Annotated in this window: 199 protein-coding genes and 5 pseudogenes (2 of these 204 cut by a window edge); 101 read left to right on the top strand and 103 right to left on the bottom strand. The window is 72.2% G+C overall.

Going from position 1 to position 228,168, the window contains the following annotated elements; genetic code table 11:
• The 3 genes from ACYVLJ_RS17385 to ACYVLJ_RS17375 all read left to right on the top strand — a co-directional run.
• Positions 1-331: the final stretch of a MoaF C-terminal domain-containing protein gene (locus ACYVLJ_RS17385; protein WP_460439366.1), read on the top strand. 404 nt of this gene lie to the left of the window's left edge; the window shows 331 of its 735 coding nt (coding positions 405-735); its start codon lies off the left edge, out of view; its stop codon occupies positions 329-331.
• Positions 331-1,935, top strand: a complete 1,605-nt coding sequence (locus tag ACYVLJ_RS17380; RefSeq protein WP_460439365.1) for an amidohydrolase — start codon at positions 331-333, stop codon at positions 1,933-1,935. The genes ACYVLJ_RS17385 and ACYVLJ_RS17380 overlap by 1 nt, the downstream gene beginning before the upstream one ends.
• A gap of 65 nt (positions 1,936-2,000) precedes the next feature.
• On the top strand, positions 2,001-2,588 hold the full coding sequence (locus tag ACYVLJ_RS17375) for a TetR family transcriptional regulator (protein WP_460439364.1): 588 nt from the start codon (positions 2,001-2,003) through the stop codon (positions 2,586-2,588).
• Between the two features lie 4 nt (positions 2,589-2,592).
• Here ACYVLJ_RS17375 and ACYVLJ_RS17370 read toward each other — a convergent pair whose 3' ends face one another.
• Complete coding sequence (locus tag ACYVLJ_RS17370) at positions 2,593-3,513, bottom strand: alpha/beta hydrolase (RefSeq protein WP_460439363.1); 921 nt, start codon at positions 3,511-3,513, stop codon at positions 2,593-2,595.
• Complete coding sequence (locus ACYVLJ_RS17365) at positions 3,510-4,478, bottom strand: methyltransferase family protein (RefSeq protein ID WP_460439362.1); 969 nt, start codon at positions 4,476-4,478, stop codon at positions 3,510-3,512. Before ACYVLJ_RS17365 ends, ACYVLJ_RS17370 begins: the two co-directional genes overlap by 4 nt.
• Before the next feature lie 229 nt (positions 4,479-4,707).
• Between ACYVLJ_RS17365 and ACYVLJ_RS17360 the strand changes: the two genes are divergently transcribed.
• From ACYVLJ_RS17360 to ACYVLJ_RS17340, 5 genes are read left to right on the top strand one after another with little or no spacing between them, the layout of a single operon-like run.
• The gene (locus tag ACYVLJ_RS17360; RefSeq protein WP_460439361.1) at positions 4,708-6,405 is read left to right on the top strand and encodes an ABC transporter ATP-binding protein; all 1,698 of its coding nucleotides are present in this window, start codon (positions 4,708-4,710) and stop codon (positions 6,403-6,405) included.
• Positions 6,402-7,979: a periplasmic substrate-binding domain-containing protein gene (locus tag ACYVLJ_RS17355; protein ID WP_460439360.1), complete on the top strand. Its 1,578-nt coding sequence runs from the start codon at positions 6,402-6,404 to the stop codon at positions 7,977-7,979. The genes ACYVLJ_RS17360 and ACYVLJ_RS17355 overlap by 4 nt, the downstream gene beginning before the upstream one ends.
• Positions 7,976-8,920 (top strand): ABC transporter permease, encoded by a 945-nt coding sequence (locus ACYVLJ_RS17350; RefSeq protein WP_460439359.1) that lies wholly within the window; start codon positions 7,976-7,978, stop codon positions 8,918-8,920. The genes ACYVLJ_RS17355 and ACYVLJ_RS17350 overlap by 4 nt, the downstream gene beginning before the upstream one ends.
• Complete coding sequence (locus ACYVLJ_RS17345) at positions 8,917-9,822, top strand: ABC transporter permease (RefSeq protein WP_460439358.1); 906 nt, start codon at positions 8,917-8,919, stop codon at positions 9,820-9,822. Before ACYVLJ_RS17350 ends, ACYVLJ_RS17345 begins: the two co-directional genes overlap by 4 nt.
• Positions 9,823-9,834: 12 nt before the next feature.
• Entirely contained in the window at positions 9,835-10,563 is a 729-nt protein-coding gene (locus tag ACYVLJ_RS17340; protein WP_460439357.1) for an alpha/beta fold hydrolase, read from the top strand.
• An 18-nt stretch (positions 10,564-10,581) separates the two neighbouring features.
• Here ACYVLJ_RS17340 and ACYVLJ_RS17335 read toward each other — a convergent pair whose 3' ends face one another.
• Positions 10,582-11,508: an aldo/keto reductase gene (locus ACYVLJ_RS17335; protein ID WP_460439356.1), complete on the bottom strand. Its 927-nt coding sequence runs from the start codon at positions 11,506-11,508 to the stop codon at positions 10,582-10,584.
• Between the two features lie 44 nt (positions 11,509-11,552).
• Here ACYVLJ_RS17335 and ACYVLJ_RS17330 point away from each other — a divergent pair, with 44 nt between their 5' ends.
• On the top strand, positions 11,553-12,281 hold the full coding sequence (locus tag ACYVLJ_RS17330; RefSeq protein ID WP_460439355.1) for an SDR family NAD(P)-dependent oxidoreductase: 729 nt from the start codon (positions 11,553-11,555) through the stop codon (positions 12,279-12,281).
• Here ACYVLJ_RS17330 and ACYVLJ_RS17325 read toward each other — a convergent pair.
• Positions 12,278-13,537, bottom strand: a complete 1,260-nt coding sequence (locus ACYVLJ_RS17325; RefSeq protein ID WP_460439354.1) for an amidohydrolase — start codon at positions 13,535-13,537, stop codon at positions 12,278-12,280. The genes ACYVLJ_RS17330 and ACYVLJ_RS17325 overlap by 4 nt on opposite strands.
• Before the next feature lie 56 nt (positions 13,538-13,593).
• Here ACYVLJ_RS17325 and ACYVLJ_RS17320 point away from each other — a divergent pair, with 56 nt between their 5' ends.
• From ACYVLJ_RS17320 to ACYVLJ_RS17310, 3 genes are read left to right on the top strand one after another with little or no spacing between them, the layout of a single operon-like run.
• Positions 13,594-14,709, top strand: a complete 1,116-nt coding sequence (locus ACYVLJ_RS17320) for a zinc-binding dehydrogenase (RefSeq protein WP_460439614.1) — start codon at positions 13,594-13,596, stop codon at positions 14,707-14,709.
• A complete protein-coding gene (locus ACYVLJ_RS17315) occupies positions 14,706-15,653 on the top strand; it encodes an aldo/keto reductase (RefSeq protein ID WP_460439353.1) in 948 nt (315 codons plus the stop codon). The genes ACYVLJ_RS17320 and ACYVLJ_RS17315 overlap by 4 nt, the downstream gene beginning before the upstream one ends.
• Positions 15,650-16,492, top strand: coding sequence for an alpha/beta hydrolase (locus ACYVLJ_RS17310; protein ID WP_460439352.1), 843 nt, complete (start codon positions 15,650-15,652; stop codon positions 16,490-16,492). The genes ACYVLJ_RS17315 and ACYVLJ_RS17310 overlap by 4 nt, the downstream gene beginning before the upstream one ends.
• Here ACYVLJ_RS17310 and ACYVLJ_RS17305 read toward each other — a convergent pair.
• A complete protein-coding gene (locus tag ACYVLJ_RS17305) occupies positions 16,476-17,894 on the bottom strand; it encodes a GMC family oxidoreductase (protein WP_460439351.1) in 1,419 nt (472 codons plus the stop codon). The genes ACYVLJ_RS17310 and ACYVLJ_RS17305 overlap by 17 nt on opposite strands.
• 138 nt (positions 17,895-18,032) lie before the next feature.
• Between ACYVLJ_RS17305 and ACYVLJ_RS17300 the strand changes: the two genes are divergently transcribed.
• From ACYVLJ_RS17300 to hpaD, 6 genes are all read left to right on the top strand, one after another.
• Positions 18,033-19,469 (top strand): aldehyde dehydrogenase family protein, encoded by a 1,437-nt coding sequence (locus tag ACYVLJ_RS17300; RefSeq protein ID WP_460439350.1) that lies wholly within the window; start codon positions 18,033-18,035, stop codon positions 19,467-19,469.
• 77 nt (positions 19,470-19,546) lie between these two features.
• Positions 19,547-20,965, top strand: a complete 1,419-nt coding sequence (locus tag ACYVLJ_RS17295) for a fumarylacetoacetate hydrolase family protein (protein ID WP_460439349.1) — start codon at positions 19,547-19,549, stop codon at positions 20,963-20,965.
• The gene (locus ACYVLJ_RS17290) at positions 20,947-21,615 is read left to right on the top strand and encodes a GntR family transcriptional regulator (protein WP_460439348.1); all 669 of its coding nucleotides are present in this window, start codon (positions 20,947-20,949) and stop codon (positions 21,613-21,615) included. The genes ACYVLJ_RS17295 and ACYVLJ_RS17290 overlap by 19 nt, the downstream gene beginning before the upstream one ends.
• A 16-nt stretch (positions 21,616-21,631) precedes the next feature.
• Positions 21,632-22,579, top strand: coding sequence for a dihydrodipicolinate synthase family protein (gene dapA, locus ACYVLJ_RS17285; protein ID WP_460439347.1), 948 nt, complete (start codon positions 21,632-21,634; stop codon positions 22,577-22,579).
• Positions 22,576-24,084 (top strand): 5-carboxymethyl-2-hydroxymuconate semialdehyde dehydrogenase, encoded by a 1,509-nt coding sequence (gene hpaE, locus ACYVLJ_RS17280; RefSeq protein ID WP_451973234.1) that lies wholly within the window; start codon positions 22,576-22,578, stop codon positions 24,082-24,084. The genes dapA and hpaE overlap by 4 nt, the downstream gene beginning before the upstream one ends.
• Entirely contained in the window at positions 24,081-25,118 is a 1,038-nt protein-coding gene (gene hpaD / locus ACYVLJ_RS17275; protein WP_460439346.1) for a 3,4-dihydroxyphenylacetate 2,3-dioxygenase, read from the top strand. The genes hpaE and hpaD overlap by 4 nt, the downstream gene beginning before the upstream one ends.
• Here hpaD and ACYVLJ_RS17270 read toward each other — a convergent pair.
• The 6 genes from ACYVLJ_RS17270 to ACYVLJ_RS17245 form a co-directional block, all read right to left on the bottom strand.
• Entirely contained in the window at positions 25,101-26,912 is a 1,812-nt protein-coding gene (locus ACYVLJ_RS17270; protein WP_460439345.1) for a S9 family peptidase, read from the bottom strand. The two genes, hpaD and ACYVLJ_RS17270, sit on opposite strands and share 18 nt — an antisense overlap.
• 25 nt (positions 26,913-26,937) lie before the next feature.
• Positions 26,938-28,386, bottom strand: a complete 1,449-nt coding sequence (locus ACYVLJ_RS17265; RefSeq protein ID WP_460439344.1) for an FGGY family carbohydrate kinase — start codon at positions 28,384-28,386, stop codon at positions 26,938-26,940.
• A complete protein-coding gene (locus ACYVLJ_RS17260) occupies positions 28,383-29,423 on the bottom strand; it encodes a 2-hydroxyacid dehydrogenase (RefSeq protein ID WP_460439343.1) in 1,041 nt (346 codons plus the stop codon). The genes ACYVLJ_RS17265 and ACYVLJ_RS17260 overlap by 4 nt, the downstream gene beginning before the upstream one ends.
• Positions 29,424-29,444: 21 nt before the next feature.
• Positions 29,445-29,900 (bottom strand): RpiB/LacA/LacB family sugar-phosphate isomerase, encoded by a 456-nt coding sequence (locus tag ACYVLJ_RS17255; protein WP_460439342.1) that lies wholly within the window; start codon positions 29,898-29,900, stop codon positions 29,445-29,447.
• Complete coding sequence (locus ACYVLJ_RS17250) at positions 29,900-31,594, bottom strand: dihydroxyacetone kinase family protein (protein WP_460439341.1); 1,695 nt, start codon at positions 31,592-31,594, stop codon at positions 29,900-29,902. Before ACYVLJ_RS17250 ends, ACYVLJ_RS17255 begins: the two co-directional genes overlap by 1 nt.
• A gap of 70 nt (positions 31,595-31,664) precedes the next feature.
• Positions 31,665-32,354: an HAD family hydrolase gene (locus ACYVLJ_RS17245; protein WP_460439613.1), complete on the bottom strand. Its 690-nt coding sequence runs from the start codon at positions 32,352-32,354 to the stop codon at positions 31,665-31,667.
• 75 nt (positions 32,355-32,429) lie between these two features.
• Between ACYVLJ_RS17245 and ACYVLJ_RS17240 the strand changes: the two genes are divergently transcribed.
• From ACYVLJ_RS17240 to ACYVLJ_RS17220, 5 genes are all read left to right on the top strand, one after another.
• Positions 32,430-33,047 carry a histidine phosphatase family protein gene (locus tag ACYVLJ_RS17240; RefSeq protein WP_460439340.1) on the top strand — a complete coding sequence of 206 codons (618 nt, stop codon included), beginning with the start codon at positions 32,430-32,432 and terminating at the stop codon, positions 33,045-33,047.
• 4 nt (positions 33,048-33,051) lie between these two features.
• Entirely contained in the window at positions 33,052-33,843 is a 792-nt protein-coding gene (locus ACYVLJ_RS17235; protein WP_460439339.1) for a DeoR/GlpR family DNA-binding transcription regulator, read from the top strand.
• 82 nt (positions 33,844-33,925) lie between these two features.
• Positions 33,926-35,263, top strand: coding sequence for an MFS transporter (locus ACYVLJ_RS17230; protein ID WP_460439338.1), 1,338 nt, complete (start codon positions 33,926-33,928; stop codon positions 35,261-35,263).
• Positions 35,260-36,699, top strand: a complete 1,440-nt coding sequence (locus ACYVLJ_RS17225) for an FGGY-family carbohydrate kinase (RefSeq protein ID WP_460439337.1) — start codon at positions 35,260-35,262, stop codon at positions 36,697-36,699. Before ACYVLJ_RS17230 ends, ACYVLJ_RS17225 begins: the two co-directional genes overlap by 4 nt.
• 52 nt (positions 36,700-36,751) lie before the next feature.
• On the top strand, positions 36,752-37,192 hold the full coding sequence (locus ACYVLJ_RS17220; RefSeq protein ID WP_451973240.1) for an ATP-binding protein: 441 nt from the start codon (positions 36,752-36,754) through the stop codon (positions 37,190-37,192).
• On the opposite strand, the gene ACYVLJ_RS17215 is transcribed toward ACYVLJ_RS17220, so the two are convergent.
• Positions 37,171-37,611 carry a DUF6292 family protein gene (locus ACYVLJ_RS17215; RefSeq protein ID WP_460439336.1) on the bottom strand — a complete coding sequence of 147 codons (441 nt, stop codon included), beginning with the start codon at positions 37,609-37,611 and terminating at the stop codon, positions 37,171-37,173. The genes ACYVLJ_RS17220 and ACYVLJ_RS17215 overlap by 22 nt on opposite strands.
• Positions 37,612-37,891: 280 nt before the next feature.
• On the opposite strand from ACYVLJ_RS17215, the gene ACYVLJ_RS17210 reads away from it, so the two are divergent.
• The 3 genes from ACYVLJ_RS17210 (at position 37,892) to ACYVLJ_RS17200 (ending at position 41,640) form a co-directional block, all read left to right on the top strand.
• Entirely contained in the window at positions 37,892-39,199 is a 1,308-nt protein-coding gene (locus tag ACYVLJ_RS17210) for an FAD-binding oxidoreductase (RefSeq protein ID WP_460439612.1), read from the top strand.
• Positions 39,200-39,210: 11 nt separating this feature from the next.
• Positions 39,211-40,464 (top strand): class I SAM-dependent methyltransferase, encoded by a 1,254-nt coding sequence (locus ACYVLJ_RS17205; protein WP_451973244.1) that lies wholly within the window; start codon positions 39,211-39,213, stop codon positions 40,462-40,464.
• A gap of 243 nt (positions 40,465-40,707) precedes the next feature.
• The gene (locus ACYVLJ_RS17200) at positions 40,708-41,640 is read left to right on the top strand and encodes an acyl-CoA desaturase (RefSeq protein WP_460439335.1); all 933 of its coding nucleotides are present in this window, start codon (positions 40,708-40,710) and stop codon (positions 41,638-41,640) included.
• 16 nt (positions 41,641-41,656) lie between these two features.
• Here ACYVLJ_RS17200 and ACYVLJ_RS17195 read toward each other — a convergent pair whose 3' ends face one another.
• Positions 41,657-42,640, bottom strand: a complete 984-nt coding sequence (locus tag ACYVLJ_RS17195) for an endo-1,4-beta-xylanase (protein WP_460439334.1) — start codon at positions 42,638-42,640, stop codon at positions 41,657-41,659.
• A gap of 103 nt (positions 42,641-42,743) precedes the next feature.
• Between ACYVLJ_RS17195 and ACYVLJ_RS17190 the strand changes: the two genes are divergently transcribed.
• Positions 42,744-43,814: a LacI family DNA-binding transcriptional regulator gene (locus tag ACYVLJ_RS17190; RefSeq protein WP_451973248.1), complete on the top strand. Its 1,071-nt coding sequence runs from the start codon at positions 42,744-42,746 to the stop codon at positions 43,812-43,814.
• A 7-nt stretch (positions 43,815-43,821) separates the two neighbouring features.
• On the opposite strand, the gene ACYVLJ_RS17185 is transcribed toward ACYVLJ_RS17190, so the two are convergent.
• From ACYVLJ_RS17185 to ACYVLJ_RS17170, 4 genes are read right to left on the bottom strand one after another with little or no spacing between them, the layout of a single operon-like run.
• Positions 43,822-46,797 carry a glycosyl hydrolase 115 family protein gene (locus ACYVLJ_RS17185; RefSeq protein WP_460439333.1) on the bottom strand — a complete coding sequence of 992 codons (2,976 nt, stop codon included), beginning with the start codon at positions 46,795-46,797 and terminating at the stop codon, positions 43,822-43,824.
• A 15-nt stretch (positions 46,798-46,812) separates the two neighbouring features.
• A complete protein-coding gene (locus tag ACYVLJ_RS17180; RefSeq protein ID WP_451973252.1) occupies positions 46,813-47,637 on the bottom strand; it encodes a carbohydrate ABC transporter permease in 825 nt (274 codons plus the stop codon).
• Entirely contained in the window at positions 47,637-48,608 is a 972-nt protein-coding gene (locus ACYVLJ_RS17175; protein ID WP_451973254.1) for a carbohydrate ABC transporter permease, read from the bottom strand. Before ACYVLJ_RS17175 ends, ACYVLJ_RS17180 begins: the two co-directional genes overlap by 1 nt.
• Entirely contained in the window at positions 48,605-49,894 is a 1,290-nt protein-coding gene (locus tag ACYVLJ_RS17170; protein ID WP_451973256.1) for an extracellular solute-binding protein, read from the bottom strand. Before ACYVLJ_RS17170 ends, ACYVLJ_RS17175 begins: the two co-directional genes overlap by 4 nt.
• 134 nt (positions 49,895-50,028) lie before the next feature.
• Here ACYVLJ_RS17170 and ACYVLJ_RS17165 point away from each other — a divergent pair, with 134 nt between their 5' ends.
• The 6 genes from ACYVLJ_RS17165 to ACYVLJ_RS17140 all read left to right on the top strand — a co-directional run bounded on the left by ACYVLJ_RS17165 (position 50,029) and on the right by ACYVLJ_RS17140 (position 58,809).
• On the top strand, positions 50,029-51,039 hold the full coding sequence (locus tag ACYVLJ_RS17165) for a LacI family DNA-binding transcriptional regulator (protein WP_460439332.1): 1,011 nt from the start codon (positions 50,029-50,031) through the stop codon (positions 51,037-51,039).
• Positions 51,040-51,068: 29 nt separating this feature from the next.
• A complete protein-coding gene (locus tag ACYVLJ_RS17160) occupies positions 51,069-53,366 on the top strand; it encodes a beta-glucosidase family protein (RefSeq protein WP_460439331.1) in 2,298 nt (765 codons plus the stop codon).
• Positions 53,363-54,577 carry an SGNH/GDSL hydrolase family protein gene (locus ACYVLJ_RS17155; protein WP_460439330.1) on the top strand — a complete coding sequence of 405 codons (1,215 nt, stop codon included), beginning with the start codon at positions 53,363-53,365 and terminating at the stop codon, positions 54,575-54,577. Before ACYVLJ_RS17160 ends, ACYVLJ_RS17155 begins: the two co-directional genes overlap by 4 nt.
• A gap of 263 nt (positions 54,578-54,840) precedes the next feature.
• Positions 54,841-55,641, top strand: coding sequence for an Asp23/Gls24 family envelope stress response protein (locus tag ACYVLJ_RS17150; protein WP_460439329.1), 801 nt, complete (start codon positions 54,841-54,843; stop codon positions 55,639-55,641).
• A 367-nt stretch (positions 55,642-56,008) separates the two neighbouring features.
• Positions 56,009-57,847, top strand: coding sequence for a nitroreductase family protein (locus ACYVLJ_RS17145; RefSeq protein WP_460439328.1), 1,839 nt, complete (start codon positions 56,009-56,011; stop codon positions 57,845-57,847).
• Positions 57,844-58,809 (top strand): 3-oxoacyl-ACP synthase III family protein, encoded by a 966-nt coding sequence (locus tag ACYVLJ_RS17140; RefSeq protein WP_460439327.1) that lies wholly within the window; start codon positions 57,844-57,846, stop codon positions 58,807-58,809. Before ACYVLJ_RS17145 ends, ACYVLJ_RS17140 begins: the two co-directional genes overlap by 4 nt.
• Here the strand turns inward: ACYVLJ_RS17140 and ACYVLJ_RS17135 are convergent.
• The 5 genes from ACYVLJ_RS17135 to ACYVLJ_RS17115 all read right to left on the bottom strand — a co-directional run bounded on the left by ACYVLJ_RS17135 (position 58,794) and on the right by ACYVLJ_RS17115 (position 65,364).
• Positions 58,794-59,342, bottom strand: coding sequence for a dihydrofolate reductase family protein (locus tag ACYVLJ_RS17135; RefSeq protein WP_451973270.1), 549 nt, complete (start codon positions 59,340-59,342; stop codon positions 58,794-58,796). The genes ACYVLJ_RS17140 and ACYVLJ_RS17135 overlap by 16 nt on opposite strands.
• Positions 59,343-59,408: 66 nt before the next feature.
• The gene (locus tag ACYVLJ_RS17130; protein ID WP_460439326.1) at positions 59,409-62,483 is read right to left on the bottom strand and encodes a helicase HerA domain-containing protein; all 3,075 of its coding nucleotides are present in this window, start codon (positions 62,481-62,483) and stop codon (positions 59,409-59,411) included.
• Positions 62,483-63,166, bottom strand: coding sequence for a hypothetical protein (locus ACYVLJ_RS17125; protein WP_460439325.1), 684 nt, complete (start codon positions 63,164-63,166; stop codon positions 62,483-62,485). The genes ACYVLJ_RS17130 and ACYVLJ_RS17125 overlap by 1 nt, the downstream gene beginning before the upstream one ends.
• The gene (locus ACYVLJ_RS17120) at positions 63,163-64,794 is read right to left on the bottom strand and encodes a KGGVGR-motif variant AAA ATPase (protein ID WP_460439324.1); all 1,632 of its coding nucleotides are present in this window, start codon (positions 64,792-64,794) and stop codon (positions 63,163-63,165) included. Before ACYVLJ_RS17120 ends, ACYVLJ_RS17125 begins: the two co-directional genes overlap by 4 nt.
• A gap of 3 nt (positions 64,795-64,797) precedes the next feature.
• Positions 64,798-65,364, bottom strand: a complete 567-nt coding sequence (locus tag ACYVLJ_RS17115) for a TIR domain-containing protein (protein ID WP_460439323.1) — start codon at positions 65,362-65,364, stop codon at positions 64,798-64,800.
• 233 nt (positions 65,365-65,597) lie between these two features.
• Here ACYVLJ_RS17115 and ACYVLJ_RS17110 point away from each other — a divergent pair, with 233 nt between their 5' ends.
• Positions 65,598-66,560, top strand: a complete 963-nt coding sequence (locus ACYVLJ_RS17110; RefSeq protein WP_460439322.1) for an SEFIR domain-containing protein — start codon at positions 65,598-65,600, stop codon at positions 66,558-66,560.
• Here the strand turns inward: ACYVLJ_RS17110 and ACYVLJ_RS17105 are convergent.
• The 3 genes from ACYVLJ_RS17105 to ACYVLJ_RS17095 form a co-directional block, all read right to left on the bottom strand.
• On the bottom strand, positions 66,557-67,600 hold the full coding sequence (locus tag ACYVLJ_RS17105) for an MDR/zinc-dependent alcohol dehydrogenase-like family protein (RefSeq protein WP_460439321.1): 1,044 nt from the start codon (positions 67,598-67,600) through the stop codon (positions 66,557-66,559). The genes ACYVLJ_RS17110 and ACYVLJ_RS17105 overlap by 4 nt on opposite strands.
• 94 nt (positions 67,601-67,694) lie before the next feature.
• A complete protein-coding gene (locus ACYVLJ_RS17100; RefSeq protein ID WP_460439320.1) occupies positions 67,695-68,105 on the bottom strand; it encodes a cupin domain-containing protein in 411 nt (136 codons plus the stop codon).
• Positions 68,106-68,110: 5 nt separating this feature from the next.
• Complete coding sequence (locus ACYVLJ_RS17095; protein WP_460439319.1) at positions 68,111-69,673, bottom strand: phosphoenolpyruvate--protein phosphotransferase; 1,563 nt, start codon at positions 69,671-69,673, stop codon at positions 68,111-68,113.
• A 103-nt stretch (positions 69,674-69,776) separates the two neighbouring features.
• On the opposite strand from ACYVLJ_RS17095, the gene ACYVLJ_RS17090 reads away from it, so the two are divergent.
• Genes ACYVLJ_RS17090 through ACYVLJ_RS17070 form a run of 5 tightly spaced genes read left to right on the top strand, consistent with a single transcriptional unit; the run spans position 69,777 to position 73,666 of the window.
• A complete protein-coding gene (locus tag ACYVLJ_RS17090; protein ID WP_451980708.1) occupies positions 69,777-70,538 on the top strand; it encodes a DeoR/GlpR family DNA-binding transcription regulator in 762 nt (253 codons plus the stop codon).
• The gene (gene pfkB / locus ACYVLJ_RS17085) at positions 70,535-71,479 is read left to right on the top strand and encodes a 1-phosphofructokinase family hexose kinase (protein WP_460439318.1); all 945 of its coding nucleotides are present in this window, start codon (positions 70,535-70,537) and stop codon (positions 71,477-71,479) included. The genes ACYVLJ_RS17090 and pfkB overlap by 4 nt, the downstream gene beginning before the upstream one ends.
• Positions 71,476-71,928, top strand: a complete 453-nt coding sequence (locus ACYVLJ_RS17080; protein WP_460439317.1) for a PTS sugar transporter subunit IIA — start codon at positions 71,476-71,478, stop codon at positions 71,926-71,928. The genes pfkB and ACYVLJ_RS17080 overlap by 4 nt, the downstream gene beginning before the upstream one ends.
• Positions 71,929-71,930: 2 nt before the next feature.
• Entirely contained in the window at positions 71,931-73,376 is a 1,446-nt protein-coding gene (locus ACYVLJ_RS17075; protein WP_460439316.1) for a PTS fructose transporter subunit IIC, read from the top strand.
• 11 nt (positions 73,377-73,387) lie between these two features.
• Positions 73,388-73,666 (top strand): HPr family phosphocarrier protein, encoded by a 279-nt coding sequence (locus ACYVLJ_RS17070; RefSeq protein ID WP_460439315.1) that lies wholly within the window; start codon positions 73,388-73,390, stop codon positions 73,664-73,666.
• 4 nt (positions 73,667-73,670) lie between these two features.
• Here ACYVLJ_RS17070 and ACYVLJ_RS17065 read toward each other — a convergent pair whose 3' ends face one another.
• Positions 73,671-74,258 (bottom strand): TetR/AcrR family transcriptional regulator, encoded by a 588-nt coding sequence (locus ACYVLJ_RS17065; protein ID WP_460439314.1) that lies wholly within the window; start codon positions 74,256-74,258, stop codon positions 73,671-73,673.
• Positions 74,259-74,344: 86 nt separating this feature from the next.
• Between ACYVLJ_RS17065 and ACYVLJ_RS17060 the strand changes: the two genes are divergently transcribed.
• From ACYVLJ_RS17060 to ACYVLJ_RS17035, 6 genes are all read left to right on the top strand, one after another.
• Positions 74,345-75,637 (top strand): cytochrome P450, encoded by a 1,293-nt coding sequence (locus tag ACYVLJ_RS17060; protein ID WP_460439313.1) that lies wholly within the window; start codon positions 74,345-74,347, stop codon positions 75,635-75,637.
• Positions 75,634-76,524 carry an alpha/beta fold hydrolase gene (locus tag ACYVLJ_RS17055; RefSeq protein WP_451980687.1) on the top strand — a complete coding sequence of 297 codons (891 nt, stop codon included), beginning with the start codon at positions 75,634-75,636 and terminating at the stop codon, positions 76,522-76,524. Before ACYVLJ_RS17060 ends, ACYVLJ_RS17055 begins: the two co-directional genes overlap by 4 nt.
• On the top strand, positions 76,508-77,353 hold the full coding sequence (locus tag ACYVLJ_RS17050) for an SDR family NAD(P)-dependent oxidoreductase (protein WP_460439312.1): 846 nt from the start codon (positions 76,508-76,510) through the stop codon (positions 77,351-77,353). Before ACYVLJ_RS17055 ends, ACYVLJ_RS17050 begins: the two co-directional genes overlap by 17 nt.
• Entirely contained in the window at positions 77,350-78,825 is a 1,476-nt protein-coding gene (locus ACYVLJ_RS17045) for a flavin-containing monooxygenase (protein ID WP_460439311.1), read from the top strand. Before ACYVLJ_RS17050 ends, ACYVLJ_RS17045 begins: the two co-directional genes overlap by 4 nt.
• A gap of 27 nt (positions 78,826-78,852) precedes the next feature.
• Positions 78,853-79,719 carry an NAD(+)/NADH kinase gene (locus ACYVLJ_RS17040; RefSeq protein ID WP_451980678.1) on the top strand — a complete coding sequence of 289 codons (867 nt, stop codon included), beginning with the start codon at positions 78,853-78,855 and terminating at the stop codon, positions 79,717-79,719.
• Between the two features lie 103 nt (positions 79,720-79,822).
• Positions 79,823-80,572, top strand: coding sequence for a DUF998 domain-containing protein (locus ACYVLJ_RS17035; protein WP_460439310.1), 750 nt, complete (start codon positions 79,823-79,825; stop codon positions 80,570-80,572).
• Here ACYVLJ_RS17035 and ACYVLJ_RS17030 read toward each other — a convergent pair.
• A complete protein-coding gene (locus ACYVLJ_RS17030; RefSeq protein WP_460439309.1) occupies positions 80,557-81,390 on the bottom strand; it encodes a dihydrodipicolinate synthase family protein in 834 nt (277 codons plus the stop codon). The two genes, ACYVLJ_RS17035 and ACYVLJ_RS17030, sit on opposite strands and share 16 nt — an antisense overlap.
• A complete protein-coding gene (locus tag ACYVLJ_RS17025; RefSeq protein WP_460439308.1) occupies positions 81,377-81,745 on the bottom strand; it encodes a DNA polymerase ligase N-terminal domain-containing protein in 369 nt (122 codons plus the stop codon). The genes ACYVLJ_RS17030 and ACYVLJ_RS17025 overlap by 14 nt, the downstream gene beginning before the upstream one ends.
• A gap of 104 nt (positions 81,746-81,849) precedes the next feature.
• Here ACYVLJ_RS17025 and ACYVLJ_RS17020 point away from each other — a divergent pair, with 104 nt between their 5' ends.
• From ACYVLJ_RS17020 to ACYVLJ_RS17010, 3 genes are all read left to right on the top strand, one after another.
• Complete coding sequence (locus tag ACYVLJ_RS17020; RefSeq protein WP_451980666.1) at positions 81,850-82,287, top strand: Fur family transcriptional regulator; 438 nt, start codon at positions 81,850-81,852, stop codon at positions 82,285-82,287.
• A complete protein-coding gene (locus ACYVLJ_RS17015; RefSeq protein ID WP_460439307.1) occupies positions 82,284-83,807 on the top strand; it encodes a catalase in 1,524 nt (507 codons plus the stop codon). The genes ACYVLJ_RS17020 and ACYVLJ_RS17015 overlap by 4 nt, the downstream gene beginning before the upstream one ends.
• Positions 83,808-83,868: 61 nt before the next feature.
• Positions 83,869-84,921 carry a YdcF family protein gene (locus ACYVLJ_RS17010; RefSeq protein WP_460439306.1) on the top strand — a complete coding sequence of 351 codons (1,053 nt, stop codon included), beginning with the start codon at positions 83,869-83,871 and terminating at the stop codon, positions 84,919-84,921.
• A gap of 23 nt (positions 84,922-84,944) precedes the next feature.
• Here the strand turns inward: ACYVLJ_RS17010 and ACYVLJ_RS17005 are convergent, their stop codons facing one another.
• The 4 genes from ACYVLJ_RS17005 to ACYVLJ_RS16990 all read right to left on the bottom strand — a co-directional run bounded on the left by ACYVLJ_RS17005 (position 84,945) and on the right by ACYVLJ_RS16990 (position 88,495).
• Positions 84,945-85,250, bottom strand: coding sequence for a RidA family protein (locus tag ACYVLJ_RS17005; protein ID WP_460439305.1), 306 nt, complete (start codon positions 85,248-85,250; stop codon positions 84,945-84,947).
• A 59-nt stretch (positions 85,251-85,309) separates the two neighbouring features.
• The gene (locus ACYVLJ_RS17000; RefSeq protein WP_460439304.1) at positions 85,310-86,446 is read right to left on the bottom strand and encodes a DICT sensory domain-containing protein; all 1,137 of its coding nucleotides are present in this window, start codon (positions 86,444-86,446) and stop codon (positions 85,310-85,312) included.
• A gap of 83 nt (positions 86,447-86,529) precedes the next feature.
• Positions 86,530-88,026: a cryptochrome/photolyase family protein gene (locus tag ACYVLJ_RS16995; RefSeq protein WP_460439303.1), complete on the bottom strand. Its 1,497-nt coding sequence runs from the start codon at positions 88,024-88,026 to the stop codon at positions 86,530-86,532.
• Positions 88,027-88,036: 10 nt separating this feature from the next.
• The gene (locus ACYVLJ_RS16990) at positions 88,037-88,495 is read right to left on the bottom strand and encodes a MarR family winged helix-turn-helix transcriptional regulator (protein WP_460439302.1); all 459 of its coding nucleotides are present in this window, start codon (positions 88,493-88,495) and stop codon (positions 88,037-88,039) included.
• 53 nt (positions 88,496-88,548) lie between these two features.
• Between ACYVLJ_RS16990 and ACYVLJ_RS16985 the strand changes: the two genes are divergently transcribed.
• Together ACYVLJ_RS16985 and ACYVLJ_RS16980 are read left to right on the top strand one after the other, a co-directional pair.
• On the top strand, positions 88,549-88,992 hold the full coding sequence (locus ACYVLJ_RS16985) for a PNPOx family protein (protein ID WP_460439301.1): 444 nt from the start codon (positions 88,549-88,551) through the stop codon (positions 88,990-88,992).
• Positions 88,989-90,185 (top strand): FAD-dependent oxidoreductase, encoded by a 1,197-nt coding sequence (locus ACYVLJ_RS16980; RefSeq protein WP_460439300.1) that lies wholly within the window; start codon positions 88,989-88,991, stop codon positions 90,183-90,185. The genes ACYVLJ_RS16985 and ACYVLJ_RS16980 overlap by 4 nt, the downstream gene beginning before the upstream one ends.
• Here the strand turns inward: ACYVLJ_RS16980 and ACYVLJ_RS16975 are convergent.
• Positions 90,155-90,616 carry an SRPBCC family protein gene (locus ACYVLJ_RS16975; RefSeq protein WP_451980638.1) on the bottom strand — a complete coding sequence of 154 codons (462 nt, stop codon included), beginning with the start codon at positions 90,614-90,616 and terminating at the stop codon, positions 90,155-90,157. The genes ACYVLJ_RS16980 and ACYVLJ_RS16975 overlap by 31 nt on opposite strands.
• Positions 90,617-90,704: 88 nt before the next feature.
• Between ACYVLJ_RS16975 and ACYVLJ_RS16970 the strand changes: the two genes are divergently transcribed.
• Positions 90,705-91,142: a DUF4383 domain-containing protein gene (locus ACYVLJ_RS16970; protein WP_451980635.1), complete on the top strand. Its 438-nt coding sequence runs from the start codon at positions 90,705-90,707 to the stop codon at positions 91,140-91,142.
• Here the strand turns inward: ACYVLJ_RS16970 and ACYVLJ_RS16965 are convergent.
• Complete coding sequence (locus tag ACYVLJ_RS16965) at positions 91,093-92,337, bottom strand: glycosyltransferase 87 family protein (RefSeq protein ID WP_460439299.1); 1,245 nt, start codon at positions 92,335-92,337, stop codon at positions 91,093-91,095. The genes ACYVLJ_RS16970 and ACYVLJ_RS16965 overlap by 50 nt on opposite strands.
• A 96-nt stretch (positions 92,338-92,433) precedes the next feature.
• On the opposite strand from ACYVLJ_RS16965, the gene ACYVLJ_RS16960 reads away from it, so the two are divergent.
• The gene (locus ACYVLJ_RS16960; protein ID WP_460439298.1) at positions 92,434-92,661 is read left to right on the top strand and encodes a hypothetical protein; all 228 of its coding nucleotides are present in this window, start codon (positions 92,434-92,436) and stop codon (positions 92,659-92,661) included.
• A 16-nt stretch (positions 92,662-92,677) separates the two neighbouring features.
• Positions 92,678-93,883: a PLP-dependent aminotransferase family protein gene (locus ACYVLJ_RS16955; protein WP_460439297.1), complete on the top strand. Its 1,206-nt coding sequence runs from the start codon at positions 92,678-92,680 to the stop codon at positions 93,881-93,883.
• A 50-nt stretch (positions 93,884-93,933) separates the two neighbouring features.
• On the opposite strand, the gene fusA is transcribed toward ACYVLJ_RS16955, so the two are convergent.
• The 4 genes from fusA to ACYVLJ_RS16935 all read right to left on the bottom strand — a co-directional run bounded on the left by fusA (position 93,934) and on the right by ACYVLJ_RS16935 (position 103,249).
• Entirely contained in the window at positions 93,934-95,874 is a 1,941-nt protein-coding gene (fusA, locus tag ACYVLJ_RS16950; protein ID WP_460439296.1) for an elongation factor G, read from the bottom strand.
• Positions 95,875-96,149: 275 nt separating this feature from the next.
• A complete protein-coding gene (locus ACYVLJ_RS16945) occupies positions 96,150-97,553 on the bottom strand; it encodes a M4 family metallopeptidase (RefSeq protein ID WP_460439295.1) in 1,404 nt (467 codons plus the stop codon).
• A 333-nt stretch (positions 97,554-97,886) separates the two neighbouring features.
• Complete coding sequence (locus ACYVLJ_RS16940) at positions 97,887-99,536, bottom strand: PucR family transcriptional regulator (protein WP_460439294.1); 1,650 nt, start codon at positions 99,534-99,536, stop codon at positions 97,887-97,889.
• A 104-nt stretch (positions 99,537-99,640) separates the two neighbouring features.
• A complete protein-coding gene (locus ACYVLJ_RS16935; RefSeq protein ID WP_460439293.1) occupies positions 99,641-103,249 on the bottom strand; it encodes a discoidin domain-containing protein in 3,609 nt (1,202 codons plus the stop codon).
• 220 nt (positions 103,250-103,469) lie between these two features.
• Between ACYVLJ_RS16935 and ACYVLJ_RS16930 the strand changes: the two genes are divergently transcribed.
• Positions 103,470-103,904 (top strand): SRPBCC family protein, encoded by a 435-nt coding sequence (locus ACYVLJ_RS16930; protein ID WP_460439292.1) that lies wholly within the window; start codon positions 103,470-103,472, stop codon positions 103,902-103,904.
• A 173-nt stretch (positions 103,905-104,077) separates the two neighbouring features.
• On the opposite strand, the gene ACYVLJ_RS16925 is transcribed toward ACYVLJ_RS16930, so the two are convergent.
• Positions 104,078-104,959: a MerR family transcriptional regulator gene (locus ACYVLJ_RS16925; protein ID WP_451980609.1), complete on the bottom strand. Its 882-nt coding sequence runs from the start codon at positions 104,957-104,959 to the stop codon at positions 104,078-104,080.
• A gap of 388 nt (positions 104,960-105,347) precedes the next feature.
• Here ACYVLJ_RS16925 and ACYVLJ_RS16920 point away from each other — a divergent pair, with 388 nt between their 5' ends.
• Positions 105,348-105,722 carry an STAS domain-containing protein gene (locus ACYVLJ_RS16920; protein WP_460439291.1) on the top strand — a complete coding sequence of 125 codons (375 nt, stop codon included), beginning with the start codon at positions 105,348-105,350 and terminating at the stop codon, positions 105,720-105,722.
• On the opposite strand, the pseudogene ACYVLJ_RS16915 reads toward ACYVLJ_RS16920, so the two are convergent.
• The 3 genes and pseudogenes from ACYVLJ_RS16915 to ACYVLJ_RS16905 form a co-directional block, all read right to left on the bottom strand.
• Positions 105,719-106,348: pseudogene (locus tag ACYVLJ_RS16915) on the bottom strand (AfsR/SARP family transcriptional regulator); the annotation flags it as partial. The gene ACYVLJ_RS16920 and the pseudogene ACYVLJ_RS16915 overlap by 4 nt on opposite strands.
• 195 nt (positions 106,349-106,543) lie before the next feature.
• Positions 106,544-107,191 (bottom strand): annotated as a pseudogene (locus tag ACYVLJ_RS16910) (response regulator); the annotation flags it as partial.
• Positions 107,188-108,354, bottom strand: a complete 1,167-nt coding sequence (locus ACYVLJ_RS16905) for a sensor histidine kinase (RefSeq protein ID WP_460439290.1) — start codon at positions 108,352-108,354, stop codon at positions 107,188-107,190. The gene ACYVLJ_RS16905 and the pseudogene ACYVLJ_RS16910, both read right to left, overlap by 4 nt.
• A 191-nt stretch (positions 108,355-108,545) precedes the next feature.
• Here ACYVLJ_RS16905 and ACYVLJ_RS16900 point away from each other — a divergent pair, with 191 nt between their 5' ends.
• The 5 genes from ACYVLJ_RS16900 (at position 108,546) to glgC (ending at position 115,534) form a co-directional block, all read left to right on the top strand.
• Positions 108,546-109,964 (top strand): choice-of-anchor A family protein, encoded by a 1,419-nt coding sequence (locus ACYVLJ_RS16900; protein WP_460439289.1) that lies wholly within the window; start codon positions 108,546-108,548, stop codon positions 109,962-109,964.
• Positions 109,965-110,095: 131 nt separating this feature from the next.
• Positions 110,096-111,592: a hypothetical protein gene (locus tag ACYVLJ_RS16895; protein ID WP_460439288.1), complete on the top strand. Its 1,497-nt coding sequence runs from the start codon at positions 110,096-110,098 to the stop codon at positions 111,590-111,592.
• Complete coding sequence (locus ACYVLJ_RS16890; protein ID WP_460439287.1) at positions 111,589-113,070, top strand: hypothetical protein; 1,482 nt, start codon at positions 111,589-111,591, stop codon at positions 113,068-113,070. Before ACYVLJ_RS16895 ends, ACYVLJ_RS16890 begins: the two co-directional genes overlap by 4 nt.
• A gap of 95 nt (positions 113,071-113,165) precedes the next feature.
• Positions 113,166-114,320, top strand: a complete 1,155-nt coding sequence (glgA, locus tag ACYVLJ_RS16885) for a glycogen synthase (protein WP_451980588.1) — start codon at positions 113,166-113,168, stop codon at positions 114,318-114,320.
• A complete protein-coding gene (gene glgC, locus ACYVLJ_RS16880; protein WP_460439286.1) occupies positions 114,317-115,534 on the top strand; it encodes a glucose-1-phosphate adenylyltransferase in 1,218 nt (405 codons plus the stop codon). The genes glgA and glgC overlap by 4 nt, the downstream gene beginning before the upstream one ends.
• Positions 115,535-115,564: 30 nt before the next feature.
• Here glgC and ACYVLJ_RS16875 read toward each other — a convergent pair whose 3' ends face one another.
• Both ACYVLJ_RS16875 and ACYVLJ_RS16870 read right to left on the bottom strand, forming a co-directional pair.
• Positions 115,565-115,696: a hypothetical protein gene (locus ACYVLJ_RS16875; protein ID WP_264086319.1), complete on the bottom strand. Its 132-nt coding sequence runs from the start codon at positions 115,694-115,696 to the stop codon at positions 115,565-115,567.
• Between the two features lie 79 nt (positions 115,697-115,775).
• On the bottom strand, positions 115,776-115,913 hold the full coding sequence (locus tag ACYVLJ_RS16870; RefSeq protein ID WP_451980582.1) for a hypothetical protein: 138 nt from the start codon (positions 115,911-115,913) through the stop codon (positions 115,776-115,778).
• A gap of 386 nt (positions 115,914-116,299) precedes the next feature.
• Between ACYVLJ_RS16870 and ACYVLJ_RS16865 the strand changes: the two genes are divergently transcribed.
• Entirely contained in the window at positions 116,300-117,337 is a 1,038-nt protein-coding gene (locus tag ACYVLJ_RS16865; RefSeq protein WP_460439285.1) for an NADPH:quinone reductase, read from the top strand.
• Here ACYVLJ_RS16865 and ACYVLJ_RS16860 read toward each other — a convergent pair.
• Entirely contained in the window at positions 117,321-118,160 is an 840-nt protein-coding gene (locus ACYVLJ_RS16860) for an NAD(P)-binding domain-containing protein (protein WP_460439284.1), read from the bottom strand. The genes ACYVLJ_RS16865 and ACYVLJ_RS16860 overlap by 17 nt on opposite strands.
• 296 nt (positions 118,161-118,456) lie before the next feature.
• On the opposite strand from ACYVLJ_RS16860, the gene ACYVLJ_RS16855 reads away from it, so the two are divergent.
• Positions 118,457-119,203: an STAS domain-containing protein gene (locus ACYVLJ_RS16855; protein ID WP_460439283.1), complete on the top strand. Its 747-nt coding sequence runs from the start codon at positions 118,457-118,459 to the stop codon at positions 119,201-119,203.
• On the opposite strand, the gene ACYVLJ_RS16850 is transcribed toward ACYVLJ_RS16855, so the two are convergent.
• Positions 119,200-120,162 carry an alpha/beta hydrolase gene (locus ACYVLJ_RS16850; RefSeq protein ID WP_460439282.1) on the bottom strand — a complete coding sequence of 321 codons (963 nt, stop codon included), beginning with the start codon at positions 120,160-120,162 and terminating at the stop codon, positions 119,200-119,202. The genes ACYVLJ_RS16855 and ACYVLJ_RS16850 overlap by 4 nt on opposite strands.
• Positions 120,163-120,266: 104 nt before the next feature.
• On the opposite strand from ACYVLJ_RS16850, the gene ACYVLJ_RS16845 reads away from it, so the two are divergent.
• Complete coding sequence (locus ACYVLJ_RS16845) at positions 120,267-121,289, top strand: CdaR family protein (protein WP_460439281.1); 1,023 nt, start codon at positions 120,267-120,269, stop codon at positions 121,287-121,289.
• Here ACYVLJ_RS16845 and ACYVLJ_RS16840 read toward each other — a convergent pair.
• Both ACYVLJ_RS16840 and ACYVLJ_RS16835 read right to left on the bottom strand, forming a co-directional pair.
• Positions 121,282-122,241 (bottom strand): epimerase, encoded by a 960-nt coding sequence (locus ACYVLJ_RS16840; RefSeq protein WP_460439280.1) that lies wholly within the window; start codon positions 122,239-122,241, stop codon positions 121,282-121,284. The two genes, ACYVLJ_RS16845 and ACYVLJ_RS16840, sit on opposite strands and share 8 nt — an antisense overlap.
• A gap of 55 nt (positions 122,242-122,296) precedes the next feature.
• On the bottom strand, positions 122,297-123,184 hold the full coding sequence (locus ACYVLJ_RS16835; RefSeq protein ID WP_460439279.1) for a LysR family transcriptional regulator: 888 nt from the start codon (positions 123,182-123,184) through the stop codon (positions 122,297-122,299).
• A gap of 106 nt (positions 123,185-123,290) precedes the next feature.
• Here ACYVLJ_RS16835 and ACYVLJ_RS16830 point away from each other — a divergent pair, with 106 nt between their 5' ends.
• From ACYVLJ_RS16830 to ACYVLJ_RS16820, 3 genes are read left to right on the top strand one after another with little or no spacing between them, the layout of a single operon-like run.
• On the top strand, positions 123,291-124,478 hold the full coding sequence (locus tag ACYVLJ_RS16830) for an MFS transporter (RefSeq protein ID WP_460439278.1): 1,188 nt from the start codon (positions 123,291-123,293) through the stop codon (positions 124,476-124,478).
• Between the two features lie 9 nt (positions 124,479-124,487).
• Positions 124,488-125,342 (top strand): adenine nucleotide alpha hydrolase family protein, encoded by an 855-nt coding sequence (locus ACYVLJ_RS16825; RefSeq protein ID WP_460439277.1) that lies wholly within the window; start codon positions 124,488-124,490, stop codon positions 125,340-125,342.
• Positions 125,343-125,400: 58 nt separating this feature from the next.
• Positions 125,401-125,808, top strand: coding sequence for a hypothetical protein (locus ACYVLJ_RS16820; RefSeq protein WP_460439276.1), 408 nt, complete (start codon positions 125,401-125,403; stop codon positions 125,806-125,808).
• Here the strand turns inward: ACYVLJ_RS16820 and ACYVLJ_RS16815 are convergent.
• Positions 125,801-126,397, bottom strand: a complete 597-nt coding sequence (locus ACYVLJ_RS16815; protein ID WP_460439275.1) for a TetR/AcrR family transcriptional regulator — start codon at positions 126,395-126,397, stop codon at positions 125,801-125,803. The genes ACYVLJ_RS16820 and ACYVLJ_RS16815 overlap by 8 nt on opposite strands.
• Positions 126,398-126,434: 37 nt before the next feature.
• Here ACYVLJ_RS16815 and ACYVLJ_RS16810 point away from each other — a divergent pair, with 37 nt between their 5' ends.
• Positions 126,435-126,776: a cytoplasmic protein gene (locus ACYVLJ_RS16810; protein WP_460439274.1), complete on the top strand. Its 342-nt coding sequence runs from the start codon at positions 126,435-126,437 to the stop codon at positions 126,774-126,776.
• 21 nt (positions 126,777-126,797) lie between these two features.
• Here the strand turns inward: ACYVLJ_RS16810 and ACYVLJ_RS16805 are convergent, their stop codons facing one another.
• Positions 126,798-127,232, bottom strand: a complete 435-nt coding sequence (locus tag ACYVLJ_RS16805; RefSeq protein WP_451980546.1) for a DUF6294 family protein — start codon at positions 127,230-127,232, stop codon at positions 126,798-126,800.
• Between the two features lie 187 nt (positions 127,233-127,419).
• Between ACYVLJ_RS16805 and ACYVLJ_RS16800 the strand changes: the two genes are divergently transcribed.
• The gene (locus ACYVLJ_RS16800) at positions 127,420-129,537 is read left to right on the top strand and encodes a BTAD domain-containing putative transcriptional regulator (protein ID WP_460439273.1); all 2,118 of its coding nucleotides are present in this window, start codon (positions 127,420-127,422) and stop codon (positions 129,535-129,537) included.
• On the opposite strand, the gene ACYVLJ_RS16795 is transcribed toward ACYVLJ_RS16800, so the two are convergent.
• The 5 genes from ACYVLJ_RS16795 to ACYVLJ_RS16775 all read right to left on the bottom strand — a co-directional run bounded on the left by ACYVLJ_RS16795 (position 129,524) and on the right by ACYVLJ_RS16775 (position 134,040).
• Positions 129,524-130,765 (bottom strand): FAD-binding oxidoreductase, encoded by a 1,242-nt coding sequence (locus ACYVLJ_RS16795; RefSeq protein ID WP_460439272.1) that lies wholly within the window; start codon positions 130,763-130,765, stop codon positions 129,524-129,526. The two genes, ACYVLJ_RS16800 and ACYVLJ_RS16795, sit on opposite strands and share 14 nt — an antisense overlap.
• Positions 130,766-130,800: 35 nt before the next feature.
• Positions 130,801-131,832 (bottom strand): Lrp/AsnC family transcriptional regulator, encoded by a 1,032-nt coding sequence (locus tag ACYVLJ_RS16790; protein ID WP_451980538.1) that lies wholly within the window; start codon positions 131,830-131,832, stop codon positions 130,801-130,803.
• 68 nt (positions 131,833-131,900) lie between these two features.
• Positions 131,901-132,668 (bottom strand): hypothetical protein, encoded by a 768-nt coding sequence (locus tag ACYVLJ_RS16785; protein WP_460439271.1) that lies wholly within the window; start codon positions 132,666-132,668, stop codon positions 131,901-131,903.
• The gene (locus ACYVLJ_RS16780) at positions 132,665-133,252 is read right to left on the bottom strand and encodes a papain-like cysteine protease family protein (RefSeq protein WP_451980532.1); all 588 of its coding nucleotides are present in this window, start codon (positions 133,250-133,252) and stop codon (positions 132,665-132,667) included. The genes ACYVLJ_RS16785 and ACYVLJ_RS16780 overlap by 4 nt, the downstream gene beginning before the upstream one ends.
• A 197-nt stretch (positions 133,253-133,449) precedes the next feature.
• Entirely contained in the window at positions 133,450-134,040 is a 591-nt protein-coding gene (locus ACYVLJ_RS16775) for a DUF6801 domain-containing protein (protein ID WP_460439270.1), read from the bottom strand.
• Between the two features lie 417 nt (positions 134,041-134,457).
• Between ACYVLJ_RS16775 and ACYVLJ_RS16770 the strand changes: the two genes are divergently transcribed.
• From ACYVLJ_RS16770 to ACYVLJ_RS16750, 5 genes are all read left to right on the top strand, one after another.
• On the top strand, positions 134,458-135,159 hold the full coding sequence (locus ACYVLJ_RS16770) for a S1 family peptidase (protein ID WP_460439269.1): 702 nt from the start codon (positions 134,458-134,460) through the stop codon (positions 135,157-135,159).
• 95 nt (positions 135,160-135,254) lie between these two features.
• Positions 135,255-136,394 (top strand): permease, encoded by a 1,140-nt coding sequence (locus ACYVLJ_RS16765; RefSeq protein ID WP_460439268.1) that lies wholly within the window; start codon positions 135,255-135,257, stop codon positions 136,392-136,394.
• Between the two features lie 92 nt (positions 136,395-136,486).
• Positions 136,487-138,841: a P-loop NTPase fold protein gene (locus tag ACYVLJ_RS16760; RefSeq protein ID WP_460439267.1), complete on the top strand. Its 2,355-nt coding sequence runs from the start codon at positions 136,487-136,489 to the stop codon at positions 138,839-138,841.
• A gap of 46 nt (positions 138,842-138,887) precedes the next feature.
• On the top strand, positions 138,888-139,457 hold the full coding sequence (locus ACYVLJ_RS16755; protein ID WP_451980520.1) for a TetR/AcrR family transcriptional regulator: 570 nt from the start codon (positions 138,888-138,890) through the stop codon (positions 139,455-139,457).
• Between the two features lie 72 nt (positions 139,458-139,529).
• Positions 139,530-140,537, top strand: a complete 1,008-nt coding sequence (locus ACYVLJ_RS16750; RefSeq protein ID WP_460439266.1) for a medium chain dehydrogenase/reductase family protein — start codon at positions 139,530-139,532, stop codon at positions 140,535-140,537.
• Between the two features lie 50 nt (positions 140,538-140,587).
• On the opposite strand, the gene argG is transcribed toward ACYVLJ_RS16750, so the two are convergent.
• Positions 140,588-142,042, bottom strand: coding sequence for an argininosuccinate synthase (gene argG / locus ACYVLJ_RS16745; protein WP_460439265.1), 1,455 nt, complete (start codon positions 142,040-142,042; stop codon positions 140,588-140,590).
• A 91-nt stretch (positions 142,043-142,133) separates the two neighbouring features.
• Here argG and ACYVLJ_RS16740 point away from each other — a divergent pair, with 91 nt between their 5' ends.
• The gene (locus tag ACYVLJ_RS16740; RefSeq protein ID WP_460439264.1) at positions 142,134-143,006 is read left to right on the top strand and encodes an aminoglycoside phosphotransferase family protein; all 873 of its coding nucleotides are present in this window, start codon (positions 142,134-142,136) and stop codon (positions 143,004-143,006) included.
• Positions 143,007-143,016: 10 nt separating this feature from the next.
• On the opposite strand, the gene ACYVLJ_RS16735 is transcribed toward ACYVLJ_RS16740, so the two are convergent.
• From ACYVLJ_RS16735 to ACYVLJ_RS16725, 3 genes are read right to left on the bottom strand one after another with little or no spacing between them, the layout of a single operon-like run.
• Positions 143,017-144,705, bottom strand: coding sequence for a glycerol-3-phosphate dehydrogenase/oxidase (locus tag ACYVLJ_RS16735; protein WP_460439263.1), 1,689 nt, complete (start codon positions 144,703-144,705; stop codon positions 143,017-143,019).
• 17 nt (positions 144,706-144,722) lie between these two features.
• Positions 144,723-146,240, bottom strand: coding sequence for a glycerol kinase (gene glpK, locus ACYVLJ_RS16730; protein WP_460439262.1), 1,518 nt, complete (start codon positions 146,238-146,240; stop codon positions 144,723-144,725).
• A 16-nt stretch (positions 146,241-146,256) separates the two neighbouring features.
• Entirely contained in the window at positions 146,257-147,078 is an 822-nt protein-coding gene (locus tag ACYVLJ_RS16725; RefSeq protein WP_451980502.1) for an MIP/aquaporin family protein, read from the bottom strand.
• 152 nt (positions 147,079-147,230) lie between these two features.
• Between ACYVLJ_RS16725 and ACYVLJ_RS16720 the strand changes: the two genes are divergently transcribed.
• Entirely contained in the window at positions 147,231-147,998 is a 768-nt protein-coding gene (locus tag ACYVLJ_RS16720; RefSeq protein WP_451980499.1) for an IclR family transcriptional regulator, read from the top strand.
• A gap of 127 nt (positions 147,999-148,125) precedes the next feature.
• Complete coding sequence (gene glpK / locus ACYVLJ_RS16715) at positions 148,126-150,075, top strand: glycerol kinase GlpK (protein WP_451980496.1); 1,950 nt, start codon at positions 148,126-148,128, stop codon at positions 150,073-150,075.
• On the opposite strand, the gene ACYVLJ_RS16710 is transcribed toward glpK (ACYVLJ_RS16715), so the two are convergent.
• Both ACYVLJ_RS16710 and ACYVLJ_RS16705 read right to left on the bottom strand, forming a co-directional pair.
• Positions 150,072-151,196 carry an acyl-CoA dehydrogenase family protein gene (locus ACYVLJ_RS16710; protein WP_460439261.1) on the bottom strand — a complete coding sequence of 375 codons (1,125 nt, stop codon included), beginning with the start codon at positions 151,194-151,196 and terminating at the stop codon, positions 150,072-150,074. The genes glpK (ACYVLJ_RS16715) and ACYVLJ_RS16710 overlap by 4 nt on opposite strands.
• A gap of 17 nt (positions 151,197-151,213) precedes the next feature.
• Positions 151,214-152,014 carry a substrate-binding domain-containing protein gene (locus ACYVLJ_RS16705; protein WP_460439260.1) on the bottom strand — a complete coding sequence of 267 codons (801 nt, stop codon included), beginning with the start codon at positions 152,012-152,014 and terminating at the stop codon, positions 151,214-151,216.
• A gap of 220 nt (positions 152,015-152,234) precedes the next feature.
• Between ACYVLJ_RS16705 and ACYVLJ_RS16700 the strand changes: the two genes are divergently transcribed.
• Positions 152,235-153,674, top strand: a complete 1,440-nt coding sequence (locus ACYVLJ_RS16700; protein WP_460439259.1) for a DUF1996 domain-containing protein — start codon at positions 152,235-152,237, stop codon at positions 153,672-153,674.
• Positions 153,675-153,730: 56 nt separating this feature from the next.
• On the opposite strand, the gene mmsB is transcribed toward ACYVLJ_RS16700, so the two are convergent.
• The 16 genes and pseudogenes from mmsB to ACYVLJ_RS16620 all read right to left on the bottom strand — a co-directional run bounded on the left by mmsB (position 153,731) and on the right by ACYVLJ_RS16620 (position 174,553).
• Positions 153,731-154,951 (bottom strand): multiple monosaccharide ABC transporter permease, encoded by a 1,221-nt coding sequence (mmsB, locus tag ACYVLJ_RS16695; RefSeq protein WP_451980484.1) that lies wholly within the window; start codon positions 154,949-154,951, stop codon positions 153,731-153,733.
• Positions 154,948-156,468, bottom strand: coding sequence for a multiple monosaccharide ABC transporter ATP-binding protein (gene mmsA, locus ACYVLJ_RS16690; protein WP_460439258.1), 1,521 nt, complete (start codon positions 156,466-156,468; stop codon positions 154,948-154,950). The genes mmsB and mmsA overlap by 4 nt, the downstream gene beginning before the upstream one ends.
• Complete coding sequence (gene chvE / locus ACYVLJ_RS16685) at positions 156,465-157,568, bottom strand: multiple monosaccharide ABC transporter substrate-binding protein (protein WP_451980478.1); 1,104 nt, start codon at positions 157,566-157,568, stop codon at positions 156,465-156,467. Before chvE ends, mmsA begins: the two co-directional genes overlap by 4 nt.
• Before the next feature lie 16 nt (positions 157,569-157,584).
• Positions 157,585-159,084 (bottom strand): L-arabinose isomerase, encoded by a 1,500-nt coding sequence (gene araA / locus ACYVLJ_RS16680; RefSeq protein WP_451980475.1) that lies wholly within the window; start codon positions 159,082-159,084, stop codon positions 157,585-157,587.
• Positions 159,085-159,097: 13 nt separating this feature from the next.
• Complete coding sequence (locus ACYVLJ_RS16675) at positions 159,098-159,838, bottom strand: L-ribulose-5-phosphate 4-epimerase (RefSeq protein WP_451980472.1); 741 nt, start codon at positions 159,836-159,838, stop codon at positions 159,098-159,100.
• On the bottom strand, positions 159,838-161,466 hold the full coding sequence (araB, locus tag ACYVLJ_RS16670; protein ID WP_460439257.1) for a ribulokinase: 1,629 nt from the start codon (positions 161,464-161,466) through the stop codon (positions 159,838-159,840). Before araB ends, ACYVLJ_RS16675 begins: the two co-directional genes overlap by 1 nt.
• 24 nt (positions 161,467-161,490) lie before the next feature.
• Complete coding sequence (locus tag ACYVLJ_RS16665) at positions 161,491-165,300, bottom strand: LamG-like jellyroll fold domain-containing protein (protein ID WP_460439256.1); 3,810 nt, start codon at positions 165,298-165,300, stop codon at positions 161,491-161,493.
• Between the two features lie 29 nt (positions 165,301-165,329).
• Positions 165,330-166,313, bottom strand: a complete 984-nt coding sequence (yjfF, locus tag ACYVLJ_RS16660) for an ABC transporter permease family protein (RefSeq protein WP_460439255.1) — start codon at positions 166,311-166,313, stop codon at positions 165,330-165,332.
• Positions 166,310-167,341 carry an ABC transporter permease gene (locus tag ACYVLJ_RS16655; RefSeq protein ID WP_460439254.1) on the bottom strand — a complete coding sequence of 344 codons (1,032 nt, stop codon included), beginning with the start codon at positions 167,339-167,341 and terminating at the stop codon, positions 166,310-166,312. Before ACYVLJ_RS16655 ends, yjfF begins: the two co-directional genes overlap by 4 nt.
• Positions 167,338-168,831 carry a sugar ABC transporter ATP-binding protein gene (locus ACYVLJ_RS16650; protein ID WP_460439611.1) on the bottom strand — a complete coding sequence of 498 codons (1,494 nt, stop codon included), beginning with the start codon at positions 168,829-168,831 and terminating at the stop codon, positions 167,338-167,340. Before ACYVLJ_RS16650 ends, ACYVLJ_RS16655 begins: the two co-directional genes overlap by 4 nt.
• Positions 168,832-168,861: 30 nt before the next feature.
• Positions 168,862-169,863, bottom strand: coding sequence for an ABC transporter substrate-binding protein (locus tag ACYVLJ_RS16645; RefSeq protein WP_460439253.1), 1,002 nt, complete (start codon positions 169,861-169,863; stop codon positions 168,862-168,864).
• Positions 169,864-169,919: 56 nt separating this feature from the next.
• Positions 169,920-170,969, bottom strand: coding sequence for a LacI family DNA-binding transcriptional regulator (locus tag ACYVLJ_RS16640; protein ID WP_451980454.1), 1,050 nt, complete (start codon positions 170,967-170,969; stop codon positions 169,920-169,922).
• A 193-nt stretch (positions 170,970-171,162) separates the two neighbouring features.
• Positions 171,163-172,122, bottom strand: a pseudogene (locus ACYVLJ_RS16635) (endonuclease/exonuclease/phosphatase family protein).
• Entirely contained in the window at positions 172,119-173,042 is a 924-nt protein-coding gene (locus ACYVLJ_RS16630; RefSeq protein ID WP_460439252.1) for a D-alanyl-D-alanine carboxypeptidase family protein, read from the bottom strand. The pseudogene ACYVLJ_RS16635 and the gene ACYVLJ_RS16630 overlap by 4 nt, the downstream one beginning before the upstream one ends.
• A gap of 248 nt (positions 173,043-173,290) precedes the next feature.
• Positions 173,291-174,130, bottom strand: a pseudogene (locus ACYVLJ_RS16625) (glycoside hydrolase family 16 protein); the annotation flags it as partial.
• Positions 174,131-174,307: 177 nt separating this feature from the next.
• Complete coding sequence (locus ACYVLJ_RS16620; RefSeq protein WP_460439251.1) at positions 174,308-174,553, bottom strand: hypothetical protein; 246 nt, start codon at positions 174,551-174,553, stop codon at positions 174,308-174,310.
• Positions 174,554-174,785: 232 nt separating this feature from the next.
• Here ACYVLJ_RS16620 and ACYVLJ_RS16615 point away from each other — a divergent pair, with 232 nt between their 5' ends.
• Together ACYVLJ_RS16615 and ACYVLJ_RS16610 are read left to right on the top strand one after the other, a co-directional pair.
• Positions 174,786-176,825 (top strand): phosphocholine-specific phospholipase C, encoded by a 2,040-nt coding sequence (locus tag ACYVLJ_RS16615; RefSeq protein WP_460439250.1) that lies wholly within the window; start codon positions 174,786-174,788, stop codon positions 176,823-176,825.
• Positions 176,826-176,944: 119 nt separating this feature from the next.
• Complete coding sequence (locus ACYVLJ_RS16610) at positions 176,945-178,393, top strand: cellulose binding domain-containing protein (RefSeq protein WP_460439249.1); 1,449 nt, start codon at positions 176,945-176,947, stop codon at positions 178,391-178,393.
• A 1-nt stretch (position 178,394) separates the two neighbouring features.
• Here ACYVLJ_RS16610 and ACYVLJ_RS16605 read toward each other — a convergent pair whose 3' ends face one another.
• Entirely contained in the window at positions 178,395-178,520 is a 126-nt protein-coding gene (locus ACYVLJ_RS16605) for a hypothetical protein (RefSeq protein WP_451980435.1), read from the bottom strand.
• A 221-nt stretch (positions 178,521-178,741) separates the two neighbouring features.
• Entirely contained in the window at positions 178,742-179,536 is a 795-nt protein-coding gene (locus ACYVLJ_RS16600; RefSeq protein WP_460439248.1) for an SDR family NAD(P)-dependent oxidoreductase, read from the bottom strand.
• 188 nt (positions 179,537-179,724) lie between these two features.
• Between ACYVLJ_RS16600 and ACYVLJ_RS16595 the strand changes: the two genes are divergently transcribed.
• On the top strand, positions 179,725-180,375 hold the full coding sequence (locus tag ACYVLJ_RS16595) for a LysE family transporter (protein ID WP_460439247.1): 651 nt from the start codon (positions 179,725-179,727) through the stop codon (positions 180,373-180,375).
• Between the two features lie 109 nt (positions 180,376-180,484).
• The gene (locus ACYVLJ_RS16590) at positions 180,485-181,189 is read left to right on the top strand and encodes a DUF6008 family protein (RefSeq protein WP_451980426.1); all 705 of its coding nucleotides are present in this window, start codon (positions 180,485-180,487) and stop codon (positions 181,187-181,189) included.
• Here the strand turns inward: ACYVLJ_RS16590 and ACYVLJ_RS16585 are convergent.
• The 3 genes from ACYVLJ_RS16585 to ACYVLJ_RS16575 all read right to left on the bottom strand — a co-directional run bounded on the left by ACYVLJ_RS16585 (position 181,170) and on the right by ACYVLJ_RS16575 (position 187,412).
• The gene (locus ACYVLJ_RS16585) at positions 181,170-185,249 is read right to left on the bottom strand and encodes a beta-galactosidase (protein WP_460439246.1); all 4,080 of its coding nucleotides are present in this window, start codon (positions 185,247-185,249) and stop codon (positions 181,170-181,172) included. The genes ACYVLJ_RS16590 and ACYVLJ_RS16585 overlap by 20 nt on opposite strands.
• 164 nt (positions 185,250-185,413) lie before the next feature.
• Positions 185,414-186,457: a LacI family DNA-binding transcriptional regulator gene (locus ACYVLJ_RS16580; RefSeq protein ID WP_451980720.1), complete on the bottom strand. Its 1,044-nt coding sequence runs from the start codon at positions 186,455-186,457 to the stop codon at positions 185,414-185,416.
• Positions 186,458-186,539: 82 nt separating this feature from the next.
• Positions 186,540-187,412 (bottom strand): serine hydrolase, encoded by an 873-nt coding sequence (locus tag ACYVLJ_RS16575; RefSeq protein WP_460439245.1) that lies wholly within the window; start codon positions 187,410-187,412, stop codon positions 186,540-186,542.
• Positions 187,413-187,528: 116 nt separating this feature from the next.
• Here ACYVLJ_RS16575 and ACYVLJ_RS16570 point away from each other — a divergent pair, with 116 nt between their 5' ends.
• The 3 genes from ACYVLJ_RS16570 to ACYVLJ_RS16560 are packed head-to-tail and all read left to right on the top strand — an operon-like array spanning position 187,529 to position 190,033.
• Entirely contained in the window at positions 187,529-188,101 is a 573-nt protein-coding gene (locus tag ACYVLJ_RS16570; RefSeq protein WP_460439244.1) for an RNA polymerase sigma factor, read from the top strand.
• Positions 188,094-189,200, top strand: coding sequence for a CU044_5270 family protein (locus ACYVLJ_RS16565; protein WP_460439243.1), 1,107 nt, complete (start codon positions 188,094-188,096; stop codon positions 189,198-189,200). The genes ACYVLJ_RS16570 and ACYVLJ_RS16565 overlap by 8 nt, the downstream gene beginning before the upstream one ends.
• Before the next feature lie 53 nt (positions 189,201-189,253).
• Positions 189,254-190,033 carry a sulfite exporter TauE/SafE family protein gene (locus ACYVLJ_RS16560; protein ID WP_460439242.1) on the top strand — a complete coding sequence of 260 codons (780 nt, stop codon included), beginning with the start codon at positions 189,254-189,256 and terminating at the stop codon, positions 190,031-190,033.
• Positions 190,034-190,041: 8 nt separating this feature from the next.
• On the opposite strand, the gene ACYVLJ_RS16555 is transcribed toward ACYVLJ_RS16560, so the two are convergent.
• Positions 190,042-190,698 carry a helix-turn-helix transcriptional regulator gene (locus tag ACYVLJ_RS16555; RefSeq protein WP_460439241.1) on the bottom strand — a complete coding sequence of 219 codons (657 nt, stop codon included), beginning with the start codon at positions 190,696-190,698 and terminating at the stop codon, positions 190,042-190,044.
• Positions 190,699-190,784: 86 nt separating this feature from the next.
• Between ACYVLJ_RS16555 and folE the strand changes: the two genes are divergently transcribed.
• Both folE and ACYVLJ_RS16545 read left to right on the top strand, forming a co-directional pair.
• A complete protein-coding gene (folE, locus tag ACYVLJ_RS16550) occupies positions 190,785-191,405 on the top strand; it encodes a GTP cyclohydrolase I FolE (RefSeq protein ID WP_451980406.1) in 621 nt (206 codons plus the stop codon).
• A pseudogene (locus tag ACYVLJ_RS16545) lies at positions 191,402-191,772 on the top strand (FAD-dependent oxidoreductase); the annotation flags it as partial. The gene folE and the pseudogene ACYVLJ_RS16545, both read left to right, overlap by 4 nt.
• 63 nt (positions 191,773-191,835) lie before the next feature.
• Here ACYVLJ_RS16545 and ACYVLJ_RS16540 read toward each other — a convergent pair.
• The 4 genes from ACYVLJ_RS16540 to ACYVLJ_RS16525 form a co-directional block, all read right to left on the bottom strand.
• Positions 191,836-192,270 carry a hypothetical protein gene (locus ACYVLJ_RS16540; RefSeq protein WP_451980400.1) on the bottom strand — a complete coding sequence of 145 codons (435 nt, stop codon included), beginning with the start codon at positions 192,268-192,270 and terminating at the stop codon, positions 191,836-191,838.
• 110 nt (positions 192,271-192,380) lie between these two features.
• On the bottom strand, positions 192,381-193,037 hold the full coding sequence (locus tag ACYVLJ_RS16535) for a response regulator (RefSeq protein ID WP_451980398.1): 657 nt from the start codon (positions 193,035-193,037) through the stop codon (positions 192,381-192,383).
• Positions 193,034-194,539, bottom strand: coding sequence for a GAF domain-containing sensor histidine kinase (locus tag ACYVLJ_RS16530; protein ID WP_460439610.1), 1,506 nt, complete (start codon positions 194,537-194,539; stop codon positions 193,034-193,036). The genes ACYVLJ_RS16535 and ACYVLJ_RS16530 overlap by 4 nt, the downstream gene beginning before the upstream one ends.
• Positions 194,540-194,685: 146 nt before the next feature.
• On the bottom strand, positions 194,686-195,084 hold the full coding sequence (locus ACYVLJ_RS16525; protein WP_451980396.1) for a pyridoxamine 5'-phosphate oxidase family protein: 399 nt from the start codon (positions 195,082-195,084) through the stop codon (positions 194,686-194,688).
• 247 nt (positions 195,085-195,331) lie between these two features.
• Between ACYVLJ_RS16525 and ACYVLJ_RS16520 the strand changes: the two genes are divergently transcribed.
• A complete protein-coding gene (locus tag ACYVLJ_RS16520) occupies positions 195,332-195,952 on the top strand; it encodes a sigma-70 family RNA polymerase sigma factor (RefSeq protein ID WP_460439240.1) in 621 nt (206 codons plus the stop codon).
• Between the two features lie 89 nt (positions 195,953-196,041).
• Positions 196,042-196,554 (top strand): AAA family ATPase, encoded by a 513-nt coding sequence (locus tag ACYVLJ_RS16515; RefSeq protein ID WP_460439239.1) that lies wholly within the window; start codon positions 196,042-196,044, stop codon positions 196,552-196,554.
• Here ACYVLJ_RS16515 and ACYVLJ_RS16510 read toward each other — a convergent pair.
• The 3 genes from ACYVLJ_RS16510 to ACYVLJ_RS16500 all read right to left on the bottom strand — a co-directional run bounded on the left by ACYVLJ_RS16510 (position 196,529) and on the right by ACYVLJ_RS16500 (position 199,220).
• Positions 196,529-197,929 carry an MFS transporter gene (locus ACYVLJ_RS16510; RefSeq protein WP_460439238.1) on the bottom strand — a complete coding sequence of 467 codons (1,401 nt, stop codon included), beginning with the start codon at positions 197,927-197,929 and terminating at the stop codon, positions 196,529-196,531. The genes ACYVLJ_RS16515 and ACYVLJ_RS16510 overlap by 26 nt on opposite strands.
• A 139-nt stretch (positions 197,930-198,068) precedes the next feature.
• Positions 198,069-198,863, bottom strand: a complete 795-nt coding sequence (locus ACYVLJ_RS16505) for an IclR family transcriptional regulator (RefSeq protein ID WP_460439237.1) — start codon at positions 198,861-198,863, stop codon at positions 198,069-198,071.
• Positions 198,864-198,956: 93 nt separating this feature from the next.
• Positions 198,957-199,220, bottom strand: coding sequence for a hypothetical protein (locus ACYVLJ_RS16500; protein WP_460439623.1), 264 nt, complete (start codon positions 199,218-199,220; stop codon positions 198,957-198,959).
• On the opposite strand from ACYVLJ_RS16500, the gene ACYVLJ_RS16495 reads away from it, so the two are divergent.
• The 5 genes from ACYVLJ_RS16495 to ACYVLJ_RS16475 all read left to right on the top strand — a co-directional run bounded on the left by ACYVLJ_RS16495 (position 199,108) and on the right by ACYVLJ_RS16475 (position 205,360).
• Positions 199,108-199,830, top strand: coding sequence for a CoA transferase (locus ACYVLJ_RS16495; RefSeq protein ID WP_460439609.1), 723 nt, complete (start codon positions 199,108-199,110; stop codon positions 199,828-199,830). The two genes, ACYVLJ_RS16500 and ACYVLJ_RS16495, sit on opposite strands and share 113 nt — an antisense overlap.
• Before the next feature lie 235 nt (positions 199,831-200,065).
• Positions 200,066-201,496, top strand: coding sequence for a DUF1996 domain-containing protein (locus tag ACYVLJ_RS16490; RefSeq protein WP_451980378.1), 1,431 nt, complete (start codon positions 200,066-200,068; stop codon positions 201,494-201,496).
• Between the two features lie 218 nt (positions 201,497-201,714).
• Positions 201,715-201,849 carry a hypothetical protein gene (locus ACYVLJ_RS16485; protein WP_451980375.1) on the top strand — a complete coding sequence of 45 codons (135 nt, stop codon included), beginning with the start codon at positions 201,715-201,717 and terminating at the stop codon, positions 201,847-201,849.
• A gap of 75 nt (positions 201,850-201,924) precedes the next feature.
• Entirely contained in the window at positions 201,925-204,108 is a 2,184-nt protein-coding gene (locus tag ACYVLJ_RS16480) for a YcaO-like family protein (RefSeq protein WP_460439236.1), read from the top strand.
• Between the two features lie 10 nt (positions 204,109-204,118).
• The gene (locus ACYVLJ_RS16475) at positions 204,119-205,360 is read left to right on the top strand and encodes an MFS transporter (RefSeq protein ID WP_460439235.1); all 1,242 of its coding nucleotides are present in this window, start codon (positions 204,119-204,121) and stop codon (positions 205,358-205,360) included.
• Between the two features lie 72 nt (positions 205,361-205,432).
• Here the strand turns inward: ACYVLJ_RS16475 and ACYVLJ_RS16470 are convergent, their stop codons facing one another.
• Positions 205,433-206,641: an MFS transporter gene (locus tag ACYVLJ_RS16470; RefSeq protein WP_460439234.1), complete on the bottom strand. Its 1,209-nt coding sequence runs from the start codon at positions 206,639-206,641 to the stop codon at positions 205,433-205,435.
• Positions 206,642-206,716: 75 nt separating this feature from the next.
• Between ACYVLJ_RS16470 and ACYVLJ_RS16465 the strand changes: the two genes are divergently transcribed.
• The 3 genes from ACYVLJ_RS16465 to ACYVLJ_RS16455 all read left to right on the top strand — a co-directional run bounded on the left by ACYVLJ_RS16465 (position 206,717) and on the right by ACYVLJ_RS16455 (position 209,182).
• Entirely contained in the window at positions 206,717-207,253 is a 537-nt protein-coding gene (locus tag ACYVLJ_RS16465; protein WP_451980363.1) for an ArsR/SmtB family transcription factor, read from the top strand.
• Positions 207,254-207,365: 112 nt separating this feature from the next.
• Entirely contained in the window at positions 207,366-208,628 is a 1,263-nt protein-coding gene (locus ACYVLJ_RS16460; protein WP_451980360.1) for a hypothetical protein, read from the top strand.
• On the top strand, positions 208,625-209,182 hold the full coding sequence (locus tag ACYVLJ_RS16455; RefSeq protein ID WP_460439233.1) for a hypothetical protein: 558 nt from the start codon (positions 208,625-208,627) through the stop codon (positions 209,180-209,182). Before ACYVLJ_RS16460 ends, ACYVLJ_RS16455 begins: the two co-directional genes overlap by 4 nt.
• Here ACYVLJ_RS16455 and ACYVLJ_RS16450 read toward each other — a convergent pair.
• Complete coding sequence (locus tag ACYVLJ_RS16450; protein WP_460439232.1) at positions 209,179-209,784, bottom strand: TetR/AcrR family transcriptional regulator; 606 nt, start codon at positions 209,782-209,784, stop codon at positions 209,179-209,181. The genes ACYVLJ_RS16455 and ACYVLJ_RS16450 overlap by 4 nt on opposite strands.
• Before the next feature lie 88 nt (positions 209,785-209,872).
• On the opposite strand from ACYVLJ_RS16450, the gene ACYVLJ_RS16445 reads away from it, so the two are divergent.
• Positions 209,873-211,399 carry an FAD-dependent oxidoreductase gene (locus tag ACYVLJ_RS16445; RefSeq protein WP_460439231.1) on the top strand — a complete coding sequence of 509 codons (1,527 nt, stop codon included), beginning with the start codon at positions 209,873-209,875 and terminating at the stop codon, positions 211,397-211,399.
• Here ACYVLJ_RS16445 and ACYVLJ_RS16440 read toward each other — a convergent pair.
• From ACYVLJ_RS16440 to ACYVLJ_RS16410, 7 genes are all read right to left on the bottom strand, one after another.
• Positions 211,389-212,147 carry a hypothetical protein gene (locus tag ACYVLJ_RS16440; protein WP_460439230.1) on the bottom strand — a complete coding sequence of 253 codons (759 nt, stop codon included), beginning with the start codon at positions 212,145-212,147 and terminating at the stop codon, positions 211,389-211,391. The two genes, ACYVLJ_RS16445 and ACYVLJ_RS16440, sit on opposite strands and share 11 nt — an antisense overlap.
• A 147-nt stretch (positions 212,148-212,294) precedes the next feature.
• The gene (locus ACYVLJ_RS16435; protein WP_460439229.1) at positions 212,295-213,734 is read right to left on the bottom strand and encodes a glycoside hydrolase family 3 protein; all 1,440 of its coding nucleotides are present in this window, start codon (positions 213,732-213,734) and stop codon (positions 212,295-212,297) included.
• Between the two features lie 3 nt (positions 213,735-213,737).
• Positions 213,738-214,568 (bottom strand): carbohydrate ABC transporter permease, encoded by an 831-nt coding sequence (locus ACYVLJ_RS16430; protein ID WP_460439228.1) that lies wholly within the window; start codon positions 214,566-214,568, stop codon positions 213,738-213,740.
• Positions 214,565-215,551, bottom strand: a complete 987-nt coding sequence (locus ACYVLJ_RS16425; protein ID WP_451980065.1) for a carbohydrate ABC transporter permease — start codon at positions 215,549-215,551, stop codon at positions 214,565-214,567. Before ACYVLJ_RS16425 ends, ACYVLJ_RS16430 begins: the two co-directional genes overlap by 4 nt.
• Entirely contained in the window at positions 215,548-216,852 is a 1,305-nt protein-coding gene (locus ACYVLJ_RS16420; RefSeq protein WP_451980062.1) for a sugar ABC transporter substrate-binding protein, read from the bottom strand. Before ACYVLJ_RS16420 ends, ACYVLJ_RS16425 begins: the two co-directional genes overlap by 4 nt.
• A 312-nt stretch (positions 216,853-217,164) precedes the next feature.
• Positions 217,165-218,967: a sugar phosphate isomerase/epimerase and 4-hydroxyphenylpyruvate domain-containing protein gene (locus ACYVLJ_RS16415; protein ID WP_460439227.1), complete on the bottom strand. Its 1,803-nt coding sequence runs from the start codon at positions 218,965-218,967 to the stop codon at positions 217,165-217,167.
• On the bottom strand, positions 218,957-219,805 hold the full coding sequence (locus tag ACYVLJ_RS16410) for a shikimate dehydrogenase (RefSeq protein WP_451980056.1): 849 nt from the start codon (positions 219,803-219,805) through the stop codon (positions 218,957-218,959). Before ACYVLJ_RS16410 ends, ACYVLJ_RS16415 begins: the two co-directional genes overlap by 11 nt.
• 113 nt (positions 219,806-219,918) lie before the next feature.
• Between ACYVLJ_RS16410 and ACYVLJ_RS16405 the strand changes: the two genes are divergently transcribed.
• Together ACYVLJ_RS16405 and ACYVLJ_RS16400 are read left to right on the top strand one after the other, a co-directional pair.
• Complete coding sequence (locus ACYVLJ_RS16405) at positions 219,919-220,563, top strand: TetR/AcrR family transcriptional regulator (RefSeq protein WP_451980053.1); 645 nt, start codon at positions 219,919-219,921, stop codon at positions 220,561-220,563.
• Positions 220,564-220,978: 415 nt separating this feature from the next.
• Positions 220,979-222,295, top strand: a complete 1,317-nt coding sequence (locus ACYVLJ_RS16400; protein WP_460439226.1) for an MFS transporter — start codon at positions 220,979-220,981, stop codon at positions 222,293-222,295.
• 29 nt (positions 222,296-222,324) lie between these two features.
• Here the strand turns inward: ACYVLJ_RS16400 and ACYVLJ_RS16395 are convergent, their stop codons facing one another.
• Positions 222,325-222,870: an FHA domain-containing protein gene (locus tag ACYVLJ_RS16395; protein ID WP_460439225.1), complete on the bottom strand. Its 546-nt coding sequence runs from the start codon at positions 222,868-222,870 to the stop codon at positions 222,325-222,327.
• 140 nt (positions 222,871-223,010) lie between these two features.
• On the opposite strand from ACYVLJ_RS16395, the gene ACYVLJ_RS16390 reads away from it, so the two are divergent.
• The gene (locus ACYVLJ_RS16390; RefSeq protein WP_460439224.1) at positions 223,011-224,504 is read left to right on the top strand and encodes a CBS domain-containing protein; all 1,494 of its coding nucleotides are present in this window, start codon (positions 223,011-223,013) and stop codon (positions 224,502-224,504) included.
• 5 nt (positions 224,505-224,509) lie between these two features.
• Here ACYVLJ_RS16390 and ACYVLJ_RS16385 read toward each other — a convergent pair whose 3' ends face one another.
• Positions 224,510-226,612, bottom strand: coding sequence for a (Fe-S)-binding protein (locus tag ACYVLJ_RS16385; RefSeq protein WP_460439223.1), 2,103 nt, complete (start codon positions 226,610-226,612; stop codon positions 224,510-224,512).
• Positions 226,613-226,643: 31 nt separating this feature from the next.
• Complete coding sequence (locus tag ACYVLJ_RS16380; protein ID WP_460439222.1) at positions 226,644-227,078, bottom strand: hypothetical protein; 435 nt, start codon at positions 227,076-227,078, stop codon at positions 226,644-226,646.
• Between the two features lie 219 nt (positions 227,079-227,297).
• Between ACYVLJ_RS16380 and ACYVLJ_RS16375 the strand changes: the two genes are divergently transcribed.
• Positions 227,298-227,960 carry a nitroreductase family protein gene (locus ACYVLJ_RS16375; RefSeq protein WP_460439221.1) on the top strand — a complete coding sequence of 221 codons (663 nt, stop codon included), beginning with the start codon at positions 227,298-227,300 and terminating at the stop codon, positions 227,958-227,960.
• Here ACYVLJ_RS16375 and ACYVLJ_RS16370 read toward each other — a convergent pair.
• Positions 227,950-228,168, bottom strand: the 3' end of a protein-coding gene (locus ACYVLJ_RS16370; protein ID WP_460439220.1) for a putative bifunctional diguanylate cyclase/phosphodiesterase. It continues 1,881 nt past the right edge of the window; only the last 219 of its 2,100 coding nucleotides appear in the window; its start codon lies off the right edge, out of view — the gene reads right to left on this strand; it ends in the stop codon at positions 227,950-227,952. The genes ACYVLJ_RS16375 and ACYVLJ_RS16370 overlap by 11 nt on opposite strands.

Genomic DNA, 228,168 nt, shown 5'->3' with positions numbered 1-228,168 from the left:
GGAGCACGCCTACGAGCACGTCTACCTCAGCCCGCACTGGTACACCTGGCAGTGCCTGGCCGGCCCGGAGCGCGGCCTGGCCGACACCGACGAGAACACCGTGTACCAGGTCCGGCCGGGCATCCACGTCTTCGCCTGGCGGGAGAAGGTCATCCCGTGCGCCTCGGTGACGATCGCCGACCACCGCACCGCGCGCAGCCTGCGTTCGCACGGCGTCCTCTTCGGACTCGACGCCACCGGCGAACACCCGACGCAGTTCACCTTCGGCGCGCACGGCCGCCTGCTGAGCACGACCGTGCACCCCGACGGCCTCGACCCCGCGGAGAGCTGATGGCCGCCGACCTGCTCCTCACCAACGCCGTGGTGTACACAGTGGACGCGGCGCGACCGTGGGCGTCTTCGCTGGCCATCGCCGGCGGCAAGGTCGTCGCGCCGGACGACGCCGGCCCGGACACCGAGGTCCGGGACCTCGGCGGGGCTTTCGTCATGCCCGGCCTGGTCGACGTGCACAACCACCACGCGATGGCGGGCCGGGCGGACCTGTTCGAACTCACCTTCGGCGCCGAAGCGGGCTTCGACGAGATCCTCGCCCTGGTCCGGGCACGCGCGCAGTCGCTGGGTCCGCACGAGTGGCTGACCGGCGGCGCCTGGGCGTCCACTTTGGTCTCGAAGCTGTCGACGTCCGCTGCTCGGCGCGCCCTCGACGACGCGGCGGGCGGGCGCCCGGTCTCGCTGGCCGACGACAGCCGCCACAACCGCTGGGTGAGCAGCCGTGCCCTCGAACTGGCCGGGATCACCGGGGCCACGCCGGACCCGGCCGGTGGCGTGATCGTCCGCGACGGCGACGAACCCAGCGGCCTGCTTCTGGAAGCCGCGGGGGTGGCCGTCGAGCGGGTGACCGGCACCCTCACCGCGGACCAGCACCGGCGCGCGTCGCAACGCGCGATCGAGATCCTGCACGGCTACGGCGTCACGGCGTTCCAGGACGCCGGCGTCTCCACGGACATCCTCGGCGCGCTGAAGTCCCTCGACGACGCGGGCGAGCTGGCCGCCTGGGTGGTGTCATCGCTGCTGGTCAACGACCCGATCTTCGGCTTCGACCCGGTCGGCGCGCCGCTGCTGGAGGTGGCCGGGAGCTACCGCACCCCGCACCACCGGCCCGACTTCGTGAAGATCTTCCTCGACGGCGTCCCGCCGACGCGCACGGCGGCGTTCCTCGAGCCGTACCTGCCCGACGACGTCCACGGAGGCCACCACCACGGCACGACGACGATGCCGCCTGAGGAGCTGACGGACTGGCTGCTGAAGGCCGCGTCGGCGGGCTTCTCGGCGAAGGTGCACTGCACCGGCGACGCGTCCGTGCGCCAGTTCCTCGACGCCGTGTCGGCGGTCCGGGCCGCGGGCTACGCCGGCACGCGGTTCCAGGTGGCGCACGGCCAGTTCGTGCACCCGGACGACCTGCCGCGGTTCGCCGAACTGGGCGTCGCGGCCGACATCTCGCCGTTCCTGTGGGTGCCCGGCGTGATCCCGGAGGCGATCGCGGACGTGCTGCCGGCCGGGCGCGCGTCGCGGATGCAGCCGAACCGCACGCTGCTGGACACCGGCGCGCTGGTCGCGGGCGGGTCGGACTGGCCGGTCAGCGAGTCCCCCAACGCCTGGGAGGGCATCGCGGGCCTGGTCACGCGCCAGGACCCGCACGGCCGCCGGCCGGGTGCGCTGTGGCCGGAGCAGGCGATCTCGCTGGCCGAGGCGATCGAGGTGTTCACCCTGGGCGGGGCCCGTGCCTGCGGTCTCGACGACGTCACCGGGGCGCTGACCCCCGGGCGTTCGGCGGACTTCGTCGTGCTGGACCGGGATCCGTTCAAGACCGCGGAGGTGGCCGGGACGCGGGTGGCCGAGACGTGGTTCGCGGGACGGCGCGTGTTCGAACGCTAGCCCGGCGCGGTACCCGCAGGTAGTTTCTCCTACACTGGTAGAGAAACCAGTGCGGGAGGTGCCGGGTGCCCAAGATCATCGACCACGACCAGCGGCGCAGCGACATCGTCGACGTCACGTGGGACCTCATCGTGCGCGGCGGGATCGAGGCCGCGACCATGCGGGAGATCGCGGCCGCGGCCGGGTTCGCCAACGGCGCCCTCAAGCTCTACTTCCCCAGCAAGGAAGACATCATCGCGGCCACCTACGAGCGCGCGCTGGACATGATGCGCCAGTACGTCGACCTCGAAGGCCTGCGCGGCCTGAAAGCGCTCCGCGAAATCTGCGTGTCGTCCATGCCGATCGACGAAGAACGCATCGTCGCCGGGCGGGTGCTGCTGATCTTCTGGCAGATGTCCCTGGCCAACCGGAAGATGCACGACAAGTACCTCGAGCACGTCCGCGAGTGGCGCGGCCTGCTGCACCGCTTCCTCGCCGAGGGGCGCGAAGACGGCGACGTCGTCACCGAGACCCCGGACGAGCAGCTCGTCGACGAGATCGTCCTGCTCAACGCCGGCGCCAACGTCATGAGCCTGGTGGCGGGCGAGTTCTCCACGGTCGAGCTCCAGCACCGGCACCTGGAGTCCTTCCTGGAGCGGCTCACCCGCCCTTGACCACTCAGGCGAAGATCCCCCGCAGGTACGCCGCCACCTCGGCGTGCGAGCGTGCCGAGGCCGGCAGGTCCGTGTACAGGCCGTAGAAGCCGTGGATCTGCCCCGCGTACCGGTGCACGTCCACCGCGACCCCGGCTTCGGACAGGCGGCGGGCGAACGCCTCGCCCTCGTCGCGCAGGACGTCGTACTCCGCCGTCAGGACCAGCGCGGGCGGCAGGCCCGAGAGATCAGGCGCCCGTGACGGCAGCAGGTAGGGATCGTCCACAAGCGACGGGTCCGGGACGTACTGGGCGAAGAAGAACCGCATCGCGTCGGCGGTCATGCCGTAGCCCGTCGCGAAGTCCGCATAGGACGCGAAGCCGTCGTCGGGATGGCTGAACACCGGGCAGATCAGGACCTGCGCGGCGATCCGCGGGCCACCACGGTCGCGGGCCATCAGCGAGACCACTGTGGACAGGTTCCCGCCAGCGCTCTCGCCGCCGACCGCGATCGCGCCGGGCACCACTTCAGGCCCCGCACCACCCGCGGCCAGCCATTCGAGCACGGCGTAGCAGTCCGCCGGCGCCGCCGGGTACGGGTCCTCGGGCGCCAGCCGGTACTCGACCGCCGCGACGGCGACGGACGCGGCCGCGCAGACCGCCCGCGAGGCGACCTCGTTCTCGTCGACCGAGCCGATCGTCCAGCCGCCGCCGTGGATCCAGACGAACACGGGCACCGGACCGGCCGCCTCCGGCAGGTAAAGCCGAACCCGGACGCCACCCGGCAGGTGATGCTCGGTCACCGACGCGACCTGCGCGAACGCACCCGGCCGAGGCCGGGACGCGGCGAACGCGGCCCGCAGCTCGACGGCCGTCATCGGCCGGTCGGGCCCTTCGGGGGCGCGGGCGAGCATCTCCCGCACCGCGGGGTCGAGGCCCATGGTCACACCGCTTCCGCGACGAGGACCCGCGGCGAACCCGGCAGCGTCAGCCGGTCCACCGGCCGCCACCCCGCGCCCGAAAGCCAGCCGCGGACGTCCGCCTCGGGGTACACGACCGTGCCGTCGATGACCAGGTACTCCCCCGCGTGCAAGGCGTCGAGCGAGCGCGGCACCTCGTCGTCGTCCAGGAAGAAGTCGAGCAGGAGCAGCCGCGCACCCGGCGCCGCCGCGGCCCGCGCGTGCCGGAGGATCGCCCGGTTCTCGTCGACGGAGAACCGGTGCACGACGTGGTTCACCATCACCAGGTCGAACTCCCCCTCCGGTTCGGCGTCCGGCGTCGCCGCCCCGACGACGTTCGTGCGGCCCGCGAACTCCGCCACGGCTTCCGTCACCGAAGGCACGGAACGCGGGTCGTAGACGAACGTCGCGTGCAGGACGTCGTTGGCCCGCAGTGCTTCCAGGGCGAACGCGGCCGAAAGGCCACCCAGGTCGAGGAGGTTTTTGCAGCCACCGAAGTCGAAAGCACGTCCCAGCTGCCGAGCGTGTAGGCCGTTATACACCATGACCCCGCCCAGGAAGGTGTCCCAGCGGTCGCCGGCGAGGTCGAGGTCGCCCGGTTCGCCGGTGTCGGTGGTGTGCGGGAACTGCTGCCAGTGCGGGTAGCTGATCGTCTCGAGGAACGTCAGGAACGGGGCCAGCTCGCCGGTGCCGAGGTATGCCTCGGTGTCGGGCATCAGGGCGTACCGGCCGTCCACACGGGACAGCAGGCCGAGGGAAGCCAAGGTGTCGCCGAGGATCCGGGTGATCGTCGACGGCCGGCCCGTCCGCCCGGCCAGCTCCGCCGCGCTCAGCGGACCGGCGGCGAGGGCCGGGAACAGGCCGATCCGGTTGGCGGCGAAGAGCTGCTGGGCCGCCATGTAGCCGACGGCGACGTCGACGATGCGTTCGGGTGTGGCCGGGGTGGTCGTCACGGGGTCGTCCTCCTTTTGTCCGTCCGGACACTCTACATACGTAGATAAAAGAGTCCAGTGCCGATTTTCCACGCGCAGCAATGGAAATCGGTCGTGTTTCAACTTCCTACGTTCGTAGAATAAAACCATTGACACCCTCCCCCGGGAGTGTCAACATGCGTAGAACTACCCCTGCCGGTGCCCGGCAGTCCGGCCCGCCCGTCGTGGCGGGCGCGAGGAAGGGGAATCCATGACGCTGCTCGAAATCCGGGAGCTGACCGTCGGCGTCGTCACCGACGACGCGGAGCGCGAACTCGTGCGGGAGCTGTCCCTAGATCTCGCACAAGGCAAGACGCTGTGCGTGGTCGGCGAGTCCGGCAGCGGCAAGACCGTGACCGCGCTGTCGATCATCCGCCTGCTCGAGTTCGTCGCGCCGGTCCGCACCCGCGGCGAGATCGCGATCGACGGCGTCGACGTCACGAAGCTGCCCGCCGACGCGATGCGCGCCTACCGCGGCACCCGCATCGGCATGATCTTCCAGGAGGCCCTCGACTCCCTCAACCCGGGGCGGCGGGTCGGCGGCCAGCTGGTCGAGGCCTACCGCGAGGCCGGGTCGCTGCCCGGTCAGGCGGCCCGGCGCCGCAGCCCGCTGCGCAAGCGTGCCGAGGCCAAGGCCCGCCGGCTGCTGGCCGAAGTCGGGCTCACCGACACCGACCGGATCCTGCGCCTGTACCCGCACCAGATGTCCGGCGGGATGCAGCAGCGGGTGATGATCGCGCTCGCGCTGATGGCCGACCCGGACCTGCTGATCGCCGACGAGCCGACCACCGCGCTCGACGTCACGACGCAGGCGGAGATCCTGACGCTGTTCGACCGGGTGCGCCGCGACCACGGCACGGCGTGCGTGTTCATCACCCACGACCTGGGCGTCGCGGCACAGGTCGCCGACCGGATCGCCGTGCTGTACCGCGGCCGCCTGGTCGAGACCGGTTCCCGCGACGACGTCTTGCTGCGACCGCGGCACCCGTACACGCGGGCGCTGCTCGGGTGCGTGCCGCAGCTCGGCGTCAGCCGCCGCGACGGCTTCCCGGTCATCTCCCCCACGATGACCCTCGAGACGCCCGCGGTGAAACCGCGGGCCGCCCGGGCCCACCGGGGATCGCCGTTGACGATCACTCATGTGTCCAAAGTGTACGGACGAAAAGGACTCGTGCGCGCGGTCCGGGACGTCTCGCTGGAGATCCCGCCGGGCGAGTTCTTCGGCCTGGTCGGCGAATCCGGTTCGGGCAAGTCCACCCTCGGCCGTTTGGTGACCGCGCTCGAACCACTGACGTCGGGCGCCGTCGGCTTCGGCGAGCACGAGATCACGACCAAGGGGCTGACCGGCGACGAACGCGCGTTCCGCCGCCGCGTCCAGCTGATCTTCCAGGACCCGCAGAGTTCCCTCGACCCGCGCCACACCGCGGCGCGGATCATCGCCGAGCCGCTGAAGGAACTGACTCCCCTGCGCGGCGCCGAGCTGGACCGGCGCGTCGCCGGCCTGATCGACGAAGTCGGCCTGCCGAAGGACACCGCGGGCAAGCTGCCGTCGCAGCTGTCCGGCGGGCAGCGCCAGCGCGTCTCCATCGCCCGCGCGATCGCCGCCGGGCCCGAACTGATCGTCGCCGACGAACCGACGTCGGCCCTCGACGTGTCCGTGCAGGGCCAGGTGCTGAACCTGCTGCTGGACCTGCGCCGCACCCGCACGCTCAGCCTGCTGTTCATCACCCACAACCTCAGTCTCGTGCTGTCGGTCGCCGACCGCGTCGGCGTGATGTACCGGGGCGAGCTGATCGAGACGGGCACGCCCGACGAGATCCGGCTCGCCCCGCGGCACGACTACACGCGACGGCTGCTCGCCGCCAACCCCGACCTGCCCGCCCTCCCCCACCCAGGACCGCGCCCATGAAGAGAATCCCCCTGCTCGCTGCCCTCGCCGCCGCGGCCACGCTGCTCGCCGGCTGCATGGGCAGTGCCGGAACCACGCCGGCCGCCGACGGCCCGCCCGTCCGCGGCGGCAACCTCACCGTCGCCGTCCCCACCGATCCGCAGTCGCTCGACATGGTCGCCAACCCCGGCCAGGTGACCGCGCAGATCGGCAACATGATGTACGAGAAGCTGTTCGAGGTCGACCGGCACTTCGTCGCCCGGCCGATGCTGGTCGACACCTACACGACCAGCCCGGACCGGCTGACCTACACGTTCAAGCTCCGCCAGGGCGTGACGTTCCAGGACGGCAACCCGCTGACCGCGAACGACGTCGTCGCGAGCCTGCGGCGCTGGCAGAAGAGCCACCGCACCGGCCAGCTCGTCACGCCGGACATCGACGCGATCACCGCGCCGGACCCGGCGACCGTGACCGTCGAGCTGAAGCGGCCGCGCTACCCGCTGATCGACGAACTGGCCGGCGCCGGCACGGAGATCTACGAGGCGAAGAACCTCGCCGGCCTGCCCGCCACCGGGTTCGGCCAGGACAAGGCCATCGGCACCGGCCCGTACAGGCTGAAGAGCTGGGACATCGGCCAGCAGCTCGTGCTGCAGCGCTACGACGGCTACAAGTCCCGGTCCGAAGAGGACTGGGGCGGCCAGGCCGGCGCCAAGCACGCCTACCTCGACACCGTCACGTACAAGGTCGTCGGTGACCAGGACGCGCTGGTCAACGGCCTGCAGACCGGCCAATGGGACCACGCCATGCCGGCCAACGACCAGTACGAACAGCTCAAGGCCAACCCGGGCCTCGTGGTGCACAACCTGCCCGGCGGCAACGAGAACGTCATCATCCCCAACTTCAACCCCGGTTCGAAGTTCGCCGACCCGCGCGCGCGTCAGGCGTTGAACCTGCTGCTCGACAAGCCCGCCATCAACGCGGCGACCGGCGGCAGCAAGGACCTGACCATCGAAACCGGCGCGTTCGCCTCGCCGGACAACAAGGCGTCCTACTCGACGGCCGGTGAGGACGTCTACCGGCAGCACGACCCGGCCCGCGCGAAGCAGCTGCTCGCCGAAGCCGGCATCACCGCCGGGGCGACGATCCACATCGTCACCACGAACTCCTACCCCGAGTTCGGCAAGTGGGCGGTGCTCATCCAGGACGAGCTGGGCAAGATCGGCCTGACCGCCAAGATCGACACCTACGACTTCGCCACCATGCTCGGCACGCTCACCAAGGACCCCGGCGGCTGGGACATCACGACGTTGTTCTTCGACTCCTCGCTGACCTCGCCCGCCCAGATGCCCGCGCTCACCCTCGGCACGCTCAACGGCTCGTCGTCGCCGGAGCTGGACGGGCTGATGACCGAGTTCACCGCCTCGACCACGCCGGAGCAGGCCAAGGGCGTCATCGACAAGCTGCAGGCCTTCACGTGGAAGCAGCTGTCGGTGATCACGCTCAGCCAATCGAAGCTCTACGCGGCCTACACCCCGCGGCTCAAGGGCTACGGCGACTTCTACCGCGTGTTCTGGAACGCCTGGCTGGCGTCGTGACCGGCGTCCTGCTGCGCCGACTGCGCGACCTGGCGATCATCCTGGTCATCGTCGGCACGATGATGTTCTTCGTCATCCGGCTGATCCCGGGCGACCCGGCCCAGGCCGTCCTCGGCCCGACCGCGCGCCCGGCCGACGTCGCCGCGCTGCGGTCGAGCATGGGCCTCGACGGCTCGCTCTGGCGGCAGTACCTGACGTGGGCCGGGCACGTGCTGCGCGGCGACTTCGGTACGTCGATCACCTACCACCAGCCGGTGCTCGACGTCGTCGCGGCGCACATCGTGCCGACGCTGACCTTGGCCGTGCTGTCGACGGTGATCAGCTTCTTCCTGTCGGTCGCGATCACGGCGTGGCAGGCGGTCTCGCCGCGCAACCCGGTCGCCCGCGCGCTCGACCGGCTGTCCGCGCTCGGCATGGCGATGCCGGACTTCTGGATCTCGCTGGTGCTCGTGCTGGTGTTCTCGGTGACGCTGCGGTGGTTCCCGTCCAGCGGCTACCACGACCTGCTGACCGACCCGGTCGCCGCGGTGCCCGCGCTGGTGCTGCCGGTGACCGTGCTCGTCATCGGGCAGACGGCGCTGTTCGTGCTGACCCTGCGCGAGAGCGTGCTCGGCGAGCTGCCGCTGGCCTACCTGCGCACCGCGCGCGTCAAGGGGCTGCCCGAACGGCGGGTGCTGCTCAAGCACGTCCTGCCGAACGCGCTGATGCCGCTGGTGACCCAGCTGGGCAGCAACTTCGCCATGCTCGTCGGCGGGATCGTGATCATCGAATCGATCTTCGTCGTGCCCGGGCTCGGCCACCTGCTCATGGGTGCGGTGTCCACTCGCGACTTCCCGCTGATCCAGGGCGTGACGTTGTTCGTCGCGGTGCTGTTCGTCGTGGTCAACCTGCTGGTCGACCTGTCGTACGCGCTGCTCGACCCGAAGGTGCGTGTCGCATGAGCCTGGCCGTCGCCGAACCGGTGTCCACCGTGGACGCTCCGCCCCCGCGCCGGCGCGCTCGCCTGTTCCGGCGCAACCGGACGCTGGTCATCGCGTCGGTCCTGCTCGGGCTGATCGTGCTCGCGGTGATCGTGCTGCCGTTCTTCCTGCCGAGCGTCAGCGCCACCGACCCGGTGCACCGGCTGCTGCCGCCATCGGCCGGGCACCCGCTGGGTACCGACTCCTTCGGCCGCGATGTCCTGGCGCGGCTGGTGTCCGGCGGGCGCGCGTCGCTCGGGCTCTCGGCGTTGATCACGCTCTGCGCGGCGTTCACCGGCATGGTGATCGGCCTGGTGAGCGGCTTCTACCGGGCCGCGGACGCGGTGCTGATGCGGCTGATGGACGCGTGGATGTCGTTCCCGGCGATCATCCTGGCGATGGCCCTGGCCATCTCGCTCGGCGCGAGCATCTGGACCGAGCTGATCGCCCTGACGGTGATCTTCACGCCGTTCACCGCGCGGGTCATCCGCAGCCGGGTGCTCAGCGTCGCGGGCCGGCAGTACATCGGCGCCGCGCGCGTGTCCGGGATGAGCCGCGGGAAGATCCTGCTCGTCCACGTGTTCCCGAACGTGCTGCCGCTCGCGCTCGTCCAGGTCGTCATCCTGGCCGCGGCGGCGATGCTCGTCGACGGCGCGATGAGCTTCCTCGGCCTCGGCATCGCCCCGCCCACCCCGACCTGGGGCAACATGATCGCCGAAGGGCGGTCGTACCTGGTCACCGCGCCGTGGCTGGTGGTCGTGCCCGGCGTGACGATCATGCTCTGCGTGGTCCTGCTGAACCTCATCGGCTCCGCGCTGCGGATCGCCGTCGACGCCCGTGCCCGCACGCTCGGCGAGCTGCAGCGGCTGCGCCGTTCTTCCTGAGAGAGGATCTCCTTGACGCTCCCCACCTCCCTGGCCGTGCGCCGGTTCGCCCCCGGCGGCCCGCCCGCCGGACCGCCGGTGCTGCTCCTGCACGGCTTCGCCTCCGACGGGCCGACCGACTGGGTCAGCACGGGCTGGCCCGCCGCGCTCACCGCGTCGGGACGTCCGGTGCTGGTGCCCGACCTGCCCGGCCACGGCTCGAGCCCGGCACCGGCCGAGGCCACCCCCAAGGCCATCGTGGAAGAACTGGCCCTGGCCATCGGTGACGTGTCCGAAGTGGACGTCGTCGGCTACTCGCTGGGCGCGCGGCTGGCGTGGGAGCTGCCCGGACGACTGCCCGTCCGGCGCCTGGTCCTGGGCGGCCTGAGCCCGCACGAGCCGTTCGGCGCGGTCGACGTCGAGGCGGCACTGGCCTTCGCGGGCGGCGGGAAGCTCCCGGCCGACCCGCTGACGGCGGTGATCGCCCGGATGATCACCGCCCCGGGCCGGGACCCCGTCGCCCTCGCCCGGTGCATCGAAGGCCTGCGACGCGAGCCCTTCTCCCCCCGCGTGGGCACGATCACCGTCCCGACGCGGTTCGTCGCCGGTCGCGACGACCCGATCAGCGCGGGTATCGACGACCTGGTCCGCCTGGTGCCGGGCAGCGACCTGCTCGAGGTGCCCGGCGACCACGGCGCGGCCCTGCGCGGAGCTCCCTTCCGCACGGCCGCCCTCACCTTCCTGAGCGCCACTTTCCCGTGAAAGTGGCGCTCAGGCGCGTCACCAGGAGCCGTCGGGGCTGACTTCGCGGTCCAGCCAGAGGTGGTCGAGGGCCGTGCGGATCTCCTCGCCGTGCTCGCGTGCCAGGTCCAGGGCACCGAGGTTGTCGGCCAGCTGGTCCGCGCGGCTCACTCCGAACAGGACGTTCGCGACCGGCGCGTACGCCAGGCAGAACGCCAGCGCCAGCTGGGCCCGCGTCGCACCGAAGTCCTTCGCGATGACGGCCAGCTCGGGGGAAGCGTCCACGATGGACTGACGAATGCCGCCCGGGTCCGCGCCGATCTTGCGGGCGGGGGTTGCGTTGCCCAGCAGGACGCCGCCTTCGAAGACGTCCGAGGCCTGCAGCACCAGGCGTCCGCTCGCGACGTGCCTGCCGTAGAACTCGCCTTCGGCCATCGACCGGCGGGCGATCGAGTACTTCAGCTGCGCGAACTCCGGCGCGGGCAGGCCTTCCCGGTCGGCGAACGCCAGCGCCAGGTCGAGGTCGGCGGCCAGCCAGTTGTTGACGCCCCAGCCGCCGACCGTCCCGGCCCGCACCTGCTCGGCCACCTCCGTGACCAGCCGCGGGATGTCCGGGCGCTCGCGGTAGTCGCCGACCACGACCAGGTCCGCGCGGCCGGTGCCGATCCGGCCGAGCGAGGTCTCCAGTTGCTGCGCGAACCCCGTCCGCGGGTGGTCCCAGAGCCACAGCTTCCCGCAGAGCAGGTAGTCCTCCCGCGCGATCCCGGCCTGCCGCACGGCTTCGCCGAAGATCACGTCGGTGCGCGAGTTCTCGGCGTGCGGGCCGAAGTCGTAGTGGGCGACGTCGAACAGCGTGACGCCGGCATCGACGGCGGTCTTCAGCAGCTCGACGGCGTCGTCGAAGGCCATCCGGTCCCAGGTGTTCCACGAGCCGAGCCCGAAGACCGACTTTCCGATCGTACTCACGGTTTTCCTTTCCTTGCAACGACTCATACGTCTACGATTGTAGAATGAAACAACGGATCGTGGTGGTCACCGGTGGCGCGAGCGGCATCGGCCGGGGCGTCGCCGAAGCGTTCCTCGCCGCGGGCGACCGCGTCGTCATCGCCGACGTCGACGCCCGGGCGGCGCACGACGTCGCCCGCGAACTCGGCGCCGAGCACGTCGAGCTGGACATCTCGGACCCGGCGTCGGTCGACGTGGCGGTCTCCTTCGTCGCCGGCCGGTTCGGGCCGATCGACGTGCTGGTCAACAACGCCGGCCTCGCCGGAGGCGGCGGCCCGCTCGCCGCACTCGACGTCGAGGTGTTCGACCGCTGCGTCCGGGTCAACTTCCGCGGCACGTTCCTGATGACCCGCGCGGTGGGCGCGCACATGATCGCGACCGGGACCCGGGGCGCGATCGTCAACGTCTCGTCGATCGGCGCCCGCCAGCCGACACCCGGACTCGGCCATTACGAGGCCACGAAAGCCGCGGTCGACGCGCTGACGCGGGCCGCCGCGCTCGAGCTGTCGCCACACGGGATCCGGGTCAACGCCGTCGCGCCCGGGCCCGTGCTCACGCCGATGACCGCCGGGTTCGCCGCCGACACCGCCGCCCGCGCGGCCTGGGAGGCGCGCATCCCGCTGGGCCGGATCGCCGAGGTCGGCGACGTCGCGCCCGCCGTCGTCTTCCTGGCGAGCGCGGGGCACGTCACCGGGGTGAGCCTCGCTGTCGACGGCGGGCAACTCCTGGCTTAGGCCTTGTGGACGATCCGGCCGTCGGTCACGGTCAGCTCGACCGCGACCGACGGCAGCTCGGCCAGGGGGACGTCCAGGGGGTTTTCCGCCAGGACGCAGAAGTCGGCGGCCATTCCCGGCGCCAGGTGCCCCTTCCAGCTCGCCGAGCCGTCCTGCGCCGCGGCTTCGGTGGTGTAGCAACGCAGGAGTCGCGCGGTCGGCGTCTCACCGAGCATCTCCCCCGCCGCGGCGAGGTGGACCCGCCAGTCGGGGGTGACGACCGGCGCGTCACTGCTCAAGGTGAGCCGGACACCCGAATCGAGAATCTCCCGCAGTGGCCAGGCTTTCGCGGCGACGTCGGCGCCGAGGGCCGTGGCCACCACCGGCCGCATCGCGGTCGCGATCGCGGGCTGCGTGGTCAGCCCGACGCCCCTCGATGCCATGCGCCGCAGCTGTGCCGGCGTCACGAGGTCGCCGTGGACGAGGTGATCGCCCTCCCGCAGGTGGTCGAGCGCGGCTTCGATGCTGCGCTCCCCCGTCGCGTGCACGCCGACCACCAGCCCGGCCTCGTGCGCCAGGCCGATCATCGACGCCAGGGCGGCCGCACCACCGTCGACGAGCAGGTCACCGTGGGTGCCGTCGGCGTAGCAGTGGTGCGTCCAGGCCGTGCGCATCGGCGGGATCCCGTCGGCGAAGATCTTGACGCCCGTGACGGCGAGCCACTCCGGATCGACGTCCGGCACCCGAGTTGCGAGTCCGCTCGCGAAGTCCGGCAGGAAGCTGGCGCCGTCGAGGAGTCCGAACAGCCGGAGGACCGTCACACGCGCTCGCAGCAGGCCTTCACGGTGCAGGGCGGCGTATTCGTCCAGGACTTCGGCCGAGAAACAGCCGGATTCACCGGGGCCGAGACCGGGTTCGGTGTAGCTCGTGATGCCGAGCGACGCGCAGACGTCGCCCGCGCGCAGGATCGCCGCCCGCCGGTCCGCGGCCGTCGTCACCGGGGTTTCCTCGTGCGGCGCGCCGAGCAGCGGGTGCGGCCAGCGGGCGCCGAGCCAGGTCGCGTGCAGGTGAGCGTCGTTGATGCCCGGCAGCACCGTGCGCCCGGCGAGGTCGACGACTTCGGTCTCCGGTCCGATGTGGCCGGCGACGTCGCCGACCGCGACCACGCGCCCGCCGCGCACCGCCAGGCCGTCGGCCACCGTGTCGGACGGATCGAACGTCAGCACGGTGCCGCCATGGACCACGAGGTCCGCCGGACGGATCCGTTGCGCTGTCATGGTTTCCTCCCGGACCTGGACTTTTTCTTCCACGACTGTAGACTAAAAAGATGGCTCTGCCCACCCACACCGAGGCCGCCGTCCTCACCGGCCACCGCGCGCCCCTCGAACTGCGCGAACTCCCCCTGCCCGAGGAGCTGGAGCCGGGGGCCGCGCTCGTCCGGCTCACCTGCACCACGTTGTGCGGCACCGACGTCCACCTCTGGTCGGGGCAGATGAGCCTGCCCGGCATGCTGCCGATGGTGCTGGGCCACGAAATGGTCGGCGAAGTCGTCGCCACCGGACCCGGCACGACCGACACGCTCGGCCGCGAAGTCCACCCCGGCGATCGCGTCGGCTGGTCGGAGTCCACCTGCGGCACGTGCTACGGCTGCACGATCCTGCGTGAACCGGTCGCTTGCGAACGCCGCGGCTACGGGTTCCTCCAACGGTCCGACCGCTTCCCGTACGCCACCGGCGGCCTGTCGAGGTACTGCTACGTCACGCCCGGAGCGGCGAAGCTGCTGCTGCCGGACGACGTCGAGGACACCTGGGCATCGATGTCCGGCTGCGCGGGCAAGACCGTCCTGCGCGCCGTGGCGCGATCCGGCGGGGTCCGTCCGAACGCGACAGTCGTGGTCCAAGGAGCGGGCGCGCTCGGCGTGTTCGCCACGGCCGTCGCACGGCTCTGCGGCGCCGGAACGGTGATCACCGTCGGCGGCCCGGCGAGCCGCCTCGAGGTGGCCGAACGGTTCGGTGCCACGGCAACGGTCTCGGTCGAGTCCACTCCGGACGAACGCATCGAGCACGTCCGGGAGCTGACCGGCGGCCGCGGCGCGGACCACGTCTTCGACTTCGCGGGCGGTCCGACCGTCGGCGCCGAGGCCGTCGCCTTCGCCGCGCAGCGCGGGACGGTCGCGATCGTCGGGTCGACCGGCCCGGTCCCGTCGCCGGTGCCGCTGGGCACCGTGATGGGCAAGGAGCTGACGATGGTCGGTTCGCTCAACGGCGACATCGCCGACTACCACCGCTCGGTCGAGTTCTTCCGCGCCTTCGCCGGGCGGATGCCCTGGGCGGAGCTGTTCAGCGCGCCGGTCGGGCTGGCCGGCGCGTCCGCCGCCGTCGAGTCGATGTCCCGGCTCGGCGAGCTCAAAGCCGTCATCGACCCCCGACTGCCCCAGGAGACCCCGTGACGATCCCCCAGCGCCGCATCGGCCGCGACGGCCCGGCCACCGGTGTCCTGTCCCTCGGCTCGTGGCACACCTACGACCGCATGGACTTCCGCGAGGCCGTGACGCTGCTGCGGAAGGCCGTCGACGCCGGCATCACGCTGTTCGACGTCGGCGTGTACGGCCTGCCCGGCAGCCCGCCGGTCTTCACCGACGTCCTGTTCTCGGCCATGGTCCGGGCCGCCGGCCTGCGCCGCGAGGACTACCTGCTGTCGGCGAAACTGTGGCTCGAAGGCTATCCCGGGCACAGCTTGCGGGACCAGCTGGAGAACGCGTTCTTCCGCGCCGGGGTCTCGCACGCCGACCTGGTGATCCTCGGCGACCTGCGACGCGACGACACCGACCTGCACGCGCTGGTCACCGACCTGGCGGCGTTGCGCGATGCCGGGTTGATCCGCCAGTGGGGCGTCAACAACTGGTCGGCGTCGGCGATCAAGGCCGTCCACGAATTCGCCGTCGCGGACGGCGTCCCCGGCCCCGCCATCGCGCAGCTGAAGTACAGCGTCGCGCGACGGTCCATTCCGGACGGTGCCCCCTTCGAATCGGTGTTCTCCCGGGGCGTTTCGCTGCAGTCTTCGGACGTCTTCGAGGGCGGGGTGCTGCTCGGCAAGGGCGGCCGTCAGGTCGGCCGGGACCCGGGCGACGTCCGGCAGCGCATCGCCGGCTCGGCCACGGACCTCGCGAAGGTCGCCGAGAACGTCGGGGCGACGCCCGCGCAGCTGTGCCTCGCCTTCACCCTGACGCACCCGGCGAACACGACGACGTTGTTCGGCGCCACGAGCGTGCGGCAGCTCGAGGACAACCTCGAGGCGGTGGCGTTGGTGGAGCGGGTCGGCGCGGCCGCGCTGCGCGCGCTGGTCGAGCCGTTCTGGGCCGACCGCGACGTCGTCTCCCCGGAGGGCCCGTGACCGAGCTGTCCGCCGAGACGCTGCCCGCCGTCCGCGCGGCCCTGCGCGCGGACAACCTCACGCCCGAGGAGGCGATCGGCGACCGGGCCATCGTCTGGTCGGACCACCGGCTCGACGACGACGTCGTCGTCACGGTGCTGCGGCCGCGTGAGCCCCGGCCCGGCGCGCCGGGGCTCTACAGCATCCACGGCGGCGGCATGGTGATGGACGACCGCTTCGCCGACCTGCCGCGGCTGGTGGCGCTGATCGAGGAGTTCGGCTTCGTCTGCGCGACGGTCGAGTACCGGCTCGCCCCCGAACACCCGCACCCGACGCCGCTCGAGGACTGCTACGCGGGTCTCGTCTGGTTCGCCGGCTTCGGCTTCGACAAGCTGATCGTCGGCGGCGGCAGTGCGGGCGGCGGGCTCAGCGCCGGCGTCGCCCTGCTGGCCCGCGACCGGGGCGGACCGGCGCTGGCGGGTCAGCTGCTGCTGTGCCCGATGCTCGACGACCGCACGTCGGCGGACCTCCCGGACCTGGTGTGGACGAAGGCGGCCAACGACTTCGGCTGGCGCAGCCTGCTGGCCGGACGGACGTCGCCGTACGCGTCCCCGGCGCGCATGACGGATCTCAGCGGGCTGCCGCCGGCGTTCGTCGAGGTCGGCGGCGCGGAGCTGTTCCGCGACGAAGACGTCGCCTACGCCCAGCGGCTGGCGCGGGCGGGCGTCCCGACGGAACTGCACGTCTGGGCCGACGCGCACCACGGCTTCGACCGGTTCGCCCCGGAAGCCGAGGTGACGCGCGCCGCCCTCGCGGCCCGGTCCTCTTGGCTGCGGCGGCTGCTCAGCGGCCGAGGATGAACGTCGCGGCCCGCTCCCCCACCAGCACGGCGGGCGCGTTGGTGTTGCCCGTCGTCACGCGGGGCAGGACCGAGGCGTCCGCCACCATCAGCCCGCTCAGCCCGTGGACCGCCAGCGCCGGGTCCACCACAGCCGAGGCGCCGGTGCCCATGCGGCAGGTGCCGACCTGGTGGTGGTACGTGATGGCCGTCCGGCGCACGTACTCCCGCACGTCGTCCTCGGGGTACAGCCGGCGCGCGCCCCACTCCGCCAGCGCCGGAGCGGCGCCGACCGACTGGCACTGCTCCACCGACGCCACCAGGCTTTCGAAGTCGGCAGGCTCCGCGAGGGCGCCGAGATCGATCAGCGGCGAGCCGTCCGGCGCCAACCGCAGGCTGCCCCGGCTCTCCGGCGACACCATCCCGGCCATCAGCGAGAACCCCGTCGGCGGCCCGGACATCCACGGTTCGTACATCGGCACGCTGAAGCAGATCGGCTGGGTGTCCGGCACCGCGAGCCCGGGACGGCTGCGCCAGAACCAGTGCACCTGCGTCACCGACCGGCCGGGTGACGGCGAAACGTCGCGCGACGTCGCGAAGATGACCGGCGAAAGCAGGTGGTCGTGAAGGTTCCGTCCCACCGGCAGATCCGCGACGACGTCGATGCCGAGCGCCCGCAGCTCGTCCGCCGGGCCGACGCCGCTGCGCAGCAGGATCGACGGCGACCCCAGCGCGCCCGCCGACAGCACCACCAGGTCCGCGGACAACGCCCGCAGCTGACCGTCGATCACGGCCTCCACACCGGTCACGCGCGAACCCGAGAACCGCAGCCGGTGCACCAGCGCTCCCGTGTGGACGGTCATCCGCGAGGTCACCGGAGCACCGTAGGCCTGCCAGCTGGTGAAGCGGCGGCCGTCGCGCACGGTGACCTGCTCGACGGACACTCCGTCGAGGGAACCGCTGTTGTAGTCCGGGTTCACGGGCAAGCCGACCTCGCGGCAAGCGTCCATGACGGACTGCTGGACGGGATGCAGCGGCGAGTTCGGGACGACCTCGAGGAGGTCTTTCTCGATGCGAGAGAAGACCGGCTGGACGTCGGCCCAGGTCCAGCCGGGCAGGCCCCAGCCGTCGTAGTCGGCGGGCGCGCCGCGGACCCAGATCATCGCGTTGAGCGCGTGCGACCCGCCGAGCACCTTGCCCCGCGGCAGGTGCAGCCGACGCCCACCCGCGTGCGGCTGCGGAACCGTGTACAGGTCCCAATCCTCCGGCCCGTGCCACAGCTCGCCCGCCCGCGCCGGGTCGTGGATGGCGGGGTTGTCGTCCGGGCCGCCCGCCTCCAGGAGTGTCACCGCCGCGCCCGCGTCCACCAGCCGACGCGCCACCACCGAACCGGCCGAGCCGGCACCCACCACGATCACGTCCATGCGGCTCAGCCTGGCGTGAACGCCCGGGAACGAAACGGATCCCTTCGCCGTCGGTCAACGGGCATGCGTGAGCGGACAAGACCCGCGGCGCCGGGCCGCCCGATACTCGGCTCACCCAAGGCCGAGGAGGAACCCGGGATGGCGACACGCCTGTGCATCGACGGACAGTGGACCGAGGCCGGCGGCGGGACGATCCCGACGCTCGACCCGGCCACCGGCCGCGTGCTCGAAGAGGTCGGCACCGCGTCGCGGGCCGACGTCGACGCGGCCGTCGCGGCGGCCCGGCGCGCCCTGACCGCACCGGAGTGGGCCGGGTTGCTGCCGGTCCGGCGAGCGGCCCTGCTCTTCCGGCTGGCCGACCTGCTCGACGAGCACCACGAAGAGCTGGCCCGCCTGGAAACCCTCGACCAGGGGCAGCCGATCGGGGTGTCCCGGCAGGTCAGCGCGACCGGCGCGGCCGAGCACTTCCGCTACTTCGCGGGCTGGGTGACGAAGCTGCAGGGCACCACCAACCCGGTGTCCTTCCCGGACACCCTGCACTACACGCGCCGCGAGCCCGTCGGGGTGAACGCGCTGATCACGCCGTGGAACTTCCCGCTGATGATCCTCGCTTGGAAGCTCGCCCCGGCCCTGGCCACCGGCAACACCGTCGTGATCAAACCCAGCGAGGTCACGCCCCTGACGAGCATCCGGCTGGTCGAGCTGGCCCACGAAGCCGGGATCCCCGCGGGCGTGGTCAACCTCGTGACCGGCGACGGCACGGTCGGCGCGATGCTCGGCGAACACCCCGACGTCGACCACCTCTCCTACACCGGCTCGACGGCCGTCGGGAAGCTGATCACCGCGGCGAGTGCCGGGTCCAACCTCAAGCGGCTCACCCTGGAGCTCGGCGGCAAGGCCCCGAGCATCATCGCGGCCGACGCGGACATCGACGCCGCCGTCGCCGGCAACCTCGCCGGCGCGACGCTCAACACCGGCCAGGTCTGCGCCGCCTACACGCGGTTCTACGTCGACCGGAAGCGCGAGCAGGAGTTCGTCGAAAAGATGGCGCGCGGCCTCGACAGCCTCAAGCTCGGCCCGGGCGTCGAGGAGACCACCCAGCTCGGCCCGCTGGTGTCCGCGAAGCACCGCGAGCACGTCGACTTCCTGGTCGGCACCGGCCGCGAACAGGGCGCCGACCTGGTCACCGGCGGCCGGCCGGTCGACGGCGAAGGCTTCTTCTACACCCCGACGCTGTTCGCGGGCGCCCGCGACGACATGGCGATCATGCGCGAGGAGATCTTCGGCCCGGTCCTGGCCGTGACCGCCTACGACGACGGCGACGAGCTCCTCGGCCGGGCGAACGACACCGAGTACGGCCTGGCCGCGACCGTGTGGACCCGTGACCTGCGGACCGCCCAGCGCTACGCCGACGGCATCCGGGCCGGCGCGGTGTTCGTCAACATGCCGCCGATCCCGGACATGGCGGCGCCGTGGGGCGGCTACAAAGCGTCCGGCTGGGGTCGCGAAATGGGCCCGTGGGCGCTCGACGCCTACACCGAGACGAAGTCCGTCTGGCTGCACTACGGGACCTGAACGGGGGTTCCCCCACGCCATAAATCGTATATCATTTGAGATATCTTCCCGAACCGGCAGGCAGGCAGGAACCACGGATGACCAGCATCGCGCGGCCCGGCAAGATCATCGCGCTGCACCTCAACTACCGCTCCCGCGCCGCCCAGCGCGGCCGGGTGCCGGAGCAGCCGTCGTACTTCCTGAAGCCGCCGACGTCCGTCGCGGCGAGCGGCGCCGTGCTCGAACGCCCCGCCGGCACCGAACTGCTCGGCTTCGAAGGCGAGATCGCGCTGGTCATCGGCCGCACCGCCCGCCGCGTCTCCCCCGAGGACGGCTGGTCGTACGTCGGCGGGGTGACCGCGGCCAACGACTTCGGCGTCTACGACCTGCGCTACGCCGACAAGGGCAGCAACCTGCGGTCCAAGGGCGGCGACGGCTTCACCCCGCTCGGCCCGGACGTGCTGCCCGCCGCGGAGATCGACCCGGCCGCGCTGCGGCTGCGGACCTGGCACAACGGTGCGCTGGTCCAGGAGGACACGACCGCCGACCTGCTGTTCGACTTCGGCCGGCTGGTCGCCGACCTCTCCCAGCTGATCACCCTCGACCCCGGCGACGTCGTCCTGACCGGCACGCCCGCGGGCGCGTCGGTCGCCATCCCCGGCGACGTCGTCGAGGTCGAGGTCGACACCGCCGGGCACACCACCGGCCGGCTGGTCACGAAGATCGCGGAAGGGAGGGTCCCGTTCGGGCCGTTCGGCGCCCTCCCTCGCATCGACGAGAAGCAGCGCGCGGACGCCTACGGGACGCCGCCGGCGGAGTTCGAACTGACCCGACAGCTGCGGGAGAAGATCGAATCCGTCGGTACCGCAACGCTTTCCGCCCAGCTGCGCAAGCACGGGTACGACGCGGTGTCGATCGACGGGCTCACCTCCACCCGGCCGGGTACGCGGCTCACCGGCCGGGCCCGGACCCTCCGCTACCTGCCCTACCGCGAGGACCTGTTCGAGAAGCACGGCGGCGGCTACAACGCGCAGAAGCGCGCGATCGACGCGCTCGGCCCGGGTGACGTGCTCGTCATGGAGGCTCGCGGGGAACGCGGCACCGGGACCGTCGGCGACATCCTCGCGCTGCGCGCGCAGGTCCGCGGCGTGGCCGGGATCGTCACCGACGGCGGCGTCCGGGACCTCGCCGCGGTGTCCGCTTTGGACATTCCCACCTACCACGCCGGGCCGCACCCGGCGGTGCTCGGCCGGCGGCACGTGCCGTGGGACGTCGACGTCGCGATCGCCTGCGGCGGCGCGGCCGTGTGCCCCGGCGACGTCATCGTGGGCGACGGCGACGGCGTGCTGGTCATCCCGCCCGGCCTGGTCGAGGAGATCGTCGACGCGGCCGTCGAGCAGGAGCTGCAGGAGACGTTCATCGCCGCGCAGGTCGCCGCGGGCGAGCGCGTCGAGGGCCTCTACCCGATGGACGAGCACTGGCGCGGGAGGTACGCCGAATGGCTCGCGAAGCGGTGAACGGCGCCGCGATGAGCAAGTCGCGGATCGCCTACGAGTGGATCAAGGCCCGGATCGCCGACGGCACCTTCTCCCCCGGCTTCCGCCTGGTCCTCGGCCAGCTCGCCCAGGAACAGGGCGTCAGCGTCGTGCCGATCCGCGAGGCGATCCGGCTGCTCGAGGCCGAAGGGCTGGTGACGTTCGAACGCCACGTCGGCGCGCAGGTCGCGATGGTCGACGAGCGCGAATACCAGCACACCATGCAGACGCTCGCGCTGGTCGAAGGCTATGCCGCGGCCCTCGCGGCACCGCTCCTGCCGCCCGGCACCTTGGCCGGGGCGCGTGCGTTGAACGCCGAGCTGGCCGACTGCCTCGGCCACTTCGAACCGGCCCGGTTCACCGCGCTCAACCGCGACTTCCACGCCGTGCTGTTCGACCCCTGCCCCAACCCGCAGGTCCTGGACCTGGTCCGGCGCGGCTGGGACCGGCTCAGCGGGCTGCGCACGTCGACGTTCAGCTTCGTGCCCGGCCGCGCCCGCGAATCCGTCGCCGAACACGAGCACATCCTCGGCCTCCTCGACCGCGGCGCCCCGGCGGCCGAGATCGAACGCGCCGTCCGCGAACACCGGCTGGCCACCCTGACCGCGTTCCTCGCCCACCGCCACCCCTGACAGCGAAAGGGAACCCATGCGCTTCCGCTCCGACCCCCAGGCCATCCGCGGGTCGATCGCGCCGCTGATGACGCCGTTCACCGCCGAGGGCGCCGTCGACCACGACGGGCTCGTCAACCTGGTGCGCTGGCAACTCGCCTCGGGCACGCACGGCATCTCCATCGGCGGCTCGACCGGCGAACCCGGCTCCCAGACGGTCGCCGAGCGCGCCGAGGCGATCCGGACCGTGGCCGGCGAGGCCGGCGACCGCGTCCCGTTCGTCCCGGGCACCGGCTCCGCGAAACTCGACGAGACCTTGGAACTGACGGCCCTCGCGCGGGACGCCGGGATCGACGCGGCACTGGTCATCACGCCGTACTACGCGCGGCCCACCCAGGACGCGCTGTTCGTCTGGTACCGGACGGTGTGCCGCGAGTTCCCGGACCTGCCGATCGTCGCCTACAACGTGCCGAGCCGGACGGCGGTCGACCTCGCGCCGGAGACGGTGGCGCGGTTGTTCCGCTCGTGCGACAACTTCGTCGGCATCAAGGAGACGACGAAGGACTTCGAGCACTTCTCCCGCGTGTTGCACCAGTGCGGACGGGAACTGCTGGTGTGGTCCGGGATCGAGCTGCTCTGCCTGCCGCTGCTGGCCCTCGGGGGCGCCGGGTTCGTCAGCGCGACGGCGAACATCGCGCCGGCCGCGTGCGCCGAGATGTACACCGCTTGGCAGTCGGGCGACCACGAACGCGCCCGCGAGATCCACTACGGCCTGCACCCGCTGGTCGACCTGCTGTTCGTCGAAACCAACCCGGCACCCGGGAAGTGGGTGCTCGAGGAGCGCGGGCTGATCGCGTCCGGGCACGTCCGGCCGCCGCTGATCCCGCCGACCGAGGCCGGCGTCGGCCGCATCAAGGACCTCATGGCCGAAGGCGCGAAGTACCTCTCGCCGACCGAAGGCTTCACCGTGAAGGGAAAAGAATGACCCACTACGTCCCGGAAGGACTGCCGGGCGAGCTGAAGCACTACATCGGCGGGCAGCTCGTCGACAGCGTCTCGGGGAAGACGTTCGACGTGCTCGACCCGGTGTCGAACACCCCGTACGTGACCGCGGCCGCGGGCCAGGCCGAAGACATCGATCGTGCCGTCGCGGCGGCACGCACGGCGTTCGCCGACGGGCCGTGGCCGCGGATGCTGCCGCGGGCCCGCGCGCGGGTGCTGAACAAGATCGCCGACGCCGTCGAGGCCCAGGACCGGCGGCTCGCCGAACTCGAGACGTTCGACACCGGACTGCCGATCACGCAGGCGCTCGGGCAGGCGCAGCGCGCGGCCGAGAACTTCCGGTTCTTCGCCGACCTCGTCGTCGCCCAGGCCGACGACACCTACCAGGTCCCCGGCCGGCAGGTGAACTACGTGCACCGCAAGCCGGTCGGCGTCGCCGGGCTGATCACGCCGTGGAACACGCCGTTCATGCTGGAGAGCTGGAAACTCGCGCCCGCGCTGGCTTCGGGCTGCACGGTCGTGCTCAAGCCCGCCGAGTTCACGCCGCTGTCGGCGAGCCTGTGGGCGTCGATCTTCGCCGAAGCAGGCCTCCCGGAGGGCGTTTTCAACCTGGTCAACGGCTTTGGTGAGGAAGCAGGCGACGCGCTCGTCAAGCACCCGGACGTCCCGCTGATCTCGTTCACCGGCGAGACCACGACCGGGCAGACGATCTACCGCAACTGCGCGGCCGGGCTCAAGGGCATGTCGATGGAGCTGGGCGGCAAGTCCCCGGCGATCGTCTTCGCCGACGCCGACCTCGACGCCGCGCTCGACTCGACGTTGTTCGGCGTCTTCTCGCTCAACGGCGAACGCTGCACCGCGGGCAGCCGCATCCTCGTCGAGCGGCCGATCTACGACGAGTTCTGCGCGCGGTACGCGGAGCGAGCGGCGAACATCGTCGTCGGCGACCCGCACGACCCGGCCACCGAAGTCGGCGCCCTCGTGCACCCCGAGCACTACGAGAAGGTGATGCGGTACGTCGAACTGGGCAAGTCCGAAGGGCGGCTGCTGGCCGGCGGCGGACGTCCGTCCGGTTCGGACACCGGCAACTACGTCGCGCCGACGGTGTTCGCCGACGTCCCCTCCACCGCGCGGATCTTCCAGGAGGAGATCTTCGGGCCGGTGGTGGCGCTGACGCCGTTCGACACCGAGGCCGAAGCGCTGGCGCTCGCCAACGACGTCAAGTACGGCCTGGCCGCGTACCTGTGGACGTCCGACCTGCGGCGGGCGCACACCTTCGCGCAGTCGGTCGAGGCCGGGATGGTCTGGCTGAACTCGCACAACGTCCGCGACCTGCGGACGCCCTTCGGCGGGGTCAAGGCGTCGGGTCTCGGCCACGAAGGCGGCTACCGCTCCCTCGACTTCTACACCCACCAGCAGGCGATCCACGTCTCGCTCGGCCCGGTGCACACCGCCCGGTTCGGCGCCGACGGGAAGGAACGATCATGACTCCGCCGGACATCCTTCGCTGCGCGTACGCCGAACTCGTCGTCACGGACCTGGCAGCGTCACGCGCGTTCTACGTCGACGTGCTCGGGCTAGTCGTGACTCACGAGGACTCTTCGGCGTTGTACCTGCGGGCGTTCGAGGAGTACCTGCACCACTCGCTGGTGCTGCGGAAGGGCCCGACGCCCGCGCTGGCCGTGCTGGCCTACCGCGTCCGCGGCGCCGCGGACCTCGATCTCGCGGAGGCCTACTACCGTTCGCTGGGTGTTCCGGTGCAGCGCCGCCCGGCGGGTGCGACCCGCGGCATCGGGGAAGCGGTGCGCGTGATCGACCCGCTCGGGTTCCCGGTCGAGTTCTTCCACGAAGCCGAGCACGTCGAGCGGTTCACGCAACGCTACGACGTCCACGGCGCTGGCGCGCTCTCGCGACTGGACCACTTCAACCTCGACACCCCGGACGTCCCGGCGGCCCGGAAGTACTACGAGGACCTGGGTTTCCGCGTGTCCGAGGACATCCAGGACGACGACGGCACCGTGTACGCGGCCTGGATGTTCCGCAAGCCGACGGTCCACGACGTGGCGCTGACCGGCGGCGACGGCCCGCGGCTGCACCACATCGCGTTCGCGTCCCACGAACGGCACCAGATCCTGCACATCTGCGACCACCTGGGCGCGCTGCGCAAGCCGGGCATGATCGAGCGCGGCCCGGGCCGGCACGGCGTCTCGAACGCGTTCTACCTCTACGTCCGCGACCCCGACGGGCACCGCATCGAGATCTACACCCACGACTACTACACGGGCGACCCCGACAACCCGGTGATCACCTGGGACGTCCACGACAACCAGCGCCGCGACTGGTGGGGCAACCCGGTGGTGCCGAGCTGGTACACCGACGCGTCCGTGGTGCTGGACCTCGGGGGTTCGGTCGCCCCGGTCGTCCCCCGCGCCGAGCCGCGCGAAGCCGACGTCACCATCGGCGCGGACGGGTTCTCCTTCGGTCGTGAAGCGGCGGAGTTCAAGCTAGGCGAGCAGGTCTGAGAACCAGGCACGGGTGCGGCGCAGGACGTCGAGCTGGGGGTCGCGTCCGCGGATCGAGTGGCCTTCGCGCGGGTAGACGACGAACTCGTGCGGGCGGTCGAGCAGCGCCCGGTGCAGGACTTCGGCCTGCGACAGCGGGACGTTCGTGTCGTCCTCGCCGTGCAGGATGAGGACCGGCGTGCGGATCCGGGCGGCGTGGGTGATCGGGCTGTTTTCGCGGCCGCCCAGTGCACCGTCGAACCGGGTGAGTTCGCCGGTCACGGCCAGCAGTGGCCAGTCGGTCACGCCCGCGCCGACGAGCGCCGCGGCGAAGCGGTCGGTCTGCGTGACGGCCCACGCGGCGAAGAACCCGCCGTGGCTCCAGCCGCCGATACCGAGCCGCGCCGGGTCGGCGATGCCCCGCTCGACGAGCAGGTCGATGCCGCTGAGGACGTCGGTGAACTCGGCGCCGCCGACGTCGCCTGCGACGCTCACCGCGAACGCGTGCCCGTGCCCCCAGCCGCCGCGGGGGTTCGGGAGGAAGACCGCGAAACCGGCCGTCGCCAGCCACTGGCCCGAGGGGAACCAGCCCAGGTTGAGACGGTCGGAGTACCGGTCGTCCGGGCCGCCGTGGATCAGGGTGACGAGCGGGAGCGGCCCGTCGTGCTCCCCCGGCGGGAGGATCAGGAGGCCGTCGAGCTCCAGGCCGTCCGAAGCCCGGTAGGAGAGGCGTTCCTGGGTGCCCCAGCGGATGTCGCCGAACTCCGGCGCGGTCTCGCTGAGCCGGGTCAGCGGGCCGGTGGCCGGTCCGGCGTGGACGTCGTCGGGCTCGGTGCCGGTGCTCACGACCACCGCGACCCGGTCACCACGGACGTTCAGGGCCCCGACATGCCCGCGAACCCTGGCGAGTTCCGGAAAGGCCGGGTCGAGCGGCCGGATCGTCGTGTCGAGGCCTTCGGCGAACAACACGAGCGGCCGGCCGTCATCGGCCTGCGCCAGCTCGAGCGGACAGATCTCCAGCCCGGCGGTGAGGTTCTCGCCGTCGGCGAGGACCGCGGTCCCGCCGATCAGACCGGGCGGGGTCACGCCCAGGTACGCGAGGCGCCAGTCCGTCCCGTCGAGCCACCACACCGGCGAGGTCGCGTCGAAGGCGGGCGGGTCGAGATCGCGCGTCGCGCCGGTGCCGAGATCGACGACGTGCAGGCCGGGTTCGAAGCTGCCGGGTTCGCGGTCGGCGCCGGACCAGGTGAGCACGCCCAGCGCGCCGCCGTCCTGGCGGACGGCGACCTCGCGGACGTGCCGGGAGCCGAGCTCACCGAGCGGGACGACCTCCCCGGTCGGCAGCTCGAGCCGCCACAGCCGGGCGCGGCGGGCGACGGTGTCCCAGACCGGGCGCCCGGCCGCCGAGACCACCCGGACCCGCGGATCCGGCCGGTCCCCTGCTTCCGAGGCGATCAGCACCACTCCGCTCCCGTCCGGCAGTGGCTCGAAGCCGTCGATACCGGTCGGCCACTTCGTGAGCCGTTCGGGCCCGCTGTCGTCCACGCCGATCCGGTGCAGCTGGGACGTTTCTTCGTGCCCGGCAAGGAAGAACACCGAGCCGGAGTCCGCTGCCCAGCGCGGCTGGTCGCCGGTGCAGGGCAGCCGGCGCGGTGGCGTGCTGCCGTCCGAAGGGACCAGCCACAGCGCGGTCACCGGGTGCGGTCCCACCCGCCCGACCGGGGCCGTCACGAACACGACCCACCGGCCGTCCGGGGAGATCCGCGGGGTCCGGGGTACTTCGCGGTCGGCTACCGCCTCTGCCGTCAGAGTCACCGGGCCCAGTCTGCCCGGCTTCGGCTCAGAGCCGCCACAAGCCGCGGGCCGCGCCCAGTGCCTCCTGGTAGTCCGCGTAACCCTGCTCGTACACCTCCCGCTGCTCCGGGCGGTGTTCGACGACCCGGGTCGTCGACGACCAGAGATCCCGGTCGACCGGAGTGCCCAGCGCCTCGGCCGCCGTCACCACCGCGCCGCAGGCGCCCACGCCCGGGTCGCCCGGGATGTGGATCGGGCGGCCGAGGACGTCGGCGAAGATGCGCAGCCATTCCGCGGACCGGACCCCGCCGCCGCACGCGTACAGGCGGCCGGCGAGGCCCGCCGCTTCGAAACAGTGGCGGGCCGCGTACGCGATCGACTCGCACAGGGCCCGGACCAGCTGCGGGCGGCCGGTTTCCAGGCTCAGCCCGGAGAACGTCGCCCGCGCGGCCGCGTCCACGAACGGCGCCCGCTCCCCCGAAGCCGACAGGAACGGCAACGCCCGCACCCCGCCCGCGCCCGGCGTGCTCTCCGCGAGCATCGGGCCGATGTCGGTGACCGCGATGCCGAGCAGCGCGCACATCCAGTCGATGCCCGCGGTGCCGACCATCGCGGGCATCGCCCTCAGGTACTGGGATTCGTCCGGCGTGCACAGGAACATGCCCGCCGGCTCGCCGTCCGGGTCGAACCGGGTGTCCGCCGTCAGCACCTGGCACGCCAGCGTCGTGCCCGCGGTCAGGATGCCGTCGCCCGGCTCGCGGACGCCCGCGCCGATCGCACTGGCGGGCAGGTCGAACGGCCCCGCCGTGACGGGCAGGCCCGTCGGCAGGCCGAGCAGCGCGGCCCCGGCGGAACCGAGCTTGAACACCGACCGGGAGGGGGCCGGCTCCGCCAGCAGGCCCCGGCGGTGGGTGAGCCCGCACGCCGCGATCGCTTCGTCGTCGTAGCGGCGGGTGACGGGGTCCAGGAACGGCAGCGACGCGTCCGACGCGTCCACCGTGATCTCCCCGGTCAGCCGCTGCAGCACCGCGTCGACGCAGTAGCCCGCCACCGCCGCCCGGTCGAGCACCTCGGGTTCGCAGGTGTCCAAATAGGACAGCAGCGCCGCGGCGCACCCCGGGAACATCCCGGACGCCGTGCGCCGGAACACCGCCCGGGTCACCCCGTCGGCCTGCCACTTGGCGAGCAGGGTGTTGGCGCGCCCGTCCAGCCACGAGATCGCGGGCCGGACCGCCTCCCCCGCCTCGTCGCGCAGCCACAGCCCGTCGCCCTGGCCGGTGAGCGCCAGGGCCGTCACCGGGCGGTCCAGACCGGCCGCGACCTCCCGGACCACGGTGACGACCGTGCCCACCACCTGGTCGAGGTCCTGCTCGACCAGGCCGCCGGGCAGGTGCCGCACCGCCGAAGGCGTGCATGCGCTCGCGATCGACACGCCGGCGTCGTCGAAGACGACCGCCTTCGTCAGCGAGGTGCCGATGTCGACCCCGATGATCACGGCCGCGCCCCGAGGACCTCGGGGTTGGCGAGGTTCGCGAGCCGCTCGCCCCGCGCGTACCGGCCGACCTCGGCCGCGACGATCGCGGCCGCCCGCTCGGCGGTCTGGCGGCTGCACCCGGCCAGGTGCGGTGTCGCGATAACGTTGGGCGCGTCGCGCAGGGCCCAGTCCGCGGGCGGGGGTTCGACGTCGTAAACGTCCAGCGCCAACGCCCCCAGCCGGCCCGACCGGAGCAGGCCCGGCAGCGGCGCGTAGTCCAGCAGACCGCCGCGAGCGGTGTTGACCAGGATCGCGCCCTCGGGCAGCAGCGCGAGCTTTCCGGCGTCGATCAGGTGGCGCGTCTGCTCGGTCAGCCGCGCGTGGAGGCTCACGACGAAGCTCCGCCGCAGCAGCTCGTCGAGCTCGACGACGTGCGCGCCGTCCGCCTCGATCGCCGCGGGGTCGGCAAACGGGTCCGCGACCAGCACCTCGGCGCCGAACGCGACCAGAACCTTGGCCACCCGCGAGCCGATCGCGCCGTAGCCGACCAGCCCGACCGTGGTGCCGCCGATCTCCAGGCCCGCCTGGTCGTAGGCGTAGTAGTCGCCGCGCCAGGTCCCGGCCAGCAACTCGGCCGACGACGTCGAGATCCGCCGCATCGCCGCCAGGATCATGCCGACCGCGAACTCCGCGGCCGCACCGGCGTTGCGGCCCGGCGCGTACGTCACCGCCACGCCCGCCTCGGTCGCCGCGGCCAGGTCGACGTTCACCGGGCCGCCCCGGCACACCGACACCAGCTTCAGCCCCTCGGCCGCGGCGAAGACCTGCTTGGTGAACGGCGCCATCTGGGTCACGGCCACCTCGGCCGCGCCGAGCGCCTCGATCACCTGCTGTTCGGTGCCGCTGGCCTCGTGGACGGTGCCGACCGGGCCGAAGGGCTCGACCGGCCACGGCAGCTTCAGCTCCGCGACGTCCGCGTCGCCGCCCAGCTCCCGCCGGACGGCGCCGGCGAGCAGCGCCGGACCGACGAAATGGTCTCCCGCAGCGAGAATCCGCACTGATCCGCTCCTTCTGCCCGGCTAGTGGGCGTTTTCGTACTCGGTGATGTGCGCGACCTTCGACGCGCTGGGCGAGGCCGGGTCGAACCGGTAGCCCACCCACTCGGCGACGATCCGCTTCGCCAGCTCCGGCCCGACCGCGCGGGCCCCGAACGTGATCACCTGGCAGTCGTTGGACTTCACCGACCGCTCGGCGGAGTACGAGTCGTGCGCGACCGTCGCCCGCACGCCCGGCACCTTGTTCGCCGAGATCGCCATGCCGATCCCGGTGCCGCAGACCAGCACGCCGCGGTCGGCCTCGCCCTTGGCGATCGCCTCGGCCGCGGCCAGCCCGAGCAGCGGGTAGGCCCGGTCGTCGGCACCGTCGGTCACGCCGAGGTCGGTCACCTCGGTGACCCGTCCGTCGGCGAGCAGCAGGTCACGCAGCTCGTCCTTGAGCGCCACCCCGGCATTGTCCGCCGCCACCACGATCCGCATCAGTCCTCCGTCCTTTCCAGCGCGTCCCCGGCCGCCGTGACCAGCAGCGAGAACGAAACCGCGCCCGGGTCGGCGTGGCCTTCGCTGCGGGCGGCCAACCGGGCCGCCCGGCCCTTGGCCGGCCTCAGGTGCGCCGTCTCCGCCGCCGCGGTGACCGCCGCCTGCGCGGCCTTGCGCCACGCCTGCGGCACGTCGGCCCCGCCGTCGGCATGCTCCCGCAGGGCCGTCCGGAACGGCACGATCGCGTCGAGCATCGTCTTGTCCCCGGGCTCGGCGCCGCTCAGCTCGGTGAACGCGCGCACGGCGCCGTCCACCGCGTCCGCGAGCCGAGCCGCCGTGATCGCGCCACGGTCCACTGCGCGCAGGCCGGCGCCGGTTTCGGTCAGCAGCACGCCGTACAGGGCGCCGGACGCGCCACCCGCGGCGTCGGCGAACGCGGTGCCCGCCGAGAGAAGAGCGCCCGAGACGCTGTCGTCGTCGCGGCGCGCGGCCGCCACGGCCGCCCGCATGCCGCGGGTCATGCCCAAGCCGTGGTCACCGTCCGCGGCGACCGCGTCGAGCCGGCCCAGTTCGGCTTCGTTTTCTTCGATCACCCGCAGGGCCGCCGTGAGCATCCGGTCGACGATCCCTTCGCCCGCCGGCACGTCCGCGAACAGCTCGTCCACTGTGGACTCGAGAGGCACCTGCCGGAGTTCCGGGCCCGTGGACCGGTATCCCGGCGTGTCGCACGGTGCCGCGTACAGCTCGGCCAGCTCGTCGTCCAGCACCAGGATGGACAGGGACACGCCGGCCATGTCGAGCGACGTGACGAACTCGCCGACCTCGGTGTGCACCGGGCTCAGCCCGGCGGCGGCCAGCCGCTCGTGCACGCGGGTGTAGGTGACGAACATTTCCTCGTACTTGGTCCGCCCGAGCCCGTTCAGCAGCGCGACCACCCGGCCGTCGCCCGCCGGCAACTCCGGCAGCAGGCCGTCGACCAGCTCGTCGGCCAGCTCTTCCGCCGACAGCCGGCCGACCGTGCGGACGCCCGGTTCGCCGTGGATGCCCAGGCCGAGCTCCATTTCCGCCTCGTCGACGGTGAACAGCGGCTCGGCCGCGCCAGGCAGCGTGCAGCCGCCGAACGCCACGCCGAAGGTCCGCGTGCGGGCATTGGCCTTCTCGGCCAGCGCGTGCACCGAAGCGAGGTCGTCGCCGCGCTCGGCCGCCGCGCCGGCGATCTTGAAGACCAGGAAGTCCCCCGCCACCCCGCGCCGACGCTCGGGGCGCTCGGCGGGGCCGCTGGCGATGTCGTCGGTGACCAGGATCGTCCGGCTGTCCACGCCTTCGGCCGCCAGCCGTCGCGCGGCCAGCCCGAAGTGGAGCACGTCGCCCTGGTAGTTGCCGTAGCCGAAGAGCACGCCGCCGCCCTGGTCGGCCGCCAGGGCCGTGCGGTAGACCTGCTCGGCGCTGGGGCTGGTGAAGACGTCACCGACCACCGCGCCGTCGGCGAGGCCCGGCCCGACCAGCCCGGCGAACGCGGGGTAGTGCCCGCAGCCGCCGCCGATCACGACCGCGACCTTCCCCGGCCGCGCCGCCTCCGGCCGCCGGACCACGCCGTACGCGTCCGGGACCTTCCGCACCTGGCGGCCGTACGCCGTGACGAACCCGTCCAGCCACCGCCGCTTGAACGACTCCGCCGTGCCCAACGTCGTCATGACGCGCCCCCGGCGGCGTGCGCCGTGACGAACCCGTCGAGCCACCGCTGCCTGGCCGTACCCAACGTCGTCATGGCGTGCCCCCGGCCGCCACCGGCTCGCCCGCCAGGCAGGCCAGCAGCCTGCGGCGGACCTCGTCGTTGTCGCTCGCTACCGCGCCGGCCAGCTCGAGGGCGGCCGGTTTCGGGGGGTAGGCCGGGTTCGGCAGTGCGATCACCGTCATCCCCGCCGCGGCCGCCGCGCGGATGCCGTTGCCCGAGTCTTCGACCGCCAGGCAGGCCTCGCCCGCGCGGCCCAGCCGCCGCGCGGCCTCCAGGTACACGTCGGGGCTGGGCTTGCCGCGGGCCACCTCGGCGCTGGACACCGTCGCGGTGAACTCCCCGGTCAGGTCGTGGGTGGCGAGCACCGCGTCGATCACCCGGCGCGCGGCCGAGGACGCGAGGGCGACCGGCACGCGGGCACTCACCTCGCGCACCATCTCCCCCGCCCCGGGCAGCAGCGGGGCGTGCCCCGCCTCGATGGCGGCGATCATCCCGTCCACCACCGCGTGTTCCGCCTCTTCGGCCCGCTCGGGCACGCCGCACCGCTTCGCCAGGTAGGCCGACCATTCCGGCGCGCTCATGCCCTGGGCCGACGCGGTGTCCTCCGCCGTCCACTCGATCCGGTGCCGCGCGGCGTACGCGACCCAGTTCTCCTCCCAGAGGTGTTCACTGTCGACGAGCACGCCGTCGAGATCGAACACCACCGCGTCGAGCACCATCCGCACATCCCCTTTCACGTCTGCGATGTTAAGTTAACATCGTCGATGTGACGTTCGCAAGACCCGAGGAGGGCCGTGACCACCCGACTGCTGGTGACCAGGCACGCGCAGACCGTCTGGCACGCCGAGAACAGGTACGCCGGGAGCAGCGAGGTGGAGCTGACCGCGGAAGGCCTGCACCAGGCCGAGGCGCTCGCCGACTACGCCCGGCGCGTGCGCCCGGACGCCGTCCACAGCAGCCCGCAGGACCGTGCCCGCCGCACCGCGCGGCCCGCCGCCGAAGCGCTGGGGCTCACCGCGCAGGTACACCCGGACCTGCGTGAGGCCCACTTCGGCATCGCCGAAGGCCGGACGCGCGACGAAGTGGGCGTGACGGATCCGGACGCGGTCGCCCGCTTCCTGCGCGACCCCGTGGCGGGCGCGTTCCCCGGCGCCGAGCCGCCGGCCGACGTGGCGGCCCGCGGCGCCGGCGCGCTGCCGGCGATCATGCCCGCCGCCGACGGCACGACCGTGCTGGTCGTCGCCCACAACACCCTGCTGCGGCTGACCTTCTGCGCCCTGCTGGGCATCCCCCTGCCCACCTACCGCACGGTGCTGCCACGGCTGGACAACGTCGCCGTCACCGAACTGGAGATCGGCGGCGGACGCACCGCGCTGCTTGGGCTCAACCTGCCGGTCACCGCGCGATACTGAAGCCATGGCCAGTGACAAACCGGGCGGCGCCCACTCCCGCGACAGCCGCCAGCAGATCGTGGTCGACCACGTCTTCCACACCGGCTCCGCTTCGATCGCCGACCTGGTGGAGCTGACCGGGGTCAGCCACATGACGGTGCACCGCGACGTCGACGAGCTCGCGCGGCGCGGCCTGGTCCGCAAGTACCGCGGCGGGGTCTCGGCGATGCCGTCGACGGTCTTCGAGAGCAACGCGGAATACCGGATGAACGCCCACGCCGACGCCAAGGCCGCGATCGCGCACAAGGCGCTGGCGCACGTCGAGCCGGGGATGTCGATCCTGCTCGACGACTCCACGAGCGCGCTGGCGCTGGCCAAGCTGCTCGGCGGGGTCACCCCGCTCACCGTGGCCACCAACTACGTCGAGGCGATCCAGCAGCTGAAGCTCCTCGAGGAGCTGCGGCTGATCTGCATCGGCGGCGACTATTCGAGCACCCACGACTCCTTCCTCGGCATGCAGAGCCTGGAGGCGATCGACCGGCTTTCGGTGGACGCGGCGTTCGTTTCGACGTCGGCGATGACCACCGAGCTGACGTACCACCAGGAGCCGGAGATCGTGATGATCAAGCGGGCGATGCTGGCCGCCGCGCGGCAGAAGGTGCTGCTCATGGACGCGAGCAAGCACGGCCGCACCGCGCTGCACCGGCTCGCGCCGCTGAGCGAGTTCGACCTGGTCGTGGTGGACGCCGCGACCGACCCCGCGGTGCTCGACGAACTGCGCAGCCGGACCAAGGTCGAGGTCGCCGACGCTTCCTGACACGGACGAAATCTTCGTAACATCTTGCGCGTGAAGTTCACACGGTTCATGATACGTCGGAGTCGACGTCATGGAGGCGTGCATGAACCAGACGACAACACCGCAGTTGTCCCCGCCGGCGAGCGGGTTCGCCCGGCTGCTCACGCGCTGGGGGCTGCCGGCACCCTTGTTCCTCGGCTACGCGGGCCTGCTCCTGTTCATGGTGGGCGACGGGGTCGAGTCCGGCTTCATCGCGCCGTTCATGGCGGGCAACGGCGCCGGTACCGACATCAAGGCGTCCTACGTCATCACCGTGTACGGCGTGGCCGTGATGCTGGCGTCGTGGATGTCCGGCGCCCTGTCCGACCTGTGGGGTCCACGCCGGGTGATGCTCGCCGGCCTGGCGATCTGGCTGGTCTTCGACGCGCTGTTCCTCGCCGTCGCCGTGGCCGGGCACAACTACACCCTGATGCTCGTGTTCTACGGCATCCGCGGCTTCGGCTACCCGATGTTCGCCTTCGGGTTCCTGGTCTGGATCACCGCCGTGGCGCCGGTCGCCCGGCTCGGGGCGGCCGTCGGCTGGTTCTACTTCGCCTTCACCGGCGGGCTGCCGACGCTCGGCGCCCTGGTCGCGAGCGTGACCAACCCGGTCTTCGGGCACTACGGCACGCTGTGGGTTTCGGTCGTGATCCTGGCGATCGGCGGGCTCGTCGCCGTGCTGGGCGTGCGGCAGCGCACCGGGTTCTCGCGGCTCGCACCGCCGGACGTGAAGCCGGTGCAGAGCCTGGTCTCCAGCGTTTCGATCGCCTGGAAGAAGCCCCGGATCGGGGTCGGCATGCTCGTGCGCGTCATCAACACCGCGCCCGAGTTCGGCATGCTGGTGTTCTTCCCGACGATCTTCATCAGCAAGATCGGGTTCGGCGAGGGCCGCTGGCTGCTGCTGGTGTCGGTGATCTACGGGACCAACATCTTCTTCAACCTGATCTTCGGCCTGCTCAGCGACCGGATCGGCTGGCGCACCACGATCTTCTGGTTCGGCGCGGTCGGCTGCGCGATCTCGATCCTGCTGCTCTACTTCGTCCCCGTCGCGCTCGGCGCCCAGTACTACTGGGTGGCGCTGCTGGTCGGCGCGCTCTACGGCGCCACGCTCGCCGGGTTCGTCCCGATCTCGGCCTTGCTGCCCTCGCTCGCACCAGACCACAAGGGCGGGGCGATGGCGCTGCTCAACCTCGGCGCCGGCGCGGCCGCGTTCGTCGGGCCGGCGATCGTCAGCCTGTTCCTCGGCCCGCTCGGCGCCGCGGGCGTGGTGATCATCTTCGCGGTGCTGTACCTGGTCGCCGCCGCGATGGTGCGGTTCCTCAAGCTGCCGGAGGAAACCGAACGGGCCGTCGCCGAGGACGCTAGCCTGCAGCAGGCCGGTCAGAAGGTCGCGACGGCGTGAGCGACCTGGTCACCGTCGGGATCGACGTCGCCACCGCCGGGGCCCGCGCCCTGGCGGTGCGCGACGGCGAGGTCCTGGCCACCGCGTCCCGCCCGCTGCCCGCGCCGGTCCACGACGGCCGGGGCCGCAGCGAGCAGGACGCGCGGTCGTGGTGGCCGGCGGTCGAGGCCGTCCTCGGTGAGGTGACCGGGCAGCTGCCCCACGGCGGCGCGGAGGTCGCCGCGGTCGCGGTGGCCGCGACGTCGGGCACCATCGTCGGGGTCGACGCCCGCGGCGAGCCCGTCGGCCCGGCGCTGATGTACGACGACCGGCGCGGTGCGGACCACAACGCCAAGGCCGGCGAACTCGGCGCCGCCCGCTGGCGGGCACTCGGCTCCGGGGTGCCGCCGACGGCCGCGCTCGGCCGGATCGCCTGGCTCGCGGACGACCCCGCGGTCCGCGGCATCCGGCACACGCCGGACCTGATCGCCGAGCGGCTGACCGGCGGGCCGGTGGCCACGGACTGGTCACATGCGCTGAAGAGCGGGTACGACCCCCTCGTAGGCGAATGGCCCGGCGAAGTGTTCGACGCGCTGGGCGTGCCCGCCGCGCTCCTGCCCGAGGTGGTCGCGCCGGCGTCGGTGCTGGGCCGGGTCCGCACGCCGGTGGCCGGCCTGCCCGCCGGCTGCGCGGTGGTCGCCGGGATGACCGACGGCTGCGCCGGGCAGCTCGCCGCCGGTGCCGTGGCACCCGGCGCCTTCGTCGGCATCCTCGGCACGACCTACGTGCTCAAGGGCGTGACGACCGAGCTGGTCCCGGACCCGACCGGGGTGCTCTACAGCCACCGCCACCCCGACGGCTGGTGGCTGCCCGGCGGGGCGTCGAACACGGGTGGCGAGGCCGTCGCGGGCGCACCGGGGCTGGCCGGGCTCGACCGCGCGGCCGCCGGGCGGGGGCCCGCCGGGGTCGTCGCCTATCCCCTGCGGCTCACCGGCGAACGGTTCCCCTTCTCCTGCGCCGACGCCGGCAGCTTCGTGCTCGGCGAGGCCGCCGACGACGTCGAACTGCACCGCGCACGGCTGGAAGGCGTCGCGTTCGTCGAACGACTCGCGCTCGACCACCTGCGCCGGCTGGGCATTCCGGTGTCCGGGCCGCTGCTCGCGGCCGGCGGGGGCAGCCGGAGTCCATTGTGGACCCGGGTCCGGGCCACCGTGACCGGGCTCGGCGTCCGGGTCGCGCGCACGGCGGAGACGGGCTACGGCGCGGCTCTGCTCGCCGCGGGCGGTGTCGTGCCGGGCGGGCTCACCTCGGCGCGCCCCGGCCCGCCGGAGGGCACGCTGGTCGAGCCCGATCCAGGCGAGCGGGACGCCCTCGAGCTGTCGTACCGGCGGTTCTGCGCCGCGCTGCGGGAACGTGGCTGGATCGACGAGGACCTCTTCCGCCAGGCGACCCGCTGACCCATCCGCGGCCCGGCCGACGACGAACCCCTCCGGAGGAGGTGCCGCGGCGATGGAGGCAACGGGTGGGGAGACGGAGTGGGCCCTCGCGGTCGAGCAGCTCGTGCTGCGGGTGGCCGCGTCGGCCGAGCTGAACCTGGACCTGAGCGCGCGGCCCCAGCCACGCCGGGTCCGCGCGACGGTCGCGAGCTGCCTCGGCTTCGGCCGGCCGCGCGACGAGCCGCTCGGCGCGGTGCTGCTCGTGGTCGACGAGCTGGTCGGCAACGCCTACCGGCACTCGGCCGCGCCCTCGCGGCTGCGGGTGACGCGCGAGCCGCGAGGCCTGCTGGTGGAGGTGGCCGACGGGGACGACTCGGTCGAGCAGGTGGCCTCCGGTGACGGCCACGGCCTGCGGCTGGTCGACCAGCTCTCGAACGCCTGGGGCGTCCGTGCGACGCGGGAGGGGAAGGTCGTTTGGGCGCTGGTGCCGGTTCACCTGTTCCGCGAGCGCTGACCGGCCGCCGGAACCAGCGCGGACAGCAGTTGCTCGTGCTCGCCCGCCTCCCGCAACGCCGGCGCGTCGAGGGCGCCGACGTCCGGGTCGCCGGCCCGCACCGCCGCGAGGAACCGGACCACCGCGCGGGGTTCGGGAACCACCTCGCCGCCCAGGTAGGTCAGCACCGTCGCCCCGTCGGCGTCCTCGACCGCCGCGCCCCAGCCGTGCCGTTCGTCCCAGACCAGGGCCAGGTCGTGGCGGGGGAACCGGTCGAGCCGCCAGTCGAGGGCGATGTACGCCGACGCGGGGGTGCCCGCGTCCAGGGTGCAGGACTCCAGCCCCACCCCGACGGCCCGGGCCACCTCGCCCAGGTAGCCGCGCAGCCGCCGCTCGAACGAGAACTCCGTGTCACGCCCCAAGTCGATCAGAATGCTCAACGCCGCCTCGCTTTCCCCGCTCCGCCGCGGGATCCCCGCGGTCCGGGCGCCGGATACCCCGCGTCCCGCGCGGTCAACCACGAAGATCCGAGGGCCGCGCAGCTGCGGGTTCCCACCTCGCGGGACGCCCGGGCTTTCCTCACTCGGAGGGCACGATGCGGCGGCCCTTCGCGTGAGGCAGGATCAGGTGGTGACCACCCAACGGGCCGGAGCCGCCGAAGCCCCGGCCTTCCCCGAACACGAAGCCCGCGTCGACGCCCTGCGGCGGCAGCTCACCGCGATGAGCGGCGAGAGCACCGTCCGGCTGGCGAAGCGGACGTCCAACCTCTTCCGCTCCCGGGCCCGGACGAAGCACCCGGGACTGGACGTGTCGGGTTTCACCCACGTGCTGCGCGTCGACCCGGAGAGCCGTACCGCCGACGTCGAAGGGATGGTCACCTACGAGCAGCTCGTCGACGCCACGCTGCCGCACGGCCTGATGCCCCTGGTCGTGCCGCAGCTGAAGACCATCACCCTCGGCGGCGCGGTCACCGGTCTCGGCATCGAGTCCTCCTCCTTCCGCAACGGCATGCCGCACGAGTCGGTGCTCGAACTCGAGGTGCTCACCGGGGACGGCCGGATCGTCGTCGCCCGGCCGGACAACGAGCACCGCGACCTCTTCCGCGGCTTCCCCAACTCCTACGGCACGCTCGGCTACGCGCTGCGGCTGCGGATCGTGCTGGAGCCGGTCAAGCCGTTCGTGCGGCTCCGCCACGTCCGGCACCACGATCGCGAGAGCTACTTCGCGGCCCTCGGCGAGATCTGCGCGAAGGGCGAGTACGACGGCGAGCACGTGGACTTCGTCGACGGGACCGTCTTCGGCCCTGACGAGCTCTACCTGACCCTGGCGAACTTCACCGACACCGCGCCGGCGACCAGCGACTACACCTGGCTGGACATCTACTACCGCTCGATCCGGCGCCGCGAGACCGACCACCTCACCGTCCGCGACTACCTGTGGCGCTGGGACACCGACTGGTTCTGGTGCTCCCGCGCGTTCGGCGTCCAGAACCGGCTGCCGCGGCTGCTGCTCGGCCGCCGGTTCCTGCGGTCCTCGGTGTACTGGAAGGCCGTCGCGCTCGACCGGCGGCTCAAGATCGCCGAACGGCTGCTGAAGCTCCGGCGCCTGCCGCCCGAAGAGACCATCGTGCAGGACATCGAGGTTCCGCTCGCCCGCGCCGCGGAGTTCCTCGAGTTCTTCGAACGGGAGATCCCGATCAGCCCGGTCTGGATCTGCCCGCTGCGCCAGCGCCCGGGCGGCGTCCGCTGGCCCCTCTACGAACTGGACCCCGACGAGCTGTACGTCAACTTCGGGTTCTGGTCGGCCGTGCCCCTCGACCCCGGCGAACGCGACGGCGTGCACAACCGGATGATCGAAGCCGAGGTCACCCGGCTCGGCGGGCACAAGTCGCTCTATTCGGACAGCTTCTACTCCGAAGACGAGTTCTGGCGGCTCTACAACGGCGACGCCTACCGCGAGCTCAAGCGCGGCTACGACCCGGACGGGCGGCTGCTCGGGCTCTACGAGAAGTGCGTCCGCCGCAGGTGAAAGGAACGAACGTGACCACAGTCGGCGCAGTTTTCGAGCGGCTCCTCGGCCCCCGCGCCAGCGTGTCGATCACCGCCTACGACGGCAGCAGCAGCGGCCCGGCCGACGCGCCCGTCGCGATCCAGGTGCGCTCGCCGCTGGCCCTCGACTACCTGATGTCCTCGCCCGGCGACCTCGGCCTGGCCCGCGCGTACGTCGCGGGAGCCCTCGACGTCTCCGGCGACCTCTACACCGCGTTGCACGCCCTCTCGTCGCAGGTCGACCAGCTCAGCCCGGCCGACCGCGTGTGGCTGCTGCGCAAGCTCGGCCCCCGCCACCTGCGGGTCGTCAAGCCGCCCGCCGAGGAGCACCCGAGCCGGTTCCGGCGCGGGATGACCGCGCTGCGGCATTCGAAGGGCCGCGACAGCGAGGCCATCGCCAGCCACTACGACGTGTCCAACCGCTTCTACGAGCTGGTCCTCGGCCCGTCGATGGCCTACACGTGCGCCGTGTTCCCCGAGGCGGACTCGTCGCTGGAGGAAGCGCAGGCGCACAAGTTCGACCTGGTCTGCCGCAAGCTGGGCCTCGAACCCGGGATGCGGCTGCTCGACGTCGGGTGCGGCTGGGGCGGGATGGTCGCGCACGCCGTCCGGCACTACGGCGTCCAGGCGCTCGGCGTCACGCTCTCGCGCGAGCAGGCCCAGTGGGCGCAGAAGAACATCGTCGCCCTCGGCCTGGCCGACCGCGCCGAGATCCGCCACCTCGACTACCGGGACGTCACCGAGACCGGGTTCGACGCGATCTCGTCGATCGGCCTGACCGAGCACATCGGCGCCCGCAACGTGCCCGGGTACTTCCGGTTCCTCGCGGAGAAGCTCAAGCCGCACGGGCGCCTGCTCAACCACTGCATCACCAACCCGGACACCAGCGTCGCGCACCGCTCGCGCGGGTTCATCGACCGCTACGTCTTCCCCGACGGCGAACTCGAGGCGCCCGGTGAGCTCGTCACGGCCATGCACGACGCCGGGCTCGAGGTGCGGCACTCGGAGAACCTGCGCGAGCACTACGCGATGACCTTGGCCGGGTGGTGCGCGAACCTCGACGAGCACTGGGACGAGGCGGTCGAGGAGGCCGGAGCCGGGCGCAGCCGGGTGTGGGCGCTCTACCTCGCGGCCTGCCGGCTGGCCTTCGAGCGGCGGGAGATCGAGCTGCACCAGATCCTCGGGGTGCGGACCGACAGCGAAGGCGGGATGGGCATGCCGTTGCGGCCCGACTGGGGCGTCTGAGCCCTCGGCCCGCGGCCACACTGCGGATTCACAACGATCCGGTAACGTAGGACCGGTCGAGAGCTCCCCGCACGCCGGCGTCCAGCCGGCTTCGCTCTCGCCGGTGGCCTTCGAGCCCGTGCGCCGACAGGAGCGGCGACGGGCCCGGCCACCCGCAGACCGCTGATCGCCGGGTGTTCCCGCTCCCCGGCGCCCCGCGCCGTGGACCCGTCCCGCGCGCGGTGACCTCGAAACGAGTGATGCATGACCGCGTCCGTCAAACCGTCCCGACCGGCCCCCAAACCCGTGCTCTCCGGCCGGCAGTCGATCGCCGAGCTGATCACCATCCGCACGTTCCTGCTGGTCCCGTTCCTCGCGCTCGCCGCGGCCGTCCCGGTGTTCTGGGGCTGGGGCGTCAGCTGGCTCGACCTGGCGATCGGCGGCGCGTTCTTCGTGGTGTCGACGCTGGGCATCACCGTCGGCTACCACCGCTACTTCACGCACGGCGCGTTCCGCGCGAAGCGGGCGTTGCGGATCGCCCTGGCCATCGCCGGTGGCATGGCGGCGCAGGGCCCGGTGATCGGCTGGGTCGCCGACCACCGCCGCCACCACGCCTTCTCCGACCGCGAGGGCGATCCGCACTCGCCGTGGCTGTTCGGGACCTCCGCGGTGGCGCTCGCCCGCGGCTTCTGGCACGCCCACATGGGCTGGCTCTTCGGGCGCGACAAGACCAACATCGACCGCTTCGCGCCCGACCTCGCCGCCGACCGCGACATGCGGGTCGTCGACCGGCTGTTCCCCCTGTGGGTCGCCGCGAGCCTGCTGCTCCCGCCGCTGCTCGGCGGGCTGATCACGCTGTCGTGGTGGGGCGCGCTGACGGCGTTCCTCTGGGCCGGTCTCGCCCGGATCTCCTTCCAGCACCACGTGACGTGGTCGGTGAACTCGATCTGCCACATGCTCGGCGAACGGCCGTTCACCAGTCGCGACCGCTCGGCGAACTTCTGGCCCCTGGCGATCCTGTCGATGGGCGAGTCCTGGCACAACACCCACCACGCGGACCCGACCTCGGCCCGCCACGGCGTGCTGCGCGGCCAGCTCGACGTCTCCGCCCGGGTGATCTGGGCGTTCGAAAAGCTCGGCTGGGCCTGGAACGTCCGCTGGCCCACCGCGAAGCGGCTCGCGGCCCTCGCCCGCTGAGCCGCCCGCGGCCCGGTCAGGGGTTGATGCGGAGGTAGGCCGGCTTCGGGCGCAGGTTCTCGTCGAACAGGCACGCCGCGCCCTCGCCCGGGAAGACGCCCGGGACCCACGAGTGCCGGTCCGTGAAGCCCCAGGTCGTGAACTCGACGCACCGCCGGACCGCCTGGCAGCCGTCCCACAGCTGGTCGAAGTAGCTCGCCTGCGTGTCGAGCTTCGCCGCGTCCGGCGGGGTCGGGATGCGGACGTCCGCCTCGGTGATCGCGACGTCCACCCCGAGCTTCGTCAGGCGGTCCAGGTTGGCGCGGTACTCCGCCGGGAAGCCGTACTGGATGGACAGGTGCGCCTGGACGCCGACCCCGCCGATCGGGACGCCCTGCCGCCGCAGCGTCTTCACCAGGTCGTAGACCGCGTCGCTCTTCGGGTTGCGGCCTTCGATGTTGTAGTCGTTGAGGTACAGGGTGGCCGAGGGGTCGGCGGCGTGCGCCCAGCGGAAGACGTCCGCGACGAAGCCGTCGCCGAGCTTCTGCCGGAAGACCGTGTCACGCCGGGTGCCGTCTTCGTTGAAGATCTCGTTGACGACGTCCCAGGCGCGAACCTTTCCCCTGTACCGCTTGACTTCCGTGGTGATGTGGTCGCGCAGGACGCGGCGGAGCTCGTCGGCCGGGAGCGCGGCCACCCAGTCCGGGAGCTGGGAGTGCCAGACCAGCGTGTGGCCGCGGACGGTCTTGTGGTGCTGCTGCGCGTAGCGGACGATCGCGTCGGCGCCCGACCAGTCGTACTGCCCGCGCACCGGCTCGACCACCCCCCATTTCATCTCGTTTTCGGGAGTCACGTTGTCGAATTCCCGGGTCAGCACGGCCCGGTAATCGGGTTCCGATGCGAGGTAGGCCGCACCCACCGCGCTGCCCACGTAGCGATGGGTGATGTCTTTCAGCGGAACGGACGCCGACGCCGCCGGCGCCTGCCACACCGCAATACCCGCGACGGCCGCAACCGCCACCAGAGCACGTTTCAGCGCAATTCCACGCACCATCTCATTCCCTTCGTTCAGCGAAAGTTTCGAAGCGTGTCAAACCGGGTTTCGATGATTTAGAATCTCCTTCATGACAACGAAGTCCGAGGATCTCGAGCCGGCCGCGTCCCGGGTCACCATCGCCAGGATCGCCGCCGAGACCGGAGTTTCCGTGCCGACCGTCTCGAAGGTCCTGAACGGACGGCCCGACGTCGCCGAAAGCACCCGCGCCCGCGTGGAAGCGGTCATCGGGAAATACGGCTACCGCCGCCGCGCGGACGAACGATCGCGGCGTTCCCGGCTCCTGGAACTGATGTTCCACGAACTCGAAAGCACCTGGGCCCTCGAAATCATCCGCGGGGTCGAGTGCGTTGCCCGCGAAAACGGAATGGCGGTCGTCCTCGCGGAATCGTCGGGACGGCACACGCCCGGCCAGAGCTGGCTGGAAAGCGTGCTCGCCCGGCGGCCGGTCGGCATCGTTTCCGTGTGCTCCGACTTCACCGGCGGACAGCTGGCGAAGCTGAGAGCCCGCGACATCCCACTCGTCGTGGTCGACCCGGCGGGCGCGCCCGGGCCGGAGACGCCCTCGATCGGGGCGACGAACTGGCAGGGCGGGCTGACCGCCACGAAACACCTGGTGGAGCTGGGGCACCGCCGGATCGCGATGATCGGCGGGCCGGACGGGGTGCTGTGCAGCCGCGCCCGCATCGACGGCTACCGCACGGCGCTGGAGACGGCCGGGCTGGCGTTCGACCCGGCGCTGGTGCGCCGCGGCGACTTCCACGTCCGGTCCGGCTACCGGGAACTGGCGTCACTGCTCACCCTCCCCGACCGGCCGACGGCGGTGTTCGCGGGCAGCGACCTGCAGGCCCTCGGCGTGTACGAGGCCGCGCGCGACGCGGGCCTGCGGATCCCGGACGACCTGAGCGTCGTCGGGTTCGACGACCTGCCGGTCGCCCGCTGGCTGACCCCGGAGCTGACGACGGTCCGCCAGCCGCTGCAGGAGATGGCCGCCGCCGGGGCCCGGCTGGCGATTTCCCTGGCCCGGGGGACGCACCAGGAGAGCCACCGGCTCGAGCTGGCGACGAGCCTGGTGGTCCGCCAGAGCACGGCGGCGCCGGCCCGCCAGGTCCGGGAAGCGCTGACCAGCGGGGCGAAGTAGGCCCGGCTCATCCCGGCCACCGCATGCTCTCCGGCGGCCCGAGGTAGCTCGGCCGCAGGCCGCCGGTGTCGACCACCAGCTTCCGGACGACCACGGCGGGGTCGACCATCCAGACCTTCAGCACGTGCGGGCCCGGCGCGCCCACTTCGTGCCGCGTCGAGGTCAGGTTCACGTTGTCCGAGGTGGTGCGTTCCCACGGGCGGTTCATCGTCAGGTCGTCCGCGCCCGTGGCCTTCGTGATGTTCACGACCTGCGGTGCGGCGTCGTCGAAGGACACCGCGTAGCGCAGGCCGTCGCCCTGCAGGACGTTGCTGCGCGGCGCAAGGTAGGCCCAGACCGTCAGCGGGCCCGCCGTGAACAGCGTCATCCGGAACTCCAGCCGTGGCCCGGCCCCCGGCGTCCGGCTCGCCGCCGTCACCGGGAACGGCGTCATGCCGAGATCGGCGATCCGGCGCCAGGACGCACCCGGAGCGCCGACGTTCGCGCTGCAGTGCGAGGCCTCCATCGACACGTATCCCCCGGCTTCGACGAACCCGCGCCGCCAGGACGACGGCACCGGCGGATTCCGGACGACGGCGTCCACCACCACCGATGCACCCGCACCCGTCACCGTGACCGGGACGGTCGTGGTGCCCTTCGGCGCCCGGGCCCAGTCGATCCGGACGGTCATCCGCAGCTCCTCCTCCACCCGGCCGCCGCGCGGCTCGACCAGTACCCAGGGAGCACCGGCGGAAACGGTGCAGCGGAACGGTGTCCGGCCGCGGTTGAAGACGTCGACGTACTGCGGCGGCGCCGTCTGGTACGGGCTGAACTCCGGCAGCGCCGGGCGTCCCGGAGCGCCCGGCCACGCCTCCGCCGCACCGTCGACGGCAACCCCCAGCGACGCTTCGGAAGGCGGCGAAAGCCGCTTCACGGCCGGGAAGATGACGTCCGGGAGCGCGACGTTGTTCAGCTCGGGCTGCTGCCACGGCGCGTTCGGGCCGTAGCGCGCGACGTCGCCGTAGTCGATGTGCGGCTGGGTCTGGAACCCCTTCCACTTGCCGCCCGCGATGCCCGTGTTGTACTTCTCGGCCAACGCCAGGTCGTCGGCGAAGCGCGCTTCGGTGACGTCGGCGAGCCCGTTCGCCGAGGCGCGTCCCTGCGCCGCGTACAGCAGGTTCGTGAACTCGGCGCGCCGCAGCGCGTAGAGGTTGGCCGACGCCGTGACCTCGTACAGGACCAGCTCGTAGAACGCGTCCTGACAGGCGGTGGGCACCCGCGCCGCGAGGCGGGACGCCCGTGCGGACAGCTCGTGCCACTCGTCGGTGACGCGGTCCAGCTCGCGGTAGTCGACCAGGCTGAACGGCGAGGCCTGGTCGTCGTAGGTGATCACCCCGGCGGCGTCCACGGTGATCAGCCGGTTCAGCAGCTCGGGCTTGCGACGCGACTGCAGCCGCCCGTAATCGTGCAGTACTGCGGCGATGTCCGATGCCAGCGCGGCGCCGAAGTTCGTGGCCGCGAACTCACGTTCCCATGTGGACAGTCGCGTGCCGGGCAGTGCCGAAGGGTCCCAGGCGTAGTCGAGGAAGAACTGCAGCGGCAGCTCGTTGCCCTTCAGGTCGCCGACGTTCGCGACCCACAGCCGGTCGTTCCCGTACGCCACGGCCTGGTCGAGCTGCTCCCACGTGTTCGCGAGCAATGCCGTGTCGACCCACTTGTAGTTGCGGCCGCCGCCGACGTAGTCGAAGTGGTAGTACAGCCCGTAACCGCCGGGGTGCGGGGGCAGCGACAGATCCGGGTGCTTGCGGATGTTGCCCCAGTTGTCGTCGGTGAACACCACGATGACGTCGTCCGGCGGGCGCAGGCCTTGCGCCCAGTAGCGCTGGACCTCCTTGTACAGCGTCCAGACCTGCGGGACGTCGGTGCTCAGCTCGCGGGCCAGGATGTCCCGCTCGGTGGCCAGGATTTCGCGCATCAGCTCGATGCCGTCGCCGTCGGGCAGGCTGACGTCGCCGTTGCCGCGCATGCCGAGCGTGACGACGCCCTCGAAGCCCTCCCTGGCCATCCGGCGGATGCCCTCGGTCCAGTAGGCCTTGATCGCCTCGCCGTTGCGGCGGAAGCTCCACTCCCCCGTGCCGCCGTACGGGTCGTGCCCCGGCGTCGCGTGCCGGTTCCACTCTTCGATGCCGCGCATCATCGGCGCCTCGTGCGAGGTGCCCATGACGATGCCGTATTCCTGGGCCGTCGCGTGGTTGAGCGGGTCGTCCTCGGCGAACGCACGGCCCCACACGGCCGGCCACAGGTAGTTGGCCCGCAGCCGCAGCATGGTCTCGAAGACCTTGGCGTAGAAGTTCCGGTTGAAGCCGCCCGGATAGCCGGGTGCGAGCCCCGGCCCGAAGTACGCCGGCGCCCACGTGCCGAGCGCCGGGTTCTCGTCGTTGATGAAGAACCCGCGGTACTTCACGTGCGGCGTGCCCAGGCTGAACCGCTCGCCCGGGAGGTGCAGCTCGGCCCGCCGCGCGGGCGGGACGTCGGCCCACCAGTACCACGGCGAGACGCCGATCCGCCGCGAGATCTCGTAGACGCCGTAGATCACGCCGCGCTGGTCGCTGCCGGTCAGCACCAGCTGCCCGCCGACCACCTGGCTCAGCGACGTCTCCCACTTCCCGGCGACCTCCCGGACGTCGAGGCGGCCGGCGGCGACCAGCGAGTCGACCGGCGGACTGTGGCCGAGCGTCCCGACCAGCACCACCGGCCCGTCCGCCGGGACCACGTCCGAGACAGCCGGCCGGACCCCCGTCACGCGCTCGACGTCGGCGGCCAGGTCGCCCGCCACCCGCCGCACGCCCGGCAGGTCGCCGGGGCTCACGACGATCGTCGCGGCCGTTCCCCGCGACACCAACGGAAAGCCCGTCCCGGCCGAGGCCGCATCCGGCACGGCGGACCCCGCCCCGGCCAGCGCGAGCAACCGCAAGAAGGCACGGCGATGGACCTCGGACGGCACGGCAGACCTCCTGAGTCAGCCCTTCACGGATCCGGTCAGCCCGCCGACGATGCGCCGTTCGGCGAGCACGAAGAACGCGAGCGCGGGGATCATCGACAGCGCGGTGAACGCGAGCACCCGCGCGGTGTCCTGGGAGTACTGCGACTGGAACGACGCGACGCCGAGCGGGAGCGTGAAGTGTGCCGCGTCGTTGAACACCAGCAGCGGCAGCAGGTAGGCGTTCCAGCTGGTGACGAAGGCGAGCACGGCGACCGTCGTCAGCGCGGGCGTCGACAACGGCAGCAGGATCCGCCAGAAGAACCCGAGCCGGCTCGCGCCGTCGAGGACGGCGGCGTCCTCGAGCTCACCCGGGATGGCGTGCATGAACGGACGGAGGATCACGATCGTCACCGGCAGCGAGAAGGCCGCCTCGGGAATCGCCACGCCCCAGAAGCTTTCGAGCATGCCGAGCTGCCGCAGCCACAGGTACAGCGGCAGCGTCGCCACCGTGAGCGGGAACAGCAAGCCGAGCGTGAACAGCGTGTACAGCGCTTCCCGGCCTTTGAACTGGTACCGCGAAAGCGCGTACCCCGCCATCGAACCCAGGCCGACGGCGACCGCGGTCGCGATCACTGCGATCAGCGCGCTGTTGCCGAGGAACGTCCAGAACGCGCTCGAGCCCAGGACCGCCGCGTAGTTGTCCGTGACCCACGGGCCGGGCAGCCCGGCCGGGTCGGAGTTGATCTGCGCGTTGGTGCGGAACCCGCCGAGCACGACGAACAGCAGCGGCACGATCGTCACGCCGAGCACGACGATCGCCGCGAGGTACCCCGTCGCCATGCCGAACCGACGGCCGCGCATCAGCCCACCATCCTCGTCAGGGCGCCCTCGGTGTCACGGCGGAGCGCGAACCGCTGGTACAGCAGGGCGAACACGAAGCAGATGACGAAGAGGATCACCGCGACGGCGGAGCCGAACCCGAACTCGTAGCGCTTGAAGCCGTGGTCGACGAGGTAGGTCGCCATCGTCGTCGACGCGTTCGCCGGCCCGCCCAGCGTCATGATCCACACGACGTCGAACAGCTGCAGCGAACCGATCACCGACAGGAAGACCCAGATCCGGATGGTCGGCCCCAGCAGCGGCAGCACGACGTGCCGGGTGGTCTGCCAGGCCGACGCGCCGTCGAGCGCCGCGGCTTCGCGCAGCTCGGCGGGCACCCCCTGGAGCCCGGCGAGCAGCAGGATGATGCCGAAGCCGATGTACTTCCAGGTGATCACCGCGAACAGCGTGTAGAGCACGATGCCCGGGTCGGCCAGCCACTGGTGGACCAGGCCGCCGAGGCCCACGCCCTGCAGCACTTGGTCGGCGAAGCCGGACGGCTGCAGCATGAGCACCCAGATCACCGCGGTGATCGCCTCGGACAGGACGTACGGCGCGAAGACCAGGGCCCGCAGCACCGCGCGGCCCCGCAGCTTCCGGTTGAGCAGCATCGCCAGCCCGATCGACAGCGGCAGCTGCACCACGATCGACAGCCCGGCGATGATCAGGTTGTGCACGATCGCGCCCTGGAACACCGAGCCGGTGAAGGCGTCGACGTAGTTGTCGAACCCGATGAAGTCGTCCAGCGGGCCGAAGCCGTTCCACTGGAACAGGCTGTAGAACGCGGCGATCCCGATCGGCACCAGGACGAAGCCGGCGAACAGCAGCAGCGCCGGCCCCAGCAGGAACGCGAGCTCGAGCCGTTTGCCCAGGCCGGAGCGTCGCGCCCGGGGGCGCGACGCCGGTGCGGGCGGCCGCGCCGCCGCTCGCACCGGCGTCGTCGCCGTGGTCACTTGTTGCCCGCCGCGGCCTGGTTGACGGCGGTGACGATGCCTTCGGGGGTGCCCTGGCCCGCGAACATGTTGGCCACGGCGTCGTTCAGCGCGGCGCCGACCGCGGTCGGGAACGCCTTGTCGAAGTACATCTGCAGGTAGGGCGCCTTGATGCCGTAGTCGTAGACCTGCTTGAGCGTGTCGGTCTTCAGCGACTTCGCGGCGACGGCGTTGACGGGCAGGCCGGCACCCTGCGCGGCGATCTGCGTCTGGATGGGCTCGGTGTTGAGGTAGGAGAGGAAGTCCGCGCACGCCTTCGCCGCCCGGCTGGTGCAGGCGAACCCGTCACCGCCGCCGAGCACCGCCGCCGGGTCGCCCTGCCCGCCCGCGACCGACGGGAACGGGAACCAGCCGACCTTCGAGTCCAGCTGCTTGTCCTCGGTCAGCGACGACATCGTGCCGGGTTCCCAGTCGCCCTGCAGCTCCATCGCCGCCTTGCCGTTGGCGACCAGGCCCGCGGAGCTGCCCGCGCCCTGCTGGGCGGGCGTGCCGGCGAACCCCGTCTGGAACGGTTGCGTGGCCAGGAAGTTCTTGAGGTCCTGCCCGGCCTTCGTCCAGCACGGGTCCTCGAGCTTGACCGCCTGGACCGACTGCTTGAGCACGTCGGCGGAGCACTCGCGGACGGCGAAGTAGTTGAAGTAGAACGCATCCGGCCAGCGGTCCTTGCCGCCGACCGCGATCGGCGCGATGCCCTTGGCCTTCAGCTGCGAGACGGCGGCGTCGAGGTCGTCCATCGTCTTCGGCGGCGTGGTGATCCCGGCCTGCTGGAACAGGTCCTTGCGGTACCAGAACCCGACGAAGTGCTGCTCGAACGGGACGCCGTACTGCTTGCCGTCGACCTGCCAGTTCTCGGCGAACTTCCCGGCCCCGGAGATCCACGCCTTGGTCGCGTCGGTGATGTCGGCGACCTTGCCCGACGTCACCTGCGACTTCAGCTCGCCGGCGCCCCAGGACTGGTAGACGTCCGGCGGCTCGGCGCCCTGCAGGGCGAGCGGGACCTTCGTGGTGAAGTCCTCGTTCTGCAGCGGCTGGGCCTTGATCGTGACGTCGGGGTGCGCCTGGTGGTAGTCGGCGACGACTTTCTCCCAGATCGTCTTCAGCGGGTCTGTGGTGCCGTTGTGCCACCAGGTGAGGGTGACCGGGCCGCTCGGCTGGGCGGGCGTATCGCTTCCCCCGCACGCCGAAAGCGCGAGCGGAACGACGGCCGCGAGAGCGGCGAGAACGGGGATCCGGCGTTTCGCAAACATCGTGGGTCCACTCCTGACGACTTCGGCCGAGTTGGACGGGGCGTGACAGCGCCCGGGTTGGCGAAGAGTCTGCACCTGGGGCAAATCGGATGTCAATCGTTGTCGATAACGTTTTACATGGCTAGTCTGAGCCGATGCAGCCCAGTTCGAGGGTGACCATCCGTGACGTCGCGGCCCGGGCCGGCGTCTCGGTGGCCACGGTGTCCAAAGTGATCAATGAGCGCTACGGCGTCTCCGCCGCGACGCTCGCGAAGGTCCGCGCGGTGATCGAAGAGCTCGGCTACGAGGCGAGTCTCGTGGCCCAGAGCCTGCGCAACCACCGGACCAACGTGATCGGGATCCTGGTCGCCGACCTCGAACCGTTCTCCACCGAGCTGCTCAAGGGCGCCGCGGACGCCATCCGCGGCAGCGGGTTCGAGCTCGTCGTCTACTCCGCGGGCGGGCGCACCGGCGACCCGGCCGGCTGGGAAAAGCGGTACCTGTCCCGGCTTTCCGGCACGCTCGTCGACGGCGCCGTGCTGGTCACGCCGGCCGTCTCGCTGGAAGCGGTACCGGGCACGCCGGTCGTCGCGGTCGACCCGCACACCGGCCCGTCGCACCTGCCGACCATCGACTCCGACAACCTGCGCGGCGCGCAGCTGGCCACCGAGCACCTGCTCGAGCTGGGCCACCGGCGGATCGCGTTCCTCTCCGGCCGCCCCGACCTCGAGTCGGCCGAGCTGCGGAAAGCCGGTTACCTGCGGGCGTTGGAGGCCGCGGGCGTGCCGGCCGACGAGAGCCTGATCCGGATCGGCGCCTACGACCCGGAGGTCTCGGCGGCGTCGGCGCACGACCTGCTCACCGGCCCGGACCGCCCGACGGCGGTGTTCGCCGCCAACGACATCTCGGCCATCGCGACCGTCGGCGCGGCCCGTGAGCTGGGCCTTTCCGTGCCCGACGACCTGTCCGTGGTCGGCTTCGACAACGTCCCCGAGTCCGCGCTCTGCAGCCCGCCACTGACCACAGTGGACCAGCCGATCCGGGAGATGGGCCACCGGGCGATCAGCATGCTCATCGCGCTGATCAACGGCGACGAGGTCGAGCGCACCCACGTCACCCTCGACACCGGCCTGGTGGTGCGGCACTCGACCCGCGCCCTCTCCTGACCATTCCCCCAGCAGAAGGGCGGAACGCCTTGACCACGCAGCCCACCACGGCGCCCGAGCCGTGGCGCGACCCCGCGGCCGACCCGGGCGAACGCGTCCGCGCCCTGATGGGGCGCATGACCCTGCGCGAGAAGCTCGCCCAGCTCTACGGCGTCTGGGTCGGCATCGACTCCGGCGGGGAGATGGCGCCGCACCAGCACGACTTCGTCGGCGCCGCGGTCGACCTCGACGACCTGGTCCGCCACGGCATCGGCCAGCTCACCCGCGTGTTCGGCACGCGGCCGGTCGAACCGCTGATCGGCGCGCACAGCCTCGCCCGCACGCAGCGGCAGATCGTCTCCAGCAACCGCTTCGGGATCCCCGCCGTCGTGCACGAGGAATGCCTCACCGGGCTGGCGGCCTGGCAGGCGACGATCTACCCGGCGCCGCTGTCCTGGGGCGCGACGTTCGACCCGGACCTGGTGCGCCGCATGGCATCGCGCATCGGGCGGAGCATGCGCGCGCTCGGCGTGCACCAGGGCCTGGCGCCGGTCCTCGACGTCGCGCGCGACCTGCGCTGGGGCCGCGTCGAGGAGACGATCGGCGAGGACCCGTACCTCGTCGGGACCATCGGGAGCGCGTACGTCGCCGGGCTGGAGTCGGCCGGCGTGATCGCGACGTTGAAGCACTTCGTCGGCTACTCGGCTTCACGCGCCGGGCGCAACCTGGCCCCGGTCTCGGCCGGCCCACGCGAGATCGCGGACGTCCTGCTGCCGCCGTTCGAGCTGGCGCTGCGAGCCGGCGCGCGGTCGGTGATGAACGCCTACACCGACACCGACGGTGTCCCGTCCGCCGCCGATCCGGCGCTGCTGACGGACCTGCTGCGCGACACCTACGGCTTCGACGGCACGGTCGTCTCCGACTACTTCTCCGTGGCGTTCCTGCACCGGCTGCACGGCGTCGCGGCCGGCCGCGCGGACGCCGCGGGGCAGGCCCTGACCGCGGGCATCGACGTCGAACTGCCCACCATGGACTGCTACGGCGAGCCACTGCTCGCCGCGGTGGAGGGGGGTGCGGTCGACGCCGCCGCCGTCGACCGCGCCCTCGAACGGGTACTGCGCCAGAAGTGCGAGCTCGGCCTGCTCGACGCGGGCTGGGCGCCGGAGGTGCCCGAGACGGTCGACCTCGACGACGCGGCCTCGCGGACCTTGGCTCGCGAGGTGGCCGAGAAGTCGATCGTGCTGCTGCACAACGACGGGACGCTGCCGCTCTCCCCCGGCGCGCGCGTCGCCGTCGTGGGCCCGCGCGCGGACACGCCCGGCGCGATGCTCGGCTGCTACTCGTTCCCGCTGCACGTCGGCGTCCACCACCCCGACGTCCCGTTCGGGGTTTCGGTGCCGACCGTGGTGGAAGCGCTGCGGTCGTCGTTCGACGTCACCTACGCGCTGGGCTGCCCGGTCACCGGTGGCGACGACGACGGGATCGCGGAAGCGGTCGCGGCGTGCGCGGACGCGTCGGTGTGCGTCGCGGTCCTGGGTGACCGGGCCGGGCTCTTCGGCGGCGGGACGTCCGGGGAAGGCTGCGACGCGGCCGATCTGCGGCTGCCGGGGCGGCAGGAGGAGCTGCTCGAAGCATTGCTCGCGACGGGCAAGCCGGTGGTGCTGGTGCTGCTCTCCGGACGTCCGTACGAGCTGTCGCGGCAGATCGGCCGGCTGGCCGCCGTGGTCTGCGGCTTCTACCCGGGCGAAGAGGGCGGCCCGGCACTGGAAGGTGTCCTCAGTGGACGGATCAACCCGTCCGGGCGGTTGCCGGTGAGCTTCCCGGCGGCCGGGGCGAGCCAGCCGTCGACCTACCTCGCGGCGCCGCTCGGCCGGCGCAGCGAGGTCAGCACGGTCGACCCCTCGGCGCTGTTCCCCTTCGGCCACGGGCTGTCCTACGCGCCGGTGACCTGGGCCGACGTCAGCGCGACGGGCTCCCTGTGGCCGACGGACGGCGTCTGCCGGGTCCGGGTGACCCTGCGCAACGACCACGCGCGGCCGGCGTCCGAAGTGGTCCAGGTGTACCTGCACGACCCGGTGGCGGAGGTCGCGCGGCCCGAGCGCCAGCTGATCGCGGCCCGGCGGGTTTCGGTCGAGCCCGGCGCGACCGTCGTCGTCGACATCGGGCTGCACGCGGACCTGACGTCGTACACCGGCCGCGCGGGCCGTCGCCTCGTCGAGCCCGGCGACGTCGAACTGCGCGTGGGGACGTCGAGCGAGCAGGTCGTCGCGACCCTGCACTGCACGCTGACCGGGCCGCGCCGCGAAATCGGCTTCGAGCGGGTGATGACGCCGGAGTTCGGGTCGTGAGACGCACCTGGGCGATCTCGGGCCTGGTGGTCTTGACCGCGTTGTTCGCCGGAGCGTCCGGGCGGCCGCCGTCGGTGCGGTGGGTGGCGACGTGGACGGCGATGCCGCAGCTGACCGAGCCGTCGAACCTGCCGCCGGCGCCGTTCACCGGCACGGACCGCGTGCTGGACAACGCTTCGCTGCGGCAGACCGCGCACGTCTCGGTCGGAGGTCCCCGGATCCGGCTGCGGTTCTCCAACGCGTTCGGCGGCTCGCCGCTGCCGATTTCGGCCGTCACGGTCGCGCGCCCGGTCGACGGGCGGGCGGGGGTCGCGGCGGTCGTGCCCGGCAGCGTGCTCCCGGTGACCTTCCACGGCAAGCCGTCGACGACGGTCCCGATGGGCGCGCAGGTGGTGTCGGACCCGCTGCCGTTCCCGGTGCGCGCGTTCGAGAACATCACCGTGACGACCTACCTCGCGCACGGCCAGAGCACGCTCGCGATCACCTCCCACCCGGGCTCGCGCACGACGACCCACCTGATCGCGGGCGACCGGGTCGCGGCGCTCGACCTCCCGGGCGCGACGCCGGTCGACCACTGGTACTTCTTGAGCGGCATCGAGGTGCTCTCGCCCGCCTCGGCGGTCGCGGTGCTCGGCGACTCCCTGTCGGACGGCCGCGGCTCGACGACGAACGGCAACGACCGCTGGCCGGACGTGCTGGCGTCACGCCTGTCGTCGGCGGTGGTCAACGAAGCCGCGGGCGGCAACCGGGTCCTCCAAGACGGCCTGGGCCCGAACGTGCTGGCCCGGTTGGACCGTGATCTGCTGGCGCCGAGCGGGGTTTCGCGGGCGATCCTGTTCGAGGGGATCAACGACATCGGCACGGCCACCCCCGCGGCCGCCGCGTCGACCGCCGCGGACCTGATCGACGCCTACGACCAGATCCTGACCCGGGCCCACGCGGCCGGGATCCAGGTCTACGGCGCCACGTTGACGCCGTTCGGCGGCAACGCCGGCTACGACGCACCCGAACGGGAGGCGGCGCGGACCACCGTGAACGCGTGGATCCGCGGCCATTTCGACGCCGTCCTGGACTTCGACCGCGTCGTCCGCGACCCCGCTTCCCCGACGCGCCTGTCGCCGTCGTTCGACGTCGGCGACCACCTGCACCTCACTCCCGCCGGGTACCGGGCCTTGGCCGAGAGCATTCCGGCGCACCTATTCCGGGAATGACCGGAAGAATGTCCAGGCGTCGGAAAGTGGACAATTCCTGGACGCCATTCCGCGACGGGCGTCACCGATCGCTGACCTCCGCCTGACACACCGTGATCACAGGTCCAGTCAACCCGGAGAGCGTTAACTCGGGCTGAATATCTGTTGGGACACAAGCGAGTCTCGAACCCCGGGGCCCTGTGACGGGGATCATGGCTTGCCCCTATCATGTCGCCGTCTGCTCGTCCCCCATCCGCAGTCGACGCTCCCGAAAAGGGGAAATCATGTCCGACGTCATCAACAGCATCTTCGGCCGCCCCAAGAACGAAAACCCCAGCTCCGACGGGTACGGCTACGGCTCCCCCGCGCCCGAAGCCGCCGTCGCGGAAGCGGCGCCCGCCGAGACCACCACCGAGACCGACGAGGCGGCCGCCGTCGTCGAGGAGACGGACTCCGCGCCCGAGGCCGAAGCCGGCACGGAGGTCGCCGAGGACACCGAGAGCGACGAGGACAGCGCGGAGGCCACCGACGAGGACGCCGAAGAGTCCGAGGACGACACGGCCGAGGTCTCCGACGAGACCGACGAGACCGATGAGGACGACGAAGCCGGCGAGGACGTCGCCGAGGCCGAAGAAGCGGACGAGGACGAGCCGGTCGCGGTCACCGAAGAAGCCGAAGAGGACTCGGCCGGGGAAGAAACCGAGCCGGTCGCGGTCGCCGAGGAGACCGAGGAAGCCGACGAGGCCGCCGAGCCGGTCGCCGAGACCGACGCGGCCGAGGCCCGGCCCGCCGCGAACCTCCGCGGCACCACCACGGTCGCCGACGGGGTCGTCTCGAAGATCGTCACGATGGTCGCCGGCAAGGCCGAGGGCGTGCACAGCCTCGGCGAGGACATCACGGTCGAGCTCGACGGCGAGGTCGCGTCGATCACCGTTCCCCTCGTCATCGAGTTCGGGCACGCGGTCAAGGCGCTGGGCGAGCAGATCCGCGTCGAGGTGATCGAGGCCGTCGAGCAGTACCTGGCCCTCGACGTCGAGGTCGTGCACGTCCACGTCACCGACATCCACTTCCCGGACGCCGCCTGACCCGCGGCGGTCGGCGCCCGGTCCCGGGGCACCCCCGGGACCGGGCGCTCTCCCCCGCCGGGGTGAAGCCGCCGCGCGAATCCTGTTCGCAGCCGCGGCCACGCCGGTCTTTCCTGTCGCGTTCAGAGATCATCACGCCACTCCATCGAGTGCCACGCCGTGATGATCTTCACCATTAGCGGTCATTTCGCATCACGCGGCGTCAATTTCGCCTGTGGGTAAAGGATTTCCGGGCCACCCGCTCCTGCCCGGCCGAGGCCGGTCACCGCTGCTAACGTTCGCGCCGCCCTGGTCCGGACCACCGGCCGGGCCCTTCGCACGGGCGGCTTTCCGGTGCCGCCCGGTACTTCCGGAGAAATGGCGACACTTGACCCCCCTGAACCACCCCGGCCCCCGCACGCCGTGGTCCCCCGCGCCGGACGCGCCCGACTGGCACGTCACCGCGTTCCTCGGCCCCCGGCCGGGCGACGGCGACCACTCGATGCTCGACGCCGTCCGCGAGCTGCGCGCCCGGATCCTGTTCGACCACGGCCGCCGTCCCGCGTTCCGCCGCGCCGACGGCACCCACGCCGACGACCAGGACCTCGACTTCGGTGCCTGGCACTTCATCGCCCGGCGCAGCCCGGGCGGCCCGCCGCTGGGGTACATCCGGCTGTCCACACCGGACACCGGCACGCTCTTCCAGTCGCGGGACTTCCTCGGCGGCACCGCGTACGAGGAGCTGCTGTCCGCCGAAGGCTTCCCCACCGGGGACGTGTTCGAACACAGCAGGCTCGTCGTCGAGCACCGCGCCCGGAAGCTGGGGCTCGGGCTGTACCTCAACGCGCTCGCGATCGGCGCGGCCCACCACCTCGGGGCGCGGGCGATGATCGGCACGTCCGGCACGAAGGACGGCCAGGACCGGTTCCACGAGCGGTTCGGCTTCCGGCCGGTCCGCGGCACCCGCCGGTACGTCCCGCAGTACACCGAGGACGTCGTGATCATGCTGCACCGCGTCGCCGACGGCGGCGGGCAGTACCACGAACTGGTGACCCGGCTGCGTGACGAGTTCCCGGTCATCGCCGCCGCGGCGCCGGTCTTCTCCGCACCGGCAGTCCCCGGCGGGGCGCCGGCCCGGCCGGGCGGCGCCGCGCCGGACCGCGACTCGTGGCGGCCGGTGCTGCACACGGACGCCGGCGCGCTGAACGCGCTGCTGGAGTCCGGTGCCGTGCGCGAAGTGCACGACACGATCGACGACCAGCTCGCGGAGCTGGTCCGCAGCCGCGAACCGGCGTGCCGCGACGCCGCCGGGATCGAGCGGAAGAAGCGCGAGCAGCTGGCGGGCGCGGCGCCGTGGGAGTACGGGACGTGGGCCTGGTACCCGTGGTCCGGGCGGCTGGTGCACGTGCTGCCACGTGAAGAGTTCCGGCTCGTCCGCACCGACCGCAACCGTGGCCGGATCGAGCGTCCCGAGCAGCGGCGGCTGTTCGGCAAGCGGATCGGGATCGTCGGCCTGTCGGTCGGCAACAGCGCGGCGCTGACGTTCGCGCTCGAAGGCATCGGCGGTTCCTTCCGGCTGGCCGACTTCGACGGCTTCGGGCTGTCGAACCTGAACCGGCTCCGCGCCGGCGTGCACCACCTCGGGGTCAACAAGGCCGTGCTCACCGCGCGGCAGATGGCCGAGATCGACCCCTACCTCGACATCGAAATCGAGCGGGCGGGGCTGACCCCGGAGACCATCGAACGGTTCTTCGCCGGCGGGCTCGACCTGCTCGTCGAGGAGTGCGACACGCCGTGGGGGAAGATCGCGGCGCGCGAGTACGCGCGCGACCTCGGCGTCCCGGTCGTGATGGACTGCAACGACCGCGGGATGCTCGACGTCGAGCGGTTCGACACCGAGCCCGACCGGCCCCTGCTGCACGGGCTGCTCGGCGACGTCAAGTCGGTGGACCTGCTCGACCTCGGGCCGCAGGAGAAGATCGACCTGGTCCTCGCGATGGTGGACGCGGACCGGATCAGCCCCGAGCTGGCCGCGTCGTTCGGCGAACTCGGTCGCACGCTGAGCAGCTGGCCACAGCTGGCGTCGGGCGTCGCGCTCGGCGGGGCCCTGTGCGGCGAGGCGGCCCGGCGCATCCTGCTCGGGCGGCCGTGCGAGTCGGGCCGGTTCTACACCGACCTCGACGAGCAGCTGCGGCCGTCGCGCAACGTCTACGGCGGCCCGGCGTGAGCGCGCTGGCCGTCCCCGTGGCGATCGCGGGCACCGGGGTGCACCTGCCGCCGCAGGTCGTGACCAACGCCGAGCTCGCGTCCACACTGGACACTTCGGACGAATGGATCGTCAGCCGCACCGGCATCCGCGTCCGGCGCCGCCTGGCTCCGGACCGGGCCACCTCGGACATGTGCGTCGCGGCGGCGCTCCCGGCGCTGGCCGCGGCGGGCGTCGCGGCCTCGGATGTCGACGCGATCATCGTCGGGACGTACACGTACGACCAGCCGCTCCCGTCGACGGCACTGATCGTCAAGGACCTGCTGCGGGCGGACCGGGCGCTCACGCTCGACGTCACGCAGGCGGCGTGCGCGAACGGCGTCCAGGCGCTGTTCCTGGCCGCGCACCTGCTCCAGACGTCGGCGGCCCGGACGGTGCTGGTGGTGGCCGCGGACTGCGCGTCCCGGGTGACGGACCCGCGGGACCGCACGACGAGGGTGTTCTTCGGCGACGCGGCGGGCGCGGCGGTGCTGACGCGGGGTTCGTCGGCGGACTCCGGGCTCCTGGGCTGGGACTTCGGCGGGGAGCTGTCGTACGAGGTCGAGATCCCGGCGCCCGGCGAGTACCTGAAGATGAACGGCCGCGCGGTCTGGGACACCGCGACCCGCTGCCTGCCGGACAGCATCCTGCGAGCGACCGGCGACGCGGGTGTCCCGGTGGAGGAGGTCACGCACTTCTTCCTGCACCAGGCGAACCTGAACATCATCACCGCGGCGCTCGACAAGCTGGGCATCCCGCACGAGCGGGCCCCGATCACGGTCGGCGAGCTGGGCAACACGGGCTCGGCGGGCGTGTTCACGGCGTTGCACGAGCGCTTCGGCCCCCGCGCGGTGGCGGCCGGCGACACGTACGTGGTGTCGTCGATCGGCGCGGGCTTCCAGTGGGGCACGCTGTGCTTCCGCCACGGTCACTTCACCTTGTAGCGCAGGTGGAGGACGTCGCGGCCGGATAGCTGCCGGGTGAGTTCCAGCTCCGCGGGCGTGCCGTCGAACAGGCGGCGCCCGGCGCCGAGGAGAACCGGGACGAGCTGGATCTCGATCTCGTCCAGCTCTCCCGCTTCGAGCAACGCCTTCGCGGCGCCGGCGCCGTGCACCATCACGCCCCGGTCGCCGGCCGCGGCGCGCGCTTCTTCCGCTGCCGCCTTGACGTCGGTGAAGAAGCGCGCGCTGCCGGGCGGGGTGTCGTCCGGGTCGATCCGGTGGGTGAGGACGTGGATCGGGACGCCGTCGTGGTGATCACCACCCCAGCGTCCGGCCAGCTCGAAAGTCCGCCGGCCCGAGATCAGCGCACCGGTGGCGGTCGCCTCGGCGTATACCTGCGCGCTCGGCCCGTCACCGAACCGGTCGTCGAGCCAGTCGAACAGGCGAAACCCACCGCGCCCCATTTCCTGCCCCGGACGGTCGTCCGGCCCGGCGACGAAGCCGTCGAGGGACATCGACATGTACAGGCGGATCATGGGGCCTCCTCGGTCAGGGATCGTTTCACCCCTGCGTCGAACGGGCCCCGCGCGGATCGACAGCCCTCACTCGCCGGTTTCGCGGGCCCGGGCGATCACCTCCTCGAGCCGCAGCGGGCTGGCCGGGTGGTGCGAGAGGCACAACGGCGTCGCGACCTGCCGGAACCCGAACGCTTCCCCGGCGACGTAGAACTGGGCCCGCTCCAGCCGCGAGATGTCCGCGACGGGACTGCCTTTCGCCCGCGCCAGCTCGTTCGCCGCCGCGATCTGGGCCGGGCTGTTCAGGCGGCCGAAGAACTGCGTCATGGCGTTGCCGACGACCTGGTTGTGCAGGCCCTTCGGCGCCTGGGTGGCGAAGAGCAGTCCCAGGCCGTACTTGCGGGCCTGCGACGCGAGGACGATCGTGCTGCGCGTACTCGCCGTCAGGCTGCCCGACGCCGCGAGGGTCTGCGCTTCGTCCATCACGAACAGCGCACCGAGCGGCCGGTCGCCGGCGGGGTTGCGCTTGACCCACGCGAAGAGCTCCATCTGCAGCTGGTTGACGAAGTTCTGCCGCTGCTCTTCCGCCTGCAACCCGACGAAACTGATCACCGAAACCCGGGCCCGCTTGCCGTGCCCCGGGGTGAGCAGGACGCCCGGGTCCACCGGGCTGCCGCCGCCCGCGAAGAGCGGGTCGTTGACCATCGCGGCCTTGAGCACCTCGGCCAGGCCGGCGGCGATGCGCTTGGCGTCGTTGAGGTTGCTGACGTCGTCGGGCAGGTCGGTGAGCAGCTCGATCAGCTCGGGCAGGCTCCGCGACCCGGTCCGCGCATACCGCTCGACGGCTTGCCGCAGCACGGCCAGGCCGATGTTCGTCTTCGCCGTGCTGCCGGTCAGCCGCGCCTGCGGCGCCAGCGTCGCGACGGCCACCTCGACCGCGGCGGCGAACTCGTCGGAGTCGTCGAGAACACCACCGAAGTCCGGAAGCGGCTGGAAGGCCAGCGGCCGCCCGGTGGCCCGCCCCGGCGTCCACACGACGACATCGGTCTCGGCGAGGTACCGCTTGGCGAGCTGGGCGTCCTCGGGCCCCCAGCCCTCGGGCGGCGTGGGCCAGGCATCCCCGAGCCGCGAAAGGTCGTTGTTCGGATCCAGGACGATCGCGGAGACCCCCAGCAGAGCGCACTCCTCCACGATCCGCCGCAGCAGCACGGTCTTCCCCGAACCAGACCCTGCAAAGACCGCGGCGTGCTTGCGAAGGGCGGAAAGCTCGATCCGCACGGGCTCCCCCGAGCCGACGACGGTCCCGAGCGTGATCTCCCCGTCGCCGGGTGGCGGGTGAGTCCCTTCGGCAGGCTGCCCCGACGGCTTGTCGGGCAGGACGGCGGAGAGCAGATCCGACCGACTGGCCGGCCGGCGGTCGATCAACCACTCGTGCAGCTCGCGGCCGCCGTTGCCGAGCATCTTCTGGAGGGCCCAGAAGGTGCGGACGTCGGCCTGGCTCGGCGGGATGGTCTTGCCGCCGGCCGTGGTGAACTTCGCGACCTCCTCACGAGTCTTGGCTCCCCGTCCCCAAGCGTCTCTGAGGATGACGAGATGCCGGTTGTCCACTCCTTGCCGTTGGCCCGCCGCCGAGCGGGCCTTGCGGAACCGGCTCAGCGCCGCCCGCGGGTCCCGGGCCGCGATCACCCGGAACGCCCAGTGCTCCTGCAGGTCGGCAGCCTCGTCGAGGGTCCGGGTGAGCCAGGCGTGTACTTCGCTCCGCCCGTTCTGGCGCTCGCACGACCATTCCATGTCGTCGTCCCCGACTTCGGTGACCCAGCAGCGCAGCGCGGCGGAAAGCAGGTCCGGCATGGCCTTGTCCACGGTCTTCTCGGCGAGCAGGGTGCCGGGATCAGCTTCCGCCTGCAGCTTCTCGAATTCCGCGTCGAGGTCCGCGAACCGGTCGCTCTCGACCGCGGCTCGCACCGGAACGACCGGCACCGGGGACTTTTCGTCGAAGGAGACGAGTTCCTGAACCTCGCCGGCGCGCAGGCAAAGTTCGATGTGCGCGCCGATGCGCTTCAAGAGCTGACGCGGGGTCCACTGCTCCCAAGGTTCGGCGAACGCCTCGGGCGCGACGGGCCAAGTCGGGTGCGGCGGGGTGAACCCCATGGCCTCGTACGCCACTCCCAGCCGTTTCGCCACCAGTGCCCGGCCGACTTCGGCATCGACGATCCGTCCGAGCGTGACCGACTCGCGAAACCGGTCGGGCACGGTCCCCGCCGCCTTCCGCTTGAGCTGGTCCCACGTGCTGGGCAGGCAGGCCAGTACGGTGAGCGTCTTCCGCGTGACTTCGCGCAGCCCCATCAGCCCGTCGGCGATCTGCGCCACGAGCACGTCTTCCTCGGCCGAGTCCCCGACTTCGCGGATGAGCTTCGTAGACCGTGACACGAGGGTGTCGAGCTGGTCCACGGCGATCACCACGGGACCGGTCAGGGCCAGCAGGCGGGTGATCTCCTTCACGAGGACACGGGCCGGTTTCGGCTTCGAATAGATGTTCCACTGCCGGGCTTCGGGCGTGAGCTGCTCGTCGCCGTCCAGGAAGTCTTCTCCGACGTACTTGGCACCCCGGTCCCGGCTGGCGATCAGCACCAGAGCTCGTGCGGTGTCCCCGCATTCGTCCGCGACCATCTCGTCCAGGGACGCCACTCCGTCGACGAACGCCTCGACGTCGTTCGCGGTCAGCCCGCGCCCCCGGCGGATCCTCTCTTCGACTTGGGCATCGACGTGGGCTCGCAAGCAGACGCGCAGGAGGAACCGCTTCAACTGCGAGTCGCCCGAGTCGTCCGGCCGGGCCAGCCCTCGGCGCAGTGCTTCGGCGATGTTCTCCCAGAACGCTTCGGCCGCGGTGACGTCGCCGAGGAAGAAGTAGCCCCGCGCACGGTGTACTTGTCGCCGGACGAGGCCGAGCAGGTGCGTCTTGCCGACTCCCTTCAGCCCGCGCAGGACGAGCCCGATCGGGCTGGGGCCGTCGCTGGTCACGGCGTCGCGGATACCCGTGTCGAGCGCGGCGAGGGCGTCGGCGTGCAAACCGTCCACGTGGTACGGCGAGTCCACCCAGATGTGGTCGGGCGTGTCCGCCCAGTCGAAGCTGAGCGCTGCCAGTGCCGTCAGCTCGTCCATCACAACGCCTCGATCGACAGCAGGTGGTTGTCCTCCCCGCCGATGCGGATCGCCGCCTTGTGATCGGCCGCGGTGAGCGCCTTGCGGTTGTCTTCGGGGACGAGGTGCACCTTGCCGGCACTGCTCAGCTTCTTGAGCACGGCGTCGACCTCCGCCGCGGGCGCGCCGAGCTTCGGGCGGAGGTCCACCAGACCGACCCAGCCGCGCGGTTCCGTCACCAGCTCCCGGTAGGCGACCCGGATGCGGGTTTCGAGGTCGCCGGTCGGCGTGGTCTCAGCAGGGAGTTCGATCGCGGGTTTGCTGGTGGGCTCAGTAGTGGCGGGTTCGCTCGTCGAGACGAAGACATCGAACAGGCGCAGATTCCGGCTGCGTCGGAAATCGTCGAAGCGGCCGAGAACGACGTAGAGCGCCGAGCAGAGAGTGCTCTGCGGCCGGGGCGGCGGAGGGGTCCGCGCCCCGACCTCCTTCTCACACCACGCCCATCCGCCCTCGGTCAGCTCGTTCACGAACGCACGACCGACCCTCTTGCTGGTGATGTACCCGCCGTCCTCCAGCTGCGTGCGTTCCTTGCCCGTGAGTGAGAAGCCCACGAGCTCCTTCAACTCCGGGTTGGGCACCTCACGGCCCAGCACCATCAGCGTGAACATCGCCGCGGTTTGTTTGTGTCCCAAGCGGTCCGTCATCCGAGATCCTTCCGGTGGTTCGGTTTCGTCGTGGTCTGGGCGCGGGCGTCCAGCGCCCGGAGGAGCCAGTCGATCGACCGGCGGGTCTGGGCTGGTGCCGGGTGGCCGTCGCCGTTCGGGGTGCGGGGTTTGATCGCCACCGCCAGGTCCGCTGCGAGGTCCGCCGTGCGTGCGCCGTCGCCGGCGCCCACCGCCGGCTGCAGGGCCGTGATCAGCTCGTCCACCAGGTCCCAGCGGGAGGGGCGCAGCCGGGCGCCGCGGGCCTGGTCGAGCAGCGCCGCGAGGTCGACGTCGTCGTCCGTTTCGAACAGTGGCGTGAAGCCCTTCAGCTGCCCGACCAGGTCGCGGGCGATCTCCGCCGGACCGCGCGACGGGCTCAGCCTCAGAAAACGGAGGTTGCCGACGTAGCCGGGCAATCCCGCCGTCGGGGTGCCCGGCGTGAGGACCGGGATGACCCGGCGGTCCTGGCCGAGGGTGCGGTGCAGGAACAGCTCGACCTCGGCCGCCTGCCAGCGGCTCACCTTGCCGTCGACGAGCAGGCACAGGTGACGCGCGTCGTCCTCCGCCCGCGCGAGCAGGGACCGGTCGCCGGAAAGGGACTTCACCACGCGGGTGTCGAGCTTGCCCAGCTCGGCGACCAGGTCGTTCCCCGCCCCGACGGCCGTCCGCGGGATGCTGACCCGCAGCTCGTGCTTGAACTCCTGGCGGCTCGTCCGCACGGCCGCCACGTAGGCGTCGCGGTTCTCCCCCAGCAGGTCGGTGCGGTCGAGCCGGCAGGCGATCACGGCCGCGACCGTCTCGAGCGCGAAGCCGATCTGGTCGGCGCTCGGCGTCTGCTCCGACAGCACCGGGAGCTGCTCGCCGAAACTCCAGTACGACACGTACGGCAGGGTCAGGTGCCGGGACATGGTCGCCGGCTCGATCGCCTGGTCCAGCCACGTCCGGTACAGCTCGGTCGTCTCGTCGACGACGATGCGGCGCCACGTCTCCGACCGGTCGTACTCTTCGCGGTTGTCGAATCGCGACAACACGGGCAGGACGGTCAGCCGCGAGCGGTCGAACGGCAGCTGGTTGCGCGCGGCGTCCGCCCGCCGGGCGGCCTCCATCGCACCGCGGATGCTCTGCCGGTTCGCCGTGAACAACACCACGAGGTGGTCCGGCAGGTGCGCCGTGCAGATCCCGCCGACGTCGGAGATGCCCGTGCGGCTGTCGATGAGCACGAAGTCGTAGTTCGACGTCCACTGCTCGCGGCACTTCTCGAGGTACTCGCCGAACCCCTCGTCGTACAGGCGTTCCCAGTCGATCGCCTGCATTTGCCCGATGTAACTGTCGTTTTCCCGGCCGGCCGCGATGAAGTCGAGCGCGCCGGCGTCCTTCAGCCGCAGGACGTGGGCCTGCGGCGCGAACCGGCCGCGCCGGAAGTCGTCGACGAGGTCCACCACGCCGCCGGTGGGACGGGCGGTCAGCCGCGGCCGGAAGTAGTCGCCGAGACCGGGGGCTTCGAGGTCCCAGTCCAGGCAGAGGACCCGGTACCCCCAGCGGGCGAGCAGCACGGCGATGTTGGCCAGCGTGAAGCTCCGGCCGACCCCGCCCTTGTAGGAGTAGAAGGTGAAGATCGCTCCGGGCATCCGTCACAACCTCGGCATCCGCGCGCGCTTCGGTGGTTCCGGGGCCGGCGTGCTGACCGGGAAGTCGGCGCGCCACTCCGGTGCTCGTTCGATCAGCTCCTCCAAGTCGACCGCGATCCGCTTGATCTCCTGGTTGAAGTCGAGGTACGCCGGCGCGGTCTGGAAGTGCTCGAACGGGTGGTTCCACTCCTGCAGGTCGCGCAGGCGACGCTCGAAGGCCCAGGCCGGAAAGTTCCTCGAGTCGCAGAAGATCACCGGGTAGATCAGCTGACGCCCGGTGCCGAGCGCCTCGCGGTCCGCCATCGAAAACCACTCGGCCAGGCACCACTCGTCCCGGAAGTACTTCGGCGAAAAGACCGGCACCAGCACGCGAGAGCGCAGCAACGCCGACTTCAGCTCGTTCGGCCAGCGGGACCCGACACGCACCTGGTCGTCGAAGAATGTCCGGACGTCCTCGAAGCGATTGTTGTCGAGCACTTCCGACAGGCGCGGGTGGAAATGGTGGCGAATCCACGCCGATATGTCGCCCGCGGCACGTTGGTAGCTGATGAAGACGTCGTACTCGTACACGCGTGCCGCCGCTCCTCCACCGCTCCCCACCAGGCGGAAGTCATCCTAGATCGACCGCGCGCCGCCGAAGAAGGCGAGAAACCTGACAGATTCTGGACAATAACTGGCCACGCCGGAAGTCTCGGAGAGAATGCTATCTTGACAAATCGAGAAGCCACGGATAGAACGCGAAGCGTTTCCGGAATGCCGATCGCCGCGATCGGTGAATCACCGACCATCCCGAGGGGAAGCCGATGTCCGAGCCCGAGGCGCCGAGGGTGTTCGTCACCTATTCCCACGACACCGACGAGCACAAGGACCAGGTCCGGCGGTTCGCCACCTTCCTGCGCAGCAGGATCGGGCTCGAAGTCGTGCTCGACCAGTGGCACGACAACGTCCGCATCGACTGGTCATTGTGGGCCACGCAGCACCTCAAGGCGGCCGACTTCATCATCGTCGTGGCTTCGCCCCTGTACCGGGCGCGTGCCGACGGCGACGCACCACCGGAGGAGGGACGCGGTGCGCAGTTCGAAACCGCCATCATCCGCGACAAGCTCACCAGGGACCACCGCGAAGGCACTCGGCGGGTCCTCCCGGTGGTGCTGCCCGGCAGGTCCATCGACGAGATCCCGGCCTTCCTCTCCCCTTATTCCACCACGCGGTACGAGATCGACGAGTTCACCGACCGCGGAGTGGCCGATTTACTTGCGGCGATCACGGGCCGGGGCAAGCACCCGATGCCGCCCCGGGGCCGGTGGCTCGGCGGATCCTCGGATCCGCAGCCGATGCGCGCGAACGCGCTGCCGTGGACCGGCAGCAGCTCGGGCGTCCAGCGCGGCGCCGCCTCGATCGACGGGGTGCGGTACGACGACAGCATCGTGCTCCGCTCGGGCACGGCCCCCGGGTTCGTCGAATTCGAACTCGGGGGCCGCTACCAGCGGTTCACCACCGTCGCCGGGGTGCTCGACGACGCCGCCGACCGGTTCCAGGTCGGGCGGTTCCGCGTCCTGCTGGACGGCGCTCCACGCTCCGAACACGAAGTGGCCATCGGGAAATCCGCCGAAATCGACCTCGACGTCACCGGTGCGTCGAAGCTCCGGCTCGAGATGTCGCGGCCCGGGGCGCCGGCGTCTCCGTTCGGGTCGTCGGTGGTCTTCGTCCAGCGGCCGAACAGACGGCCGCCCGCGCTCGCCTGGGGCGATCCGACGATGACCTAAGGCGTGATGACCACCTTGAGCGCCGAGTTCGCGGCCGCGTTGGCGAAGACTTCGTAGGCCTCGTCCATCTGGGCGAAGGTGAACCGGTGGGTTCCCATGCGCTCGGCCGGGATGCGGCCCGAGGCGACCATCTTCAGCAGCGTCGGGATGGACACCGTGTCCACCAGACCCATGGTCAGGGTCAGGTTCTGGATCCACATGTCCTGCATCGGCAGCTCGACCGGTACGCCGTGGACGCCGATGTTCGCGATGCGGCCGCCCGGGCGGACCAGGGATGCCGTCGTCAGCAGGGTTTCCGGGTAGCCCACCGCTTCGATCGCCACGTCCACGCCCAGGCCGTCGGTCAACGAGTGGACGTCGGCCTGCACGCCCGGGCCTGCTTCGAACGCGTCCGTCGCGCCGAACTCCAGGGCCTTCTCCAGGCGGAACTTGTTCGAGTCCACCGCGATCACCTTCGACGCGCCCCACAGGCCCGTGGTCAGGATCGCCGCCAGGCCGACCGCGCCCGCGCCGACGACCGCCACCGTGTCGCCCGGGCGGACGCGGCCGGCCAGCACGCCCACCTCGTACCCCGTCGGCAGCGAGTCCGCCAGGAAGATCGCCTGTTCGTTCGTGACTCCGCCGGGGACCGCGTGCAACGACGTGTCCGCGTACGGCACGCGGACGAACTCGGCCTGGGTGCCGTCGATGAGGTGGCCGAAGATCCAGCCGATCCCGCCGACCGTCCGGCAGTGCGAAGGCATTCCGCGCCCGCAGTACTCGCAGCGGCCGCACTGGGTGATGGCCGGCACGAGCACGCGGTCGCCGGCCGAGAACGCCCGGACGGCCTCGCCCACCGCCGTCACCGTGCCCACCGCTTCGTGGCCGAGGATGCGGCCGTCGGTGACCGCCGGGACGTCGCCGTGCAGGATGTGCAGGTCGGTGCCGCAGATCGTGGTGGTGTCCACGCGCACCACCACGTCGGTCGGCTCCCGGACGGCGGCGTCCGGGACGTCTTCCCAAGCCTTCGCGCCCGGACCGTGGTAGACCAGCGCCTTCATCGTCGCCTCCGGCGGCCGCCCGGCGCCCGTGGCCGGGCACGACCGGATCCGACGCTAGAACCGGGAAAGCCGCCCGGCTGTCGCAATTTGAGACTCAGGCGTTGCGGGCCATGAACGAGCGGGCGTCGCCTTGGGACGGGTCGACGAACACGATGTCGTCCGGACGGCGGCGCGGCACGTCGATCGCCAGCACCACCAACGGTTCCGCGGTGATCGCCGGGAAGCCGTGGACCTTCCGCCGCTCGAAGCAGAGGAACATCCCCGGCCGCGCCTCGAACTCCTCGCCGTCGAGGTGGAACGTGCCGCCGCCGCTGAGCAGGTACAGGTGTTCGTCGCACTCGTCGTGGTAGTGCAACGGGACTTCGCGGTAGATCCGGAAGATCCGCGCACTGGCCGACGCCTTGTCGACGAAGTACTTGTCCACCAGCATGGTTTCCGCGGTTTCGGGCAGCGCCGCGGCCTCCGCCGGGACGTCGAACACGCTCTGCGCGTTGTCGCTTTCCATGCCCGTCAAGCTAACGCGCGGCACGCCGCGAGGTCGACCGCGCGCAGCGCCGCGCCGACGCCGGCGAGGGCCACCGCGTTCATCGACAACGACGTCACGCCCAGTCCGGTCAGCACCGGCGCCAGCGCCGGGTCGGCCGCCGCCTCGCCGCACACGCCGACCGGCTTCCCCGCCGCCGCACCGGCCTCCGCGACCATGCCGACCAGCCGCAGCAGCGCCGGCTGGTGCGGGTCGTTCAACGCCGCCACCGCGCCGAGCTGGCGGTCGGCCGCGAAGACGTACTGCGCCAGGTCGTTCGTGCCGAGCGAGACGAAGTCGACCTCCGCCAGGATTTCCGCGGCGCACAACGCCGCCGCCGGAATCTCGATCATCACGCCGGCCCGGGCGATGCCCGCCGCGCGGGCGCGGGCCGCGAACCAGGCCGCTTCCGCCGCCGTCGCGACCATCGGGGCCATCACGGACAGTTCGACGCCGGTGTCGTCCGCCGCGGCCGCGACCGCGGCAAGCTGGCGCTCCAGCAGCTCCGGCCGGTCGAACGCCACGCGCAGGCCGCGGACGCCCAGCGCCGGGTTGGGCTCCTCCCCCGCCGGCAGGAACGCGAGGGGTTTGTCGGACCCGGCATCCAGCGTCCGGACGATCACCGGCTTGCCCGCGAAGGGCTTCAGGACGTCCGCGTAGGCCGCCCGCTGCTCGGCTTCGGTCGGCTCCTCCGAGGCGGACAGGTAGCAGAACTCCGTGCGGAACAACCCGATTCCCTCGGCGCCGGCCGCGAACGCGGCGTGGGCGTCCGCGGCTGAGCCCACGTTCGCCAGGAGCTTGACGCGGTGGCCGTCGGCGAGCCGCCCGACGCCGTCCCACTCCGGACGAGGCGTCCGTGACGAGGCCACCACGCGGCCGTCGGACGGCGAAACCGTGCCCGCGTCACCGTCGACCGCGAGCCCGGGGCTGGTCACCTCGAGGACACCCGCACACGCGACGACGGCGGGAATCCCCAAGGCGCGGGCCAGGATCGCGGTGTGGCTCGTCGGCCCGCCTTCCGCCGTGACCAGCGCCAGCACGAGGCCGGGGTCGAGCCCGGCGGTGTCGGCCGGCGCGAGGTCGCGCGCCACCAGCACGCTCGGTTCCGTCAGGTCGGGGACGCCGGGCGGGGCGACGCCCAGCAGGTCGGCGACGATCCGGTCGCGGACGTCGGCGACGTCCCGGGCGCGCTCGGCCATGTACCCGCCGGCGGCTTGCAGCGCGGTCATGAATTCGCCCGCCGCCTCCCACACCGCTCGCGGCGCGGGCAGCGAACGCTCCCGCACGAGCGTCTCGGCGGAGGCGAGCAGCGCCGGGTCCGACGCCATCGCCGCGGTCGTCTCCAGGACCGACCGGGCATCTCCGGACACAGAACGGGCACGATCGGACAACCTCGCCGCAACCGCGGCGGCCGACGGCCCGATCCTGCCCGCTTCCGCCCCGAGCTCGCCCGAGATCGGCGTGGAAGCGGGTTCGGGCAGGTCAGCGGCCACGACGACGCGCGGGCCGGCGACCCGGCCGGGGCTGACTCCGACTCCGGACAACTGCATGGCGGGACCTCCGGGGGCAACGGATCGCGAAACTGGGGATTGACACTACGGTAACAACGGGCACAATCAAACAGCAACGGGCAAACATCGGAGAGGAACGGGCATGTACGCCGCCGAACGGCACCAGCTCCTGGCGCAACGCGCACGTCGCGACGGCCGGGTCGACGTCAACGACGTCGCCACCGAACTCGGTGTCGCCCCCGAGACCATCCGCCGCGACCTCGGCGTCCTCGAACGCCAGGGCGTCGTCCGCCGCGTCTACGGCGGCGCCGTCGCCGTCGAGCGGCTCGACTTCGAACCCGAGGTCGCGCAGCGGGACCGGACCAACGCCGCCGAGAAGGACGCGATCGCCCGGGCCGCGCTCGACCTCGTGCCCGACCGCGGCTCGATCCTGCTCGACGCGGGCACCACCACCAGCAGGCTCGCGACGCTCCTGCCCGCCGACCGCGAGCTGACGGTGATCACCAACTCGATCCCGGTCGCGTCGATCCTGGCCACCCGCCCCGGCATCACGCTGCACATCCTGGGCGGCCGGGTGCGCGGGACGACGCTCGCCGCCGTCGAGGCGTGGACGCTGCACGCGCTCGACGGGCTGCTCGTCGACGTCGCTTTCCTCGGCGCCAACGGCTTTTCCGCCGACCACGGCTGCACGACGCCGGACATGGCCGAGTCCGCGGTGAAGGCCGCGGTGGTCGCCGCCGCCCGCAAGCGGGTGCTGCTGGCCGACCACAGCAAGTACGGCACCGACCAGCTCAGCCGGTTCGCGACGCTCGCGGAGATCGACGTGCTGGTCACCGACAGCGGCATCGACGCGGGCGCGGTCGCCGAGCTCGAAGAAGCCGGCCCGGAGGTGGTGCTGGCGTGATCGTCACCGTCACCCCCAACCCGAGCCTGGACCGCACCGCCCGGCTTTCCGAGCTGCGCCGCGGCGAGGTGATCCGCGCCGAAGCCGTCCGGCTCGACCCCGGCGGCAAGGGCGTCAACGTGGCCCGCGCGCTGGCCGCGGCCGGCACCCCGACCGTCGCCCTGCTGCCCGCGGGCGGCATGGTCGGCGACCGGCTGGCCGACCTGCTCGCGCCGGAAGGCGTCCCGGTCGTCGCCGTGCCGATCGCCGGGACGACCCGCAGCAACATCACGCTCGTCGAAGCCGACGGGACCACGACGAAGATCAACGAGCCGGGGCCGGAGATCTCGTCCGCCGAGCTCGCCACCCTCGAACGGCGGGCCGTCGAACTGGCCGCGCGCGCGGAATGGCTGGTGTGCTGCGGAAGTCTCCCCGCCGGCGTGCCCGAGGACTTCTACGCGCGGCTGACCGGGCTGGCCCGCCAGGCGGGCGCGAAGGTCGCCGTGGACACCTCCGGGGCGCCGCTCGCCGCCGCCTGCGCGAGCGGGCCCGACGTGCTCAAGCCGAACCTCGACGAGCTGACCGAGCTCGCCGGGCGCCCGCTGCCGCTGCTCGGCGACGTCGTCGCGTTCTGCCGCGAGCTGATCGGCGGTGGCGTCGGCCGCGTGCTCGTCAGCCTGGGCGCGCGGGGTGCGGTCCTCGTCGAAGAGCACGAAACCCGCCACGCGGTCGGCCCGCTGGTCGCCGTGCGCAGCACCGTCGGCGCCGGAGACGCCGCACTCGCCGGGTTCCTCCACGCGGGAGGATCCGGCCCCCGAGCCCTGCGGACCGCGGTCGCCTACGGCACCGCCGCGGTCACGCAGGAGGGCAGCCGCATGCCCACCCCCGAAGACGTGCACGCGGACCAGGTGCGCGTGCTCGACGCCGACCCCACCTTCACCCTCAGCGGAGCCGCCGCATGACCACCCCAGACCTGATCACCGCCGACCTGGTCGACCTCGGCCTCGACGCCGCCGACAAGCACGGGGCCACCCGTGCGCTCGCGCAGCGGCTCGTCGACGCCGGGCGGGTGACCGACCTCGACCTGTTCCTCAAGGACGTCGCCGCGCGCGAGGAGCAGATGGCCACCGGGCTCGAAGGCGGCATCGGCATCCCCCACTGCCGCTCGGCCGCGGTCACCACGCCGACGCTGGCGTTCGGCCGCAGCGCCGCGGGCATCGACTTCGGCGCGCCGGACGGCCCGGCGAAGCTGATCTTCCTCATCGCCGCGCCCGAAGGCGGCGGCAGCGACCACCTCAAGGTGCTGGCCGCCCTCGCCCGCCGGCTCGTGCGGGCGGAGTTCAAGCAGCACCTGCTGGACGCCACCGATGCCGCCGCCGTCGCCGAGTACATCCGCCAGGAGGTGTCCTGACCATGAAGTTCGTCGCCATCACCGCGTGCCCCACCGGGATCGCCCACACCTACATGGCCGCCGAGTCGCTGGAGCAGACCGCCCAGGCCAACGGCGACACGATCGTCGTCGAAACCCAGGGCTCGGCCGGGTCCGAGCCGCTGTCCGCCGAGGACATCGCGAGCGCGGACGCCGTCATCTTCGCCGCGGACCTCGCCGTTCAGGGCCGGGAACGCTTCGCCGGCAAGCCGATCGTCGAGGCTCCCGTGAAGGCGGCGATCAACGACGCCGCCGGGCTGTTCGAACGCGCGAAGGCCGCCGCTCGCGAGCCCGTCGCGCCCGCTGCCCCGGAACTGACCTCGAAGGTCGGCGCCAACGACAACGCCGGGACGAAGGTCCGCCAGTGGCTGATGACCGGTGTCAGCTACCTGATCCCGTTCGTCGCCGCCGGCGGGCTGCTGATCGCGTTGAGCTTCGCGTTGGGCGGCTACAAGATCGTCGACGCGCCGAAGGTCACCCAGCACTTCGACGCGGGCTCGGTCGCCGGCTGGGCCGCGCTGATGTTCCAGATCGGCAGTGCCGCCTTCGACTTCCTGGTGCCGGTGCTGGCCGGGTTCATCGCCTTCGCGATGGCCGACCGGCCGGCCATCGCGCCCGGGTTCGTCGGCGGCGCCATCGCCGTCACGGTCGGGGCCGGGTTCCTCGGCGGCCTCGTCGCCGGCCTGCTCGCCGGTGGCGTCGTGATGGCGCTGAAGAAGATCCAGGTGCCGAAGGCGATGCGCGGGATCATGCCGGTGGTCGTCTACCCGCTGCTCGGGTCCATCGTGGTCGGCGTGCTGATGTACGTCGTGGTCGGCAAGCCCATCGCCGCCGCGACCTCGGGCCTGACGCACTGGCTCAACAGCCTGAGCGGCGTCAGCGCGGTGCTGCTGGGCGCGTTGCTCGGGCTGATGATGGCCTTCGACATGGGCGGGCCGGTCAACAAGGCCGCGTACGCGTTCGCGGTCGGCGGCCTGACGACCGGCGCGACGGCGTCGCTGCAGATCATGGCCGCGGTGATGGCCGCCGGGATGGTGCCGCCGCTGGCGCTGGCGCTCGCCTCGACCGTGCGGAAGAAGCTGTTCACCGAGGCCGAGCGCGAGAACGGCCGCGCGGCCTGGCTGCTGGGCGCGTCGTTCATCACCGAGGGCGCGATCCCGTTCGCCGCGGCGGACCCGTTCCGCGTGATCCCGTCGATCATGCTCGGCTCGGCGGTGACGGGCGCGCTGTCGATGGCGTTCGGTGCGACGCTGCGCGCCCCGCACGGCGGCATCTTCGTGCTCCCGCTGATCGGCAGCCCGCTGCTGTTCCTGCTGGCGCTGGTCGCCGGCACCGCGGTCGCGTCGGTCTCGGTGATCCTGCTCAAGCAGGTCCGCTTCCGCGCGGCCGAACGGTCCGCCGCGGTTTCCGGTCAGCCCGTCAACGCGTGAAGGAGTCCACCGTGTACCACCGCCGCACGCTCGTCGCCAGCACGGTCGGGCTCCACGCCCGGCCCGCGGGCCTGGTCGCCAAGACGGCCGCCGGTCAGCCGGCGAAGGTGAAGATCGCCAAGATCACGGGCGGGGTCCCCGGCGACCCGGTCGACGCCGCCAGCGTCCTCGGGCTGATGACCCTGGGCGCGGCTTTCGGGGACGAGGTCGAGCTGACCGCCGACGGTGAGCACGCGCAGGCGTCCGTCGACGCGCTGGCCGAGCTCATCGCGCGGGATCTGGACGCCTGACGCGTCAGGCCGGGCCGAGCAGGGCGATCGACGCCCGCACCGCGACCTCCGTGACGTCGCCGGCCCGGCCACCGTCCTCCACCGTGGTGGCGATCAGCTCGCGCAGGCCGCCCAGCAGCATGATCGACAGCTGGCGGGACGGCGGGCTGATCCCCACCGCGCGCATCTCCGCCGTGTCGGTCAGGCGCTGGGTCAGGGCGATGAAGCCCTCCATCGCTTCGCGCTGCAGCTCGCGGGCCGGGGCGCCCAGGGCCGGGACGTCGCGGATCCAGCTCAGGGTGATCGCCGGTTCCGACTCCGAACAGGCGATCCACGTTTCGATCGCCTGGCGCACCTGGTCGGCCCACGGCGCGCGCGGGTCGACCGCTTCCGAGATCTGCTGGATCATCGCGCGGTTCGCTTCCGCCAGCAGCGCGATGAAGCATTCTTCCTTGCCGGAGAAGTGTTCGTAGAACGTCCGGCGCGACGTGCGGGCGCGGCGGACGATGTCGGCCACCGTCGTCTCGCGGAAGCCGTCCTCGGTGATCGACGCCGCCAGCCCGTCCAGCAGCCGCTGCCGGTGCCGGTGGGTGTCGACGTCCACGGAAGTCACGGTACAGGCCCTCCTCCTTGAAATCCGATGGTACACCGGCGTACCGTACCGACGGTACGCTCGCGTACCACGCTTCGGGAGGGTCGATGACGACCATGACAACCGCGGTGACGCTGCCGCCCGGACCATCCGCGCCCCGCGCCGTCCAAGGCGCCTACGCGCTCACGCAACCGCTGCGGGGCATGCGCCGGCTCAAGGACCGCTACGGGGACGCCTTCACGGTGAACGTGCCGATCTTCGGCAACGCGGTCGTGATCAGCGACCCCGCCGAGATCAAGCAGCTCTTCACCACCGGCCCCGACGTCGTCGACAACCTCGAGGTCAACCTCGGCCGGGTCCTCGGGCCGCGGTCGATGTTCGCGCTCTCCGGCGAAGAGCACAAAAGGCAGCGCAAACTGCTGGTCCCGCCCTTCCACGGCCGGCGGCTCGCGGCGTACGAAAAGATCGTCGAAGAAGAAACCGTGCGTGAACTCGCGAGCTGGCCGGACGGAAAACCGTTCGCCACGCTGCCGTCGATGATGCGGATCACGCTCAACGCCATCCTCCGCGCGGTGTTCGGCGCCGAGGGAGCGGAATTCGCCGAGCTGCGCGAGCTGCTTCCGCCGTTCGTCACCCTCGGCTCGCGCCTGGCCGTCGCGCCGATCCCGAAGAAGGGGCGCTTCAACCCGTGGCGCCGCTTCGAACGGATGCGCCGCGACTACGACGCCATCGTCGACCGGCTGATCGCCAAGGCCCGCCCCGACGGCGACGACGTCCTCGCGATGATGCTGCAGACCCGCTACGACGACGGCTCCGGGCTCGGTCGCGACGAGATCGCCGACCAGCTGCTCACCCTGCTCACCGCCGGGCACGAGACCACCGCGACGACCCTGGCCTGGGCCGTCGAGCGCCTCCGCCGCCACCCCGCGCTGCTGGACGAGCTGCGCGAAGACGACGGGAAGCTGCTCGACGCCACCCTCCTCGAGGTCCAGCGCACGCGCCCGGTCATCGACCTCACCGCGCGGCAGGTCAAGCAGGACGGCTTCCGGCTGGGCCGCTGGACGCTGCCGAAGGGGTACGCCGTGCTCGTCAGCATCGCCCTGATCCACGACGACGACGCCGTCTTCCCGCACGCGCGCAGGTTCGACCCGCACCGCTTCGAAGGCGCGCGGCCGGACCTCTACCAGTGGATCCCGTTCGGCGGCGGCACCCGCCGCTGCCTCGGCGCCGCGTTCGCGACCATGGAGATGTCCGTCGTGCTGCGCACGCTGCTGCGGGACTTCACGCTCGTGCCGACGACCGAGCCCGACGAACGCTGGCACTCGCGGGGCGTGGCCTACGCCCCCGCCAAGGGCGGCCGCGCGGTCGTGCGCCGCCGGAGCACCGGAGGAGATTCGTGACCGAAGAGATCGCCGACGCCGGCCGGGGGATTTCCCTGGCGTACGAACGGATCGGGGACCGCGGCGCCGAGCCGCTGGTACTCGTCGCCGGGCTGGGCCAGCAGCTGCACAGCTGGCCCGACGGGTTCTGCGCGCAGCTCGCCGGGCGCGGCTTCGAGGTGATCCGGTTCGACAACCGCGACGCCGGCCGTTCGACGCACCCGCGGTTCCGGCCGGCCGGCCTGCCCGCGATGCTCGCCGGCCGCTTCCCGCCGGAGCAGTACGACCTGAAGGACATGGCCGCCGACACGGTCGGCCTGCTCGACGCCCTCGGCCTGGACCGCGTGCACATCGCCGGCGTGTCCATGGGCGGCATGATCTCCCAGACCGTCGCGGCGCTGCACCCGGCGCGCGTGACGACCCTGACGTCGATCATGTCGACGACCGGGTCGCGCCTGCTCGGCCGGCCGGCCTTCTCGACGTTGCGGCTGATGGGCGCGAAGCCGCCGAAGTCCCGCGAAGAAGCCGTCGAAAGCGCGGTGGCGATGTTCCGGCACATCGGCTCGCACGGCTTCCCGTTCGACGAGGCCTGGGTGCGCGAGACGGCCGGGACGGGCTGGGACCGCGACCCGTCGACCGGCGGCGTCGGCCGTCAGCTCGGCGCGATCCTCAAGTCCGGCAACCGGACGGCGTGGCTGCGGAAGATCACCGCACCGACGCTGGTCGTCCACGGCGACCGCGACCGGATGGTCCACCCGACCGGCGGCGGCGCCACCGCGCGCGCGATCCCCGGCGCCCGCCTCGAAACCGTCCCCGGCATGGGCCACGACCTGCCCGAAGGCGCGTGGCCGGTCCTGCTCGACCTCATCGGCAAGCACACGAGGAGCAGCGATGTCACGGCCCCGTAGCATCACCGGCCGCCCGGTGGTCATCACCGGGGCGGCCTCCGGGATCGGCCGCGCGCTGGCCACCCGGCTCTCCCGCCTCGGCTCGCCGGTCGCGCTGGCCGACGTCGACGAAGACGGCCTGAAGGCCACCGCGGCTGCCCTGCACGGCCGGGTGCTGACGCGTGTGCTCGACGTCCGCGACGCCGAAGACCAGCTGAAGTTCGCCGCCGAAGTGAAGGACTGGCTGCCCGCCCCGCTGGCCGCGGTGTTCAACAACGCCGGGGTCGCCGTGACGTCGAGCGTCCTGGACGCCGTGCCCGAGGACGACGACTGGCTGCACGACATCAACTTCCGCGGCGTCGTGCACGGCACGCGGGCGTTCCTGCCGATCCTCGTCGAGCAGGGCGAAGGCGCGATCGTGAACACGTCCAGCGTGTTCGGCCTGCTCGGGATGCCCTACCAGAGCGCGTACTGCGCCGCGAAGTTCGCCGTCCGCGGCTTCACCGAGTCATTGCGGCAGGAGCTGGCCGGCAGCGCGGTCCGCGCGGTCACCGTGCACCCGGGCGGCATCACGACGAACATCGCGCGCAACGCCCGGGTCCGCCGCGACCCGACCGGGCTGGGCCGCAGCCGCGAGGAGATGGCCGCGCAGTTCGAGGCCATGACGATGACCTCGCCGGACAAGGCGGCGGCGATCATCCATACCGGCGTCGACCGCGGCAAGGCCCGTATCCTCGTCGGACCCGACGCGTACCTGTTCGACGCGCTCGCCCGCGTCACCCCCACCCACTACAACGCCGTGCTCACGCGCCTGACGAGGCGCCCGCGGCGAACGGAGGCCGTGCGATGACCGAGCACGTCGACGTGCTGATCGTCGGCGCCGGGTTGTCCGGCGTCGGCGCGGCGCACCACCTGCGGACGGCGTTCCCGCGCAAGACCTACGCGATCCTCGAAGCCCGCGACGCCATCGGCGGCACGTGGGACCTGTTCCGCTACCCGGGAGTCCGGTCCGATTCGGACATGCAGACCCTCGGCTACCGGTTCCGGCCGTGGACCAGCGAGAAGGCCATCGCGGACGGGCCGTCGATCCTGAACTACGTCCGGGAAACGGCGGCCGACGCCGGGATCGACCGGCACATCCGCTTCGGGCACAAGGTCCTCCGCGCCGAATGGTCCACGGAGGACGCACTGTGGACGGTCGAGGCGGCCCACGACGGCGAGCCCGTCCGGTTCACCGCGAAGTTCCTCTACCTGTGCAGCGGCTACTACGACTACGCCGGCGGCCACACGCCGGAGTTCCCCGGCATCGAGAACTTCGGCGGCACGGTCGTGCACCCGCAGCACTGGCCCGAGGACCTCGACTACACGGGCAAGAAGGTCGTCGTGATCGGCAGCGGCGCGACGGCCGTGACGCTCGTGCCGGCGATGACCGACCGCGCCGGGCACGTCACGATGCTGCAGCGCTCCCCCACCTACATCCTGTCGCTGCCGTCGGAGGACGCGCTGGCCAACCGGCTGCGCGGGCTGCTCGGCGCGCGGCTGGCGTACCCGATCGCGCGCTGGAAGAACGTCGCGGTGAGCACGCTGATCTACCAGCTCAGCCGGCGTCGTCCCGGCGTGGTCAAGGCGATGATCCGCAAGGCCGCGGTGAAGCAGCTGCCGCCCGGCTACGCCGTCGACACCCACTTCAAGCCGCGTTACCAGCCCTGGGACCAGCGGCTCTGCCTGGTGCCGGACGGCGACCTGTTCCGCTCGATCCGCCACGGCCACGCTTCGGTGGTCACCGACCGGATCGCCACCTTCACCGCGACCGGCATCCGGCTCGAATCGGGCGGCGAGCTCGAGGCGGACGTCGTCGTCACCGCGACCGGGCTGCGGCTGCTGGCCTTCGGCGGCATCGAGCTCGTCGTCGACGGCGACCCGGTCAAGCTGCCGGAAACCATGGCCTACAAGGGCATGATGCTCAGCGGCGTGCCGAACTTCGCGTTCACGATCGGCTACACGAACGCGTCGTGGACGCTCAAGGCCGACCTCGTCGGCGAGTACGTCGTGCGGCTGCTGCGCCACCTCGACCGGCACGGGTACGACCAGGCCGTGCCGGTCAACGACGACCCGGCGGTCACCGAACGGCCGCTGCTCGACTTCGACGCCGGGTACGTCCTGCGGTCGATCGACGAGTTCCCCAAGGCGGGCTCGCGGGCGCCGTGGACGCTCGGCATGAGCTACGCGCACGACGTCGTCAAGCTCCGGCACGGCCGGATCGACGACGGCGCCCTGCGGTTCTCGCGACGGGAGGCGGGAGCGGGCAGACTGAGCGCATGACGCTCCCTTCCGCCCGGGTCCGCTGACATGCACTCCGCGGGACTCGTGCTGCACCCCCGCCGCGACTCCGCGGCCGCCGTCGAGGCCGTGCTCGGCTGGGCCGGCCACCGGAACATCGAGATCCTCGGCATCGCCGACGAGATCGTCCGCCTGAACTGCGCGGCGGTCGGGGTGACGGCCGAGGAGCTCGGCCGGCGCTCCGACCTGGTGGTCAGCCTGGGCGGCGACGGCACGATGCTGCGCGCGATGCGGCTGGCCGACGGGCAGCGCGCGCCGGTGCTCGGGGTCAACCTCGGCAAGCTCGGGTTCCTCGCCGAGGTCGACGTCCCCGACCTGCCGGGCGCGCTCTCGGCGATCGACGACCACCAGTTCACGGTCGAGCCGCGGCTGGCCGTGGACGGGCTGCTCGACGGCCGCCGGATCACGGCGTTCAACGACATCGCCGTGGTGCGGGTGCCCGGCGACGGCAGCGCGGTCGTCGCGGTCCGCGTCGGCGGCCAGCCGTTCGTGAGCTACTCGGCCGACGCGGTGGTCGTCGCCACCCCGACCGGCTCGACGGCGTACAGCTTCTCCGCCGGCGGGCCGATCACCAGCCCGTCGGTGGAGGCGTTGCTGGTCACGCCCGCGGCGCCGCACTCCGCGTACAGCCGCGGCGTGGTGCTGTCGGTGCACGACGAGGTGACGCTCGAGCTGCTGCCCACCAGCGGCCGGCTGGCCGTGGAAGTCGACGGGCAGGTCGAGGGGTACATCCGCCCCGGCGACCGCCTCGACCTGAAAGCCCGGCCGAGCGCGGCCCGGGTCGTCCGGCTGGGGATGACGACGTTCTACCAGCGGGCCCGGCGCAAGCTGCGGCTCACCGACTCGGCGGAGATCCCCCAGGACGGCGACCACTGACCGGCACTTTCCCGGGAAAGCGACGCCCCAGGTGGTCGCTCTCACGGGAACGTGCCGGAGTGGGCTGGGTCACATCGCGGGCGTGTCGCGCGATGATCACGGAATGGTCACGGGTAGCGTCCGCGACTTGCGCCTGAACCAGCCGACCCGTCTGGGAGTGTCCCTCTACATGCTGTTGTCGTCGCCCGCCCGTCCCCGCCTGCGCGCCCGGCTGCTCGTGCCCGGCGCGCTGACCACCCTCGCCACCGCGATGGTCCTGCTCGTCGTCCTGCACCTCGACCGGCGGCTCGCGCCCCTGGACCCGGTCAGCTCGATGCTCAGCGACTACGCGCTGAGCCCGGGCCGGTGGATGTGGGACGTCGCGCTGGTCCTCACCAGCACCGGCTCGGCCCTGCTGCTGGTCGCGCTCTACCGCCGGGGCCTGCTGGCCAACCCGGCGCTGGTGGGCGCGAAGGTGCTGTGGTGCGTCAGCCTGCTCGCGGTCGCGCTCTTCGCGAAGGACCCGCAGGGCGGCGCGATCACCGCGACCGGGAAGATCCACCTCTACGCCTCGGCCGTCACGTCCCTCAGCCTGCCGGTGGTCGGCTGGGCGCTGGGCCGGCGGCACCGCGACGACCCGCGCTGGCGGCGGTTCGCGACCTGGTCGCGGCGCCTCGCGCTCGCCGCGATCCCGTTCTACCTGCCGTTCATCGTCCCGTTCGCGGTGAACGTCGTCCTCGGCGGCCACCTCCCGACGATCGCGACCGGCCTGGTCGAGCGCCTGATGATGGTGCTGGAGATCGCGCTGCTCGTCGTGCTCGGCCGCTGGGCGCACCGGGCGATGCGCCCGGCCCGGCTTCAGCTCCCGGCGTAGGCGGCGATCCGGTCGACGTCCGGCGCGGCCGCGGGCATCCGCAGCACGCCGGTGCCGATCCCCCGCCGCCGCAGCGCTTCCTTGATCCCGGCGACGGTCCCGCCCAGCGCGGCGAGCACCGCGTCGGCGCGCGCCTGAGCGGCACGTTCGGCGGCTTCGTCCCCGGCCGCCACCGCGGCCGCCAGGGCCACGAACGGGTCCGGGTACGCCGAGGACAGACCCGAGACCACGCCCGCCCCGCCGGCCCGGGCCACGGCGGCCACCTGCGTGTCGGCGCCCGACCAGAACCGCGCGTCCGGCAGCGCCGCCCGGAAACCGGCGAGCCCGGCCGCCGCCGCACCCGACAGCTTCCCGCCGCGCAGGCCCGTCGCGGCGAACTCCTCCGGGGTGAGCGTGACGCCGGTGAGGTCCGGGAAGAGGTAGCCGTAGACGTCGGCGTCCCCGGCCGCGGCGGCCACCGCGGCGAAGTGGCGTTGCACCGCTTCGGCGTCCGCGGGCAGGTAGTAGGGCGTGAGCACGGCCAGGCGCGTGGCCCCGGCGGCGAGGGCGTCGGCGGTCAGCGCGACGGCTTCGCGCGTGCTCGCCGCGCCGACGTGCACGATCGTGCGGGCCGGACCGAATGCTGCCAGCGCGAGCTCGGCCAGTGTCCGGCGTTCACCCCGCTCCAGCGCGGGGAACTCGCCGGTCGTCCCGGCGACGAAGACACCGTCGACCCGGTCGCGCAGCCAGGTCAGCAACGCGGTGTTTCCGTGGGTGTCGAGTTCGCCGTCCTCGCGGAAGAGCGTCGGCGTGGCGGACAGGACCTCAACGCGCGGCATCGGCGTCTCCCGGCTGCTCTCGGGTGCGGTGCAGGAGCCAGTCGCGGTCGGTGCGGATCAGCGCGTAGCGCACCGAGCCCGTCCGGCCGTGCAGCGTGAACAGGATCCGCTTCGGCGTCCGGTCGTGCTCTTCCCACCACCCGGTGTCGGCGACCTTCTTGGTCTCGTCCTCGTAGCCGAGGTGGTCGAGGTCGTGGTCGGGCACGGCCACCGCGAGCCGGTTCCCGGCGGAGTCCGGCGGGAGACCGCGCGGCACCGCCCACGACCGCAGCACGCCGTCCTCCTCGAGCCGGAGGTCGAAGTGGTGCTGCGGGCGCCAGTGCTCGTGCAGCACGAACGCCGGTCGGTCGGTCACCCCTCCACCCTGCCAGATCCCGCGCTCCTACCCGATTTCGCGCCGCCCAAACCGTCCATCCGAGGACTTGACCCGTTCCAGATCGTGGCGCACGGTGGGGTGTCATGAGCGATGCGGCAACCACGTTGCGGGCGGCGGGCCTGCGGATCACCGCGCCCCGGCGCGCGGTGCTCACGTGGCTCGCGGGGCATCCTCATTCCACTGTGGACGCGATCGGCGCCGGCGTGCGCGCCGAGCTGGCGTCCGTGTCCACCCAGGCCATCTACGACGTGCTCAGCGCGTGCACGGAGGCCGGCCTGGTCCGGCGGATCGAGCTGCCGGGGCACCCGGCGCGGTTCGAGCGCCGGGCCGGGGACAACCACCACCACGTCGTGTGCCGTCGGTGCGGGCGGACGGAGGACGTCGACTGCGCGGTCGGCGCCGCGCCCTGCCTGGCCCCCGGCACTTCGCACGGTTTCACCATCGACGAGGCGGAAGTGGTGTTCTGGGGCGTGTGCCCCGGCTGCACCGCTTCCCGCCCCGCGGAAAGAGGAACGTTGTGACGCAGACCCGACCCGAACCGACCACCACCGACGCCGGCATCCCCGTCGAAAGCGACGAGCACTCCCTCACGATCGGCCCGGACGGCCCGATCCTGTTGCAGGACAACTACCTCATCGAGCAGATGGCGCAGTTCAACCGCGAGCGCGTGCCCGAGCGCCAGCCGCACGCGAAGGGCAGCGGCGCGTTCGGCCGGTTCGAGGTGACCGGCGACGTCAGCGCGTACACCAAGGCCGCGGTGTTCCAGCCCGGCGTGAAGACCGACCTGCTGGTGCGGTTCTCCACCGTCGCCGGCGAGCGCGGCAGCCCGGACACCTGGCGCGACCCGCGCGGCTTCGCGGTGAAGTTCTACACCAGCGAAGGCAACTACGACATGGTCGGGAACAACACCCCGGTCTTCTTCATCCGCGACCCGTTGAAGTTCCAGCACTTCATCCGGTCGCAGAAACGCCGTGCGGACAACAACCTCCGCGACCACGACATGCAGTGGGACTTCTGGACGCTGTCGCCGGAGTCGGCGCACCAGGTGACGTGGCTGATGGGCGACCGCGGGCTGCCGCGGACCTGGCGCCACATGAACGGCTACAGCTCGCACACCTACATGTGGGTCAACCAGGCGGGCGAACGCTTCTGGGTGAAGTACCACTTCAAGACCGACCAGGGCGTCGAGTGCTTCACCCAGGACGAGGGCGACCAGATGGCGTCGGCCGACACCGACTACCACACGCGGGACCTCTACGAGGCGATCGAGCGCGGCGACCACCCGAGCTGGACGCTCAAGGTCCAGGTCATGCCGTTCGAGGACGCGAAGACGTACCGCTTCAACCCCTTCGACCTGACGAAGGTGTGGCCGCACGGCGACTACCCGCTGATCGAGGTCGGCCGGATGACCCTCGACCGCAACCCCACCGACCACCACACCGAGATCGAGCAGGCCGCGTTCGAGCCGAGCAACCTGGTCCCGGGCATCGGCGTCAGCCCGGACAAGATGCTGCTCGGGCGGCTGTTCTCCTACCCCGACGCGCACCGGTACCGGATCGGCGCGAACTACAAGCAACTGCCGGTCAACGCGCCGGTCGCACCCGTCCACAGCTACAGCAAGGACGGCGCGATGCGGTACCAGAAGGTCTCGGACCCGGTGTACGCGCCGAACTCGAAGGGCGGGCCGCACGCCGACGTCGAGCGCTACGGCACCCCGGCGGGCTGGCAGGCCGACGGTGACATGGTCCGCACCGCGTACACGCTTCGCGAAGAGGACGACGACTGGGGCCAGGCCGGCACCATGGTCCGCGAGGTGTTCGACGACGACGCCCGCGCGCGGTTCGTCGACAACGTCGTCGGGCACCTGCTCAACGGCGTGTCCCAGCCGGTGCTGGCGCGCGCGTTCGACTACTGGCGCAACGTCGACAAGGACATCGGCGACCGGATCGAAGCCGGCGTCCGGGCCAAGCAGGACGAGAAGGACCCGAAGGCCGCCGACCAGGGCAACCCGGCGCGGTCGAGCATGCAGCGCAAGGCCTGACTCCGTCGTGGCGCGTCCACTCGGCTAGGTTGGCCTCTTCACGGGCAACCTAGGAGGCCGGGTGGACGTCGCCGACGGCGCGCTGCCGATCGCGGCCGCGGTGGCGCTGGTCGTTTTCGCCGTGCGGGTCTCGCACGAACCGCGGCGGCTCGGGAACGCCGTGTGGCTGGGCTTGGCCGTCCTGCTGACGGTGTTGTCGCTGCTGCACCTCGAAGGGGCGACGCCGTTCTTGGCGGCGTTGCTCGGCGGCGCGGGCCTGCTGGCCGCCTTTGTCGTGCCGGTCGCGCTGATCGTCAACGGGGTCGGGATGTGGCGCCGCGAAGGGCGCAGTCCCGGGAACCTGCTGTCGCTCGCCGTCGGGGTGGGGCTGGTCGTCCTCGAGGCGCTGTTCTTCGTGCCGCTGGGCCGGTGGGGCTCGGCCCTGGTGACGACCGCCGCGCTGCTCGCGGGCTACTTCGGGTTCCTGTTCCTGTCGCTGCTGGTCTATTCGGTGCTGTACAGCCGGATCGGCCGCCGCGGCGGGGTCGACGCGATCATCGTGCTCGGCTGCGGCCTGGCCGGCGACCGGGTGCCGCCGCTGCTCGCCGGGCGCCTCGAGCGCGCGATCCGGCTGTACACGCGGCAAAAGGCGGCGCCGCTGGTCGTGGTCTCCGGCGGGTGCGGCCCGGACGAGACGGTCACCGAAGCCGAGGCGATGCACGCCTACCTGGTGGAGCGGGGCATCCCCGAGGACCGCGTCCGCTGCGAAACCCGGGCCGGCACCACGGAAGAGAACCTCCGGTTCTCGGCGGCGCTGCTGCCCGCCGACGCCCGGCGGGTGGTGGCGGTGACCAGCGACTACCACGTGTTCCGCACCGCGGTGCAGTGCCGCCGCCTGCACCTGCCCTACCACGCGACGGGTTCCCCGACGGCCGGCTACTTCCTGCCGAGCGCGCTGCTGCGCGAATTCGCCGCACTGGTCCTGCACTACCGGCGCACGACGATCGCGGCGTGCGTGCTGATCGCGGCGGCGGGCGTGCTGGTGACGACTCAGCTCCCGGGCACGGCGGCCACGGCCTCGACTTCGGCGACGTACTCGGGCGCCGCGAGCCCGGCCACGACGGCGAGCGACTGAGCCGGGAAGTCCCCGTCCGGGAATCACCGTGCGAACGCCTCCCCTTGCGCGGCCCGGTAACCGGCGAGGTGCTCGGTGCCCGAGATCAAGGCGAGCAGCTTGACGAGGTGCTCCGGACGAGCCCCCTCGGCGGCGAGGAGCGCCTCGAGGTTGGCGAAGATCTGCCGCGCCTGCGCCTCGGCGTCCGCGCCGGCGAGGCTGCCGTCCCGGTGGACACCGAGCTGCCCGGCGATGAAGACCAGGCGGTGCCCGGCAGGAACGTCGGCGAGGTGGCTGTACCGCCCTCGCGGCACGGCGACGGTGTCGGGGTTCCAGCGGCGCGGTTTCACGCCGTCATGATCGCAGACTTTGACTCAAGGCCCGCCGAATAGGTCGTTATACACCCACCTCAGCGGAACCAGCCTCCCGCGCCCGAGCGCATCACGACCGGCGGTGCCAGCGGCAGCGATCCCTGGCTCGGCGGCCACAGCGTCACCGCCGGGACCTGGCGCAGCTGGGCGCGCAGCTGGTGCAGGGGCAGCGGGCGGCGGCGGGTCAGCATCGTCGTCGTGCGGGGGTGGAGGTCCACGAACGGGTAAGTCGCGTGCAGTGCCGCCAGGCGGTGCTCGAGGTGGCGGCTGCGCGCCGTCAGCTCGGCCGCCTGGACCGCCGGCTGGACCACCAGGAACTCGCCCGGTCCGAGGCGGACCGCGCGGTCGAGTGGCCGCAGCCCGCCGCGCAGGAGGTCGGCGACGTTCTGCTCGGTGTGCATCCGGACGCGGACGCCGTGGCGGCGTTCGACCGCGCCGAGGTCGTCGATCGCGACCAGGACCAGGCCGAGCGGCACCGTGTCCGTCGCGTCGCCGAGCCAGGGAGCCAGGCCCGCCAAGGTGTCGAGGCCGGTTTCCGGGTCGACGGCCGGGCCGGTGGCCGGCGGCGGGTCCACCTTCGCGCGGGCCTCGTCGAGCTTGCCCGCGACGTGCCGCAACGCCGCCTCGGCGCGGCTTTCGATGTCGAGCTCCGCGGGCGTCTCGACCGACGCCAGCACCTCGCCGACCGTCCGCCGCACCGCCGGGGGCAGCCGGTCGCCCATCGCGTCGCGGAGGCGGACGACCTCGGCGTACGCCTCGTCGCGGCGCAGGCCCCAGCGGCCGCGGAACAACCGCGCGCGCTCCACCGTCGACGCCTGCGGGTCGACCTCGTCGAGGTCCTGCGCGACCACCGACGCGCCGAACGTCGGCGACAGCACCGCGACCGACCACTCGCGCGCCATCGGCTCGTCGGGGCGCAGCAGCACCGGGGTGACGCCGTGCGGCAGGTCGGGCCGGCCCGAGTCGACCATGCCGACGACCGTCGCCGCGGCCTTGCGCGCGATGCGGGCGTAGACCTCGCGCTCGCGCTCGAAGTACGGCAGCCGCTGGAACAGCGCGAACACGACGGTGTCGGCACCGGCGCCGTCGGCGAGGGCCGCGCGCTCCACCGCGTGGGACGCGGTCACCAGGGCGCGCTTGGACAGCACGCCAGCGCGCTGGTCTGCGTCGGGCATGGAAGGTCGCCTTCGCCGGGGAAAGGGAGACAACAACCGTAAGAGAGCTCCCGCGCCCCGGCTAGCCACACAATGCGGTGAACTCAGAAGTGGCGGCGGTCCGCCTCCCGGGCGACGACCTCGTCACGGTCCGCGAGCCTGGCCAGGCCGCTCAACGGTTGCCGCATCCGGTGGTTGCCGCGCAACCGGTCGGCGTTGCGGTCGAGGAACGCCCAGTACCCGGCGGTGAACGGGCACGCGTCCGGCCCGGTCCGCTTCTTCGGGTCGTAGACGCAGCCGCCGCAGTGGTCACTCATCCGGTTGATGTAGGCGCCCCCGGCCGCGTACGGCTTCGTCGCGACGACACCGCCGTCGGCGTACTGGCTCATGCCGATCACGTTCGCCGGCATCACCCACGGGAAGCCGTCGACGAACGCCGTGGCGAACCAGCGGGTCAGTTCGGCCGGGTCGTACCCGCGCTGCAGCCCGTGGTTGCCGAGCACCATCAGCCGCTCGATGTGGTGGGCGTAGCCGCGGTCGCGGACGCCGGCGAGCGCGGTGCGCAGGCAGGCCGCTTCGACGGCGTCGGCGTCCATTGTCCGCCACCACTCCGGCAGCTTCCGCCGCGCCTGCAAAGCGTTGCTGCGCACGTACTCCGGCCCCTGGTGCCAGTACAGGTGCCACACCCACTCGCGCCAGCCGAGCACTTGGCGGACGAAGCCTTCGACGCTGCTCAGCGGCGCGTCGCCGGCCCGGTACCGCTCCTCGGCCCGCCGGACGACGTCGCGGGGGTCGAGCAGCCCGAGGTTGAGCGGCACGGAAAGCAGCGCGTGCGCCATCGCCCAGTCGTGGGTCAGCATGGCGTCCTGGTGCGGGCCGAACTCCGCCAGCCGGTGCTCGAGGAACCGCCGCAGGGCACGGCCGGCCTCGTCGTGCCCGACGGCGAACTGCCGCGGCCCGTCGGCGCCGACCGGCTGGATCTTCCCGGCGCGCTCGGCTTCGTCGAGCTCCGCGCGGACGCGGTCGTCGATCTCGTTCTCCCGCGGGTGCCACGGCGCGGGGACGTCGAGCCGGGTGGTCTTCGGCGGCGGTTCGCGGTTGTCGTGGTCGAAGTTCCACTTGCCACCGACGGGCTCGCCGTCGGGCTCCAGCAGCACGCCGAACTTCCGGCGCTGGTCGCGGTAGAAGTCCTCCATCACGAACCTCGTGCGCCCGGCCACCCACCCGGCGAAGTCCTTTTTGGACAGCACGAACCCCGGCGTCTCCAGGATCTCCTCGACGAGGCCTTCGTCGCGCAGCCGGCGCACGAAGGCGTCGGCCGCGTGCGAAGTCGGTTCGTGGACGACGACCTTTCGCCCGAAGCGCTTCAGCCCGGTGCGGTAGTCCGGGGCGTCGATCAGCGTGACGCGGTCACCGAGGTCCTCGGCCAGCCGGTACAGCGCGGCCTGCACGAGGTGCAGCTTCTGCCGGTGGAACGGCTTGGCGGCGAACGCGGCGGCCGACCGGACCACCAGGACGTCGCGGCGGCGGTGCTCGGGTGTGCCGTGGAAGTGGGGCCCGAGCTGGTCGGCGAACAGCCAGAGCGCGGGCTCGTGTGCCATGGGGCGAACGCTAACCCGGATCCGGCGGCTCCGCAGCGTATGCCCGCAGGATCGCCGTGGTGTCGCCGAGGAAGCGCGCGACCGTCTCCGCGTGCCCGGGGTCGAGGCCGTCGGTCAGCCGGGTGATCGCGTCCACCAGGGGCGCCAGCGCGGCCCGGACCTCGGCGCGGGCCGCGTCACTGACGAGGAGCGTGACCCGCCGCCCGTCGCTGGGGTGCGGGCCGCGGCGGACGTGGCCCGCCGCCTCCAGGCGGTCGACCAGCACGGTCGCCGAGGCGGAGCGGATCTTCAGCGCGTCGGCGAGGCCGACCGTGCCCATCGGCTCGCCGAACGCCAGGTGCTGGAGGGCCTGCACGTCGGTCGGCCCGAGGCCGAGCCGGCGGGCGAGCGCGAGCTCGACGTCGCGGGCGAGCGCGAGCAGTTCGCGCAGCGCGAAGTTCACCCGGAGCGCCACCGGACCGTGTTCCACCCGGCCATTCTAAGCTAGCTAGACAATCTAGCTAGTTTTGCTACGGTGGCCGGGTGGACATCCGAGCCGTCAACGCCGAAATGACCGCGAATCTCCTCGACGCCCCGGCCGCACCGCCGCCCGACGGCGGCTACGCGCTGCGCGTGGTCGAAACCCGCGGCCGCAGCACCGGCGAGCCGCGGAAGGTGCCGCTGGCCGTCGTCGCGGTCGACGGCGGCCGCTACCTCGTCTCGCCCGTCCGCGACCGCGACTGGGTGGCGAACCTCCTGGCCGCGCCGGAGTGCGCGCTGCTCGGCCAAAACCTGCGCGAGGACTGCCGCGCCGAGGAGATCGGCGGCGGCGAGGCGGTCGCGGTCGTGGCCGCCTACCTGGCCGCGATGTCGGTGCCGTGGGCGGTGAAGGCGTTCCCGGTCCCGCAGGACGCCACTGCCGGGCAGATCCGGGCCGAGCTGCCGGGGATGGCGGTGTTCCGCCTGTCCACCGTGGACCCGAAGTGACCGTCGCGATCGCGGGTGGCGGGCCCGGCGGGCTGCTGCTCGGCTACCTGCTCGCCCGCGCCGGGATCGACGTCACCGTGCTCGAGTCGCGCTCGGACTTCGACCGCGACTTCCGCGGCGATTCGCTGCACCCCTACACCCTGGAGCTGCTCGACCGGCTCGGCCTGGCCGGAGACCTCCTGGAGCTGGACCACTTCAAGGCGAAGTCGTTCCGCTTCCACACCCCGTCCGGCGCCTACAGCTGCGCCGACTACGACCGCCTCGACACGCCGTTCGGCTACGTGGCCCTGATGCCCCAGGTGCGGTTCCTCGACTTCCTCGCCGAGCGCGCGAGCGCCCTCCCGACGTTCACGCTGCGGATGAACGCCAAGGTCACCGGGCTCCTGGAGGAGGACGGCGTCGTCACCGGCGTCCGCCATCGCGGCGGCGAACTGACAGCGTCCCTGGTCATCGGCGCGGATGGGCGCTTCTCCACCGTGCGCCGGCTCGCCGGTCTCGACGCGCGGCCGCTCGGCGCGACGACCGACCTGCTCTGGTTCCGGCTCCCCCGCTCCCCCGGCGACCCGCAGGACGCCGACCTCGATCTGTACTTCGGCCGCGACACCTACGTGGGCGTCCTCGGCGGCGTGCGCGACTGGCAGGTCGGCTACAGCATCGAGAAGGGCGCCTACCCGGACCTGCGCGAGCGCGGCGTCGAACCGATCCGCGCGTTCCTCCGCGAGCGCGTGCCGTGGCTCGCCGACCGCGCGCACCTGCTCACGGACTTCGCGCAGACCACCCTGCTGTCCGTGGACATCTCGCGCGTCGAACGCTGGCACCGGCCGGGCCTGCTGCTGCTCGGCGACGCCGCGCACGTCATCTCCCCCGTCGGCGGCAACGGGATCCTGATGGCGGTCCAAGACTCCGTCGCAGCCGCGAACCGGCTGGTTCCCGCGCTGCGCGACGGCGGGGCGACGGCCGGCGACCTCGCTGCCGTGCAGGCCGACCGGATCCGCGCCATCGAACGCGTCCAAGCCGACCAGGTGCGCGTCGAACGACGGGCCGCCGCGGCGCGGGCGCGCGGTCGCGGCACGGCACCGCCGGGGTTCCTCAAGCTGCTCTTCGCGATTCCCGCGCTGCGGACCCGCGGAGCGCGCAGCAACGCCTACGGCCCGTTCCCGCCTCAGCTCGACGAAGCGCTCTTGTCGTCGTAGGAGCTCCAGCCGCCCTGGCCTTCGGCGGCCTCGACGTCGGCGTCGGCCGTCGCGGCGTGGGTCATCGCGGCGACCGTGCGCTCCAGGCCCTGCTGCACCTCGTCGCCGTCGGCTTCGCGGACGCTGTGCAGGGCCACCGTGATCTCCGAAGTCGCCGGGCCCTTGTCCGCGATCCGCAGCTCGCCGTGGTAGTCGTCGGGACCTTCCGCACCCCAGGACAGCGTGCGGTTCGCCGCGTCCGTGTGCAGCCACGCCTCCCCCGCGACGCGCTCGCCGTGGACCTCGGCCTCGACGTGCACGCTCTCGCCGCCCCGCGGCTGGGCGACCTTCATCTCCGGGAAGTAGCGCGGCAGGTTCTCCGGGTGGCTCAGGAACGCGAACAGCTCGTCGGCGGGGATGTCGGCGGTCGCGGTGTGGTGGTACTGGGTCATCGTCTCACTCCTCGTCCACGGGCATGTCCCGTCCCGGTTACCCCGCAAGGGGTGCATTAAAAGGCCGCGCGCGGGGAATCCGGAAAGCATGACGACCACCGAACCCGGGGCCCGGGTGCCGACGCGGGGGCCCGCCCCCGTGCAGGGCATGGGCATGCTGATCGGCCTGTTGTTCCTGGTGCTGGGCGCGTTCGAGCTGATCCCCGGGGTCACGGTGGGCGACGGTCCCGCACGCGCCCTGTTCGGCGTGTTCGCGGTGTCCGGCGCGTGGACGCTCGTGCACCTGATCACCGGCGCCGCCGCGGTGTTCTGCACCCGCTCGCCCGGGCTGGCGAGCCGGTTCCTCCTCGTGGCCGGTGCGGGTTACGCCGTTCTGGGCATCGCCGGGCTGCTGCCGCTGCCGCAGGCGTTCGACGACCTGCTGCCGATGAACACCGCCGGGACCTGCCTGGCCCTCGCGCTCGGCACCGCCATGCTCATCCTCGGCGCGGGCTGGCTCCGGCGTGGGCCGGAACAGCGCCGCTGAGGACGTCGGCCGGTTTCGGGAACCGCACCAGCGCTCCCGTGAGCAGTACCGCGAGTCCGAAGAGGACATAGCCGTTGCCGGTGAGCTGCTGGAAGAACGTCCAGTTCCGCTCCACCTCGCCGCCGCGCGGCCACCACCACTGCGGCCCGCCGACGAAGAGGACCGCGCCGACCGCGGCCAGGGCCGCGAACCCGCGGTGCCGCGTGCGGCGCGCCAGCTCGGCCCAGCCCAGCAGGACCACCACGGCCCAGACCCAGTGGTGCGTCCAGGAGATCGGCGAGATCAGCAGCCCGCCGACGGCGTTCAGGCCGAGCGCCACGGTCTTCTCCCCCGCGGCCAGCGCGCGCCGCACGCCGAGCGCGGTCAGCACGAGGACGACGGCCACCAGCGGCAGCCACCACGCGGTCCGGTCGGCCACGCCGAGCTTCGCCAGGAGCCCGAGCAGCGACTGGTTGCCGGCGTAGGTCGGCTCGCCGACGCGGCCGGTGTCCCAGAGCGCACCCGTCCAGTACCGCACCGAATCCGCGCCGGTGAGCAGGAAGCCCAGCGCCGTAGCGGCCAGGAACGTCACGGCGGTCGTGAGCGCCGCCCGGGTGTCGCGGCGGAGCAGGAAGTACAGCAGGAACACCGCCGGGGTCAGCTTGATCGCGGCGGCGACACCGACGAGCAGGCCGCGTGGCCACTTCGGCGTGTCGACCAGGACGTCGAGCACGACGAGCGCGAGCAGCAGCAGGTCGAGCTGGCCCGCGTAGACCGTCCGCAGCACGGGCTCGAGGACCTCGGCCGCCAGCAGCACCATCGCCACGCGCTGCCAGTCGCACCGCTTGCCGAGAACGCGGAGCACCGTCGCGATCACCAGGGCCAGCACGCCGAGCGTGGCCAGGGTGAGCAGCAGGCACGCCATCCAGTACGGCAGCACGGCCAGCGGCGCCAGCACGATCGCGGCGAACGGCGGGTAGGTGAAGAGCAGGAGCTGGCCGTCGCCGGTGGGCGGGAGCGTGCCGTACAGCGCGTCGCCGCGCAGCAGCGCCGCCGAACCCAGCCGGTAGACGTCCAGGTCCACGCGGTACGCCGGGAAGCGCAGGTGCCCGCCGGTGTAGGACACGAGCAGCGCCACCAGCACGAGCAGGTGGGCACCCGCCAGCGCGTACTTGGCCCTGAGCTTCGCCCGCACCCTTCGTCCCCCTCCGGTCATCTCACGCATTCTGTCGGGTCCTCGCGGGGCCGCCATCCGGGAAACCCCCGGTTCGTCCCCGGGAAAACCGGTTGCCCACCATGCCAGCCTGGGCGGATGGGGACACCTTCCGGCTTCGCCTACCGCGTCGACGACCACGGCACCGTGACGATCACCCACCACGGCCGTCCCGCCGGGACACTGCGCTCGGCCGCCGCCGCCCGCTTCCTCGCCGCGGCCGACCGGGGCGACGACCCGCAGCTGCTGATGGCCCGGGCCACCGGGAACTACAAGCACGGCAACGAGCGCCAGGATCGCGACCACGCGCGCAACCGCGGCCGATGACTGGCACCCTGGCGCCATGACCTACGACGTGCAGACGGTCCGCAAGCACTTCCCCGCCCTCGCCGAGGGAGCCGCCCACTTCGACGGACCCGGCGGTTCGCAGGTTCCCGGCGTCGTCGGCGAGGCCGTGGCCGGGACGCTCTGCGGCGGGATCTCGAACCGCGGTGTCGTCACCGCGGCCGAGCGCAAGGCCGGCACCGTGGTCGCCGAGGCCCGGCAGGCGGTGGCCGACCTGCTGGCCGCCGACCCGGCCGGCGTCGTCTTCGGGCGCAGCATGACGCAGTTGACCTACGACTTCTCGCGCACGCTGGCCAAGGACTGGCGCCCGGGTGACGAAGTCGTCGTCACCCGGCTCGACCACGACGCGAACATCCGGCCGTGGGTCCAGGCGGCGGAGGCGGCCGGGGCCACCGTGCGCTGGGCCCCGTTCGACCCGGCGACGGGCGAGCTGGCGCCCTCCGCGGTCACCGGGCTGTTGTCCCCGCGGACGCGGCTGGTCGCGGTGACGGCGGCGTCCAACCTGCTCGGCACCCGGCCGGACATCCCGGCGATCGCCGCCGCCGTCCACGAAGCCGGCGCGCTGCTGTACGTGGACGGCGTGCACCTCACGCCGCACGCGCCGGTCGACGTCTCGGCGCTGGGTGCGGACTTCTACGCGTGCTCGCCGTACAAGTTCCTCGGCCCGCACCACGGGCTGGTCGTCGCCGCGCCTGCGCTGCTGGAGACCTTGCACCCGGACAAGCTGCTGCCCTCGACCGACGCCGTCCCGGAACGCTTCGAGCTGGGCACGCTGCCGTACGAGCTGCTGGCCGGGACAACCGCGGCGATCGACTTCCTCGCGGGTCTCGTGCCCGGCTCGGGATCCCGCCGCGCCCGGCTCGTCGAGTCGTTGACCGCGCTTTCCGGGCACGAGGACGCCCTGCTCGCGCGCCTCGACGCCGGTCTCGCCGCCCTGCCCGGGGTGACGCGCTACGGCCGGCCCGCCCGCCACCGCACCCCGACGGTCCTGTTCTCGGTCGACGGCGTCGCGTCGCAGGCGGTGTACGAGCACCTCGGGGCGTCCGGGGTCAACGCGCCGGCCGGGAGCTTCTACGCGATCGAGTGCTCGCGGCACCTCGGGCTCGGCGACACGGGCGCGGTGCGCGCGGGCATCGCGCCGTACACCACGGAGGCCGACGTCGACCGCCTGCTGGCCGGCGTCGAGTCGGTCCCCCGCGGCTGAGTCGTGCGTGGTCAGGGCGGGTTCTCACCGCCCTGACCACTCACGACCGCTTACGGCACCGGCGCGAAGCCCGACGGCCGGGCGGTGAAGGTGCCGCGGCCCAGCGACCGGCTCCGCAGCCGGGTCGCGTAGCGGAACAGCTCCGCCACCGGGACCGTCGCGGTGACGACCGCCGTGGTCGCGCGGACCGTCGAGCCGGCCACCCGGCCGCGCCGGGCGGCGAGGTCGCCGAGGACACCGCCGACCGCGTCGGCCGGGACCGTCACCACGACCTCGGCCACCGGTTCGAGCAGCTGCAGGACGCACGCGCGCAGCGCCTCCCGCAGGCCGAGCCGGCCCGCCGTGCGGAACGCCAGGTCCGACGAGTCCTTCGGGTGCGTCGCGCCGTCGGTCAGCACCACCCGCAGGCCCGTCACCGGGTGCCCGCCCAGCGGCCCCTCGGCCAGCGCGTCCCGGCAGCCGGCCTCGACCGCGCGGACGTACTCGCGCGGCACCCGGCCGCCGACCACCGCGGAGGCGAACTCGAAGCCCTCCGGAGCCGGCGAGACGTCCAGGACGACGTGGGCGAACTGGCCCGCCCCGCCGTCCTGCTTGACGTGCCGGCAGACCAGCCCGGACACGCCGCGCACGACCTTCTCCCGATGCGCCACCGACGGACGGCCGACCGCGACGTCGAGACCGCGCTCGCGACGCAGCTTCGTCACCGCCACCTCCAGGTGCAGCTCACCCAGCCCGGACAGCACGGTCTGGCCGGTCTCCGGGTCGGTCCGCACGACCAGCGACGGGTCCTCCTCCGCCAGCCGGGCCAACGCCGCCGTCAGCCGTTCGCCCTCGCCCGCCCGGCGGGCCTCGACCGCCACCGAGACCACCGGGTCCGCCGTCACCGGCGGCTCGAGCTGCAGCACGTCACCGGGCGCGCTGAAGGTCGCCCCGACGCGAGCGGCCTTGGGCCCGGCCACCGCGACGATGTCGCCGGCCACCGCGCAGTCCACTTCGGACAGCCGGTCGGCCTGCACCCGCAGCACCCGCGCGATCCGTTCGACGCGCCCGCCGTCGCGCACCTGGTCCCCCTTCCGCAGCGTTCCCGAGTAGACCCGCAGGTACGTCAGCCGCCCCGTAGCCGTGGCGACGACCTTGAACACCAGGGCGGCCGGCGGCGCCGCCGGGTCGGCGGGCCGGTCGGCCCGCACCGCCGGGACGTCCGACGGCGACGGCAGGTACGCGACCACGGCGTCGAGCAGCGGCTCGATCCCGCGGTCCCGGTAGGCCGCACCGCACAGCACGACGAGCCCGGCACCGCTGAGCGTCAGCTCCCGCAAGGCCTTCTCCAGTGTCTCCGCCGAGACCGTCCCGGCGGCGCAGAACTCCTCCAGCGCCAGGGGATCCAGCTCGGCGACGGCCTCCTCCAGCACGCGGCGGCGCTGTCGCGCCTCGGCCGGCGCGTCCGCCGGCAGGCGCACCAGGTCGACGACGCCGGTGAAGCCGTCCTCGCGCCCGACCGGCAGCTGCACGACCAGCGGCGCCGGGTGCAGCCGCGCCCGGATCGACGCGACGGCCGCGTCGAGGTCGGCACCCGCCCGGTCCATCTTGTTGACGAACGCGATCCGCGGGACGCCGTGCCGGTCGGCCTGGCGCCACACGGTTTCGCTCTGCGGTTCGACCCCGGCGACGGCGTCGAACACCGCGACCGCGCCGTCGAGGACGCGCAGCGCCCGCTCGACCTCGGCGGTGAAGTCGACGTGGCCGGGCGTATCGATGAGGGTGAGCCGGTGGCCGGCCCACGTGCAGGTGACGGCCGCGGAGAAGATGGTGATGCCGCGGTCGCGTTCCTGCGGGTCGAAGTCGGTGACGGTGGTGCCGTCGTGGACTTCGCCCGTCTTGCGGGTGGCTCCGGTGCGGTGGAGGACCCGTTCGGTGACGGTGGTCTTGCCCGCGTCGACGTGGGCGAGGATGCCGAGGTTGCGGACGGTGGTCAGGTCGTGCGTGCGCATGGCGCGGTCCTTTGTGGACGATCCGGTCGGGGCAGCGCGATTCGCCGCGACGGACCACGTCACGGAGACGGTGTCAGCCGCGCGGCGGACACCCGGGGCGCGAAGACACGAGGATCACCTCGGACCGCGGACGGGAGACGACGGCGACGCGCACGGCCGGCTCCCTTCGGTCTTGGACTCCGGAAGAGCGTAACGGCGGCTTTCCGGGCCGCCAACCGGATTTACGCCGAAGGCCGCCCCGCGTGCCCGGAGCGGCCTTCGACGTCGGGATTCGCTCAGCTGGGGTCCTGGTCGAGCTGGGTGGCCTTCACCGCGTTGCCGACCTGGGTGCAGTCGTCGGCGGTGATGCCCGCGGTGCCCGCCTTGGCGAGCGCCGCGCAGGAGGAGTTCAGGGCGTCGCCGACGTCCTTGAACGTCGCGCTCTGGGTGAGCGTGTTCTCCACGCCCCACCAGACCTGGACGGCCTTGTCGAGGCCGATCCCGCGCACCGTCTGGTTGTTGAACGTGTCGCCGTCGGTGATCAGGTAGTCGGCCTTGTTGACGACGCCGTCGTTGATGTGGACGTCCGGGTTGTTCGTCTGCCAGCCGGGGCCGTTGACCATGTCGGGCTGCGGGGTCAGCGACGAACGCGGGTCCTTCATGTTGCGGATCGCGCCGAGCGAGGAGCCCGCGCCGAGCAGCCAGCGGTTGTCCCCGGTGTCGTTGGGGTCGTTCGACGTGATGCCGATGAACTTGCCGAAGACGTCCGAGAGGCCTTCGTTGATCGAGTCGGCCTGGCCGCCGCTCAGCCCGGAGGTGTGCTGGGTGACGCCGTGGGTGAGCTCGTGACCGGTGATGTCGTCGGTGGTGACGCCCTCGCCGAAGGCCATCTGCTCGCCGTCCCAGAAGGCGTTGGCGAACGGGCACTCGCCGTCGACGCAGATCCGGACCGTGCCGCGCAGCGCCTTGCCGGTGCCGTCGGAGAAGTCCGCGCCGATCAGGCTCGTCAGGTCGACGTTGACGTACTTCTTGTAGAAGTCCGAAGCCTGGCCGAAGAAGGTGTAGACGTTGTTGACGTCGGCGACGCTCGACTCGGCGCCGCCCTCCTTGCGGGTGATGTCGAAGGCGGTGCCGCAGCGGACCGACTCGGTGCTGCCGCTGACCACCTTGTGGTTGGCGTCGCAGACGTCGCGGTTGGCCTCGCGGACCTCCGACCAGGACGTCAGGACGTCCTGCGTGCCGGCCTTGACGACCTCGGTCCACTTGTCGTCGAGCTTCTTGCCGTGCACGGTGACCTGGTAGGTCGGGACGGCGGTGCCGTCGCTCTTCCCGCCGCCGAGGGCGGCGTCGTACCAGTACGCGCGGGGCGCGTCGGCCCTCAGCGTGTTCGCGGCCAGGCCGGTGCGCTTCGCGACGTCCGCGACGGCGACGTCCGCCGCCCCCGCGTCGCTCGCCGGGAACGCGCCGGCGGTCTTCTTCGCGGTGCGGCCGTGCGTCGCGAGCACCGCGCCCGCCTTGTCACGGAGCTGGATCAGCTGGCCGCCGAACACCGGCACCCCGCCGATCTCCTGCTGCGACCGCTGCACGCTGCCGAACGGCATCGCGAGGGAGTTCAGCGCGCGCATCGACGGCTGCGAGATCGTCGCCTCGGCGGGCGAACTGATCGTTACCAGCGAGACCGCGACGACAGCAGCGCTCACCGTCGAGACCCCAACGATGACCCGTTTGCGTGACACCCGGTACACCTCCGTGGAAGGTTGATTACCTGACGTGAAGTCCGTGCAGGTTCACATGCCCCGAAGGTGTCGCACACCGGCTGAAAGTAGGTAACTGACCACATGAGGTTCCGAAGTCGGTAGTTAATCACCGACATTTCGGGCGCAGCCGTGATCGGACGGGCATCACCCGTGTCCGAAGAGGCATCACGCGTGATCGGGCAGGCATCACGCGTGATCGGACGGGCATCGCGGTGATGCCCCTTGAATCACGGGTGATGCCCCGTGAATCACGCGTGATGCCTCTTGGCGCACGGGTCAGGTGGCGGGTGGGGCCACCACGCGGAGCTGGAGCATTGCGGCGAACCGCGCTTCCGGGTCGGTCATGTCGAAGCCGCCGACCTCGGCGAGCCGGCGGAGGCGGTAGCGGAAGGTGTTGGGGTGCACGTGGACCGCGGCCGAAGCGGCGATGACGTCGCCGAAGGCGTCGAGCCAGGCCCGGAGCGTCTCGACGAGGTGGGCGTGGTGCTGCTCGTCGTAGTCGAGCAGGCGCGCGACCGGGCCCGTCGGCTGGTCGCCGCGCGCGGCGACCAGGTCCTGCAGCTCCAGCAGCAGGGCCTCGACGTGGACGTCGGCGAGCAGCGCGACGCGGCGGCCCGCGCCGGTGCCCGACCGCAGCACCCGCACCGCGCGGTCCGCGCTGTCGCGGGCTTCGGGCAGCTCGGCCGCGCTGCGCGCCACCGGCCCGATGCCGACGACGGCCCGGACGCGGTCGCCCACCCGGTCCAGGAAGTCCTTCGCGATCCGCAGGGCACGACGCTCGCCGTCGGCGTCGCGGCTCACCGGCACCAGCCCGTACGCCGTGTCGCCGACGAGCGCCGCCGCGCACCGCGGGTGAACCGCGCTCAGGTGCATCGCCAGGCCGTCGGCCAGCCGTTGCCGCTCGGTGGCCAGCTCGGCGTCGGCCAGGCTCGTCGCGCCGTGGTCGAGCACGGCCAGGGCCAGCACCACCACGGGCTGGTCGGCCAGGCCCAGGCGGCTCAGCGCCTCCCGCGCGGCCGCGCCGCCTTCGAGGGCCGTGCCGAGCAGGTCGGCACGCAGCCGCCGTTCGACGTCCGCGCCCGCCCGGACGCGCAGCAGGTGCAACGCCGCCAGCCGCGCGGCGTCGCGCAGGGCCCGCGTCCGGTCCTCGTTCAGCGGCTCGCGCACGGCGGCCCAGATCGATCCGAGCAGCTCGTCGCCCGCGCGCACCGCGACGGCGACACGGGGCAGCGTCATCCCCTCCATGCCCTCATCCGGCACCGAGACGAAGACCGGGTCGTCGCTGCGGTAGAGCTCGCGGAAGATCCCCCGCTCGGCCAGGCTGCGCGAGAACCGCTCCGGCACCTGCCGCCCGAGGACGGTCTCGACGCGTGACGGGTCGGCTTCGTCCTGCCGTCCCGAAAAGGCCAGCACCCGCGAGCGGCGGTCCTCGATGGTCACCGGCGCGTCGATGAGCGCCGCGATCGCGTTGGCCACGGCGAACAGGTCACCCGACGGCAGCCCGGCGAGGGTCTGCGGTTCGGCGTCGCCGACGTCGCCCTCGGCCAGCAGCGACCGCAGCATCGCGGCGAGCTGCGCCCACGACGCGCCGCGGGCGAGGCTCAGCAGCGCGACGCCGGATTCCTCGACGGCGGCGGTGATCGACGCGGTCACGGTGACCGGCGCGCGCAGCACGAGCCCGGCCGCGTCGTGGCGGGCCAGGGTCCGCAGCTGCCGCACGATCTCGTCCGGTTCGGCGAGGCCGACGCCCAGCACGAGGGCGTGCTGCGGGAGGGCGGGCTCGTCCAGCGGGTCGTGGATGGCGACGCCGCCGATGCCGCCGGGGCGGTCGGCGTCCCCGAGCACGAGGTCCAAGAGCGTGCCGCCCAGGTCGTCGAGGACGCGGCCAAGGCTGGCGTGCGGGCGCAGGTTCACCGAAACGAGCACCTCCCGAAGCTAGGCCGGACGCCGCCAGCCTAGTTCGTCGGAGGCCACGAATTCAGCATCGGGATTTGTCGTTCGCGACGAACTCCTCCCGCCGCAACCCGTGACTAGATCAGTTTCGCGGCCACGTTGTAGGCCTCCACCTGCAGCCGCGCGCCCGGCACCCGCCGTCGCGGCTCGACGCGGACCGTGCGGCTCTCCCCCGGCAGCAGCCAGAAGTAGTTGTCTTCGTAGCGGGTCGGCAGGACGCGGTCGGTGCCGTTGCGCTCGCGCAGCGACAGCCGGATCATCGCCGCGACCGTCTTGCCGTCGTTGCGGACCGTCGCCGTGTACGCGTCGCCGTCGGCCTTCACCGACGACGTCAGCCGCGCGCCGGGGAGCTGGTTGAGCGCGCGCATCGCCGTGTCGCTCCGGTAGCGCCAGTACGTGTTCTCCGACAGCACCGCGCCGCGGGCGTCGGTCAGGGTCAGCCGCAGCAGGTGCAGGTCCGGGTGCGCAGTGTCGAACGGCACGGTGAACGCCGGAGCGCCCACGTTCGCGGCGACGTCGAGCTTCTGCTGCTGGGGCGTACCGAGGCCGGTGCCGTCCAGGGAGAACAGGCGCGCGGTGACCGTCACGCCGCTCAACGCCGCCGACGTGTGGTTGACGACCCGGACTTCCCACGTCGTCAGGTCGGCCTGGACGTGCCGGGCCTCGCAGCCCTTCCGCGCGCCGTAGTAGCTGCCGTTGACGTCGAGGTCGTAGTCGTAGGTCTGCCAGACCGTGCTGTGCCAGGCCGGGTGTGACATCCACAGCAGCACGCCGGTGGCGTCGGCCCACAGCTTCGTGTTCCACGCCTCGAAGATCGCGCGCATGCTTTCGTAGTTGACGAACTGGGCCTTGCGGCAGAACTCCGCCAGGCTCGTCGACGGCGCGAGCCGCGCGTCGATCGCCGCGAGGTAGCTCTGCGGCGACTGGTTGCCGGCGGTCGACCAGTCGTGCAGGAACCAGGGCGCGCCGATCGGCCAGCCCGCGTCGCCGGGACCGACGAGGGTGCGCATGCTCTCGACGACCGACACCGTCGGCAGGCCGATCTCGCTCCAGAACCCGTACTTGCCGCCGGTCGCTTCGCCGGTGAAGTACCGTTTCGGGTCCTGCCAGTAGTAGGGCCCGTCGCCGGTGATCACGCCGCCCGCCGAGTTGCCCTGGTAGAGCAGGTCGGTGTTCGTGTGGACGAGGTCGCGCAGCGCGGTGTCGATCACTGCCGGCGGGGTGCCTTCGTTGCAGCCGAACCAGACCGTCGCGCACGCGTGGTGGCGGTAGCGCAGCACGGTGTCCTTCGCCTGGGCGAGGAAGATGTCGTGGTTGGCCGGGTCGGTCGACCAGCCGTCCCAGAACTCGTTCCACAGCAGGATGCCGTACCTGTCGCAGGCGTCGAACAGCTCCGGCCGGTAGGACGAGCCGACCCAGTTGCGGATCAGCGTGAAGTTCATGTCGCGGTGCATCGCGACGACGGCGTCGGCCCGCTCGGCCGGCATCCGGCGCAGCAGCTCGTCCCAGCCCCAGCTGCCGCCGCGGGCGAAGATCTTGACGCCGTTGACGAGGAACGTCAGCGGCTTCGCGCTGTTGTCGACCGAAGCGGCGTCGGTCCAGGTGCCGCCGTCGGCCGAGACCTGGATCTTGAACGTCGCCGCGTAGGCGGTCTCCCAGGTCAGGACCACGCGGTCGAACGCCGTCGCGGCACCGAGGTCGACCTGCAGCCACTGGTTGTCGTCGTAGCTCGACGTCCAGCGCGTGTTCGGGTCGCCGTCGAACGCGCGCTCCGGCGGGTTGCCGTCGGCCACCGACGACGAGGTCCCCGCCTTTCCCTGCGCGAGGTCGGTGCCGGCGTTCCTGCTGTCCACCACGGACATCGTCCAGAGCGAGAAGCCCCAGCCGGTGGCGCGCTTCAGTCCCTGCATCCGGACGTACCGGGCGGTCTGCGGCGCGAGGTCCACGGTCTGGGTGGCGCGGCCGTCGGAGATGACGATCGGCTGGTCGTACTGGTAGGTGACCTGGCGCAGGCCGATCTTGACGGTCCGGCGGTCGCTCGTCGCGGCACCGATCGCCGCGGTGAGGGTCAGGTCGTACAGGTTCGGGTCGCCGTAGCCGTTGGGCCACCACAGCTTCGGGTTCTTCACCTGCTGCGCCGGGAACACGACGTCGGTGCTCTGGCCGGCCGGGACGGTGACCGTGCTGGTGACGGTGACCGGCCCGAACGCGGCGGTGACCTTGACGCGCTGGGCCGTCGCGGCGGCGTTGCGGACCGGGACGGTCAGCGTCACCACGGCCGTGTTCGCGTCGGGGACCGTCGTGTCGACCCGGACGTCGCCGAGCACGGCGGCGCCGGTCGAGCGCAGGCGCACGTGGTCCCAGATGCCCGACGCGCGGTCGCGGACCGCGGGCATCCAGTCCCAGCCCGACACCGCGAGGTAGGTCGGCGAGTTGTCGAACATCGTACTGCCCGCGTCGACCCACGAGCTGCCGTTCGAGCCCTTGTCGCCGGGGCTGCCGGGCCGCGGCATCGGCGAGATCTTCACGGCGAGCGCCTGGTCGCCGGTGCGGCGCAGGGCAGCCGTGACGTCGTAGGCGCCGCGGCCGAACGGGTGGCTCTGCGTGCCGATCTCCGCGCCGTTGAGCCAGATCTGCGCTTCGTGGTTGACGCCGTCGAACTCGAGCCAGACGTGCCGGCCCGCCGAGGTGTCGAGGCCGCGCGGGAGCGAGAAGCGGCGGCGGTACCACCAGGCGTGGCGCGACAGCGCTTCCGGGACGTGGAGCTGGTTCATGCCGGACACCGGGTCCGGCAGCTGCCCCTGCTCGACCAGCGACGCCAGGACCGTGCCCGGCACGGTCGCCGGTAGCCAGCCGCGGGTGTCCACAGTGGATGCCGACAGCGCCTGGCCGTCCCCGGACGGCGCCCAGTCGTCCATGGTGAGGACCCAGCCGGACTCGAGCGGCACCGTGCCGTCGGGTGCGACGGCGAGCGCGGGCGGGTCGTCGTGCGGGCGCACCGGGAAGCTGGTCCAGCCGTGCACCGCCGGCCGGTTCTGGGGGCCGGTGCCGAAGACCTGGAACCCGTTGAGGCCCAGCGGGTTGGTCGTGGAACGGCGCGATGCGGTGAAGCGGACCCAGCGGGCCGTGACGGCCGGCAGCGGGATCGTCACGACGCCGCCGGTGCCCGTGTCGGTGTGGTGCACGGTGCGCCAGGCCTTGCCGTCGCCCGAGACGTCGAGGTCGAACGCCGTCGCGTAGCTGGACAGGATTTCGGCGCCGCTGGTGTGACTGCGCGACGCGGTGGCGTCGAACGCGGGATCGCCGGGCTGGGCCTCGAAGGTCAGCACGACCGAGTCGATCCGGCACTGCCCCTGCAGGTCGACCACGATCCACTGGCCGTCGCCCGGCGCCGCGCGCCAGCCGGAGCCCTTGACGCCGACCTGGGCGAGGCCGTCGACGGCGAACTCGGCCGGGGTCGCGGCGTAGTCGGTCGAGGACACCTGCACGGGCCGGAACAGGGCGAGGTCGGTCTTCGGCGCCTGCGCGTCGGCGGCGGCGGGAGCCGCGGAGGCGACTCCGGGCAGGAGGGCGGCGAGGCCGAACCCGGCCAGCAGCCCGCTCCCGGCGGCCAGGACGTGCCGGCGCGAAACGGCGGCCACCTCCGCGGGCTCGACATCCGCGGTGATGCCGTACTCCTCCGCCATGCGGACTCCGTTCTCGACGCGACGGCCGAGGGGCGCCGCTGGAGGGGATGACAACGTTGCCAGGAAGCTTCCGCCGTGCGCGCCGGGAGCGTCAAGAAGACAAGGAGGACAAGAATTCGGAATAATGACATCGATGTCTGCCGCCGGTTCCGGCGTGCACCACTCACCGGTGCTGGTTAGGTTTGCATCGACTCTGCAGCGAACCGTTCCGGGAGGTCCGATGGTCCAGGTCGAACGCACCATCACCGTGCGCACGCCCGTCGAGCGCGTCGCGGCGTACCTCGCGGACTTCGCGCACACGGAGGAGTGGGACCCGGGCACGGTCTCGTGCACCCGCACCGGCGACGGCCCGATCGTCGTCGGTGCGGAGTGGCACAACGTCTCGGAGTTCCGCGGCCGCCGCACGGAACTGGACTACCGCCTGACCCGGCGCGCGGCGAGCCGCGTGACCTTCGTCGGCGAGAACAAGACGGCGACCTCGACGGACGACTTCGGCCTGTCGGCGGGCCCGGACGGAACGACGGTCCGCTACCGCGCGACGATCGTGTTCCACGGCTGGGCGAAGCCGGCGGGCCTGCTGTTCAGGGGCGAGTTCGAGCGGCTCGGGGACGCGCTGGTGCCGGAGCTGACCCGGGCGCTCGAGAACCTGGACTGACCGCCCGCGGGCGCGACCGAAGTGCTCGGCCGCGACCTTCCGCGCGCCCGGACGCCAGCGGGAGACCGGAACGCCCGCCCTCGAACCCACCGCGCGCCCCACCGCCAACAGGCGACCACCCGGCCCCACCCACCGCACGCCCGAAAGCCTGCGGGCGACCGCGACGCCCGGGCTCACCCCTCCGCGTGCCCGACCGCCAGCTCGACCGCCGTGGCCAGGTCGTTCGCGCGCGGGAAGCCGCGGTCGCCCAGGTGGGCCCAGCCCGGTCCCGCCGTGCCGACCGCGCGGCCGAGGTCGCGGACGCGGGTTGCGAGCAGGTCGTCGGCCGTCGGCGCGGCGAGGGACCACAGCAGCACCAGCACCGGGTCGAGGCGGGCCGCCAGGTCCGCGACCGTCTCGGCCGGGACGAGCTGGCCGAGGTAGACCACCGGGACGCCGGCTTCGGCGAGCGTCGCGCGCAACGCCTCCATCGGCAGCGAGTGCCGCTCGGCGGGACAGCACGCCAGCAGCACCGGGCGGCCCGGCACCGCCGCCGGGAAGCGGCGGCTGAACCGCTCGAACGCCAGCGAGATCTCGGTCGACAACGTCCATTCCGAGGCGAAGCAGAAATCGCCGCTCTGCCACCGGTCGCCCAGGCCGCGCAGGACCGGGGCCAGGACGTCGGTCCAGGTGGCGGCCGGGCCGAGCGTGGCGAGGGTTTCGTCGAGCAGCCCGGCGACCGACGCGGACCGCAGCTCCTCGGCGGCGTCGGCGAGCTCGCGGACGCGGCGGGCGGCGGGCACCGCGGGCGCTCCGGACGGCGCACCCTCGAACGCCGCGGCGGCGGCTTCCCGCACGGGCATCCCGCGGGCGACGAGCCGTTGCATGTTCTGCAGGCGCCGGACGTCGGCGTCGGAGTAGCGGCGGTGGCGCCCGGCACCCCCGCCCGACGGCCCGATCCCGTACCGCGCGCTCCAGCTGCGCAGGGTCACCGGCGAGACGCCGAGCAGCTCGGCGACCTTGCCCGGCGCCCAGGCACCCGCCCCGGGCGGCACGTCGGGGTTCGTCGGTTCCACCGCTTCCTTTCGCGTCGCGGACTGGTCGCAGCCTAGCGACGGCCACGCCGCCCGACGGGCCACGACACGATGATCGCGCGTCCACCCGGTGATCACCGGGTGAGAGGGAAGCGCCGGGCGGCACGGGGGACGCGGCGGCGGGGCGTCGGCCTGCCGCGTCCCCTCGGCGCCGCCCGGCGCCGGGATCCGGCCCGCGTCAGCCGGATCCGGACGGCCGCGGGGTGTGGCGTCCCGCCACGGCCGGCGACGTTCCCGGCTAACCTAACCCCGATCGCAGCGGTTGTGCATCGTTGTCCCCCGGATGCCGCACACAACCACCCGGCCGAAGGAGTCAGCCCGGGGCGTCGTGGGTACCACTGGTGTCGAGGACTGATCTGGAGGCATTCCGATGACCGAGCACCGCACCCCGCCGAGCTTCGCCACGACGACCGACGACGGGCTCGTGACCGTCCGCTGCACCGGCGACCTCGACCTGGCCACGACGCCTCGGCTTCGCGACGCGCTGCTGACGCCGTTCCGCGTCGGCGCGAAGGCGGTCGTCGCCGACCTCACCGCGACGACGTTCTGCGACTCGACGGTCTTCAGCGTCCTCGTCGAGGCTCATCGCGACGCCCTGGACCAGGGCATTCCGTACGCCATCGCGGCGGCCGAGGTGGCCGTGCTCCGGCCGCTGACGCTGCTCGGGCTGGCCACCGTGCTGCCGCTGCACACCGACCTCGCCGCCGCCCGGGCGGCCGTCGCCGGGACCCGCATCGCGTCCTAGCCCGGCGGGAGCTCGTCGTCCAGCACGGCCCGATGCGTGCGCCGCAGTTCTTCTCCCGGCTCGACACCCAGCTCCGCCGCCAGCCGCTCGCGGGTCCGGCCGTAGACGGCGATCGCCTCCGCGCGGCGGCCGGTCGCCTGCAACGCCCGCATCAGCAGCGCCGCCCAGGGCTCACGCAGGGGTTCCAGGGCGAGGACGGCCGACAGCTCGTCCGCTGTTTCGGCGTACCGGCCCAGCCGCAGCTGCAACCGCGCTTTGCGGGTCCACAACGCGCCCCGGCGCTCGGTCAGCCGCAGCCGCTGGCCCTCCGCGAACGGCCCCGGCAGCCCGGACAGCGGCTCGCCGTGGAACAGCCCGAGCGCCGCGGAACACGACGTGACGGCCGCCGCGAGGTCTCCGGCCGCCTCGGCGGCACCGGCGTCCGCGTCCAGTTCCGTCAGCCGGGCCGTGTCGAGCCGGACGCCGTCGCCGTCGAACCGGTAACCGCCGCGCGCGTGGCCGATCACCGAGTCCGGGGTCCGTTCGCCGGGCCCGCGCAGGCACTTCCGCAGCCGGTGCACGTACACCGGCAGCACCCGGCCGCCGGTGCCCGGCGGCTCCAGCCCCCAGACGCCGTCGAGCAGCTCGGTCTGGCTCACCGTGACGCCGCAGCGCAGCACCAGCGCCGCCAGCAGTGCCTGCTGGCGCACCGGGCCGAGGTCCAGCGGCGTGCCGCCGCGCCACGCCCGCAACGGGCCCAGCACCGAGAACCGCAGCCCCGGCCCCCGAGCCGGCTCCACGACGACCGGCGGCACCGGCGCGTCGTCCACAATGGACGTCCGCGGGGTGACGATGCCGTGGTCGAACGCGTACACGACGGCCGCGGCCCGGTCGCGCAGGCCCAGCTTGGCGAAGATCCGGCTCAGGTGGCTCTTCACGGTCAGCTCGGAGACGATCAGGGACGCGGCGATCTCGGCGTTCGTCAGCCCGCGCCCGGCCGCCCGCAGGACGTCCAGCTCGCGCGGGGTCAGGAGGCCCGGCGGCGGGCCGGCGGGTTCGTCGGCGGGCGCGCGCCGGAAGGTCGTGAGGACGCGCGCGGTCACCGCCGCGTCGAGCCAGGCGTCGCCCGCGGCGACCGCGCGCACGGCGCGGATGAGGTCCTCGGCGGGCGAGTCCTTGAGGATGTAGCCGACCGCGCCCGCGCGCAGGACGCCGGCGAGCAGCTCGTCGTCGTCGAAGGTGGTCAGGGCCAGCACGGGCGTCCGGCCGCCGATCCGCCGGGTCGCCTCGATACCGTCGACGTGCTTCATCCGCAGGTCCATCACGACGACGTCGACGTCGGCGGCGGCCAGTGCGGCGGGGACTTCCGAGCCGTCGCCGCACTCCCCCGCGATGACGAACCCGTCGCGCGGGCGCAGGATCCGCCGCAGCCCGGACCGCACCAGCTCCTGGTCGTCGACGAGCAGGACCTTGACTTCGCCGGCCGTCACGGCGCGGCCCCCGCGGGCAGGCTGACGGCCACCACCCAGTCCGTCCCGTCCGGACCCGCGCTCAGCTCGGCCCCCAGCTGGCCCGCCCGCGCGGACATCCCCTTGAGGCCCGAGCCGCCCGGGCCCAGCTCCCCGCCGGCGGGGAGCCGGTTGCGGACGACCAGGCGGGCCCCGGCCGGGCCGACGTCGAGCCGCATCCGGGCCGGCGCGCCGGCGCCGTGCTTGGCGATGTTGGCCAGCGACTCCTGGGCGATGCGGTAGAGGCCGAGCCCGGCCAGGTCCGGCACCGCGGCGAGGTCGCCGGCCTGTTCGTAGTGGACCTCGAGCCCGGCGGCGCGCGTGCGGTCGACCAGCGCGGCGATGTCGCGGACGTCCGGCAGCGGGCGGGTGCCGGACGGCGATTCGGCGAGCAGCCCGACGGTCCGGCGGATGTCGGCCATCGCGGTCCGTCCGACGCGTTCGGCCTCCGCGAGCCCTTCGAGGGCCTCCTCGACGTCGCGGTCCTGCTGCAGGGCGTGCCGGGTGCCGGTCAGGTGCAGCAGCGTGATGCTCAGCGAATGGGCGACGACGTCGTGCACCTCGCGGGCGATGCGCTGGCGTTCGGCGAGGACGGCCTGGTCGCGGACGGCGTCCCGCGCGGCGCGCTCGGCGTCCAGCGCCCGCACGTACCAGCGCATCATGAACCCGCCGCCGGTGCCCAGCAGCACCGCCGCGACGTAGACGGGGAACCCGACCAGCCCGACCCACGCGGCGGCCACGGCCAGCGTGGCGACGCTCGCCGCGGCGACCGAGAACGCGACCACCGGCCGGGCGATCGACGCCGTCTCGGCCGCGAGGACGACGAGCACGACCGGCGCGAAGTCGGGGACGGCCGGATCGGACAGCAGGATCGCGACGGCCGCGAGCACGGTGAGGGCCTTGAGCCACGGCGGCACGATGGCGCCGGTGACCGCCCAGACGACCGCCGTCACGACCGCGAGGAGCCCGGCGAGCGCGATCGGCTGGGGTGGCACCAGGGCACCGCGCTGCGCGACGGCGGCCACGGACAGGATCGTGCCGAAGGCGGTGACGCCCACCGGAACCCACCACGGGAGCGCGATCCCGGCCTGCCCGAGGCTCGCCTCCAGGCGGGCCCGGACCGCGCTCACCACCCTCCCCCTCACGACGTCCAGCCTAGGAAGCGCGCCGCGCGGGCGCATCCCGCCCGGGGAGGAAGATGACGTTCACCCGGATTTCATCGGCCCAGGTCGGTCCCCCGCAGGTGCCCCGCACGATCGAGTGGATCACCGAGCGCCGGGCCTGACCTGCCGCTATCGTCCCGCCCGGAGAGTCCACAGTGGACAGGGGAGGTCCCGTGCGCGTGACCCATGCCGCGCTGGCGGCGCTGGCGGCCTGCGGGCTCGTGGTCCTTTCGGTGCCCGTCGTGCGGTCCGCGCACGCCGATCCGCTGCCCGGCGGCCTGGGGCCGTGCGTGCCCGGGACGTGCCCGGACCCCTACCCACCGGTCGGCAACGGCTCGTTCGCCGGGCGCGACAACGGCATCAACGTCTTCGTCGGCGGCGGCATGCGCGTCACCGGCAGCGCCGCCGAAGCCGAGGGCCGGGTGGTCGTCGGCGGGGACTTCACGCTGCGGAAGACGTCCGGGTCCTCGCTCTACAACGTCGGCGTCGCCGGGGTCGGCTCCCGCGTGCCGCCCCCGGACGGCGCCGACTTCCTGACCGTCGGCGGAGACCTGGCGGTCGCCGACGGCCAGCGCCTCGACGCCGTCGGCGACTCGGCCGGCGGCGTGGTCCGGCACGCCGGGACGGTCACCGGCACCGTCATCGGCAAGCTCGTCCACGACCCGGCGGCGATGCGGCCGTACGCGGACCTGCGCGCGCAGCTCACCGCCGCGAGCCAGTGCTACGCCCGGACCGACGGCGCGCCGCGACCGGCGACCGGGACCGTGCGCAACCAGGGCTACCAGACGCTCTTCACCGGCGACGGCAAGTCGGCCCTGCAGGTCTTCACCCTCGACCAGGACATCGCCGGACCCGGCGGCAGCACGCAGGGCATCGCGTTCACCGGCATCCCCGACGGCGCGACGGTGCTGGTCAACCTCACCGGCGCGACCCGGACGATCAACACCTACAGCGGCACCCTCGACGACCGCGACCCGCTCAACCGCCTGCGCCCCCGGCTGCTGTGGAACTTCCCCGACGCGACGGCGGTCCACCTCATCGGCAGCGGCATGTTCCAGGGCAGCGTGCTCGCGGGCAACGCGGCCGGCACGACGACCGTGACGCTGCCGGGCACCAACGGCCGCTTCTTCACCGCGGGCAGCCTGGTCCACGGCTCGAGCGCCGGCCAGGGCAGCGGCCAGGAGTTCCACGCGTACCCGTTCGTCGGCGAGCTGCCCTCGTGCCGGGAGAAGCCCGAGCCGCCCACGACCACCCCGACCACGACGACCACGAGCACTACGCCGACCACGAGCACCGGCCCGACCGCCACCACGACCCCGACCCCCTCCACGACCGCGCCGACCAGCCCCACCTCGACCACCGGAACCACCACCGGCACCACGACCACTCCGGCGAGCACGGCCACGTCGACCTCGACGGCGTCCTCCACGACCACGTCGACACCGGCTCCCGGCCCCGCGCCGACCACCCCGGGCGGCACCGGCGGCCTGCCGGACACCGGCACCGACGTCGGCCCGGTCCTCGGCCTCGGCGCGCTCCTGCTGACCGGCGGCACGGCCCTCCTGCTCCTCGCGCGGCGCCGGCGGACCTGATGTCGTCCATAGTGGACGCACACGGCGGGTTACGAACGGACATAACCGCGCCGTAGCACCGCGGTAATGAACCGTCGTTACCTTCCCGGGCTATGGTGGCTGTGCAGCGGGCGCTCCCGCGAGGTGATCAGGTGCCGGCGGAATCGAAAACCAGGGCAACGGCGCTGCCGGTGCTCGGGGCCGTGTTCGGCGCCGCCGCTTTCCTGCTGGTACGCGAAAGCCTCACCGACGACGCCTACATCACCCTCGCCTACGCGAAGAACCTCGCGGTGCACGGCGAGTGGGGCCTCATCCCCGGCGCGCCCGCGAACTCCGCCACGTCGCCGCTGAACGTCCTGCTCCTCGGCGCGCTGACCTTCTGCACGCGGGTGGCGGGCGGCCCGCACCCCGTCGTCGCGCTCGGGATCCTGACCGTCCTCTGCGGCGGCGTGCTCGGCTGGGCGTGGCAGCGCATCGGCCGGAAGCTCGCGCTGCCGCCCGCGGCCGGGGTGCTCGGCGTAGCGCTCGTGCTGCTCGACCCGTTCGTGCTGTCCGCCATCGGTCTCGAAGTCCTCCTGATCCCGGCCGTCCTGCTGGTGCTCACGGTCTTCGCGCTCGAAGGACGGCCCATCCCGTTCGGCGTCGCCGCCGGGCTGGCCGTTCTCACCCGGCTCGATCTCGTCGTGTTCGTCGTCGTGATGGCGCCCGCGATCCGGCGCCGGCTGCTGCCCGCCGCCGGCGTCGCCGTGCTGACCGCCGCGCCGTGGTTCGTCGTGAGCTGGGTCGTCTTCGGCTCGTTCGTGCCGGACACGCTCGCGATCAAGCAGACGCAGGTGGGGGTGTTCGCGCCGTGGACCTACACCACCGGGCCGGTCATGTACTACCTCGGGCAGCCGGTCACCGTGCTGGTCACGTTCGTTCCGGCGGTCCTGGGCGTGGTCGCGCTCGGCGCGTGGGCCGCGGCGCGGTTCGCCGTGCGGTGGCCGGAGTTCCCCGCGCTCGGCCCGGTCGCGGCCCTGGGCGCCGGCGGCGTCCTCTACTTCGTCGTGTACTCGTTCCTCGACGTCGGCCCGTTCCACTGGTACTACGTGGCTCCGGTGACCGCGACGGGCACGTTCGCCGTCGCCGCCTTCGGCACCTGGTACGCCCAGACGCGCCGGCGGCCGGTCCTGCGCCCCGGTCCGCCGCTGCTGTCCCTCGGCCTCACCGGGCTGCTGGTGCTGGGCGCGGCGGCGATCGACGTCGCGCAGGGCGTGCCGTGGCCGTCGCCGGTGATCTTCGGGAACTGGGCCAGTGCGCAGGACTACGCGCGCGTCGGCAAGGCGCTCGGCGCGCGACTCGACGGCGCGAGCGTCGCCAGCCCTGGTGAGATCGGCACCCTCGCGTACTACTGCGAGTGCGCCATCATCGACGAGTTCTCCGACCGCGGCCACGCGAAGGAGCTGGTCCGGCAGCGGATCGCGGCGGCGGGCCCGCTGACGAGCCTCGCGTTGCGGGTGAACTACCACTGGCTGGACCGCTCGATCACCCCGCGCAAGCCCGACTACCGGCTGCTCTACGGCGCGGGCCCGGCGACCGGCCCGGACAGCTGGGAGGTGTACTCGGCGGCGAAAGGCGTCGGCCACTTCACCCTGGTCCGCGAACCGTGACGGCCACCGAACAGCGGGAACTCACCGCCCCGGCACGGCTCTGGGTACTGCCCGGCGTCGTGGCCGCGCTGTCCGCCCTCGTCTTCGCGCTGGTCCGCCCGCACCTGGTCGACGACACCTTCATCACGCTGTCCTACGCCCGCAACCTCGCCTTCCACGCGCACTGGGGCCTCATCCCGGAGGAGACGTCGAACACCGCGACCTCGCCGCTGAACGTGCTACTGCTCGCGGCTCTGACGCTGGTCCTGCGCGACGCGGTACTGGCCGCCGGGGCGCTGTTCGTCCTCTGCCAGGTCGCGCTGGTGCTCGCGCTGCGCCGGGCCGGCGACCGGGCGGGGCTCCCGGCGTGGTTCGCGCCGGCCGCCGTCGCCCTGCTCACCGTGAACCCGCTGCTGTTGTCGTCGATCGGGCTCGAGGTCGAGCTCGGCGCGGCCGGCGTCGCCTGGCTGCTGGTGTACGCCGGGGAACGGCGGCCGGTCGCCGTCGGCGTCCTGACCGGCCTGCTCGCCCTCGTCCGGCTCGACCTGGTCGTGATCGCCCTGGTGATCTTCGCGCTGCGGGCCCGGTTCTGGGAGAAGGCCTGGCAGTCGGTCCTGGCGGCCGCGGCCGTCGCGCTCCCCTGGTTCGCCTTCAGCTGGATGGTGCTCGGCTCGGCGGTGCCGGACACGGTGATCATCAAAACGCTCCAGAAGTCGTGGGGCGAATGGGACTTCGGAAACGGGCCGGGGCTGTACGCGCAGAACTTCCCGTGGGCGACCCTCGCGGCCTTCCTCCCGGCCGGGCTCGCCCTGCTCGCGTTCGCGCTCTGCGCGGCGGACGCCTTCCGGCGAGGCCCGCTGTGGGCGCGGGTGCGGCCGTTCGCCCCGCTCGTGCCCGCCGGGATCGCCCACTACCTGGCCTACACGCGGCTGCACGTCCCGCCGTACCACTGGTACTACGGCCCGAGCCTGGTCGTGCTGACCGTCTTCCTCGCCGCCGTGGCGGCGGCCGTGGTGCGGGTGCCGGTGCGCGTCGGGGCCGCGGCGGCGGTCGCCGGGGTGCTCGCGCTCAGCGTCGTCACCTACGTTTCGGACGGCCTGCCGCGGCGGTTCGCGCCGCTGATGTCCAACCACGACGCGACCGCGGCCTACGAACGCATGGGCCAGCAGCTGGGTGCGCTGGTCGGTGGCGGCACCGTGCGCAGCGGCGGCGAGATCGGTGTGCTGGCCTACCGCTGCGGCTGCGCGATCGTCGACCTCTTCGACGACCGCGGCGCGGTCGGCCCGGCGATCGCCGCGCGGAAGGAGCAGCTGGGGCTGCTCGGGCGCAAGCTCGTCGACGAGAACTTCCGGTTCTTCGACTACGGTGAACGCCCGATCGTCACCGACTTCGCACTGGTCCACGGCGACCCGCCGCCCGGAGCTCTCGCCCACTGGACGCTGACGTCCCCGTGGGCGGGAACCCAGCGGCTCTACCTCGTCCGGGGCAACGGGGCCTGATCTTCGCGCTCATGTGAGCAATCACCCGGAAACTCGCCGAAGTTCCCCTGGACGCCAGACTGCGCCACGGGCCGGAAAGGCCATAGGGTTCGGTCATGAAGGTCGGCCTGCTCACCCGGGAGTACCCGCCGGAGGTCTACGGCGGGGCCGGGGTTCACGTGGAGTTCCTCGCCCGGGAGTTGCGGCCGCTGGTCGATCTCGACGTGCACTGCTGGGGCGCGGACCGCCCCGGCGCCACCGGGCACACCGATCCGCACGGTTACCGGCAGCCCGCGTTCACGACCATGGACATCGCCGTGTCCATGGCGAACGCGCTCGAAGGCCACGACCTCGCGCACAGCCACACCTGGTACGCGAACCTGGCCGGGCACCTGGCGAAGATGACGCACGGCATCCCGCACGTCGTCACCGCGCACTCGCTGGAACCGCTGCGGCCGTGGAAGGCCGAACAGCTCGGCGGCGGCTACCGCGTCTCGTCGTGGATCGAACGCGAGGCCTACGAAAGTGCGGACGCGATCGTCGCCGTCAGCGGCGGCATGCGCCGGGACGTGCTCGACGCCTACCCGGCCGTGCCGCCCGAGCGCGTCCACGTGATCCACAACGGCATCGACACCACGCTCTACCGCCCCGACCCCGGCACCGAAGCGCTGGCGAAGCACGGCATCGACCCCGACCGGCCGTACGTGCTGTTCGTCGGCCGGATCACGCGCCAGAAGGGCGTGCCGCACCTGGTGCGGGCCGGCGCGGCGCTCGACCCCGGCACCCAGCTGGTGCTGTGCGCGGGCGGCGCCGACACCCCCGAGCTCGACGCGGAGTTCCGCGGGCTGGTCGCCGACCTCGAGAAGACGCGCACCGGCGTCCGCTGGATCCCGGAGATGCTGCCGCGCGGCGAGGTCGTCCAGCTGCTCACCCACGCCGCGGTGTTCGCCTGCCCGTCGGTCTACGAGCCGCTCGGGATCGTCAACCTGGAGGCCGCGGCGTGCGGCACGGCCGTGGTCGCCAGCGACGTCGGCGGGATCCCCGAAGTCGTCGACGACGGCCGGACCGGCCTGCTGGTGCACTACGACGAAGCGGATCCCGCGGGGTACGAAGCGGCGCTGGGCGCGGCGCTGAACGAGCTGGTGGGCGACCCGGACCGGGCCGCCGCGATGGGTAGGGCCGGCCGCGAGCGCGCGGTCGGCGAGTTCGGCTGGAAGGCGATCGCCGAGCGGACGGTCGCCCTCTACGAAGCGTGCGGGAGGTCTTCGTGAACAGTGGAGCCGACGTCCTGGGCATCGTGCTCGCGGGCGGCGAGGGCAAGCGCCTGATGCCGCTCACCGCCGACCGGGCCAAGCCCGCGGTGCCGTTCGGCGGCGTGCACCGGCTGGTCGACTTCGTGCTGTCGAACATGGTGCACGGCGGGTTCCGGCGGCTGTGCGTGCTGACGCAGTACAAGTCGCACTCGCTCGACCGGCACATCTCGACCACCTGGCGGCTGTCGTCGCTGACCGGCGAGTACGTCACGCCGGTGCCGGCGCAGCAGCGGCTGGGCCCGCGCTGGTACCAGGGCAGCGCCGACGCGATCCACCAGAGCCTCAACCTGGTCTACGACGAGGACCCCGAGTACATCGCGGTGTTCGGCGCCGACAACATCTACCGGATGGACCCGCGCCAGATGCTGGAGGCGCACGTCGCCTCCGGCGCCGGCGTCACGGTCGCGGGGATCCGGGTGCCGCGGGCCGAGGCGAGCTCGTTCGGCGTCATCCGGACCACCGACGGCCTGATGATCGACGCGTTCATGGAGAAGCCCGACGACCCGCCGGGCCTGCCGGACTCCCCCGAAGAGTCGTACGTGTCGATGGGCAACTACATCTTCACCACCAAGGTGATGCTGGAGGCGCTGCACGCCGACGCCGAGAACGCCGCGTCCCACCACGACATGGGCCGGGACATCATCCCGGCCCTCGTCAAGTCGGGCGAGGCCGCGGTCTACGACTTCAACGGCAACGTCGTGCCCGGCGAGACCGAACGCGACCACGGGTACTGGCGCGACGTCGGGACGATCGACAGCTACTACGACGCGCACACCGACCTCATCTCGACGCACCCGATCTTCAACCTCTACAACCGCAAGTGGCCGATCCTGGCCCACCCGGGCCAGCGCGCGGCGGCGAAGTTCGTCGAGGGCGGCTCGGCGAACCAGTCGATCGTCAGCAACGGCTGCATCATCTCGGGCGCGCAGGTGGTCGACTCGGTGCTGTCGCCGGACGTGCTCGTCGAGCAGGGCGCGGTGGTCCAGGGCTCGGTGCTGCTGGACGGCGCCCGGGTCGGCCGCGGCGCGGTCGTGCGGCGGGCCATCCTGGACAAGAACGTCGTCGTGCCGCCGGGGGCGCACATCGGCGTCGACCTGGCCCGCGACCGCGGGCACTACCACGTCAGCGAGGGCGGGATCGTGGTGCTCGGCAAGGGCGAACGCGCGATCTGACCGGCCCGCTCACGACAGCGGTGGCGGGTGTCAGGAGCGGGTGGCGGCGGAGATGCGCTCGACGACCTGGCGCGGGTCGATGCCCCAGCGCTCGGCCAGCTCCGAGATCGTGGCTCCCGCCGCGTACTCGGCGGCGATCATGCTGTTCACGACCCCGGCCACGTTCCACTCCTCACCCGCAGATGCACGTGCACCCGAGATGCTACAGGTTCCACGCGAACGTCGAACAAAGTGCCACACGTCAGCGGTGCAGGCCCCAGGCCGCGAACCCGCACGCGACCGCCGCCGCCAGGAACACCACCGCCAGAGCCGCCGCCCACAGCACGTCCATCGTGGCCGCGAGGTACGCCTGGACCACCGAGACCAGCGCATACGTCACGGCCAGGCCGCGCCACGCCCGCCCGGGGCGCCCAAAACGATTCACCGCCCTGATTTGTCCGGCTCCTTCGGCGGATTCTGCGTATTCGACCGGGCGCGCGCCGCACTGAACACCGCGTCGAAGATCGGTGTCGGTTCCCCGTCGTCGCGCCTCGGCTCGTCCCCCTGGCCGCGCTTTTCCTCTCCCACGCGCCCAGTTTCTGCGACGGCGGCCGTTTTCGCTCGGGCAACACGGAAAATCGCCCGGCCGGGGGATCACCCGCGCGGCGCGCGTTTTCCGCCGTTTCCCCCGCATCCGAATATGCGACCCGCACACGCTGCGGATTTACCCTCTGCTCATTTCCGGTGGCGGGAATAACCCGGGGGTGACGCGGGATTGCACCGGACATGAAAGCAGTCGTCTACCGCCGCCACGGCGGCCCCGAGGTGCTGACCCTGTCCGAGCGGGCCGCCGCGGACCCCGGACCCGGCGAAGTCCGCGTCCGCGTCGTCGTGTCCGCGGTCAACCCCACCGACTGGAAAGCGCGGCGCGGCCGCGGCGTCGCGGCCGGCACCGAGGCGCCCGACACCGTGCCCAACCAGGACGGCGCGGGTGTCGTCGACGCCGTGGGCCCGGACGTCACCGGCTTCTCCCCTGGCGACCGCGTGTGGCTGGTCCTCGCCGGCACCCACGCACCCGCGGCCGGCACCGCGCAGGAGTTCACCGTGCTGCCGGCCGGGAAGCTGGTCCGCCTGCCCGACGCCGTCGGGTTCGACGACGGCGCCGGGTTCGGCGTCCCGGGCCTGACCGCGCACCGGGCCCTCACCGTCGCCGAAGACGGGCCCAACCGGCTCGCCGCCGGCGCGCTGGCGGGCAAGACCGTGCTGGTCAGCGGCGGCGCGGGCGCGGTCGGCAACGCCACCATCCAGCTGGGCCGCTGGGCCGGTGCCACGGTGATCGCGACCGTCAGCAGCGACGAAAAGGCGGCCCTCGCCCGGGCGGCCGGCGCCCAGCACGTGCTGCGCTACCCCGACCCGGAGCTCGCCACCCGGATCCGCGAGGTCGCCCCGGACGGCGTCGACGTGATCGTCGAGGTCGCGGCCGGGGTCAACGCCGCACTGCACCCCGAGGTCCTGCGCCCGCGCGGCACGGTCGCGCTCTACGGCGACGACCGCGGCACCGGGACCGTCAACCTCGACTTCGGCGCGAACCTGTGGCTCAACGCGCGGTACCAGTTCCTCGTCCTCTACACCGTCGGGGACGACAAGCTCCGCGCCGGTGCGGAGGACATCACCGCGGCGATGGCCGACGGCGCGCTGCGGCTGGGCGAAGACCGCGGGGTGCCGGTCCACCGCTTCGCCCTCGAAGACACCGCGAAGGCCCACATCGCGTCGGAAGAAGGCGTGACCGGGAAGGTGCTGATCGACGTCACTCCGGCGGGGTGACCAGCGCCTGAAGGAGTTCGCCGAGCCCGACGCCGTCGTCGTCACGGTATGCGCGCCAGCGCCCGAACAGCTCTCGCACGGCGACGAGCAGGGCCGGGGACAGCCCGGCGTCGGCGCAGGCTTCGGCGATCTCCGCCATCTCGCCTTCCCACCGCCACGCGCGCTGCCCGGCGGAGACGATCCCGCCGGGTGCGCCGAACGGCGTGCCCGGCAGCACGTCGGCGGCGAGCTCCCGCAGCTCGCCGCCGACGCCGTGGCGTTCCGCGAGCGCGTGGGACTGCGCGGCGAGCGCGAAGGTCAGCTTGTTGTAGGAAGCGAAGGCGAGCTTGAGCGCCGACGCCTGGCCGACGGGACCGTCCAGCACGACCGGCGTCAGGTTGCCGGCCGCGAAGAGGCTCTCGACATGCGCGACGGCGGCCGCGGGCCCGGACAGGTACAGCCGGGTGGTCCCGGCCGAGCGCGGCGGCGGCCCGACGATCCCGCCGTCGACGACGGTCGCCGCGGCCAGGATCCGCTCGACCTCCCCGGCGTGCCGGGGGCTGATGGCGTTCGCGTCGAGGTAGACGCCGGCGAACCCGGTCGCGGCGACGCTCCGGGCGACGTCGAGCGCGGCCGCCGGCGGGCAGACGCTCAGGATCACGTCGCACCCGGCCAGCCCGGCGACGTCGGGGACCTCGGCGAGCCCGGCCGCTTCCGCCCGGCGTCGCGTCGCGGGCCCGCGACCGGCGGAGACCCAGGAGGTCGGGGTGCCGGCGGCGGTGAGGACGGCGCCGACCGCGGCGCCCATCGCCCCGGGGTGCAGCAGTCCGGCAGTGGTGGCCACGGTGGCTCCTTTCACGGGGACCGCCATGATCGCGCAGAGCGTCTCCGCGGCCGAGCACCCCGTCGTGGGAAATTACCCAACCCCGCGTTTCCGAGAGAAAATCCGGGCAATCTTGACGGTCATTTTCTCCGCCTATCGAGGGACTTCTGCTCACCAAACGTTTACCTTTCCCCGCGAACAGATCGACTGAATAGCCGAATCGAGTGAACCGTCGCCGACCCCGATGGCGATCAAGACACCGGCGGTTTACGGTCGGCCTGCCTGCCTGAACCCACCACGAGAGGTCGAGCGGATCCGTGACCACGGACAACCTGCTGACTTGCGAACTGTCCGCACTGCCCCGGGCGTCGGTCGTCCACCCGTCCGGCAAGCTGACCACCCGCACCTACCCGCAGCTGCGGGACTTCCTCCTGAAGTGCGCGGCGGACCAGCCGCCCGCGGTCGTCGCCGACCTCGACGCCCTGGAGATCACGGACGACTACCTCGTCAGCGTCTTCGTCGCCGCCTGGATGCGCATCTCGCAGTGGTCGACGGTGCCCCTGGCCGTGGTCCCCGGGCCGCCGCACGAAGCCCTGTTCCGGACCACGCCGGCCCGGCCGTTCCTCCGGCTGTACCCGAGCGTGGCCGAAGCACTCGACAACCTCGGCACCCCGGCGCCCCGGCACCGCACGGAGCTGTGGCTGCCGCCGTCCGGCCTGAGCGTTCTCGCGGCCGAGCGGTTCGTCGCCGACACCTGCGACAACTGGCGGATCGGCGAGCTCGGCGCAGACGCGGTCGCCGTGGCCGGGAAGCTCGTCGCGAGCGCCGCCGAGCGCACCACCTCGCCGGCCCGGCTGCGGCTGGAGCTGTGGGACGGCAACCTCACGGTCGCGGTCGCCGACGACGACCCCCGGCCCGTCCGGCTGCCTCGCCCGCGGCGGCCCGACAGCCCGGCGAACGGCCTCGACGTCGTCGTCCGGCTGGCGCGGAAGTGCGGCTGCACGCACACGCAGTCGGGCGGCAAGGTGGTGTGGGCGGTGCTCGCCGTCCCGCCGGGGAACTAGCCGGCCGCGGTGATCCGCAGCCCGCGGCGCAGCGCCTCGATCTCGTCGGCCAGCATCCGCCGGGAGATCGCCGCCGTCTCCACCATCCCCGAGCCGTGGAACGTGCCCGGGTAGTGCCGCAGCTCGGTCGCGACGCCGGCGTGGGCCAGGCGCTGCGCGTACCGGATTCCCTCGTCCCGCAACGGGTCGAACTGGCACGTCGTCACGAACGCGGGCGGCAGCCCGGCCAGGTCGGCGGCCCGGGCCGGGGCCGCGTAGGGCGAAACGTCCTCGCCGCCCGGCTCGGCGCCGAGGTAGCTGGTCCAGCTGTAGATCGCGTTGGGCCGGTTCCACAGCGGCGTGTCCGTGTACGCGCGCATGGACGCGGTGTCCAGGCGGTCGTCCAGCTCCGGGATGCCGAGGTACTGGAAGCAGAGCGCCGGGCCGCCGCGGTCGCGGGCGAGCAGCGCCACCGCCGCCGAGAGCCCGCCGCCCGCGCTTTCGCCGCCGACGGCCAGCCGGGCCGGGTCGATGCCCAGCTCCGGCGCCTTGGCCTCGACCCACTTGAGGGCCGCGTAGCAGTCCTCGACCGGCGCCGGGAACGGGTGCTCGGGCGCCAGCCGGTAGTCCACCGACACGATCACGATCCCGAGCTCGTCGACCAGGCGCAGCAGCTGGGCGTGGAACATGTCCAGGTCGCCGAGGACGAACCCGCCGCCGTGGATGTAGAGCAGGCCGGGCACCGCGCCGGTGCGGTTCGCGGGGCCGTACACGCGCACCGGGACGTCCGGGGCGTCGGACGGGCCGGGCACCGCGGTGTCCCGGACGTCGACCGGGTTCACCGGCTCGTACGCCGGCAGGAGGTCGCCCAGCTCCCCCATCGAAGAGCGCGCGGCGAGCAGGGCGTCGTAGTCGGTCAGCGTCACGGACGGCAGCATGTCCAGCCAGGGCAGCAGCTCGGGATCGATCGCGTAGGTCATGCCCCGATCTTCGGCCGCGCGACCCGGCCCGGGCCACCGCCACGCGGCGGGTGTTCCCGCGCCGGACCTCGCCATCCGGCGGCGGGCGCGCCTATCGTGACGGCATGAAGGGGCTGCTGCTGCGGCTGTCCGGGCTCGACGCCGACGCCGAGAACGCCGTGCGGGTGATCGGGTTCTTCGACCGCCTGATCACCGGCCGCGCCGGCCTGGACGCGCTGGTGCGCAGCACGGCCGAGCTCGCCGGCTGCCCGGTCGGCGTGCACGCCCCCGGTCAGGGCCTGTCGCTGCGCGCGGACGCGAGCGGAGACGTCACGACGCCGGGGACGCCGCCGCCCGGAGCCGCCACGCGTGCGCTCGAAGGCGGCGTCGAGGTGTGGGTGGCGCGGGACGGCGCGCCGATCCCGCTCGACGACATGCTGCTGGAGCGGTTCGCGATCGCCGCCGCGATCCTGCTGGAGCACACCGGCGTGCCCCGGCCGGAGCTCGGCGACCCGGCGCTGATCGAGCTGGTGCTCTCCGAAGACGTCGGCACGGCCGAGCGGTCGCGGGCGTTGCACCTGCTCGGCATCGCCCCGGCGGCCCGGCTGCGCGTGCTCGCGGGCACCGGTGTCGACGGGCTCGCCGGGCGGTCGGCCCAGCTGGGCGGCGTGCGCGCCGTGCTGACCGGCGTGGCACCCGGGCCGCTGCCGGACAGCGGCCGGGCGGGCATCGGCCCGGAGGTGCCCGCCCTCGACGTCGCCCGCTCGTGGGCCGCGGCCCGGACGGCGTTGCGCTTCACCTCGGCGGCCGAGCCGGTCGTCTGGTGGGACCGGCTCGGGAGCCTCGCCCCGCTCGCCGGCAAGCTCGCCGAAGCGGACTTCGCCGAGCTGGCCGACGTCCGGGCCCTCGACCGGCTGGCGGCCGAAGTCCACGGCGACGACACGCTTTCCGCGCTCGACGCGTTGTGCGCGACCGGCTCGGCCCGCAAGGCCGCGGCGGTCCTGCACCGCCACCACAGCACGATGCCGGCCCGCCTGGCCCGCGCCGAAGCCGTCCTCGGGTTCGAGGTCGACTCCCCCGCGGGCCGGTTCCGGCTGCACCTCGCGCTGATGCTGCGGCGGCTGCGGGACAACGCCGGCCTCAGCTGACCGTCCTCTGTGGACTGCCCAGCAGGTCCCGCGCCGCCGCCGGCCATTCGGGGTGCGCGAAGACGAACCCCGCCTCCAGCAGCCGTCCCGGGACCACGCGACGGCTCTTCAGCAGCAGCTCGGTGTCGCTGCGCAGCGCGAACGCCCCGATCCGCGCCATCCACTTCGTCGCCGGGAGCCCGAACGGGACCCCCGCGGCCGCCCGCAGCGCACGCAGGAAGTCCCGGTACGGCACCGGTTCCGGGGCCGCCAGGTTCACCGGCCCGCTCAGGTCGTCGCGCGCGACGAGGAAGTCGAGCGCGCGGACCAGGTCGGCTTCGTGGATCCACGACAGGTACTGGCCGCCGCCCGCGACCGGGCCGCCGAGGCCCAGCCGGGTCAGCCGCAGCAGCATCTCGAACGCGCCGCCGGGCTCCCGGCTCATCACCATCGCCGTCCGCAGCGCGACCTTGCGGGTGCGCGGGGTGTCCGCCTTCTCCTGCTCGCGTTCCCACGCCCGGGCGAGGTCGACGCTGTAGGCCCAGTAGCCGGGCACGCCCGGTTCGCCGCCGCCGAGGACGCCGGTGGTCTCGTCGTTCGCCGCGTCGTGGCGGTGCGCGTAGATCGTGGCCGTGCTCATCTGCAGCCAGACGCGCGGCGGCCGCGCGGCCCGCTCGATCGCGCCGCCGACGACGCGCGCCGAGTCCACCCGCGAGTTCCACATCTCACGCAGGTTCGCGCGGGTGTAGCGGCAGTTCACCGACCGGCCGGCCAGGTTGAGCACGACGTCGCAGCCGTCGAGTTCGCCCGTCCACGGCCCGGCCGCGCGCCCGTCCCAGCGGACGTGCCGGACGCCCGGCTCCGGTGCGACGTCCCGCCGGGTGAGCACGACGACCTCGTCGCCGCGTCCGGCCAGCCAGCGGCTCAGCACCCGCCCGAGGTGCCCGGTGCCCCCGGGGATGACGACCTTCATGAAGTCCCCCTTCACGGTCCGCCCCAGGCCACCGTACCGAAGGAGTTGAACACGTTCAAATATGGCGGGACGCGCCGACGAGGTCGAGCAGCGTCCGCAGGGCCCGGCTCGGCGGCTTCGCCCCCGACGTGACGACGTTGAGCGGCCAGTCCAGCCCGGATCCCGCGAGCGGCAGCACGACGACGTCCGGCTCGTCCGGCGACGGCGTGTCCGGGACGACCGCGACGCCCAGCCCGGCGCGCACGTAGCCCGGCACCGTGCGCAGGTCCGCGACCTCGACGGTGACCCGGCGGGGCGACCCGAGCGCGTCGTAGGCGCGGTCCATCGCGACGCGGTTGCCGAACCCGCGCGGCGTGTCGATGAACGACTCGCCGGCGAGGTCCGCGAGCCGCACGGCCTTCCGCGCCGCCAGCGGATGGGTCCGCGGCAGCAGCACGACGAACGGCCGCGTCTCGACCCGCAGGACGGCCAGCCCGGCGAGATCGGTCTCGGGCAGGCCCACCACGGCGAGGTCGAGGCGGCCTTGCCGGACCTCTTCGGCGAGCCCGGTCGAGCCGGTGATCGACACCGTGACGTGGATGTCCACGCGGGGGTGGCGGCGGTGGAACGCCCCGAGCAGCTCGGGCAGGTCGATGCCGCCGATCGACGTCAGCGTGCCGATCCGCAGGCTGCCGCGCAGGCCCTCGGCCGCCTCCTGGACGGTCGCCCGGGCGCGTTCCAGTGCCTCGATCGCGCTCTTCGCCTCGGGCAGGAACGCCTCGCCGGCCGCCGAAAGCGCGACCCGGCGGGTGGACCGGTCGAACAGCCGGGTCCCCAGCTCGGTCTCCAGGGCCCGGACGGCGGCGGACACCGTCGACTGCACCGCGAACAGCCGCTGGGCGGCCCGGGTGAAGCTGAGCTCCTCGGCCACGGCGACGAAGTACTCGAGCTGACGCGTCTCCATTCATCGATCTTAGCGATAACTGGGACCAGGACTTTTCGTTGGACTTACTGAGTCGGCGGGGACATCGTGGAGTGCGGAAGATCCCTGGAAACCCCGGAAGGTCCCGATGTCCGTCACCCTGTCCCCGGCCCGGCTCCGCGTGAGCCACGGCCTCGGGTTCCGCGTCGTCGCGGTCGCGTTCGCGACGGCGCTCGCGTTCTCCACCGTCCCGACCCCGCTCTACGCGCTTTACCAGCAGCGGGACGGGTTTCCGGCGTTCCTCGTCACGGTCGTCTTCGCCGCGTACGCGGTCGGGGTGATGCTGAGCCTGTACCTCGCGGGGCACGTCAGCGACTGGCTGGGCCGCCGCCGCGTGCTCGTCGCGGGGCTGCTGGCCGAGGCGTTGTCCGCCGCGGTGTTCCTGCTCTGGCCGGAGGTTCCCGGCCTGATCGTCGCGCGGCTGGTCAGCGGCGCCGGGATCGGCGCGATCACCGCGACGGCCACCGCGCACCTGTCCGAGCTGCGCCCGCAGCCGCGGCCGGGCCTCGTCGCGACGGTCGTCAACGCGGGCGGTCTCGCGCTGGGCCCGCTCGTGAGTGCGGTGTTCGCGCAGTTCGCCGGGCGCCCGCTGAGCACTCCGTTCGCCGTGTTCCTGGTGGTGCTGCTGCTCGAGGCGATCGCCGTGAGCCTGGTGCCGGAGACCGTCGAACGTCGCGAAGAGCGTCCCGCGTACCGGCCGCAGCGGCTGTCCCTGCCGGCGGCCGCCCGGTCCGAGTTCACCGGCGCCGCGATCGGCGTGTTCGCCGCGTTCGCGCTCAGCGGCCTGTTCATGGCGCTCGCCCCGACGCTGCTGGCGCACGAGCTGCACGAGCCGTCGCGGCTGCTCGCCGGGCTCGCGCCGTTCACCATGCTCGGCAGCGCCGCGCTCGCCCAGGTGGCGTTCGCGCGGCTCGGCACCCGCCCCCAGCTGCGGTCCGGGTACACGCTGATGGGCACGGGCCTGGTGCTGCTGGCGGTGTCGGCGTTCACGGGTTCGCTGCCGCTGTTCTTCGGCGCGAGCGTGCTGGCCGGAGCCGGCTTCGGGCTCGGTTTCCGCGCCGCGGTCGGCACGGTGGCCGCCCTCGCGGACGACCTCACCCGCGGCGAGGTCCTGGCCGCCTTGTTCCTGGCCGCCTACGCGGGTCTGGTGGTGCCCGTGCTGCTGATCGGTCTCGCGATGCTCGTGGCGTCCGGTTCGGTGGTCCTGGCCGGGTTCGCCGTCCTGGAGCTGGCCCTGCTCGGCTGGTCGGCGCGCCGGACCCTCGGGCGGGCCTAGAGTCGTCGCATGACCGCCGCGCCGATCGTCACCGGGGTGGACGGGTCGGCCGAGTCGCTCGACGCCGTCCGCTGGGCCGCGCGCACCGCCGGGCTGCGGGGCGCACCGCTCGAAATCGTGCACGCGCTCGACATCCCGGCGCTGCTCGCCGGCGGCGTCGTGCCGCCACCCGACGAGATGGTCGACGCCCTCCGCGCGCGGGGCCGGCGAGCCCTGCGCACGGCCGCGGAACTCGCGGCCGCGCAAGGGGTTCCCGGGGCGGCGACCCGGCTCGACCCCGACCGGGCCGCGCAGACGCTGATCGAGGCGTCCCGGTCGGCCGCGCTGCTGGTCGTCGGGTCGGCCGGGCACGGCAGGCTCACCAGCCTGCTGGCCGGGTCCGTGGCCGCCGCCGTCGGCACGCACGCGCACTGCGACACCGCCGTCGTGCGCGGGGACAGCTGGGACGAGCCCGGAGCCGCCGAGCGCCCGGTCGTCACCGGCATCGACGGCAGCGAAGCCGGCGCCCGGGTCCTCGCCGCCGCGCTCGCCGAAGCCCGCGCGCGCCACGCTTCGCTCGTCGTGCTGCACGCCTGGGCCGACACCCCGCCGCCGCGGCAGGACCCGCGCTGCGTCACCGAAGCCGGGCAGCGGCTGCTCGGCGAGCGGCTGCTCGACCAGGAGACCGGCGACGTCGCGCTCGAGCAGGTCGTCGTCCACGCCCACCCGCGGCGCGAGCTCATCGAGCGCAGCGGCGCGGCCCAGCTGGTCGTCCTCGGCGACCGCGGCCGCGGCGGTTTCCCCGGGCTGCTGCTGGGCTCGACCGGCCAGGCCCTCCTGCACCACGCGGCGTGCCCGGTCCTGCTCGTGCGGACCGCCGGCTGAGGGAAGCGGAACGGAAGCGGGACCCGGCAGGATGGCGGGAACCGAGACGGAGGAACGGATGAAGACTGCGGTGCGGGCGGGGCTCGTCGCGATGCTGGCTACGGTCCTGGCGGCCCCGGCCCAGGCGGCGACGGTCAAGCAGGTGACGAGCACCTGCCACTCCGGCGGCTTCGCCGGGACGTTCACGCTGCGGTACGAAACCTCCGGCGGCTACCACCGGCCGCTGAGCGCGATCACGACGGCGGGCCCGTACATCGGCGACGCCGGCACCCAGCTGCTGCGGATCTCCTACTTCGACGGCATCACGACGCACACGATCTACAGCCGCGTCAGCCCGGCGACGAACGGTGAGCACAGCCAGACCCTGCCCGACGGCCTGGCGATCCCGGCCACCGCCCGCGGAACGGCCTCCATGAAGTTCGACAACGGCACGGCGTCCTGCGTCGCGACGGTGCCGATCAGCTAGCCGGCTCCACCGCCGCGCGCAGGATCGCCTGCGCCGACCCCGCCAGCACGGCCGCCGCGCGGTCGCGGTCGAGGCCGCCGATGTCGGTCAGCCACACCAGGGACTCGATGCCCGTCGCGGAGCGGATCGCGATCGCCAGGCCGGGCACATCCAGCTCCGGGTGGGTCGAGGCCAGCGGCGCCAAGGCCTCCTCGATCCAGCGGATCGCCCGCCCGCGCCGCAGCACCGGCTGGTCCGCGCCGGGTTCCAGGGACAGCCGCAGCTGGGCGCGCAGCTGCGGCTCCCAGCGCAGCGTGAACCGGACGAACTCCCGCATCACCAGGTCCAGGCGCGCGGCGGGGTCCGCGGGGGCGTCCGGGGGCAGCAGGCCCGCGTCGTCCCGGATTTCGGGGTAGGCCGCGAGGAGCAGCGCGCGCTGGTTGGGGAAGTACCGGTAGGCGGTCGTGCGGGAGATCCCGGCCGCCGTCGCGGCGTCCTCGACCGTCGGCGACTCACCCCGCGCGAGCAGGTCGTGGGCGGCCGTGACCAGCGCGGCGCGGGTCCGGCCCTTTTGCCGCTGCCGGCCCGTGGACTCATATGGTACTTCCATGCCATCATGGTACTCACGTCCCACGAAGGAGGCGGCCATGACCGGAGATCCGGCCGAAACCAACCCCGAGCTGTACCGGGTGGTCCTGGAGAACGAGCGGGTGCGGGTCCTCGAGTACCGGGACGGCCCCGGCGACCGGACCGCGCCGCACCGGCACCCCGACACCGTCATGGTCACGCTGAGCGCGTTCAGCCGCCGCATCTCCGCGGGCGGCCGCGAGGTCCGCGTCGACCTGCCCGCCGGCGCGGTGCGCTGGGTGGCGGCGCAGGAACACTCGGGCGAGAACGTCGGGACCACGCCGACGCACTCGTTCTTCGTCGAGCTGAAGGAACCCGGCACGACGGCCGCGGGCACCGCCCTGGGCCCCGCCGAAGCGTGAGCCCGGGGCGGCGCCCTCCGGTCAGCAGTTGTACGTCTGGATCGTCTTGAAGATGTCGACCGCGCCGAACAGCGACGGGTCGTAGGTGAAGTGCCGGGTCCAGAAGTACCGCGGCGGCGGGTTCCCGTCGTTCATCACCGGGCTGTCGAACGTGCCCTCGTGGAACAGCTTCGTGCCGGCCGTGGTCTTGAAGTCGAAGTCCGCGTGCCAGACGTCACCGGAGTGCGTCTGGAACGTCAGCGTCGTCGCGCTCCAGTCCCCCGTGCCGTCCGACCGGATCACCATGGTGCCGTTGTCCTGCTCGCAGTCGCCCTTGTGCAGCTGGCCCCAAGTAGCACTTTTCACCGACACCGCGGCCGGTGCCGCGGCGTCCGCCGCCGGTGCGGCCGCGAGCACCGCGGCACCCGCCCCCGCGACGGCGAAAACCCCGGCCAGGCCCCGAATCGTGCGTTTCATGGATGTCCTCCCGAACAACCGATGGCTGCGGACTCCTCCGGTCCGCGGCTGCCGAGCCTGGCAGCGCCCGTCGACAGACCGTCGACACTTCGTCGACGCCACTTTTCCGTCCTGTCGACGTATCTCGCGGCCCCCGGCCGGCTCTTGTACGCCAGAGCGCGGACGCGTCCGCGGCGAAGGGGCGGGGATGGCCGGGAACACCACCGACGGAGTGGACCTCGGAGTGCTGGGACCGTTCGAGGTCCGGATCGGCGGAGCACCGCGGGACGTCGGCGGGCCCCGCCTGCGCGCCCTCCTCGCGGTGCTCGCCGCGGAAGCGGGCCGCGTCGTGAGCGTTCGCGCGCTCGGCCGCGCGCTGTGGGGCGAGCAGCCGCCCGAGCACGCGGACCGGACCGTGCGGACGTACCTCTCGCGGCTGCGCGGCACCGTGGACCCGCGGCTGATCCTGACCCGCTCGCCGGGGTACGTGCTGCACCTGGCCCCGGAAGCACTCGACGCGGCGCGGTTCGAGCAGCTCGCCGTCGAGGGGCGGCGGGCGCTCGCGGCGGGTGAGCCCGGTGCCGCGCGCTGGCACCTGTCCGCCGCACTGGCGTTGTGGCGCGGCAGCGCGTACGAGGAGTTCGACGGCGTCGAAGCCCTGCGTGCCGAAGGGATGCGGCTGGAACGGTTGCGCCACAACGCCGTCCAGGACCGGATCGACGCCGATCTCGCGACCGGCGAGGACATCGGGCTGATCGCGGAGCTGGAGTCGCTGACCGCGGCGTTCCCCGGGCACGAACGCCTGTGGGCGCAGCTGATGACGGCGCTCTACCGCGCCGGGCGCCAGGGTGACGCGCTGGAGGCGTTCCGCCGGGCCCGGCACGGGCTGATCACCGCGTCCGGGGTGGAACCGTCACCCGTGCTGACCCAGGTGCACCGGCAGGTCCTCGCCCACGACCCGGGGCTGCTCGCGGTCCGGCCCGGGATCGTGGCGACCGTCCCGGACGACGCCCTCGCCGCCGGGGAGCACGCCCTGCTCGAGGACGGCGACCTGCGGACCAGCCGGGAGCACTTCGAAACCGCCTACCGCCGCGCCGAGCAGGCCGGGGACGTCGACGCGATGGCCCGCGCGGCACTCGGTCTCGGCGGAGTGTGGGTGCACGAACACCGGACGGCCGCCGCGTCGGCGTCGCTGCTCACCCGGCTGCGGCTCGCCCTGGACCGGCTGGATCCGGCGGCCCCGCTCGCCCGCCGCCTCCAGGCCCGGCTCGCGGGCGAAGAGGACTACCAGGACGGGAAGTCCGGCCGGATCCTCGCCGTGGTCGCCCGGACCCGCGCCGAAGACGACCCGGTCGCGCACGCCGAAGCGCTGAGCCTGGCCCACCACTGCCTGCTCGGCCCGGACCACACGGCGCTGCGGCACTCGCTCGCGACCGAACTGGTCGGGGTCAGCGGCCGGTCCGGGCGGCGGACGGACCTCGTGATGGGCGTGGTGTGGGAAACCGTCGACCTCTTCCTGGCCGGCGACCCGCACGCGGAACGGCGGCTCGGCGAACTCGAAGACCTGCTGGCGGAACGAAAACACCTCGCGGCCGGGTTCGTCGCCGACGCGGTGAAGGTCATGCTCGCGATCCGCGCGGGCCGCTTCCGCGAGGCCGAGGAGGGCGCGCAGGCGTGCGCGGAGCTCGGGCAGGCGGCGGGCGACCTGGACGCGCTCGGCTGGTACGGCGCGCAGCTGGTGGCGATCCGCTGGTTCCAGGGCCGGCTCGGCGACCTGGTGCCGGTGCTGGACGGGCTGATGCACTCCCCCACGCTCAGCGCGATCGACAACTCGTACTACGCGGCGCTGGCCGTGGCGGCGGCGTCCGCCGGCGACCGCCGGACCGCGGCGGGCGCGCTGGCCCGCCTGTGCGGCGGCGACCTGGGCGCGCTGCCGCGGTCGAGCACGTGGCTGATTTCCCTGTGCGGCGCCGCGGAAACCGCTTACCTGCTGGACGACACGGAGACGGCGGCGCGGGTCTCGGAGCTGCTGCGCCCGTTCGGCCACCTGCCGGCGATGGCGAGCCTCGCGATCGCCTGCTTCGGCTCGGTCCACTACCCGCTGGGCACGGCGGCCCTGACCACGGGCGACCTCGACCGGGCGGTGGCCCACCTGCGAGCGGCGGTGCAGCACAACCTGGCCCTGGCCCACTGGCCGGCGGTGGTGTTCTCCCGCCGTCGCCACGCCGAAGCACTGGACCGCCGCGGCGACAGCGGGGACGCGGTGGCCGCGCACCGCGAGCGCGAGGCGGCGGCCGAGGAGGCCCGGACCTTCAGCGCGCGCTGAAGACGTGGCGCGTGAGGAACGGGTTCCGGAACTTGCCCGCCGGGTCGAGTTTCCCCGCCAGCGCGACGAAATCGTCCTGTCGCGGGTAGTGCCCCGCCGCCGTGTGGAAGAGCTTGCCCCAGTGCGGGCGGGCGCCGAACGGGGCCAGCCGTTCCTCGAGAACGGGCAGCACGGCTTCGACCTCGGCCTGCCGCGGCTGCCAGGTGAAGTGCAGCGCGACGCGGTCGCCACCGTGGCACGGGCTCAGCCACAACCGGTCGCCCGCGATCGCGCGGATCTCCGACACCAGCAGCACCGGAGCGAGGACGTCGCCGATCTCCCGGACCGCCTTCAGCGCGGCGACCGCGTCCCGGTACGGCACGAAGTACTCCGACTGCAGCTCGTCGCCGACGCTCGGGGTGAAGGCGAGCGCGAAGTGCGGCAGCCGCTCGTGCCACGGACCCGGAACGCCCTGCTGCGGTGTGCAGTTGCCGGCCGCGATCCCGGCGGCGTGGGCCGGGTGCCGCGGCCCGTCGGCCGGCACCGCGCCGAACACCTCGCTCCGTTCGGTGAAGGCCTCGACCCGGCTCTTGATCCAGACCTGGTCGATCGTGGCGTTGACCCAGTTCGTGAACATGCTGACGCTGTAGCCGGCGTTTTCGATCTCGTCGAAGTGCTCGAACGCGGCCTCCCAGGGCAGGCCGTCGAAGACGTCTTGGCGGACGTCGAAGGTGGGCACGAGGTCGAGCGTCAAGCGCGTGACGACGCCGAAGGCGCCGAGACCGACGACCAGCCCCGGGAATTCGTCGTGCGCGCGCGTGAACGTCCGCAGCTCGCCGTTCGCGGTGACCAGCTCCACCGCCGAGACGGCCGAGGCGAGCCCGGGCTGCCGCCGGCCGGAACCGTGGGTGCCGGTCGCGACGCTGCCGGCCACCGTGATGTGCGGCAGCGAAGCCAGGTTCGGCAGTGCGAACCCGGCTTCGTGCAGCTGGGCGGCGAAGTCGCCGTAGCGCGCGGACCCGCTCACCGTCACGGTGCCGTCGCCGATCTCGACCGGGACGTCCAGGGCGCTCAGGTCCAGCAGGACGCCGCCGGGCGCGTCCGCGATGTCGGTGAAGCAGTGCCGGCTGCCCAGCGCCTTGACGTGCGGGGCGGCGACCACGGCGGCGCGCACCTCGTCGAGGGTCCGCGGGGTGATCACCGCGTCCGCCGCGTAGGTGTGGTTGCCCGCCCAGTTCGACTCGCTCACCCCACGACCCTACCCAGCCGCCGATCGGGGCCGGCTCAGCGCGCGGGGATGATCGCCTGGTGGGTGCCGCCGAGGCCGTGCGGGCTGAGCAGCCGGCCCATCCGCTTCGGCATCCGCACCGTGATCGCGCGGTCGAGCACCCGCGCGCCGGGTGCGACGGCCGCCAGCCGCGTCTCGTAGCCCGTGCAGCCGGCCGGTTCCCGCAGCCACGCCGACACCACGAGGTTGCCCTCCCCCACGACCGCGGCCGCAAGGCGGGTCTCGGGCAGGTGCGCGATCGCCGTGCCCGCGCGGTCCAGGTCCCCGGCGGCGACGTCGAGGCGGTAGCCCGCGATCACCGGCCAGCCCGCGGGGACGTGTGCGAGGTCGCAGCGGAAGTCCAGCTCGTGGTTGCGCAGCATCCGCGCGAGCGTGCGCCGCACCGCCGACTCGCTCATCCGGCAGTCTCGGGCCAGTTCGGCGTAGCTGCGCCGGCCGTCCTCGCCGAGGGACTCGACCAGGGCGCGCAGGTCCCGGTCGTTCCACTGCTGCGGGACGACCAGCCGGGCCTGCACGGCCGTCTCGTCCAGCACCGCGCGCTGCTCGGGGGCCAGCGCGTTCACCAGCCAGCCACTGCCCTCGCGGTAGACGCGCGTCGCGACGGCGAACCGGACCTCGCGCACCCCCGGCAGGGCGCCGAGCCGGCCGGTGACCAGCCCGTCCAGGGCGTCGAGGTCACGGGCGGCCAGGCTCAGGAACAGCGAGAACCGGCTGGTCGTGCGCTCGACGCTGAACACCGACGGCCAGCCGCACAGCTCCCGCGTCAGGTCGGCCAGTGCGTCCGGGCGGCACGCGAGGTCGACGTAGCCGACCGTGGTCGTCGGGGCCGTGGCGTACGCGGTGAGCCAGGCCAGCCCGGCGGCCTGCAGCCGGTCCCAGCGGCGGGCGGCCGTGGTCGCGTCGGTGCCGACGGCGGCGGCGATCCGCGTCCACGGCGCCCGGGGATCGCGCTGCAGTGCCTCGACCAGCGCGAGGTCCGAGCCGCTCAGCCGCGCCGGTTCCGGCTGCGCGGGGCAAGGTTCGGGCATGGCGCATTGTGCCCCGATCATGATCACCTGCCAAGGGGCCGCCGGACGCGCCGGCGGCCCCCGTCGTCCTACTGCCGGCGCAGCCGTGGCGCCACGACCGCCCCCGCGACCAGCACGAGCGCGCCGCCGAGCACGAACGGCAGCACCGGGACGCCGTCCGAGCCGGCGGCCGGGACCGCCCGCTCGCGGCCGCCGTAGCCGCCGCCCGCGCCGTCGCGGTCGTAGGCCGAGCCCGGCAGCTTGTCCGCGTACCGCTGGTGCAGCGCCGCGCGGTAGTCCGCCAGCGTCAGCGTCGTGCCCGCGGCCAGGCCGGTGACCGAGCCGTCCAGCACCGTGACGGCGTCGCCGTGCACCGCGTACCAGGCGTTGACCTGCGGCTCGTGCAGGAGGTAGCCGCCGGCCGCGGCCTGGGCGTACTTCTGCTCGTAGTCGCCGGACGCGACGTTGACGACGGTCCAGGCCGGGCCCTGGCGCTCGGCCCAGACCGTGGCGGTGGTGCCGTCGCCGGTGCGCGCCGGCACCGCGATGTAGGCGAGCGCGGCCGGGACGTCCGAGGCCCCGGCGACGAACGCGGCCGTCGGTTCGTAGACGGCGACCTGGGTGCGCGCGTCCGCGTTCGCCCGCGACGCCGCGGCCGCCGCGTGGGCGCCCGGGAACCGGGTCGTCGTCAGGCGGTCGAGGGTGGCCTGACCACCGGCGACCTGGCCGATCGCGGCGGTGTCGGCGGCGGTCGGGGTGCCGGCGGGCCCGGTCGCCGCGCCGGCGGCGCCGGCCGTGGTGAGCATCGCGGCGCCGGCCAGCACGGCCGCGCCCATCGCCTTCTTCAGCACGCTCATCCCTCGATCCCGTACAGCGTGTGGGTCCACTGGAACTGGTTGTTGGAGCGGTAGGTGTCGTAGTTCATCGAGTTGTAGCGGCTGTTGTCCGGCCACGGATCGCCGTATTCGACGCGGGTGGCGCCGCCGGAGTTGTCGTACCCGTACAGGACGTGCATGTGGCCGCCGCCCGAGCGCCAGCCGATGCGGGTGCCGATCGGCTGCCCCGCGTCGATCTGGTTCTTGATGGTGGTGAAGGAAAGCACCTGCCCGTTCGAGTTGTACGACCCGATGTTCGAGAAGCCGAGGTAGCGGAACACCCGCTGCTGGTCGGACAGGTAGCCCTGGTTGTCGGCGCAGTCGCTGCCCGATTCGTTGTGCGCGATCTGGCAGAACCGGGTTTGGGAAAGCGTGTGTCCCCAGTAGTCGGCGATCGTGTTTCCGCTGGCGTCCCAGCACCACTGGTCCTTCTGCTGGGCCTGCATGCTGATGCCGAGATCGGTCCGGGCGGCGGCCGCGGCGGCGGGTGCCTGCACCGCGACGACGAGGGCCGCGGCGGCCGAAACCGCGGCGAGTCCACGAAGGACTCCTGAAGTGGTTTTCACGAAGTGGTCCTCCAGTCGGTGACGATTCGACGTGGTGGCGAGAAATACTCCGCGCACGCCCGGTGTCCCGGTACCTACTAAGGGAGGATCACGTTGGGAGGGAACGGTTTCCGGCGGATCCCGGCATTTCCCGGGTGCCGGATTCCGGCATCGGCTCCGGCCCGCCGGACGGATTCCGGCGGGCCGGCGCCGGCGGGTCAGCCGATCGTCGTGGTGCCGAGGGTGGCGTCCTGGCCCGGCGGGTCGAGTGTGAGGTCGACGTCGAACTCGCCGAGACTGCTGTCGGTGGCGACGTGGGTGGTCGCCGCGGAGCCGACGCTGCTGGTCGCTTCGCCGGCCGGGGTGCCCGCCGGGACGGTGAAGTCGACCTGGCCCTGCGCGGTGAACTTCAGGCTGCCTTCGGCCGGGACGGGCGTCTCCGGGATCGGCAGCCCGACCGGGATCGCGACCGACTGGCCGCCGATCGCGACGTTCACCTCGGACTTGATCGTGCCCGAGACCTTCGTGGCGCCGACCAGGCGCAGGCCGTCCCCGGCCGCCTGCCCGGCGTCGACGTCCAGGCTGAACGGCACCGAAACCGGCGTGCCCGCGGTCGCGGTCGCCGGGATGTCGGCCTTCACGACGACGGTCACCTGCTGGTCGCCGATGAGCGGGAAGCCGCCTTTGTAGGTGAGCGTTTTCTCGGCCGCCGCGGCCGGTCCCGCGGAAACGACGGCCACCACGCCCGCCAGCAGCGCGGCGAGCCCGGTTCCGAGGAATCGCCTTTTCCGCACCAGGGTTTCCGTCATGTCGGTTCCTTTCGTCGTCGAACGGCGATTCGGATGCTAGGCGGAAAGTTCCCAACCGGCCAATACGCATTTCCGTGAGCCGGGAATTTGTCATGCGGCTCGCCGTGACGCGCTTTGTTTTTTGTCACGCGGTGGTTCGCGCGTGACAGTTTCCGGCGTTCCGGCACTCACTCGCGTCAGCACCACGAGAGCGCGGGTGTAGGGCCCGCGTAGCGCCACGCTCGCCGCCGCCCGGACCTCGTCGCAGGCGATCGCGTGGTCTCCCGGCTGGGCCGGACAGCGCACGACGAAAGTCGCGTTTTGGATCAACCGACTATCGGCGGGTTTCGGAGATTCACCCACAGCGGTGACGGTAGGTGCGTACTTCACCACACGTCACCGCGCGGCTCCGGTCCGCGGATGGAGGTTGATCCCAAAGTGCGTATCGCGCGAACCGGCGTCCTCGTCTCGGGCGTTTTGTTCTCGGCCCTCGCGGCCGCGGCACCGTCGCTGGCCGCCCAGCCGGCCATCATCGACGGCAGCACCGCGGACTCGCTCCACTCGGCCGCCCGGATGTTCGCGGGTGGTCAGGAAATCTGCTCGGCGACGATCATCGCGCCGGACTGGATCCTCACCGCGCGCCACTGCACGCAGGGCGCGGACGGCAAGCCGATCAGCTTCCACGTCGGAGACCTGGACCAGACCAAGGGCACCACGGTCAACGCCACGTCCGTGCACGAGTCGCCGGACGCCGACATCTCGCTGGTGCAGATCGACCAGCAGGTCCAGACCGACTACGCACCCCTGGGCAGCGAGGGCGACGTCAAGGTCGGCGACCAGGCCGAGGTCTACGGCTGGGGGGCGACCTGCACCGACAAGCCGGAGATCGAGTGCCAGTCGCAGCTGCTCAAGGTGGCCAAGGTCAGCGTCACCTCGATCGACTGCCCGGACGGCGCGGCCGGCACCTCGGTGTGCGCGAACCGCGGCGACGGCATCACCGCGGGCGGCGACTCGGGCGGCCCGATGTACGCGAACGGCAAGCAGGTCGGCGTCGCCTCCACCAGCGACCGCCAGTCCTACACCGCCTACATCAACATCACGAAGTACCGCGACTGGATCTCCTCCACCGCGGGTGTCTGAGCCACCACCCCGGGAGCGCCCGTCGCGTCCACTGTGGACGTGGCGGGCGCTCTCGCGTGGCCGCCGCCCCGGCGGCCGGATAGCATCCTGAACTCGTGGGTGAAGTCTGGGAAGCACTGGCCCTGGCCGGGTCGATGACCTGGGAGATCCTCTGGGCGCTGATCCTCGGGTTCCTGCTGAGCGCCGTCGTGCAGGCGGTCGTGCGGAAGTCGACGATCGTGCGGCTGCTGGGCGACGACCGGCCGCGCACCCTCGCCGTGGCGTCGCTGCTGGGCGCCGCGTCGTCGTCCTGTTCGTACGCCGCGGTCGCGCTGGCGCGGTCGCTGTTCCGGCGGGGCGCGCACTTCACCGCCGCGATGGCGTTCGAGATCGGCTCGACGAACCTGGTCGTCGAGCTGGGGATCATCCTGGCGCTGCTGATGGGCTGGCAGTTCACCGCGGCCGAGTTCGTCGGCGGGCCGATCATGATCGTGCTGCTCGCGGTGCTGTTCCGGATCTTCGTCCGGCGGCGCTTGCTGGAGAAGGCCCGTGAACAGGCCGACAAGGGTGTCGCGGGCTCGATGGAGGGCCACGCGGCGATGGACATGTCCGTCCAGGGCCCGGGGACGTTCACGCGGCGGCTGTTCTCCGCCGACGGCTTCACCGCGGTGGCGCACGTGTTCGTCATGGAGTGGGCAGCGATCCTGCGTGACCTGGTGATCGGGCTGCTGATCGCGGGCGCGGTCGGCGCGTGGGTGCCACGGGAGTGGTGGCAGGCGCTGTTCTTCACCGGCCACCCGGTGGCGTCGGCGGTCTGGGGTCCGCTCATCGGCCCGGTCGTCGCGATCCTCGCGTTCGTCTGCTCGATCGGGAACGTGCCGCTGGCGGCGGTCCTGTGGAACGGTGGCATCAGCTTCGGCGGTGTGGTCGCGTTCCTCTTCGCGGACCTGCTGATCCTCCCGATCCTGAACATCTACCGGAAGTACTACGGCGCCCGCATGACCCTGGTACTGCTCGGCACGTTCTACGCGGCGATGGTGGGCGCGGGGTACGTCGTCGAGCTGCTGTTCGGCGCGACGGGCCTGATCCCGGCCACGCGGTCGGCGACGGTCATGCACGAGGGCATCTCGTGGAACTACACGACGTGGCTCGACATCGCGTTCCTGCTGCTGGCGGCGGCACTGGTGACGCGGTTCTTCCGCACCGGCGGCGCCGGGATGCTCCGGATGATGGGCGGCTCCCCCGATCAGCACTGACCAGTCGTTACAACGACACGCTTTCCGGCGACTCTCTTCGGTACGCAGCTTGATCGTGGTGGAGGGCTCGGACTGTGGCCAAACGAGCAGCGTTGGTGATCTCGGCCGGGCAGTTCGACGATCCCGCCCTTAGGTCGTTTTCGACCGGCCCTGACTCAAAGGTCTTGTCGGGCCTCCTTGCGGACCCGGACATCGGCGCCTACGAGGTACGGCGCCTGGAGGACCCGACCGCTCAGGAGATGCAGATCGAGATCCACGAGTTCTTCGCGTCGGCGAGGCGGGACGAACTTCGGACGCTCTACCTGAGCAGCCACGGGTTCAAGGACGCCCGGGGCCGGCTGTACTTCGCGGCGAAGGACACCCGGCACGACCTGCTTGCCGTCACCGGCGTCTCCGCGGCGTTCGTTGCCGAGACCATCACCGACAGCGCGTGCCGCAGCATCGTCATCGTCCTCGACTGCAGTTACTCGGGCTCCTTCCACAGCGAAATCGGGAACTTGCGCGGCTCGTCGTCCGTCATCGATCCGGAGATCGGCGGGACGGGTTGGATCGTGATCAGCTCCGCGAGCGGAGTCGAATACGCCTTCGAGGTGGCCGAACCGACTTCGCCTCGGTCCGGATCGGTGTTCACCGACGCGCTGATCGACGGTCTGCGTACCGGCGCCGCCGACCTCGGCGGCGACGGCGTGATCGACCCCGAAGAACTGTTCGACTTCCTCTACCGCAGAGTCGTCGCGGCCGGCGAGGCCACCGGGTTCCGCCAGACACCGAGCAAGGTCGCCGCCCTGACGGGCAAACTCGTCTTCGCCCACGCACCGAAGGTCGGACTCAGCCCGACGGTGACCTCGAAGGTGGGGGTCGAGGACACCGTAGCGGCGACGATCGAGGCAACTGCCTCCGACGAACGACCCGTCAGAACGCCGGAGACCAAGGTCGATTGGGCCACGGACGCACCCGCACGCGAAGACCACCTCAACCGCGGGCCGCTCGCCGACGTGCTGGCGAGCCAGCTGCGGGAAGTGCGCCGCAAGGATCCGTCGACCTCGTTCTTGGTCCACCTCGACGGACCGTGGGGCGCCGGCAAGAGCACCCTGCTCAACCTCCTCGAAGAACGCCTCGGCGCCGAGTTCACCATCGTGCATTTCGACGCCTGGCGGCAGTCGAGGCTCGGTCCACCGTGGTGGGCTCTGCTGAGCGCCACCCGCAAGGCGGTCGCCCGCGATCGCCCGTGGTTCTCCGCCGCCTGGCTCCGGGTGACCGAAACCACGGTCCGGGCGCGGCGGTCCGGCGCAGCCTTCATACTGGCGGTACTCCTGCTCGTCACCTTGATCGGCGTGTTGACCGTGGTCGTGCTGCCGCAGGTGCCCGGCAACGAGGCCATCGCGACCCTCGCCAAGGCTGTGACCGCCGTCGTCGCGGCCACAGGTGCCCTGTGGGCCGGCGCCCGGGTCGCCGCCAAGTTGCTGCTGTGGGACTCCGCACGCGGCGCCCGCCTGTTCGAGCAGTCCAACCCGAACCCGATGGACCAGGTCGCGTCGCATTTCGGCTGGCTTCTCCGCCGCTCTCGTGAACCCGTTCTCCTCTTTGTCGACGACCTCGACCGGTGCCCCGGAACCTATGTCGTGGACCTGCTCGACTCCGTGCAGACGCTCGTCCGCGACGCCCCGCACCGCGATGCCGATTCGCCGAACGGCGCGGCTGCCTACTTCGTCGTTGCCGCGGACGGCGCGTGGCTACGCCGCAGCTACGAAGACGCATTTCCCACTTTTCGCGACTGCGTCCCGACTTCCGGGTCTTCGCTCGGCCACCTCTTCCTCGACAAGCTCTTTCAGCTCACCGTGCCCGTGCCGGCACCGAGCTCACAGGCTCGGGCCACCTACCTCGATCAGCTTCTGCACGTCCCTGACACCGCCGACACCGAGCAAGTCCGACGCGAAGTCGAAATGGGCAAGGAGGCGATTTCCGAGGTCGACGACGAAGACGCCATCCTGCGGGTCGTCCGCACAGCCAGCGCGCCCGCGAAAGAAGAGCTCGCGGGCGAGGCCGCACTCGCACTGATCGCGCCCCATACGCGCGCCCGCACCGAACACGCGCTCAGCAAGTTCCTGCCGCTCCTGCAAGCCAATCCGCGCACCATCAAGAAGTTCCTCAACACCTACAACGTGTTGCGCTCGGTCCGCACGCTCGAGCAGAACACCGTGCCGGGCGACGTCCTGGCTCTGTGGACCATTCTTCGAGTCCGCTGGCCGTCCGTCGCCGACCACCTCGAAGCGGCGCCCGACACCGTGCGCGGCATCATCGAGCCGCTGTGGGCGTCGGAATGCTTCCCGCCAGACCTCCGCGATCTGGCGACGGATGCCGCACTGCGTGCCGTCGTGTTGCACGGTGAGGGCGGACCACTCACCGCCGCCGCGATCCGCCAGTGCACCGGCACGGACGTGACGTGACCGGCGGGTTTGCGTTCCCGACGAGAGTGAGTGTACAGTCACTCACATGACGAAGCGCGGTGCCACCCTCTCCACCTCCGACGCCCGGCGGGACGTCGTGGTCGACGCGGCCATCGCCGAGTTCGCCCGCGGCGGCTACCACAGCACGCCGATCAGCGCGGTGGCCACGAAGGCCGACATCTCCCCCGCCTACGTCTTCAAGTTGTTCCCCAGCAAGGTTTCCCTGTTCGTCGCCGCGCTCGACCGGTGCTTCGAGCTCGTGGCCCACGCGCTCTCCAACGGCGCCGCGCGGGCCGACGGCGAGGCCCCCGAGAAGATCCTCTACGAGATGGGCGGCGCCTACGCCGAGCTGATCGCCGACCGGAACCTGCTCATGCTGCAGGTGCACGCCCAGTCCGCGGCCGACACCCCCGAGATCGCCGACGCCGTGCGTCGCGGCCTCGAGAAGGTCACCGAGCTCGCCCGGTCCCGCTCCGGCGCGCCGGACGACCAGGTGCAGCGCTTCATCGCCTACGGCCAGCTCTGCCACCTCATCGCCACCCTCGACCTCGACGACCACGCCGGCGACTGGGCGGCCGTGCTGTCGGCCGGCATCCGCCACCCCGGCAAGAACTGAGCCCCACCCGAAGTCCGTTTTTTCACGCCCGATGAGTGATTGACCAGTCACTCACAACTGGAAGGAACCGTCATGACCACCACCGAAATCGTCCTCCCCGGCCTCGTCGAGCCCGAGGGTCTGCGGGTCGAGCACCGCGAGATCCCGCGGCCCGGCGCCGGCGAGGCCCTGGTCCGCGTCGAGGCGAGCGGCGTCTCCTTCGCCGAGCAGCAGATGCGCCGCGGCAAGTACTACGACCAGCCGGCCTTCCCCTTCGTGCCCGGGTACGACGTGGTCGGCACGGTGCTCGAAGCCGAGGACCCCGCGCTCGTCGGGCGCCGCGTCGCCGCGATGACCAAGATCGGCGGCTGGACCAGCCACCTCGTCCTGCCCGCCGCCGACCTCGTCCCGGTCCCGGCCGGCCTGGACGCCGCCGAAGCCGAGACGTTCGTGGTCAACGGCATCACGGCGTGGCAGATGCTGCACCGGATCGCGAAGGTGGAGACCGGCGCGACGATCCTCGTCCACGGCGCGAGCGGCGGCGTCGGCACGACGCTCGTCCAGCTCGCCCGGGCCGCGGGCATCACCGTCATCGGCACCGCGTCGGCGCGCAACGAGAACGTCGTGACCGCGCTCGGCGCGACCCACGTCGACTACCGCGGCGACATCCCGGCGCAGGTCCGCGCGCTGGCGCCGCGGGGCGTCGACGCCGTGTTCGACCACGTCGGCGGGCCCGGCGTCGTCGAATCGTTCCGGCTGCTCGCCCCCGGCGGGACGCTGGTCGCCTACGGCAGCGCGGCCACGAAGGACGACCCGGGCAACTCGCGGCTGCCGGTGCTGAAGCTGTTCGCGCGGCTGCTGTGGTGGAACGTGCTGCCGAACCGCCGCCACGCGCACTTCTTCAACGTCTGGGGCGGCAAGCGGAACCTCACCCGCTTCCGCGCGAAGCTCGCCGAAGACCTGACGGCCGTCTTCGACCTCGCCGTCGCCGGCACCCTGCAGGCCCAGGTCGCCGCGCGCATCCCGCTCACCGAAGCCGCGAAGGCGTTGACCCTGGCCGAATCCGGCACGGTCACCGGCAAGGTCGTGCTCGTCCCCTGAACGCACCGAAGGCCACCACGGCGGACGTGGTGGCCTTCGGGTCCTGCGGATCAGTCCGTGCCGAACTCCATCGCGGCGCTGTCGAGCAGCTCGACGTCGTCGGTCTTGCCGCGCGAGGCGATCTGCTGGGCGCCGCCCTCGGGCATCGCGCCGATCAGGCCGGTCGACGCGGCCTGGGCGGCGCCGATCAGCTTCGGGTGCGTGTGCGAGGTGCCGCCGACCATGCCGAGGCTCGCGTACTGCTCGAGCTTGGCCCGCGAGTCGGCGATGTCGAGGTTCCGCATGGTCAGCTGGCCGATCCGGTCGACCGGGCCGAACGCCGAGTCCTCGGTCCGCTCCATCGACAGCTTGTCCGGGTGGTAGCTGAACGCCGGGCCGGTCGTGTCCAGGATGGAGTAGTCCTCGCCGCGGCGCAGCCGCAGCGTCACCTCGCCGGTGATCGCGGTGCCGACCCAGCGCTGCAGCGACTCGCGCAGCATCATGGCCTGCGGGTCGAGCCAGCGGCCTTCGTACATCAGCCGGCCGAGGCGGCGGCCCTCGTTGTGGTAGCTGGCGAGGGTGTCCTCGTTGTGAATGGCGTTGACGAGCCGCTCGTAGGCCGCGTGCAGCAGCGCCATGCCCGGCGCCTCGTAGATGCCGCGGCTCTTGGCCTCGATGATCCGGTTCTCGATCTGGTCGGACATGCCCAGCCCGTGCCGCCCGCCGATGGCGTTGGCCTCCAGCACCAGGTCGACGGCGGTGGCGAACTCCTTGCCGTTGATCGTCACCGGCCGGCCCTGCTCGAAGCCGATCGTGACGTCCTCGGTCGCGATCTCGACCTCGGGGTCCCAGAACGCCACGCCCATGATCGGCTTGACGATCTCGATCCCGGTGTCCAGGTGCTCCAGGGACTTCGCCTCGTGCGTGGCGCCCCAGATGTTGGCGTCGGTCGAGTAGGCCTTTTCGGTGCTGTCGCGGTACGGGAGGTCGTGGGCCAGCAGCCACTCCGACATCTCCTTGCGGCCACCGAGCTCGGTGACGAAGTCCGCGTCGAGCCACGGCTTGTAGACGCGCAGGGAGGGGTTGGCCAGCAGGCCGTAGCGGTAGAACCGCTCGATGTCGTTGCCCTTGTAGGTGGAGCCGTCGCCCCAGATCTGGACGTCGTCCTCGAGCATCGCGCGCACCAGCAGCGTGCCGGTGACCGCGCGGCCGAGCGGGGTGGTGTTGAAGTAGTTGCGGCCGCCGGTGCGGATGTGGAACGCGCCGCAGGTCAGCGCCGCGAGCCCCTCCTCGACGAGGGCTTCCTTGCAGTCGACCAGGCGGGCGATCTCGGCGCCGTACTGCCCGGCCCGGCCGGGCACCGACTCGATGTCGGGCTCGTCGTACTGGCCGATGTCGGCGGTGTAGGTGCAGGGGACCGCGCCTTTGTCGCGCATCCACGCGACCGCTACGGAAGTGTCGAGGCCACCGGAGAAGGCGATACCGACACGCTCGCCGACGGGCAGGGAAGTGAGCACCTTGGACATGCGAATGATTATGCACGGCCATGCATCGTCGTGCAATCCGGGGTGCCCGGCGTCACGGAAACCCCGTTGACGTGCGTGGTTCGGTGATCACATGGGCCGGATGCACGCCGACGAGCACGCCATCGACACCGCCCTGGTCCGGCGGCTGGTGCGCGGGCAGTTCCCCCGCTGGGCGGAGCTGCCGGTCACTCCCCTGGCCTCCGGCGGCACGGTCAACGCGGTGTACCGCCTGGGCGACGCACTGACCGTGCGGCTGCCGCTCACCCCGGGCGGCACCGCCGACATCGAGCGAGAACGCCGGGTCCTCGGCACCCTGGGTGACCTGCCGGTGGCGGTCCCGGCCGTCGTCGCGGTCGGCGAGCCGGCCGAGGGGTACCCCTGGCCGTGGGCCGTGCACGGCTGGCTCGACGGCTCACCGGCGCTCGAAGGGCGCGCGGCCCGCGGCTTGGCGGAGTTCGTCCTGGCGGTCCGGGCGAACCGGGCAGCGGGTCCGCCGGCCCGTCGCGGACGACCGCTGTCCACAGTGGATTCGGCCACCCGGGAGGCGATCGCCGAGCTGAGCCGCACCGGCGAGCCGTTCGACCCGGCGGCCGCGCTGGCGGTGTGGGTGGAAGCACTCGACGCTCCCCCGTGGACCGGGCCGCCGCACTGGGTGCACGGGGACCTGATGCCGAGCAACCTGCTGCTGCGCGACGGCCGGCTGACCGGCGTCCTCGACTGGGCGACCGCGGGCCTCGGAGACCCGGCGATCGACCTGATCCCCGCGTGGAACCTGCTGACCGCGGACACCCGGGACGCCTTCCGCGACGCCGTGGCTCCCGACGACGCCACCTGGGCGCGCGGCCGCGGCCGGGCGTTGTCGATGGCCGTGATCCAGCTCCCGTACTACCGCCACACCAACCCGGTCATCTCGGCCAACGCCCGGTACGTGCTCACGGAGCTGGGCTGCCGCCCCGCCCCGTGAGCACGCCGGATCAGCCCGGCAGGAGCGCCGGCGCCGCGAGGCGGGTGGCGTTCGCCGCCGCGTCGTCCGGGGCTTCCTGTGCCGAGCGCTCCGCCTCGACGCGGGCCAGGTAGTTCGCCACCTCGCGGTCCGTGCGGTGCGCATCCCAGCCCAGCAGCGGTGCCATCAGCGAAGCGACGACCGGGGCCGCCGCGACGCCGCGGTCGCGTTCCTCGATCGAGATCCGCGTCCGCCGGGTCAGGACGTCCTCCAGGTGCAACGCGCCTTCGTGCGAAACCGCGTACACGGCTTCCACGCGAAGGTATTCGGAGGTCTCCGTGATCGGCGAAGCCAGCGACGGGTCTTCTTCCATCAGCGAGACGAGGTTCCAGATCCGCGTCCCGTACCGCTGCAGCAGGTGCTCGACGCGGGTCAGCGACAGTCCCGTCTTCGACGCGACCGAGTACCGGTCTTCCCACAGCTCGTGGTACCCCTCGGCGCCGACGATCGGCAGCCGGTCGGTCCACGACGGCGGGGCCGGGCGGCCGACCTCCTCGACCACGACGTCGACGGTGTCCGCGGCCATCACCCGGTACGTCGTGTACTTGCCGCCGGCCACGATCACCAGGCCCGGCACCGGGTGCGCCACGGCGTGCTCCCGCGACAGCTTCGTCGTCGCGGCCGCCTTCGCCGCCAGCAACGGCCGAAGCCCGGCGTAGACGCCCTCGATGTCGTCGTGCGTCACGGGGGTGCGCAGGACGGCGTTGAGGTGGTCCAGCACGTAGTCGACGTCCGCGCGGCTCGCCGCCGGGTGCTCGCGGTCGAGGTCCCACTCGGTGTCCGTCGTGCCGACGATCCAGTGGCGGCCCCACGGGATCACGAACAGCACGCTCTTCTCGGTGCGCAGGATCAGCCCGGTGTCGAGGTCGATCTTCTCCCGCGGCACCACCAGGTGGATGCCCTTCGACGCGCGCACGGTGAACGGCGCGGGGATCCCGGCCGCCTCCGCCATGTCGTCGCTCCACACGCCGGTCGCGGCGACCACCGTGCGCGCCCGGATCTCGAACTCGACGCCGCTCTCGCGATCCACGACCTTCGCACCGACCACCCGCTCGCCGTCGCGAAGCAGCGACGTCACGCGGGCTCGCGTCAGCACCGAAGCACCCTGCTCGGCCGCCGTCCGCGCGATGGTCATCGTGTGGCGGGCGTCGTCGACCTGGGCGTCGTAGTACTGGATCGCGCCGATCAGCGCGTCGTCGGCCAGGCCCGGCGCGGCCTTGAACGCGCCGCGCTTCGACAGGTGCCGGTGCCTCGGCAGGGCCCGCGCGCCGCCGAGGGTGTCGTACAGCGTGACGCCGGCGCCGATGTAGCCGCGCTCCCACACCCGGTGCTGCAACGGGACCAGGAACTTCACCGGCCGCACCAGGTGCGGGGCCAGCTTCTGCAGCAGCAGGCCCCGCTCCTTCAGGGCTTCGCGCACCAGCTTGAAGTCCAGCTGCTCCAGGTAGCGCAGGCCGCCGTGGATCAGCTTCGACGACCGGCTGGACGTGCCGGCGGCGAAGTCGCGGGCCTCGACCAGCGCGGTCGAGAGCCCCCGTGACGCCGCGTCGAGCGCGACGCCGGCGCCGGTCACTCCCCCGCCGACGACCAGGACGTCGACCTCTTCACGAGCCAGCTTGCGCAGGGTCTCCGCGCGGTAAGCCGGGGATAGCGGTGTCACGGTGTTCCTCCTTGTGGTCACTGCACGTCGACCCAGTCGAGCGTGCGGCCGACGGCCTTCTGCCAGCCCGCGTAGCCCTCCGCGCGCTGCTCGTCCGTCCACGACGGCGCCCAGCGCTTGTCCTCGTTCCAGTTCTGTTCGAGCTCATCGGTCGAGCGCCAGAACCCGACGGCCAGCCCGGCCGCGTAGGCGGCGCCGAGCGCGGTGGTCTCGGCGACGACCGGCTTCGACACCGGCACGCCGAGGATGTCCGCCTGCAGCTGCATGCACAGTTCGTTGGCGGTGACGCCACCGTCCACACGCAGCACGTCGAGGGTCACGCCCGAGTCGTTCTGCATGGCCTCGACGACGTCGCGGGTCTGGTAGCAGATCGCCTCCAGGGTGGCCCGCGCGATGTGCGCGTTGGTCGTGGCGCGGGTGAGCCCGACGATCGCGCCGCGGGCGTCCGAGCGCCAGTACGGCGCGAACAGGCCCGAGAACGCCGGGACGAAGTAGACGCCGCCGTTGTCCTCGACCTGGCGGGCCAGGCTCTCGCTCTGCGCCGCGCCGCTGATGATGCCCAGCTGGTCGCGCAGCCACTGCACGGCCGAACCGGTGACGGCGATCGAGCCTTCCAGCGCGTAGACCGGCTTGTCGTCGCCGAACTGGTAGCACAGCGTCGTGAGCAGGCCGTGCTTCGAGCGGACCAGCTCGTGGCCGGTGTTGAGCAGCAGGAAGTTGCCGGTGCCGTAGGTGTTCTTGGCCTCGCCGGGCCGGAAGCACACCTGGCCGACGGTCGCGGCCTGCTGGTCGCCGAGGACGCCGGTGAGCGCGACCTCGCCGCCGAGCGGGCCGTCGGCGCGGGTGGTGCCGAAGAAGCCGGGGTTCGACGACGGCCGGATCGCCGGCAGCATCTGCTTCGGGACGTTGAAGAACGACAGGAGCTCGTCGTCCCATTCGAGGGTCTCGAGGTCCATCAGCATGGTGCGCGACGCGTTGGTCGGGTCGGTCACGTGGACGCCGCCGTCCGGGCCGCCGGTGAGGTTCCAGATCAGCCACGAGTCCGTCGTGCCGAAGAGGGCGTCGCCCTTCTCGGCGTCTTCGCGGACGCCGTCGACGTTTTCGAGGATCCACTGCAGCTTGCCGCCGGAGAAGTACGTCGCGGGCGGCAGGCCGGCCTTGCGGCGGATGACGTCGCCCTTGCCCTCGCGCTCCAGCGCCGAGGCGATCCGGTCGGTGCGGGTGTCCTGCCAGACGATCGCGTTGTAGTACGGGCGTCCGGTGCGGCGGTTCCACACGACGGTCGTCTCGCGCTGGTTGGTGATGCCGAGCGCGGCGAGGTCACTGTGGGTCAGGTTCGCCTTGTTGAGCGCGGTCGCGATGACCGAGCGGGTGCGCTCCCAGATCTCGGTGGCGTCGTGCTCGACCCAGCCGGGCTTGGGCAGGATCTGCTCGTGCTCGAGCTGGTGGCGGGCGATCTCGTTGCCGCCGTGGTCGAAGATCATGAAGCGGGTGCTGGTGGTGCCTTGGTCAACCGCGCCGACGTAGTCAGGCATGGGGGGTGCTCCTCACTCAGTTGGCGGGCTCGAGGTCCTTGGCGGGCATGGCGTCGAGCGGCTCACCCGCGGGCAGGTGGCGCTCGATGAGGAACTTGTAGATCCCGCCGCCGATGACCGCGCCGATGACGGGGGCCACGATCGGGATCCACCAGTAGGGGAAGCCGTATTGGTCGGACCAGGCCGTGTCGTAGCCGGTCAGCCAGGAGGCCAGGCGGGGGCCGAAGTCGCGGGCCGGGTTGATCGCGTAGCCGGCGTCGGTGCCCCAGGCCATGCCGATCGCGACGACCAGGAAGCCGACGACGACCGGCGCCAGGTTCGCGCCCGGCGAGGTGTTGCGGAGGTCGGTGATGGCGAAGATCACCAGGACGAGGATCGCGGTGCCGATGATCTGGTCGCGGAAGGCGCCCCAGTCACCCACCGGGAGCGTGCCGTTACCCGGGAGGGTCGAGAAGACACCCTGGGTCTTGATCGTGAGGCCGGGGTCCTTGGCGTGGAGCACCTCGGTGTAGTTCCAGCGCACGAGCAGCGCGGCGAGGAACGCGCCGGCGGTCTGGGCCAGGGCGTAGGGGGCGACCTTGCGCCATTCGAAGCCCTTGAACACGGCCAGCGCGACGGTCACGGCCGGGTTCAGGTGCGCGCCGCTGATCCGCGAAGCGACGTAGACACCGAGCGTGACGCCGAGTCCCCAGGCCCAGGCGATGCTGTCGTGGTCCCCGATGCCCGCGGCGGCGACCTGCGCCACCACCCCGCACCCGAACAGGATGAGGATCATCGTCCCCACGAACTCGGCGGCCATCTCGCCGGCGAGCCCGTGGGCCTTGAGGTTTCGCACCATTGCTTCCTCCACAAAGGACCGTTCTTCCCCCTGGTGAGTGAAAGTTAAGTTCGGGTTGCGGAGCGGTCAACGGACGCCGGTCGGCATTGTCGAACGGCCGATGTGGATGTTCGACATTGTCGAATCAGGGCCGGTCGGGTTAGGTTGGGGCCGTGCCCGGTCCGATCCAGTCCATCGAACGCGCCGCCGCGATCCTGCGGTTGCTGGCGCGCGGCACGGGCCGCCTGGGTGTCGGCGAGATCGCCGAATCCCTCGAGCTGGCCAAGGGCACCGCGCACGGGATCCTGCGCACGCTGCAGGGCGTCGGGTTCGTCGAGCAGGACCGCGACACCGGCAAGTACCAGCTCGGCGCCGCGCTGCTGCACCTGGGCACGAGCTACCTGGACGTCAACGAGCTGCGGTCGCGGGCCATCAACTGGGCGGACGCGCTGGCCGCGCGCAGTGGCGAGGCCGTCCGGATCGGGGCGCCGCTGGAGGGCCGGGTGCTGGTGGTGCACCACGTGTTCCGCCCGGACGACAGCCTGCAGTCCCTCGACGTCGGCACGCTCCTGCCGCTGCACGCGACCGCGCTCGGCAAAGTGCTGCTGGCCTACGACACGACTCTCGTGGCATCGTTGCGCACCGGCGAACCCGAGGCCTACACCCGCCGGACCCTGGTCACGCAGACGGCGATCAAGCGCGCCTGCGGCAAGGTGCGCGAGGCCGGCTGGGCCGTCGAGAACGGCGAGATGATCTCCGGCGAGGCCGGGATCGCCGCGCCGATCCGCGGCCACGGCGGCATCGTGGTCGGCGCGATCGGCGTGACGGGCGCGGTGGAGCGCGTCTGCGAGCCGGACGGCGGCCCGAGCCCCCGGCTGCTCGGCCACGTCCGCGACGCGGCGCGCGCGGTGTCCCGCGACCTGGGTGCGTCCCGATGGTGAAGGAGGTGCGCGTGCCCGACGACCGACCCCGCCGGTCCCCCGCCCCCGGCACGCCCGCCGCCGGGCGGGATCCCCGCCGCGCACTACCCGGCCATCCCGGGCACTCGGCTCGCGAGGAGGTGCAGGCGTGGTCCAGCGGTACGTGATGTCCATCGACCAGGGCACCACCTCCACCCGGTGCATCCTGTTCGACGCCCGCGGCCGGCTCGTCTCGGTCGTGCAGCGGGAGCACCAGCAGCACTTCCCGCGGCCCGGCTGGGTGGAGCACGACGCCGTCGAGATCTGGCGGAACCTGTCCCGGATCGTGCCGCAGGCCCTCGCCGACGCCGGCGCGACCGCGGACCAGGTCGTCGGGCTCGGGATCGCCAACCAGCGCGAGACGACCGTGCTGTGGGACCGGCACACCGGCAACCCGATCGGGCGCGCGATCGTCTGGCAGGACACCCGCACCGACTCGATGCTCGAACAACTGGCCCGCGAACCCGGCGCCGACCGCGTGCGGCAGCTCTGCGGCCTGCCGCTGGCGACGTACTTCTCCGCGCCGCGCGTCCGCTGGCTGCTCGAACGCACGCCCGGCCTGCGCGAACGCGCCGAGCGCGGCGACGTCCTGTTCGGCACCATCGAGTCCTGGCTCATCTGGAACCTCACCGGCGGGTCCGAAGGCGGCGTGCACGTCACCGACGTCACCAACGCCTCGCGCACCATGCTGATGAACCTGCGCACGCTGTCCTGGGACGACGAGCTGCTCGACTTCTTCGACGTCCCCCGCGCGATGCTGCCGGAGATCCGCTCGTCTACCGAGGTCTACGGGACGACGTCCCGCGTGGTCCCGGGCATCCGGATCGCGGCGGCGCTCGGCGACCAGCAGGCCGCGCTGTTCGGCCAGACGTGCTTCGCGCCCGGCGAGGCGAAGTGCACGTACGGCACCGGCAGCTTCCTGCTGCTCAACACCGGTTCGACACCCGTGCTGTCCACCCACGGCATGCTCACCACGGTCGGCTTCAAGATCGGCGACGAGCCCGCGGTGTACGCCCTGGAAGGCTCGATCGCCGTCACCGGGTCGCTGGTGCAGTGGTTCCGCGACGGCCTCGAGCTGATCGGCAGCGCGCCTGAGATCGAGACCCTCGCGCGGACGGTCGAGGACAACGGCGGCTGCTACATCGTGCCCGCGTTCTCCGGCCTGTTCGCGCCGCACTGGCACAGCGAAGCGCGCGGAGTGATCGCCGGCTTGACGTCGTACATCACCAAGGGCCACCTCGCGCGGGCCGTGCTGGAGGCGACCGGCTGGCAGACGCGCGAGGTCGTCGACGCGATGAACGCCGACTCCGGGCTCGCGCTCTCGTCCCTGAAGGTCGACGGCGGGATGACCGCCGACAACCTGCTGATGCAGTTCGTCGCGGACGTCCTCGACGTGCCGGTCGTCCGCCCGATGGTGGCCGAGACGGTGTCGCTCGGCGCGGCCTACGCGGCCGGGCTGTCCGTCGGGTACTGGCCGGACCTCGAAGGGCTGCGGCGCAACTGGCACCGCGCCGGGCAGTGGCTGCCCGCGATGGACCCGGCCCGCCGCGACTCCGAGTACGCGCACTGGCGCCAGGCGGTGGAGCTGACGTTCGGCTGGATGCGTCCCGGCCCGGCCGCGGTCGCGCCCGGCTCGGACCTGGTCGAGGTGCTGCTGGCCGACCACCGACGGTTCGAGCAGCTCTTCCGCGACCTGCGCAACACCGAGGCCGACCGCCCGGCGCTGGTCGCGGAGCTGGCGGCGCTGCTGGTCGCGCACGCGACGGCGACCGAGCGGATCGTCCGGCCCGCCGGCCCCGGCGCACCGTTCGCCGACGACCTCCTGGCCGTGCTGGAGGGCGACGACTTCGAGAAGGCGTTGCTGCGCTTGGAGAACGTCGTCGACGCGCACGTCCGCGGCGAGGAACGCGGCCTGCTCAACGAGCTGCGCCGCACGATGTCCACTTCGGACCGGACGGGCCTCGGCCGGGCGTTCGTGGCGGAGCGCCGCCGCCAGCTGGGCCTCGGCTGCGGCGAGGCCGCGCACGTCCGCGACCTCGGCGACCGGCTGACGCTCTAGGGATAGCCCGGGAAGGGCTGCGCGCCCAGGAAGACCGCGCCCGCGGCGTCGTACACGCCTTCGGTGAGGAACGCGTGCTGGGGCACCACCGCCGCGTCGCGCAGGTGACGTTGCACCGGATGGTCGCTCCCGATCGCCGCCGTCCCGCCGAGGCGGTACGCCGCCTCGACCACCTCGAAGCCGACGCGGGCCGCGTGCGCCGCCGCCAACCGGAGCAGGCTCGCCTGGGCCGGCTCCGGCGTGCCCGCCAGCGCCGCTTCCCAGGCTTCGTCGGTGGCCTCGTAGAAGAACGCCCGCACCGAACGGAGGTCCGCTTCGGCTTTCGCCAGGGCGATCCGGGCGTACGCGCGGTCGGCGAGCGCGGGCCCGCCGGTGAGCCCGGTGCGGCCGGCGGCGAAGCCGGTCACGTGGTTCAGCGCGGCGCGCGCGATGCCGAGGTTGACCACCGCGAGCACTTGGGCGGCGTAGGCGAGCGCCGGGTAGCGGTAGAGCGGCTCGTCGATCGTGGCCGCGCCGCCGCGGACGAACGTCCACTCCGCCGGGACGACGACGCCGTCCACGCGCAGGTCGTGGCTGCCGGTGCCGCGCATCCCGACCGCGTCCCAGGTGTCGACGACCTCGACGTCGGCGGCGGGCAGCACCGCGGTGCGCGGCCGGCCGGTTTCGCCGGCCCCGATGCCGACGCCGAGGTAGTCGGCGGCGAGGCAGCCGCTGGCCAGGCGCCACTGCCCGCGCACGCGGAAGCCGCCGGGCACCGCTTCGGCCGGCTGCACGGGGAAGAGCGCGCCGGCGAAGACGAGGTCGGGCCCGTCGGCGTAGAGCAGCGCCTGGGTTTCCGGTGGCAGGGCCGCGAGGTAGACCCCCGACGAGCCGAAGCTCGCGACCCAGCCCGCCGAACCGTCCACTTCGGACATCCGCTCGACCATGCGGAGGAACTCCGCGGGCGGTCGCGCGTCGCCGCCGAACCGCTTCGGGGTGGTCGCGCGGTAGAAGCCGGCAAGGCGGAACTTGCCGACGACGTCGGGCGGCACGTGCCGCCGCCGGGTGAACTCCCCGGCCCGGCTCGCCACCTCCGCCAGCGCCGCGTCGAACGCCGGCGAGGTCCCCCAGGTGCGCGCCATCGTTTCAGGGTAGCCGCTCAGGGCCCCGACGGACGGCTGCTTTCCCGGACCACCAGCCGCACTTCGACCGGGATGCGCGGTAGCGGGGCCACGCCGTCGATCAGCGCGGTGAGGACCGCCAGCGTCTGCCGGCCCGCGGCGACGAGGTCCTGGCGGATCGTCGTCAGCGGCGGCGCGAAGTAGGCCGCCTCGGGGACGTCGTCGAAGCCGACGACGTGCGCGTCGCGCGGGACCCGCATCCCCGCCTCCGCGAACGCCGCCAGGAGGCCGAGGGCCATGTGGTCGTTGGCCGTGAACACCGCGCACACCCCGGCTTCGACGGCGAGCGACTGCCCGGCGCGGTAGCCGGAGCGGGCCGACCAGTCGCCGCGGACGACCGGGGGCACGTCGGCGCCGTGGCGTTCCAGCGTTTCGCGCCAGCCCCGCTCCCGGTCGCGGGCGACCGGGCGGTTCTCGGGGCCGCCGACGTGCCAGACCGTCGGGTGGCCGAGCTCGAGGAGGTGCTCGGTGGCTCTTCGGGCGCCCTCGTACTGGTCGGCGGACGCGGCCGCGACCAGCGGGACGCCGAGGGCGCGCGGCAGGTCCTCGACGAGCCGCGGGTCCAGCACGACGATCCCCGCAACGCCCTGCAGCCGCAGGCCCGCCACCGCCGCGAGCACGGCCGGGCGGCCGTGCCCCGGCACGCTGAAGACGTTGAGGGCGAAGCCGTGTTCGCGGGCGGCCGCGCGGAGACCGTGCAGGACCGGGCCCGACGCTTCGGTGCCGGTGGCGATCACGCCGAGCGTGCCCCGCCGGGCTGGACCTGCGTCGTCGGGCATGCGCCGATGTTAACGATCACACGACTGGACGCGAACTTCCTTCACCTTCCATAAATAACAAACCGATAACGGCGTTGAACCGGCTCCGCGCCGCGCCCGTTTCTGCCAGTGCCGGAACCAGTGACCCCGGAAGCCGGGTCGCTCCCCCGGGTTCCGCGCGTTTCCCCGCCGGGCACGCAGGCCGGTCCCGTCGTGCCCGGAACAACCGAAGAAGGTGACCATGCCCCGGAAAACCTCCCCCGCCACGGGCAGACATCGCATCACCCGCCGCACCAAGATCGCGACGGGCGGCCTGGCCCTCGCGCTCGCCGCCGGCGGCATCGTGGTCGCGACCACGGCCGGACGCACCGGTGAAGCGAGCGCCGACCCCGCCGACGCGTCGTTCTTCATCGACATCGCGAAGGTGCCCGCTGGTGTTAACGTGAACAAAGCGCTGCAGGGCAAAGGCGCGCGCGGCACGTTCACCGTCGACTGCGGCCGCAACGAAAACCAGCACTTCAACCCCGACAACTTCATCGCCCAGCCCGGCGTCAAGAACGGCGCCCAACACCTGCACGACTACGTCGGAAACCTTTCGACGAACGCCGATTCCAACAACAAGAGCCTGGCGAAGGCCGGCACGACGTGCCGCAACGGCGACAAGTCCGCGTACTTCTGGCCCGTCGTCCGCATCGACACCGGCGGCGAGGACGAGAACCCGCCCGCCACCCAGCCCGACCGCGCCGGCAGCGCGAGCGACAAGGCGAGCACCCAGGTCGACTGCCCGGACGTCGCGAGCAAGCTCCCCGACGTCCCCGACCAGGCGATGGACGAGGTGAACCGCAACCTCGACCTGCTCGACAAGCAGATCGACGAGGCGAACGCGCGGATCGCGAAGGGTGACCTGAAGACGCCGCAGGACATCCAGAACGCCGTCGTCGGCCCGCTGAAGGACAAGCGCGCCGCGACGATCGACCGGATCGCCATCGCGATCGGCCGCCGGGCGGCGAAGCCGACGAACCTGGGCGGGCTCGCGGCGTGCGTGCTCAAGCAGAACGGCCAGGGCGGGCTCGACAACGGCGGCCAGAACAGCACCGGGCAGCCCGCGGCGCTGCCCGGCGTCAACGACAAGAACGAAGTGGCCGGCAACGACGGCGCGATCCAGCGGGTCCGCTCGGCGACGATCACGTTCACCAGCGGCGGCGCGAACAAGGTCGTCGCGATGCCGCAGTTCCTCCGCATTCTCTACGGCGACGCCAAGCAGAGCACCAACGGCCCGGCCAACGCCCGGCCGAGCTGGACGTGCACGGGCTTCGAAGACCGGCTGACCGACCACTACCCGATCTGCCCGCAGGGCAGCCGGGTGGAGCGCATCCACGCCTTCCCGAACTGCTGGGACGGCAAGAACATCGACAGCGCCAACCACCGCACGCACATCGTGTTCGCCGACCAGCAGGGCAAGTGCCCGCAGGGCTTCGAGAACGTGCCGCAGCTGGTGATCAAGCTGGTCTACGACATCCCGCACGACGTCCAGGTCAAGGGCCAGTACAAAGTGGACGCCTTCCCGCAGGAAAGCCACAACCCCCGCTCGGACCACGACGACTTCGCCAACGTCATGGGCCAGCGGCTGATGAACCAGGTCGTCAACTGCATCAACACCGGCAAGCGCTGCAACCAGTGAGGCGTCGTGAGTGGTAATTCGGGTTCCCACCCGAATTACCACTCACGACAGCCGGGTCAGGAAGCCGCGCGGCGCTTGGTCCAGATGTCGTACGCGACCGCCGCCAGCAGCACGACGCCCTTGACCAGCATCACCCGCTCGCTCGGGGCGCCGATCAGGGACATGCCGTTGTTGATCACCGCCATGATCAGGCCGCCGGTGATCGCGCCGACCACCTTGCCGACGCCGCCCTGGACCGCCGCGCCGCCGATGAAGGCCGCCGCGATCGCGTCCAGCTCGAAGTTGACGCCCGCCGTCGGGCCCGCCTGGTTGAGCCGGCCCGCGAAGATGATCCCGGCCAGCGCCGCCAGCACGCCCATGTTGACGAAGATCCAGAACGTCACCGACTTGACCTTGACACCCGAGAGCGTCGCGGCCTGCAGGTTGCCGCCCACGGCGTAGATGTGCCGGCCGAACACCGACTTGCCCGCCACCAGCGAGTAGCCGAGCACCAGCGCGGCCAGCAGGATCAGCACCCACGGCAGGTTCTTGAACCGCGCCAGCTGCACGACCAGGGCCAGCACCAGTACCGCGATCCCGGCGATCTTCAGCACGAACACCGGGAACGGGTCGACGTCCTGGCCGTAGCCGAGCCGGCCCGCGCGCTTGCGCCACTGCGTGAACGCGATCCCGGCCACCGCCGCGACGCCCGCGAGCAGCGACACCAGGTCGGCGCCGCCCAGCGGGCCGAGGCCGATGTTGCCCAGGTAGCCGTCGGTGAAGCCGTTCGACAGCGTGCGGATCGCGTCCGGGAACGGGCCGATGCCCTGGTTGCCGAGCACCGTCAGGGTCAGGGCCCGGAACGCCAGCATCCCGGCCAGGGTGACGATGAACGCCGGGATGCCGAAGTAGGCGACCCAGTAGCCCTGCCACGCGCCGATCACCGCGCCGACGACCAGGGTGATCAGCACCGCCCAGAACCACGGCAGCTGCCAGTTCACCATCAGCACGGCCGACACCGCGCCGGTCATCGCGACGACCGACCCGGCGGACAGGTCGATGTGCCCGGAGATGATCACCAGGATCATCCCGATCGCGAGGATCAGCACGTAGCTGTTCTGCACGATGATGTTGGAGATGTTCTGCGGTTCCAGCAGTGCGCCGCCGGTGAGCACCTCGAACAGCACCACGATCAGCGCGAACGCGACGTAGATGCCGCTCTGGCGCGGGTTGATCGAGATCCGCCGGGCGGAGCGCTCGGCCGGGGGCGCGTCGGGCCGCGCTTCGGTCGTGGTCATTCCCGTTCCTTGGTCATGTACTGCATCAGCAGTTCCTGGGTGGCTTTCTCGCGGGTCGCCTCGCCGGTGATCCGCCCCGCCGACAGCGCGTAGATCCGGTCGCAGAGCCCGAGCAGCTCCGGCAGCTCGGAGGAGATGACCAGCACCGCCTTCCCCTGCGCCGCCAGCTCGTTGATGATCGTGTAGATCTCGAACTTGGCGCCGACGTCGATGCCGCGGGTCGGCTCGTCGAGGATCAGCACGTCCGGGTCGGTGAAGATCCACTTGGCCAGCACGACCTTCTGCTGGTTGCCGCCGGAGAGCTTCCCGGTCACGCTGCGCACGGACGGCGCCTTGATCCGCAGCTCGCGGTGGTAGCGGGCGGCCGTGTCGTGCTCGGCGTGCTCGTTCACCCACCCCCGCTTCGCCAGCTTGCCCAGCCCGGCCGCGGACACGTTGCGCTGGATGTCCTCGATCAGGTTGAGCCCGTAGCGCTTCCGGTCTTCGGTGGTGTACGCGATGCCGTGGCGGACGGCGTCGCGCACCGACCGGACGTCGATCTCCTCGCCGTGCTTGAAGATCCGCCCGGTGATGTTCTTGCCGTAGGACCGGCCGAACACGCTCATCGCGAGCTCGGTCCGGCCCGCGCCCATCAGCCCGGCCAGCCCGACGATCTCCCCGCGCCGCAGCGAGAGCGACGCGTGGTCGACGACGAGCCAGTCGGGCTGGTTGGGGCTGTAGACCGTCCAGTCCTCGATCCGCAGCACCTCTTCGCCGATGTCCGGCTCCCGGGGCGGGAACCGGTGCTCGAGGTCGCGCCCGACCATCCCGGTGATGATGCGTTCCTCGGTCAGGCCCGCCGCGTCGAGCGTCTCGATCGTCTTGCCGTCGCGCAGGATCGTGACGGTGTCCGCGATCGCGGTCACCTCGCCGAGCTTGTGCGAGATGATCACGCACGTGACGCCCTCGTCGCGCAGCCCGCGCAGGAGGTCGAGCAGGTGCGCCGAGTCGTCGTCGTTCAGCGCCGCGGTCGGCTCGTCGAGGATGAGCAGCTCGACCTCTTTGGACAGCGCCTTGGCGATCTCGACCAGCTGCTGCTTGCCGACGCCGAGCTCCTGCACCGCCCTGGTCGGGTTTTCGGCGAGGCCGACGCGCTGGAGCAGCGCGCCGGCCTCGTGGTTGGTGCGGTTCCAGTCGATCCAGCCGCGCTTGCGCCGCTCGTTGCCGAGGAAGATGTTCTCCGCGATCGACAGCTGGCCGCACAGCGCGAGCTCCTGGTGGATGATCACGATCCCGCGCCGTTCGCTGTCGCGCACCGACCCGAACTCGCACCGCTGCCCGTCGAAGACGATCTCGCCGTCGTACGTCCCGTGGGGGTGGACGCCGGAGAGCACCTTCATCAGGGTGGACTTCCCGGCACCGTTCTCCCCGCAGATCGCGTGGATCTCCCCGCGGCGCACGGAAAGCGTGACGTCCGACAGCGCCTTGACCCCGGGGAAGGTCTTGGTGATCCCGCGCATGCCGAGCAGTTCGGTCATTTCAGCTGACCTGCCGTGTAGTAGCCGGAGTCGACGAGCTCCTTCTGGTAGTTCGTCTTGTCCACGGTCACCGGCTGCAGCAGGTACGACGGGACGACCTTCTTGCCGTTGTCGTAGTCCTTGGTGTTGTTGACCTCGGGCTGCTGGCCCTTGAGGACGGCGTCGGCCATCTTGACCGTGGTGTCGGCGAGCTTGCGGGTGTCCTTGAAGACCGTCGAGTACTGCTCACCGGCGATGATGGACTTGACCGAGGCGACCTCGGCGTCCTGCCCGGTGACGACCGGGTAGGGCTGGCCGGCGGTGCCGTAGCCGTTGCTCTTCAGGGCGGAGAGGATACCGATCGACAGCCCGTCGTACGGCGAGAGCACACCCGCGACCTTGGCGCCGCCGGTGTAGGTCTTGGTGAGCAGGTCCTCCATGCGCCGCTGCGCGGTGGCCGGGTCCCAGCGCAGGATGGCCGCGCGGGCGAAGTCGGTCTGGCCGCTCTTCACGACGAGCTTGCCGCTGTCCATCAGGGGCTTGAGCACGGACATCGCGCCGTTGAAGAAGAACGTGGCGTTGTTGTCGTCCGGCGACCCGGCGAACAGCTCGACGTTGAACGGTCCCGGCCCGTCACCCAGGCCCTTGACCAGCGAGTTCGCCTGCTCGACGCCGACCTTGAAGTTGTCGAAGGTGGCGTAGTAGTCGACGTTGGGCGAGTTGCGGATCAGCCGGTCGTAGGCGATGACCGGGATCTTGCGGTCGGCCGCCTCCTGCAGCTGGGTGGTGATGGCGGTGCCGTCGATCGAGGCGATGACCAGGAGCTTCGCGCCCTTGGTGATCTGGTTCTCGATCTGGTTCACCTGGGTGGGGATGTCGTTCTCGGCGTACTGCAGGTCGACCTGGTAGCCGAGCTTCTCCAGGGCGGCCTTGATGTTGTCGCCGTCGTGGATCCAGCGTTCCGACGACTTCGTCGGCATGGTGACGCCGACCAGACCGCCCGCCGCACTGGCGCTCGACGCGGCCGCCTGGTCCGCCGTCTTCTGGCTCGAGCCGCACGCCGAGAGCGTGAGCACCAGTCCCGCGGCGGCGATCCCCGCGATTCCTCGAATGAACTTCATTGTTCCCTTTCCTTTCTCAGAAGCCCTGAGCGAGCCGGTGGTACGCCTGGTTCCAGCGGATGCGGTCGGCGAAGTCGTGCGGGGTGGTGTCGCGGTCGATCACCAGCAGCTCGACGCCGAGGAGGTTCGCGAAGTCGCGAAGGGTTTCGGTGCCCACGGCCTGGGTGAGCACGGTGTGGTGCGGGCCGCCGGCGGTGATCCACGACTCGGCGGACGTCGCCAGCGTCGGCGCCGGCTCCCAGACCGCCCGCGCGACGGGCAGGTTGGGCAGCGGCTCGTCCGGCGCGACGACCTCGATCTCGTTGGCCACCAGGCGGAACCGGTCGCCGAGGTCGACGAGGCCGAGTGTGACGCCGGGGCCGGGCTGGGCGTCGAACACGAGCCGCACCGGGTCCTCGCGGTCGCCGATGCCGAGCGGGTGGATCTCGCAGGACGGCTTCGCGGCGGCGATGCTCGGGCAGACCTCCAGCATGTGCGCGCCGAGGATCTTCGGCGTGCCCGGCCCGAAGTGGTAGGTGTAGTCCTCCATGAAGGAGGTGCCCCAGCCGACGCCGACGCCCATCGCCTTGACCGCGGCCAGCAGCGCGGAGGTCTTCCAATCGCCCTCGCCGCCGAAGCCGTAGCCGTCGGCCATCAGCCGCTGCACGGCGAGGCCGGGCAGTTGACGCAGGCCGCCGAGGTCCTCGAAGTTCGTGGTGAACGCGCCGAACCCGCCGTCGCTGAGGAACTTTCGCAGCCCGGCCTCGATCTTCGCCGCGTAGCGGAGTGATTCGTGCCGCGCTCCCCCGGCCGCCAGCTCCGGGACGAGGTCGTAGTCCTCGGCGTACTGCGCGACAAGACCGTCTACATCGGACACCGCGTCGACGACCTCGACGAGGTCGTTGACGCCGTAGGTGTTGACCGAGACGCCGAAGCGCAGCTCGGCCTCGACCTTGTCGCCTTCGGTGACGGCGACGTCGCGCATGTTGTCGCCGAACCGGGCCAGCCGGAGGTTCCGGAGGTGGTCGGCGCCGATCGCGGCCCGCGCCCACGCGTCGATCCGCGCGACCACGGCCGGGTCGGCGACGTGGCCGGCGACGGTCTTGCGCGGCACGCCCAGGCGCGTCTGGATGAACCCGAACTCGCGGTCGCCGTGCGCGGCCTGGTTGAGGTTCATGAAGTCCATGTCGATCGTGGACCACGGGAGGGTTTCGTTGAGCTGGGTGTGCAGGTGCAGCAGCGGCTTGCGCAGCGCGTCCAGCCCGGTGATCCACATCTTCGCGGGCGAGAAGGTGTGCATCCACGCGATCACGCCGACGCACGCGGCGTCGGCGTTGGCTTCCTGCAGCACGCGCCGGATCGACGACGCTTCGGTCAGCACCGGCTTGCCGACGATCTCGGCCGGCAGCCCGCCGGCGGCGGCCAGGAGCTGCTGGATGCGCAGGGACTGGCCGGCGACCTGCTCGAGGGTCTCCTCGCCGTAGAGGGCCTGGCTCCCCGTGAGGAACCAGAGCTGGGGTTTCGACGCGCGGGTCATCGTTCTCCTTGAATCAGTGACATCCGGGGCTCCGCCCCGGGGCCGGGGGCTCCGCCACCCGGGGCCCCCGAAAGACGGTGGGCTGGCCGTAGACGTTCTGGTACCGGGCGTAGAGCCGGTCGACGTCCTCGGGCGGCAGGGGTTCGGGCGTGCCCAGCTCGAAGGCCTTGTGCACGGTGCGGGCCACGTCCTCCACCATCACGGCGGCCTTGACCGCGTCGCGCGCGGTGCGGCCGACGGTGAACGGGCCGTGGTTGCGCATCAGCACGGCTTTGGAGCGGCTCGTGCGCAGCGTTTCGACGATGCCGCGGCCGATGGAGTCGTCGCCGATCAGCGCGAACGGGCCGACCGGGATCTCGCCGCCGAACTCGTCGGCGATCATCGTGAGCACGCACGGGATCGGCTCGCCGCGCGCGGCCCACGCCGTGGCGTAGGTCGAGTGGGTGTGGACGACGCCGCCGATCTCCGGCAGGTGCCGGTAGACGTAGGCGTGCGCGGCGGTGTCGGACGACGGCGCGAGTTCGCCGTGGACCAGCTCGCCGTGCAGGTCGGTGACCACCATGGTGTCGGCCGACAGGTCGTCGTAGGACACGCCCGAGGGCTTGATGACCATCAGGTCGCGGCCGGGCACCCGCGCGGAAACGTTGCCCGCGGTCCAGATGACGAGCGCGTTGCGGGTCAGCTCGCCGTGCAGGTTCGCGACCGTTTCGCGCAGTTCGGCGACGGTGTCGAGGACTTCGTCGGTCAGGGACATCAGGACCGTCCTTTCGCGACAGTGCGGCGGCGGGCGGCCAGACGGTGCATGACATCGTTGCCGCCGCGGCCGAAGTAGTCGTGCAGCGTCGAGTACTCGGCGTAGAGCTCGTCGTAAGCGGCGACGTTCTCAGGCACCGGCCGGTAGACCGCCCGCTGGACCGAGCCCATCGCCGCGGCGGCCGCGCGGATGTCCGGGTAGGCGCCGGCGGCGACGGCCGCGTGGATGGCCGAGCCGAGCGCGGGGCCCTGCGCCGAGCCGATCACCGACAGCGGGAGGTTGGTGACGTCGGCGTAGATCTGCATGAGCAGTGTGTTCTTCATCAGGCCGCCCGCGATGATCAGCTCGGTGACCGGGACGCCGGCGGCGGTGAACGTCTCGATGATCTTGCGGGTGCCGAACGCGGTGGCCTCCAGCAGCGCGCGGTAGACGTCCTCGGCGCGGGTGGCGAGGGTCTGGCCGACGATGACGCCGGACAGCTCGTGGTCGACGAGGACCGAGCGATTGCCGGAGTGCCAGTCCAAGGCGACCAGGCCGTGTCCGCCGATCTCCTGCCGCGCGGCCAGCTCGGTGAGCCGGTCGTGCCCGTCGCGGGCGAAGTGGTCGGTGAACCAGCCGAAGATGTCGCCGACGCCGCTCTGCCCGGCTTCGTAGCCCCAGAGCCCGGTCACGATCCCGCCGTCGACGACCCCGCACATGCCGGGGACCTCGCGCAGTTCGGCGCCGTTCATCACGTGGCACGTCGAGGTGCCCATGATCGCGACCATCTGGCCGGGCTCGACGGCGTTCGCGGCGGGCGCGGTGACGTGGGCGTCGACGTTGCCGACCGCGACCGCGATGCCCTCCGGCAGCCCGGTCCACGCCGCGGCTTCGGCGGTCAGGCTGCCCGCGCGCGAGCCCAGCTCGCCCAGGGGGTGTTCGAGCTTGTCCGCGACGAAGGACTCGAATCCCGGGTCGAGTTCGCGGAGGAAGTCGCGGCTCGGGTAGTGGCCGTCCTGCAGGATGCCCTTGTACCCGGCCGTGCACGCGTTGCGGACGTAGACGCCGGTCAGCTGCCAGACGATCCAGTCGGCCGCCTCGACCCAGTGCCGCATCGCCGCGTAGACGTCCGGAGCCTCTTCGAGCACCTGGAGCGCCTTCGCGAACTCCCACTCCGACGAGATCAGGCCGCCGTAGCGCGGCAGCCACTTCTCGCCGCGGGCCCGGGCCAGCTCGTTGATGCGGTCGGCCTGCGGCTGGGCCGAGTGGTGCTTCCACAGCTTGACGTACGCGTGGGCGTTGCCCTCGAACTCCGGCAGCTCGCACAGCGGCGTGCCGTCGGCGGTCGTCGGGATCATCGTGCACGCCGTGAAGTCGGTGGCGACGCCGATGACGTCGGCCGGGTCGGCGCCGGCGTCCCGCACCGCCGCCGGCACGGCGTTGCGCAGCACTCCGACGTAGTCCGCGGGCACCTGCAGCGCCCAGTCCGGCGGCAGCGCGCGGCCGGTGGCGGGCAGCGTCTCGTCGAGCACGCCGTGCGGGTACTCGAAGACCGCGCTGCCGAGCTCGGCGCCGTCACGGACCCGGACGACCACCGCGCGGCCCGACAGCGTGCCGAAGTCGACGCCGACGGTGAGTGGTTCTGCCACGGTGTCCTCTCCTCCCTGGTGTGTTCAGCGGCCGGTGATGACGAGCGTCGTCACGGAGTCGGCCGGCAGTGTGAGCTTCGAAGTCGCGGCCAGGCCGGTGATCTCCCTGGTCCGCGGCACGATCGCGGCCGGCGCGGCGAGGCTGTTGCGCGCGGCCGGGTCGCCGGTGAGCGTGGTGAGCGTCCCGGTGCCGTCCACCGCGGTGACGCCGGTGAGCGCCAGCCGCGTCGTCTGCACCTGGCCGGTCGGGTTGACGAGCTTGACCGTGAAGGTCTTCCTCCCGCCCTTGGTGGTCACGTTGACCACCTGCCGCAGCGGGCTGCCCTGGTTGAGGCGGCTGCTGACGATCTGTTTGCCGAGCGTGCTGGAGAACATCTGCTGCACCCAGTACGACGGCGAGCCGTAGCTGCTCCCCGCGTCGAAGCCGATCAGGTTGACCGGCCAGTTCGACTGGTTCTCCTGCACCAGCACCGGCGCGTACATCGAGCCGATGACGACGTCGCTGTTGCGCTCGAGCCCGGTCAGGAACGCCGCCTCGCCGATGGCGGCGGCCAGGGTGCCGGTGGGCCGGCCGTCCTGGGCGCCGTACTCGCCGACGAGGATCTCCGGGCCCGAGCGGTCCGCGGTGTCGTAGCGCGTCGAGTTGTCCGTGAACCACTGCGGCGACTGGTAGTAGTGGTCGTCCGCGGCGTCCGGGCGCACCCCGGTGGACGTGCTCGACGCCGGCCCGCCCTGCAGGCCGCCGGTCGTCGCGATGACCGTCAGCTGCGGGTATTTCGCCTTGATCGCGTTGTCCATGTCGGTGAAGCGCCAGGCGTAGGACCCGGAACCGTCGAACCAGTCCTCGTTGCCGACCTCGACGTAGTGCAGGTCGAACGGCGCCGGGTGCCCGTCGGCGACCCGCTTCGCGCCCCACGTCGTGGTGGCGTCGCCGATGGCGTACTCGATCTCGTCGAGGGCTTCCTGGACGTACTGCGGGTAGTCGGCCTGGCTGACGTGCTGGCCGTTCAACGTGTACCCGGCGAACAGCGCCAGCAGCGGCTGGGCACCGATGTCCTCGGACAGCTTGAGGTAGTCGAGGATGCCGAAGCCGTCGGTGGACCAGTAGCCCCACGCGGTGTTCTGGTGGCCCGGCCGTTCCTCCGGCTTGCCGATGGTGTTCTTCCAGGCGAACCGGGTGTCGAGGGTGTTGCCCTCGAGGTAGTTGCCGCCCGGGACCCGGAACAGGCCGAGCTTCATCGCCGCCAGCTTCTGCCCGAGGTCGAGGCGGACGCCGTGGTTCTTGAACGTCGGCGGGAACAGCGACACCTGCTGGAACCAGGCGTCCCCGGCGAGGACCTTCTTCCCCTTGTTCACCAGGGAGACGACGATCCGGTTGTCGGTGGACGGCGAGATCGTCGACGGCGTGGTGAAGCTGAACGTCTGCTGCGCCCACGCCGCGCCCGGAGCCGCGAGGTCCTTGCTCGCCAGTACGGTGCCGTCCGGCTTCTCCAGGCTGACGCGGACCGCGCCGGTCCACGTGCCTTTCGCGAAGAAGCTGCCCGTGTACTTCGTGGACGGCTTCGCGGCGACGCCGTAGTAGCCGACGTTCGCGGCCGCTACTCGCCCACCGGCCGGGACCACCTCGGCGTGCAGCTTCAGCGAACGGTCCAAAGCGGTGTTCAGCGGCGTGGCGGTGTCGATCGCGTACGTGCCGGTGGCACCGGCCGAGGCGAGCAGGGACCAGTACGGGACCGGGGTGTCGCCGGCGCCGCTGCCGCCCTGGTAGGCCTCCTTGAAGGTGCGGTTGCGAACCAGCTCGGCGTAGAGGCCGCCCTCGACGGAGTGGCTGATGTCCTCCAGGATCGAGCCGTAGGTGGTCGGGCGGGTGTTGGCGCGGACGACGGTGGCGTCGACCGCCAGCTGGTTCGCCCCCGCCAAGGTGCCGATCTGGGCCGCGGTGAGCGGGAAGCGGCGCAGCTCCAGCTCGTCGATCGTGCCGGTGAACCCGGCACCCACGGTCAGCGGAGCGGCAGCGGTCCCGGAAGCCGGGCAGGAGGAGACGTCCAGCGTGGTGCCGGTGGGTGTGCCGCACGTGCTCGTGACCGCCGAGGCGTCGCCGTCGGCGTAGACGGTGAGCCGCTGCGAAGCGCGGTCAAGGACGACAGCGGCGTGGTGCCAGTTGCCATCGGCGAGCCCGCCGCCGGCGGTGGTCACCTGGATCGTGCCGACGCGGGCGGTGAGCTTGCCGCCGGTCACGCCGAGCGCGTAGCCGTCGCCGTGGTCGGCCAGGGTGCCGTCGGCCGTCGTCCGGAACCAAGCCGCCAGGGACAGCGAGCCGGTGCCGGTGTCGAACGCGGGCGACGTGCCCATGTCCACAGTGGACTTTCCGTCGAGCTGGACGGCCTTGCCCGCCGCGCCCGCGGTCCACGTCGCGCCCTTCAAAACCCCGTCGGCCGCGTTGGCCGACGAGTCGCGCGCGACCGTTCCGGTGCCCTCGTCGAAGTGCCACGAGCCGCTCGCGGCCAGTGCGGCGACGGCGGACGCGGTCAGCGGCGTCGGGTAGGCGCGGACGTCGTCCACACCCCCGGCGAACCAGTCGGCCGGGGCGCCGGCCCACTTGCCGCGCCCGATGACCAGGTGCCCGCCCGCGGTCCACGGCGTGGTGAACGGGACGCTCTGCTGCAGGGTTCCGTTGACGTACAACGAAAGCGTGCCCGCCGCCCGGTTGTAGACGCCGACGAGGTGCTGCCACTGGTCGGCCTGCGCGGGCAGTGTCGAGACCGCAGAGGACGAAGCACTGTCGCCGTCGGACGCCCGGCGCGTGAACGCGAAGCGACCGTCGGCGGCGCGCTGGAGGTAGAAGCCGCTGATCGCCGAGCCGTCGACGCCGACGGCGGTCCGGAAGCCGGTCGCCGCGGTCGGCTTCACCCAGGCGGACACCGAGAAGCTCTGCGCGGTGTCGACCACCGGCGCGGGCGCCTCGACCGCGGAACCGGTGCCGTCGAGGGCGACGCCGTGCGGGCCGACGACGCCGTCGCCCCAGGTCGCGCCGCCGGACAGGGTCGCGGTGCGGGCGTCGAGGGAGTCGTCGGCCGCGGTCGTGCCGGTGCCCTCGTCGAGGGTCCAGTGCCCGGCGATGGCGAGGCGGGCGGCGGCGGCCGGGGTCAGCGCGCCGGTGTAGGCGCGGACGTCGTCGATCGTGCCGTCGACGTAGTCCACCGGATTGCCGCCGTACTTGCCGCGGCCGATGACCAGGTGCCCGGTCCCGGCCCAGCCCGCGGGCGCGGCGACGGTGGCCTGGCGGGTGCCGTCGACGTAGAGCGCGAGGGTCGACGCGGCCGCGTCGAACACGCCGGTGAGCTGGTACCACTGGCCGGCCACCGGGTCGAAGTTCGCCGAAGCGACGACGCCGTCGGCTGGGGCGTCCCCGGCCAGGCGGGTGAAGGCGAACCGGCGCGAGTCGTCGCGGAACTGCAGGAAGAAATTGCTGACCTGGCTGCCGTCGACACTCACGAACGTCTGGTAACCCGAGGTCTTGTCGAGCTTAACCCAGCTGCTGACCGAGAAGCTCTTCGTCGTGTCGAGCACGGGCGCTCCGGCATCGGCGAAGCCGCTGGTGCCGTCGGTGGTCAGCGCACCGCCGCGGAGGCCCGGGCCCCAGCCCGCGCCGGAGTTCAGCGTCGCGGGGTGGCTGCCCGCGGTGTCGGCGGCGGTCGTCCCGCTGCCTTCGTCGAACGTCCAGTGCCCGGCGAGCGCCGGGTCGGGGTCGGCCGCCGCGGCCGTCACGGGCAAGGCCGAGAACAGGGTCAGGGCCGCGAGCACGGCCAGGGGGCGCCGGAATCTGCGGGGCATGACTCTCCTTCGAGTGTGAGCGCTCACAGTCAGCGGGCCCGTCGGGTGACGAGGCGTTGGAGGACGATGAAGACGAACAGGAGGGCGCCGGTGATGATCGACGTCCACCAGGAGTTGAGGGTGCCGTCGAAGGTGATCAGCGTCTGGATGATGCCCAGCACCATGATCCCGAGCACGGTGCCCAGCACGTAGCCGGAGCCGCCGGTGAGCAGGGTGCCGCCGATGACGACCGCCGCGATCGCCGTCAGCTCCAGGCCGATGCCGTTGAGCGGGTCGCCGGAAGATTTGTACAGCACGAGGAGCAGGCCGCCGAGCGCCGAGCAGAAGCCGCTGATCGTGTACACCGCGATCTTCGTGCGGCCGACCTTGAGGCCCATCAGCACCGCGGACTGGGCGTTGCCGCCGATCGAGTAGACCGTCCGCCCGAACCGCGTGAACGCCAGGACGTAGGCCGCGACGGCCACGGCCACCAGCGCGACGACCACGCTGATCGAGATGTGCAGCTCGCCGCCCAGCGGGATCTGCGTCTGGGCCAGGGTCGCGATGGTCGGGTTGTCGATCGAGTACGCCTGTGTGGTGATCGTGTAGCAGAGCCCGCGGGCGAAGAACATCCCGATCAGGGTGGCGATGAACGGCTGGATCTCGAAGACGTGGATCAGCGCGCCCATGCCGGCGCCCAGCAGCGCGCCGATCGCCAGCACCGCGGCGACCGCGGCCGGCACCGGCCAGCCGTGGTTCTGCAGCAGGTCGCCGGAGACCACTGTGGACAGCGCGACGACCGAGCCGACGGACAGGTCGATGCCGCCGGTGAGGATCACGAACGTCATGCCGACGGCGACGACGAGCAGGAAGGCGTTGTTGATGAACAGGTCCAGGACGACCTGCCCGGACCCGAACGCCTCGTAGCTCGACGCGCCGAAGACGTAGGCGCCGACGAGCAGGGCCATCGTCGCCAGGATCGGCAGGTGGCGTTGCCGTGGCCGGTAGCCCTTGACCCGGGCGAGCGTGGTCATGCCGCGACCTCGACCTTCTCCGGCGCGGTGGCCGGGGTGCGGGGGTGGGGCCGGCGCCGCCGCCGGAGCTTGCGGCGGAAGGCGGGTGACTGCAGCAGGCACACCGCGAGCACGACGACGGCCTTGAACAGCATGATCGCCTGGGGCGGGATGCCGAGGGCGTAGACGGTCGTGGTCAGCGTCTGGATGAGCAGGGCGCCGATGACCGAGCCGCCGAGGGAGAACCGGCCGCCGGTCAGCTGGGTGCCGCCGATGACGACGGCGAGGATCGCGTCCAGCTCGATGAACTGACCGGCGTTGTTGCCGTCGGCGCTGTGCACGTTGGCGCTGATCATCAGCCCGGCGATGCCCGCGCACAGCGCGCAGAAGACGTACACGAGCCAGGTCAGCCGCGCCGACCGCAGTCCCGCGAGCCGGCTGGCCTCCGGGTTGCCGCCGACGGACTCCACCAGCAGGCCGAGCGCCGAGCGGCGGACCAGCAGCGAGGCGAGCACGAACACGGCGAGGGCGACGAGGATCGCGCTCGGGAGCGTCAGCACGAAGCCGCTGCCGATCCACTCGTACGGGCCGGAGTTGATGGTGATGATCTGCCCGCCGGTGATCAGCTGCGCGATCCCGCGGCCGGCGACCATCAGGATCAGCGTCGCGATGATCGGCTGGATGCCCAGCCCCGCGACGAGCCAGCCGTTCCACCCGCCGAGCACGAGCGAAAGCCCCAGCGCCAGCCCGACCGCGACGAGCGTCGCGCCGACGCCGCCGGGGTGGTCGGCGATCCACAGGCAGGCCAGCGATCCGCTGATCGCGACGACCGCGCCGACCGAGAGGTCGATGCCGCGGGTGGCGATGACGAGCGTCATGCCGATCGCGATGAGGATCAGCGGGGCGCCGTTCTTGAGGATGTCGACGAGGTTCCCGTAGAGGTGGCCGTCGCGCAGTTCGATCGAGAAGAACGCCGGGTGCGCGATGAGGTCGCCGGCCAGCAGCGCGAGCAGCGCCACGACGGGCCAGAACAACCGGTGCTTGGTCATGAGACGGCTCCCTCGGCCATCGTGGCCATGATCTCGTCGGCGGTGAGCGCCCGGTTCTCCCGCTGCGCCACCACCTTCCGGTCGCGCAGCACGACGACGCGGTGGCTCAGCCGCAGCACCTCGTCGAGCTCGGCGGAGATGAACAGCACGGCCATGCCGTCGGCCGACAGCCGGGTGACCAGCCGCTGGATCTCCGTCTTGGCGCCGATGTCGATGCCGCGGGTCGGCTCGTCGAGGATGAGCAGCCGCGGCTCGGTGATGAGCCAGCGGGCCAGCAGGACCTTCTGCTGGTTGCCGCCGGAAAGGTTGCCGACCAGCGCCTCGGGGTCGGCAGGGCGGATGTCGAGCGTCTCGATGTACTCGCGCGCGATCTCGTCCTGACGCCGGCGCGACAGCGGCCGTGCCCAGCCGCGCGACGCCTGGAGCGCGAGGACGATGTTCTCGCGGACGGTCAGTTCCTCGACCAGGCCTTCGGTCTTGCGGTTCTCCGAGCAGAACGCGATGCGGTGGTCGAGCCCGGCGCGCGGGGTGCGCAGGTTCGCGGCCTCCCCGTCGAGGCGGACGGTTCCGCTGTCGGCGTGGTCGGCGCCGAAGAGCAGCCGGGCCAGCTCGGTGCGCCCGGAACCGAGCAGCCCGGCGAGCCCGACGACTTCCCCGGCGTGGATGTCGAGGCTGAACGGTGCCACGCCGCCCCTGCGGCCGAGGTCTTCGGCGGACAGGAGCACCGGCGCGTCCGCGACCTCCGCGCGGGTCGGGCCGGAGTCTTCGAGCTTCTCGAGGACCTGCAGCTCCTTGCCGATCATCCTGGTGACGAGGTCGACCGGCGTGATGTCGGCCGTGCGGTACTCGCCGATCAGCTTCCCGTTGCGCAGCACGGTCATCCGGTCGGCGACGGCGAAGACCTGGTCGATGAAGTGCGAGACGAACAGGATCGCCATCCCCTGCTCGCGCAGCGACCGGACGACCCCGAGCAGCTGCTCGACCTCGCCGCTGTCCAAACTGGACGTCGGTTCGTCGAGCACGAGCACCCGCGCGTCGACGTCGAGCGCGCGGGCGATCGCGACCAGCTGCTGGACGGCGATCGAGCAGGTGCCCAGCTCGGCCGAGACGTCCACGTGGACGTCGAGGCGGGCCAGGAGCTCCTCGGCCCGCCGCCGCATCGGGCCCCACTGGATGCGGCCGAAGCGGCGGGGTTCCCGCCCGAGGCAGACGTTCTCGGCCACTGACAGGTTCGGGCAGAGGTTGACCTCCTGGTAGACCGTGCTGACGCCGGCCCGCTGGGCCTCGCCGGGGCCGCCGAAGGCGACGGCGGTCCCGGCGAGGGTGATCGTGCCCGCGTCCACCCCGTGCACCCCGGTCAGCACCTTGATCAGGGTGGACTTGCCGGCGCCGTTCTCGCCCATCAGCGCGTGGACCTCGCCCGGGAAGAGGCGGAAGTCGACGTCGTCGAGGGCGAGGACGCCGGGGAACTCCTTGCGGATCCCGGTCATGGTCAGGATTTCGGTGGACACGGTGACCTCTCAGTACTGCCGCTGCGGCAGCGCGGCCTTCGCGGACGCCTGGTCGAACTCGGTCTCCTGGGTTTCGATGCGCGCCGGCACCTGCTCGCCCGCGGCGACCTTCTTGACCAGGTCCATCAGCTGCGGGCCGAGCAGCGGGTTGCACTCGACGACGTGGTTGATCTTGCCGTCGGCCAGTGCGGTGAGCGCGTCCTTGACGCCGTCGACCGAGACGATCTTGATGTCCTTGCCCGGCACCTTGCCCGCGGCTTCGATCGCTTCGATGGCGCCGAGGGCCATGTCGTCGTTGTGCGCGTAGAGGACGTCGATCTTGGGCTGGGACTTGAGGAAGGCCTCCATGACCTCCTTGCCCTTGGCGCGGGTGAACTCACCGGTCTGCGACGCGACGATCTTGTACTTCGGGTCCGCCGCGATGACGTCCGCGAAGCCCTTCTTGCGGTCGTTGGCCGGGGCCGAACCGGTGGTGCCCTGCAGCTCGACGATGTTGACCTGGCCGGTGGCGCTCGCGAACTCCTTGGTCAGCCACTCCCCCGCCTTCTTGCCTTCGGCGATGAAGTCGGAGCCGAGGAAGGTCTTGTAGAGCGACTTGTCCGGCGAGTCGATGGCCCGGTCGGTGAGGATGACCGGGATGTTGGCCGTCTTGGCCTCCTTGAGCACGGTGTCCCAGCCGGATTCGACGACCGGCGAGAACGCGATGACCTTGACCTTCTGCTGGATGTAGGAGCGGATCGCGGAGATCTGGTTCTCCTGCTTCTGCTGCGCGTCGGAGAACTTGAGCTCGATGCCGGCGGTCTTCGCCGAGTCCTGGATCGACTTGGTGTTGGCCGTCCGCCACCCGCTCTCGGCGCCCACCTGGGCGAACCCGAGCGTGATCGCCCCGCCGGAGCCGCCTGAGGAACCACCACTCCCGCAGGCGGTGAGCAGCACGAGTCCGGCCGCCGTGGCCGCCGCGGCGGCCCATCGCTTCTTCAGCACGTTCACTCCTCGATCGACGGTGATCATTTCTGTTAGCGTTAACATTCAGAGGTGGTCCGCTCCGGTCCGGCGCGCGGAACGCGCTAACGCGGCCCGGTGCTCTCGCGGACGATCAGCTCGGGCACGACCAGGGCGCGCGCGTGCCGGTCGCCCCCGCCCAGCCGCTCGGTGAGCAGGCCGAACGTGCGCCGGCCGACCTCGATGAAGTCCTGGCGCACCGTGGTCAGCGGCGGCGTGAAGTACGCCGCCTCGGGGACGTCGTCGAAGCCCGCCACGCGCACGTCCCGGGGCACCGAAATCCCGGCCTCGGCGAACGCGCGCAGCAGGCCGAGGGCCATCTGGTCGTTGCCGGCGAAGACGGCGTCGAGGTCCGGCTCCCCGGCGAGGGATCGCCCCGCCTCGTAGCCGGAGCGCGAGCTCCAGTCGCCGCGGATCACCCGCGGCACGTTCGCGCCGTGGCGCTCGAGGGTCTCCCGCCAGCCGAGCTCGCGGTCGCGGGCCTCGAGCCAGTCTTCCGGTCCGGCGATGTGCCAGACCGTGCGGTGGCCCAGCGCCAGGAGGTGTTCGGTGGCGCGGCGGGCGCCGTCGCGCTGGTCGACGGAGATGACCGGGACCGGCGCGGCCTCCCCGCCCCCGACCGCGACGACCGGGAAGTCCGCGGGCGCGGCTTCGAGGGCCTTGCCCGCGGTGACGTGCGGGGCGATGACGATGACGCCCTCGACGGCTTGGCGGCGGAGGTTCTCCACCGCGTCGGCGATCGACGACCGGCCGGGCCGGCTGACACTGGAGATCGTGATCGCGTACCCGGCTTCCCGGGCGGCGTTCTCGATGCCGTAGAGCGTGCTGGCCGGACCGTACAAGTTGGACTCGAGCGCGACGACGCCGAGGGTGCCGGTGCGCCCGGTGACGAGCGCGCGGGCCGCGGAGTTCGGGCGGTAGCCCAGTTCCTCGATGGCGGCGAGCACCCGGGCGCGCGTCTCGGGCCGCACGGGACCGGTTCCGTTGATCACCCGGGACACGGTCATGTGGGACACGCCCGCCACGCCCGCGACGTCGGTCAGGCTCGGCTGCCGCGTACCGGCGGCGGTCACCCGGACCGGGCCGCCGGAGCGAGGTCGTTCGGCCACCGGCATCCCCTTCCGTGCGGACCGGCACTGGTCTGCGTCACCCGTTCCGGTGACGGCGAGGAGTCAGTGTTAGCGATAACACCCACGCGGTCAAGCCCGGGTCGCGTAACGGTCCAGTCACGCCCCCGACCACCGGTCTTCCGCACCAAGGGTCGTGAGTGAGCACCAGTGCCGGAACACTGTTGCTCACTCACGAGCTTCAGCCGAGCGCCACCGAGGCCGCCACCGGGAGGTGGTCGCTGCCCGTCGCGGGCAACGTCCAGGCCGCGACCGGGCGCACCCCGTCGACGAAGACCTGGTCGATCCGGGCCAGCGGCAAGGACGCCGGCCAGCTGAGCCCGAAGCCGTCGCCCGCCTAGTCCTGCGCGGACCGCATCCGGGCGGTGATCGGCGCGAGCCCGCGATCGTCGGTCGTGCCGTTGAAGTCCCCGACGAGCACCTTGCGCGGCGACGGGTCACCGGCGATCGCTTCGGCGAGCAGACCGATCGCCTCGTCACGGCCGTTCGCCGTGAAGCCCGAGTCGACCCGGACCCGCACCGACGGCAGGTGCGCCACGAACACCGCCACCGGGCCCTTCGGAGTGTCCACTGTGGTCCGCAGCGCCCGTGTCCACGGCATGATCGCGACGGGGTGGGTGGACCCGAGCGGGAGCGTGCTCCAGATCCCGACGGTCCCCTGCACGGAGTGGTGCGGGTACGCGGCGGCCAGCGCCTCCTCGTACTTCGGCACCTCGGATCTCTTCAGTTCCTCCAGCGCGATGACCTGCGCACCGGAGGCGGCCAGGGCACGCGCGGTGCCGGCCGGGTCCGGGTTCTCGTCGTTGACGTTGTGCGACACGATCGTGAGGTCGCCGCCGGCCGCCGTCTTGTCGGACAGCCTGCCGCCGAAGAACCCGCCCCAGACCACGGCCGGCAGCAGCAGTGACACGAGGGCCAGCGCGGAGCGCCGGATCAGGGCCGCCACGAGCAGCGGCACGACGAGCAGGCCGGTCCACGGCAGGAACGTCTCCAGCAGGCTGCCCGCGTTGCCCACGGCGTTGGGCACCAGCGAGTGGCCGAGCAGGAGCAGCGCGGTCAGGGCGGAAAACCCGGCGATGACGCGGCCGCGACGCCAGGTTCCCCGCTCCGGCGGCGCTTTCGGTTCGAGGGTCGTCGTCACCGGGGCGCCGCCGGGAGTTCCCGCCGGATCGCGGCGATGAGCTTCTCGCTGGCGTCCAACGCCGCCTGCAACCCCTGCGCCGGGCTGCCGCCGGGGCTCTGGTGGAGCACGACGCCGAGGATGAGCGCGCCGTCACGGGCTTTCGCCGCCCACATCAGCGCGCCGCCGGCCGCCGTGGACGAGCCGGTCTTCAGCCCGATGACGCCGTCGCGGCCCAGGAGGGTGTTGGTGTTGACGACGTCGCCGGGCACGCCGTCGACGCGCAGGCTCGGCGTCGCGACGATCGCGCGGATCACCGGGTTCCGCATCACCTCGCGCGCCAGCAGCAGCTGGTCGGCGGCCGTGCTCGTGGTCGAGTCCTCGATGCCGCTCGCGCCGGTGTAGGTCGTGTCGGTCATGCCGAGCGCGGCGGCCTCGCGGTTCATCTTCTCGACGAACGCTTCCTGGCTGCCCGCGTCCCAGCGGGCGAGCAGGCGGGCGACGTTGTTCCCGGACGGCACGAGCATCAACGCCAGCAGGTCCCGTTCGCCGATCTGCCGGCCGGCGCGCACGGGCGCGGTCGACTCTTCGGACGACGCCGACTCGGCGGCGGCCTGGTCGTCGACGGTGACGAGCGGGCCGGGTTCGCCCGCGCCGAGCGGGTGGTCCTTCAGCACGACGTGCGCGGTCATCACCTTGGTGACGCTCGCGATCGGCACCGGCCGCCGCTCGCCGCGGCTGCCGAGCGAGCCGAGGCCCTGGACCTCGGCGCTGGCCTGTCCTTCGGCCGGCCACGGCAGCGGCAGGTCGACGGCCGGCCGCGCGGCGCTCGGCCAGCGGTCGACGGTGGGCGGGAAGAGCACCCAGCACGTCGCGGCGACGGCCACCAGCGCGGCGGCGGCGAACCCGCCGGCGACGGGTGGGATGCGGGTACGGGCCATGGGTCTCCTCCGGGTGCCGGGGTGTGCCGCGGAGGCACACCCCGATCACTGTGTCCGGGGAAGATCGCCGGGCCGTCGGGGTTGGTCGACAGGTCTGAACCAGAAATGTCGCGGTTCGGTACCAAAGCCGGCCCGCCGAAGTCGCCGTACCGGGTTACGACGCCGGAAGACCGGCCGGCGTGGCGCGGGACCGGCCCCCCTCCGCCGCGCGCGGAGGACAGCCGGTCCCGCTGGTCGGGAACCGCTCAGCTCACGTGGACGTAGTCGACCACCAGCTGCTGCGGGAACTGGGTGCTGCCGTCGGGGTCGCCGGGCCAGTAGCCGCCGACCGCGAGGTTCAGGATCACGAAGAAGTCGTGGTTGAACACCCACTGGTTGCCGTTGACGTCGGCCGGCGTGCGGGTCTGGTAGGCGGTGCCGTCCACCGACCACACGATCTTGTCCTGCGACCAGTCGATCGCGTAGGTGTGGAAGTCGTCGGAGAAGTTCGGGCCGTTGTACGGCGCGCCGATGCCACCGGAACCGGAGTAGCCCGGGCCGTGGATGGTGCCGTGCACCGTGTTCGGCTCGAAGCCGACGTTCTCCATGATGTCGATCTCGCCGCACTGCGGCCAGCCGACGTTGCCGATGTCGGAGCCGAGCATCCAGAACGCGGGCCACATGCCCTGCCCGCGCGGCAGTTTCATCCGGGCCTCGACGTGCCCGGACGACGCGGTGAACTTGCCGGAGGTGTTGAGGCGCGCCGAGGTGTACTCGCAGGCGCCGTACCAGCAGTTGTTCCCGCTGTTCTCCTTCTTGGCGGTGATCACGAGGTGGCCCTGGCCGTCGAGCGCCGCGTTGGCGGTGCCGTCGGTGTACCACTGGCGCTCGTGGTTGTTCACGTTGTCGCCGGTTTCGTGGACCCACTTCGAGCCGTCGACGCCGCTGCCCGCCGGGCCGTCGAAGTCGTCGCTGAAGGAAGCCAGCGGTGAAGCGGGCGCGGCCTGGCTCTGCGGTGCGGCCACCACGGCGCCGGCTGCGAGCAGCGCCGCGGGCACCACCAGCAGGCGGGCGGTCCGCCGCCATCGGGCGGAGATCCTGGTCGACATCGTCGTCGCCCCTTCCGTTCCGCGGGCGACGGCTGGCGGCTCACCGGCACCCTATTTGTTGTGGATGGCAACAAAGTATGGCCGGGACGGTGGCGAAGAACAAGGCTATCCGGTCGGACATTTTCCGACGAGTACCCGATGGTCCGGACCACCGGGTACTTTCGGGCAACCCGGGCCTCAGCGCAGGATGCAGTCGAGCCCGAGGCCGACGCCGGTGGCGACGTACTGGCAGATGTGGGACGCGTGGGCGGCGTCGGTCTCGGTGCACGCCAGCGGCACCCCGAGCAGGTCGACCGAGCAGTAGGCGTAGAACTGGTTCGGGTTGCCCGGCACCGGGTCGGCCGACGCCGGGCCGGCCGCGGCGACCACCGCGGAAACCGCGAGTGCGGCGGCCGCCGTCCAGGAAGCGATTCGGGTCTTCATCGTGCTCTCCCTCCACCGGATCCCCTGTGCGCCAGGGGTTTGTGCTGGGAAAGATTCCCCGCCGGACGCCGGTTCAGCTCCGGGTCACCGGAAAGTGTCACACCACCGGCCGTCGAACCGAACAATGCATGAACACTCGGTGCTCGATTACGTCCGAACGTCGGTAGTTGCGAGCAGCTTCGATCATCTACGCTGACGTCGCCCTGCCGAGGTCCCCCTGGAGGCTCCCGTGATGGCCGACCCGCACGAGTTCACCCGACGCAGCTTCCTCGGCGGAGTCGCCGCCGCCGGCGCCCTCGGCGCCCTGCCGCCCGGCATGGCCGAGGCGCTCGCCGAACCCCGCGTCTCCGGCAGCCTCTCCGACGTCGAGCACGTCGTGGTGCTGATGCAGGAGAACCGGTCGTTCGACCACTACTACGGCACGATGAAGGGCGTCCGCGGCTACGGCGACCGCTCGGCGATCGTGCTGCCGAACGGCCAGGACGTCTTCCACCAGCCGGATTCCGGGCGCAGCGACGGGAAGTACCTGCTGCCGTTCCGGGTGGACACGACCAAAGTGGACGGTCAGGACCTCGGCGACCTCGGCCACGGCTGGACCGACCAGCACCAGGCCATCGCCGGTGGCGCGAACAACGCGTGGATCCCGGCCAAGGGCGAGATGACCATGGGGTACTTCGCGCAGGGCGACATCCCGTTCCACCGCGCGCTCGCCGACGCGTTCACCGTGTGCGACCACTACTTCTGCTCGGTGCAGGGCCCGACCACGCCCAACCGGCTCTACCTGTTCACCGGCACGATCGACGCCGCCGGCCAGGCGGGCGGGCCGGCGAACTACAACCCCGCCGACTACAAGCCGGTCTTCAGCTGGACGACCTACCCGGAACGCCTGCAGCAGCACGGGGTTTCGTGGAAGGTGTACGCCAACAAGGAGGTCGGCGACGCCGGCGGCTCCTTCGTCGGCGACTACGGCGACAACCCGCTGTGGCTGTTCAAGGCCTACCACCAGGACTACACCTCCGATCTGTCCAAACGGGCCAGTGTGTTCAAGACCTGGGGGCCCGATTCCGGCCAGGGCAAGGACGTCGACCACGTGCTCGCCGAGTTCAAGGCCGACTGCGCGAGCGGGTCGCTCCCCCGCGTCTCGTGGATCGTCGCGCCCTACGGCTACTGCGAGCACCCCGAAGCCCGTCCGGTCGACGGCGCCGCCTACACCCAGACCGTCCTCAACGCCCTGTGGAACAACCCCAAGCTCTGGGAGTCCACCGTGGTGCTCATCAACTACGACGAGAACGACGGCTTCTTCGACCACGTCGCCCCGCCGGTCGCGCCGTCCGGGACCGCCGGCGAGTACATCGGCGGCCAGCCGATCGGGCTCGGCGCGCGCGTGCCGATGACCGTGATCTCGCCGTGGAGCCGCGGCGGCTGGGTCAGCTCGGAGGTCACCGACCACACGTCGGTGATCCGCTTCCTCGAGCGCTGGACCGGTGTCGCCGAGCCGAACATCAGCGCGTGGCGCCGGGCGATCTGCGGCGACCTGATGACGTGCTTCGACTTCGGCACGCAGAACGTCCAGATCCCGCTGCTGCCCGACACCGCGGCCCTGCGCAAGCAGGCCGACGACACCCAGAAGAACCTGCCGAAGCCGACGCCCCCGGCGACGGGCAAGCAGCAGGCCCCGGTGCAGGAGACCGGCACCCGCCCGGCCCGGGCACTCCCCTACAAGCCCCTGGTGACGACGTCGCTGAGCGCCGACCACCAGATCCTCACCACGACGTTCGCCAACCAGGGCACCGCGGCCCTGCAGCTGATGGCCTACCGCAACGACGGTCAGACCGACGGCCCGTGGCCCTACGACCTCGCGCCCGGCGCCCAGGTCAGCGACACCTGGCGGATCCAGCTCTACGGCGGCGGCAAGTACGGCGTCGCCGTGCACGGGCCCAACCGGTTCCGCTGGGTCCTCGCCGGGGACGCGAACAGCGCCGGCGCGGGCGTCGACGTCCTCGGGAGCTACACCGCGGACAACAAGCTGCGGCTGACCCTGCGCAACGGCGGGCAGACGACGGTCAAGATCACGGTGACCGCGAACCACTACCGCACCGACGGGCCGTGGACCTACACCCTGACCGCGGGCCAGACCGTGACCGACGACTGGAACCCGGTCGCCTACGGCTCCGGCTGGTACGACCTGTCGGCGACGCTCGACGCGGACCCGAAGTTCCTGCGCCGGTTCAGCGGTCACGTCGAGACGGGCGCAGCGAGCGTCACCGGCTGATCCGTTCACATCCATGACGGTTGTTCAGCTCATTGACGCACGTCACATAGGTGACCTATAAAGGGAACGTCCGGGTGTACGCCGCAACACCTCCGCAGTCCCCTTTCCGGAGGCCCTTGGTGTCCCCACGACGTGCCGTTTTCCTCGGTACCGCAACCGTTTCCGCCGCGGCGGTCGTCCTCGCGCTGACCGGCGGTGTCAGCGCGGGAGCCGCCGCGGCGAACCTGTCCGCCACCTTCGCGCAGACGTCGGTCTGGACCGGCGGCTACGGCGGCGGCTACACGATCGCCAACCACGGCGACGCGCCCGCCACCGGCTGGGCCGTCGAGTTCGACCTGCCCGCGGGCTCGGCGGTGACCAGTTCGTGGAGCTCGGCGAAGACGCAGACCGGGCAGCACTACAAGTTCACGAACGCCGGGTTCAACGGCACGGTCAAGCCCGGTGGCAGCGCGAACTTCGGCTTCACCGTCGCCGGCGGCGGCCTGCCCGCCGGCTGCACGGTCAACGGCACCCCGTGTGCGGGCGGCCAGGTCACGACCACGCCGACGACCCCGGCCACGCCGCCGCCCGCCACAACCACCACCCCGCCCGCCGGGGACACCGTGAACGTCTCGACCGCCGCCCAGCTGCAGGCGGCACTGGCGAACGCGGCACCGGGCCAGACGATCAAGCTCGCCGCCGGGACCTACCACGGCTCGTTCGTCACGACCAGGCCCGGCACGGCGGCGGAACCGATCACCCTGTCGGGCCCGGCGAACGCCGTCCTGGTCAACGACGGCCCGTCCGGTGCCGCTCCCGACTGCCCGGCGCCGACGCCCGGCTGGGACTCGGGTTACGGCCTGTGGCTCTCCGGCGCGCCCTACTGGACCCTGACCGGGTTCACCGTGCAGGAGTCCAAGAAGGGCATCGTCGCCGACAACTCCCCGCACACGACGATCGACGGCGTGAACGTCAACCACATCGACGAGGAGGCGATCCACTTCCGCCGCTCCTCGGCCGACAGCGTGCTGAAGAACTCGACGATCACCTACACCGGACTCGTCCAGCCGGGGTACGGCGAAGGCGTCTACCTCGGTTCGGCGAACTCGAACTGGGGCTGCCACGGCAACTCCGGCGGCGTCGACCGCGGCGACCGGATCCAGGTGCTGGACAACCACATCGGCCCGTTCGTCGCGGCCGAGCCGATCGACGTCAAGGAAGGCACGTTCGACGGCGTGATCCGGGGCAACACCTTCGACGGCCGCGGCATCTCCGGCGAGAACTCGGCCGACTCCTGGATCGACGTCAAGGGCATCGGCTACACGATCGAGAACAACACGGGCACGTTCGCCCCGCCCGGCACGTTCGCCAACGGTTACGAGAACCACAACCCGAGCACGAGCCCGTCGTTCGACAACGGCTGCGGCAACGTCTGGCGGGGCAACAAGTCCGATCTCGGCGGCGTCGGCGACTACGCGATCAAGATCAGTTCGGTGTCGAAGTGCTCGGCCGACCCGAACGTCGTGTACGCCTCCAACACGGTGACGAACGCCAAGTCCGGCCTGACGAACATCCCGGTCACGCCGTAGGTCACAGGTGCATGGCCAGCCAGAGGGCCACCCACGCGGCGGCGGCGAGCACGGCGCCCGCCGCCGCCGCGAGGAGGACCCGGCGCAGGCCCCGCCCGGGTTTGACCGGTGTCTCGATGTGGTCCATGAAGTCGATCATGAACGACGGAGCCCGATCGGTACAGCCCCCGTGCTCGTCCGGGCGACCCCTGCGCGGGGTACCCCGAACGGCCGCGACGCACGTCACTCCGCGTCGGGGGAACTCCCGGCCGGGCGGGTCGTTGAACGGGGTGCCGGTGCGGTGAAACCCCGGCCACCCACTCCCGCTCCCTCCCGGGCCTCCCCCGTGCGCCCGGGCGGGAGCGGGTCCTACGGCAGGATCGCGTCGACGTACCCGCCGTCGGCGCGCACCGCGGCACCCGTGGTCGCCGAGGCGAACGGCGAACTCAGGTACACCACCAGGTTCGCGATCTCCTCGGGCTCGATCAGGCGTTGCAGCAACGACTGCGGCCGGTGCTTCTTCATGAACTCTCGCTGGGCCTCGTCCCACGGCAGGCCCCTGTCGACCAGCTCGTAGACGAAGTCCTCGACGCCACCGGTGTGCGTCGGGCCCGCGATCACCGCGTTCACCGTGACGCCGGTGCCGGCCGCGTGCTTGGCGAACCCGCGCGAGACGCCGAGCAGCGCCGTCTTCGACACTCCATAGTGGATCATCTCGGCCGGGATCACGACGGCCGAATCGCTGGCGATGTACTGGATCCGGCCCCAGCCGCGCCCGGTCATCCCCGGCAGGTAGGCGCGGGTGAGCCGCACCGCGGCCAGCACGTTGACCTCGAAGTAGCGCCGCCAGTCGGCGTCGGTGATCTCGAGCGGTTCCTGCGCGCCGAAGATGCCGAGGTTGTTGACCAGGATGTCGGCGTCGGGCACCTCCTCGACGACCTGGGCCGCGCCGGCCTCGTCCGAGACGTCGCCCGGGGCGGGCACCAGGTCCGCGTCCGGCACCTCCTCCTTCAGGCGCGCGATCGCCTTCAGGACCCCGGTCTCGCTCCGCCCGTTGATCGCGACGCGCGCACCCGCGGCCGCGAGGCCCGCCGCGATCGCCGCGCCGATGCCCTGCGTGGACCCGGTGACCAGCGCCGTCTTCCCGCTCAGGTCGACCCGCATCGTGAAAGCCCTTTCTCGCCTCGGCCGTGCGTTCCGGGCGATTCAAGCACAGCTCGCCGGAGCGCACCGGCTGGGAAAACCGGTTGCCGCCGCGCATCCCCGGCCGCCACGATCTGCGCCATGACCACGCACCGCACGTCCCTCCTGCCGACCGCCGCCGCGACCGCCGCGCCGGTCCGGCAGCAGCCGTGCCGTCCGCGGGGGTCGATCGCCGCGAAGCCGTGACCGCCGCGCTGCTCGCCGGCCTGCTGGCCGGCTACGGCATCGCGATCCCGGTCGGCGCCGTCGCGACCTACCTGGTCGCGCTCACCGCCCGCACGTCCCTGCGCACCGGCTTGGCCGCCGCCCTCGGCGTCGCCACCGCCGACGGCGTGTACGCGCTGGTGGCGGTGCTCGGCGGGGCCGCGCTCGCGGGCGTCATCACCCCGGTCGCCGGGCCGTTGCGGCTGGTCTCGGCCGGGATCCTGGTCGTGCTGGCGGTCCGCGGGGCCGTCTCGGCACTGCGGACCCACCGCGACGCCGCCACCGGGCCGGTCACGCCGCTCGGACCCGGACGCGCCTACGTCAGCCTGCTCGGCATCACGCTGGTGAACCCGACGACGGTCGTCTACTTCACCGCCCTGGTCGTCGGCGGCCGCGCCGGCACCGCCGTGCCGGTGCCCGGCCAAGCCGTGTTCGTGCTCGCCGCCTTCGCCGCCTCGGCGAGCTGGCAAGCCCTGCTCGCCGGTGGCGGGGCCCTGCTCGGGCGGGTCCTCACCGGACCGCGCGGCCGGCTCGTGACGGCACTGGTGTCGAGTGCGGTGATCACCGCGCTCGCCGTCCGACTTGTCCTCGCCTGACCGGAAAAGCGTTGCGGTGTAACGCTTTGTCCCGTTGCCGGGCGCACGCCGGAAGACGTCGCGAGCCGCTTTCCCGGTTAGTCTCGGCACGAGACGACGGGAGACGGCCATGACCATGCCGATGGGTGCGATGTCCGGCTGGGACGTCGCGGGGGCGACGCTGCTCGTGCTCTGGGCGCTGGCGATGTGGGCGGCGGTCGGGATCCTCGCCTACGCGAACCGCGGGCCGGTGCGGCCGTGGGTGTACCGCGGCTCGGTCGCGGTGATCGGCCTCGGCGTGCTCGGCCAGCTCGGCCACGTCCAGGAGCACATCGCGCAGGTCGGCTACTGGCTCGGGCACCCGAACTCCCCGGCGTGGATGACGCCGTGGGGCACCGGCCTGGCGAACGGCCTGCAGATGCTGCTGCCCGGCCGGCCGACGTTCGGGATGGAACTGCTGCACCTCACCGGCAACTTCATCTTCCTGGCCGGGCTGGCCGGCGTCATGGTGATCACGCGGCGGGCGCTCAAGACCCGCGCCCGCCGCTGGGCGAAGATGGGCGTGTGGATGCAGGGCCTGCACGGGCTCGAGCACCTCGTCCTGACGCTGTCGGTGGCGTTCGGCTCCCGCGCGATCGGCCTGTCCACGTTCTTCGGCCTGATCGACCCGGGTCCGGGCCTGACCACCTACCGCGTCTGGTGGCACTTCGTCGCGAACGTGGTGGGCTCGATCATCTTCGGGCTGGCGCTGTACCACCTGGGGAAGGAGCGCCGGGAGGTGCGGGCGACGTTCACCGCCCGGCCCGTCCCGGACCTCACCCGGCGGGCGGCGTAGCGCAGGTCAGCGTGGGCAGCGCCCAGTCCGCGTGGTCGTTGCCGTTGCCGTCGCCGCCGTCGGCCACCAGCAGGTCCAGGACCTGGGCCCCGGTGACGTCGACGTCGATCGGCACGGCCGCCTGGCCGCCGCGCACCACCGGCGTCGTCACCTTGGTCGCGCCGTCCACCGCGACGCTGAAGCTGACGCTGCCGCCGGTGCCGGTCTCGCCGTCGACGCCGACCGAGGCCGTCAGCCGCGAGCACGCACCGGCCAGGTACAGCTGGACGTCACCGGGCGCGTGGACGCCGAGGCCCTTCGCGTAGGACACGCCGCCGATCGTCATCGGCCGGCCGTCGCCCGCGGCCGCCTCGCCGTTGCTCGTGTCGCGCTCGACCGGGCCCCAGCCGTTCGTCGCGGTGAGGAACGGCAGGGAGCTGACGGCGACCTGCCCGGCGGGGGGCGCCGGCGGCACCGCGCCGACGATCCGTTCGTCGCTCGTCGAGCCCGGCCGGCCGGCCTGCCGGTAGGCGACCGCGACCTTCAGCGCCGCGGTGTCCACTGTGGAGGGTGCGGTGACGGGCCAGGTGAACGTCGCCGACCGGCCACTGTCGATCTTCGCCACCGACGACGGGGACGCCGTGCCGACCGTCCACCCGGCCGGGGCGGTGAGCACCGGCCGCACGTCGAACGCCGTCGGCGCGCCCGCGGGCACCCGCACCGTCGCCGACGCGGTGAACCGCTGCCCACCCGACGCCGTGTCCGGCGCGGTCAGCGCCACCCCGGTCGTCGGCGCGGCCGGCATCGCGTACCGCGCGGGGTCGTAGCCGGGCGAGGAGTTCTGCGCCACGGATAGCGGTGAGCGGTAGCTGCCGTAGTTCGTCCACGCGACCTTGCCGAGCCCGCCGGTGCTGCCGTCGAGGCTCCACACGGCGATCGCGAGGGTGTTGTGGCCGTTCGGGTTCAGGATCCCGGCCGGGACCGGGAAGCTGTGCTGCGGTCCGAGGTAGTTCACGTACTGGCCGAGCTGCCAGCCGTTGACGAACAGCAGTGCGCGGTACTGCCGCCCGGGGTCGTCGGTGATCGTCAGGCCGAGCGAGGTGTCCTGGCCGCGGGGCAGGTCCAGGTCCGCCGTCGTCCGGTACCAGGAGACGCCCGGCGTCGTGTCCTTCGCGGGCAGCGACGCCGGCGTCCAGCGCCCGTCCGGGAAGCCGGGCAGCGACCAGCCCGCGCGCTCGCCGTACAGCCCGCCGGTGTTGAGCGGGCCGCGCGTCGGGTCGAGCCCGGTTTCGCCGCCGCGGACGCCCTGCAGCCGCCACGTCGCCGACGTCAGCGGGGCCCCGGTCAGCCGCGCGGAGGTGAGCCCGCGCGCGGCCTTGTTGCCGTTGGCCGCGCCGTAGTCCTCCTCGTGGCCCATGTTCACGGTCAGCACGGAGATCTCGTTCTCGCCGGCGCGCAAGGTGCCCGCCGGGAAGGGGAACGTGTGCTGCGGGTCCTTCGAGCTGCCGAGGAAGACGCCGTTGAGCCACGCCGAGAACGCGCCCGCCGGGCCGCCGCTCTGGCTCGACAGCGTGATGCCGGTCTGCTTCCCGTCGCCGGCGAACCGGCCGCGGTACCAGGTGTTGCCGGTGTGGAAGCCGTAGTCGTCGGCGAAGAGCACCGGTTTCGTGCCGAGCGTCGTCGAGCTGTTGCTGGTGTCCTTGTCGGCCACCGGCCACGCCGAGTCGTCGAAGCCGGGCTGGCTCTCCGGTGACTCCTGCTGGTGCTTCCAGCCGGTGAGCGCGGGCAGCGTCACCGGCGTCGCGGCCGGTGCGGTGGCGGTGAGGCTGCCACTGGCCGTCGGCTGGGCAGCGACCCGCGATCCGTTCCACGTCAACGACTTCTCGGTACCGAAGACCTCGAACGCGCCGTCGGTGCCGGTGTCGCCGGTGAGGTTCAGGGTGCCGTGGTCGTCGGCCGCGGTCCGCACCAGGTGGGTGCCGCGGACCAGCACCGGGCCCGCCGCGGTGTCCTGGCGCCAGAACGTCTTCGCCGTCGCCTTGTCCGCGAGCAGCAGGAGCAGGGGCCGCTGCCCGGGCGCGGTGACGAGCACGCGCGTCAGGCCGTCGTGGGTGTAGTTCAGCCGCAGGTCGCCGCGGGTGGCGTCCCAGGTGGACGTCGCGGCACCGGCGAGGACCTGCACGGACGGCTGGTTCGCGAACCGCAGCACGGTCTCGCCGGGACCGCCCTGGTCGCCGTAGAGGACCGCGACGTCCCGGCCGCCGATGGCCGCGCTCGTCATGACCTCCGACGTCGAGTACTGCAGCCGCGTCCGCCCGAGGTCGTACCCGGCGACGACGATCTTCGACTGACGGCCGTTCAGGGTGAGACCGGTGCCGGGCTGCTGCGGCACGACCGGGTAGTAGTCGGTGCTGCCCGACAGCAGGTCCACGGCGTCGACCACGACGAACGGCCCGGTCGCCTTGGCGTTCTTCTGCCCGGTGACGACGATCTTGAGCGTGTGCGCCCCCGCGGGCAGGCCGCGGACCTCGTAGCCGGTGACCTGGTTCTGCTTGCTCGTCCCGTAGAGGTCGACCGTGCTGACCTTCGCGTCGTCGAGGTAGACGTCGGCGATGCCGTGGCTCGGGTCCTTCGACGTCACCCACCGGATCCCGGTGCCGGTGAACGGGATGCTCACGCTGTCGCCGGTGACCTCGGAGAACGATTCCGTGTGCTGGTAGTCGCCGCCGGTGTAGTCCACTTCGGACCCGGGGTGGCTCCAGGTGCCGGTGTAGCCGAGCTCGGCCGCGCGGTCGTCGTAGGTGTAGCCGGCGTGCGCGGCGAGGTCGAGCGCCATCGTGGTCGTGTTCGTCGCGGTCGACGTCGAATCGGTGTGGCGCAGGGTGTGGAACTGCGTGCGGGTGTCCGGGTTGATCCGGGCGGTGTCGGTGAGCGCCGGGTCGGTGAGCGGCGCGCCGGCCAGGCCGTCGGTCTTGGTCAGCGGGGCGACGGACTGGGTGAAGTAGCCGATGAGCTTGTCTTCGTCGTACTTCGGGTCGAACTGGCGGCCTTCGGTGATCGCGGCGCCGTAGTCGTAGGAGGTGTAGTTCTGCGGGATCGCGCTCCAGCCCCACGACGTGCCGCCGTGCAGCATGTAGAAGCTCTGGCCGGTGGCGCCGACCGCGATGTTCTGCTTGTAGAAGACGTTCGCGAACTGGTCGTTGATCAGCTGGGCGCACTTCTCGTAGCCGGGCCCGCCCCACGGGTCGAAGGCGCCGCCCTGGAACTCGGCGGTGATCAGCGGCTTGCCGGGGACGTGGTCGTAGCTGATGTCCGGCACGCCGTTCCAGCGCGTGGGGTTGGAGCAGTCGAAGCCCTGCGGGTAGGAGTCGGCGGCGTCGACGTCGAGCGCGGCCTCGCCGGCGTTGAAGGTGCCGTTGTTGTTGCCCACCAGCGGAACGGTGATGCCGTCGGCGCGGGCCTTGTCCTCGAGGTGCTTCATGTAGGCGCGGCCGTCGGCGTTGCCGTTGTAGTACTCGTTTTCGACCTGGTAGGCGAGCACGCTGCCGGTGCCGGTGGTGAGCTGGTGCCGCGCGATGATCCGGTCGATCTGCGTCTGCCATTCGTCGGAATACTTCAGGTAGACCGGGTCGGCGCTGCGCGTGTGGCCGGGGGTGGTGGACAGCCAGGTCGGGAAGCCGCCGCCGTCGACCTCCGCGTTGATGTACGGCCCGGGCCGCGCGATGACGTAGAGCCCGGCCTGCTGCGCCATGTCGAGGAGCTTGTCGAGGTCGCGGACGCCGGTGAAGTCGTAGACGCCTTGGCGCGGCGAGTGGTAGCCCCAGTCGAAGTACAGCGACGTCGCGTTGAAGCCGGCGGCCTTCATCTTCTGGAAGATGTCGAGCCACAGGTCGGGGCTCGGGACGCGGTAGCTGTGGAACTCCCCCGACCACAGGTAGGTCCGGTTGCCGTCGACCAGGAACGAGTAGCCGTCGTAGGTCACGGTGTGCGGCTGTTTCGGTGGCGCGGCCGCGGCTTGCGGGACGACGACGCCGACGAGCGCGAGGACGGCGGCGAGCAGGGCGGCGACGGCGGAGCGCATGGCGGGGACCTCCGGCTGGAGCAGCACTGAACCAGAACCGCACACGATCCTTTGGCAACTCCACAGAAGCGGTCAAGATGCAACACCGGGATGGATCAGTGCCGACGTCGTGTTAGCGCTAACAGTCGTCCGATCCCTGTCCGGAACAGGTCATTCACGGGACATCAGCGCGGGCCGGTGCTCTCCCGCACGATCAGTTCGGCCGGCACGAGGTGCCGCGCCCCGGCGTCGCCGCCCGCCATCCGGTTTTCCAGGAGCCCGAACGTGCGGCGGCCGACCTCGATGAAGTCCTGGCGGACGGTGGTCAGCGGCGGGTTGAAGTACGCCGCCTCCGGCACGTCGTCGAACCCGGCGACGTGGACGTCCTCCGGCACCCGGATGCCGGCCTCGGTGAACGCCCGCAGCAGGCCGAGCGCCATCTGGTCGTTGGCGGAGAAGACCGCCTTGAGCCCGCGCTTGCCGGCGAGCGCGCGGCCGGCCTCGTAGCCGGACCGCGGGCTCCAGTCGCCGCGGACGACCGCGGGCACCCGCAGGCCACGACGTTCGAGGGTCTCGCGCCAGCCGCGTTCGCGGTCGCGGGCCTCCAGCCAGTCCTCGGGGCCGGCGACGTGCCAGACCGTCCGGTGGCCCAGGGCCAGGAGGTGCTCGGTGGCGCGGCGGGCGCCGTCGTACTGGTCGACCGAGATGACCGGCACCGGCGCCGCGTCGCCGCCGCCGACCGCCACCACCGGGATGTCCGCGGGCACCGCGGCCAGCGCGCGCCCGGCCGTGACGTGCGGGGCGATGACGACGATGCCTTCGACGGCCTGGCGCCGCAGGCTCTCGACCGCGTCGCCGATCGACGTCCGCCCGGGCCGGGTGACGCTGCAGATCGCGATGCCGTAGCCGGCTTCCCGCGCGGCGTTCTCGATGCCGTAGAGCGTGCTCGCCGGGCCGTAGAGGTTGGACTCCAGCGCGACCACGCCGAGCGTGCCGGACCGGCCGGTGACCAGCGTCCGCGCGGCGGTGTTGGGCCGGTAGCCGAGCTTGTGCACGGCGGCGAGCACGCGCTCGCGGGTCTCCGGGCGCACCGGCCCGCTCTCGTTGACCACGCGCGAGACGGTCATGTGGGACACCCCGGCCATGCCGGCGACGTCGGCCAGGCTCGGCTGCCGCGGCGCCGCGGCCGGCGTCCTGGCCTGCTCCCCCGCCTTCGCCCGGTCCACCACCCTGGCCCCTTCCGCCTCGCGCCGTTCCACCACCCCGAGACGGTACCGCCGAACGGCGCCGGGGCGGCGGACGCCGGGCGCGTCAGGACCAGCCGAGCGGACCGGAGAGCGCTTTCACGACGGCCGTGATGTGCTGTGACGCCGTCGCCCACCCGGTCGACGACGGCTGGGCGCTGAGGACCACCACGATGTACCGGCGGTCGCCGACGAGCCCGCTGGTGTGCAGGGTGCGGCCGGGGTCGCAGCAGGACCAGCCCTGCTTGACGGCCCAGTCCGTGGCGGTGACCGCGTCCGGGATGCCGAAGAACTGATCGAACCCGTCGGCACCGTGCTCGGTGGCGCCGTCGAGGGCCCGCAGGACGGTCTGCCGCGGCCCGGCCGGGAAGTCCTCCATCAGGTAGCGGTAGACGCGCGCGACGTCTGCGGCGCTGACGAGCGTGCTCCCCCAGTGCCCGTCGTCGGCCGGCGGGCGGGTCGACTTCAGCCCGATCCGCTCGGCCCACGCCGTGACGATCGCGGGCCCGCCGAGCTGCACCCAGAGCCGGCTGGCGACGTCGTCGTCACTGCGCGACAGCATCTCCGCGACCTGGCCGGCGGGCAGGTCGCGCCGCAGCGCTTCCAGCGCGATGAAGAGCTTGACCAGCGACGCCGAGGTGTAGGTCGCGTCCGGCCGGTAGGAGACGACGTCCCGGCCGGTCCGACGGTCGCGGACGAGCACGCTGAGCCTGCCGGGCACCAGCGCGGCCAGCGCGGCGCCGTCCGGCAGCGGCGACTTCGAGCGGGTCGCCGACGTCGCGGTCGTCGCCACGCTCGTCGTCAGGGCCGGCGCGGCCGGCAGGGCCGGGCTCGCCGCCGCGAAGGGAGCCGGCGGCCGCACCGCCGCCGCCACGACGAGCATCGCCACCACGGCACCCGCGCACGTCCCGGCCAGCAGCATCGCGTTTCCTCTGTGCATACCGGCTGTTGTCCGCAGGCCCCTCCGGTGTTCGGCGCGGACGGCCGGGATGTGGCCTGCGTCTCATCCGGGCGGGCGGCCGGGGACGCGGGCTGCGGGTCACGACAACCAGTAGCGTGACCAGAATCGTGGAACGGCTCGACCGGCCCGACCTCGCCGCCCGGGATCCGAAAGAGGTCTTCTCGCGGCTCTTCGACGAGTACGCCCCTCCCCTGCGCGGCTACCTCGCGGGCCGGGTGGGCGGGCACGCCGCCGACGACCTCGTGGCCGAGACGTTCGTCGTCGCCCTGCGAAGACGCGCCAGCTACGACCCCGAGAAGGCGCCCGTCCGCGGGTGGCTCTACGGCATCGCCACCAACCTGCTGCGCAACCACGTCCGCCAGGAGGTGCGCGGGTTCCGGCTGACCGCGCGGGCGGGCGCCGAGGACCGGCCGGCCGAGAACCACGACACCGCCGTCGCCGGCCGGGTCGACGCGGCCGCCCGCCTGCGCGTGCTCGCCGGCGAGCTGGCCGGACTGTCCGAACAGGACCGCGACGTCCTGCTGCTGACGTCCTGGGCCGGGCTCGAGCCGGCCGAGGTCGCCGAGGCGCTCGGCGTGCCCGCCAGCACGGTCCGCTCGCGCCTGCACCGCGTGCGCCACCGCCTCCAGGCCCTGCTCGTCCCCACCGAGGAGAACCCCCATGCATGAGCTCGACGAGACCCTCGAGCAGCTCCACCGCGACGCCCGCACGGCGCCCGCCGACCTGTCCGCGGCCCGCGCGAAGCTGATGGCCGAACTCGACGCGGAGACGACCGTGGTCCCGCTGCGGCCGAAGCGGACCTGGCGGTTCGCCGTGCCGGTCGCCGCCGCCGTGGCCGGGGTGGTCGCGGTGACGGTCGCCGTCCAGACCGGCTCGGCCCCCGAGGGCCCACCCGCCGCGGCGCCGAACCCGCGCCCGAGCGCGAGCCCGACCGCGAACTGGCCGGACATCAAGCTGATGTCGGCGGTCCAGGTGCTGAACCGGGCCGCCGACCTGAGCGTCGGCGCGGTCGACCAGCCGGTCGGGCCCGGGCAGTTCCGGTACGTCGACGAGCACACATGGGTCCAGCGCGGCGTCCAGACCGGTGACGACACCGGCTACACCTACCTGTGGGAGCAGCAGATCCAGCGCTGGATCCCGGCCGACGCGCACGACGTCTGGCAGGAGAGCCGCCGGATCCTGAACACCGGCAAGTTCCTCGGCGGGTCCGTGCCGCAGGCACAGGCACCCGTCCCGGACGTCACGAACACCGACCAGGGCCAGTGGCAGGGCCGGTGCGGTGACTTCTTCCCGAAGGCCAAGCCGGCCAAGCAGTGCGACGACCCGGCCGACTGGGACAGCCCGGCGTTCTACGCGACGCTCCCGGACGACCCGGCGGCGCTGTACGCGAAGCTGCAGGAGCTGACGAAGGGCCGCGGCTCGACGCCGAGCGTGATGTTCCACTTCGGCACCGAGATCCTGCGGGCCGGCCTGATGCCGGCCGGACTGCGGGCGCAGTGGTACCGGGCGCTGGCGAAGATCCCGGGTATGACGGTGCTGGCCACGGAGACGAACCTCGACGGCCGCGCGGGCGTCGCGCTCGGCCTCGACGACCGCCACGAGATCCGGCAGCTGATCATCGACCCGGTGACCGGCGCGTTCCTCGGCGAACGCGAGGTCGCGGGCGCGGAGCCGGAGAGCCCGTGGATCAAGCCGGGCACGGAGATCGGCGCCAGCGCGATCACCACGGGCGTCGCCTCCCGCCTCGGCGAGCCCCCGGCCAAGTAGCGGCCGAAGCCCGTAGGTTCGGGCGGGTGGAGAGCACGGCCGGGAGGTGAACGGTGCTGCGAAGTCATGCGGCCCTGGCTGTGGCCGGGCTGCTGACGAGCGGCACGGGAGCCGTCCTGCTGCTGGCGGTGCCGGTCGGCGTCTTCGTCGGCGCCGTCGGCATCGGTGGTGTCCTGCTGCCGCCCGCCCTGACCTGGCTCGCCGGGCTGGACGTCCACGCGGCGGCGGGCACGAGCAGCTGGTGCTTCCTGTTCACCGGGGTCGCCGGCACCCTCGCCTATGCGCGGCACCAGGCGATGCCGTGGCGCTTCGGCGGCTTCCTCACTCTCGGCGCGGCACCGGCCGCCGCGGCCGGTGCGCTGGTGAACGGCGTGGTGCCGGAGACCGTGCTTTGGCTGTTCCTCGCCGTGGTGACCGTCGGCTCCGGGGCCTTCAACCTGTGGGCCCGCCCGCGCGAATCGCGTGAGCTGCCCGCGCCCGCCGCGGTCGCCGTCGGCGCCGCGGTCGGGTTCGGCTCGGCGCTGACCGGCACCGGCGGGCCGGTGCTGCTCGTCCCGGTGCTGCTGGCGCTCGGCGTCCCGGCGTTGACGACGATCGCCGCCGGGCAGCTGATCCAGCTGCCGCTGGTGGGGTTCGCGACGCTCGGCTACGCGGCGCAGGGCTCCGTCCACTTCGGACTCGGCAGTGTCCTCGGCGTCCTGGCCGGCGCCGGGGTCCTGCTCGGCAGCCGCCTCGCCCGGCGGCTGCGGGGAAACCACCTCCACCGCGTCGCCTCGGCGGCCCTGGTCGGCTTCGGTGCCTTCCTCTTCGCCCTCGCGTTCCTCCCGCGCTAGAACGCCCGTCAGGCGGGCGAGAGCCGCACGCAGCAGTAGCCGGGCTGCGGCTCGAGGCCGGCCCGGTAGCGGCGGTCACCCGCCCCGGCGAGGAGGCCGTCGACGAGTCCGAGGTTCATCTCGCACACCAGCCGCGGGTGCGTCCGGGCGAGCCGCTGGAACGGGCAGTTGCCGAGCAGCACCCCGCCGTCTTCGAGGCGGGGCTCGAAGCCGAGTTCTTCGAGCGTGCCGACCGTGTCCCCGCCGCCGGCGGCCAGTTCGGCCCCGTGTTCGCGGGCGCGCCGCCCCAGGATCGCCCGCGCCGAGCCGCCGGTTTCGTCGGCTTCCTCGACGGCGGACGCGAGCAGTTCGCCCGCCAGTTCGTAGTGCCGCTCCGGCACCGAGACGCTCACCTGCCGGTCGGAGCGGCGATACAGCTTCGCGGGACGTCCCGCGCCCGGCCCGGAGCGGCCGGTGCGGCGTTCGTACTCGACGGCCAGGAGCCCCTCCTCGACCAGGCGGTCCAGGTGGAACGCGACGGTCGCCCGGGGCACGCCGAGCGCCGCCGCGGCGTCGTCGCGGCTCACCGGCCCGGGCCTCCGGACGACATACTCGTAGAGCCGCCGCCGCGTCGGCTCGTCCAGCGCCGCGACCGCGGCCAGCGCGCCCGCCTGGGACTTGTGCATCCGAGCACTCTAAAACAAACAATCGTTGACGAAAACCCGCGCGGGCTTCTAACGTCGGCACGTCTTGGTCATCTAAGGAGGTCCCTGTGAGCGTCGACCCCGTCAGCGAACCGGTCCCGCTGCGGCACCTCGGTGTCGTCCCCGACCGCGACGCCATGGACCTGCGCGCGGCCGAGCGCGCGGTCGCCGACCTGCTGCGGGCGCTGGGGAAGGACCCGACGACCGAGCACCTGGGCGACACGCCACGGCGGGTGGCCCACGCCTACGCCGAGATGCTGCGCCCGCGCGACTTCCAGCTGACGACGTTCCCCAACGACGAAGGCTACGACGAGCTCGTGCTGGCGAAGAGCATCCCGGTGCAGTCGCTGTGCGAGCACCACATGCTGCCTTTCCGCGGCGTCGCGCACGTGGGCTACCTGCCCGGCGAGCGGATCCTCGGGCTCTCGAAGCTCGCCCGCGTCGTGGAGATGTTCGCCCTCGACCTGCAGGTGCAGGAGCGGCTGACCAAGCAGGTCGCGGACTGGCTGCAGGAGCAGCTCTCGCCGAAGGGCGTCGGCGTCGTCATCGAAGCCGAGCACCTCTGCATGTCGCTGCGCGGGGTGCGGGCGAGCGGCGCGCTGACCGTGACGTCTTCGCTGCACGGCCTGCTGCGCGAGGAACCCAAGACGCGGCAGGAGTTCTTCGCCCTCACGGGAGTCAGCGCCTGATAGACGCCTTCGTCATCGTCGGCGGCGGCCTGACCGGTGCGAAGGCCGCGGAAACGCTGCGAGCGGAAGGGGTTCGCGGGCCGGGTCGTCCTCGTCGGCGCCGAACCCGACCTGCCCTACGAGCGGCCGCCGTTGTCGAAGGGCTACCTGCTGGGGCAGGACGACCGGGCGGCGCGTCACGGCCCTGGACCGGGCCGCGCACGAAGTCGGGCCGGCCGGCGGCGACCGCCTCGGCTACACGAAGCCGCTGCTGGCGACGGGTGCGTCGCCGCGACGGCTGCGGGTGCCGGGCAACGCCCTCGAGGGCGTCCTCTACCTGCGCCGGCTCACCCACGCCGACCGGCTGCGCGACGTGCTGGCCGCGGGCCTGCACCGCGAAGCCAGGTCGCTGCGCGCGTACCCCAGCAACGGTCCCCGCCCCGAACCGCCGCTAATCCGCACGCCGATGGCGGCCACCGCGCGCCCCGGCGATCGCCCGCACCCGCGAAGCCAGGTCACCGCGCCGCGCCCGGCGGGCGTACTCCAGCAACGCCTCCGCGCGGCCTTCCGGCAGCCAGCCCTCCTCGGCGCCGATCTCGAGGCACAGCAGGTGCGCCACCAGTTCGCGGGACTCTTCGTCGTGCTCGGCCGCCAGCTCGGCGAACCTGCGGGCCGCCTCGGCTTCGCCGTCGCACCACGCCGTCATCGCCAGGAGCGTCGCCGTCGCCGTCAGGATGTCGCCGCGGTGGACGCCTCCCTCCGCCGCCAGGTGCTCCGCCAGCTGGAAGCTGCGCGTGCCGACCCCGCCGGCCCCTTCCCGGCGCACCGCTTCCGCGAGTGCCCGGATCTGCTGCGTGACGTAGTCCCCGCTCGACAACCCCGACATGCCGTCCCCTCCGCCGCGCACGACAACTCGTGCGTCACCCCGACAGGTGTATCGCATCGGCGGCCAGATACGTCGGACGCCCCACCGGTTTCGCCCGAGTGGGCGCGAGATCAGCCCGATCGGCCGTCGGCCTTCCGCTGGGAGACGTAGACCGCCGCCGAGGTGCGCCGCTCGACCCCGAGCTTGTGCAGCACCGAGGACACGTAGTTCTTCACCGTCTTCTCCGCCAGGAACAGCCGTTCCGCGATCTGGCGGTTGGTCAGGCCCTCCGCGACCAGGTCCAGCACCCGCCGCTCCTGCGGGCTGAGCTGCTCGTACCGCGGGTCCGGGGCCGCCACGTCCTCGCCGCGCAGCTTGTTCATGACCGACGCCGTGAGCGTCGCGTCGAGCAGCGAGCCGCCGACCGCGACCGTCCGGACGGCCTCGACCAGCGACCGGCCGGAGACCTGCTTGAGCATGTACCCCGCCGCGCCGGCCATGATGGCGCCGAACAGCGCGTCGTCGTCCGAATAGGACGTCAGCATCAGGCACGCGGGCGGCGGCTCCACCGTCGAGCGGATCTCGCGGCACACCTCGACGCCCTGGCCGTCGGGCAGCCGGACGTCCAGGATCGCCACGTCCGGGCGCGCCTGCGGGATCCGGACCAGTGCCTCGGCGGCCGTCGACGCCTCGCCGACCACCTCGATGTCCACTTCGGATTCGAACACGGTCTTCAGCCCGGTGCGGACCAGTTCGTGGTCGTCGAGCAAAAACACCGAGATCGTCATCGCCCACTCCCCTGCTCGCCGGCCCGCGCCGGCAGCTCGGCGGTCCATTCCAGCCGGGAGCCGCCCCCTTCGGCGGCGGCCAGTTCGCAGCTGCCGCCCCAGCGGGCGGCGCGGGCGGCCAGGTTGGCGAGCCCGCTGCGCCGGCCGGTCTCCGAGGGCGGCCCGGTCCCGTCGTCGCGCACCACGAGACTCAGCCGGCGGCCGAGCCCGTCCACGGTGACGTCGACCGACGACGTGCTCGCGCCCGCGTGCCGGGCCACGTTCGTCAGCGCCTCGCGCAGCGACGCGATCAGGTCGGAGCGCACCGCGTCCGGCACGGCGGCATCCAGCGGCCCGTCGAAGCCGACGCGCGGCTCGAAGCCCAGGGTGTCCCGAGCGTCGACGGCCACCCGCAGCAGTTCCGCGCGGAGGCTGCCCTGCGCCTGTGCAGGGGCCTGCAGCGAAAAGATGCTGTTGCGGATCTCCCGGATCGTGCCGTCGAGGTCCTGGGCGAACCCGGCGACGCGCGCGGCGACCCCCGTGTCGGCGATCAGCCTGCTCACGCCCTCCAGCCCCAGCCCGGTCGCGAACAGCCGCTGGATCACCAGGTCGTGCAGGTCGCGGGCGATCCGGTCGCGGTCCTCGAACACGGCCAGCTGCTGGCGGGCCTCCTGCGCCCGGGAGAACTCGACGGCGAGCGCGGCGTGCCCGGCGAAGGTCTCGGCCAGCTGGACGTCGGAGTCGGTGAACGGCGACTTGTCGCGGAACTTCGCGACCAGCAGCACGCCGAGGGTCTCCTCGCCGACGATCAGCGGGACGGAGATCGCCGAGTCGAGATCCTTGATCATCGCGGGCATCGGCCCGGCGCGGTCGCGCTGCTCGTTCTGGACGTGCTCGCCGTAGTCGCGCACGACCACCGGACGCCGGGTCGTGAAGGCCACGCCGGTCGCCGTGCCCTCCATCGGGACGGTCAGCCCGGTGAGCCGCTCCGAATCCTCCCCCGGCGGCTCGACGACGTCGAACACCAGCCGGCCCGGCCCGTCGGGCAGCGCGATCGCACCCCCGGTGCCGCCGGCCACCACCCGGGCCCGTTCGGCGATCAGCCGGAGCGTCGCGCGCAGGTCCTGCGCGCCGAGCAGCGCGCGGGTGACGTCGTAGGAGGCTTCGAGCCAGCGTTCGCGGCGGCGCATCCCGTCGACCAGCACGGCTTTCTCGACGGCCATCCCGGTCGCCGCGACCAGTGCGCCCACGATCTCGCGCTCGCGACGGCCGAACTCGTGCTCGCCCGGTTCGAGCACGAACTTCCCGTAGACCCGGTCCCCGGCCCGCACCGGCAGCTCGACCCCGGGCGTCCCGCCCGGCCGCCCGTACTCCGCGACCGCGGCTCCGTCGGGCCCCGTCACCTCCAGCCGGCCGCGCCGCGCGCCGACCAGCTCGCACACGGTCTTCACCGCGCGGTCCACCAACGCCGGCATCTCCAGCTCACGCGCGATCCCGGCCACCGCGGCCAGGATCACCGGCATGCCGATTTCGTCCGCCACTTCCCGTCGACCCCGTAGTAGCCCGATCCCGGGGTGCTCCCCGGGCCGTCAAGGGTCCCACAAGCGACTGCCCGTGTCGGCCCAATCCGGTTCGTCCATCCGGTGGGTCGATCGGAGCAGCGGGATTGTTACTCCACGTGGCAACCGATGCGGTGACCGGTGATCGCCTCGACCGGGATCCGCAGGAACCGGCGGCCGGAGAGCGCCGGGCACGGGCACAGGCAGGCGACTTCGCCGCTGTCGAGCGGCGACTCGGTGGCGCGGCCCAGCAGGCTGACGAACCAGCCGGCGCCGAAGTCGGTGGCGAACTCGTCGACCTCGAACGCCACGACGGCGTCGCGCGCGCCCGCGTAGAGGGGACTGCCGGCCGGGGCGGCGAACACCACGCCGTCGTCGACGACGGCGAACCGCACCGGGCGGACCGCCGGCATCGCCCGGTGGGTGAAGATCACCCGGCCCAGGCTCGCCGTGCGAAGCAGTGCCAAGCACTGCTGCCGGTCGAGCCCGAAGCCCACGTCGTCCACCATCACGTCCCTGTGTTCTCCCTGTGAATACCCCGGTCACCAGCGTGATCGACGGCCCCGGGGCGCCGGTAGGGCCGTTCGGCCCGGCCGCCGCCGGAGGGGACATGAACGCACATCGCGACGCGGCCGGCTAGGGCCGGAAGACCCGGGCCGCGGCGGCCTCCCGGCCGGTGTGGCGGGCACGCGCGGTGACCTAGCGTCGTGACCGTCCGTTGCCGGGCAGCCGTGCCCGAGGAGAGGGGAAAGCCCGATGCCGCCGCAGTCCGCCGAGGGCGAACCCGCTCCCCCGGCGACGTTCACCCTCGACCCGGATCTCGTCCGGTCCGCGATGGCCGGCAACCGCGCGGCCGTCGCGGGCGTGCTGCGCGCGCTGCGGCCGCTGGTGTTCCGCTACTGCCTCGGCCGGATCGGGTCGTGGCAGGACGGTTCGTCCGACGCCGAAGACTGCGCGCAGGAGGTGCTGCTGGCGGTCATCCGCGCGCTGCCGGAATACCGGTACGAGGGCGAAAGCTTCCTGCCCTTCGTGTTCGGCATCGCGGCGCACAAGGTGGCCGACTTCCACCGGCGCCGGGCGCGCGACCGCACGAGCCCGGTCGCCGAGCCGCCCGCCGAGCGCTGGGTGGGCGGCGACCCGACGGGCGAGGAGGTCGAACGGTCGGCGGCGCTGGACTGGTCGGCCGGGCTCCTCGACACCCTCCCGGCCCGCCAGCGGGAAATCCTGGTGCTGCGGATCATCCTCGGGCTGTCGGCCGAGGAAACGGCGGCGGCGGTGGGCTTGAGCAGTGCGGGCGCGGTGCGGGTGGCCCAGCACCGCGCGCTGACGGCGTTGCGGCGCGGGTTGACGGCGCAGAGGCGGGAAGCGGCTTCCTGAGCGGGAAGCGGCGGGCGGGCGCCGCATCGAGGGACTTGGCCTCCTCCGATGCGGCAGTCCCGCGCGTGCCGCCGTGCGATCATGCTGCGGTGCCGCCACCGCTGCTGATCGTCGTGGGCGGGCTGCCCGCGACCGGGAAGACCACCGTCGCCACGGACCTGGCCCGCCGCACCGGGTTCGCCTTCCTGCGCGTCGACACCATCGAACAGGCCATCGTCCGCGCCTCGGCGCTGGAGCAGCCGCTCGGGCCGGTCGGCTACGTCGTCGCCCGGGAGGTCGCCGCCGACCTGCTGCGCACCGGGGTGAGCGTGATCGCCGAGTGCGTCAATCCTCTCGTCGTCACGCGCGATGCCTGGCGCGCCACCGCGCTCGGCGCCGGCGCCCGTGTGCTGGAAACCGAGATCGTCTGTTCCGACCCGGCGGAACACCGGCGCCGCGCGGAGTCCCGCGACACCGGCATCCCGGACCTCGTGCCACCCACCTGGCAGGACATCGTGGCCCGCGAATACGAGCCGTGGACCCGCGACCGCCTCGTCGTCGACACCGCCCGGGTGCCGGCCGGCGAGGCGGCGGCGGTCATCGAAGCGGCTGCGCGGCCGTGATCTCGTCGTTGAGGTTCTCCAGGCGACGGCCGGTCGTGCGCGGGCCGAGCACCGCGACGTCCACCGCGACCACCACCAGCGCGCCCGCGACGACCAGGAACAACGTCGTCGGCCCGCTCGAGTTCAGCAACGGCAGCAGCACGAACGGCATCGCGCCGCTGGCCAGCCGCGACAGCGAGTAGGTGCCGCTCGAGGCCGTCGAGCGCAGGGCCGTCGGGAAGATTTCGGCCTGGTAGATGTGGAAGGCGTTCGAGAACAGGTTGCTGGTCGCGGTGTAGAGGAAGCCGAACACGAGGATCAGCGCCATCGAACCGGCGTACCCGAACGCGATGCCGAACACCGCCATCGCCAGCACCGAGCCGACGACGAGGTACTTCCGCTCGACGCGTTCCACAATCGGCAGCGACAGCGCCGACCCGACCGGGTAGCCGAGGTAGGTCAGCGCGGCGAACAGCAGCGACTGCGAAACGGCGTAGCCCTTGGCGGCCAGCACCAGCGGTACGAGCGTGCCGAAGCCGTAGTAGCCGAGGGTCTGCAGGACCTGGAAGACGACCATCATCCAGGTCCGGCGCCGCAGGGCGGGCCCGAACAGGTCGCGGACGGGCGCGGCGGCGCGCTTGCGGGTGGTGCCGCGCGGCGGGGCGAGGTTTTCGTCGACACCGCCGCGGGCTTCGGCCTCCAGCCCGGCCACCAGGTGCTCGGCCTCTTCGGTGCGGCCGACGGACTCCAGCCACCGCGGCGACTCCGGAAGTCCGCGCCGCAGCAGGAAGACGGCGCCCGCGCCGAGCGCGCCGATGACGAACAGCCAGCGCCAGCCGGCGACGCCGAGGATCTCGTGGTCGGTCAGGCCGCGGGCGAGGAAACCGACGACCGGGAAGCCGCAGAAGGCGAGCGTGTAGGCCCAGGCGATGAACCGGCCGCGCTTGCGGGCCGGGAGCAGGTCGGTGAGGTAGGTGTCGGCCAGCGGCGGCTCCGCGCCCAGGCCGATGCCCGCGAAGAACCGCGTCACCAGCAGCATCACCGCGCTGCCGCTGAACGCGCCGAGCAGCGAGAACAGCGAGTAGAGCCCGAGGTTCAGCAGGAACGCGCCGCGCCGGCCGAACCGGTCGGCGAGCCGCCCGAGCAGCAGCGCGCCGACGAACATCCCGACGAACGTCGACGCCAGCAGCGGCGGCAGCTCCGCCTTGGTCAGGTCGAACTCCTCGACGAGCACCGAGCTGAGCACGCCGGTCAGGAAGACCTCGTAGAAGTCGAAGAACAGGCCGAGCCCGACGGCGACGGTGGCCCGGCGGTGCGTGCGGGTGATGGGCAGCCGGTCGAGCCGGCCCGCGATCGTGCCGGCGTCCGGTGGGGCGGCGTCGGGGATGTTGGCCATCCGTTGTCTCCTTTGACATCGCCACTATGTGGTTGGCCGACCCATGATGTGACGGCCACAGCGCGGAGTCAAGGAGCCACGGGTCAGCGACAGGATGAGTGGGACGGCAACACCCCGCAGCCCGGCCGGCCCGGCTTCGTCAGAGGGCGGCGACCCGCTCCACGCCGGGCCGATGGCCGAGCCGCTCCGAAGCGCGGCGGGCCGCCTCGACCACGATCGGCGCCAGCCTGGGGACGTCCGCCGCGGTCATGCGCTGGGTCGGCGCGCCGATCCCGATCGCCGCGCTGACCTCGCCGTTCAGTCCGAACACCGGGGCGCTCAGCGACGCCGCGCCGCGGTCGCGCTCCTCGAAGCTGGCCGCGTACCCGGCCTTGCGGATCTGCCCGAGCTGCTCGGTGAGCAGGTCGATGTCGACTGTCGTGCGCGGGGTGAACCGCGCCAGGCCGTTGCCGATCGCGTCCTTGACCGCGAGCTTGTCCCAGGCCAGGAACACCTTCCCGGCCGAGCCGGCGTGCAGCGGCATCACCATGCCGACGACGAACAGCCGCACCACCGGGTGCCGCGACTCGGCCAGGGAAATCACCGTGCGGTAGGCGCCGTCGCGGACGTACAGGCAGGCCGTCTCGCCCGTTTCGTCGCGCAGCTGCTGCAGCACCGGCCGGGTCAGCCGGACCAGGTCGAGCCCGAAGGTGCCGGGCGCCGCCCAGCGGACCAGGCCGAGCCCGACGCGGTAGGTGTCGTCGTAGCGGTCGAGGAAGCCTTCGCGCACGAGGTTGTGCACCAGCCGCTGGCACGTGCTCGCCGGCAGCCCGGTCGACCGGGTGATCTGCTGCAGCGTCAGCTCGGGTTCGTCGATCGTGAACGACTCGAGGATCTGCTTGAACTTGCGCAGGACCAGCACCGGCGTCGTGCCGCTGCGTTCTTCCTCTGCCATTCGCCCCGTCCCGTGCCCGTGGTGTGCCGCACAGTCTATCCGTGTCGCACCCGGTTGGCTGCCCGACGCTCGCCCACATTTTGAGTTGGTAACTCACATCGTGATTGTCAGTCGGGCGGTCGAACCCGGCAACTTCATCGCCGCGCCGAAGGCAAGTACATCGTCGTCAGCGGCAACGCGATCTTCCGGCGGCTCCTGCACGCCGTCGGCCGCGAAGATCCCCGGCTGGGTCGCGCACACCGGACTGCTCGACGACGCGATCGGCGCGCGGACCGCGACGCAGTCCCAGGCCGCCGCCGAGGCCGCGCCGCGCGAAGCGTCCGTCCCTTGTGGACCCATCCTGGCCGCCGCGGACATCGCCGGGGACCCGCACTTCGCGGCCCGCGGGATGCACGGGCGCCACCGGGTGCCCGGCCTCGACGGCGAAGTCACGTTCCCCGGCGTCGTGCCGAAGCTGACCGAACGTCCCGGCCGCACCCGCGGTCGCATCGACGTCGAGAACCCGGAGCGTTGCGCGACGAGGTCGGCCTCGCCGCGATCCCGGCACCACTCCGGTGACTGGTCTGCCGCCGCTTGTCGTGAGTGGTCAGGCGGTTCTATCCGCCGACCACTCACGACGGCCGGGAATGAGATATCCGGGTTTTACCGCCGTCCCTCGGGCACAGATTCCACCATGACGGCGGCCGGTGGGCATTCCGCGCGCCTCACCCAGGGATACGTACGGCGGTTCAGGTCGGTTCAAAGTTTTTCGCCACACCGCCGGACGCTGGACAACGCCCCGGTCGGCGACCCAGGATGGGCCCGCATCCGAGTACGCCGGAGAGGGACACGCGCGGCCGCCCAGCGTGATCCAGGTGCGGGCCGTCGTGCCCGCGTTTTTCGCGTGCGCCATTCTTCGCGCATTCCTCGCCCCCTTTCACGACCACCGCCGACTACGGAAACGGAAACCGTGACTAACGGTTCGTGATGGGCGGAAATCCCTTCTTGCCCGGTGTCAAACCCCGGTGTAGCTTCCATCACGGAACGATAACCAGCCGGTTGACGGCGTGGTCACGGGCAGGTGGCCGCGCACCCACTGATGTCGGGTCGGTGGACCAGCCGGGAATCGTCCCACCCCGCCGACGCAAACCTGTCGGGGGCGAGCCTTGCTCGAACCCGATCAGTGTCGCGCACTCCCGCCAGCCCGACACCCCGGAGGATCCATGTCCCGCACGCCAGGGCGCCATCGCGTTTCCCGAAGGACGAAGATCGCGACCGGCGGCCTCGCCCTCGCCATCGCGGTCGGCGGCATCGTCGTCGCGACGACCACCGGCAACACCGGTGAAGCCAGCGCCGACGAGGCGAACCCCGCGTTCTTCGTCGACATCCTGAAGGTCCAGCCGAACCAGTTCGACCCGCGCCCGGTCTACGGCGCCTCGACCGGCACCTTCACCGTCGACTGCGGCCGCAACGAAAACCAGCACTTCAACCCCGACAACTTCATCGCCCAGCCCGGCGTCAAGAACGGCGCCCAGCACCTGCACGACTACGTCGGCAACCTTTCCACCAACGCCGACTCCAACAACAAGAGCCTCGTCAAGGCCGGCACCACCTGCCGCAACGGCGACAAGTCCGCCTACTTCTGGCCCGTCGTCCGGATCGACACCGGCGAAGCGGAAAAGAACGAGCCCGCGAAGAAGCCCGACGGCGACCGCGCGCAGGCCGACCAGGAGGCCAAGACCGTCCAGGTCGCCTGCCCGGACGTCGCGAGCAACCTCGCCGACGTCCCCGACCAGGCGATGTCCGAAGTGGACAGCAACCTGGACCAGCTCGACGCACAGACCGACGAGGCCAACCAGCGCGTCGCGGCGACGCAGGGCCAGGGCGGCGCGAACTTCGTCCAGAACGCGATCCTGAACCCGCTCAAGGACCGGCGCGCCGCGATCATCGAGCGCATCGCCATCGCGATCGGCCGGTTCGCGCCGAAGCCGCGTGACCTCGGCGGGCTCGCGCCGTGCGCGCCGAAGCCCGGCAAGGACACCGGCACCCCGGCCCCGCCGCCGAGCACCACGGCGGGCGGCGCCCTGCCCGGCCAGGACCAGAACAACGAGCTGCCCGGCAACGACGGCAAGATCCTGCGCCCGCAGAAGGTGCAGATCACCTTCCGCGGCAGCCCGGTGGGCAAGGTCGTGGCGATGCCGAAGTTCCTGCGCGTGCTCTACGGCGACGCGAAGCAGTCCACCAACGGCCCCGCCAACGCCAAGGCCAGCTGGACGTGCACCGGCTTCGAGAACCGTCTCACCGACAAGTACCCGATCTGCCCGCCGAACAGCAAGGTCAAGCGGATCCACACGTTCCCGAGCTGCTGGGACGGGAAGAACACCGACAGCGCCAACCACCGCACGCACATCGTGTTCCCGGACCGCTTCGGCGGGTGTGCCCAGGGGTTCAAGGCGGTGCCGCAGCTGCAGATCTCGCTGACCTACGACATCCCGCACGACATCCAGGTCAAGAAGCAGTACAAAGTGGACGCTTTCCCGCAGGAGAAGCACAACCCGCTGTCCGACCACGACGACTTCGCCAACGTGATGTCGCAGCGGATCATGAACGGTCTGGTCAACTGCGTGAACCGCGGCCGGACCTGCCGGGCGTGAGCTGACGCGCTGTCCTTCCCGAACCCCCTTGCCGGCCGCGCCGGCAAGGGGTTTCGGCATGCGCGGGCCGTGCGCGCCGCCCACGGCCGTCCATGCGGAACGCACGTGCCGTCCATGCGGACCGCATTCGAGAAGACGTCACGACGCACGGCCGGGACGCAAACTTTTCCCAGTCACCCCGTCCCGGAGGGGACACCACCACCCCACAGGAGGAAAAGATGATCTCGACGTTCGAGCGCCCCACCGCCGTCGTCGTCCACAACCGCGCCGTGGTCCACAACCGCGCCGTCGTCCACAACCGCGCCGTCGTCCACAACCGCGCCGTCGTGCACAACCGCACGTCCGCCAAGTAAGTCCGGTTCCCGCGTGCCGCGGTCCCGCCCCACGGGACCGCGGCACGTCCGTATCCGCCCGACAGGGGGTCCACCATGCCGCACGACGACGTCCGCCCGCAGCTGACCGGCGTCGAGGTCCACGACCTGGACCCCGGGTTGTGCCTGCTCATCACGCCGGACGGCGGCGAGTACTCGATCACCGCGCCCGCAGCGGAGTTCCGCGCGTGGCTGGGCCGCATCGACGGCACCCGCACCCGCGCGGTCCTGCTCGCCGGGATGGATCCCGACTACGCCGAAGTCCTCGACGTCCTGGAAGCCGACGGCTGTCTGTCCACCGTGGACGAGCGTGCCGCACTCCGGCGCGTCGCCTCGACGACCGTGCTGCTCGCGGGCGCGGCCGAGCTGACCGGTCCGCTCGCCGAAGTCCTCGCCCCGTACGGGTACGCCCGGGTGGCCCCGCTCGCCGGCGCCACCGGAGACCTCCCCGTGGTGCCCGACGACACCGTCGTCGTCGGCGCGTTCGCCCATCCGGCGTATGCGGAGCTCACCGCGCTGGATGCGTTCTGCGCGGACCGCGGCGTGCGCTTCTTCTCCTTCCGCCACGAACGCGGCCGCGGCATCGCCGGCCCCGCGGTCACCCCCGGCGGCACCGGCCCCGACTTCGCGGACGTCCTGGCGCGCCGCCGCTCCGCCGCGTTCGACCCTAGGGTGCTCGACGCCTTCGCCGCCGCCGGCCCGGCGTCCGGCACACCCCTGCGTCCCGGCGCCGTCCGCTGGCTGCTCACCGCCCTCGCCGTCCACCTCGAACGCTGGGTGACCGGCGAGCCGACCGAGACCACCGCCGGGGAGCTGGAGCTCGACCCCGGCCGGCTCACCACGCGGTTCCGGCCCGTGCTTCCGGTGCCCGACCGGCCGCGGCCGGTCGACCCGCCGGGCCCGCGGCCCGACCTGCTCGTCGACGAACGCACCGGAGTCGTGACGGCGGTCCACGAACTGGCCGCCGCGCCCGGGATGCCCGCCCGGCTCAAGGTGTGCGCCGTCGACGTCGCGGACATGCGGCGCGTGGTCGACTGGCCCAACGACCGCCAGGCGTTCGGCACCTCTTGGCACGACTTCGAGCTCGCCCGCGACTCCGCGATCGGCGAGGCGGTCGAGCGCTACTGCGGCAGCTGGCTGCCCCCGGAGCGCGAGATCCGCCACGCCAGCTTCGACCAGCTGAAGCGCGCCGGTGTCCCGGCTCTCGACCCACGACGGCTGAACCTCTACTCGCCACGTCAGCACGCGACCGCGGGCTTCCCCTTCGCACCGCTGACCACCGACACGGAATGTGCTTGGGTGGAAGGCTTTTCCCACACGACGCGGGAACCGGTCTGGGTACCCGCGTGCCTCGTCTCCCAGGTGCCGGAGCCCACCGGCGCCCGGTTCACCGACCCGCTGATCGCGGGCCTCGCCGCCGGGACCGCCCAGGAGCACGCCGTCACCTCGGGCCTCGAAGAGGTGCTGGAGCGCGACGCGACCATGATCTGGTGGGCCAACACGCCGCGGCTGCGCCGGCTGCAGCTGCCCGCCGAAATCCGGCAGCTCGTCGCCGACACTGCCGACAGCTACGACATCGAACTCATCCCGCTGGACAACGAGTTCGACGTCCCGATCGTCGCCGCCGCGGTGTTCGACCGCGTCCGGCGGTGGCTCTCGATCGGGTTCGCGACCCGGCCGGGTGCGCTCGAAGCGGCCAAGAAGGCCCTCGCCGAAGGGTTCACCCTGCACCACACCTGCCAAGCCCTCGACGACGAGGGCGAGGTCGCCGGCATGCGCGCGGACCTGCCGCACCTGGGCAACCTCAAGCCGTACCGGGCGGACCGGCGGTACCTCGACTCCTACCGCGAGGACTTCGCCGACGTCGTGGACCTGGTGTGCCAGCAACAGGTCTACCTCGACCCGCGGGCAGCGGCCAAGGTCGCGCCGTGGGTGCGCAACCTGCCGGTGCGGTCGTGGGAGGGCCTGCCCGCCCTCGGCGAGCGGCGGCTCAAGGCCTACCAGGAGCGCGTCGAAGCCCGCGGGTTCGAAGTGCTGAGCGTCGACCTCACCACCCGCGACATCGCCGCCGCCGGGTTCCACGCCGCCCACACGCTGGTTCCGGGGCTGGTGGCCAACTTCCCGGCGGGGCTGCCGTACTGGGGCGACGGGCGGATCCGCCGCGCCGCGGTCGACCTCGGCTGGCGCGCCGAACCCCTCGCCGAGGACCGGTTGAACGTCTTTCCCCTCCCCCACGCGTGAGGAGACGCCGATGGCCGTCGCCGAACTGATCGGGCTGCCCCGCACCCGGGGCCGCCGGCCGCTGGTCGTCGCGCAGGGCGTCGACGCACTGGGCACGGGCCTGTTCCTGCCGTTCGCGGTCGTCTACTTCCACGCGGCCAAGGGCCTCGCGCTGACGTCGGCCGGCGCGTTGCTCTCGGTGGCGGCCCTGCTCGCCCTCCCGGCCGGGCTCTCGGCCGGGCCGCTCGTGGACCGGTTCGGCCCGCGGCGGGTCGTGGTCGCCGCGAACCTGCTGCGGGTGCTGACCTTCACCGGGTACGTCTTCGCCGGCTCGCTGTGGCAGCTGGTCGCCTTGGCGGCGTTGACGTTCTGGGGTGAAGGCCTGTTCTGGCCCGCGTCCGGGGCCCTGGTGGCGCAGGTGGCCGACGAGGGCCAGCGCGCCCGCTGGTACGCGATGGACCGCACGCTGCGCAACGTCGGCCTCGGCCTCGGCGGGCTCGCGGGCGGCGTCCTGGTCGGGTGGACCGGAACCGGCGGCTACACGGGGATCGTGCTGCTGAACGCGGCGACGTTCCTGCTCGCGGCGCTGCTCGTCGCCGGGTGGCGCGGTGGCACCCCGGCCCCGGCACGCGGCGTGGTCCGCGCCGCGCCGCGCGGGGGCTACCGGAGCGTGCTCGCCGATCGCGTGTTCCGGCGGGTGCTGGTGACGGTGTTCGTCTTCGCGTTGTGCGACTTGGCGTTCACCGTCCTGCTGAGCGCCTACGCCCTCGACGGCCTGCGGTTGCCGGTGTGGCAGCCCGGCGTGCTGTTCGCCCTCAACACCGTTCTCGTGGTGCTCGCGCAGACCGTCGTGGCGAGCCGGGTGGAACGCTTCGGCAAGCCGAAGACGTTGCAGGTCGCGGCCGGCGTGTGGGCGGTGTCCTTCCTGCTGTTCGCTCTCGCCCCGCCGGGCGCGCCGCTGACGGCGTTCGCCGTGCTGACCGCCGCCACCGTGGTGTTCACCGCGGCGGAGCTGCTGCAGGCCCCGACCAGCAGTGCCTTCATCGTCGCCCTCGCCCCGGCGCACCTGCGCGGCCGCTACCTCGGCCTGGAAGAGCTGCTGTGGGGCGCGGCCCGGGTCCTGGCACCGGTGACGTTCACCGCGCTCCTGGCCGGCGGCACGCGGCTGCCGTGGTTCGTGCTCGCCGGGTGCGCCCTGGTGGCGGTCGTGGTCCTCGTCGGCGTCAAGGCGGTGTCCGAGCACGCCGCGACCCGGGAGACGGCGGATGTCTGAGTTAACCCGGCCGGCTTCCGAGGTCCGCGCCTTCGCCCTGCGGATCTGCGTGGCGTAGAAGGTGTGGAACGCCTACGCGGAGACGCACCCGCTCTGATCGAGCGCTTCCTCGGTCACCACGCGCAGCCCGGCCACGACGGCGAACGCCAGCACCGCCATCACCGCGAACACCGCGCGGAGCCCGAAGGCCTGGGCGATCGCCCCGCCCGCGAGCGCCCCGAGGGACTTCGTGCCCCACGCGACGAGCCGGTGGCTGCTGTTGAGCCTGCCGAGCAGGCGGTCGGGCGTGAGCTGCTGGCGCAGCGACACCATCACGACGTTCGACACGAGGATGGCCGCGCCGCTGACGAAGAAGGCCGCCCCGGCCACGTACGGGTTCGCCGTCACCGCGAGCGCGCCGACGCCCGCGCCGCCCACCGGCCAGGACACCCACAGCGCGCGGACGCGGCCCAGGCGGCGTTCCACCGCTTCGGCGACGAGCGACCCGGTCAGGCCGCCGGCCGCGCTGGTGGCCATCAGCAGCCCGAAGGCCGGCTCGGACAGGCCCATCGCCGAGCCGGGGCCGACCGCGTAGAGGACGAGGACGGCGAAGGTCGCGCCGGTGGCGAAGTTGAACGTGCCGGTCATGACCGAGAACGTCCGCAGCACGCGGTGGTGCAGCAGGAACCGCAGGCCCTCGGCGATGTCCGTGCGCAGGGTGGTGGGCTTCTCGCGCGGGACCCGGTACGAGCCGCGCACGAGCAGCAGAGCCACGACGGCCACCGCCCACAGCGCCACCGGCGTGCCGAGCGCGGCGACGGCCCCCGCCGCGGCCAGCACCCCGGCCAGCGGCGGTCCGGCGAACTCGTTGGCCGTCTGCTCGGCGGCGAACATCCGGCCGTTGGCCCGCGCCAGCTGCTCGCGCCCGACGACCTGCGGGACGATCGACTGCGCGGCGGTGTCGTAAATCGTCTCGGCGCACCCGACGCCGACGGCGACGACGTAGAGCGCCCAGATCGATCCGCCGCCGAAACCGGTCAGCAGCGTGACGGCCGCGAGCAGCCCACCGCGGACGAGGTTGGCGGCGAGCATCGCGCGGCGGCGGTCGAGGCGGTCGACCACTGCGCCGGCGGGCAGCGCGAAGAGCAGCCACGGCAGGCTGAAAGCGAACGCGAGTCCCGCGATGAGCGCCGGGGACCGCGTGTAGCCGACGGCGATCAGCGGCAACGCGACCTTGAGAACGCCGTCGGCGAGGCTGGACAGGCCCGCGGCGGTCCACAGCCGCCAGAACGCGCTGGTCATTGGTGGAGCATCGCACATCGATGGGCTTTTCTCCATCGATGTGACCGGATTCCATCGATGGACTACGCTCCGCTCATGACCGAACCCCGCAGGCGGCGCCCGGCGACGCCCGAGGAGGCGAAGGCCCTCGGCCACCCGCTGCGGCTGCGCATCATGCGGCTGTGCCTGGTCGAGGAGCTGACCAACAAGCAGCTGGCCGACCGCCTCGACCGCGACCCCGGGACCGTGCTGCACCACGTGCGCCAGCTGGTGGCGGCGGGGCTGCTGGAGCAGGCCCCGGTCCGCACGGGCGCGAGCGGCGCGCTGGAGAAGCCGTACCGCTCGAACTCCGAGACGTGGTGGCTGGACGGCCCCCTGGCCGGCGCCGACCCGGAGACGCGGTTCGCACCGATCGAGATCTTCCAGGAGGAACTGCGTGACGCCGGCCCCGAGTCGGTCGCGGTGCACGAGAAGTTCCTGCTGCACCTGTCCCCCGACGAGGTCGAGGAACTGGACCGGCGGATTCTGGCCGTGCTGGACGAGTACGTGGCCACCGATCACGAACGGCTCGACCGGCCCGCCCTCGGCGGCATTTTCGTGGTGCACCACCTGAGCGGCCCGAAACGTCGATGAATCTCCGGACCACGCCATTTCCCGGTTCGGGTTAACTGCGCCGCAATCGTTACGCGAACCGCCTTTCCGCCGATTGACCGGGCAGGACAGTCCCGCTCGGAGGTGGCCCTGGATGGACCCGATCAGCCTGATCGTGGGCGTGCTGGTGCAAGGCCTGCTCGAAGGCGTCAAGGATTCGGCGCGCGAAGCCGTGACCGACGGCGCCCGCGCGCTGCGGCAGTCGATCGCCCGCAGGTACGGCGGGCCGGTCGCGCGCAGCGTCGAACTGCTCGAACAGCACCCGGAGTCGCCGCAGTGCCGGGCCGCGGTGGCGCGGGAACTGCGGAACGCGGGCGCGGACCGCGATCCCCAGCTGCTCGCCCTCGCCGAACGGCTGCGCGTGCTCGTCGAGGCACCCGACCAGGCGCTGCTGCCGGAAGACCCGGTCGAGCGGGTGCAGCGCTCGAGCGCGCTGGGCGCGATCCGGCAGATGCTCGACGGGCACATCACGCAGGTGCTCGCGGTCCGCGCGCGGCACAGCGTCGAGGTGACCGACCTGCTCAGCGCCAACATCGGCCGCAACCCCGCGATCGACCAGCAGGTGCGCGCCGACGTCGCGGGGCTGCACGCCCGGATCCGGACCGTCATCGAGCAGGTCGCCGAGCACATCGAAAACCAGCACTACCAGGACGTCGAGGCCGCCGTCCGGGTGCTTCCGGCGGGCTATGCCGAGCGCGAGTGGGCCTACCGGCTCGTGCAGACCGAGAAGCGGATGCACGTCTCGTACGAGTCCCTGCGGCTGACCGTGGAGTTCCTCAGCGCGCTCAACCAGAGCATCCTCGGCCGGATCGAACGCGAGTCGTCGGCGCAGCGGCTGTCGGACATGATGTTCGGCAACGCGATCATCATCTACGAGCTGACCGACTTCGTGATCGGGTACGTCGCGAACTTCGCCATCAGCGGCGATCTCGACCAGCTGCACCGCGAGGCGAAGGACCGGGTCGACCAGACCCGCGAGGAACAGCGCGCGCTCGAAGAACGGTTGCGCGGGGAAAACGTCCCGCCCGCGATGCGCGAACAGGTGCTGGAGGACATCCGCAACCGCGAAGCCGCTTTCCGCGAAATCGACCGTGAATGGGACAAGTACCTCGGCGAAGTGCGGGAAATGCGGGAAAAGGCCGAAGGAACGCGCGCGATCCTGCCCGCGCTCGAAATCTTCCGCGACAACGCCCGCATCCAGATCATGACGCTGCAGCTGGTGGCCATGCTGCGGGTGCTGAAGCAGAACTCCGCGTCGCTGCGCAGCACGGTCGACACGCTGCAGGGCTTCCGGCTCGCGCCGCTGTCGCCGACCCGCGTGCACCGCCTGCTGGGCATGGAGGCGAACCAGCCGTGACGGAGGACTACGCCGCGCTGCCGTTGCCGGAGCTGGAAGCCCTGCTGCGCGGCGGCGACCTCCCGCCCGGCCGGCGGCAGGCGGTGGAAGCCGAGCTGAACCGGCGGTACGCGGAGAAGTGGACGTCCGCCACCCCGCCGCCAGGGCCGACGACCGGACCACCGCCCGGGCCGCCACCGCCCGGGCCGCCACCGCCCGGGCCGCCACCGCCTGGGCCGCCACTGCCGGGGCCGTCGACGGCCCAGCCGTACCCGCCGCCCGGGCCGCCACCGCCCCGGGCTGCGTGGGGCCCGCCGCCCGCGGCTGTCCCGCCGCCGAAGACGGCCGGCCTCGCCAAGCCGCTCGGCTGCCTCGCCGCGTTCCTGGTCGCCGCCGTGCTCGCGGTGGTCGTCGTGCTCGTCGTCGACGGCGGGAGTTCGTCCCCGCCGCCCCAGCGGATCGGCACCGTGTGCGTCACCCAGCGCGTCACCTGCCCGATGGGCGAGTCCCTGCCGGTCGGGCAGTCCTGCGTGTGCCCGACCTCGGAGGGCGACTACGTCGGCGTAGTGGCCTAGCCGCGCGAACGCACCAAGGGCAGGAAGAGCTCGTCGACGATCGCCTTGATGCGGGCGGGCTTCGGCGGTTCGAGGTCCATGAGCAGGTCGTGCCGCACCAGGTCGAACGGCAGGTCGAGCACCGACTCGGGGATGCGCGCCAGGTCGATCTCGCCGCGCTCGTGCGCCCGCCGGTAGAGGACGCGCTCCCCCGGCAGCGGCGCGCCGCCCATGACCTCGGCACGGGCCTGCGCGGGTGTCATCCCGCTGTCGGCCAGCAGGCCCGAAAACACCGTCGCCGCGGCGATGGCGAAGAAGGCGGCACGGACTTCGCTCACGGTCGCCAGGTACGCGAGCAGGTCTCCGCGCAGCTCGCCGGTGTCCGGCAGCGCGATCGGGTTGACGGCGCGGTGGTGCTCGAGCGCGGCGAGCACGAGCTGGTCCTTGTTGGCCCACCGGCGGTAGAGCACGGCCTCGCTGGTGCGGGCGCGGGCGGCGATCGTCGCCATCGTCAGCCGGGCGTAGCCGGCTTCGACCAGCTCGTCCCAGGCGGCCGCCAGCAGCTCGGCCTCGAGCTGCTTGCCGTGCCGGCGGCGGGCGGGTGCGGAGTCCTCGGTAACCACCGCCCCACGATAGATAGGGTTTCCTTTCTCGGCAATCGCGGCTACGCTCGTTAGAGAGGCATTCCTATCTTGGACTGAGGGGCGAGACATGGAGACGACGGTGCTGATCGCCGGCGCGGCCCCGACCGGGCTGACGCTGGCCTGCGAACTGGCCCGCCACGGGGTTCCGTTCCGCCTGGTCGAGGCCGCGCCCGGCCCGCGGCCGGGCTCACGCGGCAAGGGGGTCCAGCCCCGCACCCTCGAGGTGTTCGACGACCTCGGCGTCGTCGGCCGCGTGCTCGCCCACGGCCGGCCCGCGATGCCGATCCGCACGACCGGGCCCGACGGGCAGGTGTCGCTCAGCAGCGAATCGCCGGAGAGCCGTCCGGACATCCCGTACCCGGCCGGCCTGATCACCCCCGAATGGCGGGTCGAGGAAGCCCTGCGGCTGCGGCTGGCCGAGCTCGGCGGCGCGGTCGAGTTCGGCACGGCGCTCGAAGGATTCGAGCAGTCGGAGGACGGCGTCTCGGCGGTGGTCGTCAAGGACGGCGTGGCCGAGACCGTCTCCGCGAGCCGGCTGGTCGGCTGCGACGGCGGCCACAGCGTCGTCCGCAAGCAGGCCGGCATCGCGTTCGAGGGCGAGACCCGCGACGAGGTGCGGATGCTCGTCGCCGACGTCCGGGCCGACGGGCTCGACCGCGACGCCTGGCACCTGTGGCGCCACCCCGACGGCATGGTCAGCCTCTGCCCGCTGCCCTCGACCGACCTCTTCCAGTACCAGGCTTCCGTCGCCCCCGGCCAGGACCCCGGGCTGGACCTCGCGAACCTGCAGGCGACCCTCGACCACCGCACGGGCCGCACCGGCATCCGGCTCCACGAACCGGAATGGTCGTCGTTGTGGCGCGCCAACGTGCGGCTCGCCGACCGCTACCGCGAGGGCCGCGTGTTCGTCGCCGGCGACGCGGCGCACATCCACTCCCCCGCCGGCGGCCAGGGCATGAACACCGGCATCCAGGACGCGCACAACCTCGGCTGGAAGCTCGCCGCCGTCGCGAACGGCGCGCCCCGGGCCCTGCTGGACACCTACGAAGCCGAACGGCGGCCGGTCGCGGCCGGCGTGCTCGCGCTCTCGGACGCGCGCCTGAAGCAGGCGATCGAGCAGAAGAGCATCACCCTCCGCCGCGACGCGACGACTTCGCAGCTGGCGATCACCTACCGCGGCTCGGCCCTGGCCCGTGACGACCGCGACGACACGGCGGGCCTGCGCGCCGGAGACCGCGCGCCGGACGCGACCGGACTGGCCACCGTGGACGGCGAACGCCGGCTCTTCGACCTGACGCGGGGCGGCCGGTTCACCCTGCTGGACTTCGGCGCCACGGCGGTCGTGCCCGGCATCAGGACGCTCCACGTCGTCGGCCGGCCAGCGCGCCCCGGCGACGTCGCCGACACCGGAGGCCACCTCGCCGAGGCGTACGGCGCGACCGGCCGGACCCTCGTGCTGATCCGTCCCGACGGCTACGTCGCGCTGATCTCCGACGCGGGCGACGTCGCGGCGGTGTCGGAGTACCTGGACAGCGGACTGCCCCTGCCCGGGGGAGGTGGGCAGGGGCAGTCCGGTCAGCGCGTCAGTGGTTGACCTTGAACCACGGCTGCGACCAGCCGAGGTAGGTCTGGCCCCACTTGCTCTTGATCTGCGCGATCGTCGTCTCGGTGTAGCTGCCGTAGCCGTTGATGTCGTTCGACAGGAACTTCCCGCCGCCGATCGAGATCATCGTGTGCCCGGCGCCGCTGCTCTTGAAGAACGCGAGGCCGCCGGCCGGCACTTCGGTGTCACCCGGGTGCTTGAACGAAGCCGGGATCTGGGTCCAGTGGATGTAGGCCGTCTCCGAGCCCGAGGCGCTCCAGCCGTAGTTCTGCGCGTTGATCCGGTCGCACCAGCCCTCGTAGGAGTCGAGGTCGTTGGTGTGGATCCGGGTCTTCGCGTAGGCCACGGCCTGCGCGCACGTCTTGGGGTCGCCGGTGCCGGCGGTGCTGCAGGTCTGGGTCGAGCCGTCGCAGTCCGGCGCGACGCGGCCGTCGGAGCCGGTGTAGACGTAGGCGTCGCTGATGTAGCCGGTGCCCACCTTGTCCCAGATGTCCGAGGTGCCGTACTTGCCGTCGACGGTCGACCCGTTGGTCTGGCAGGAAATGGTGACCGCGGTGCCGTCGGCGATGGACCCGACCGCGCTCCCGCTGGTGCTCGGGGTGGCCCGCACGGTCAGCGCGGCTCCCGAGTCGGTGTGCACCGTGCCCGAGGCCGCCAGGGCCGGGGTGGCGCCGGCCAGCGCGATCGCCGCCGCCGCGCCGAGCACCGCGGCCGTCCGCTTCCCGATCCGAATTCTCATTGGTCCGTCCCTCCAGGATTCGTTGTGGGGACAGCATGGCGAGCGCCGGTACAAGGCCCGTACAAAAGCCCGGCCGCCTTCTGAAGATGCGGCAAACCGGACGAAGCCCCGCCGGAACGCGTCCGGCGGGGCTTCGTCGTCGGTCCTTCAGGCCAGGTACTCGGCCGCCGCGCGCAGGCTCACGTAGGAGCCGCTGAACGTGTCGATCCGGGGGCCGCCGCCGTCCACCGGGCCCGGCGCCCCGGTTTCGACGCGAATGTAGTCCACTGTGGACATCCGGTCGAGCAGGGCACGCACCCGCGGGTGCCGGTGCGCCTCGCGGGTGACCACGACGACGCTGCGCACCCCTTGGGCCGCTTCGAGGATCGCGTCGGCGTCCTCCGGCGTCGCCGTGAGCGTGCGCGTGCCCGGCACCAGCTCGGCCAGGTGCGCGCCGAGGCCCCACGGCATCGGGCCGGCCGCGATGGTCGGCTCGGTCTGGACGTCGACCACCAGCGCCGGCACGGCCAGCCGCACGTCACCCTGGATCCGGAGGGCCTTGCGAGCCGCCTCCAGACCGAGGCGGCGGTCCACCGGGCCCACCGAAGCCGGTGCCGGGTCGGTGCCCAGCGCCGCCGTGCGCGCCGCCGCCTCCGCCAGCCGCTCCAGGGGCAGCTCCCCCGCCGCGACGGCGGCCACGATCGCCGACACGCACGCGTCGAGGTGTTCGGCCTCGAACGCCGCGCCACCGAGGCACAGCGCGTCGGCACCGGCGGCCAGCGCGCGCACGGCCGAGCGGCCGAGGCCGTCGTGCTTGCCGTACGCGCCGGACACCGCGCCCATCTCGAGCGCGTCGGTGATCACCGCGCCGGTGAAGCCCAGCTCGCCGCGCAGGACGTCGGTGAGCGCGACGCGGTTGAGCGTCGCGGGTTCCTCGCCCCACGCCTTCACGACCAGGTGGCCCGACATCACCGAGCGCACCCCGGCCCGGATCGCCGCGGCGAACGGGACCAGCTCGATCTCCCGTAGCTCCTCGGGCGTCCGGGGCAGCACCGGCAGCGCCACGTGCGAGTCCTCGGTCGCCGCGCCGTGGCCCGGGAAGTGCTTCGCGCATGCCGCGACGCCGTACTTCTGCAAACCCGTGACGTACGCCGCGACGTGCGGCGACGCCTTCGCCGGGTCGGACCCGAACGCCCGGACGCCGATGATCGGGTCCTCGGCCGCCAGGGTCAGGTCCGCGCACGGCGCCAGGTCGAGCGTGACGCCGCAGGCCGCCAGCCGTTCGCCGAGCGCGGCGGCGACCGCCGTGGTCAGCTCCGGGTCGTCGGCCGCGCCCAGGGCCAGGGGCCCCGGCACGAACGACCCGGTGTTGACGTCGAGCCGGGTGACGTCGCCGCCCTCCTCGTCGATCCCCACCACGACGCCGTCCCGCTCGCCCCGCAGCTGCGCGGTGAGCGCGGCGACCTGCTCGTCGTCGACGACGTTGCGGCCGAACAGCACCACCCCGCCCAGGCCGTCGGCGAGGCGTCCGCGCAGCCAGTCCGGCGCGGTGGTCCCGGCGAACCCGGGCAGGAGAACGGCTTCGGCGAGCTTCTCCGGTGAGCTCAACGGCTATCCCTTCACCGCGCCGGCGGCGACGCCGGACACGAGCTTGCGCTGCACGATCAGGAAGAACACCAGCGCCGGGAGGGCGTAGATGACCGACGACGCCATCACGCCGCCCCAGTCGGTCGCGAACGCCGTGCGGAACGTCGCCAGCCACACCGGCAGCGTCTCCCGGTCCTTGCTCTTGATGAACACCAGCGCGAACAGGTACTCGTTCCACGCCGTGATGAAGCTGAACACCGACGTCGTGACCAGCCCGGGCGCGAGCAGCGGCAGCGTCACCCGGCGGAAGGCGCCGGTCTGGCTGCAGCCGTCGATCATCGCGGCCTCCTCCAGCTCGTACGGGATCCCGTTGACGAACCCGTAGAGCATCCAGACCGTGAACGGCAGCGTCGTCGCGAAGTAGATCAGCAGCAGCGACGGCAGCGTGTCGAGCAGCCCGGCGTCCCGCATCAGCAGGAACAGCGGGAGGAACAGGGCCGACGTCGGGGCCAGCTGCGACACCATGACCAGCAGGAGGAACCCCCGGCGCCCGGTGAAGCGCAGCCTCGACAGCGGGATCGCCGCCAGCGTCCCGGCGACCAGCGCGCAGAGCACCGCGCCGACCGTGACGATCAGGCTGTTGAGCAGGTACGTCGGGAAGTTGTCCCGCCCGAGCGCCGTGGCGAAGTTGCTGAACGAGAACGACGTGGGGATCAGGTCGTACTTGGGCGAGAGGATCTCGCCGGGCGTCCGCAGCGAGGTGACGAACATCCAGTACGTCGGGAAGAGGATCAGCAGCGCCACGACCACGCCGACGACCGAAAGCGCGATCCGCTGCGGGAGCGACTTCCTCACTTGAGATCACCTTCCGGGGTCCGGATGAGCAGCTGGATGTACCGCCCCGTGATGAGCGCGAGCAGGATCAGCATCAGCGTCGCGATCGCGCCCGCCGCGCCGAAGTGGTTGCCCGCGATGCCCTTGAGGTAGAGCACGACGGCCAGCGTCGTGCTCTCGCCGTCCGGGCCGCCCTCGCGGATCGCCCAGATCTGGGCGAAGGCGTTGAAGTCCCACAGCACCGACAGGAAGGTCACCATCGTGGTGATCGGCGCGATCGACGGCCAGGTGACCGCGCGGAACGTCTGCCACGGCCCGGCGCCGTCCATGCCGGCGGCCTCGTACTGCTCCTGCGGAACGCCGAGGAGGCCCGCGTAGAGCGCGAACGTCACGAACGGCACGGCCTGCCACACGATGAGCAGCCCGATCACGGTGAGCGTGCTGGCCCCGCTGGAGAACCACGAGAAGCCGATGAAGCCGTGGAACCCGAGCCGGTCGAGGGTCTTGTTGAGGATGCCGTACTGCTCGTCGAAGATCCACTGGAACACCGTGGTCGTGGCGATCACCGGCGTCGCCCAGGCGAGCACCAGCGTCACCTGGACGAACACCCGGACGACCGGGCCGAGGTGGCGCATCAGCACCGCCAGCAGCAGGCCGCCGACGATGGTCGCGGCCACGATCGAGGCGGTGAAGACCAGCGTCCGGACGGTGATCGTCCAGAACTCGGGGTCCGCGAGGTTGTTGGTGTAGTTGTCGAACCCGACCCAGACGGTCTTGCCGGAGATGAGCTGCCCGACGTCGAGCTTGCGGAAGCTGATCGCGATGACCTGGACCAGCGGCCAGGCGAGCAGCACGAGGATCGCGGCGACGGCCGGGAGCAGCAGCAGGTAGGGGAGCACCCGGTCGCCGAACCGGCCCCGCCTGCGCTTCTTGGCCCGGGCGTCGCGCGGCGATGCCGGCGGGGTGGCCCCCGCCGGCATCGTCACGTTCGCGGTCGCTGTCATCCGCCGATGAGCTTGTTCAGCGCTGCGTTGGCGTCGGCGGTCGCCTGGTCGAGCGTCTTCTTGCCGGTCAGGTACGCGGTCAGCATGTCCTTGACCGGGTTCTGGCCGGACTCCACGTCACCCCACTTCGGGCTGGCCGGCACGGCCTTGCCGTTGGTGGAGGCCTTGGCCATCACGCTGCCCAGCGGGTCCTTGTCCAGGCCGGAGAGGTCGGTCGACGTGCCGGGCACGACACCCGCCGCGGCGAGCTGGCTCTGGTACTTCGGGCTGGAGAGCAGCTTGATGTACTCCTTGGCGGCGGCCACGTTCTTGCTGTTGGCCGGGATCGCCAGGTTGGAGCCGCCCAGGAAGACCGGGGCGCTCTGGCCGGCGGTCTTGCTCGGGATGGCGAAGGCGCCGGTCTTGCCGGTCAGGCTCGCGTCGGTCTTGGCCGCGGTGGCCAGCTCCCACGGGAGGCCGATCATCATGGCCACCTTGCCGCCGCCGTAGATGGTCGCCTGCTGCGGCTTGGCCTCGTCGGCGTCCTTCGGCGCCTTGGTGCCGGAGGTGTCGACGAGCTTCTTGTAGAAGTCCAGGCCCGCCTTCGCGCCGGCGCTGTCCAGCGTCGCCTTGAAGTTCTTGCCGTCGGGCTGGGCGATGTCACCGCCGTTGTCCCAGATGAAGGACAGCAGGGCGTACCAGTTCTGGCCGGGCATGTAGAGCGCCTGGAAGTCCGGGTCGGAGCCGAACTTGGTCTTCAGCTTGGTGATCGCGTCGATCCACTCGTCGTTCGAGGTCGGCGGCTTGGCGATGCCGGCCTGCTCGAACATGTCCTTGCGGTAGATGACCTCGCGGTTGGCCGCGTAGAACGGGACGCCGTAGACCTTGCCGTCGTAGGTGCCGGAGTCCGCGAGACCCTTCAGCCACTGCGCGCCGTTGAAGCTGTCCTTGTCGGCGGTCAGGTCGGTCAGGACGCCGTCCTGCGAAGCGAACGCGGCGGTCTGGGTGTTGCCGATCTCGATCACGTCCGGCGGCGCGCCACTGGCGAGCGCGGTGGTCAGCTTCTGCTGGATGCCGTCCCACTGCTGGACTTCGTACTTGACCTTGACCCCGGGGTGCGCGGCCTCGAACTCCTTGTTCAGCGCGTCGGTCAGCGAAGCCGGCGCGGACCCCGTCATCAGCCAGACCGTGACGTCGCCCGTGATCTGCGCGGGAGCACCGCTCGACGAAGCGGCCGTGTCGGTTCCGCTGGAGCCCGCGCAGCCTGCGGTCGCGAGCGTGAGTGCGGCGGCGCCCGCCGCCAGCTTGAGCCAGCGTTTCACTCGATGCCGTCCTTTCCCTGCCCGGCCACCGCGGCCGAGCGCCCCAAATGGTGTAGACCAATGTTGGAGCTAGAGTGGTACGTACCACAGGCCCTGTCAAGGCGGTTGCCGGAACGTTGTAAACCCGCCCGGGAGTTGTACACGGAGTAGCCGGGCGGTTACCGGAGGACGACACCTGCGTGCCAGAAGTCGTCCGAATAGGAAGGTGTCCGGGCCGTTTTTCACCGCTGCGAAGCCGAAAGCCGTGCACCGGCACGCGGCGGGCACGACGAAAACCGCCCCGGGAAAGAAATCCCGGGGCGGCGAAGTCGATCAGGCCGGCGTTGTCGCTGGTAGGGCCGCGTGTCGCCGGGCGCGGTGCGCGGCCATCCGCACGGGCGCGTTGACCACCCCGAACCCGCGGTACCCACCGATGCGCTGGACCACTTCGAAGAACACCCGGGCCCCGGCCAGCGCGGTGTAGAAGTGCAGGAACTCGCCGTCCTCGTCGCGGTCGTAGAGCACCGAATGCGCTCGCAGCCCGGCGAGCCGGTCCGGCGGCAGCTCGAGCCGGGCCTCGAGGTCGTCGTAGTAGTTGGCCGGGATGTCCAGCAGCGGCGCCCCCGCCGCCCGCATCGCCGCGGCCGCCGCCAAGGCGTCCGCGCAGGCGAACGCCACGTGCTGCGGTTCGGGCACCGCCGGCGCCCAGCCACCGCGCCGGACCAGCGCGCTGTCCAGCGTCAGCCGCACCTCCCCCGCCTCCATCGCGCGGCTGCGGACCAGCCCGAACGGCGCCGCGAACTCGGTGACCGGCGACGGCGTCAGCCCGAACACCGACCGGTAGAACAGGGCCGCCTCCTCGAAGTGGTCGAACGGCTGCGTGAGCGCGACGTGATCGATCCCGAGGACGCCGAAGCCTTCCGCCGTCTCGCCGGCCGGCACGAAGTCGCCGCGCCAGTCGTCGCCGCCGCACAGGAAGACCTCGGTGCCGTCCGGGGCCGCGACCGACGCCAGGTCCGCCTCCCGCGGACCGCGCGTCCGCGGCAGCACCGGCGCGAGCAACGCCTCCGCCCGGCGGGCCGAACGGGCCGGATCGGCACTGGCCAGGGCGACCGCGCCGACGGCGCCATGCGCCGCGCCGCCTTCGTTGACCACCACCCGGGCGTCGCCCTGCTCCCACAGCTCGACCGGCTTGGTGCGGTGCACGCCGGTGCGCGCGAACCCCAGCGAAGCCAGCACCCGGCCCGCACCGGGATCGGTGACGACCTCGGCGAACGCGTGCCCGGTCAGCCTCGGCGCGGCCGGCACGTCGAGGACGCCCAAGGACTCCTTCAACGCCAGCAGCGACCGCATCGCGTCGACCGCGGCCGGGCGCGGGTCGGCCTGGCGGAACACGTCGTTGAAGACCTCGAGCGACAGCGGGCCGCGGTAACCGGCGGCGAGCACGTGCCCGGTGAAGGCCGTCAGGTCGAAGTCGCCCTGGCCGGGGAAGAGCCGGTGGTGCCGGCTCCACGGCAGGACGTCCATCGGCAGCTCGGGCGCGTCGGCGAGCTGCAGGAAGAAGATCTTGTCGCCCGGGATCGCGCGGATCGGCGCCGGGTCGTGGCCCTTCGACAGGATGTGGAAGCTGTCGAGGCAGACGCCGAGCGCGGGGTGGGCGGCCTTTTGCACGATCTGCCACGCGTGCTCGTACCCGTGGACGTGCCGGCCCCAGGCCAGGGCTTCGTAGGCGACCCGCAGGCCGCGCTTCTGCGCCAGCTCGGCGAGCGCGTGCAGCTGCCCGGCCGCCAGTTCGTCGTCGTCGATCGCGTCCGGCGACACCGACGAGCAGACCAGGACCGTGTCCGTGCCGAGCTCGGCCATGACGTCGAACTTGCGGGCCGCGCGGCGCATATTGGCCGCGTGCACGGACGGCGGAACGGCCTCGAAGTCGCGGAATGGCTGGTAGAGGTCGATCGACAGGCCGAGGTCGGCGCAGCGGCGGCGGATCTCGGCCGGGCGCGACGGCGACACGAGCAGGTCGTTTTCGAACAGCTCGACGCCGTCGAACCCGGCCGCGGCCGCCGCGGCGAGCTTGTCTTCGAGGGTGCCGGACAGGCAGACGGTGGCGATCGCGGTGCGCGGCTCAGGCAGCACGGGCGGCCTCGCCTTCGAGCGCGTCGAAGTGGCGCAGCATCCGGGCCGGGTCCGGCTCGACGCCGGTGAACAGCCGGAACGACTCCGCGGCCTGCAGCACGACCATGCCGCCGCCGTGCAGGACCCGGCAGCCGCGGGCGCGGGCGGCGGCGAGCAGCGCGGTTTCCAGGGGCCGGTAGACGATGTCGGCCACCCAGAGCTCGGGACGCACCAGCTCCGCCGGGAGCGGCGAGCCGGGGTGGGCGGCCATGCCGGTCGGGGTCGCGTGCACCAGGCCGTCGGCTTTCTCGACCGCGTCCAGGCCGCCGGCCTCGGCCCGGGCGGCGCCGAAGCGGCGTTGCAGGGCCTGGACGAGGTTCGCGCTGCGCGTCCCGTCGACGTCGTGGACCGTCAGCCGCCCGGCGCCGAGCGACAGGAGCGCGTGCGCGACCGCGGCGCCCGCTCCCCCGGCGCCGAGCAGGACGACGTCGTCCATCCGGACGTCGGGCAGGCCGCGGGTGAGGCTGCGCGCGAAGCCGGTCGCGTCGGTGTTGTGGCCGATCGCGCGGCCCTGCTCGAAGACGACGGTGTTGACCGCGCCGAGCGCGGCGGCCTCGGGCGAGAGCTCGTCCAGGTGCGGGAGGACGGCCTGCTTGGCCGGGTGCGTGACGTTGAGGCCGTCGAACCCGGCGAGACGGGCCGCCGCGACGACGTCGGCGACCGGGCGGCCCAGCACGTCGAGGTCCAGCAGGCGGTAGACGTAGCGGAGGCCGAGCTCGTCGGCCTCCCGCTCGTGCAACGCCGGGCTGGCGGACGGCCCGATGCCCGAGCCGACGAGTCCGATCAGGTAGCTGGTCACGCCGCGTCCTCCGGATTAATGTACGAACTAGTACGTTCACATTAGCGCGGTGTCCGCCCCGGCGGAAGGGCTGGGCTAGAGTGGGGCCGTTCACCTGCAGCGGAGGGAGCCCGGTGGCCGCACCGTCGTCGGAGGCCGAGCGCCAGCGCGACAAGGAACGAACGCGGGCGGACATCCTCGCGGTGGCCACGCGGGAGTTCGCGGACAAGGGCTACGCCGGCGCGCGCGTCGACGAGATCGCCGCGCGCACCAGCACCACCAAGCGGATGATCTACTACTACTTCGGCGGCAAGGAACAGCTCTACCTGGCCGTGCTGGAGAAGGCGTACGCCGAGATCCGCACGCTCGAGGCCCAGGTCGACGTCCGGCACCTCGAGCCGGAGGACGCCCTGCGGCGGCTGGCCGCGCTGACCTTCGACCACCACGAGGCGCACCCGGACTTCATCCGGCTGGTCAGCATCGAGAACATCCACCACGCCGAGCACCTCAAGCAGTCGGAGATCCTGGCCGGCCTGGCCGACCCGGCACTCGGCGGTCTGACGATCGTCCTCGAGCGCGGCCGCGCGGCCGGCCGCTTCCGCGAAGACGCCGACCCGTTGGACGTCCACATGGTCATCAGCTCGTTCTGCGTGTTCCGCCTCGCGAACCGCCACACGTTCCAGGCGATCTTCGGCCGCGACATGCTGGACCCGGCCCGCCGCGAGCACTACCGCACCATGCTCGGCGACCTGCTGATCGACTACCTGACCGCCCGCTGACGCCCCGCCCCCTGCGGCGCGCCTCTCCCTGCTCGGGGCCGCTCCCGCCCGACCGCTCGCTGACACCCCGCCCGCCGCGGCGCGCCCCAGCCTGCTCGGGGCCGCACGCCCCCGCCTGACCGCCCGCTGAGGCCCCATCCGCCGCCGCGCACTCGCCTGCTCGGCGCCGCTCGCCCCCGCCAGACCGCGAGCACCCGGCGACCGTTCGCCCGCAGCACAACCCCAGCCGACCGCCAGCACCCAGCGGCCGTCCGCCGCGGCACACCTCCGCCTCACCACCAGCGCCCGGCGGCCGCCGAAAAAGGATCTCTTGACACCCGCGCACGCTTCTCGCACTCTTTATTAACTAACTAGACCGTACATTGCTTCCCGCCGACTCTGAGCAACGAAGCACGGACGTCAGGAGCTCATCCCCGTGACCGGATCGATGCCCCGCAAGGCGGCGCTGGCCGCCTGGATCGGCAGCGCGCTCGAGTACTACGACTTCTTCATCTACGGCACCGCCGCCGCGCTGGTGTTCAACAAGGTCTTCTTCCCCGCCTCCTCCCCCGCGACCGGCACCCTGCTGGCGCTGGCCACCTTCGGCGTCGGCTACCTGGCGCGGCCGGTCGGCGCGTTCATCCTCGGCCACGTCGGGGACCGGTTCGGCCGCAAGCGGGTCCTCGTCTTCACGCTGCTCCTGATGGGCGTCGCGACGTTCGCCGTCGGGTGCCTCCCGACGTACGCGAGCGTCGGGGTGCTCGCGCCGGTCCTGCTGGTCGCTCTCCGGCTGCTGCAAGGACTTTCGGCCGCCGGCGAGCAGGCGGGCGCGAACTCGATGTCGCTCGAACACGCCCCGGAACGGCGGCGCGCGTACTTCACCAGCTTCACCCTCAGCGGCACGCAGGCCGGCCAGATCATGGCGACGGCGATCTTCCTGCCGGTCGCCGCGCTCCCCCAGGCCGACCTGCTGACGTGGGGCTGGCGGATCCCGTTCTGGTGCAGCGCGGCGGTCGTGGTCGTCGGGTTCGTCATCCGCCGCAAGCTCGACGAGACGCCGGTGTTCGAACGCACCGAGGTCGCGAAGCTGCCGGTCGCGGTGCTGTTCCGGACGCACTGGGCCGACGTCCTGCGCGTGGTCGTCGCCGCGACGATCGCCTCGGTCAGCACGATCTTCACCGTGTACGCGCTGAGCTACGCGGTCAACACGATCGGCCTGGCGCGCACCCCGATGCTGTGGGTCGGCGTGCTGGCGAACATCGTCGCGCTGGCGGCGATCCCGCTGCTGGCCTCGCTGGCCGACCGGATCGGCCGCAAGCCGGTGTTCATCACCGGCTGCCTCGCCTGCGGCGTGCTGATCTTCCCGTACCTGTGGTCGATCTCGATCGGCTCGTACGCGCTGCTGTTCGTCCTCGGCGTCGCGCTGTTCGGCGTGGCGTACTCCGGGGTCAACGGCGTCTGGCCGTCGCTGTACGGCGAGATGTTCAGCGCCCGAGTCCGCCTTTCGGGCATGGCGATCGGCACCCAGATCGGCTTCGCGGTGGCGGGCTTCGCCCCCAGCGTCGTGGCGGCGATCGGCTCGGCCAAGGAGGACTGGCTCGGCGTCGCGGTCTTCACCGCGGTGGTCTGCCTGGTGGCGGCGGCCGCCGCGGCAACGGCCCGGGAGACCTACCGCGTGCCGACCGCCCAGCTCGGCAGCCGCGTGGCGGCGACTCCGTCGTCCACTGTGGTCCCTTCCACTGTGGACGGTTAGACCGGAACCCCGGCGGTCGCGAGCGAATCTCATCGCCTCCGCCGGGGCCCCTTGGACAGGACCGTCCCGGAGAGTGTCACGACGCCGCCGAGACCGGCCAGCACCAGCCCCAGCGGGATGTCCTTGACGAATCCGACGGTGCCCGACGCCCAGATCCCGAACCCGCCGAGCAGCACCAGCAGCCCCGCCACCACGATCGCGCGCCCGGCGTCGTTGACCGTCCCGGCGGTGACCTCCCCGAGGGAGACACCGAAGTCCTGCGGCACCCCTGCGGCGTCCGAGTAGACGGCACCGATCGGCCCGAAGGACAGCTGGTCCCCGTCACGCAGCAGCCGCGCCTCCCGCGCGGCGAGCCGCTGCCCGTTCACCCAGGTGCCGTTGCGCGACCCCGCATCGCTGACCCAGGTGCCACGCGCGTCACGCCGCACCCACGCGTGCCGCGTGCTCACGTGGTCCGAGTGCACCCGCAGGTCCGCATCCGGCCCCCGGCCGACCAGCCACGAACCCCGCCGCACCTCGAGCCTCGCCACGGCGCCGTCGAGCATCTCGATCGTCGCCGCCTCCTGTCGCCCCATCGCCCCTCCCGTCCTGACCCGGCTCCTCTCAGAGCCGGGCCAGGCGCGGAAGATATCCGGCGAACGGGTGAACTTGTCGGACTTTCAGCGACGGCGGTCAGGCTTCGGCCGACTTGGTGCGTATGACCTCAGCTTGGCAGGTGCGTGCCGGGAGAAACGGCGAACGCGACCACGAATCCCTCACTGAAGGCCTCACCATCGTCGGCTGGGGCGGCGTGCCGGATCTCAGCGACTTCGACAGCCGGGAATCGCTGAAGGCCGGGCTCCGCGACTGCTATCCCCAGCGATCCAACTCCGTCCTCGGGAACTGGACCGGCCAGTTGTGGCGCTTCTACCGTGAGATGGCTGAAGGCGACCTTGTCGTGATGCCGCTGAAGAACGTGCGGCGGTTCGCCATCGGGGAGATCACCGGACCGTACCGCTTCCGTGCCGACGCAGTGCCGGAATGCCGCCACGCCCGGCCGGTCCGCTGGCTCCGCACGGACATCGGCACCGCCGAGTTCAAGGCGGATCTGCGCAGCAGCCTCGGCTCGCTCCTGACTGTCTGCCGGCTGACCCGCCACGACGCCGCACATCGGATCGGGGAGATCGCGGCCGGGCGACCCGACCCCGGCTGGCAGCACGCTGCGGCGAACCTCGACCCGGACGCGACCCGAGCCGACCTCTGGGAAGCCGTCGAGATCGGTGACGCGCCCGTCAAGCTCACCGTCCGGGAACTGCTGTCGAAATGGGGTTACCGGCGACGCACCGCAACCTCACTGGTGACCGTCCAGTCCGACCTGGCCGACCGGGGACTTTCGACCCGGCCGCCGTTCACCACGGCCAGGATGGACACGGTCGTCGAGCTGGTCCCGGTCGCCGTCGAGCCGAACACGGCGGATCCGGAGCAGGATTCCCCGGAGGTCGAGGTGCCGGACGACCTGCCAACCAAGTGGATGGTGCGCGCGATCCTGCCCGACGAGCCGGCCATCGAATCCGTCACCGTCGGCAAGCCGCTCGCCGCCGCCGTGACCCTGATGCTGGCCAAGAACTACTCACAGCTGGCGGTGATCACGGAAGACGGCTACTACGCCGGAGCGGTCAGCTGGGAGTCCATCGGGAGGGCCCGCCTGGCGCACCCCGAGCCGACCTTGCAGGACGCCACTGTCCAGGTTCGGGTCATTGGCATCGACGAAGAGCTGTTCGGCCAGATCGACGAGATCTACCGCCGCGGGTACGTCTTCGTCCAAGGAGAGGACCGCCGGACGCTCATCGGCGTCGTGACCGCGAACGACCTGGCTCTGCAGTTCGGCAAGCTCGCCCGGCCGTTCGCCCTGCTCGAAGAGGCCGAGCTGCGGCTTCGCCGGCACACCAAGCGGTGCCTGCCCGAGGACGTGCTGGAGAAAGCGGCACCGAAGTGGGCGAACGGCAACCCGACGTTCGGCAACTACGTGAGTCTCTTCGAGAAGCAGCACCACTTCGACATGCTGAACTGGCCGCTCGATCACGAGGCATTCCTCCAACTGCTCCGGGACGCGCGCCGGATCAGGAACGAGCTGATGCACTTCTCCGGCGACGAGATCCAGGACCAGGATCTCGCCGCCATCGAAGGGTTCTGCTCGACGATCAAAGCCGTCGACCAGATCGCGCACTGAACTCGTCAGGACGGCTTCGGCGCCTCCTCCGGTGCCTTCACCCGTTCCAGCAGCAGCTGGGCCACATCGCGGACATCGACGTTCTCCGCCTTCTGCTCGCTCTGCCGCTGCACCAGCCCATCGGTCAGCATCACCCGGCAGAACGGGCAGCCCGTCACGATCGTCTCGGCGTCCGTGGCGATCGCCTCGTCCACGCGCTCCAGGTTGATGCGCTTGCCGATCTGCTCTTCCATCCACATGCGGGCGCCGCCCGCGCCGCAGCAGAGGGCCCGGTCCGCGTGGCGGGGCATCTCCGTCAACGAGGCGCCCGCCGCGCCGACCAGCTCGCGCGGGGGCGTGTAGACCTTGTTGTGGCGGCCCAGGTAGCACGGGTCGTGGTAGGTCACGCGCGGGCCGTCCTCGACCGGCTTGACCGGGGTCAAGACGCCCGAGCGGACCAGGCGGTTCAGCAGCTGCGTGTGGTGGACCACCTCGTAGTGGCCGTCCAGGTCCGGGTACTCGCGGCTCAGGGTGTTGAGGCAGTGCGGGCACGTCGTGACGATCTTGCGCAGCCGGGGCTCGCGGCCCTCGAACACGGCGTTGAGCGTCTCCGCCGTCTGCTGGGCCATCATCTGGAACAGGAACTCGTTGCCCGCGCGGCGCGCCGGGTCACCGGTGCACGACTCCTCCTTGCCGAGGACCACGTACTTGACGCCGGCGATGTGCAGCAGCTCGGCCGTCGCGCGGACGGTCTTGCGGGCGTTGTCGTCGAACGCGCCCGCGCAGCCGACCCAGTAGACGTATTCGACGTCTTCGGCGAGCTCGCCGTCGAACACCGGGACGTCGAAGCCGAGGTCCTTCGTCCAGGCCAGGCGCTCGGAGTTGTTCTGGCCCCACGGGTTACCCTTGGTCTCCAGGTTCTTGAACAGCCCGCCCAGCTCGGTCGGGAACGCCGACTCGATCATCACCTGGTAGCGGCGCATGTCGACGATGTGGTCGACGTGCTCGATGTCGACCGGGCACTGCTCGACGCACGCACCGCACGTGGTGCACGACCAGAGCACGTCCGGGTCGATGACGCCGCCGTCGGCCTCCGGGCCGACCAGCGGGCGCGCGTCCTCGTGCTCCTTGCCCGCGAGGATGTAGGGCGCCTCCTCGAACAGGTTGTCGCGCAGCCCCATGATGAGCAGCTTGGGCGACAACGGCTTCCCGGTGTTCCACGCCGGGCACTGCGACTGGCAGCGGCCGCACTCGGTGCACGTCGCGAAGTCGAGCATGCCTTTCCACGTGAAGTCGCCGATCTTGCCGCGGCCGAACGTGTCGTCCTCGCCCGGGTCCTCGAAGTCGATCGGCTTGCCGGCCGACTCCATCGGCAGCAGCGGGCCGAGGGCGTCCGGCAGCCGCTTCGCCGAGACGTTGATCGGCGCGACGAAGATGTGCAGGTGCTTGGAGTAGAGCACGATCGACAGGAACACCAGCATGACGCCGATGTGCAGCAGCAGCCCGACCGTTTCGAGCACCTCGGTCGTCGAGTGGCCCAGCGGTTCCAGGAGGTTCCCGACCCCGAGCGAGACGTACGCGCCGTTGTCGTAGGGGAAGTTGCCGGACGCCGAGGAGGCGCCGCGGAAGAAGAACATCGTCCAGACGACGTTGAAGATCATGAACAGGATCAGCCACGCGCCGCCGGTGTGCGAGCCGTAGAAGCGCGACGCGCGGTCCTTGCGCTCGGGGGCCTGCCGGATCCGGATCACGGTGAACACGCCCAGGGAGACGGCCACCATGACGGCGATGAAGTCCTGGAGGAAGCCGAGCACGGCCCAGTGGCCGATCCACGGGATCGCGAACCGCTCGTCGAACAACGCGCCGTACGCCTCGAGGTACACCGAAGCGAGGATCACGAAGCCCCAGAACGTGAAGAAGTGCGCCAGGCCGGGCACGGACCACTTCAGGAGCTTGCGCTGGCCGAACACTTCGCGCACCTGGGCGAAGAGGCGGGCCCCCAGCTCGTCCGACCGCTTGTAGTCGGGCTGGCCGGCCTTGATCAGCCGGTACAGGAAGGCCACTCGCTTGCCGGCGACGGCGAGGCCGACGACCGTCATGAGCAGGCCGAGGATGAGACGAACGAGCACGAGTCCTCCGGACGTACTGTGAAGGACCGGCTCAGTGCGAGCCGGTGTAGTACCGGCACGCCTTGCACGCGTACCGCATCTTCGCGACCCGCCAGTGTTTCCGGTACAGATCGAGGTCGGCCGACCGGCGGACGCCGAGGCGCTGGTAGCGCCCCGGACGGCGGCGGCCGGTTTCGTACTGCTCGGTCGCCCGGCCGAGGTGGGCGCGCCGCAGCACGCACCCCCGCGTCCGGCAGCGGCCGAGCGCGCCGCGGCAGAAGCGGTGCAGCAGCACCAGGTCTCCGCCGACTTCTTCGACGACGCCGTAGCCGGGGTGGTCGCCCCGCCCGGTGAGCCGCACCGGAAGCCCGCAGTACCCGCACTTGAGGGTGCAGGAGAGGCAGCCCGCGATGTGCCTGAGCCGCAGCTCGCGCCGGTCCTGTTCGCGCGGGTCTCCGGAACGGGGTCCTCGGACGCGCGACGCCATGGGGCCTCCTCCGGCGACTGTGATCGGCACCACTGACTACTGGAGGGTAATGAGGAGGTCACTTCACGCGACAGGACCAAACAGCCTAGTTACATTGCGCCGTTCGGCGTAAAAATCGAGGCAAGGATGACCTTACTGTCCGTATGGCGGACGCTGCTGTCGCGAAAATCGTACGTTCGGCCCTGCTGTCCCGGGCGTGGCCCCCGCCACAATCCGGGCATGACGTATCGCCCCGTCCCGTACCGGCCGGCCCGGCTCCCCGCCGCCGAAGCCGTCGCCGAGTCCGCCGCCCTGCGCCGCCGGATGGAAGCGCGGCGCTCGGTCCGGATGTTCTCCCCCGACCCGGTTCCCGAGCGCGCGGTGCTCGACGCGATCGCGGTGGCCTCGACGGCGCCGAGCGGGGCGCACCAGCAGCCGTGGACGTTCGTCCTCGTCACGGATCCCGCGGTGCGGCGAAGGATCCGCGAAGCGGCCGAAGCGGAGGAACGGGTCTCCTACGACGGCCGGCTCGGCGAGGAGTGGCTCGACGCGCTGCGGCCGCTGGGCACGGACGCGGTCAAGCCCCACCTGACCGACGCGCCCTACCTGATCGTCGTGTTCCAGCAACGGTTCGCGCTCTCCGCCGACGGCGGCGTCCGCAAGCACTACTACGTCGACGAGTCGGTCGGCATCGCGGTCGGCATGCTGCTGACGGCGTTGCAGGTGGCCGGGCTCGCCGCCCTGACGCACACGCCGTCGCCGATGCGGTTCCTCGGCGAGCTGCTGGGCCGGCCCCGCAACGAACGGGCGTTCGCGGTGATCCCGGTGGGCTACCCGGCCGACGACTGCGCGGTGCCGGACCTGCGGCGCAAGGCGCTCGACGAGGTTCTCGTCAGGATTTGAGGCCGCCCGGCAGCTCGGCGAACAGCGGGCCCGACAACCGGTCCGCGCCGCGCTCCCGCCACCACTCGGCCTGCTCCCAGGAGTCGACCCCGGCCACGCCGACCTCGGCGCCGGCGGCGTGCGCGGCCTCGATCAGGGCCACCAGCGAGCCCGTCACCAGCGGGTGCTCCCGGCGCGCCGCCAGCGAGGCCGCGACGCGCACGGCGCC

The sequence above is a fragment of the Amycolatopsis stemonae genome, from assembly GCF_054781455.1.
This window is presented reverse-complemented; position numbering and strand designations above follow the sequence as displayed.

Bases quoted from the DNA above. Each gene is read 5' to 3' on its own strand.
- ACYVLJ_RS17380 (WP_460439365.1), top strand. From the start codon at position 331: ATGGCCGCCGACCTGCTCCTCACCAACGCCGTGGTGTACACAGTGGAC.
- ACYVLJ_RS17360 (WP_460439361.1), top strand. From the start codon at position 4,708: ATGACGCTGCTCGAAATCCGGGAGCTGACCGTCGGCGTCGTCACCGAC.
- ACYVLJ_RS17355 (WP_460439360.1), top strand. From the start codon at position 6,402: ATGAAGAGAATCCCCCTGCTCGCTGCCCTCGCCGCCGCGGCCACGCTG.
- ACYVLJ_RS17345 (WP_460439358.1), top strand. From the start codon at position 8,917: ATGAGCCTGGCCGTCGCCGAACCGGTGTCCACCGTGGACGCTCCGCCC.
- ACYVLJ_RS17330 (WP_460439355.1), top strand. From the start codon at position 11,553: ATGAAACAACGGATCGTGGTGGTCACCGGTGGCGCGAGCGGCATCGGC.
- ACYVLJ_RS17325 (WP_460439354.1), bottom strand. From the start codon at position 13,537: ATGACAGCGCAACGGATCCGTCCGGCGGACCTCGTGGTCCATGGCGGC.
- ACYVLJ_RS17305 (WP_460439351.1), bottom strand. From the start codon at position 17,894: ATGGACGTGATCGTGGTGGGTGCCGGCTCGGCCGGTTCGGTGGTGGCG.
- ACYVLJ_RS17300 (WP_460439350.1), top strand. From the start codon at position 18,033: ATGGCGACACGCCTGTGCATCGACGGACAGTGGACCGAGGCCGGCGGC.
- ACYVLJ_RS17295 (WP_460439349.1), top strand. From the start codon at position 19,547: ATGACCAGCATCGCGCGGCCCGGCAAGATCATCGCGCTGCACCTCAAC.
- ACYVLJ_RS17290 (WP_460439348.1), top strand. From the start codon at position 20,947: ATGGCTCGCGAAGCGGTGAACGGCGCCGCGATGAGCAAGTCGCGGATC.
- dapA (WP_460439347.1), top strand. From the start codon at position 21,632: ATGCGCTTCCGCTCCGACCCCCAGGCCATCCGCGGGTCGATCGCGCCG.
- hpaE (WP_451973234.1), top strand. From the start codon at position 22,576: ATGACCCACTACGTCCCGGAAGGACTGCCGGGCGAGCTGAAGCACTAC.
- hpaD (WP_460439346.1), top strand. From the start codon at position 24,081: ATGACTCCGCCGGACATCCTTCGCTGCGCGTACGCCGAACTCGTCGTC.
- ACYVLJ_RS17255 (WP_460439342.1), bottom strand. From the start codon at position 29,900: ATGCGGATCGTGGTGGCGGCGGACAATGCCGGGGTGGCGCTCAAGGAC.
- ACYVLJ_RS17250 (WP_460439341.1), bottom strand. From the start codon at position 31,594: ATGACGACGTTGGGCACGGCGGAGTCGTTCAAGCGGCGGTGGCTGGAC.
- ACYVLJ_RS17245 (WP_460439613.1), bottom strand. From the start codon at position 32,354: ATGGTGCTCGACGCGGTGGTGTTCGATCTCGACGGCGTGCTCGTCGAC.
- ACYVLJ_RS17235 (WP_460439339.1), top strand. From the start codon at position 33,052: ATGGCCAGTGACAAACCGGGCGGCGCCCACTCCCGCGACAGCCGCCAG.
- ACYVLJ_RS17230 (WP_460439338.1), top strand. From the start codon at position 33,926: ATGAACCAGACGACAACACCGCAGTTGTCCCCGCCGGCGAGCGGGTTC.
- ACYVLJ_RS17220 (WP_451973240.1), top strand. From the start codon at position 36,752: ATGGAGGCAACGGGTGGGGAGACGGAGTGGGCCCTCGCGGTCGAGCAG.
- ACYVLJ_RS17210 (WP_460439612.1), top strand. From the start codon at position 37,892: ATGAGCGGCGAGAGCACCGTCCGGCTGGCGAAGCGGACGTCCAACCTC.
- ACYVLJ_RS17200 (WP_460439335.1), top strand. From the start codon at position 40,708: ATGACCGCGTCCGTCAAACCGTCCCGACCGGCCCCCAAACCCGTGCTC.
- ACYVLJ_RS17190 (WP_451973248.1), top strand. From the start codon at position 42,744: ATGACAACGAAGTCCGAGGATCTCGAGCCGGCCGCGTCCCGGGTCACC.
- ACYVLJ_RS17180 (WP_451973252.1), bottom strand. From the start codon at position 47,637: ATGCGCGGCCGTCGGTTCGGCATGGCGACGGGGTACCTCGCGGCGATC.
- ACYVLJ_RS17170 (WP_451973256.1), bottom strand. From the start codon at position 49,894: ATGTTTGCGAAACGCCGGATCCCCGTTCTCGCCGCTCTCGCGGCCGTC.
- ACYVLJ_RS17165 (WP_460439332.1), top strand. From the start codon at position 50,029: ATGCAGCCCAGTTCGAGGGTGACCATCCGTGACGTCGCGGCCCGGGCC.
- ACYVLJ_RS17150 (WP_460439329.1), top strand. From the start codon at position 54,841: ATGTCCGACGTCATCAACAGCATCTTCGGCCGCCCCAAGAACGAAAAC.
- ACYVLJ_RS17135 (WP_451973270.1), bottom strand. From the start codon at position 59,342: ATGATCCGCCTGTACATGTCGATGTCCCTCGACGGCTTCGTCGCCGGG.
- ACYVLJ_RS17130 (WP_460439326.1), bottom strand. From the start codon at position 62,483: ATGGACGAGCTGACGGCACTGGCAGCGCTCAGCTTCGACTGGGCGGAC.
- ACYVLJ_RS17125 (WP_460439325.1), bottom strand. From the start codon at position 63,166: ATGACGGACCGCTTGGGACACAAACAAACCGCGGCGATGTTCACGCTG.
- ACYVLJ_RS17120 (WP_460439324.1), bottom strand. From the start codon at position 64,794: ATGCCCGGAGCGATCTTCACCTTCTACTCCTACAAGGGCGGGGTCGGC.
- ACYVLJ_RS17110 (WP_460439322.1), top strand. From the start codon at position 65,598: ATGTCCGAGCCCGAGGCGCCGAGGGTGTTCGTCACCTATTCCCACGAC.
- ACYVLJ_RS17105 (WP_460439321.1), bottom strand. From the start codon at position 67,600: ATGAAGGCGCTGGTCTACCACGGTCCGGGCGCGAAGGCTTGGGAAGAC.
- ACYVLJ_RS17100 (WP_460439320.1), bottom strand. From the start codon at position 68,105: ATGGAAAGCGACAACGCGCAGAGCGTGTTCGACGTCCCGGCGGAGGCC.
- ACYVLJ_RS17095 (WP_460439319.1), bottom strand. From the start codon at position 69,673: ATGCAGTTGTCCGGAGTCGGAGTCAGCCCCGGCCGGGTCGCCGGCCCG.
- ACYVLJ_RS17090 (WP_451980708.1), top strand. From the start codon at position 69,777: ATGTACGCCGCCGAACGGCACCAGCTCCTGGCGCAACGCGCACGTCGC.
- ACYVLJ_RS17080 (WP_460439317.1), top strand. From the start codon at position 71,476: ATGACCACCCCAGACCTGATCACCGCCGACCTGGTCGACCTCGGCCTC.
- ACYVLJ_RS17075 (WP_460439316.1), top strand. From the start codon at position 71,931: ATGAAGTTCGTCGCCATCACCGCGTGCCCCACCGGGATCGCCCACACC.
- ACYVLJ_RS17060 (WP_460439313.1), top strand. From the start codon at position 74,345: ATGACGACCATGACAACCGCGGTGACGCTGCCGCCCGGACCATCCGCG.
- ACYVLJ_RS17050 (WP_460439312.1), top strand. From the start codon at position 76,508: ATGTCACGGCCCCGTAGCATCACCGGCCGCCCGGTGGTCATCACCGGG.
- ACYVLJ_RS17045 (WP_460439311.1), top strand. From the start codon at position 77,350: ATGACCGAGCACGTCGACGTGCTGATCGTCGGCGCCGGGTTGTCCGGC.
- ACYVLJ_RS17040 (WP_451980678.1), top strand. From the start codon at position 78,853: ATGCACTCCGCGGGACTCGTGCTGCACCCCCGCCGCGACTCCGCGGCC.
- ACYVLJ_RS17035 (WP_460439310.1), top strand. From the start codon at position 79,823: ATGGTCACGGGTAGCGTCCGCGACTTGCGCCTGAACCAGCCGACCCGT.
- ACYVLJ_RS17030 (WP_460439309.1), bottom strand. From the start codon at position 81,390: ATGCCGCGCGTTGAGGTCCTGTCCGCCACGCCGACGCTCTTCCGCGAG.
- ACYVLJ_RS17020 (WP_451980666.1), top strand. From the start codon at position 81,850: ATGAGCGATGCGGCAACCACGTTGCGGGCGGCGGGCCTGCGGATCACC.
- ACYVLJ_RS17000 (WP_460439304.1), bottom strand. From the start codon at position 86,446: ATGCCCGACGCAGACCAGCGCGCTGGCGTGCTGTCCAAGCGCGCCCTG.
- ACYVLJ_RS16995 (WP_460439303.1), bottom strand. From the start codon at position 88,026: ATGGCACACGAGCCCGCGCTCTGGCTGTTCGCCGACCAGCTCGGGCCC.
- ACYVLJ_RS16975 (WP_451980638.1), bottom strand. From the start codon at position 90,616: ATGACCCAGTACCACCACACCGCGACCGCCGACATCCCCGCCGACGAG.
- ACYVLJ_RS16970 (WP_451980635.1), top strand. From the start codon at position 90,705: ATGACGACCACCGAACCCGGGGCCCGGGTGCCGACGCGGGGGCCCGCC.
- ACYVLJ_RS16965 (WP_460439299.1), bottom strand. From the start codon at position 92,337: ATGACCGGAGGGGGACGAAGGGTGCGGGCGAAGCTCAGGGCCAAGTAC.
- ACYVLJ_RS16960 (WP_460439298.1), top strand. From the start codon at position 92,434: ATGGGGACACCTTCCGGCTTCGCCTACCGCGTCGACGACCACGGCACC.
- ACYVLJ_RS16955 (WP_460439297.1), top strand. From the start codon at position 92,678: ATGACCTACGACGTGCAGACGGTCCGCAAGCACTTCCCCGCCCTCGCC.
- fusA (WP_460439296.1), bottom strand. From the start codon at position 95,874: ATGCGCACGCACGACCTGACCACCGTCCGCAACCTCGGCATCCTCGCC.
- ACYVLJ_RS16935 (WP_460439293.1), bottom strand. From the start codon at position 103,249: ATGGCGGAGGAGTACGGCATCACCGCGGATGTCGAGCCCGCGGAGGTG.
- ACYVLJ_RS16930 (WP_460439292.1), top strand. From the start codon at position 103,470: ATGGTCCAGGTCGAACGCACCATCACCGTGCGCACGCCCGTCGAGCGC.
- ACYVLJ_RS16920 (WP_460439291.1), top strand. From the start codon at position 105,348: ATGACCGAGCACCGCACCCCGCCGAGCTTCGCCACGACGACCGACGAC.
- glgA (WP_451980588.1), top strand. From the start codon at position 113,166: ATGAAGGTCGGCCTGCTCACCCGGGAGTACCCGCCGGAGGTCTACGGC.
- ACYVLJ_RS16865 (WP_460439285.1), top strand. From the start codon at position 116,300: ATGAAAGCAGTCGTCTACCGCCGCCACGGCGGCCCCGAGGTGCTGACC.
- ACYVLJ_RS16850 (WP_460439282.1), bottom strand. From the start codon at position 120,162: ATGACCTACGCGATCGATCCCGAGCTGCTGCCCTGGCTGGACATGCTG.
- ACYVLJ_RS16845 (WP_460439281.1), top strand. From the start codon at position 120,267: ATGAAGGGGCTGCTGCTGCGGCTGTCCGGGCTCGACGCCGACGCCGAG.
- ACYVLJ_RS16840 (WP_460439280.1), bottom strand. From the start codon at position 122,241: ATGAAGGTCGTCATCCCCGGGGGCACCGGGCACCTCGGGCGGGTGCTG.
- ACYVLJ_RS16835 (WP_460439279.1), bottom strand. From the start codon at position 123,184: ATGGAGACGCGTCAGCTCGAGTACTTCGTCGCCGTGGCCGAGGAGCTC.
- ACYVLJ_RS16830 (WP_460439278.1), top strand. From the start codon at position 123,291: ATGTCCGTCACCCTGTCCCCGGCCCGGCTCCGCGTGAGCCACGGCCTC.
- ACYVLJ_RS16825 (WP_460439277.1), top strand. From the start codon at position 124,488: ATGACCGCCGCGCCGATCGTCACCGGGGTGGACGGGTCGGCCGAGTCG.
- ACYVLJ_RS16820 (WP_460439276.1), top strand. From the start codon at position 125,401: ATGAAGACTGCGGTGCGGGCGGGGCTCGTCGCGATGCTGGCTACGGTC.
- ACYVLJ_RS16815 (WP_460439275.1), bottom strand. From the start codon at position 126,397: ATGGAAGTACCATATGAGTCCACGGGCCGGCAGCGGCAAAAGGGCCGG.
- ACYVLJ_RS16810 (WP_460439274.1), top strand. From the start codon at position 126,435: ATGACCGGAGATCCGGCCGAAACCAACCCCGAGCTGTACCGGGTGGTC.
- ACYVLJ_RS16805 (WP_451980546.1), bottom strand. From the start codon at position 127,232: ATGAAACGCACGATTCGGGGCCTGGCCGGGGTTTTCGCCGTCGCGGGG.
- ACYVLJ_RS16800 (WP_460439273.1), top strand. From the start codon at position 127,420: ATGGCCGGGAACACCACCGACGGAGTGGACCTCGGAGTGCTGGGACCG.
- ACYVLJ_RS16790 (WP_451980538.1), bottom strand. From the start codon at position 131,832: ATGCCCGAACCTTGCCCCGCGCAGCCGGAACCGGCGCGGCTGAGCGGC.
- ACYVLJ_RS16785 (WP_460439271.1), bottom strand. From the start codon at position 132,668: ATGAGCGTGCTGAAGAAGGCGATGGGCGCGGCCGTGCTGGCCGGCGCC.
- ACYVLJ_RS16775 (WP_460439270.1), bottom strand. From the start codon at position 134,040: ATGACGGAAACCCTGGTGCGGAAAAGGCGATTCCTCGGAACCGGGCTC.
- ACYVLJ_RS16755 (WP_451980520.1), top strand. From the start codon at position 138,888: ATGACGAAGCGCGGTGCCACCCTCTCCACCTCCGACGCCCGGCGGGAC.
- ACYVLJ_RS16750 (WP_460439266.1), top strand. From the start codon at position 139,530: ATGACCACCACCGAAATCGTCCTCCCCGGCCTCGTCGAGCCCGAGGGT.
- argG (WP_460439265.1), bottom strand. From the start codon at position 142,042: ATGTCCAAGGTGCTCACTTCCCTGCCCGTCGGCGAGCGTGTCGGTATC.
- ACYVLJ_RS16740 (WP_460439264.1), top strand. From the start codon at position 142,134: ATGGGCCGGATGCACGCCGACGAGCACGCCATCGACACCGCCCTGGTC.
- glpK (WP_460439262.1), bottom strand. From the start codon at position 146,240: ATGCCTGACTACGTCGGCGCGGTTGACCAAGGCACCACCAGCACCCGC.
- ACYVLJ_RS16725 (WP_451980502.1), bottom strand. From the start codon at position 147,078: ATGGTGCGAAACCTCAAGGCCCACGGGCTCGCCGGCGAGATGGCCGCC.
- ACYVLJ_RS16710 (WP_460439261.1), bottom strand. From the start codon at position 151,196: ATGGCGCGCACCTGGGGGACCTCGCCGGCGTTCGACGCGGCGCTGGCG.
- ACYVLJ_RS16705 (WP_460439260.1), bottom strand. From the start codon at position 152,014: ATGCCCGACGACGCAGGTCCAGCCCGGCGGGGCACGCTCGGCGTGATC.
- ACYVLJ_RS16700 (WP_460439259.1), top strand. From the start codon at position 152,235: ATGCCCCGGAAAACCTCCCCCGCCACGGGCAGACATCGCATCACCCGC.
- mmsB (WP_451980484.1), bottom strand. From the start codon at position 154,951: ATGACCACGACCGAAGCGCGGCCCGACGCGCCCCCGGCCGAGCGCTCC.
- mmsA (WP_460439258.1), bottom strand. From the start codon at position 156,468: ATGACCGAACTGCTCGGCATGCGCGGGATCACCAAGACCTTCCCCGGG.
- chvE (WP_451980478.1), bottom strand. From the start codon at position 157,568: ATGAAGTTCATTCGAGGAATCGCGGGGATCGCCGCCGCGGGACTGGTG.
- araA (WP_451980475.1), bottom strand. From the start codon at position 159,084: ATGACCCGCGCGTCGAAACCCCAGCTCTGGTTCCTCACGGGGAGCCAG.
- ACYVLJ_RS16675 (WP_451980472.1), bottom strand. From the start codon at position 159,838: ATGTCCCTGACCGACGAAGTCCTCGACACCGTCGCCGAACTGCGCGAA.
- ACYVLJ_RS16665 (WP_460439256.1), bottom strand. From the start codon at position 165,300: ATGCCCCGCAGATTCCGGCGCCCCCTGGCCGTGCTCGCGGCCCTGACC.
- yjfF (WP_460439255.1), bottom strand. From the start codon at position 166,313: ATGACCACGCTCGCCCGGGTCAAGGGCTACCGGCCACGGCAACGCCAC.
- ACYVLJ_RS16655 (WP_460439254.1), bottom strand. From the start codon at position 167,341: ATGACCAAGCACCGGTTGTTCTGGCCCGTCGTGGCGCTGCTCGCGCTG.
- ACYVLJ_RS16650 (WP_460439611.1), bottom strand. From the start codon at position 168,831: ATGACCGGGATCCGCAAGGAGTTCCCCGGCGTCCTCGCCCTCGACGAC.
- ACYVLJ_RS16645 (WP_460439253.1), bottom strand. From the start codon at position 169,863: ATGATCACCGTCGATCGAGGAGTGAACGTGCTGAAGAAGCGATGGGCC.
- ACYVLJ_RS16640 (WP_451980454.1), bottom strand. From the start codon at position 170,969: ATGCCGGTGGCCGAACGACCTCGCTCCGGCGGCCCGGTCCGGGTGACC.
- ACYVLJ_RS16630 (WP_460439252.1), bottom strand. From the start codon at position 173,042: ATGGCCCGTACCCGCATCCCACCCGTCGCCGGCGGGTTCGCCGCCGCC.
- ACYVLJ_RS16620 (WP_460439251.1), bottom strand. From the start codon at position 174,553: ATGAAGACCCGAATCGCTTCCTGGACGGCGGCCGCCGCACTCGCGGTT.
- ACYVLJ_RS16615 (WP_460439250.1), top strand. From the start codon at position 174,786: ATGGCCGACCCGCACGAGTTCACCCGACGCAGCTTCCTCGGCGGAGTC.
- ACYVLJ_RS16605 (WP_451980435.1), bottom strand. From the start codon at position 178,520: ATGGACCACATCGAGACACCGGTCAAACCCGGGCGGGGCCTGCGCCGG.
- ACYVLJ_RS16600 (WP_460439248.1), bottom strand. From the start codon at position 179,536: ATGCGGGTCGACCTGAGCGGGAAGACGGCGCTGGTCACCGGGTCCACG.
- ACYVLJ_RS16590 (WP_451980426.1), top strand. From the start codon at position 180,485: ATGACCATGCCGATGGGTGCGATGTCCGGCTGGGACGTCGCGGGGGCG.
- ACYVLJ_RS16585 (WP_460439246.1), bottom strand. From the start codon at position 185,249: ATGCGCTCCGCCGTCGCCGCCCTGCTCGCCGCCGTCCTCGCGCTCGTC.
- ACYVLJ_RS16575 (WP_460439245.1), bottom strand. From the start codon at position 187,412: ATGCACAGAGGAAACGCGATGCTGCTGGCCGGGACGTGCGCGGGTGCC.
- ACYVLJ_RS16565 (WP_460439243.1), top strand. From the start codon at position 188,094: ATGCATGAGCTCGACGAGACCCTCGAGCAGCTCCACCGCGACGCCCGC.
- ACYVLJ_RS16555 (WP_460439241.1), bottom strand. From the start codon at position 190,698: ATGCACAAGTCCCAGGCGGGCGCGCTGGCCGCGGTCGCGGCGCTGGAC.
- ACYVLJ_RS16540 (WP_451980400.1), bottom strand. From the start codon at position 192,270: ATGTCGGGGTTGTCGAGCGGGGACTACGTCACGCAGCAGATCCGGGCA.
- ACYVLJ_RS16535 (WP_451980398.1), bottom strand. From the start codon at position 193,037: ATGACGATCTCGGTGTTTTTGCTCGACGACCACGAACTGGTCCGCACC.
- ACYVLJ_RS16530 (WP_460439610.1), bottom strand. From the start codon at position 194,539: ATGCCGGTGATCCTGGCCGCGGTGGCCGGGATCGCGCGTGAGCTGGAG.
- ACYVLJ_RS16525 (WP_451980396.1), bottom strand. From the start codon at position 195,084: ATGGTGGACGACGTGGGCTTCGGGCTCGACCGGCAGCAGTGCTTGGCA.
- ACYVLJ_RS16520 (WP_460439240.1), top strand. From the start codon at position 195,332: ATGCCGCCGCAGTCCGCCGAGGGCGAACCCGCTCCCCCGGCGACGTTC.
- ACYVLJ_RS16510 (WP_460439238.1), bottom strand. From the start codon at position 197,929: ATGGCCAACATCCCCGACGCCGCCCCACCGGACGCCGGCACGATCGCG.
- ACYVLJ_RS16505 (WP_460439237.1), bottom strand. From the start codon at position 198,863: ATGGCAGAGGAAGAACGCAGCGGCACGACGCCGGTGCTGGTCCTGCGC.
- ACYVLJ_RS16500 (WP_460439623.1), bottom strand. From the start codon at position 199,220: ATGTCCGCGGCGGCCAGGATGGGTCCACAAGGGACGGACGCTTCGCGC.
- ACYVLJ_RS16490 (WP_451980378.1), top strand. From the start codon at position 200,066: ATGTCCCGCACGCCAGGGCGCCATCGCGTTTCCCGAAGGACGAAGATC.
- ACYVLJ_RS16485 (WP_451980375.1), top strand. From the start codon at position 201,715: ATGATCTCGACGTTCGAGCGCCCCACCGCCGTCGTCGTCCACAACCGC.
- ACYVLJ_RS16480 (WP_460439236.1), top strand. From the start codon at position 201,925: ATGCCGCACGACGACGTCCGCCCGCAGCTGACCGGCGTCGAGGTCCAC.
- ACYVLJ_RS16475 (WP_460439235.1), top strand. From the start codon at position 204,119: ATGGCCGTCGCCGAACTGATCGGGCTGCCCCGCACCCGGGGCCGCCGG.
- ACYVLJ_RS16470 (WP_460439234.1), bottom strand. From the start codon at position 206,641: ATGACCAGCGCGTTCTGGCGGCTGTGGACCGCCGCGGGCCTGTCCAGC.
- ACYVLJ_RS16465 (WP_451980363.1), top strand. From the start codon at position 206,717: ATGACCGAACCCCGCAGGCGGCGCCCGGCGACGCCCGAGGAGGCGAAG.
- ACYVLJ_RS16460 (WP_451980360.1), top strand. From the start codon at position 207,366: ATGGACCCGATCAGCCTGATCGTGGGCGTGCTGGTGCAAGGCCTGCTC.
- ACYVLJ_RS16445 (WP_460439231.1), top strand. From the start codon at position 209,873: ATGGAGACGACGGTGCTGATCGCCGGCGCGGCCCCGACCGGGCTGACG.
- ACYVLJ_RS16440 (WP_460439230.1), bottom strand. From the start codon at position 212,147: ATGAGAATTCGGATCGGGAAGCGGACGGCCGCGGTGCTCGGCGCGGCG.
- ACYVLJ_RS16425 (WP_451980065.1), bottom strand. From the start codon at position 215,551: ATGACAGCGACCGCGAACGTGACGATGCCGGCGGGGGCCACCCCGCCG.
- ACYVLJ_RS16395 (WP_460439225.1), bottom strand. From the start codon at position 222,870: ATGGGGCGACAGGAGGCGGCGACGATCGAGATGCTCGACGGCGCCGTG.
- ACYVLJ_RS16380 (WP_460439222.1), bottom strand. From the start codon at position 227,078: ATGGCGTCGCGCGTCCGAGGACCCCGTTCCGGAGACCCGCGCGAACAG.
- ACYVLJ_RS16375 (WP_460439221.1), top strand. From the start codon at position 227,298: ATGACGTATCGCCCCGTCCCGTACCGGCCGGCCCGGCTCCCCGCCGCC.